This window comes from Ruegeria sp. BHSC223 (genome assembly GCF_059613025.1).
This window is the reverse complement of the sequence record NZ_JBXWRR010000005.1, coordinates 1-222,310: the sequence shown is the minus strand read 5'-3', so window position 1 is coordinate 222,310 and position 222,310 is coordinate 1. Positions and strand designations below refer to the sequence as shown.

Below are 222,310 nucleotides of genomic sequence, written 5' to 3'. Positions count from 1 at the left end.
GCGCGGCAGCGTCCAGGTCATGGTCCGCGCCGACCGCGCCATCGCACAGGACAACGTCTTCCTCCCCTTCGCCTATGTCGAAGCCGCCGCAAACATCCTCACAAACGCAGCTCTCGACCCATACGGAAAAATACCAGAGTTCAAATACTCCGCAGTAAGGGTCGAGAAAGCCGAAGCGCTGGCGGCGGAATAAAGCCTTTGCGAGGCTCCGCCTCGCGCTCCGGAGTATTTTGAACCAGAAAGAAGCAGCACCGCGGATATGCTTCTTTCTGGTTAAAAATACCTCCGAGGGTGAGGCCCGCAGGGCTGAGGGGGCAGCGCCCCCTTTGCGTCTTGCCGGGCTGGGCGGGCGCTTCTAACCTCTGCGCAAGTTGCGCAAAGGAATGCCCATGGCCCGCCGTTTTGTTGATCTTTCCGTTCCGCTGGAAACCGGGATCGTCTCCGACCCGCCGATCATGCTGCCCGAGATCGAGTATCTGACGCATGAGCAGACCGCCGAACAGGTGATGTCCTTTTTCCCCGGGCTCAAGCGCGAGGATCTGCCGGGTGGCGAGGGCTGGGCGGTGGAGCGGCTCAGCGTTGCGACCCATAACGGCACCCATCTGGACGCGCCCTATCACCACCATTCGACGATGAACAACGGCGAACGGGCGATCACCATCGACGAGGTGCCGCTGGAGTGGTGTTTCAATCCGGGCGTGAAACTGGATTTTCGCCATTTCCCGGATGGTTACGTTGTCAGCGCAGAAGATGTCGAGGCCGAGCTGGAACGCATCGGGCATGTGCTTCAACCGCTCGATATCGTGGTGGTCAATACCTCGGCCGGGGCGCGCTATGGTCAGCCGGATTACCTGATCAAGGGCTGCGGCATGGGGCGCGCGGCAACGCTCTATCTGACCGAACGCGGCGTGCGGGTAACCGGCACAGATGCCTGGTCCTGGGATGCGCCCTTTCCGCTGACCGCGCGCGTCTATGCCGAAAGTGGCGATGCGGCGATCATCTGGGAGGGGCACCGCGCCTCGATGGAGATCGGCTATTGCCACATGGAAAAGCTGGCGAACCTGGACCAGTTGCCGCCCACGGGCTTCACCATTTCCTGTTTTCCGTTCAAGATCAAAGGCGCAAGCGCGGGGTTCACCCGCGCGGTGGCGATATTCGAGGATTGAGCGCGATGGTGGAAAAGACCCCGCAGAGCGGCCATGACGGCCCCTATCCCGCCCCGGTCGAAGTGCGTGGTTTCACGGTGCGTCCTGAATGGATCGACTATAACGGGCACATGAATGTGGGCTATTACGGCGTCGCCTTTGACAAGGCGCTGGACGTGATGCTCGAAGAGCAACTGGGGCTTGGCAAGACCTATGTCGAAACCGCCGGGGCCGGCCCCTATATCCTGCAATCGCATGTCCAGTTCCGGCGCGAGATACTGGAAGGTGAGGGGTTTCACCTGCATTTTCGACTGCTCGACCACGATGCGAAGAGGATTGTCTACTTCGCTGAGATGTATGCCGACCGAGACGGCGTGCTCTGTGCCAGCCAGGAAGCACTGATCATGAATGTCAGTCAGGAAACCGGGCGCGGCGCGCCGTTTCCTGACTGGGCGCAGGCCCGGCTTGCCCGAATGCAGGTGAAACATGAGACAATACCGGCTCACCCGGCCATCGGCGCGGCGCTGGGAATTCGACGGTAACGGGATAACGAGTTCCGGACGGACTAGCCCTTTGCTTGTGCCCCTGCACCGTGCCTCTTCGGGCTTTTCCTTCGGTCATCCCGGTCACGGCCCCTTCGTTTCCTTTGTTTCTCAAGACGCTGAGCTCAGATGTCTTTGTTCCTCTCGCCTTCATCCATGACATCCGGCAAGCGCGGATCGCGATCCCGGTCGGATCGATGACCATCGTAATGTTTGAAACACTGAATGCCTTCGTTGGCCCGATATCTGTCAGTGCAAAGAGCGACTTGCGATCGGGCTTAGCGGGGGCCGGTGCGGGGTCGATTTCGCACCTTTCGCCGCAGTCAGTGAACAATGCCGGCATTGCCCTGTGATTGACCTTCGGCCGGTGTGCAATCCGGCAATCAAACGGTCGTACCCTGCGAGCGAATCGCTCTTCATGCTATCGAGCAGAGAGGGCTGACGCGCCTTTGAGAGGCGCGAAGATGCACCGATCGCATTTTGGAACGGGAGCGAGGGTTATGGCAGGCAGAGGCAATTGGGACAGGTTGACCCGTATTGTTGAAGCTGCCCAGACCCGTTTTGGGCGCCCGGTCCAGAAGGTGACCGCGCCCGGTGGCGAGGGACGCTCCAGCTTTCGGCTGCATTTCGGCGACATGGATGTCATCGCCACCCTGCGCCCTACTGTTCGCCGCACCCATCTTGAAGCTTTTGTGCTGGAACGGCTGCGCCTGCATAGCGATGACCTGCCTAAATGCCTGGGCGTGGTCGGCGAGGTCTTGTTCCAGTCGGATGTGGGCCGTCGACGTCTGAACCAGGAGATCGTGCGTCACGTCGACAGCAGCCAGCTGGATTTGGCCGCGCAGGCGGTTGCTGCGATCTTTCGCTTGCAAAGCGCGGCGCGGCGTACCGAGTTCCAGCATATGCTACCTGTTCTGGGTGACAGCAACGCCTGGGTGACCAACCTTGTCGAGGGGGTGGACACCCTGCAACCCTATTCGATGGGGATCGACAACCGGTTCGACCGCGCAGCGGCCGCCGAACGCCTGGCAAATCCGGGCCGCCAATTCGTGAAATGGGATTGCCGGTCTGGCAATGCAGCGCTGGACCGAGCGGGCCGTCTCAGATGGTTCGATTTCGAGTATTCCGGCCTGCGCCACGGGGCCGAGGACTTCGCTTGGCTCATTGGGGACGAAGCTTGGCCAATCGCGCCCGACAAAATGGTCGATGTGATGATCGACGCCTTTGATCCCGGATGTGGCTACCGGATCGACGACTATCTAGACTATCTCTCGGTCTACCTGACCTTTCATTGTGTGCAGCGATTCAAGTTGATCGTGAAAGAGGCCAGGAAACGCGGCTGGCTATCCAAGGAACGCGTACGCAAATACGACGATGCCGGCGTTCATCCTGAATTCGCGATGCAGATTTGCAGGGTGGGGGCCTATTTTGCGGCCCAATCGCCGATCACCGCGCCGCTGACACGCAACTTCGACGGTGCTGTCGACAGCTTTGAAGCGATCCTCAGGGACGGACGCTCGCTCAAAAGTGCGTAACCATGAGCGAAGTACCGGATTTCGAGGCCAGCGTTTTGGCCAGTGGCAGGCTCCGGGTTGAGCCGGTCTCGGCATGGGGGGCATTCTCCGCCCTGCGTGACAGCTGGCGCGCGCTCGAGGCGCGCGATCCTGAGGGCACGGTGTTTCTGTCATGGGACTGGCTGGCGCAGGCATTTGCTGTCAATCCGGGGCGCTGGCGGGTGATCGTGGTCTATCACGGGCCGCGTCTGGTCGGTGTTCTGCCATTGAAACACAACGCAAACTGGAGCCGAAACCGGAAGGAATTCCAGACCGAGATCGAGGCAGGTGGCCGTCTTCTATGGAGTGAATATACCGGGTTCCTTTGCGAACCGCGGTACGAGGATCTTGTGATTGCAGCACTGGCTGAGACGTTGAAGCAGATCCCTTGGGTGCGACTGTCCTTGCAATCCGAGAGCTCGCGCTACCGGGCGACCAAGTTTGTGGCCGCCTTTCCCGAGGCCACCTATTCGGTGCGGTCGGATGAGCGTGGCGCCAACAAGGGCGAGGCTGATAAACTGATCTGCCCCCGTATTGATTTACCCGATGAATATGAAGCCTGGCTGTCCACCGGTCCGAGTACGGACACCCGCCAGAGAATCCGCCGCGTCACCCGACGCTATTTGAACAACGGCCTGTACAGGTTGAGTCATACCGCTGGCGCCTCGCTCAAATCCGATATGGGTGTGCTGCTGCGGCTGTGGATGCGTGAACACGCTTCAACCATGGGGGCGGCGACTGCGCGCCAGTTGGCGATGAATACCCTGCGGCTCCTGACGGCGGCCAGTCGGCTCGGCCTGCTTTATCTGCCGGTCGTTCGGCACGATGGGCAGGTGATCGGCGCACTTGGTCATATCCTCGATCCGCGGATGAAGCGTGTTCATCTCATCGTAGCGGGCAGGGGCCAGGTGGTGACAAGCGACGATGTCGGTCTGCTGCTGACTTCCCAGGCAATCGGCTGGGCTATCGACCAAGGCTATGAGACCTATGATTTCTGCCATGCCCGCCAGTTGGGAAATTTCGACATAGGCGCAGAGCTGAAGAAAGTTGCCTCTTTCTCGATTCGGCGTCGTGCCTTTCCGGGTCCGTTAGGTGTGCTCGACCCAATTTGCCGTCCAGAGGTGCTGGAGCGCCTCCTGAATTTTGTGGAAACAGGCGAAACGGAGGCTGCCATTGCTGCTTGCCACCAGCTGCTGCGGATGGAACAGGCAGGCTAAGAAGATGGCTACGTCATTTCGCCGGCAGAAAAATCGCAAACATCACCGGCGTTTTTGAGTCAGCGTTCGTCGACACGGTCAGAATACAGGTATGAGCCGGGAGATAGACGAGAGCGACAACTCCTCGCCATGTTTTAGACACAATCTCTCGCGGATTTGATAGAGTTGGAACAAGCAGACTGTTTACCCGATTCCCAGTTTTGCACGGTTGCGGGTTTGGAAACAATCACTGCTCAGTTGATTGGTTTGGTTCACGCTTTTTCTGGAAATTTGCGAAATTCTAAGTGGTTGCATACGGAAACAATCTGTTGACGCAGAATTTCTTAAAATTCTCTAGGTAGCTGATAGGGTCGAACGTGGCAGAACTATGGCGGAAGTTAGCCACATTCATGCCCGGCAAGACTGCGTGTAGGGCGCGGTTCGCCAGGGTAAGCACCGCCGAAAGATGCAGGGCCGGCTGCTTGGTCTTGTGTGTGTGAAGAGTGATTGCGAGGCCAATGTGCTGGGGGTCAGTGCCAAGGCTTAGCCTCAGGTATCCCGCGTAGGGGGGGACATGAAGGACTACATCTATACCGCTTCACTGGCGGTGCCAGTGGCGTCTGGCCAAGCCGATCAGGCAAAGGGCATGCTGGAAACAGCGTTGTTGCCTGCAAATACAATCGCGCCGCCGGAGAAGCTGGGGGGTGACGTTTCTCCGGCAAACGGTATTTACGCTGCCGTTGGCAAGCGGTTCCTAGATGTAGCCTTCATTGTCCTTTCGCTTCCGGTTTCTTTGCTAATCATCGCCTTTTGCGCGTTGGCGCTCCGGCTTGAAGGCGGAGATGCCTTTTATCGGCAGCCGAGGCTGGGGCGCGACGGCAAGCTGTTTTACATTCTCAAGTTGCGAACGATGGTTATGGACGCCGATGCCCAGCTGGAAAAGATGCTGGCAGAGGACCCGGTAATGCGAGCCGAATGGGACGCCACGCAAAAGCTGAAGGACGATCCGCGGATTACTCCTGTCGGAAACTTCCTGCGGCGCACCTCTCTGGATGAACTGCCCCAGCTTTGGAACGTGCTCACGGGCGATATGAGCCTGGTCGGTCCGCGTCCAATGATGCCCGACCAGCTGCCGCTTTACGGCCCCGCCGAGAGTTATTTTGCGCTGCGGCCAGGGATCACGGGCCTGTGGCAGGTCTCCGAACGGAACAACTCTCGTTTCGACTACCGGTCAAAAGTCGATGCAGACTATGCGCGTACTGTCAGTCTGATCGGAGATCTCTCGCTGCTGCTGCGGACCACATCGGTGGTGGTTCGCCGGACGGGCTGTTGAGTTTATTTGTTGATTCATAGGTTAGGTGTCAAAATATGGCATATCATGATAGAGACCTGGCTCCGGAAACCGAAACGGCTGCTTTGATGAACGACCAGACCTCCGGTATCGGTAAACGCGAAGCCGCAGATCGCCCGTTCCGGCGCAAGGCCGCGCTTCGGGCCGAGGCGGCAAAGCGGCGCGCGAAAACGGTTGATCCGGCGGCTTCGACGAAAGCGCTGCCACTGCCGGCGCCGCAAATCGCCGGGCCTCTGCCAGCCACTTTGCCAGAACCGTGGGAACGGTTGCAGACCATACCTCTTGGGCTTGGGTGCCCTCAGTCTGCGCAGATGCCGCTGGTAAACCTTTATCGTTCTGACCCCGCTGCGAAGGCGTTTGATGTCCTGCGCACCCGTCTCTTGCAGACACTGAAGGCGCGCGGCTGGCACCGGATCGGTGTTGTGGCACCGACCCGGGGCTGTGGCGCCAGCTTTACCGCTGTCAATCTGGCACTGAGCATCGCGCGGGTCCCTGAGAGCCGGACCGTGCTGCTAGACATGAACATGCGTGATCCCGGTCTGGCCAAGGCTCTTGGTTTGCCTGCACAAGGTGATATGCGCGCCTTGTTGCGTGGGGATGCCTCTTATCTCGACCATTTGGTGCGGTGCAGCGGGACGCTGGCCGTCGGTCTTGGGGCCGGTGTCGCGCGCGATGCCTCGGAAATACTGCAAGCACCGGTCAGCGCCGAGGTTCTGGACCTTATCCAGACCGATCTGAACCCGGACTTGATGATTTGCGATCTTCCGGCGATCCTTGCTTATGATGATCTGGCGGCGTTTATGCCTCGGCTGGACGGAGTGTTGCTGGTCGCCGACGGCACCCAGACTACCGCCGACCAGGTACGGCGCTGCCAGCAGGTGATCGGAGAGACGACACCGCTCTTGGGCGTGATCCTGAATCGTGGGCGCGGCTAGGGTGTGAAAAACTAGATAGTCCGATCTTCGTTTTTGCCCGGAACGGCCTTATTTTCGTCGGCATGACATGGTCTGTTTCCTTGCAAGAAGAGGCATGGGTCGTAGCAGCGAGTTGAGTGACAGGCATGGGGCCGATCTATTCTTTGGACGACATTCTAGACATGATCCGCAGACGGGCGCGGCTCATGCTGGCTGTCATCGTGATCGGGACTGTACTTTCAGTGGCTCTCGCATCGATGCAAAAGCACGAATACGAGGCATATGAGGTCATTCAGATTGCACGCCCGGTGGTTTCCGACGAATTGGCGCGCAGTACGGTCGAGGGGTCCTCGGCACGGCGCCTGCAACTCATTCAGCAGGTCTTAACCACCCGCGGTACCATGCTCGAGATTATCGAGAAATATGGTATCTATGCCGATATGCCCGCGCTCAGGCCGCAGGCCAAGGTGGACATGTTGCGTACTGCCGTGCGGATCGAGGGCGTGGCCGCCGCACGCGAGGGGTTTTCCGATGATGGAACGATCTCGGTCTTGACGATCACCGCCCGGATGCCGACCGCGCTCCTGGCCCAGCAGGTGGCGCATGAATTCGGTCAGCGTACCGTCGAGCTGAGTAAACGAACCCGTATCGAGAATGCCCGCGCCACGCTGACCTTCTTCGATGCGCAGGCGGCGGCGCTGGAGTCCGATATCGAGGCGCTTGAAAACGAGATCGAGGATTTCCGCAGCCACAACCAGCTTGCGCTACCCGGCGTACTGGATTCCCGCCGCGACGAGATTGCCACCATCAACGGCGGCCTGCTCGATATCGCGCGCGAGCGGATCGAGATCGAGCGTGCGATTCAACTGGCCGAGCAGAGCGAGCGCCCGGCAACCGCCGAGCGGATGAAAAAGGATTATCGCGAACAGCTGGCCACCCTGGATGCGCAGCGTGACCTACTGGAAAACCGCAAGCGCGAGTTGGAGAGCCAGATCGAGACCAGCCCCGAGGTCGAGCGCATGCTGGGCACCTATGATCGCCGGCTGGAGCAGTTGCAGGACCAATTGAATCAGGTCTCGACCCGCCGCAGCGAGGCCGAGATGGGCTTTCTCATAGAGACCGAGCGGCAGGCCGAGCGGCTTACCGTAATCGAAGAGGCCGCGATCCCCGATTATCCCGTCACCGAAAGCCGCAAGAAAAAGGCCATTCTTGGCGCGGCCGCCAGTTTCGTCGTCGCCTTTGCGCTGGCCGTGCTGATGGAGATGCGCCACCCGGTCCTGCGCAGCGCTGCACAGCTGGAGCGTGAACTGGGCTTTCGTCCGGTGGTGACGGTGCCATATCTAGATACTGAAAGACGGGCACCCTCGCTCTGGTCTCGGGTAATGTCCCTGTTCCGGCGCCGTCAGACCCCGGCAGAATAGGCATCGCCTCAGAGCGCCGCCAGCGGCGCGATCTCGGTCCAGTGAAACCGGATCACGGTGGCCGCTGCGACCCCGCCCAGCACAATCGCAATGATGTCGTGGCGCAGGTCGCGGGCGCCGTATTTGCCGGTCAGCCACAACACGGCGGGATAGGTGGCGAGTGTCGCCGCCGCCAGCGACAGGATCGCCCCCAGCAGGCCAAAGGCCCAGATCCCCAGCAGGATCGCGCCCACCTGCATCAGCGCCCGCACCAGCATCAACGCGAAATAGGACAGGCTGTCGCCCCTGGCCAGCGCGACGATGTCATATGTCACCACGATCAGTTGCGGGATGAAGGCCAGCGAAATCAGCGTCACCATCGGCCCCGCCAGCTGGTAGCGCGGGTCATAAAGAAGGTCGACCAGTTGCGGCCCGGCCAGCGCCACCGCCACCAGCGGCAGCCCGACCCCCAGCGTCACACCTGCCCGCAACCGTGCCAGCCGGCGCCAGTTGGCCGGATCGGCATCGGGGGGATGATCGCGATAGACCGGCAACATGATGCGACCGACCACGGCCATCCCCAGCATGATCGGGAAACTGCCCAGAAAATAGCCGATATTGTAGATGCCCAGCATCTCCATCGTCAGGTAGCGGCCCAGGATCGCCCGGTCGCCCTGGCTGATCACAAAGGTCAGCGCGGTGGACAGGAAGATCCATTTTCCGAACCGCATCAGCTCGGACCGGGCCGCCGGCTCCCAGCGGAACCGGTTGGGAGCGCCCGGCAACAGGAAATGGGTCAGGACCAGCTTGGCCAGTGCCGTGATCACGCCCCCCAGCGCCAGCGCCATGACCGAGCGTGTGGCGATCGCCAGCGCCGCCATCGCGCCGATGCCGATCAACTGGCTGATCAGGTCCAGTACGGTGAGACGCCCGACAATCAGGTGCCGGTGCGCGGTTTCGATCCGGGTCGGGAAAAAGCCCGAGATCAGCAGCGCCAGTGCCGCCACCGGCAGATAGGTGGTCAGATCGGGCTCGTCATAAATCCGCGACACCGGCAGGGCCAGCAGGCAGGCCACCGCGAACAGCCCGATGCCGCGCCCCACCTGGATGGTCCAGGCGGTGTTCAGGAAATCGGGGTCGTCGCCGCGCGGGTTCTGTGCGATGGCCGGGCCGATGCCCACATCGGAAAACAGATTGAGCCCGACCACCACCACCGTGACCAGCGTCATCAGGCCAAAGGCCTCGGGGTATAGAAGCCGGGTCATCAGCAGGTTTGCCGCCAGTCTCAGCGCCTGACTGCCGCCATAACCCACCATCAGCCACGAGGCGCTGCGCAGGACGCGGGCCATCAGGCCGGAACCGTGAAAGGCGGAGAGAAGGCGGGACATGTGGGATCTCTGCTGGCGGCCTGTCTGGGCCGGTTTTCGTCACGCTAGGGACCGGCGCCGGTTGGGTCAATCAGAGCGCGCCTTGCCAGGCCATGCTTGTGGCCTTGGGTCCACAGGCGGCGGCTTGCCGGGTACCCGATGAGGGCCCACGCTAGGCAGCAGAGCCGCTGCAGGCTAGGACTGGGGCAATCTTCCTTAGCCGGATATCCGCCCTCGTGATCATCGCCTATGTCCTGAACACCTATCCGCAACCCTCGCACAGTTTCATTCGCCGCGAGATCCAGGCGCTCGAGCGGCAGAGGCATCAGGTGGTGCGGCTGGCGATGCGCCGGGCCGAGGCGCCGCTGGTCGATGCGCGTGACAGGGCCGAGGCGGCAGAGACGAGTTATGTGCTCGACCGGGGCGTGTTGGGGCTAAGCGGCGCCCTGTTGCGCCGGTTCCTGCGTGCGCCGGGGCGTGGCCTTGCCGCGCTGCGACTGGCGCTAAGCTGCGGGCGCGCCTCGTCCAGTGGTTGGGCGCGCCATCTGATCTATCTGGCCGAGGCGGCCGAGGTCGCGAACCGTTGCCAGGCGGAAGGGGTCGGTCATATCCACGCCCATTTTGGCACCAATTCCGCTACCGTTGCCATGCTGGCCCATGCGCTGGGAGGGCCGGGATATTCCCTTACCGTGCACGGGCCAGAAGAATTCGACGCGCCGGTTGCGCTCAGCCTGGGGGAGAAGCTGGATCGCGCGCGCTTTGCCGTTGGGGTCAGCCAATTCGGACGCAGCCAGCTCTGCCGTTGGGCTGGGTTCGAAACCTGGGACCGGTTGCATGTGGTCCATTGCGGGATCGAGCCCGACGCATTTGACGACCCGCAGCCGGTGCCCGAGGGGCCGCTGCGCCTGGTCTCGATCGGCCGTTTTGTCGAGCAAAAGGGGCAGATGGTGTTGGTACGGGCCATGGCGCGTCTGGTGCGTGAGCATCCGCAGGTACATCTGGACCTGGTTGGCGATGGCGAGATGCGCCCGGCGCTGGAAAAGGCGATCGCCGGGGCCGGGCTTGAGCGCAATATCACGCTGACCGGCTGGCTGGATCAGGATGGCGTGCGCGCCGCGCTTGAGCGGGCACATGCGCTGGTGATGCCCAGTTTTGCCGAGGGACTACCCATGGTGGTGATGGAGGCGATGGCGCTGGCGCGGCCGGTGGTGGCAACCTATGTGGCGGGCACGCCGGAACTGGTGCTGACGGGCGAGACCGGCTGGCTGGTGCCCGCCGGTGACGATGCCGCGCTGGCCGAGGCGCTGGCCGTGCTGGCCGAAACACCGGTGGCGCGGTTGCGAGGGATGGGCGAGGCAGGGCGCATGCGTGTTTTGAAGCGGCACGCAATCGACGACCAGGCTCGCAAACTGGCTGATCTGGTCGCGGGTTCCGAGGGGTAGCGCCAGAAAATTCGTCGAATTTTCTGGCGCCCCGCCGCCTTACCGGCCCCGGTCCCAGCGGGACTGGGGCCGGTAAAGCGGCGTCCGCACCGTGATCGCCACAGTTGCATAGACGGCGAAACCCAGCGGGTCGCGCAGCAGGTGCCGGATCAGGCCGCCCATGCCCAGACCGGGTGTACCATCGTTCTGCGGCAGATGCGGATAGAGCCGCGCAACCTCGGCCACGCCTGCATCCTGCCGTCGCCGTACACGCACGAGATTGGCAAAACCCTCGACCATGGGCCAGTCATAGCCAGCCTTCACACGCAGGCGTTCTTGCGGTGTGAAACTCAGCCGTACAAAGGTGTCGTCAGAGATGATATCGGGCCAATTCCGCCAGCGCGCGCGCCCGGCGGCATTGACCGCAAACAGGCCGAAGCCGGGAACGCCGGTTGCGACAAAGGGCAGGCGTTGCCAGAACCGCGCGTAAAGACGGGTGATCTGGCTCTTTGCCGGGGCGACGCGGGGGGCGCCACTTGCATAGCGGGGCGCCTCGGTGTCGAGCGCGGCGACCAGTTGTGCCAGCAATGCAGCATCCAGACGCACGTCCGCATCCAGATAGGCGCGCAATTCGCCTCGCGCTGCCGCATCCCCGGCCGTGAGCGCGCCCAGTTTGCCACCCTCGGCCAGTTCCAGCACCTGCCAGTCCCAGCCGCGCGCCGCCGCCTGATCCGCAAAGCCGCGCGCGCGTGAGGCGGTGTCGTCGGTGCAGCCATTGGCCACCACCAGCACTTCGCACCGCCAGCCTGCGGGCAGCGGGTCCGAGGCCAGGAGCGCGCGGGCGCAATCGCCAATCCACGCTGCCTCGTCATGGGCGGGGAGGATGACGCTCAGCCAGCGGCTCACTTCAGAAACTCCACCAGCGCGTCCCAGCGCGGGTTGTCGTCGTCGAGATGGCGCAGGTGACCCCAGCTGCCCCATTTGTTGGGCCGGTATACATCGGCATAGGCTGTGAACAGCCCGCCGCCCAACGCGTGCCAGCCCCGGATCAGGTCGGTATAAAGCTCACCCATCTCGTGCGTGTAATTGAAATGTGTCAGGAACGCGGTCAGTTCGGCATCATCCACCAGCGGCCCGCTACCCACCACATGGCTGCCGCCCTCGTACATGATCAGGTCTAGGCCGTGTCGGCGCGCGACCTCGGCGTGATAGGGCAGGTACTCTTTCAGATTGCCCAGCAGCGTGTCCTCGACCTTGCCGCTGGCGGCGCCGTCGCGCAGCTCGGCCCAGGCCAGCGCACTAGCCAGGTCATAGCGGTGCTTTGCGACATAGTCGTCACGCGCAGCACCGCTCAGCCCCTGCGCGTCGGCCTGAGCCTCGGCCGCGGCGCGGCTATCGGCCAGCCATTGCCGGACCAGCGGCAGCCGGTCCTCCCATCCCAGCGTGCCACCGAAATAGCCGGTCACCGCATAGGCGTCGAAATGGCTGGCGGGGGGGGCGCGGCCCGACTCCTCGGCGGTCCAGATGGGGGCGTCGAGGATCATTTCCTCCAGCCCCAGCCAGCCGGTCTGGGTCGAGATCACCCGGATCAGCCGCGCCTCGGCCTGATCGCCGAACACATCTGTCCAGATATCGGCCATCTCGACTGCGCGGGCGGCATAGTAGCTGACCCAATGGTCTTTCTTGTTCCAGCGCGCGCGGGCCTGATCCTCGGCCCATTGCGCCTGGGTGAATTGCCAGTTCCAGACCTCGTTGGACAATTCGACATAGGCGCGCTGTTCGATCCACAGATCGTCGCGCACCCTCTCGGCAAAGCGGCGGATGTAGTCGTCATCGGCCAGATGGGGCATGTTGAACCAGCCATCTGCGCCGGTGCGGTTCAAAAGCTCGATCATCACCTCGAGCGGTACGCCCTTCATCGCCCAGGTGAACTCTTCGGGACGGGGGCGATCCGCCCAGGCCGATTGCTGCGAGTCGTTGGTCTGCATCCAGTCCATGAAGCGCAGCGCGCGAAAGCCCATCAGCCGGTCCAGCCAGAGCGGATTGAACAGGCCACCTGCCTGGTGGGCGTCCAGATGCTCCTCCTTCACCACCGAGATGTCGCGCACATAATCGCCGCCGCGATGGGTGCGCTGGATGCGGATATCGACCGATCCGGGGCCGGGGGTGAAATCGAAACTGACGCTGTTCTTGCCATAGCGCACATTTTCGGCGCGGCCCGACACCTCGACCACGCCCTTGCCGGCAAAGCGCAGCACATAGCGCCCGGCGGTCGAGACCGCCTCTTCGGGCAGGTCGGTCAGGATCAGCGTCCCGACCGAGCCCAGCTCGGGCGGGATCGCCATCACCCAGCCATTCGGGTCGAGATAACCGGCCTCTTGCAGCTGGGCATGGTCGACGCCGCCCCATTGCCGGGGCAGGTGGCCGATCCAGGGGCGGGCGGTCTTGAACACGTCGAGAAAGGGCTGCTGCACCGACCAGTCATTGACGCCAGCCAGCCCGATCGCCACCGGCACCGGCCCCTCGGGCGCGGGCGGCGGGAAAAAGCCCTGTCGTGGCTCGGCGGGTTCATCCGCTTCCTCGGGGGCGGAGGAGACAGACTGTGGCTCAGCGGTGGCCACAGGTTGCGGCGCGGGTGGCTCGGGCGCCTCGAACCCCTGCGCCACGGTCCAGGCGACCTCTTGCAACCGCTGCGCCAGCGCCGGACCGGGGGTGGCATAGGCCTTGCCCCACCGATCCTGAAGCCGCCGTGGCAGACCCACCGGGCTTTCCCCGGTCACGGCGGCATATTGCACCATGGTCAGGAAATAGAAGCCCAGATCGTTGGGATGGATATCGTCGGAGAAGAGTTGCGCGATGCGGTCGACCCCCGGCACCGTCCCGGCCGCTATGGCATCGGTCAGCGCCAGCATCGCCTGTCCGGCGGGCAACAGCTGCATCGGTGGCGCGCCCTCGGGGCGGGTGGCGTTGACGCCGTCGACGATGGATTGCCACCGGGGCAGATCCGCCTCGATCCGCTCGCGCCAGGGGAGGTCGTCGCCCTCGTCATAGAGGATATCGACGCCGCTGCCCGAGCGCAGATCGTGCCACGTCTCTTGCAGGAACACCCGGGTGTCGGGATTGGCGGACAGGGCCAGATCGTAATAGCGCCGGGCCGAGCCGATGCTGTCATTATACTGCATCTGGTTGGCCAGCGGGATCCCCTCGGTCAGGATCACCACATCATAGCCACCACCGGGCAGCACCTCGCGCGCGTTCACACCTTCAGCCGTGGCGCCATTGTCCCATTGATATGACAGCGGCGCGCCATTGATAATTTGAGCTGCGACCCGCACGTCGCGCCCCTCCAGCACCTGTGACAGCATTTGCGGGTTGGTCGGGCCAAACAGCGAATGGCCAATGAAAAGGATGCCGATCAGGTTGGTGATCCAGCTCATTGCGGGACTCCGGTCTTGGGATAGCTGGTGACGGTCTGCCAGACGATCTCCTGCATCAGTCGCGCGGCCTCTGGCGAGGGGGCAAGGGCGGGGCTGCCATCGGCCCGGTTCAACTGGTGGGGAAGGCCGACGGGGGATGCCTGATAGAGCACCGCGTAATGGGTGAGCGCGATCAGATAGTTGCCCAGATCACCCATGTGGATCGGGTCGAGTCGTCCCTGGTCGTCGGTGTGGAACAGCGCCTCGGGCCCTTCAATGCCAGGCACACCGCCACGCGCTTCGACAGCGCGGACAAAGCGGGACAGGACCTGACCCACCGGGATCACATGGGCGGGGTTGTCGGGGTTACGGGCCATGTCGCGCAGCAGGATCTCGTTTTCCCAAAGCGCGACAAGATCACGGTCGAGCCGGTTGAGCCAGCCATCGGGATCGTCCAGCCAGTGCCAGGTTTCGTACAAGAACACCCGCGTATCGGGCCGTGCCTCACGTGCAAGTTCGGCCCATTTGCTGAAATAGCGGTCGCTTTCGAAATACTTGATCGCGTCGGTTAGCTCGACCATTTCGGTCAGGATCACAGCGTCATAGTCACCCGATCGAAGGGCGCTGTCGGCGGCGCGATAGCGGGGATGGTCGTTCATCTGCTCAAAGCCATTGATCCCCTCATCCGGCTCCCAATGCGCCTTGAGCGTGGTGCCCCATCCCAGCTGGCTGGCATAGTCGTGCCCGATTGGGGACAACTGTTGCAGCATCGCCGGCATGTCCTGTCCCACCAGGCTGTGACCGAGGTGAAACACCGCCATCGCACCCGCAGGCGGTGGCAGCGGTCGGGCATAGGCAGCATCCACCACGGCGCTGTCGGGCAGGCGCGGGCGCAGCCAGCCCCACCAGAGACCGGCCATCAGAATCGCTAGGATCAGGAGGGTGGGCAGAACAGCGCGCAACATGGGGGCTTTCTAGCGTAACCTCATTCAGATTTCACGCGGCAACGGCCAGCACAGTGATAATCAGCCCGCCCCCGCGCGCAAAACGCCCGTGCAGTGTTTCACCCCTGGAAAAGGGCGGTATGTCGGTCTGAAAGGTGGCGGCAAAGCTCTGGCTGACGGGATCGGGCCTGATCGCGATGGCGTCGAAGCCGATCAGGGCGCGGCTCAGCCGGTATTGCGCCTTGTAGGCGCATTCCTTGGCCGAAAAGATCAGCTTGGCCCAGTGCCCGGCCATGTCCTGCCTGGCCAGCCAGTCGCGTTCGGCGGGGATGCAGACGGTCTCCAGCAGGTCCGTGTCCAGTGGCGTGTCGGGTTCCATGTCCAGGCCGAGGAGGCGAATCTCGCCCTCCCATGCGGTGGCGGCCAGACAGGCGGTATCGGTATGGGTGATGCTGCCCAGCAGCCCCGGCGGCCAGACCGGCGCCCGGTCGGTTCCCATCGGGATCGCCAAAGCCGGGGCGCCCAGTTCGCGCAGCGAGAGGCGGGCGGCGGCGCGCCCGGCGGCAAATTCACGCTGCCGTTTGGTGGTGGCGCGGGACAGGGCGGCCAGTTCTTCGGGATAGGCCTGATGCGGCCCGGCGGGGTCGGTCGCGGCCAGCGCCACGCGCGTATCCAGCAGCGGCGCCGCCAGCATCAGCGCCCCGGTGGCCGCCGCCCCTGTCACCGCACCCGTTCCTGCCGGTTGGCCCGCATCGCCCGCCGGCGCGACATGGTGCTGGCGCGTTCCTCGCTGTCGACGGCAGGTGGCGTCGGTTCATCGGGAGCATCGCCTTTTGACAAATGCGCGGCCAGCCCGCCCAGGGTGGGGAAGCGGAAGATGTCGGTGATGGGCAGGGCCGGCACGTTCAGCGCCGCGCGGATCTCGCGATGGGCCTGCACCGCCAGCAGGGAATGCCCGCCAAGGGTAAAGAAGTTGTCATCGGCCCGGATGTCACCGACGCCCAGGATGCGCGACCAGATCGCTGCGATCTGCGCCGCGGCGCCGCTGACGGGTTCCGAGGGGGCGCTGGGTGCGGCGCGCTGCTGCACCGGTTCGGGCAGGGCCTTGCGGTCGATCTTCTTGTTGGGCGTCAGCGGAAACGCGTCGAGCGTCACGATATGTGCGGGCACCATCACCTCGGTCAGGCGCGCAGCCAGATGCGCGCGCAGGGCAACATCCGAGACCGGCCCGCCGGTGGTGACATAGCCCACCAGCCTTGTGTCGCCGCCCATCTCACGCGCAATCACCACCGCGCCGGTGACACCGGGATAAGAGGCCATCGCCGCCTCGATCTCGCCCAACTCGATCCGCTGGCCGCGGATCTTGACCTGATGGTCGCTTCGCCCCAGGAAATCGAGCTGCCCGTCGGCCCGCCAGCGTACCAGATCGCCGGTGCGGTACATCTGCGGCGCGGCGGTCACCGTGAGCCCGGCCTCGGCGGCAAACGGATCGCGCGGGAACCGCTCGGCGGTCAGTTCGGGGCGCTGCCAATAGCCGCGTGTCACCCCCTCGCCGCCGATATGCAGCTCTCCGGGCACGCCAATGGGGCAGGGTTGTCCGCTGCCGTCCAGCACATAAACGGTGGTATTGGCGATGGGCTGGCCGATATCGACCGTGCCCTCGGTCCGGGGCGGCACCAGCGCACAGGTGGACCAGATCGTGGTCTCGGTCGGCCCGTACATGTTGAGAATGCGGGCGCCGGTCGCCTCGCGCAGATCCTCGACCAAGTCGCCCGGCAACGCCTCGCCGCCCAGCAGCAGGTGTTTGACCCGGCCAAGCGCCATGCGCGCCTCGTCGTTCATGGCGATCATCCGCGCCATCGAGGGCGTGCATTGAATATGCGTCACCCCATGGCGCACGATCTGGGCGGCCAGCGAGAAATCATCCTCGGCCAGCGCGCTGGGCGCGCGCACCCGTTTCAGCACCTCGGCCAAGGGTTTCAGCCCTTCGAGCACCACGGCGGGGTCGATGCCATAGTCGATGAGGCAAGCCACCTCGTCCACGCCGATGCGTTTGAGCTGTTCGACGCGGGCCACGGCATCGTTGATGGTGCCGAACAGCCCCGAGTCCTCGAAATACCGCTCGAAGGCGAAATCGAGGATCGCTTCCAGCTCGTCGCCGCTCAGCACGCCCAGATCCATTTCAAAGGCGTTGGTCACCCCTTTGGGTTTCTTGAAGGCGGGGAAGGCCCAGGCATATTGCTTGATCAGCCCGGCGGCCGAGCGCAGGTAATCCTTCATCGGCTCGCGCGCGATGCGCGCGGCCTCTTCGCGGGTGTCGGCCAGATAGGTGTGCAGCATCAGCGTCACCTTGAAATCGGCCGGGTCATGGCCCGCCTCGCGCAGGGCGGCGTGATAGATGCGGATCTTGTCGGCCACCTCGTCGATGCTCTGGCCCAGAAGGTGGGTCAGCACGTTGGCGCCGATGGCCCCGGCCTCGCGCCAGGTCTCCGGGTTGCCCGCCGTGGTGACCCAGAGCGGCAGTTCCTTCGACACCGGGCGCGGCTGGGTGACGACCGAATGCATGGTGCCATCGGCCTTGGCGAACTCCACCGCCTCGCCGCGCCAGAGCTTGCGCAGGGTTTCGATGGTTTCGAACATGGCGGGCTTGTTGCGCGGCGGGGTGTTTTCCGGGCGCAGGATGAAATCGTCAGGCTGCCAGCCCGAGGCGATGCCAAGCGCCGCGCGCCCGCCGGTCAGGTTGTCGATCACTGCCCATTCCTCGGCGATGCGGGAGGGATGGTGCAGCGGGGCCACGCAGGACCCGGCGCGCACGCTGAGATTTTTTGTCACCGCAGCCACCGCCGCGCCGGTCACCGAGGGGTTCGGATAGGGGCCGCCAAAGGCGTGGAAATGCCGTTCCGGCGTCCAGACCGCGTTGAACCCGTGCGCGTCGGCGAATTTCGCGCCTTCGAGCAGCAGTTCGTATTTCTTCGGCCCCGGCCCGTCGTCATTGCCCCAATACATCAGGTTGAAGTCGATCGGCCGGTCACTGACCGCGATTGGGCCTTTCGAGACTTCGGCGCGGTTCTCGTCGGAACTCAGCACCACCTTGAAGCCGCGCGCCAGCGTCCAGAACAGTTCCAGCACCGAGATGTCAAAGCTCAGCGAGGTGACCGCCAGCCAGACGCCGCCATTGGCATGGTCGATGCGGTCGTCCATCCCGGCAAAGAAATTGGCCACATTGCGGTGTTCGACCATCACCCCCTTGGGCGTGCCAGTCGAACCTGACGTGTAGATCACATAGGCCAGATCGTCGGCGCTGGCACCGCCATCGACATTCTCGGGTTGTCTGGCATTTGTCAGCGGGCCAAGGTCGAGGATCTGCGCCTGCGTGTCGGGCAGGCTTTGTGCGCGGGCGCCATTGGTCACGATGATCGCGGCGCGGCTGTCGCTGACATAATGGGCGATGCGGTCGGCCGGATAGGCGGGGTCGAGCGGCACATAGGCGCCGCCCGCCTTGAGCGCGGCCAGCGCCGCAATCAGCAATTCGGGGCCGCGGTCGAGATAGATGCCGATATGGCTGCCCGGACCGGCGCCCATTTCACACAGGCGGGCGGCCACCGCATTGGCGCGGGCATTGAGGGCGGCGTAGCTGAGCGTTTGCCGCTCAAAGACCAGCGCCGGGGCCTCGGGTGTGCGGGCGGCCTGATCCTCGAAAGCATGGTGTATGGTCAACGCCCGGTCGTAATCGCGGGCGCTACGGTTCCAGTCGCTGATCATGGTCGAGCGTTCCGACGCCGGCAGAACCGGCAACGCGGAGACGGTATCGGTGTCGCGCGCGCAGCCCATCGCATGCATCGCGGTTTCCAGCCGCCGGGCCAGGATCTCGGTCTGGCGCGGGTCGAGCCGCGCGGCATCGGCAAAAAGCGTGGCCTGCCCCTGGTCCAGCGCCACGGTCAGTACCGCCCCCGGAACCGGCCCGGCGCCATCCAGCGCCAGCGCCACTTGTGGTATGGTCCTGTGGGAAATGCGCGGGTCGCGCAGCATCAGGTCGGCGGGGGGCGCGCCCGTGGCGCGGGCGGCTTCGGCCGTATGTTCGACCCAGCCGATCAGGTCGGCGCGGGTCGAGGTCAGCGCCGCCTGCAAAGGCACCCAACCGCTGACATAGCCGTTTGCGGCGGCCTGCTGCATGGCGCCGGTGGTCAAGGCCAGATCGCCGTAGTCCTCACCGCTGCTCCGCAAGGCCCAGACGACGACCGAGGCCATCAGAGCGGCTTCGCCCAGGCCGTGTGGAACCGAAAGACGGTGCGGCGCGGGTGTGCCGGACGTGTTACCGATGGCCAGCGGCACCGGCAGCGGCCGCATCGCAGTGAGGGCGACATGCCAGTGTCGTTCGGCGGGCAGGGCGGCAGCCAGCGCGCGGCCCAGAGCCTCGCCCTCGGTGGCAGAGAATGCGGGCAGGCGCTGCCCCTTGGGGGCAAGTTCGGCCAGATCGACCGGCAAGCCGTCCAGAGCGCGCAGTGCACCCAGCATCAGATCGCCTTCGCCACAGGCCAGGTGGAGGCTGTCGGCAGTTGTGGAAAGAACGGTTCCGGGCAGGGCGCCCGAACGTCCCTCGGCCCGGGCCTGACCAACAGCCAGCACCCGCCCGCCAGCCACGATCTTGGCGCAGGTCAGCGGGTTGGCATAGTCGCCGAAATCAAGCGCGCGCACCAGCGCGGCCAGCGTCGTGGCGGGTTTGGTGAAGTCCAGCCGCCCGGCGGCGGCGGGCCGGGCGTCGCGTCCGAAATAGCTGCGCTGGCTCAGATCCTGCGCTTGCCGTTCGAGCCCCTGTTCCAGCTGGTCGGCCACCCGTGCGAAACTGTCCAGCGCCGCGCCATAGCACTTGGAGTTCAGCGAAAACGCAGTGTCATCCTCGACGATGTCGAACATCTGTTGCGCCAGGATGTCGCCCTCGTCGATGCCGCCTTCGATCAGATGCCAGGTCACGCCATAGCGGGTTTCGCCCGCCATCAGCGCCCATGCCGGCGTGTTCAGCCCGGCATAGCGCGGCAGCGGTCCGTCGTGAAAGTTCACGGCCCCCCGGCGCGGCAGGGCCAGCACCGCCTGCGGGATCACCCGGAGATTGGCGATCGACAGCAACCAGTCGAACCCGGCGCCCGCGAGATGCGGCTCCAGCTCCGAGATCTCGCGCATATGGGCGAGGCCCTTGCCCCGCGCCCAGGTGGCGATTTCGGCATCGGTGGAAACGACGGCGGCGATCTGGTGCCCGCGGTCGAGCAGCATCTCGCTGCAACCGATCAACAGGGATTCGTTTCCGATCACGACATGGGTCAGGCTCATCTGCTATCCTCCGGGATGGCGGTAACTGGGGCGGGGGCGGTACGTGACCGGCCCAAAGCGGCGCGCAAGGCATGGCTGACCAGATCGGTCAGGAAACGGTCGGGGTCGGCCTGCGGCTTGGCCTGTACCAGACGGCGCAGGCGCCAGATCGCGGCACCGGTCACCAGCGCCAGCGTGGCACCCGCCGCATAGGCCCGCCCATGGGTCTTGTGGTAATAGTGAAGCCGGGAATCGAACCAGTATTGCGGGGTCCGGTTCCAGCTTTTCATGCCGGTGCTGGCCGAGCCGATATGAACCACACCCACGTCAGGCAGGTAATGCGTGCTCCAGCCCTCGGCCTGGGCGCGATGGCAAAGATCGGTTTCCTCGAAATAAAGAAAGAATCGCTCGTCGAAACCACCGGTTGCCGCGATCACCTCGCGCCGGATCATCAGGCTGGCGCCCGAGGCCCAGTCGACCCTTGTGCGCCGCGCGGGCAGGGGGGGCGCGATGATATGGTCGCGCAGCAGGCGGCTCAGCGGGCCGGTGCGGGCGGCGGCCTCGAACTCGCCCGCGGCGGTGGGAAAGCGAAAGGCAGTGCGGTGCGGATCGTCGTCGATGCCGCGCACGGCGCTGGCGGCCAGACCGGCATCGGGGGTTTCCAGCAGGAAATCGCGCAGGCCGCGGATGCAGCCCGGATCGGGCCATGCGTCCGAATTCAAGAGGTAATAGAAATCGGGTGCGGCCCCGTTCGACAGACCCGCGTTCATGCCCACGTTCATCCCGGCGCCAAAGCCACCATTGCGCCCGCTTTGCACCAGCCGCAGCTTGCCGCTGGCGAGCCAACCATAGTCGGTGGCGGCCTTGGAAAGCTTCTCGAACGAGCCATCGCCCGAGGCATTGTCGACCACCACGATCTCGCCAGGCAGATCCTGCATCTCGCGCATGGCGGCTTCGCAGGCGCTGATCGTCAGGTCGGGCGTGCGGTAGTTCAGGATGACGGTCAAGACTGTTGCGCTGGTCATGGGATCACTCCGCCGCATGCGGCAGGGCGCCGGCGCTGTCGATGGCGTTGAGCTGGCCGCGCAGATGCTCGGCCAGGACCGAGACATTGGGCACCAGCACCATGCTGTCATGGTCACCGGGCACCTCGATCACCTCGAGTTCCGCGATCCAGCGGCCCCAGTCGTTGTCGGGATAGACATAGTGACGCTCATGATTGACCCAGTTGCCGCCCGACACCTGCCAGAGCCGTTCCAGCGGCGGCCGGAACAGTACCGTCGCACCCTCCCATGGCCGCAGTGCGTAACCCGCAGCCGAGCGCAGGAAGGCGGCCTCGATCCGCGTGTTGTTGAAGGCACCGGCGCCGCCGTCCTGAACCGGGCCGCGCCTGCGCTGCACTTCCCAGGCAAAACGCGCCTTGACCCAATCGACCAGGTAGCGTGGTCCGCGCTGGCGGAACTGTTGCAGCTTGATCAACGCCTTGTCGCGGCGGCCAAGGGATGGGCGCTGCGGCAGCGGGGTGTCGAGCAGTACGAGCAGCGCCACCTCTTCGCCCGCGTCACGCAGCTGTTGCGCGATCTCATAGGCGATGATGCCGCCGCCCGAGAAACCGCCCAGCAGATAGGGGCCATGCGGCTGTACCTGCCGCATCTCGGCGATATAGTCGCGCGCCGCCTCGGGGATGGTTTCATGCGGGGCATCCTCGCCCACCAGCCCGCGCGCCTGAAGGCCATAGACCGTCCGGTCGCGGCCCAGCATCAGCGCCAAGTGTCGCAGGTTGAGCACATTGCCGAACATGCCGGCCACCACGAAGAACGGGCTGGCATGGCCAGCCGCCGCCTGATGCAAGGGCACCACATGGGTCAGCTCGGGTGCGGCGGCCTCGGCTGTTTCCGGGGTATCGCCCGCGCCGCTGCGGCCCAGTCGCGCGTCGATCCGGTCGGCAATGGCGACGACGCTGGGTGCTTCGAACAGCAGCGAAATCGGGAATTCCACCGCAAAGGCGCGGTTGATCTGGGCAAAGAGGCGCACCGCGATCAGGGAATGGCCGCCAAGGTCAAAGAAACTGTCCTGGGTGCCGACCTTGCTGACCCCCAGAAGGGTTTCGAAGAACCCGGCCAAGGTCTTTTCCGTCTCGGTCGCGGGCGCCACATAATCGGTGTCCAACTCGGGTCGGTCAAAGCTCTGCCCGGTTTCCGCAGGGGCTGCGACCTGATCGGCCTCGGCGATCAGCCGGGGCAGGTCGAGCGAACTGACCACCAGTTGCGGCAGCCCGGTGCCCAATGCGCGCACCAGCGCCTCGGCGCCTTCCTCGGCGCGGATGCCCTGGGCGATGTTGTGGTGCAGGCGCTGTTCCTCGGGCGAGAGCGGCGTCGATTTCCGTGCGGGCTCCAGCCCCAGCGTGGCGGCATCCGCATCGGCGCGTTCGGGATCGCTCAGGTCGATGGTGCCCGTCGTGCGCTGCATCTGGAACCCTTCGATCTCGACCAGCACGGCGCCCGAGGGATCGGTCAGGGTGATGTCAAAGGAGGCATGCCCCGCCACCGCGGCCTGATCGGGCGTCAGGCGCATCCAGCTGCGGATTTCGGCCGTCAGTGGCGCATGAACCCGGATCGCGCGGTAGGACACCGGCACCCAGAGCGTTTCGCCATCATAGCCGGCGGCCAGCTCGATGGCCCAGCCGGTGGCCAGGTCGAGCAGGCCGGGATGCATCCGGTAGCCTTTGTCCAGATCGCCGCGATAGGCTTCGGGCAGGGCAAGCCGGGCCAGCCCCTCACCCGTACCGCGCGCAGTGGCGCGCAGCACCTGCCAGCGTGGGCCGAATTGCAGGTGCCGTTCCTGCGGACTGTGCAGCACCGTATCGGGCGCGGCACTCTCTGCCTCGGGGCAGCGGCTGGCGATGGCGGCCAGGTCGAGCGGTTCGGCCTGTGCCTCGGGCGCGGGCACCAGCCGGGCCTGCGCGTTCTGGGCGTAGCCGCCACCGGGCAGCGCGCTCCAGACGGAAAAGGCGACGCCGTCCGGCGCGTCCTCCAGCCGGACCACCACCTCGCGCGGGGTGCCGTTCACCCTGAGCGGGCGGAAGAAATAGAGATCGCGGATGTCATAGGGATGGGTGATGCCCTGCGCGTGCAGCGCCTGCGCGGCCAGTTCCAGATAGCCGGTGCCCGGTAGCAGCGCGGTGCCATTGGCGGTGCGGTGTTCGTCGAATACCCAATCCTCGGCGCTCAGCCGCGAGACGAACAGGCGGTTGCCCGCCTCGTCAAACCCTGCCTCGTGCAGCAGCGGCAGCCCGGTCGGGCTGCGTTTGGTGTCGTGACCGGTGCCCAGCCGCGCGGCGCGGGCATCGGCGGCCATGCCGACATCGGCCCAGACCCCCCAGTTGACCGCGACCACCCGCGTTGCGCCGCCCTGCCTGCTGTCGGCAAAGGCGTTGAGATACTCGTTGGCGGCCACGTAATCGACCTGACCCGCCGGGCGGCTGGCGGTCGAGGACGAGGCACAGAGCACCATCAGTTCCAGCACCCCGTCGGGGAAGAGCTGGTCCAGCACCCGCAGCCCGGTCATCTTGGGCGACAGGACACGGTGCAGATCGGTCTCGGTCTTGGCCAATGCGGGGCCGTCCGCAATATGGCCCGCGGCATGGATCACGCCGGTAAGCGCGCCGAACCGGTCCTCGGCCTCGCCCAAGGCACGGCGCATCTGGTCGATATTGGCCACATCGGCGGCAATCGCCATCACCTCGCCACGTTCCAGCGCCTCCAGCTCGGCCAGGGCACGGATGCGACGGCTGGTACGGTCGGCGGGGCTGTGCCCGGACAGCCAGGTGGCGCGGTCGGCGGGCAGCGGATCACGCCCCAGCAGGATCACGTTGGCGCCGTGCTGGTCCATCAGGTGACGGGCCAGCGTCAGGCCGATACCGCCGAAACCGCCGGTGATCAGATAGGTGCCACCGTCGCGGAAGGCAGGCCCTGCGTCAGTCAGCGGCGCCGGGCGGTAACTGCGGCCAAACCGCTTACCATCGCGCCGGGCGGCAATCGAGTTGCCGGGTTCAGCCAGCAACTCTTCGAGCACCGCCGGGGTCAGGTCCTCGTCCTGTTCGGGTGCCGCACCGCGCAGTCGCGCCCAAAGCGGTGGGCGCAGACGGGCGGGCAGTTCGATATCGACGGTCGCGCAGGTCAGTCCCGGCATTTCATGCGGCAGCACCCCCATCGGCCCGGCGATGGTGGCCTTTTCGGGATAGGCCAGCCCCTCGTCGCGCAGCCGCGCCGCGCCCGAGGTAAAGGCGGTGATGTGCAGCGGTCCGGGCAGGTCCACCTGCCCCAGTGCCTGCGCCAGCCAGGTCAGACCAAAGAAGCCGTGCTCCATGTTGCGGTCATGAAAGCTGGAGCCGGGGCGGAACCGTTCATCCTCGGTCACCAGCCAGAAATGGCCGATCCGGTCGGGCAGCCGCTGCTGCTCGGCCAGATCACGCAACAGCAGGTCATAGCCCATCCGCCCCTGTTCGGGCGCGAGCGTATAGCTGCCATCGGTTAGACGGGCATAACTGTCGCCCGAGCGGATGCGGGTGACATGATGCCCGACACCCTCAAGTCTTTGCGCGGCGGCCTCGGCCAGCCCGGTCTCGTCCATGAAGAACAGCCAGTTGCGCGGCGCGACCTCGGCCAGCTCGGTCGCGGTGTCGATGTCGCAATCGGCCAGACGCGGGCGCCAGACCGGACGCCAGCCCCACTGGGTAAGGTCGTCGCTGCGCGCGGGCAGGGCGCGCGGCGCCTCGGACTGCCGGGTGCCGGGCTCGATGAAATAGCGGCTGCGCTGAAAGGCATAGGTCGGCAGGGGCAGGCGGTGGCGAAGCGCCTCGCCCCAGATCTGGGGCCAATCGGCCTCGACCCCGCAGGCCCAGAGCCGGCCGATCACGCCCAGGAAATAGGCATCATCGGCAATGTCCTGATCGGGGTGGCGCAGGCTGCTTAGCACCTGACCGGGCGACACGCCGGGCGACATCTGTGCCAGCGAGCTCAGCGCCTTGCCGGGACCCACCTCCAGGAACACCTGGTCGCGACCCTCGGACAGGGCGTCGATGCAATCGGCGAAATGGACGGTGTTGCGCAGCTGTGCGACCCAGTAGTCGGGGTCGGTGGCCTGGGCCCCTGTCAGCACCGCGCCGGTGCGGTTGGACTGGATCGGGATTTGCGGCGCGCCCAGCGTCAGGCCGCGCAGGAAATCGCCGTACTCCTTCAGGATCGGCTCCAGCATCCGCGAATGGGCGGCAATGTCGATCTGGATGCGCTGATACTCGACCTCGCGGGCCTTCAATACCTCGGCCAGCCCGTCCAGCGCCGCTTGCGGGCCGCTGACGGCGGTCAGGCGCGGGGCATTGACGCTGGCAATGTCCAGATCCTCGCCGATCAGCGCCTGTACCTCGTCCAGCGGCAGCGAGATCGACAGCATGCCGCCCGGCGCCACGGTGTCAAACAGCCGTCCGCGCAGCAGCACCAGGTCGATGCAATCCTCGAACCCGATCACACCGGCCAGACAGGCGGCGGTATTCTCGCCCATCGAATGGCCGACCAGGGCTGCGGGCCGCACGCCCCAGCTGAGCCACAGCTGCGCCAGCGCATATTCCACGATCATGATCAGCGGCAGCTGCACCGAGGGCTGTTGCAGCCGGGCGTCTGCTTCGGCGGTATCGCCGTCGGGCAGCCAGATGGCGCGGATATCGTAGTCGAGGCTCTTTTGCAGATGCTCCAGCCCCCGGTCCATCCATTCGGCAAAGACCGGCTCGACCTCGTAAAGGTCGCGCGCCATGCCCGCATATTGCGCCCCGCCACCGGGGAACATGAACACCACATCGGCCCCGGCCCCCAGCGCGTCATGGGTGAACACCCGGCGCGGATCGCCCTGCTCCAGCAGGTCGGCGGCTTCAAGCGCGGTTTCGGCCACCAGCACGCGGCGTTTCTCGAACCCGCGACGGCCCTCTTTCAGCGTATAGGCCACATCGGCCAGATTGACGTCCGGGTTGGCGCGCAGCCAACCGGCCAGCGCCTTGGCATTGCCATCGAGCGCGGCGCGTGACCGGGCCGACAGGCACAGGATCTGGAACGGAAACTCGCTTTCGTCCGAGGCGGCGCGCTCGGGCGCCTCCTCCAGGATGACATGTGCGTTGGTGCCGCCCACGCCCAGACTGTTCACCGCGCCCCGGCGCGGCCCCTTGTGCGGGGTCCAGTCGGTCAGCCGGTCGTTGACGCGGAACGGGCTGGTGTCGAAATCAATCGCCGGGTTCGGCGCCTCATATCCCAGCGACGGCGGGATCTGTTTGTGATGCAGCGCCAGCGCGGTCTTGGCAAAGCCCGCAACCCCGGCGGCGGTGTCGAGATGGCCGATATTGGTCTTGACCGAGCCGATCCTGCAAAACCCGCTCTCGGCGGTCTGTTCGCGATAGGCCTGGGTCAGGGCCGACACCTCGATCGGGTCGCCCAGATAGGTGCCGGTGCCGTGGCATTCGACATAGTCGATGGTCTCGGCGGGCACATCCGCCGCCTTCAGCGCGGCGCTGATCGCCTGCGCTTGACCGCCGACCGAGGGGGCCAGATATCCGGCCTTGTCGGCGCCATCATTGTTGATGGCGCTGCCCTTGATCACTGCCCAGATATGGTCGCCATCGGCCAGCGCGTCCTTGAGCCGTCGCAGCGCCACCACGCCCGCGCCCGAGCCGAACACGGTGCCCTGCGCCCGGTGGTCGAAAGCGTGGCAATGGCCATCGGGGCTGAGGATTTCGTTTTCCTTGTAAAGGTACCCGCGCCCCTGCGGCAGTTCGATGGTGGACCCGCCCGCCAGCGCCATGTCGCATTCGCCCTCGCGCAGCGCCTTGCAGGCATAGTGGATCGCGACCAGCGAGGTGGAACAGGCAGTCTGCACGTTCACGCTCGGCCCGTGCAGGTCGAACACATGGCTCACGCGGGTCGACAGGAAATCCTTGTCGTTGCCGGTGTGGCGCAGCAGGAACATGCCCACATCGTCGACCAGGCCGGGGTTCGAGCAGATGTTGAAATAGAAATAGCTGCCCATGCCGCAGCCGGCATAGACGCCGATCGGCCCGGCGATGGTCTCGGGCGGGTGGCCGGCATCCTCCATCGCCTCCCAGGCGGTTTCCAGGAATTGCCGGTGCTGGGGATCAAGGATGGCCGCCTCTTTCGGTGAGAAGCCAAAGAAATCGGCGTCGAACCGGTCAAACCCGTCCAGCAGGGCTGCGGCGCGGACATAGTTTGGGTCAGCCAACCGGTCGGCGCGCTCGCCCGCTTCTAGCAGCGCCTCGTCATCAAGCGGTTGGATCGACTCGATCCCCGCCCTAAGATTGCGCCAGAATTCTGCCGCCGACTGGGCGCCGGGAACATGGACGGACATGCCGACAATGGCTATGTCATCCTGTTCGAACTTTACTTCACGCGTTGCCATGGCCAGACCAAACGATCCCGTTCGTTCATTTCAGCCCGCCTACCCGCGCTCAACTTAGAGAGAGCGGTTTGGGGTCGAAAGCCTCGAATTTTACTTTTCTTACCTGAGTTATGCTTAACCATCTGTATTTGTGACACAAACTTTAACGGGTTTCGAATGTGTTTGCTGCAGCTTTGCGAACAAACCCGTTTCTTTCTGGTTTTTGTGGCCTGAATGAGGACGATTGTTGATCAATTGAGGCGGAACCACCGATCGGGTCGGTCACAACACGGGCCGAGCTTCATCAGCAGGCATATGCCCGCCAAAGACCGTCGCATTCTCTCTCGGGCTAGGCAAAGGTCGCTTTAGCGGGCGCCGCAATTGTTCTACGTACCCCAGCACCGCCCCAGCGCAGAGCCAAGTGAAGGGTGTCAGAGTGTCATTCAGCAGCATGTCGGTCATCGTGGCGGCTAGAATCAAGACCAGCGGTGCGGCGAAATCCGAGATCTCGGCAGAGTTTGTCTTGCGAGATTGCCTGGCCATCATGATAATTGGTGCGGCAAGAAGGCCCATCTTTGCAATATACCCGACCCAGCCAAAGGTCCCGAAGGCGATGATCCATGCGCCGTCAGGAATGCTGACTATCTGCCCGGTCTGGCTATCCAGGACCAGATTTCGATTCCAACCTCCCCATCCGAACCAAGGTTTCAGATGCGCCCGCTCCAACAACTGCTCCTCGTTGGTGAAGCGGAACTCCAGAGATTGTGCGCGCTCGGTGCTGATCGCGGCTGCGCGTTCAAGAATGGCATCCAGCGGTATCGCTCCGATATTGCGCAGCGCCGGATAGGCGATCGCCAGCGCGGCAATTCCTAGCGCGATGCGCAGCACCGTGTTGGGACGTAGGAACAGCAGGACCGGCGACAACGCCAGACCATAGCCCAGCGCCGCGAGGCTCTTGCAGGCGTTGAGAACCAGCAGCAAATAGACCAGCGCGGCGGTCCAGCGCTCGCGGTTCTTGCCGTGACTGTGCCGTGTCAGTGCCGTGGCAGATAGCACGGCGGTCGTCATGAAGAAGGCCAACCAAAGCCCGTGGGGCAGGAACACGATTGGACGGAAACCACCTTCGCGGATCATCTGGTTAAAGTCGTGCTGGAAGAAGCCGTAGACGTAGATGTTCAGCACCGGGGCGAAGATAATCTCGAAGATCGACGGTAGCGAATAGGCCAGTCCTGCTGCCGCCATGGCCAGCACGAGATTGCGTAACCCGGCCTCGTCCGCCAGATGCGCGCGTCCTAGGAAGAACGGCAACAAGATGATCAACTGGCTTAGAATAATCGACAAGATGTCGCGTAGCCCCATGCCTGGCACGTAGTTGGTAAAGAACCGTATCGGCCCGGCCTGCAGCGCCATCTCAAAGATCAGCGGTTCGCGATTGGTCAGCACTGTAGGCACCGCACACAGGACAAAGCTGAAAAGCAATACCCTTACCGGCCAACTGTCGGGCAGAAGCGGTATCCGTTTGCGCGCGACAAAAAGACAGGCGAGGAAGGTGGCGACCGAGGCGATGGAATCCTTGTTCATCGACGGCACCAGGGGCAGGTCGAACTCGGCCACCGGGGGCAGAATAAGATAGCCCCCCAGAATACCCCAGATGATTGCGCGTTGCAGCGGCAGGCGCGTGAACAGGAACGCGCAGGCAATCGGCCACAGCATCAGCATCAGATAGGCGACGGGATTGGGCATCTGCTCCTGCCTTGTGGGTCGCATGTGGATGGGCAAGCCTATCAGGGCTCGGCCCGCTTGTCCCGGGGGTAGCGCGCGAATGCGGCGATCCGGTGGCAGGATCGGTTCGCTTTCGCAGCAGGGGCTGGCCTGAGGACGCGTCGGCGGCTAGTCAAGGCGGGGGCAGTCGGAGGCAGGTCGATGGAATTCAGTTTTGGCGAGGACAGGGTGACGGTCAACATGCCGACCCGCGACGCCCTGATGGGCGAGGTGGGGCGCCGGTTTCGCGCGGGCGAGGGGTTTGCGCTGGCGACGATCAACCTCGATCATCTGGTCAAGCTTGGCAGCGACCCTGTCTTTGCCCGCGCCTATGCCGGGCAGGATCTGGTGGTGGCCGATGGCCGGCCCATCGTGGCGCTGGCGCGGTTGGCGCAGCGCCCGGTCGAACTGATGCCGGGCTCGGACCTGGTGCGCCCGCTCTGCGCGCTGGCTGCGGCCGAGCGGGTGCCAGTGGCGCTTGTGGGTAGTTCTGAGGTGGCGCTGGGGGATGCCAAGCGCGTGCTCGAGGCCGAGACGCCGGGACTGGACATCGCCTGGACCCATGCGCCCGAATACGGGTTCGACCCCGAGGGCGCGGCGGCAGAGGCGATCCTGAAGGAACTGGCCACGCGGCGTATCGGCCTGTGTTTCCTGGCACTGGGCGCCCCCCGACAGGAACGGCTGGCGCTGCGCGGGCGGGCCCTTGCGCCGGGCGTTGGCTTTGCCTCGGTGGGGGCGGGGCTTGATTTCCTGGGCGGTCACCAGCGCCGGGCGCCGCAGTGGATGCGGAAGCTGGCGCTGGAATGGCTGTGGCGGATGTTGACCGATCCGCTGCGCCTTGCGCCGCGCTACGCGCGTTGCGCGGCGATTCTGCCCGGCCACATGGTGCGGGCGCTGCGGTTGCGCGGGCGCTAGGCTCAGAACCCCAGCAGCCCGGCCTGGTCCACAGCACCTGTCAGGAATGTGTCGGCGTCGCTGACCGGTCGCCAGCCCAGCGCGGCTTGTGCGCCCGAGATGTCGAACCGGCTTTGATGCGCGCGCGACAGCCAGTCGGCGCGCGAGGGGCGGGTCAGCCCGCTGCGCCCCAGAACCCGGGTCTTGAGCTGGAACTTGACCCAGTCGGCGGCATACATCAGCGACAGGTTGCCGCCGCTCACCCGGATGCGGGCGCCCAGCCGGTCATGGATGGCGTCGAAATAGTCGCGCGCGCTCAGGATCGGCGGGCCGACCAGGTTGAAGGCGCGGCCTTCGATCCCTTCCGCCTCGGCGCAGCGGATCAGCCCGTCGACGCAATCGCCGATCAGCACAAAGGGCAGCGGGTTGCGCCCGTTGCCCCACAGCCGCACCGCCCCGGCGCCGTGCCAGCGCCCGATCCCCCAATGTTGCAGCGGCCCGCCCGCACCCAGCACGATGCCCGGACGCGCGATCACCAGCGGCAGGCCGCTCTTGCGGTGCAGTGCCATCAGGCGGCGTTCGCATTCGGCCTTGGAACGGGCGTAGAGGTTGCGGTCTTCCATCTCGCCCGGCAGCGGTGTGGCATCGGTGATCGTCACCGCCGGATCGGACATGTCGAAACTGGCGATGGTGCCGGTATAGACCAGCCGCCGCACCCCTGCCGACAGTGCCGCCTCGCCGATGCCCTCGGCCACGGCGACGTCGTTTTGCAGGCAATCCTCCCAACTGCTGTCGGTGGAGCGCGCAAGGTTATAGACCGTGTCGATTCCCGCCATCGCCCGGGCCAGCCCCTCGGTATCGCGCAGCGACAGCGAGACGGTTTCGACCTGATCGGGCAGATCGGCAAACGGCCCCTGCCGCCCGCGCGAGATCACCCGCACATCGTTGCCGCGCGCCACCAGTTCGCGGGTCAGCGCCCGACCGATGAAGCCGGTGCCACCGATCACCATCGCGCTGGGCGCCGGTTTGCGGCTGGGTTTGGCGGGCACCGGCGCGGGCCAGTCCGCCTTTGCCAGCACCGCATCAAGTGCTGTCATCACCGCCACGGCGGAACTGCCCGACCAGCGCGGATCGGCGGGGGCATTTCGCGCTACCGGCTCCCAGATGCCCTGGGCGAGGCCGCGAAAGCTGAGTGCGTAAGGCGATTTGCGATTGAACGAGGTCAGTTGCCGGGCCGCGTTTGTGCTGCCCTGGGTCAGGTGTTGACCGGCCAGCGACAGCTGGCGCAGCAGCGGGTTCGCCACCAGATCGGCGGTGTTCTCGGCGTCGATGATCAGCGTGTCGGCGGCCAGGTCCAGCCGCGCCCGCGCCGAGGACCCGCGGATCGTCACCGAGCGGTCATCGGCGGTTTCAACCAGCGACAGGATCAGCACCAGCTCGACCTCGCCCGCCCGTGCCAGGATACGCCAGCCCTGCGGCCGGGTGCCCGCGCCGGGCAGCGCCACCGGTTTGGACAGCGCCACATGTTCGATCTCGGGCAGGCCGAACAGGTCGATTACCAGGCTGATCAGATGCGGGCCGAATTCCAGCATCAGGTTGCGGGTATCGCGCAGCGGCCAGATGCCGAACGGCCCCGCCCTGAGCGGTCCGAACGGATAGCACCAGCGGATCTCGGCGCCCGAGACACGGCCCAGCGCGCCGCGCCGTATCTCGCGTTTCAGCCGTGTGTACGACGGCAGGCCAAGGAAGTTGTGGCCCGCGTGAAAGCGGCGGTTCGCGGCGCGCGCGACATCCTCGATCTCTTGCGTTTGGGCGGCGTTCAGCGCCACCGGTTTCTCGACCAGCACATGCAGGCCCGCGCGCAGGCATTGCAGTGCCAGCGGGTGATGCAGGTCGGGCGGCGTCAGGATATGCACCCCGTCGCACAGACCGGCGCCGATCAGGTCGTCCAGATCGCCAAAGGCACGCGCGCCATGGGCGGCGGCCAGCCCCTCGGCCAGGTCCAGATTGGGGTCGCAGACGGCAGTCAGTTCGACACCCGGCACCGCGCGCAAGGCATCCGCGTGCCAGGCGGCGATATAACCGGCGCCGATCAGTCCGATGCGGAGGGGGGACGTGGTCATGACACTCTCACTGATACTCGATGATCCGGGGGCGGCGGCGCGCAAGATGCGTCAGCCAGTATTTGCCCATGCCGATCAGGTTGGGGAACTTCGACAGGGTCAGCAGCAGCGCCTGTTTGCGGGCCTCGGCGGCGGGCATCCCCTCGGCGCGCAAGCCCTTGGTGCTGCGCAGCCACGACAGCGCATAGAGCAGCGCCACCAGCACCGGCACCGCCGGGCCCTTGGCGGCGCCAACCAGCGCAATCACCGGCAGGACAAGGCCCCAGGCCAGCACCCGGCGTTGTTCGGTACGAAAATGTCCGGGATGACGTAGGCCAACTTGTGCAAAACCATGGCCTGCACGAACGGCGCGTCGCCACCATTGTGCAAAGCGGGTCATGGCGGCGTCATGCCGCGTCATCTCCAGCGGCAGGCGTTCCAGCTGCCAGCCGGCGCGCGCCAACCTGAGGCAGAAATCGTCATCCTCGGCGGCGATCACCGTGGGGTCGAAGCCACCCGCCTGTGCAAAGGCCTTTGCCCGGACCATCATGTCGCCGCCGCAGGCCACGATCGGCCCGGCTGGACGGCGCCATTCATGGTCGCAGATGCGGTTGTAAAGGCTCGCCTCGGGCGCGATTTCCGAGCGCCAGCCGGTGACAAGGCCCAGCGTGTCGTCCTGGCTCAGCCGTGCTTCGGCGGCGGCCAGCCAGCCGGGAACCAGCGCGCAATCGCCGTCGATGAACTGTACAAAGGGGGCCGGGTCCGTTGCCTGTGCGGCCTCGAACCCCGCATTGCGGGCGCGGGCGGCGCTGAAGGGGATGGACATGTCCAGTTCCACTACCAAGGCGCCCGCGGCGCGGGCGGCGGCGACGCTGCCATCGGTCGAGCCCGAGTCCACATAGATCAGGCGCCGCGCCTGACCGCGTGCAGCGCGCAGGGCGCGGATCAGCCGGTCGCCCTCGTTGCGGCCGATGAGAACCAGATCGACACTCATGACAGGCCCTCGTCGCTCAGCACCGCTTCCAGCAGGTCGCAGGCATGGTCCCAGCTTTGCCCCTGGGCGATCTTGTGATTGCGCGCGGACATGGCGCGCCATTCGCCATCGGGCAGAGACAGGATACGAGCGGCGCCCTCGGCCAGGGCAGCGGCATCCCCCACATCGGCCAGATAGCCTGTCACCCCCGGCTCGATCAGGTCCTCGGCGGCGCCCACGCGGGTTGAAACCAGCGGCGTGCGGCAGGCCATCGCCTCGAGCAGCGGCAGAAAGAACCCTTCGGCGGTGCTGGCACAGAGGAACACGTCGCAGGCGGCATAGATGTCGCGGATCCGCTCCTGCGCGGGGCGCAAGTGAAAGTCAGCACCAGGGGGGAGCGGCATATCCGGCGACACCGGTTCGGCGCCAAAGGCCACCACATGCAGGTCGGGGAAGCGTTGTCGGAGCAGGACAATCGCGGCCAGTGCGGTATCCGACCCCTTGATCGGGTACGGGCTGTAGAGAAACCCGACCGTGGGACGGGTCGCCTTGCCCCGTTCGGGTGCGTGGAACTGGGTCAGGTCGATGCCATTGGGCACCAGCCGCGCGTCGCTGCGGCCATAAGTTTGGCGCAGAATCCCGTCCAGCCAGTTCGAGATCACGATGGGGGTCAGCGGCAGGTAATAGGTGGCGCGCGAGATCTGCCAAGGCAGGAAATCATGCACCTCGTGATGCTGGATCAGATAGAACTTGCGCCCCTTTTCGGGCGGCATCGCGGCGGCGGCAAAGGCGGTCTCCCACCAGGTCGCCACGATCACGTCCGCATCGGGGATCTCATCCGGGTCGATTTGGAAATCGGCCCGCGCGGTTTCGATCACCGGCAGGTCCAGCGTGTCGAGATGGCCGGGTGGCTCTGGCGGGTTGGGGGTCTGTCCGCGCAACAGGGCGCGCAGTTTCTGCCGGCGGCTGGGCTGTGCCCGGGCCGGGGTGACGATGGTCACCTCATGTCCGCGCGCTTTCAGCATGCGGGCATAGATCGCAATCACGCGCAGGCCGCCCGAAAGATTCGAGCGTGGGCTGAGAAACGTGATGCGCACCGGGTCTGCTCTCCTTGGTCTGATCCGCGCGGATTGCCCTGTCCTAGCATGGGGACCGGGACTGGGGAGTGAAAATCTCTCGTTTCGCCTCGATACCGCTGCCGGGGTACGGTTTTGCGACGCGACTGTGACCAATCCGGGGCAGGGGGCGCTGTTTTTAATTTGACACCTAAATTAAATCACGCAAAGCTCTGGCAACAGCTGGGGAGGCGACATGTTCATAGGGCTCGATCTGGGCACATCGGGGGTGCGCGCGGTACTAGTGCGACCGGATGGCAGCGTGCTGGAGAGTGCCGAGGCCGGATTGCAGGCCAGTCACCCGTATCCGGGTTATAGCGAGCAAGCGCCCGCCGACTGGGTCGCGGCGGCGCGCTCGGCGCTGGTTTCGCTGGCGCAGCGCCATCCGCTTGCGATGGAGCGGGTCGAAGGGTTGGGCCTATCGGGGCAGATGCATGGCGCGGTGCTGCTGGATGAGACGGGCGCGGTGATCCGGCCCGCGATCCTGTGGAATGACAGCCGCAGCTTTGTCGAGGCGGCCGCGCTGGACGCGGCGGAGGCGGTACGGAACCTGTCCGGCAATATCGTCTTTCCCGGCTTCACCGCGCCTAAGCTGGCCTGGCTGGCTCGGCATGAGCCTCAGTCTTTCGCCCGGGTGACCAAGGTGCTGCTGCCCAAGGATTATCTGGCCTATTGGCTGACAGGCGAAATCGGCACCGAGATGTCCGACGCCGCCGGAACCGCCTGGCTCGATGTGGGCGCGCGCGCCTGGTCCGACCGGTTGCTCGAGGCAGGTGGGATGCGCCGTGACCAGATGCCGGACTTGCGAGAGGGAACCGGGATTGTGGGACCTGTACGCCGCGACCTCGCCGCAGATCTGGGCCTGCCCGGTGGCGTGCAGGTGGTGGCGGGCGGGGCCGACAATGCCGCCGCCGCCTGCGGCGTGGGCGCATTGGCCGAGGGCGACGGCTTTGTCTCGCTGGGCACCTCTGGCGTTCTGCTGGCGGCGCGAAACGGGTTTTACCCGGACCCTGCCAGCGCGGTGCATACCTTCTGCCACGCGGTGCCGGGGCGCTGGTACCAGATGGGCGTGATCCTGGCCGCGACCGACAGCCTGAACTGGCTGGCCCGGATCACCGGCGCCGAGCCCGCGACCCTGACCGCCGAGTTGGGCGCGCTGGACGCGCCCGGTTCCGTGCGGTTCCTTCCCTATCTCTCGGGCGAGCGGACCCCGCACAACGATGCCGCCATACGCGGCGCCTTCCTGGGTCTCGACATCGCCCAGACCCGCACCGACCTGACCCGCGCGGTTGTCGAAGGCGTGAGTTTTGCCCTGCGCGACAGTCTCGACGCGCTGCGCGCCACAGGGGCAGACCTGCCGCGCCTTCTGGCGATCGGCGGCGGCACCCGCTCACGCTATTGGGTCGAACTGCTCGCCACCGTGCTGGGCCTGCCGCTCGACCTCGCCCAACAGGGCGAGAACGGCGCCGCGCTGGGCGCGGCGCGGCTGGCCATTTGCGGCGTCACCGGGACCGACCCGGAACAGGTGATGACCCGCCCACCCATCGCCGAAACCATCGACCCCCGCGCCGACCTGCTGGAGGCCTATGCTCAGGCCCATGCCGATTTCGCCGCCACCTACCCCAAGCTGAAAGTCCTGCCATGACCGAGTTCTTCGCCGATATCGCCCCCGTCCGTTTCGAAGGACCGGACAGCGCCAACCCGCTGGCCTTTCGCCACTATGACCCCGACGAAATCGTCATGGGCAAGCGGATGGAGGATCACCTGCGCTTTGCCGTGGCCTATTGGCATTCCTTCGCCTGGGAGGGGAACGACCCGTTCGGTGGCCAGACCCTGATCCGCCCCTGGCAGCCGCAGGACGACATGGCGCGCGCCAAGGTCAAGGCCGATGCGGCGTTCGAGATGTTCGATATTCTGGGCGTGCCCTATTTCTGCTGGCACGATGCCGATATCCGCCCCGAAGCAGCGACATTTGCCGAAAGCTTGAGGAATTTCGAGGAAATCATCGACTATTTCCTTGCGAAAATGGAAAGCCGCAAGACCCGGCTGCTATGGGGTACCGCAAACATGTTCAGCCACCGCCGCTGGATGGCGGGTGCTTCGACCAACCCCGACCCGGACGTGTTCGCCTATGCCGCGGCGACCGTCAAAACCTGCATGGACGCCACCCACCGGATGGGCGGGCAGAACTATGTCCTCTGGGGCGGGCGCGAAGGGTATGAGACGCTGCTCAACACCGATATGGGGCGCGAGCTGGACCATATGGGCCGGTTCCTGAACATGGTCGTGGATTACAAGCACAAGATCGGCTTCAAGGGCGCGATCCTGGTTGAGCCGAAACCGCAGGAACCCTCGAAACACCAGTACGATTTCGACGCCGCCACCTGCATCGGCTTCCTGCGCAAATACGGGCTGGAGGGCGAGGTGAAGTTGAACCTGGAGCAGGGCCACGCAATCTTGGCCGGGCATTCGTTCGAACATGAGATTGCGGTGGCCGCCTCCGAGGGCATGCTGGGCTCCATCGACATGAACCGCAACGATTACCAGTCGGGCTGGGACACCGATCAGTTCCCAAATAACGTGCCCGAGGTGGCGCTGTGCTATTACCACATCCTGCGGGCGGGCGGGTTCACCACCGGCGGCACCAATTTCGACGCCAAGCTGCGGCGCCAGTCGCTCGATGCAACCGACCTGATCGCGGCCCATGTGGGCGGCATGGACATCTGCGCGCGCGGGCTGAAAGCTGCCGCCGCGATGATCGAGGATGGCGGGCTGGAGGCCGCGCTGCGCGACCGCTATGCCGGGTGGGACAGCGACCATGGTCAGGGCATTTTGGAGAGCGATCTGGACAGCCTCTTTGCCCGCGTGCTGGCGGGCGAGATCGACCCGCACCCCCGCTCGGGCCGGCAGGAGAGGCTGGAAAACCACGTGAACCGCTTTGTCTGACAGGGGCGGCATCCGTCGGCACACGCTGGAGGAGGGCGATGTTTCGGTCGCGATCCTGAACCGGGGCTGCATCACCCAGGACTGGCAGGTGCCGCTGCGCGGCACCCGGGTGCCGGTGGTGCTGGGCTATGCCGACCCTGCGGACTATGCGCGGAACCCCCGCAGCCTGGGGATCATCGCGGGCCGGGTGGCCAACCGCATCTCGGGCGCGGGCTTCACGCTGGACGGGGTGCGGTACGACCTGCCCGCCAACGAGGCGCCGAACCATATCCACGGCGGGCCTCAGGGGCTGCATGCGCGCCTGTGGGACATGGAGGCGGACGGCCCCCGCGCCGTGCGCCTGACACACGTGTCCACACATGGCGAGGGCGGATACCCGGGGCGGCTCGACCTGACGGTGACCATCCGTCTGGAGGGGGACGCGCTCATCTATGACATGGCGGCGACCAGCGACCGGCCGACCTTGCTGAACCTGGCACAGCATTCCTATTTTTCGCTGGGGGCCGAGACCTGCCGCGATTTCCACGTGACCCTGCCCGCCAGCCGCTACACGCCGAATGACGCGGCCAGGATCCCCACCGGAGAGGTTGCCCCGGTCGCGGGGCGCCCCTTCGACTTCCGCACCGGGCGGAGCATCGCCGAGGCCGATCCCGCAAGGCAGGGGCTGGACATGAACTTCGTGCTCGACCGGGGGCAGGTGCGGGTAACCGGCAACGGGCTGGCGCTCGAGATCGAGACCGACCAGCCCTGCCTGCAACTCTACACCGGCCACTATCTGAGGCCGGAACACAGCCCGCTGCCGGGCCAGATCCATGCGCCCTTTGCGGGCCTCTGCCTGGAACCGCAGGGCTATCCCAACGCGGTGAACACACCGGGTTTTCCCTGCCCGCTGATCACCCCCGATCACCCCTATCGCCAGCGCACGACAATACGCATTTACGAGGAGGGCGCGGTATGAGACGGCTGATCGCGCTGCTGACCATCGCGGCCAGCCCGCTGCTGGCCGATCCGCTGCCGCGCGCCGATGCGGTCTTTGCCGAACCTGCGATGGAGGCGGTCCGGCTGGGCCAGCTTCTGTTCTATGATCCGATCCTCAGCGGCAACCGGACTGTCGCCTGCGCCAGTTGTCACCATCCGCGTTTCGGCACCTCTGACGGCGTGTCACTGGGCCTTGGCGACGGCGCGCTGGGGATCGGCCCGGACATGCGCCTCGACCCGGAAAACCTGCCCGAACAGCGCATTCCCCGCAACGCGCCAGCACTCTTCAACCTCGGCGCCGAAGAATTCACCCATTTCTTTCACGATGGCCGGCTGGAAAGCGACCCGACACGCCCCTCGGGCATCCGCACGCCGCTGGGCGCGGATATGGAACAGGGCTTTGCCTCGGCGCTGGCCGCACAGGCGATGTTCCCGGTGCTCTCGGGCGACGAGATGGCCGGGCATTACTCGGAAAACGACGTGGCCCAGGCGGTGCGGCAAGGCAGGCTCACCGGCCCAGGCGGGGCCTGGGCAATCCTGGCGGCGCGCATCGAAGCGATCCCCGACTACCGCCGCGCCTTTGACGCGGTCATTGGGCCGCGCCCGGTGACATTTGCCGACATTGCCAATGTGATCGCCGATTTCATGGTATTCGAGTGGCGCGCCGATGACAGCCCCTTTGATCGTTTCCTGCGCGGGCAGGGGGACCTGCCCGAGGCGGCGAAAGCGGGGATGGACCTCTTCTATGGCAAGGCGCAATGCGCGACCTGCCATGCGGGCCAATTCCAGACCGATCACGGGTTTCACGCCATCGCCATGCCGCAGATCGGTCCGGGCAAGGCGGCCCGGTTCGAGCGCCACAATCGCGATATCGGGCGGATGCGGGTGACGGGCGATCCGACCGACGCTTATGCCTTCCGCACGCCCTCGCTGCGCAACGTGACCGCAACCGCGCCCTATGGGCATAGCGGCGCCTATGCCAGCCTGCGTGCGGTGGTCGAACACCATCTGGATCCGGTGGCCAGTCTAGAGGCCTATGATATTGCGTCGGCGCTCTTGCCGGGGGGCGGTTTTGCCAGCGACCGGGCGGTGCTGGACGATCCGGTCGAGATGGCGGCGATTGCCGACGCGAACCGGTTGGAGCCGATCAGGCTGACCGAAGCGGAGGTCGATGCCCTGCTGGCCTTTCTCGATACGCTGACCGATCCGGTGGCGCTGACCGGGCGCCTTGGCATTCCGGACAAGGTCCCCAGCGGTCTCAAGGTGCCGCGATAGATTTTTCGACGAAAAATCTATGCCTCCGGCGGGAGTATTTTGGGCGAAATGAAGGGGCTAGCGCCTTGCCTCGAGGGATGTGCCGTCGCGGATCACCGTCAGCGATTGGTCTGGGGCGACCTCAAGCGGGGCGGATTGGGTGCCATCGGGCCAGATCACCCGAATTGAGATGTCTCGTGCAGCGCCCAACCCGAAATGTTGGAACCTCGCCGCACCACCGGCATGACCGCCGCCCACTGTGATCTCGCGCGGCTGTGGCGGGGCCGAACCGGCCGTGACCTCGATCCAGGCGCCGATGGCGTCGCGGTTGGGGCCGGGTTGTTCCAGCGCCAGCGCCAGCCAGTGGCCGGTGTCTGCGGTGACATTCTGCCAGACCTCCAGCGGCGCGCGGCGGTTGACCACGGCAATGTCGAGCCGCCCGTCGACGTTCAGATCGACCAACGCCCCGCCGCGCCCGCGATGCAGGCTGGCGATACCGGCGCGCTCTCCGGCTTCGGCAAAGGTGCCGTCGGGTTGCTGGATCAGCAGGTTGTTGGGATCCTCCATCGCCGCATCGGGCATCTGTTCGACATTGCCCTTGGTGATGAAGACATCGTCCAGCCCGTCATTCTGCACATCGCCGATCCCGATATGCCAGCCGGTCGAGGGTCGCCCGTCGCCGCCGGTATAGGGCCGGTGGGCGGTGGTGCCCATGGCATAGGGCACATCCGTGAATTCCGCGCCGTTCCCGGCCCTCCGTTGCAGGCGCTGGTCGCCCATAGAGGACAGGAACACCTCTTGGTTCCCATCGCGGTCCAGATCGCGCTGGGCGATGCCCATGCCCCAGAGTTTGTGGCTGATCCAGCCGTCGGCGGGGCCGAGCAGGCGGGGCGTGGACCCCATCGCCCACATCTGTTCCTCGCCCTCCGAGACATAATAGTGCCGGTCGTTGCTGACCCGCAGGTCGGTCCGGCCCTGCTGCGCCCAGTCGCTGAACAGCATCGAGAGCGGGCAATACCCCGGCTCCAGCACTTGGGGCGGGCCATAGTGGTCGCCCTCGGGCCGGTAGAGGAGGTTTACGTCGCAGGTGCCGAACGGGCCGTTTGGGTTGCTGCGGTCGACATAATTGCCAAAGGCCAGCGTCGGCAGGCTCTGCCCCGCCTCCCATGTGGCGGAAAAGGCAGTGGTCCAGCGGTCACCGCTGGTGAAACCCAACCCCTCGAACGGGGCAAAGCTGCACTCGGGACCGCCGCGCAACAGTTGGTTCGGACCCACCCGCAGCACCGCCAGGTCGATGTAGCCGTCGCTGTCGATATCCAGGGGATAGGCGCCGATCATGCCCGGTTCGGCCAGCGCCTCGGGCGTTTCGGTCTCGAACCGCAATGCCGTGTTGTCAGAACGGTTGCGCAACAGGGTGGCCGCGTTTTCGCCACCCGCCGCCAGCAGTTCCGGCAGACCGTCGCCGTCGCAGTCGAACACCGCCAGCCCGCCGCCGACGAAATGCTCCCATCCGCCCGCATAGATATGCTCGGGTACCGGCACAGGGCGGAACACCGGGTCGGCCAGCGCGGGGGCGGCAGCGAGAAACAGCGCGAGGAGTTCAAGCCGCATCTTTGTCCAGCCTATCCAAGGCCAGTTCCGACACCTGATCCAGCGCATAGGCCGCCGCCCCGCGCGCCCACATCAGATCGCCCCATTTATGCACCACCACCTCGGGCGGGGCCTTGTCCACCTGCACGATGGATTTGCGCATCGCATCGATCACCGCGTCGGCATAGAGATGGTCGAGCTGCATCTGTTCACCGGCAAGGATGATCAGTTCGGGGTCGAAGATGTTGACCAGATTGGCCAGCCCCATGGCAAAGATCTGGCCTGCGCGGTCCAGAATGCTGCGCGCGGTGGCGTCACCCGTTCGGGCGGCATTCAACAGGGTCTCGACCCGTGTTGCTGCGTCACCCTCGGCCGAGAGACCGCTGACAAGCGTCGCCTCGCGCAACAGCGCGTAATCGGCGACATAGGCCTCGAGACAGCCGCGCTGGCCACAACGGCAGAGCGCGCCGTTCAATTGCACCTTGGTATGGCCGAATTCGGCGCCACAGCCGCGCGTGCCGCGATAAAGCGCGCCGCCGATCACCATGCCCAGGCCGACGCCGCTTTCGATGGTGACGACCAGAAAATCCTTGTGCTCGCGCCCCAGGCCAAAGGTCTGTTCGGCCACCGCCACCAGATTGGCGTCGTTGTCGATGAAACAAGGGGTGCCGAGTGTCCGTGTCAGCAGCGCGCCGAAATCGACATTGCGGGTCGAGAGAGACGGTGACCAGTGCACAAACCCGTCGGTCGCCTCGACGATGCCGGCGATGCCGATGCCGACGCCTGAAACCTCGTCCGCGCGGCGTCCGGCGACGGTTGCCAGATGGCTGACCGCATCCCGGATTGCCTCGGCCAGCACCTCGGGGGCGTTGACGGGGGCGGGCAGGTCACATTCTTCGGCAGCAAGCTGTTCGCCTTCGAAATCCAGAAGCACCAGCGACAGTTTATGATGCGAGACCTTGACCCCCGCCACCAGATGCGCGGCGCCGCGAATCTTGAGATCGACGCGCGGGCGACCCCGGCGGGAATCCGGTCCGGCCTCGTCGCGCTGAACCTCTTCGATCAGGCCATGCGACAGCAATTCTGCGGTGATCGTGGTGACCGTCGCGCGGCTGATGCCGGTCAGGTCGGACAGTTCGATCCGGGGGATACGACCCGCGTGCCGGATCCGGCGCAGCAAGGTGCGGCGACCATATTCCCTTTGCATCACAGCCATTTATACGTGTCCTTCCTGTCTTTTCCCGTCACCGGTTTCGGGATCCTAGCCAGCGGACGATGCCGGGCCAAGCCCTTAGCGACAGGTCCTGAGCCTCAAGCCTAACTTATTTAATTTGACATTCAAATTAAAATAACACACGATCCTTGCACCGGCCCCGCCCGAGGCAAGGAATGGCGTGCGGCTGCAACCGATTTGGGAGGACAGAATGAAACTCTATGCAACCGCATCCGCGGTGATCGTCAGCGCCATGCTGGGAACCGTGGCCATGGCGGCCGATGTCGTCGTGGGCGTCAGTTGGTCAAACTTCCAGGAGGAGCGCTGGAAAACCGACGAGGCCGCGATCAAGGCCGAGCTGGAATCCAAGGGCGCCAAGTATATCTCGGCGGATGCGCAAAGCTCTTCGGCCAAGCAGCTGTCGGACGTGGAGAGCCTGATCGCGCAAGGCGCGACCGCGCTGATCATTCTTGCGCAGGACGCGCAGGCCATCGGCCCCGCGGTGCAGGCCGCAGCCGACGAGGGCATCCCGGTCGTGGGCTATGACCGCCTGATCGAAGACAGCCGCGCCTTCTACCTGACCTTCGACAACGTCGAAGTGGGCCGGATGCAGGCCCGCGCCGTGCTCGAGGCCGCGCCCACCGGCCGCTACGTGATGATCAAGGGTTCGCCCACTGACCCGAACGCGGATTTCCTGCGTGGTGGCCAGCAGGAAGTGCTGCAAGCCGCCATCGACAAGGGTGACATCACCATCGTGGGCGAGGCCTATACCGACGGCTGGCTTCCCGCCAACGCACAGCGCAACATGGAACAGATCCTGACCGCCACCGACAACGGTGTCGACGCGGTTGTCGCCTCGAACGACGGCACCGCCGGCGGCGTTGTGGCCGCGCTGACCGCGCAAGGCATGGAAGGGCTGCCGGTCTCGGGTCAGGACGGCGATCATGCCGCACTGAACCGGGTGGCCAAGGGCACCCAGACCGTTTCGGTCTGGAAGGATGCCCGCGATCTGGGCCGCGCCGCTGCGCGCATCGCCGTGTCGCTGGCCGAAGGCACCAAGATGAACGCCATCGGTGGCGCCGACGACTGGACCTCGCCGGGTGGCACCAAGATGAACGCGATGTTCCTCGAACCGCTGCCGATCACCAAGGACAACCTGTCGGTTGTTGTCGACGCTGGCTGGATCACCCAGGAAACCCTGTGCCAGGGCGTGACCAACGGTCCCGCACCCTGCAACTGATCCCTTTCCAACACGACCGGTCTCACCCTGCTTTGGGGTGAGACCCCCAAAATCGCAGGACATCCCATGACTCATTCCGAGGCGGAGCTGTCCCCGGCACATCCCAAGAAATCCTTTGTTCAGACGCTGGAACTTGATCTGCGCCTTCTCGGCATGATCGGTGCCTTCGCGATCCTGTGCATCGGCTTCGACCTTGTGACCGGCGGCCGTTTCCTGACACCGCGCAACATCTTCAACCTGACCATCCAGACCGTTTCGGTCGCGATCATGGCCACCGGCATGGTGTTCGTCATCGTCACCCGTCATATCGACCTGAGCGTCGGCGCGCTTCTGGCGACCTGCTCGGCGGTGATGGCGATGACCCAGACCGAGATCCTGCCCAACATGCTGGGCCTGGGGCTGGGCCATCCGCTGATCCCCTGGGTGACGATTGTCTTTGGCATCCTCGTTGGTACGCTGATCGGCGCCTTTCACGGCTGGCTGGTGGGTTATCTGACCATCCCCGCCTTTATCGTGACGCTGGGCGGCCTGCTGATCTGGCGCAATGTCGGCTGGTACATGACCAGCGGCAAGACCATCGGCCCGCTGGACCCGACCTTCATGAAGTTCGGCGGCATCAATGGCACGCTGGGTGCCACCTGGTCCTGGGTTGCCGGTCTGCTGGCGCTGGCCGCCGCGCTCTACGGGCTGTGGGCCAGCCGCAAGAACAAGCTCCGTCATGGCTTCCCGGTCAAGCCGCTCTGGGCCGAGGGGGTTCTGGCGGCACTGATCTCGGGCGCGATCCTTGGCTTTGTCGCCATCCTGAACGCCTATGAGGTGCCGCTGGCCCGGCTCAAGCGCGATTTCGAGGCACAGGGCCTGACCCTGCCCGAAGGCTATACCGAGGCCTATGGCATCCCGATCTCGGTGCTGCTGCTGATCTTTATCGCGGTCGGCATGACCATGCTGGCGCGGCGCACCCGGCTTGGCCGCTATATCTTTGCCACTGGCGGCAACCCCGATGCGGCGGAACTGAGCGGCATCAACACGCGGTTGCTGACGGTCAAGATTTTCGCCCTGATGGGTGCGCTCTGTGCCATCTCGGCGGTGGTGGCCTCGGCCCGCCTGACCAACCATTCCAACGACATCGGCACGCTGGACGAGCTGCGCGTGATCGCGGCGGCCGTGATCGGCGGCACCGCGCTGGCGGGCGGGTTCGGCACCATCCACGGGGCCATCCTGGGCGCGCTGATCATGCAGTCGCTGCAATCGGGCATGGCCATGGTCGGGGTCGACGCGCCCTTGCAGAACATCGTCGTGGGCGCGGTTCTGGTACTGGCGGTTCTGATCGACATTCTCTATCGCAAAAAGACGGGGGCACGGTGATGATTGACAGAACGGGAACACCCTTGGTCGAGATGCGCGACATCTGCATCTCGTTCGGCGGCGTACACGCGGTCGACCATGTCAGCGTCAATCTCTATCCGGGCGAGGTCGTGGGCCTCTTGGGTCATAACGGCGCCGGCAAATCGACGCTGATCAAGATCCTCTCGGGCGCCTATCGCATGGACTCGGGCGAGATCCGCATCAACGGAGAGCGCGCCGAGATCCACAATCCCCGCGACGCAAGGCGTTACAATATCGAGACGATATATCAGACACTGGCGCTGGCGGATAACCTCGATGCGGCCTCGAACCTGTTTCTGGGGCGCGAGTTGGTGACGCCCTTCGGGCTGGTCGATGACGACGCGATGGAGGCCGAGACGCGCAAGATCATGGCGCGGCTCAATCCCAACTTCAAGAAGTTCAACGAGCCGGTCTCGGCCCTGTCTGGCGGTCAGCGCCAGTCGGTCGCCATCGCCCGCGCGGTCTATTTCGATGCCCGCATCCTGATCATGGACGAGCCGACCGCCGCGCTTGGCCCGCATGAAACGCAAATGGTTGCCGAGCTGATCGAGCAGCTCAAGGCGCAGGGCATCGGCATCTTCCTGATCAGTCACGACATCCACGACGTGATGAAACTCTGCGACCGGGCCAGCGTCATGAAGAACGGCCAACTGGTGGGCACGGTGGACGTGGACAAGGTCACCGATGACGACCTGCTGGGCATGATCATCCTGGGCAAGCACCCGGGCGAGCAGGCCGAGGCGTGACCATGACGGTTCTGGTGGCAGATGTGGGGGGCACCAATACCCGCGTCGCGCTGGCCAGCGCCGGGCAGTTGGTGCATCTGACCCGGTTCGCCAACGATGCCTATGGCTCTTTCGCCGAGGTTCTGGACGCCTATGCGCGGGGCCGCACCTTGCCGGGCCTGCGCGGTGTCTGTGTTGCGGTGGCCGGACCCGTGGCGGGTGGACGGGCCGAGCTGACCAACAGGAACTGGCATTTCGACGCGGCAGAGCTGGCCGCGCCATTGCCGGGGCAGGGGGGTATTCCGGCGCGGCTGATCAACGATCTGGTGGCGCTGGGCCATGCGCTGCCGGGGCTGACGGCGGCGCAGCTTGACGTGATCCGCGCCGGTGCGGCGCAGCCCTCGAACGATCAGGCGCTGGTGGCGGGACTTGGCACCGGTTTCAACACCTGCCTGCTCAAGGGCGGCGCGGTGGTCGAGGCCGAACTGGGTCATGCCAGCCTGCCGCTGGCCATCGCCGAGGAACTGCGCGCGCAGATTGGCGATGCGGCGGGCGGGTTTCGCACCAACGAATGCCTGTTCTCGGGTCGGGGCCTGTCGCGGTTGCACCAGATCCTGTCAGGACAGGAGCGGCGCGGACAGGACATCCTGGCGGACTATGCCACCGGCGGCGACCCGCAGGCAGCGGCCACGGTGACGCTGACCGCGCGGTTGCTGGGGCTTTTCGCACGAGAGCTGGTGTTCCAGTATCTGCCGTTCCGGGGCATCCACTTCGCAGGTGGTGCTGCGCGCGGTATCCTTGGCTCGGCGGCCCGGACGGAATTCCTGTCGGCCTTCGAGGCGGACGGGCGTTTTGCCGACCACCTTGACCGGGTGCCGGTGCGTCTGATCGCTGACGATGCCGCGGCGCTTAGCGGCGCGGCCCGGCTGATGGAGGAAAGCGCATGACCGACCCCTTGTTCCGATGGGGTATCCTGTCGACGGCCAAGATCGCGCGCGAACAGGTGATGCCCGCCATAGCCCGATCAGAAACCGGCGTGATCCACGCCATCGCCAGCCGCGACGCGGGCCGGGCGCAGGCACAGGCGGCACGGTTCTCGGCCGCGCGCTGGTATGACGCTTACGATGCGCTGCTGTCCGATCCGGATGTGGACGGGGTCTATATCCCGCTGCCCACCGCCCAGCACGTTGAATGGGCGATCCGCGCGGTCGAGGCGGGCAAACACGTGCTCTGCGAGAAGCCCATCGCGTTGAGGGCCGAGCAGATCGACCGGGTCATCGCGGCCCGCGATGCCTCGGGCCGGGTGGTGTCCGAGGCCTTCATGGTCTGGTATCACCCGCAATGGCACAAGGTACGCGACCTGATCGCCAGCGGCGCCATCGGCCCGCTGCGGCAGGTCACCGGCGGGTTTTCCTATCACAACACGGACCCGGACAACATGCGCAACCGGCCCGAATTGGGAGGTGGCGCGCTACCCGATATCGGCGTCTATCCGGTGGTGACGACCCTCTTGGCAACCGGGGCAGAGATGCGCCGGGCCGCGGCGCGGGTCGAATACTCGCCCGAGTTCGGCACCGATATCCTTGCCCGCGCCACGGTTGGCTTTGACGGGTTCGATCTGGATTTCCATGTGGCGACCCAGATGGCCGCCTATCAGTCGATGCGCTTCTTTGGCGAGATCGGCTGGATCGACGTGCCAACCCCGTTCAACGCTGGTCTCTACGGGTTTGACGAGGTGGTGCTGCACGATCAGAAAGCAGGGTCGCGGCAGGTGTTTCGCTTTCCGGGTATCAACCAGTACGAGGCGCAGGTGGATGCTTTCGTCCGGGCGACCCGGGGTGCGGGCGAGGTCTTTCCGCTGGAGATGTCTCGCAGGGTACAGGAGGTGATCGACGCGATCTATGCCGCAGCTACGCCCAGCCGCGCCTAGCGCGGCACCGTTTTCCGGCCCGGAAAACGGCCCGGAATTCTTGCAGAATTCCGGCGCTCAGCGTCCGATTGCATAGGCCTGCATCAAGCGGGGCGTTGCCGCTGCGCGCAGCGTGCCGTCTGACAGGCGGCTGGCAGCGGTGAGGCGGCCGACGCTCCAGGGTTCGGCCACTTCGACCCGGTGCCCCCGTTTGCGCAGCTCGGCAATTGCCGCCTCGCCCAGGGTTGGTTCCACCATCAGATGCCCGGGTTGAACCTCGCGCGGGTAGAACGAGCTCTGGAAATGACCAGTATGAAACAAGGGTGCGTCAATTGCCTCTTGCAGGTTCAGCCCGCCATGCACCAGCCGCAAAAGATAGATCAACTGCCACTGGTCCTGCTGGTCGCCGCCCGGCGTGCCAAAGGCCAACTCGGTCCCGTCCGGTCCCCGCGCCATCGAAGGCGACAGTGTGGTGCGCGGGCGGCGCCCCGGCGCCAGCGAGGTTGGCAGTCCCTCGTCCAGCCAGAACATCTGTGCCCGGCTGTTCAGCGGCATCCCGAGCCCCGGCACCACCGGCGCGCTTTGCAACCAGCCGCCCGAGGGCGTGGCCGAGACCATGTTGCCCCAGCGGTCGATCACATCCAGATGCACCGTGTCGCCCTTGCGCTGGCTCAGATGCGCCATGGTCGGTTCTCCCGCGCCGGTTCCCCCGGCCGAGATATAGATTTCCTGCGCATGGCGCAGCGCGGCCGCCACCCAGCCCTCATATCCCTCCACCAGCCCCGGGCGCTGTTCGGTCGCGGCCCGCGTGCTGATCAGGGCGCGCCGCGTTTCGGCATAGCGGGCGGACAGCAGCGTGCACATGGGAATGTCGCTGTGCTCGGGGTCGCCGTAATAGGCTTCTCGATCGGCAAAAGAGAGCTTCATCGCCTCGGTCACCAGATGTACGAACTCGGCGCCATTGAGGTCGAGCGCGTCCAGATCGAACCCGTCGAGCAGATGCAGAGATTGCAGCAGCGCCGGGCCTTGGGTCCAGGGGCCACCCTTCCACACGGTCCAGTCCTTGTATCGGGTCGAGATCGGCGCCTCGTAGCTGGCCTGCCAGTTGGCCATGTCCTCGCCGCTCAGCACCCCTTTGCGGCGCCCGCCGGCGGCATCCATCACGCAGGCATGGCGCATATAGCGGTCGATGCTCTCGGCCACGAAACCGCGATAGAAGGCCGCCCGCGCCGCCTCGATCTGCGCCTCGCGACCGCGCGCCGTTTCTGCCTCGGTCAAAAGGCGGGTCCAGGTGTCGGCCAGGGCCGGGTTCTTCATCAGCGCCCCGGCGCGCGGGGCATTGCCGCCCGGCAACCAGGTCTCGTAAGAGCTGGGCCATTCTTCGCGAAAGAACTCCGCCAGACCGGCGATGGTGGCCGCGACCCGGGGCAGGGCGGGATGCCCGGCCCGGGCATAGTGGATGGCCGGTTCCAGAATGTCGCGCAGCGGCAGCGTCCCATAGTCGCGCAGCATCAGCATCCAGGCGTCAAAGGCACCGGGGATGACGGTGGCGAGCAGGCCTGATCCCGGAATGCGCGTCAGCCCTTCGGACCGGTAATGCGCAATGGTGGCCCCGGCAGGCGCGGTGCCCTGGCCGCAGACCATGGTGGGCACCACATCGCCTGCCGGCTTGATCAGCATCGGCATGTCACCCAGCGGGCCGTTCAGATGCGGTTCGACCACATGCAGCACAAATCCCATCGCCGCCGCCGCATCAAAGGCATTGCCGCCACGCTCCAGCACCCCCATACCGACCGCCGAGGCGATCCAGTGGGTCGAGGTGGCAACCGCAAAGGTGCCCGCGATCTCGGGCCGGGTGGTAAATCGCATCGCTCAGTAATCGCGTTCGAAGAAGATGCCCAGCGAGGTGTCGCCGGAATTGTCGACCATGCCCTTGAGCGTCAGGTTGTCGGTCACGTCCAGGTTCAGGTTCACCTCGGTATCGCCCTCGATATTGACGGTGAAATCGGTGTAGAGATTGTCACTCAGATAGGCCCCGGCGCCCAGACGTCCAACCCCGCCCGCGTCCGTGCCGATTTCGATCGTGTCTGTACCTGTCTTTTCCCTTGCGCCTTTGGCGACGTCGCCTCCATGGCCGGACAATGTCGCCAGCGAGGCGGCCATCTGCGCGATGACAAAGGGTGAGAGCTGCGAGAACTGGTTGCCAAAGAGCAGCATCGCCAGCGCCTCTTCTGAGGGGCGGTCGGGATCGGCGGTCACCCGGACTTCGGGTTGGTCCAGCGGCCCGATGATCCTGAGCGTGGCCTGACCTTCGGAGGTGGTGGCGGTCGAGGCGAATTCGACAAACGGTGTCAGATCGCCTTGCAGGGTGACAACGCCCTTGGTCAGTTTCAGACGACGACCAAGAATGTTGAAATCGCCCCGGATCAGCGCGATCTGGCCCGAGGGAACCACCGCCGCGCTGGTTCCGCCAATATGGATGCGCCCGCCCATTTCGGCATTCAGACCCCGGCCACGGGCATAGACCTTGCCGGGCGCGTTGATGGCGATGTCCAGCGCCATGGTCGAGCTGCCGCCGCCGCCATTGCCGGTATCGACCAGCTTTGCCCGCTGGCGCGTTGCGTATACCGCGGCCGGTTCGCCGAGATGTGCCATGCCTTCCGGGATCGGAGCGGCACCGACTGCGCCCGAGGCGGTGTTGAGATTGATATTGGTTTCGCCCACCTCGATCTGCCCGGCCAGCCGGCTGTTGCCGGTGAGCGGCCCGGACAGGGTGATCTGCCCGCCCAACACGCTCTCAAAGGAGAGGTTGTCGGTCATCACCAGATCGTTCAGCCGTACCGCGATCTGCCCGTCAAAGGGCGGCAGCAGCGAGACAGGACCGGTGACGGTAAAACCGCCCCCGGCGCGGACGCCGCCACGGATGTCGATCCGGGCGGCACTGTTGGCAAGGGTGACAGTACCGCCGATGCCGGTGATGGTCTGGCCAAGACCGGGGATCGCAAGCGCCGAGTCGGCAGTGGTTATGGTGCCGCTCAGCGCCCCCAGTCCCGGCTTGCCGCGCAGCGCCAGATCGAACCGTGCGGTGCCGTCGATCTTGTTGGGGGCCAGCGCCCTGTTGGCGGCGCCCAGGCTGAGCTGACCCTGCGCGGTCATGTCTGCCGTACCTTGCCCCTCGTCGAATGTGCCGGCCACATCCGCCGTGATCCCGGCGGGGCCACGCGCGTTGCCGTTGACCGTCCAGATGCCGCCCGTGCGGGTGGCGGTTCCGACCGCTTTCAACGCCCCGGCCAGTTCTGGGACAAAGCGCTCCAGCCGCGCCAGTTCGGCGTCAAATTCCAGATCGGCGGCGCCATTCGTATCGACCGTACCGTTCAGCCGGGCAAAGGAACTGTCGGGGCCCAGCAACTCGATATCGCTGCGCAGGCCGGTTTCGGTGGGTGACAGGGTGCCGCTGAGCTTGAGCGGCCCCGAGACAGAGGGCGTCACCCGCGAGAGATCATCCAGCCGGGCGGCGAAGCGCAGGTTGCTGCCGGTGCCGCGAAAAGCGCCCGAGGCCTCGGCGCTGAGCGCGCTGCCGTCCAGGTCGAAATGGCGGATATCCATCCCGCCCGCATCGCGGCTGCCGTCGAATTCCAGCCGGGTTTGTCCTGCGATCAGCGCGTCGGCCTGGGCAATGCCGGTGCGCAGGTCGACACCATCGAGCGCGAGGCTTAGATCAAAGCTCTCGCCGTTCAGTGCGGTGCGCCCCTCCAGCCCGGCGCGGATCTGCCCGCCAAGCTCCAGACCGGCAAGCCCAGAGAAGGGCGCGAGATCGGGGGCCGTGATGCGTGCGGTGCCATCAAAGGCCGGTGCGCCGGTCAACCCGGTCACCTCGCCCTGCACCTCGGTGCTGAGCACCGGCGCGTCAAGCGTGAATCGGCGCAGGCTCAGGTCGTCGCCGGCGCGGCGCGCGTCGAGGTTCATCCGGATCGCGCCCGTCAGCAGTGGGTCGATATCAGCCACGCCACTGGAGAGGCCCCGGCCACTCAGATCAACGGTCAGGTCGAACTCCTCGCCCAGCCGGGTGGCGCTGCCGGTGATCTCGGCCACCACGGCGCCGCTCAGCGGGCGCCCGGCCAGTCCCGAGAAGGGGGCAAGGTCGGGCGTGTCGATCCGCAGGTTGCCATCCAGCGCCAGAATGCCATCGGGCTGGGTGACTTTCGCATCGGCCTCGATTTGTCCCGCCGCGGAATCGAGGGTCAGCGCGCGCACCGTCATACCGGTGTCGTCGCGCAGCGCGTCCAGATGCAGGCGACTGGTGCCAACCAGCAGGGGATCGGCCTCGGCCATGCCGGTCTTCAGGTCGCGCCCCTCGACGTCCAGCACGAAGTCGAAGCTACCCGACAGAGGTGCGCCGTTTCCGGTCAGCCGCGCCTCGGCCTCGCCGCCCAGATCGCGCCCCGCCAGTTCCGAGAAGCGGCCGAGATCGGCAGCGGTCAATGCAACGGTGCCGTCCATCTCGAAGCCGGAGGTCAGCCCGTCGATCACCGCATCGGCAGTGGCGGTGAAATCGGCTCCACGCAGGACAAGACCGGTCAGCGAAAGCGCCCGTTCGGGTGGCAGTTCGAAACCACCCGTCAGCGTGACGGCCTCACCCAGAGCGCTTTTCAGCGCTGGGTCGGCAAACGCCATCCCGTCCAGCGCGGCCTCGATCTGCCCGGCCAGCGTGGGGCTGCCCGCCGCCGGGGTCAGGGTGCCGCTGGCACCGATCCGGGCGCGGTCGAGCCGCAGATCGGGCGTGTCGAGCGCCTCGGCGCTCAGGTCCAGAACCCAGCCATCTCCCTCGCTTCGGTCATAGCGACCGCTCAGCTGCGCTGCGCCCAGTGTGATCCGCTGGTCGGGCACGGGCAGGGTGACACTGGACCCGTCGGGCGGGGTGATGCGCCCGTCAAGCGCCACGCGGTCCAGCGTGCCGCCAGGGGCCAGAGCCAACGCGCCGCTCAGGTCGAGCGCGTCCGAGCGCAGGTCGAACCGGTCGATCCGCATCGCCCCATCTGCGAGCGAACTACCATCGACGGCGAACCGGGTGTCGGTGCCGAAGAACGGGTCAAAGGCGGGATCCAGCAGCGGCGTGACATCGCCGCCCAGTTCGGCGGCAAACAGAATGCCGGGGGCGGTCTCATCTCCGGTGCCGCGCAGCCGCACCTGTCCTGTTACCCGTTCGACCGCATCGCTGCTCAACCCGATATCGGCGGTGAAATCGTCAATCGGCCCCGCGCCCTTGGCGTTGAAAAGCAGCGCGGGGGCATCGGGGATCCCCAGAGTGGTTGCGATCAAGCCACCCGCCGCCTCGGTCAGGGTCAGATCCAGTGTGATCTGCCGGGTCTCGTTGGCAAAGCCCGCCACCAGGTCGATCTTGTCGCCGGGCCGGTCCAGCCGGGTCACACTCAGCGCGGTGTCAAGCGCCCCATCGGCCAGCGACAGATTGCCTCCGATCGACAGCGTCGCGGCCACGCCCAGCAGCGGTGCGCCCAGTGTCAGTGTCTCGACCCCAAGCTCTCCCAGTTCCACCGCGACCGGCAGTTCGGGCACCTGGAACGGGGTGGCGGCGGCATCGGGCAGTTCGACCTCGGCGGGCACGGGCAGGGGCGCGCGCGCAATGTCGATCTCGGCGGCGGTGAGCGTGTTGACCGAAAACCGCCCGCGCAGCAGCGCCAGCCGGTTCCAGTCCAGTTCCGCCGCGCGGATGGTCAGCCAGACCCCGTCGGCATCGGCGACGGTGATCTCTTCGATGGTGGCGCGTGAACTGAGCGCGCCCGAAAGGCCGCGCACACGGATGTTGCGCCCCTCGCCCGACAAGGTGTCCTCAAGGAAATCGACAAGCAGGCCGCCGCTTTCCTCCAGGCTTTGGGTTTCGGCCACGGCCGAGGACAGGGTCAGCGCGAAGGCCAGCGGATACACAACCGGTTTCATCAGAATGCCTGCCCGATCCCCAGATAGAATTGCAGCCCGCCATCGGTGTTGCCGCTGGTGGGATAAGCCAGGTCCAGCCGCAGCGGCCCCAGCCCGCCCAGATCATAGCGGATGCCCAGCCCGGCGCCCGCATGACTGTCCGAACCCGACGTGATGAAGGACGAGGCCCCCACCGTGCCGAAATCGTAGAAGCCCACCAGCGAGATCTTTTCGGTCACCTTGCCCCGGATCTCGGTCGACAGGCCGACAAAGGACTTGCCGCCCGCCGTAGCGCCGCCCACCGGCAGGCCGAGGCTCTCGTAAGGTTGGCCGCGCACGGTACCCGCCCCGCCGGAAAAGAACAGCAGTTCGGGCGAGATCTCGGATTGCGACGGTCCAAAGACCGAGCCGAGTTGCAACCGCCCGGCCAGCACGAAACGGCCTTCGGTGTTGAAGTCCCAATAGGCGCGGCCATCGGCGGTCAGCCGGGCCCCCGACTTTGTGCCTGACAAACCGATGAACGGGTCCAGCCCGGCATTGATGTAAAAGCCCCGCGTGGCGCTGACCTTGTTGTCGCGCTCGTCCCATTCCAGGGCCGTGCGCAGCCCCAGATAGCGGAACTTGCGCCCGGTGCCATAGGCGTCGTCCGCATCGCCATAGCTCAGGCCGATCCCGGCCTCGGCATAAAGCGTGTCCGAAAAGGTGCGGCGCGCGCCGATGCCCAGCACCGCGCGGGTGATCTGGTAATGGGTGCGGTTTCGCCGTTCCGCCTCGCCGATATAGAAGATGCTGTCATCCGGCCCCAGCCGGTCGGGCCGGTCGAGGCGGAAACCGATGCGTCCGTCGATATCCTCGGTGCCGCCGATGTTGCGCACGGTCGCCTCAAGCCGCAGACGTTCGGCGGCGCCAAACAGGTTGCGGTGGATCCAGATCGCCGACAGGTCGAGCCCGTCGCGCGAGGACAGTTCGGCGCCGAATGTGATGCGTCGCTTGGGCAGGTCCTCGAACGTGGCGTCGAAATCGAGCGTGCCGTCGGGATTGGGGGTCTCGTGTTCGGTGACCGAGACCAGCGCAAAGGCGCCGGTACGGCGCAGCCGGGTACCGACCCGTTGCACCTGGTCCGGCGAATAGACCTCGCCGCTGGGAAAGCCCGCGATGCGCGCGATGGCCTTGGGTGTCACGTCGCTGCCGCCCTGCACATACATCTGGCCAAAGCGCAGTTTGGGACCTGGCAACAGGCGAATGTCGGCGTCCAGTTCGGCAGGGGCATGGCGCACCCGAATGCGCTGGTCGCCGATCCGGACCTTGGCGTAACCGGCCTCGCGCCAACCGGTGATACCTGTCTGCGCCGCGTCGCGGATGGCGCCGGTGGTGGCCGGCTGGCCGGTGGCGAAGCCTTCGGGCAGGCGCGTTCCGGCACTTAGCGGTTCCACCCGCGCCGTGCCAAAGCGGAAGGCGGGGCCGGGATCGACCGCGATCTCGATCCGCCCGATCTTTTCAGGTGTGAAGAACGGGTCGATCCCGGCGGCCTCGCGCCCGTCCAGACGGATATGGATCACCGGGCTGAAATGGCCGGCGTCATACAGAACCTGAACCAGGGTACGGTAATCCGAGAGTGCCGCTGACAGCAGTTCCAGGGGGCTGTCCTGGCCACGTGCCGGCGCCGAAAGGGCAGACGAGCTTTGGCGCAGACGATCCTGCAACTCTTCCGAGGCGCCGGGTGCGGTCAGCACCGCTTCGAGGGCGAGTGTGGTTGTGGGCAAAAGGGCAATGGCCGCGGTGGCGAGACCGCGCAAAAGCACACCCAAGGGGCCTGTCAGTTTCATGCCACGGCTCCAGACTGCTCGGCCTTACGGATTACGGGCCTCCCCCCAAGGATGACTCGCCGGTTGCTGTCTGTGTAGCACAGCGAGCGAGGGGAGCGGAACGGCATAATCCAGGATCGGCGGAACTGCCGCGCCGGGAGGGAACGGGCAGGCAGGCGCCCTGCGCAGGCGCTTCATTTCCGGGCGGCAAGGGCGCGTCAGCGGGTGGCGGCGCGGTACCAGGCGATGATCGCGGCGCGATCCTCGGGTTCCATATAGGTGACATTGGCGGGGGGCATGGCATGGCTGACCCCGGATTGCAGATAGATCGCCCGCGCATTGCGGGCGATATCGCCTTCGGTTTCCAGCAGCACACCCTTGGGCGCCCAGAGAATGCCCTCCCACACCGGTTCGCGGGCATGACACATGGAACAGCGCCCCAGCACCACGTCATGCGCCTGATCAAAGCCGGGCGCGGCGGCCAGCCGCTGTTCCGTGGCGGTCAGGGGCTGCGCCTCGGCCTCTTCCAGTGGCTGGTGCATCGGTGCGGTCGAGAGCCAGATGATGGCAAGGAACAACAGCGCCGTGACCAGCCAGGTCCAGGTCGGGTTGCCGGTGCGGGCATGCAGCGAGTTGAAATAGTGCCGGATCGTCACCCCCATCAGGAAGACCAGCGCCGCGATGATCCAGTTGTACTGGGTGGCAAAGGCCAGCGGATAGTGGTTTGACAGCATCAGGAACAGGACCGGCAGCGTCAGATAGTTGTTATGGGTCGAGCGCAGCTTGGCGATCTTGCCGTATTTCGGATCGGGCGCGCGTCCGGCCATCAGGTCGGCCACCACGATCTTCTGGTTGGGGATGATGATGAAGAAGACGTTGGCGCTCATGATCGTGGCGGTGAAGGCGCCCAGATGCAACATCATGGCGCGGCCGGTGAACACCTGGTTCAGCGCCCAGCCCATCACCACCAAGAGGCCAAAGAGCAGCACCATCAGCAGGGTCGGGCGCTCGGCCAGCCCGGATTTGCACAGCCGGTCATAGACCAGCCAGCCAATCGACAGCGTTGCCGCCGAGATCGCGATGCCCTGCCACAGCGCCAGTTCCGCCTTGGACTGGTCGATCAGATACAGCTCTCCCCCCGCCCAATAGACGATCATCAGCAGGGCAAAGCCGCTGAGCCAGGTCGAATAGCTCTCCCATTTGAACCAGGTCAGGTGTTCGGGCATGCGTTCGGGCGCGACCAGGAACTTGCGGATGTGGTAGAACCCGCCGCCATGTACCTGCCATTCCTCGCCATGCGCTCCGGGCGGCAGGTCGGGCGCCTTGCGCAGACCGAGGTCGAGCGCGATGAAATAGAAAGACGATCCGATCCAGGCAATCGCGGTGATCACATGCAGCCAGCGCACGCCAAAGGCCAGCCAATCCCAGAACACGGCTAGATCATACATAAGGGTGGTCTCCGATCCGTTTGCGTCAGACTAGGCAAAGCACGTTTTTTCCGGTATTCCAGCATATTGCCAAGCTGTATCAAAATTTCCGGAACAATGTCCTATCTCGATAATATCCGAACCTTCGTGCGGGTCTATGAACTGGGCAGCATGTCCGCTGCGGGCCGCGACCTGCGGATCTCGCCGGCGGTGACCTCGGCCCGGATTTCACAGCTTGAAGAGCATCTGAACGTGCGGCTGTTCCAGCGCACCACCCGCAATCTGACGCCCACCGAACAGGGGCGTGCCTTTTACCCCGGCGCGGTGGCGGTGCTGGATGCGGTGAACGAGGCCGAGGCGCAGGTGATGCACCTGACCGAGGCACCGCGCGGTTCGCTGTTTGTTGCAGCGCCGCTGGGGTTGGGGCGGCGGTTGCTGGCGCCGAACGTGCCGGAATTCCTGGCCGAGTATCCCGAGATCGACATCCGTTTGCGGCTGACCGACCGGACCATCGACCTGACCACCGAGGGGCTGGATCTGGCTTTTTTCCTGGGCCAGCCCGAGGACAGCAACCTGCGCATCCGCAAGATTGCCGATTGCCGCCGGGTGCTGTGTGCCGCACCCGATTATGTCAAGCGCCGCGGGCTTCCCGTCACCGGTCAGGACCTGATCGCGGGGCGGCACGAATGCCTCAACCTGCGCTTTCCCGGTGCGACCGAATTCCAGTGGCTTTTGCAGACCGCCGAGGGGCCGCGCCGTTTTGCCGTATCGGGGCGGCATGAATGCGACGATGGCGATGTGCTGACAGACTGGGCGCTGACGGGGCAGGGGATCGCGATGAAGCCGGTTTTCGAGGTGGCCGAGCATCTCAAGGCCGGTCGGCTGGTGCCGGTGGCGATGGACACACCTCCGGTGCCCGTACAGATGGCCTGTCTCTATACGCACCGGCGACATCAAGACCCCAAGACCCGGCTGTTCATGGAGTTCATGATAGAACGGATCGGACGGGCGGTGAAAACGGCCGAGAAAATCGCCGCCTGAGACCGGCGCGCTCCCGCCCCCGGATCGCTGCCCTGACGGGCAACTCCCGGCGTTGGGCCCAGCGCCGGACCTGCGGTCCGGCGCGGTCGGTCAGTGGCGAACGGTCACGCCCACTGCAACAGCGCCGCGCCAGAGGCGCGGCGCCTGGCCCAACGGGAGGAGGGCATCTTTGATGCCTGACCGACGGGCGGGAGGGCCCCGCTTCTTCAACGACCGCGCCTAGCTGCCGCGATAGGTGGAATAGCCAAAGGGCGACAGCAGCAGCGGCACATGGTAATGCGCCTCGGGGTCCGACATTCCGAACCGGATCGGCACAATGTCCAGGAACAGCGGTTCCTCCCCGGCCTGGCCGGTTGCGCGCAGATAATCGCCAGCGGCAAACTCCAGCTCGTAGGTCCCGGTCGCGAAGGTTTCTTGAGGCAGGATTGGCGCGTCCGTCCGTCCGTCCGCATTGGTGACCATCCGGGTAATCTCGCTGCGTGTTGTTCCCGAGATGCTGTACAGGCTGATCCGCAGCCCCGCGGCGGGGCACCCACGGGCGGTGTCCAGAACATGTGTGGTGAGATATCCGGTCATGGTGGCCTCCTTGTGCATCCCCTTGCCTCGCATATCCATATTGCCTGCGGCAAACCCGGAAATCACGAGAGAGTTTCTGTCTTGATTTGAAGATGGCCGCTTGCCCCGAGGACCGGCCCACGGCACCTTGAACCGGGCACCCCGCAGCTCATCATGCCCCTGGTCGGTTCAGTGCGCTCTTTCCAATTTCCGAAAGCTGCGTCAAATCGCATTTGATAAACGGAACCCGCGTTCTGGGATATGGACAAAAGCGGACCTCATTTTCAATCAGGCAGGACCCAGCCATGACATCTCCCCGCTATCCGCGCGACATGATCGGTTACGGCGCGACGCCCCCGCATGCCAATTGGCCCGGCGGTGCCCGGATCGCTGTGCAGATCGTGCTGAATTACGAGGAGGGGGGCGAGAACAACATCCTGCATGGCGATGCCGCCTCCGAGGCTTTCTTGTCCGAGGTGGTGGGCGCCGCGCAATGGCCGGGTCAACGCCACTGGAACATGGAGACCATCTATGAGTATGGCGCGCGGGCTGGGTTCTGGCGCCTGCACCGGCTGATGCAGGACCTGCCAGTCACTGTCTACGGCGTCGCCACCGCTCTGGCCCGTTCGCCGGATCAAGTGGCGGCGATGAAAGCCGCAGGTTGGGAGATTGCCAGCCACGGGCTGAAATGGGTCGAACACAAGGACATGCCCGAGCCGCAGGAGCGCGCCCAGATCGCCGAGGCGATCCGCCTGCATACCGAGGTGACCGGCAGCCGTCCGCGCGGCTGGTACACCGGACGATGCTCGATGAACACCGTGCGCCTCGCCGCTGAGGCCGGAATGGATTACATTTCCGACACCTATGACGACGATCTGCCCTATTGGAAACGGCTGGGCGGGCGTGACCAGTTGATCGTGCCCTATACGCTCGACTGCAACGATATGCGCTTTGCCACGCCGCAGGGGTTCAACTCGGGTGATCAGTTCTTTGCCTATCTCAAGGACAGCTTCGACGCGCTCTATGCCGAAGGGGTCGAGGGGGCGCCCAAGATGATGTCCATCGGCCTGCATTGCCGCCTGATTGGCCGCCCCGGTCGGGTGATGGCGCTGAAACGCTTCCTCGACTATGCGCGGGGGCATGCGGATGTCTGGTTTGCCACCCGCCTGCAAATCGCCGAACACTGGGCGCGCGAACATCCGCCCGTGGCGCGGACCCGTCCCTCCGAGATGCCCAGGGCCGATTTCGTGGCGGCCTATGGCGGCATTTTCGAACATTCCCCCTGGATTGCCGAGCGCGCGCATGGGCTGGAGCTTGGCCCCGCCCATGACACGGCAGGCGGGTTGCACAATGCGCTCTGCCGCATGTTCCGCTCGGCCAGTGCCGAGGAAAGGCTGGGCGTGCTGACCGCGCACCCGGACCTGGCGGGCAAGCTGGCACAGGCCAAGCGACTGACGGCGGAAAGCACCTCGGAACAGGCCTCGGCCGGGCTGGATGCGCTGACCGACGAGGAACGCACCACCTTTGCCCGGCTCAATACCGAGTATGTGACGCGGTTCGGCTTTCCCTTCATCATCGCGGTGCGCGACCATGACAAGGCATCGATCCTTGCCGCCTTTCAGCGCCGCATCGGCAATGACCGCGAGACCGAATTTGACGAGGCCTGCCGCCAGGTCGAACGGATCGCCGAGTTCCGCCTGCGCGACGTGCTGCCGTCATGAGCCGCCGCATCAAGACGGAACCGATCACCGTGGCGGGGTTTGCGCCTTTTGGTGACCTGATGTCGGTCTCAGGCGCTCCGGACAAGATCATCAATCAGGGCCAGTGCGGGCGCTATCACGACCGGGCGCTGCTTGATTTCAACGACGGGCGCGCGGGTATCAGCCTGTTCGACGCCAATCCGCGCGCGCTGCCCTATACGCTCGACATGGTCGAGCGGCACCCGGACGGCAGCCAGGCCTTCATCCCGATGAGCCATCAGCCCTTTCTGGTGATCGTGGCCCCCGACGAGGACGGCCGCCCCGGCACGCCACGCGCCTTTGTCACCGAAGCAGGGCAAGCGGTGAACTATCATCGCGGCACCTGGCACGGGGTGCTGACGCCGCTTGCGGCACCCGGCCTCTTTGCGGTGGTCGACCGCATCGGCGCCGGCGCCAATCTGGAAGAATTCTGGTTCGACGACCCATGGGAGGTGGTCGCCGGATAATCGAAGCCGCCCGCGAAACAAGAGGCGGCAAGACCCCCATGATCCACACAGGGAGGACAGTGATATCATGGCCGACACTTCGATAGGGACTGCGGATCAGCTCCGCGATCCGAATTACACCCCGCCGCTGGCAAAGGCGGTGCCGCTGGGTATCCAGCATGTGCTGGCGATGTTCGTCTCGAACGTCACGCCCGCGATCATTGTGGCAGGGGCGGCGGGTTTCGGCTTTGGCTCGAACTCGCCCGATTTCCCGCAGCTCCTTTATCTCATCCAGATGTCGATGCTGTTTGCCGGCGTGGCGACGCTGTTGCAGACGGTGACCATCGGTCGGGTCGGCGCGGGCCTGCCGATCGTGCAGGGGACCAGCTTTGCCTTTCTGCCGATCATGATCCCGCTGGTCGCGGGCAAGGGGGTGGACGCGCTGGCGGCGCTGTTTGGCGGCGCGATCATCGGCGGCCTGTTTCATTTCTGCCTCGGCTTCTTCATCGGGCGCATCCGCTTTGCGCTGCCGCCGCTGGTCACCGGGTTGGTGGTGACGATGATCGGTCTGGCGCTGGTCAAGGTCGGCATCCAGTATGCGGCGGGCGGCGTGCCCGCCATCGGCACGCCGGAATACGGCTCGCTCCTGAACTGGTCGGCGGCGCTGGTGGTGATCCTGGTGACGCTGGGGCTGAAGTTCTTTGCCCGTGGCATGCTGTCGGTCTCGGCGGTGCTGTTGGGGCTGATCGTTGGCTATGTCTATGCGCTGATGGTGGGCATGGTGACCTTCGAGGCGATTGGCACCAGCTGGAGCCGGGCGGCGGGCTTTGCCCTGCCGGTGCCGTTCAAATACGGGTTCGAGTTCTCGCTGGCCGCCGTCATCGGCTTTGCGATGATGGCGGTGGTTTCGGCCATCGAGACGGTGGGCGATGTTTCGGGCATCACCAAGGGCGGCGCCGGGCGCGAGGCAACCGACAAGGAAATCGCCGGCGCCACCTATGCCGACGGTCTGGGCACCGCTGTTGCGGGCCTCTTCGGCGCCTTCCCCAACACCTCGTTCAGCCAGAACGTGGGCCTGATCGCGATGACCGGGGTGATGAGCCGCCATGTGGTCACCATCGGCGCGCTGTTCCTGATCCTCTGCGGGCTGGTGCCCAAGGTGGGCGCGATCATCCGCACCGTGCCGATCGAGGTGCTGGGCGGCGGGGTCATCGTCATGTTCGGCATGGTGGTCGCCGCAGGCGTCTCGATGCTGTCGGACGTGCATTGGAACCGGCGCAACATGGTGATCTTTGCCATCGCGCTGTCGGTCGGGCTGGGTTTGCAACTGGAGCCCGGCGCGGTGCAGCACCTGCCCGATACCGCGCGCATCCTGATGACCAGCGGCTTGCTGCCCGCCGCCGTGATTGCCATCGTGCTGAACCTGATCCTGCCGCAGGAACTGGGCGAGGAGGCGACCGAGGAGGTTTCGGGCGGCATGGCCGGACACGGGCGCAAGTAAGGGGTTTCATCGGGCGGGCCACTCCCGCCCGGTTCCGCCGCATCAAAGATGCGTTGGCCCCGGTTGGGCCGGGCGCGCGGGGCCTGCCCCGCGCGCCGATCGCGCCAAGGCGCGATGCCTCCGGCGGAGGTATTTTCGAACAGAAGAAAACTGAGGGTGGATATGGGCGGGGTCAGCCAGCCATCAGTCGGGCGATATCCAGCATCCGTGCCGAGAAGCCCCATTCATTGTCGTACCAGCCGAACACCCGGACTTGCCGGTCCCCTACCATGCGGGTTTCGGGACCGGCGATGACCAGCGATTCAGGGCGCGCGCGCAGGTCGGAGGAGACCAGCGGCTTGTCGGTCCAGCCGAGCACTTGCGAGGCGTTGACTGCTTCGCGCAGGGCGGTCTCGAACTGCTCGGGCTCCATTGTGCGGGCAAGTTGCACGACCAGATCAACAGCCGAGACGCTGGCGGTCGGAACCCGGACCGCCGCACCCGAGATACGGCCGGACAGATGCGGCAGCACCTCGTCGATCAGATGGGTGGCGCTGGAGGTGGTGGGCACCATCGACAGCGCCCCGGCCCGCGAGCGGGCCAGATCGCCCCGGGGCGCGTCGACCATCGGCTGGCTGTTGGTGTAGCAGTGGATCGTCGTCATATGCGCGCTGACGATGCCCGCGATGTCATCGATAACCCGCGCCAGCGGTGCCAGCCCGTTGGTGGTACACGAGGCGTTCGAGACGATACGGGCATTGCCCAGAAGCGCCTCGTTCGCGCCCAGCACCACGGTGATTTCGGCGGCGGGCGAGGGGCCCGAGATCAGCACCTTGCCAGCTCCGGCACCGAGGCCCCGGGCGGCCACGTCCGATGTGCGGGCAATGCCGGTGCAATCGAGCAGAACGTCCACGTCCGACAGGTCGACCCGTGCGAGGTCGGCGCTGTGGGTGACCGGAATGGTCAGGCCATCGACGATGAGGCCGTCGGCGCCGGTGGCAACGCTGCCGCGCCAGGGGCCGAAGGTGCTGTCAAATTCGAACAGATAGGCGCAGGTTTCGAGCGGTGCGATATCGTTGATCTGCACCAGGTCGATATCGGTGGCCCGCGGCGCAGCCAGCAGCTGCCGCAGGATGGTGCGGCCGATGCGGCCGAATCCGTTGATCGCGAGTCTCATGGGCAAGCTATGGCAGGAGCTTTGACCGATCTCAATGCCCAGGCCTCACTGGCCTCACCGGCACGTGACCCGGGCAAAGAACTGGTCCGATATGATCTGGTAGAGCGTCTTGCGGTCCACCATTCAACCGGTTGACTGTTTAACGGCGGTAATCGTCTGGAGGGTGCGCAGCCGGGCAGGTGCGCCAAGCGGGCTGAAATCGTTCTTGTCGCGCCTGGCACGATAAACCATCGCCGCGTCGGATACCTGCGTGACCGCCCGGCTCCGGCTCATCACCCGTGAGGTGAATGTCTCCTGCTGCGCAACCGCGACCGCGGGGCCAAAGATGGACGGGGCAAGAAGGGTGGACAAGACGCGAGGCATTTTCATGGTGAAGCCTCCGGTGCAGCCCGAAACCCTGTGATGATGCGAGCAGATTGCACAGGGTCTGAAAAGCCCCAGCCGGCGCGCGCCGGGGAAAAGAACACAGGAAAAGGGACGCTGGCATGCCCCTGACTTTCAAAAACTGCGCGCTGATCCCGGTCGGGCGGGCACGATCGGTCTCACCCCATGAAACGTGGGTCGCCTGTTGCCCAGGCAACACCATCGCCCCGATCCATCGTTTCGATCAAGGCCATATCATCGTCATCAAGGGCAAAGCCGAACAGATCAATGTTCTGTTGCACCCGCCGGGGGTTCAGGCTTTTGGGCAGGACTGCGAACCCCTTTTGCACGCCCCAGCGCAACAGGACCTGTGCTTCGCTCACACCGTATTTCATGGCCATTGCCTTGAAGGGAGAATGTGTATCGGTTCCGTCTGCCTTCATCTCGGCAGTCTTGCCGCTGGCTTGCCCTGGTTCTGCACGCCAGGTGGAGAGGGGAACGAGGGAGCTGTAGGCGATCGGAGCAATATCGTTTTCGGCCATGAAGGCCAGAAGTTCGGGCTTCTGGCTCCAGGGATGCAGCTCGATCTGGTTGTATTCTGGCATCGGCAGACCCGCCGCCCGTATCTCTTCGATATGGGCTTCGGTATAGTTGCTTACCCCGATGGCGCGGGCCTTGCCCTGAGCCTTGAGATCGACCAGCGCCCGCCATTCGTTCAAGCGTTCGGCGCCGCCTGACGGGGCGTGGATCAGGTACAGGTCGACATGGTCGAGCCCGAGTGCCGCGCGCGACGCCTCGAAGGCGGCAATGGTTTCGTCATATCCCTTTGGCGTGTCTCCCCAGGCCGGGTTGCCGGGCCAAAGTTTCGTCGTCACGAAGAGGTCCGCGCGGTCAAGCCCGGTTGCGGCAAGGCCGTCGCGGATGCCCTGGCCCACGCCGGCCTCGTTGTGGTACCCCGCCGCGGTGTCGATATGGCGATACCCGGCCCCGATAGCGGTCGCGACTGCTGCTGCGGCACTCTCGTCGGCAATGAGGTAGGTACCGAAACCGACCAGAGGGAGGCCGTTTGCTGTCATTGGGGTCTCGTTAAGCGAGTTGGTCATCCCTGTGCTCCAAGAAGTTGTCCGAGGGTTTGAAAATTGCTCTATTAGAGAAAGAATAGTGAAAATGCGTTGGTTTTTTTGCCAAATGATCTTCAATTCTTGTCATATTCTCTAGTGGTTCATAAAAAAATGATGTCGAGTGTCGGTCTGTGGCAAAACTGCCTTGCGAGATGCTTATGGAGGTCCGATGCGCTCGGGACTTGTTAGGTTGGCGGGTGAACTGGCTGCGCCCGAGGTGGCAGGGGGCGTTACCCAGCTTGGCTTGGGTGGGGCTGTCCTGCTGCGGCGCACCCAGCCCTCGGCTATCGAGGGGAAACTGTACCGGCCTTTGCTCTGCGTGATTTTGCAGGGTGCCAAGGATGTTTCCGCCGGAACCCTGTCGGTGCATTGCCCGGCGGGGAATGCTATCATCGTCAGTCACGATCTGCCGGTTCTGTCGCGCATCACCCGGGCTTCTCTGGCCGAGCCTTACATCGCCGTGGTGCTGCCACTGGATCTTGGCATCCTGCGCGGCTTCTTCGATCGGATGCCGGACATTGCCGGGGGTGAGGACAATGCGGCGGCGCTTCTGTCTTGTCCGGCGGATGGTGAATTGTTGGATGCCATCTTTCGGCTCATCACGCTCGCCCGGCAAGAGATCGCGGCACCACTGCTTGGTCCGATCCTGCTGCGCGAGATCCACGCCCGGCTATTGTTGTCGCCGCAGGGCGCTATCCTCAGGCGTTTCCTGTACCGAGAGGACCCGTCAAATCACGTCGCGCGCGCGATTGCCTCGATCCGCGCCTCGATCGAGGCGCCGATGAAAGTGTCGGCGTTGGCCGAGCATGCCGGCATGAGCACGTCGTCGTTTCATGCGCATTTCAAGGCGGTGACCGGTTTGACCCCCGGACAATACCAGAAGGATATCCGCCTGCTCGAAGCGCGGCGCCTGATCCTGGACAGCGATGCGGCGGTGTCTTCGGTTGCGTTCGACGTCGGCTATGAAAGCCCCGCGCAGTTCAGCCGCGATTACGCCCGCAAGTTCGGATGCCCACCACGAGAAGACCGCAACAGGGCACGAGAGCCGGACTCGGATCGGTCAACGGCGTTCGTGTCGCAGCCCGCCGCGGTCAACTGAGGACGAATGGCAGATGCCGGATACCCGGCATCCTGCGGATATTAGCGCCGCGGCAGCGCCATGTGCCGGTTCACATCCTTGTAGAGCAGATAACGGAACGGCCCCGGTCCGCCCGCGTAACAGGCCTGCGGGCAGAAGGCGCGCAGCCACATGTAATCGCCCGCCTCGACCTCGACCCAGTCCTGGTTCAGCCGATAGACTGCCTTGCCCTCCAGCACATAGAGCCCGTGCTCCATCACATGGGTTTCGGCAAAGGGAATGACGCCCCCGGGCAGGAAGTTGACGATGGTGACATGCATGTCGTGGCGCAGGTCGTCGGGGTCGACGAAACGCGTCGTCGACCAGCGCCCCTCGGTGCCCGGCATCTCGTTCGGGGCGATATCCTGTTCGCGGGTCACGAAAGGTGTCGGGGTCTCAAGGCCCTCGACCGCTTCATAGGCTTTGCGGATCCAGTGGAACCGGGCAGCGGGGCCTGCATGATTGCGCAGCCGCCATGGGTGACCCGCCGGGATATAGGCATAGCCGCCGGGTTCCAGCACATGATCGGCCCCGTCGAGGGTCAATGTCACCGCCCCGTCGACCACGAACAGCACCGCCTGCGCGCCTGCATCGGTCTCGGGGCGGTCGCTGCCGCCGCCGGGTTTAACCTCCATGATGTAATGCGAGAAAGTTTCGGCGAAACCACTTAGCGGCCGGGCGAGAATCCAGGCCCGCGTTTCCTCCCAGAATGGCAGCTTGCTGGTAACGATGTCGCGCATCGTACCCCTTGGGATGACCGCGTAGGCCTCGGTGAACATGGCCCGGTCGGTCAGCAACTGCTCTTGTCCGGGATGGCCGCCTTGCGGGGCGTAATAGGTGGGGGATGCCATGGGTGCCTCGTCGTGTTCTCTGCGCCAATCTGGGACGGGGACGACGGCAGTCCAAGTGCGGATGGTCAGATAGGAACCTTCGTGTTTATTTGAAGATTGCCGGAGCCGGGGCATCCGGACGCGTTGGCGTTCGGGTCGAGGCCGTGTAATCATCCGGCAAATCCGCCGGAATTGAGGAGTGAGCGATGAAACTGGTTGTGGCGTTTCTGCTGGCTGTTGGACTGTACGGGGGGGCGGCCGAGGCCAAGCCGATCTCGCGCATCATCGCCGAGCTGGGGCTGGAGCCCGAGGATTTCCAGTTGATGGGCGCCGCCTCGCGGCAGTTGATCGTCGATGGAAAGCCCGTGGTCGGACGCGAAAGCGGCTGGGAGAATGCAACGACCGACTCGCAGGGAACCGTTCGGGTCGACGCGGTGCAGGGTGACTGCGCGGTGCTGCACCATGTGATCCGACCCAAGGGCGTGACAAATGCGCGGGTGATCGGAACCCGGATGTGCAAGGGCGCCGATGGTGCATGGATGCTGACGCCATAAGGTGACGTACCGGTCACGTAAGCGCTATTCGGGGTTGTCCGGCTCCTGACCCTTTGGCGCCGTTCGCGCCATTTATGACGCATGGCCGTTCCAGGCCCACGCGAGCGATGCCGTCGCTCGCCCCCCTGTTTCGTGACAAGGTACTGCCACGAGATGTAGCAGGTGATTTGGCGGGGAAGTCCTTCTTTGAGTTCTTTCTATGAAGAAGCACATGTTTTGACCCGAATTGACGGTGGTGGTAGAGTTGTCCACCGAGCGCACGGTGACGGAGGCACTCTTCATGACGTTTCAATTGGCGGGTGAGGGGCCCAAGATTTACGAAGAAGTCATGGTGCCGCTTTGGTTTGGCCGATGGGCCGAGGCTCTGATCGACCAGCTCTCACTTCGCAGTTCGGAACGTGTCTTGGATGTTGCCTGCGGTACGGGGGTGACAACCCGATTGACCAAGACAAAGGTAGGGCCAGGCGGCAAGGTAGACGGCCTCGACATCAATGCTCCGATGCTCGCGCAAGCGAAGGAACTGGCCGGTGATCTCGATATCGCCTGGATCGAAAGCGATGTTTGCGACATCGATCTGCCCTCGGAGTCCTACGATGTCATCCTGTCTCAGCATGGATATCACTACTTCCCCGACAAGCCGCAGGCTCTGCGAGAGTTCTTGCGGCTTCTGGCTCCGCGCGGCCGTCTGGGTTTTTCGATCTGGGATGGGCACAGCCCCTATACGAGCGCTATTTGTGCCGCGGTTGAGCATCACATTTCCCCAGAGATTGCGAGAAAACAGCGGTCGCAACGGGAAACTCCCTCGGCAAACGAACTGAAAAGCCAGATGAGCGCACAAGGCTTTTCCGACGTCGCCGTCTATCGTCAGGAGCTGATGATCGACGTGCCGCCCGCATCCGAGTTCGTACCTTTGCACTTGCGCTCGATGCCTATTGCGGCTGCGTTCACCGAACTCCCGGAAGATGCTCAGAACGCACTCATAAACGAGGTTGCGGAGTCCCTCGCGGATTATGTTCAGGGTAACCGACTGGTCTACCCGGACGCTGTGCATGTCGCGATTGGCTTCAAATAGAAAGGCGCATGGCGGTGTTCTGGTTGAGCTGGCGCTGACAAGACAGCAGCGAGAACCGCTTTGCCCCGCGACCGGGGCCTCGGGATCGAGAAGCGGGAACACCCGGCTTTGGCGCCACCTGCAAACACATCCTGTGCAACGCGTTTCCGGGGCCCTTTGAACGCCTCTTCAAGCCCGCTTGATGCCTTGGATCATTTGCTCTCTTGCTGCAAATGAGGGGTGAAGCTAGGCTTGCCCGCAGCAAGCGTTTTTCAGATGGAAAGACACCGGATGAAGTATACCGAAGAGCATGAATGGCTGCTGGCCGAGGACGACTTGATCGTAGTGGGAATTACCGCCCATGCGGCCGAGCAGTTGGGGGATGTTGTGTTCGTTGAACTGCCCGAGCCCGGAACCGAGGTCAGCAAGGATGACGAGATCGTTGTGATCGAATCGGTCAAGGCGGCCTCGGATATCCTGGCGCCGCTGGATGGCGAGATCGTCGAGGTAAACGAGATACTGGCGGACAATCCCGGTATGGTGAACGAGGACCCCATGGGCGAGGCCTGGTTCTTCAAGATGCGGCCCTCGGACCTGTCGCCGATGGACGACTACATGGACGAGGCCGCCTACAAGGATTTCATCGGCTGATCCTGAGAATACTCCCTTTGCCGGGCGGGTTTCGTGCTATGCTGCGCCTGCCCGCCCTGCATCGGAGGATCCCCGGATGGCACAGCCCCCCCGCAAGACGGCGCAGGATTTCGATCCGCGCATTCTGGAAATTTTCGACGGCTACGTGCATGGCACCCTGTCGAAGCGCGAGTTCATCACCCAGGCCGGGCGTTATGCCGCCGCCGGGGTGACCGGGGCCATGCTGCTGGACCAGTTGCAGCCCAATTATGCGCTGGCCCAGCAGGTGGCGGCCGACGATCCGGCGATCGAGACCGCGCGCGTCACCTATGACAGCGCGCAGGGCAACGGCGCGATCACCGGGCTGATGGCACGCCCGGCGGGCGCGGCGGGCAAACTGCCCGCGATCCTGGTGGTGCACGAGAACCGTGGCCTGAACCCCTATATCGAGGATGTGGTGCGGCGCTGCGCCAAGGCGGGTTATCTCGCCTTTGGTCCCGACGGGCTGAGCCCGCTGGGCGGCTATCCGGGCACCGATGACGAGGGCCGGGAAATGCAGAAGATGCTGGACCCCGCGAGGCTGATGGCGGATTTCTTTGCCGCCTTCGAGTTCCTGCGCGACCACGAGGGATCGACCGGCAAGGTGGGCGCGGTCGGGTTCTGTTATGGCGGCGGCGTCTGCAACGCGCTGGCGGTGGCCTATCCCGATCTGGCCGCCTCGGTGCCGTTCTATGGCCGCCAGCCCGCGGTCGAGGACGTGGCCGCGATCGAAGCGCCGCTGATGATCCATTACGCGGGGCTCGACGACCGGATCAACGCCGGTTGGCCCGCCTATTCCGAGGCGCTGCGCGCGGGTCAGAAGGCGTTCACCGTGCATTTCTATCCGAACGTGAACCACGGGTTCCACAACGACACCACGCCGCGCTATGACGCGGAGGCCGCCGAACTGGCCTGGGCCAGGACGATGGAGTTCTTCGGGCGGGAACTGTCCTAGGATCAATACCCCCGCTGGCGGTCGACCTCGTGCAACAGGGCCTCGCCCGCGCCGAGGCGGCGGAAGTTTTCGGCCACGTCCCGCATCGCGTCCCCCAGGTGCCAGCCCGAGATATGCGGGGTGAGCGTGACGCCCGGATGCGACCAGAGCGGGTTGCCCTTGGGCAGGGGTTCGGTGCCGACCACGTCCAGGACGGCGTGGCCCGGTCGCCCGGCGTCAAGCGCGGCCAGAAGGGCCGCCTCGTCGATCAGGTCGCCGCGCCCCGCGTTCAAGAGCTGGCTGCCCGGTTTCATCGCGGCGAGCATTTCGGCATCGAAAAGACCGTTTGTCTCTGCGGTCGAGGGCAGGATGGCGCAGACGTGGTCGCACGCGCCCAACATTTCGGGCAGCGCGGCCGCGCCATGGCGGCAATCGACCCCATCGATGTCACGCGGCGAGCGTGACCAGCCCCGGACCTGAAAGCCGATATCGCGGAACATGCGCGCCGTGCGCCCACCGATATGGCCCAGTCCCAGCACCCCGACCACCGTGTCGGGGGTGTATTTCGGCTCGATATCGACCCAGGCCGCCCGCGCCTGATTGGCGCGGTGGGCGTCCAGATTGCGATGTGCCCGCAACACATAGGCCAGGAACCATTCGGCGATCTCGCGCGCCGGATCGTCCGGTTTCAGCCGCGTCACCCGCACATGCGGCGGCAGGGCGGGATGGGCGACGATGGTTTCGACCCCTGCCCCCAATTTCTGCACCAGCGCCAGGTTCGGCAGGCGCGCGGGCCAGTCGGCGCGCAGGTTGGCCACCGCCATCATCGTCACCTGCACCGGATCGCCCAGATCGTCCGGCGTGCGCATATCGGCGCCGGGCAGTTGCGCCCGCAACTGCGCCGCGATCTCTTCGTTCGACATCCAGCCGGAAATCCCGGTATCGACCAGCAGGGCCATGCGCCTCTCCTTCTCACATTCAGCGCGGTGACGTTTCGTCACGCCGCTAGACTTTGCCGTAGCAGCTAAGTCATCCTTTCGGCCAAGGTAAACCCCGAATGTCGGGGTATGGGAGGCACCATGGCAAACATCATGAACATGTCCTTTGGGATGCGCGAGGAAAACCGCAAGCTCTTGGGCCGGGTCGCCGACATGATCCGCGACGAGATCATGCCGCTGGAAGACGAGTACCATGCCGAGGTCGCCAAGGGGGACCGCTGGCAATATACCGAGCGCCAGACAGAGATCCTGGAAGGGCTGAAGGCCAAGGCCAAGGCCGCCGGTCTGTGGAACTTCTGGCTGACCGACAGCGACCGCGGCTTTGGTCTGACCACCGTCGAATACGCCTATTTCGCCGAAGAGATGGGCAAGACGCCGCTGGCGGCCGAGGTGTTCAACTGTTCCGCCCCCGATACCGGCAATATGGAAGTGTTCGAGCGCTACGGCAGCGAGAAGATGAAGCAGGACTGGCTGGCGCCGCTGCTGGAGGGTCAGATCCGCTCGGCCTATCTGATGACCGAACCGGATGTGGCCAGTTCGGATGCCACCAACATCTCGATGTCCTGTGTCCGCGACGGCGACGACTATGTGCTGAATGGCGAGAAATACTGGGCCTCGGGCGCCGGCGATCCGCGCTGCAAGGTCTATATCGTGATGGTGAAGACGGGGGGCGAGGACGCGCCCAAGCACCAGCGTCATTCGATGATCGTGGTGCCCGCCGGGTCCGAGGGGATCGAGATTCTGCGCCCGATGCTGGTGTTCGGCCACGATGACGCGCCGCATGGCCATATGCATATCCGCTTTACCAATGTGCGGGTTCCGGCCGAGAATATCCTGGTGGGTGAGGGGCGCGGTTTCGAGATCGCGCAGGGGCGTCTCGGGCCTGGCCGCATCCACCATTGCATGCGCTCGATCGGTCAGGCCGAGATCGCGCTGGAGCGCATGTGCAAGCGCGCGCTCGACAAGGAAGCCTTCGGCAAGAAGCTGGCGCATCTGGGTGCCAACTATGACATCATCGCCGAATGCCGGATGGAGATCGAGATGGCGCGCCTGTTGTGCCTCAAGGCTGCCTGGATGATGGATCAGGGTGACGCGCGCGCCGCCGCCCCCTGGATCAGCCAGATCAAGGTGGTGGCGCCGCGCGTCTCGCTCAAGGTGATCGACGAGGCGATGCAGATGCATGGTGGGCAGGGGATCAGTCAGGACACGCCGCTGGCCGCCGCCTGGACCGGGCAACGCACCCTGCGCTTTGCCGATGGTCCCGACGCGGTGCACCGCCGCCAGATCGCCCGGACCGAGCTGAAGAAATACACGCAGGAAAAGGTCTGACCCTTATGACGGCCCCGGTCTATTTCACCGAAACCGAACCGGGGCTGTTTGTCGGCAACGACCCGGCGCGTGGGCCATGGTCGCCCGATCACTGTCATGCCGGGCCGGTCACCGGCCTGGTGGCGCGCGCGGCCGAGGCGGCCGCCGGGCCGGACAAGATGCTGACCCGGCTGACGCTCGACGTGCTGAAACCGTTGCCGCTGGCAGGGCTGCGGATCACCACCGAGATAACGCGCAACAGCCGTACGCTCACCACGACCCGGCTGGCCCTGCACGATGACGAGGGTACGCTTTGCCTCACCGGCACCTCGATGCATCTGGTGCGCAAGGACCTGGGAGAGGTGCCCACCGCAACGGTGCCCGTACCCGATTTTGCCTGCGCGCGACCCGGTCCGGCACTGCTGGTGGGCAAGCTGCATGACCAGCCCGCCTTTGGCCAGTTTATCGAGATGGCCTATCCCGAAGGCGAGGATCTGGGGCCGGGGCCGAAAACCGTCTGGATGAAGGCGCCGCATTTGCTGGCCACCGAGGCGCCGTCGCCGATTCAGGCGATCTGTCCTCTGGCCGATTGCGGCAACGGCATTTCCTGGAACGAACCGCCGGTGCGGTTTGGTTTCATGAACACGGATCTGACCCTGCAAATCCACCGTGAACCGCAGGGCGACTGGTTTGCGGCCGAGGCCGTATCGCATTGGCAGCCGAACGGGATCGGCATGTCGCAGGCGGTTCTCTATGACACGGCCGGGCCGGTGGGGATGGCCTTGCAGACGCTGGTCCTGCATCCGATGGCGAAATAACGCCGCCGCCGCGCCTGCCCGGATTGTCAGCCCCGCGCCCGCGCCCTATCGTCCGGCCATGCGCCGGATTGCCCTTGCCCTCTCTCTGTTGCTCCCCGCGCCGCTGATGGCGCATCCGCATGTGTTCATCGACACCGGATTCGAGCTGATCTTTGCCCCCGACGGGGCGCTGACCCATGTGCGGGTCACCTGGGCCTATGACGATTTCTATTCGCTGGTCATCCTCGAGGAACTGGGAATGGACCCCGATGGCGATGGCAGCCTGACACCTGAGGAAGAGGCGCAACTGGCCGGGTTCGACGCGCAATGGATCGAGGGCTATAACGGCGATCTCGATTTGCGCTTGGGCGATCAGCCGCTGGCGCTGTCCGGCCCGCTGGAGCCCACCGCCACCACCGAGGCGGGGCGGATCGTGTCGACCCACCTGCGCGCGGTCACCGGTGGCGGAATGGGGTCGGGGGCATCCCTGTCGCTGCGTCCCTATGACGAGACCTACTACACCGCCTACGAGGTTGCGCGCCCGGTCACCCTCAGTGGGCGCGACGATTGCCTGCTGGAGCGGTTGGAGCCCGATATCGACGGGCAACTGGCCGAGATGCAGGAGATGCTGTTGCGCATCGACGCCGATGCCGATCTGGAGGAGATGGATATCCCCCTGATCGGTGCTGAATTCGCCACGGAAATCCGGGTCACATGTCCCGGCTCGTGATCGTGCCGGTCGCGCTGGTGCTGGCCCTCTTGGGCTGGTTCTGGCTCAGCGGCGGCTTTGACCAACTGGCGCTGTGGGCAGCGGGCGAGCAACGGGATTTTCAGAACCAGATCGCCCAGGCGCTGCGCGGCTTGCGCAGCGGGCAGGGCGGGGCACTGTTGCTGCTGTTGTCGGTCTGTTTCGCCTATGGGTTCTTCCATGCCGTGGGGCCGGGCCATGGCAAGGTGCTGATCGGCGGCTATGGGCTGGGTCGGCGGGTGCCGGTGCTGCGGCTGGCGGCAATCGGGCTGGCATCGAGTCTGGGTCAGGCAGTCACCGCGATCGCGCTGGTTTATACCGGGGTAATGGTGCTGGATCTGGGGCGTCAGCATCTGGTCGGCGTGACCGAGCGTGTGATGGCGCCCGCCAGCTATGCCGCCATCGCTTTGATCGGCTGCTGGCTGGTCTGGCGGGGTGTCCAGCGGCTGCTGGCCACCCGGAAACCCACGCAGCACGATCATCACCATCACGACGGCGAGACCTGTTCCCACTGCGGGCACAAGCATGGCCCCAGCCTGAGCGAGGTCGAACAGATCGGCACTCTGCGCGAGGCGCTGGCGCTGATCGCCAGCATCGCCATCCGCCCCTGCACGGGCGCGCTGTTCGTGCTGATCCTGACCTGGCAGATGGGCATTGCATTGGCCGGAATCGCCGGAACCTTTGCCATGGCGCTGGGCACGGCCAGTGTGACCGTCGGGGTGGGGCTTGCTTCGGCGGGGCTGCGTGGCGGGGTGCTGGGCGCGGCCTCGGCCTGGCGGTTCGCGGGGGTTGCCCTGCTGATGGTGGAACTGGCCGCCGGTCTGGTCGTTGCGACCCTTGCCGGCGGGTTGTTCCTGAGAGCGATCTAGGTCGCCGCCGGGCCGGCGCCTAGGTGCGGCGGGTGATGAAATCGCACACCAGATCGACCATCACCGGGGCCAGTTTCGGGGTGATGATATGCCCCATTCCCTCGATGGCGTAAAACTCCGAACCCGGAATATGCGCGGCGATCTCTTCTCCCATCTCCAGCGGGATCAGCGTGTCCTGCCTGCCATGGATCACCAGGCAGGGCAGGTCGAGCTGGCGCAGGCCTGGGCGCCGGTCGGGCGCGTGCAGGATGGCCAGCACCTGCCGGTTCTTGCCTGCCGCATCGACGCCACGCGCCCAGGCGCGCTCGGCCATGGCGCGGATATCGGACTGGGGCATCGGATAGCCGGGGCTGCCCCACAGCCCGTGTTCGGCAACCTGCGCCTCCAGATAGTCCTGCTGTGTCACGTCGCGCACGAGCAGGCTTGAGGTCAGCGCCAGCAATGCCTCGCGCCCCTCGGCAGCGCGTTCGGTAAAGGGGCGGCAGGCGGTCATCACGATGGTTGCCGACAGCACCCGGTCAGGCTGGTCGATGCAGAGCTGTTGCAGCACCGCGCCCCCCATCGAGATGCCAAAGAAATGCGCGCGTTCGATCCCCAGCGCATCCATCAGGCCGGTGATGTCGCCGACCATATCCTCGATTCCATAGGGTTTGGGCAGGTCCGCGCCCGCGCCAAGTGCCGCCAGAATTTCGTCGGCGCTGTCGGGCACGTCTGGTGCCGGGCAACGCTGCGACAGGCCTACATCGCGGTTGTCAAAGGCAATCGTTCGGAACCCGGCGGCGGCGAAGCCCGCGTTCAACTCCTCGGGCCAATGCACCAGCTGGCTGCCCTGTCCCCGGATCAGGATCAGCGGCACGCCGTCAACCGGTCCGCTTTCTTCAACCTCAAGATAGATTCCGTTCGCTTCGATCCGCATCTTCCCGGCCCCTCATATCGATCGGGCAAATCTGCGCATGTGAATGGCGGTTGTAAACCAGGTTCGACCTTGGACTCGACAGTTGCAACTTTTCGTATCTCCGATGTTGACTCGGTTCTTTCGACCCCCTAGCTATGCGCCGTTAGCACTCGCTAGACCTGAGTGCTAATGCCTCTGTAAAAGAGCAGGGGGAGGGAAACAAACTTTGAGCCTCAAGGAGCTGCAAAGATGGCATTGAAACCGCTTCATGACCGTGTGCTGGTTCGCCGTACCGAAAGCGAAGAGAAAACCGCAGGCGGCCTGATCATCCCCGATAGCGCCAAGGAAAAGCCCAGCGAAGGCGTTGTTGTCGCCTGTGGCGAAGGCGCCCGCAAGGATAGCGGCGAGCTGATCGCGATGGCAGTCAAGTCGGGCGACCGGGTTCTGTTCGGCAAGTGGTCGGGCACCGAAGTCACCGTCGACGGCGAAGAACTGCTGATGATGAAGGAAAGCGACATCATGGGGATCATCGAGTAAGCCACGCGCTTCTCTGATCTCTGGTCGCATCATTCCAATCAAATTTCTCAAGGAGAAAGAACATGGCTGCTAAGGACGTCAAGTTCAACACCGAAGCCCGCAACAAGATGCTCAAGGGCGTCAACATCCTGGCCGACGCGGTCAAGGTGACCCTGGGCCCCAAAGGCCGCAACGTGGTTCTGGACAAATCGTTCGGTGCCCCCCGCATCACCAAGGACGGTGTGTCGGTCGCCAAGGAAATCGAACTGGAAGACAAGTTCGAGAACATGGGCGCGCAGATGGTGAAAGAAGTCGCCAGCCGCACCAATGACGAGGCCGGCGACGGCACCACCACCGCGACGGTTCTGGCCCAAGCCATCGTCAAGGAAGGCATGAAATCGGTTGCCGCTGGCATGAACCCGATGGATCTGAAGCGCGGCATCGACCTGGCCACCGCCAAGGTTGTCGAGGCCATCAAGGCCGCCGCCCGCCCCGTGAACGACAGCGCCGAAGTGGCGCAGGTCGGCACCATCTCGGCCAACGGCGAAACCGAAATCGGTCGCCAGATCGCCGAAGCCATGCAGAAGGTCGGTAACGAGGGTGTCATCACCGTCGAAGAGAACAAGGGCCTGGAAACCGAGACCGACGTGGTCGAGGGCATGCAGTTCGACCGCGGCTACCTGTCGCCCTATTTCGTCACCAACGCAGACAAGATGATCGCAGAACTCGAAGACTGCATGATCCTGCTGCACGAAAAGAAACTCTCCTCGCTGCAGCCGATGGTTCCGCTGCTCGAGCAGGTGATCCAGTCGCAAAAGCCGCTGCTGATCATCGCCGAGGATGTCGAAGGCGAAGCGCTGGCCACCCTCGTGGTGAACAAGCTGCGCGGCGGTCTGAAGATCGCGGCCGTCAAGGCACCGGGCTTCGGCGATCGCCGCAAGGCCATGCTGCAGGACATCGCCATCCTGACCGGCGGTCAGGTGATCAGCGAAGACCTTGGCATGAAGCTCGAGTCCGTGACCATGGACATGCTGGGCACCGCCAAGAAAATCTCGATCACCAAGGACGAGACCACCATCGTTGATGGCGCAGGCGAAAAGGCCGAGATCGAAGCCCGCGTGGCCCAGATTCGCACCCAGATCGAAGAGACCACCAGCGACTATGACCGTGAGAAGCTGCAAGAGCGCGTTGCCAAACTGGCAGGCGGTGTTGCCGTGATCCGCGTTGGCGGCATGACCGAAGTCGAAGTGAAAGAGCGGAAGGACCGCGTCGATGACGCCCTGAACGCCACCCGCGCTGCCGTGCAGGAAGGTGTCGTTGTGGGCGGCGGTGTTGCTCTGGTTCAGGCCGGCAAAGGCCTCGAAGGCCTGGAAGGCGCAAATGCCGACCAGACCGCCGGCATCAACATCGTGCGCAAGGCCATCGAAGCGCCGCTGCGCCAGATCGCCGAGAACGCAGGCGTCGACGGTGCCGTGGTTGCCGGCAAGGTGCGTGAATCGGGCGATGCCTCGTTCGGCTTCAACGCGCAGACCGAAGAATATGGCGACATGTTCAAGTTCGGCGTGATCGACCCGGCCAAGGTTGTCCGCACCGCTCTGGAAGACGCGGCCTCGGTTGCCGGCCTGCTGATCACCACCGAAGCGATGGTTGCCGACAAGCCGCAGAAAGACGCCCCCTCAGGCGGCGGCATGCCCGACATGGGCGGCATGGGCGGCATGATGTAAGAGGCGATTTCGCCTGAACATCATCAGTCAAAGGTGCGTGTTCATAGGCCTCTGGGCCTATGTGATACCCACCCTTCGCAGTAGAATACCGGGGCCGCCCTAGGGCGGCCCCTTTGTTTTTCCAACCGCCGCAGCAGGCAGAGTCTCGCCGGTTTCGTTTACGGGGAAAGAAAACACTTGGGTGACCGTGACCTTGCGGGCCATGCGGTGTATGCCGAACCCGCCGATCGGGGCGAACTGAACCGCCCTCAGTCTAGCGAAAGTTGAGCTTTGCATGAGACCATTTCCGCCCGCCGTATTCCCCGATCTGGTCGATGCCTTGCTGCGTTCGGCCTTCGATACCGGCGCCGAGGCGGATTTGGTGCGCGAATTGCGCGCCGACCGGGACATCGCCACCGAGATCACCTTTCAGGAATTTGGCGAGTTGCTGGGCTATGCCGCTCTGTCGTGGATGCGCGCGCCTGACGGCTGGCTGTGTCTGGCCCCGCTGGCGGTTGCGCCCAAGGCGCAGGGGCGTGGAATCGGCTCGAAAGTGCTGCAACTGACCCTGAAATGGGCGGCAGAGCGCGACCTGACCATCGTGGTGCTGGGCGATCCCGCCTATTACGAGCCGCGCGGTTTTTCGCGTGCCCGTGCATCGGCGTTGCACGCGCCCTATCCCAACGACCATCTGATGCTGGCCGGACCGGGCGGCAATGTGCCCGAGGCGCGGCTGGTCTATCCGCTCGCGTTGGAGCCGCGCTGACGCGTATGTGTCTGTTGCACCGGCCCGCAATCCTGTAGTCCGGTGACATGCGCCTGTTCCTGCTTACCGCCCTGACCATGACCGCCTTTGCCGCCAATTCGGTCCTGAACCGTTTGGCGGTGGCCGGCGGCTGGGCCGATCCGGGCGGCTTTGCCATCGTTCGGGTGCTGGCCGGAGCGATGATGCTTGCCCTGCTCGTCCTGGCGCAGCGCCAGCGGCTGCCCCTCTGGCACAGGCGCCGGTTGCTGGGGGCCGGTTCGCTGACCCTCTATATGGTCGGTTTTTCACTGGCCTATCTGACGCTGGATGCCGGGTTGGGCGCACTCATCCTGTTCGGTGTCGTGCAGATCGCCATGTTCGGCTGGAGCGCCGCCACGGGTGCGCCGCCGACGCATCGGCAGTTGGCTGGCGCGATGATTGCCTTTGCCGGGCTGGTCTGGGTGCTGTGGCCGGCGGGCACCTTTCGCGTCGATGCGGGCGGGGCCGGTCTCATGGCGCTCGCCGGGATCGGCTGGGCCGCCTATACGCTGGCGGGGCGGGGCGAAGCGGATGCGCTGGCTGCGACGGGGGCCAATTTCGTGATGGCCCTGCCGTTGATCGCCGGTGCGATCCTGCCGTTAGCGGGGCTGCCTGCCATGACCTGGCAGGGCGTGTTGCTGGCGCTGGTCTCCGGGGCTGTAACCTCGGGTCTCGGCTATGCGCTCTGGTATCGGTTGGTGCCCGCCCTGGGGCCGGTCCGCGCCGCGACGGTACAGCTGAGCGCGCCTGTCATCGCGGTGCTGGGGGGCGTGCTGCTGCTGGGCGAGACGGCCCCGCTGCGCCTGCTTCTTGGTGGCGCGGTCCTGTTGGGCGGGATCGCGCTGTCGATCCGCCGCGCACCGGCTGCTTGAGCCTTTCGTTGCGCTGCAATTCGCAGTATGCCGCGCCCATGCGGTGCCTGCCTGTTCTCTTCCTCTGTCTGTTGCCCAGTGCCCTCTGGGCCGACTGTGTCGTGCTGCTGCACGGGTTGGCGCGGACCGAGGCGTCACTGACAGTGATGGACCAGGTGTTCGAGGCGCGCGGTCTGCGGGTGGTGCGTCCCGGCTATCCCTCGACCGACATGCCCATCCCGGAACTGGCGCGTGAGACCCTGCCGCCAGCGATATCCGCTTGTGGCGATCAGACAGTGCATCTGGTCGCCCATTCCATGGGGGGTATCCTGATCCGATATTGGCTGCTCAGCAACCGGCCCGCCCATCTGGGCCGGGTGGTGTTGTTGGCGCCGCCAAACCAGGGCAGCGAACTGGTCGACGAGCTGGGCGCCTGGGAGGTGTTCGGCCGTCTGAACGGTCCGGCGGGTCTGGCGCTGGGCACTGGTCCGGACAGTGTCCCGCGCAGCTTGCCACCGGTGGATTACCCGGTTGGCGTGATCGCGGGCGATCAGTCGCTGAACCCGATCTTCTCGTCGATCATCCCCGGCCCCGATGACGGCAAGGTCTCGGTTGCCTCGACCCGGGTGGCGGGCATGACCGACCATCTGGTGTTGCCGGTCACCCACACCTTCATGATGAACAACCCGCGTGTCATCGCACAGACCCTGCATTTCATCGAGAATGGGCATTTCGATGCGGATCTGTCCTGGCTCGACGCGGTGTTCGAAACGATCGACCGTGTCTGCCTGCGGAGTGAATGCTGGGAAGCCCCTGGGGAAAGAGAGTTCGATGGGCGGCGCTGACCTGACCCTGACCGGTGCCGAGGTGCTGATACCCGATGGCCCGGCCCGGTGTGAGCTGTGCCTGTCCGGCGGGCAGGTGGTCGATGCGCCTGTCGGGCGCCGGGTCGATCTGAGCGGCTATCTGGTGTTGCCCGGCATCGTCGATCTGCATGGCGACGGGTTCGAACGGCACATGGCCCCGCGCCGGGGCGCGATGAAGGAGATGGGTGAAGGTGTTGTTGCCGCCGAGGCGGAGTTGGCCGCAAACGGCATCACCACCGCCGTCCTCGCCCAGTTCTGGAGTTGGGAGGGCGGTCTGCGCGGCCCCGATTTCGCCGCGGGCGTGTTCCAGGCGATCCGGCAGGTGCAGGGCTCTCTGGTCACCGACTTGATACCACAGCTGCGCTTTGAAACCCATCTGCTCGACGATTACGCAACGCTCCCCGACCGGCTGACCGAATGGCAGGTCCCCTATGTTGTCTTCAACGATCACCTGCCGCATGACCGGCTGGCCGAAGGGCGCAAACCGCCCCGGCTGGCGGGGCAGGCGCTCAAGGCGGGGCGCAGTCCCGAGGCGCATCTGGCGCTATTGCAGGCGCTGCATGCCAATGGCCCGCAGGTGCCGGCAGCACTGGATAAACTCTGTGCCGACCTGCACCGGCGGGGCGTGCGCATGGGCAGTCACGATGATCACAGCGCCGCCGATTGCGCCACCTGGCAGCGACGCGGGCTGACGATCTCGGAGTTTCCCGAGACCCTCGAGGCCGCTGAGGCCGCACGCGGGGGCGGCGGCCATATCATCCTCGGCTCACCCAACGTTGTGCGTGGCGGCTCGCACAAGGGCAATGTCAGCGCGCTCGACCTGATTGCCATGGGACTGTGCGACGCGCTCGCCTCGGACTACCACTATCCCAGCCCGCGCCGGGCGGCGCTGATGCTGGTGCGCACGGGGCTTCTCGACCTCGCCGCCGCCTGGGCGCTGGTCAGCAGCGGTCCGGCCCGGGTGCTGGGGTTGACCGACCGGGGGGAACTGGCGCCCGGCAAACGCGCCGATCTGGTGGTCCTCGACGCGCAAAGCCACCGGGTCGCCGCCACGTTTGCCGCGGGCCGGGTCAGCTATATGTCCGGGGATGTGGCCACACGTTTCCTGACCTGAGCCCTTTCACTTTGCAGAAAAATACTCCCGCCGGAGGCATCGCGCGCAGCGCGATACGGGCTGCGCCCCGTCTCAGGCCCGACGGGCCGTCGGCGGGGCGCGCGAAATCCGTGCCGGATTTCGCCGCCTGCCTCAACCGCCTCGCCGTATCCGGTTGACATGTCCCATCTTGCGACCGGGCTTGGCCTCGGCTTTGCCGTAGAGATGCAGAGCCAGATCGCGTTCCGTGGCCAGCTCGGGCACCCGATCCATATCGGCGCCGATCAGGTTCTCCATGACAACATCCGCGTGCCGCTGCCCGTCGCCCAGCGGCCAACCCGCCACCGCTCGGATATGCTGCTCGAACTGGTCCACGGCGCAGCCGTTCTGGGTCCAGTGGCCCGAGTTATGCACCCGGGGTGCGATCTCGTTCACGATCAGCCCGGCCGGCGTCACGAACAGCTCGACCCCCATCACGCCCACATAGTCGAGCGCGTTCAGGATCCGCGCCGCCAGCAGCACCGCGTCGGTGCGCTGCGCCGCGCTCAGCCGCGCAGGCACGGTGGTGGTGTGCAGGATACCGTCGCGATGCACGTTCTCACCGGGATCGAAACAGGCGACCTGCCCATCCAGTCCACGCGCGGCGATGACCGAGACCTCGTGAGTGAACTGCACGAACCCTTCGAGGATCGCGGGCGCGCCTGCCATATCGGCCAGCGCCGCCGCGGCATCCCCCGGCGATTTCAGCCGTGCCTGCCCCTTGCCGTCATAGCCAAAGCGGCGGGTCTTGAGGATCGCGGGTGTGCCGATCTCACCAATCGCGGCCTCCAGGCTCGCAAGATCGGTGACATCGGCAAAGGGCGCCGTCATCAGGCCCAGATCGCGCAGAAAGCTCTTCTCGGTCAGCCGGTCCTGGCTGACCCGCAGCGCCTCGCGACCGGGGCGGATCGGGCGGTGCGCCTCGAGGATATCAAGCGCCTCGGTCGGGATGTTCTCGAACTCATAGGTGATCACGTCGACCGAGGCTGCGAACTGTGCCAGGGCCGCGGCGTCGTCATAGCCTGCGGTGGTCACCCGATCGGCCACCTGACCGGCAGGCGGGTTGGCACCAGGTTCATAGATATGGGTGACAAAACCCAGCCGCGCGGCGGCAACCGACAGCATCCGGCCCAGCTGGCCACCGCCCAGGATACCGATTCGGGCCCCCGGTTTCAGCGCCTCATTCATCGACCGGCTCCTCGGGTATCGAGGCCGACAGCGCCGTGCGCCAGGCGTCCAGCCGCTCGGCCAGGCCCGCATCCTGCAAGGCAAGGATACCGGCGGCCATAAGACCCGCATTGGCGGCCCCCGCCGCCCCGATCGCCATGGTGGCAACCGGATAGCCCTTGGGCATCTGCACGATGGAATAAAGCGAATCGACCCCCGACAGGGCGCGGGTCTGCACCGGCACGCCAATGACCGGCACCCGCGTCTTGGACGCCATCATGCCCGGCAGATGCGCGGCCCCGCCGGCACCGGCGATGATGACCTGCAAACCGCGCCCCACGGCGGCGCGGCCATAGTCCCACAGCCGGTCCGGGGTGCGATGTGCCGAGACGATCCGCGCCTCGTAGGCCACGCCCAGCTCATCCAGAATTTCCGCTGCACCCTTCATGGTCGGCCAGTCCGACTGGCTGCCCATGATGATCCCTACCTTGACCCCGGCCATGTGCCCCGCCCTTTGTGGAAAGAGCGCGCACTATAGCCAAAACCGGCCAACTGGCAATGCGGTATGGCGGCGTGCCGGGACAGGCCGGATCAGGCGATGATATCGGGGGTCAGGCGGTCCTCGATCATCGCGATGATGTCCTTGAGGCGCAGTTTCTGCTTCTTCAGCCGTTTCACCGTCAACTGATCGGCGGTGCCCTTTTCCTCCAGCGCGGCGATGGCCTCGTCCAGGTCGCGGTGCTGGCGCCGGAACACTTCCAGTTCGACCCGCAGAACCTCATCCGTTTTCATCGACATATCACTGGGTGCGTTCATTCGGGCGACTCGCAGGTCTGTTTACAAGGTGCTGCAAAGAATACGCTTTTACTCTGATTTCGGCCAGACCTTGTGGTGTGTCCGATTTCTTCCCATATTCTGTGTCAAGCGGTTGCCGATTTCGGGGCCGCGCGTGTACGTCGCTTTGACCACAAGGACGAGAGAAACGTGTCGAAACTTACTCTGGGCTCTTACCCCCATATGCTGGGCTTCGAGCAGCTGGAACGGCTGCTGGAACGTTCGGCCAAATCCGGGAACGAGGGCTATCCTCCCTACAATATCGAGCAGACCTCCGACACCTCGTATCGGATCACCCTCGCGGTGGCCGGTTTCGCCGAGGCGGATCTGTCGATCACGGTCGAGGATCGCCAGCTGGTGATCCGTGGCCGTCAGAGCGACGACAGCGAGGGGCGGGTGTTCCTGCACCGGGGCATCGCCGCGCGTCAGTTCCAGCGCATGTTCGTGCTGGCCGAAGGGGTCGAGGTGGGCGAGGCCGTGATGGAAAACGGTCTGTTGCATGTCGATCTCAGCCGCGCGGTGCCGCAATCGGTGGTGCAGACGATCAATATCAGGAAAGGGTAAGCGATGCATACTCCGTTCGATTTCAAGGATGACGGCGACCGGATCGTTTATGTCAAGACGGTCGATGTTGCTGATCTGCCCGACGAGGTCCGCCAACAGGCGGGCGGGCGTGATCACCTTTACGCGGTGCATAATGCCGCCGGAGAGCAGCTGGCGCTGGTGGCCGACCGGCGGATGGCCTTCGTGCTGGCACGCCAGAACGATCTGTCGCCCGTCGCGGTGCATTGATCCGGGCCCGCGACGGGGCCGGATTTCCCGCGTGACATTTGCGGCGGAACCGCCGAAACATGCGGTTCTGCGGGCAGATGGCGAAAGGGTCGCGGATGAACTGGCACGATTTTGACTGGGTGGACGCGTTCACCGACCGCCCCTTTGGCGGCAATGGCTGTGCCGTGGTGCATGGTGGCGCGGGTCTGCCAGCCGAGACCTGCATGAGCTTTGTCCGGGAAACCTCGCTGGTCGAATGCACCTTTACCGGCCCGTCGGATGTGGCCGATCTGAAGGTGCGCTATTTCCTCGCCAGCCGCGAGATCCCCTTTGCCGGCCATCCCACCATCGCAACCGTCGCCGCGCTTGCCGCGCGCGGTTTCATCGACAAGACCGATCTGGTGCTGGAAACCGGCGCCGGGCTGGTGCCGATCCGCATCTCGGGGGACGAGATCGAGATGACCCAGGTGGCGCCCCAATTCGGCGCGCTGGTGCCCGCCGAGCAGGTGGCGCGGGTCATCGGCCTGCCACCCGAGGCCATCGTGTCGCCGCCGCAGATGGTGTCGACCGGGCTGCCGTTTTGCATCACCGTACTGCGCGACCGCGCCGCGCTCGAGGCCGCGCGGCTGGATGTGGCAGCTCTGACCCGGATGGCGGCGGGGCTTGGCTATGACGGGTCGGACATGCTGGAGCCGTTTCTGGTCACGCTCGAAGGCGCGACCGAGGCGGGCGATACCTTTGCCCGGCTGCTGCTGGCGCCGCCCAGCCCGCCCGAGGATCCGTTCACCGGGTCGGCGACGGGCGCCATGGCGGCCTATCTGTGGCATCACGGATTGATGGCAAAAGACACGTTCATCGCCGAGCAGGGGCATGGCATGGGCCGCCCCGGTCAGGCGCGCGTCACGCGTCTGGGACCACCCGAGGCGATGACGGGGATCAAGGTCGCCGGGCAGGGCTATGTCCTGATGCGCGGCCAGGTCCGGCTGCCGGGATAAGCGCATGTCCGATCCCGCCATTGCCGTTCTGCCCTATGGCATGAAACTTGGGCCGTCCCTGTCCGGCACACCGCTCGACCGGTTGAACTGGCCGCTGGGATGCCCCGAACGCCTGGCAGGGAAAACCGTGGGCGATCTGGGGCCGGGGGATCACCTGCTTGTCTATCCCCGCACCGGAACCCATTTCCGGCTGAACCGGGGGACGCGCGCGCGCATCTCGCTGATCATGGCCGAACCGGCGGTGATCCATGCCAAGCATTATGCGCTTTTGCGCCTCACCTGGCGGCGGTTTCACCGGGTCCTGACCTTTAACCAAGAGGCGGTGGACCGCCTTCCCAATGCGCGGCTCTTGCTCTTTGGATCGACATGGGTGCCCGAGTGGCGCGGCCTGACACCCGAAAAGGTGGCGCAATGCTCGCTCATTGCCTCGGCCAAGCGGGACAGCACCGGCCACAAGTTGCGCCATTCGGTGGTGGATTGGGTGCGCGCCAGCGGCCAGGACGTGGCGGTTCTGGGCCGAGGGTATCAGCCGTTTGACAGCAAGGCCGACGGGCTGGCGCCCTATCGCTATTCCGTGGTGATCGAGAATGTGCAGGAGCGGAACTATTTCTCGGAGAAACTGCTGGATGCGGTGCTCTGTGAGACGGTGCCGATCTATTGGGGCTGCCCGAATATCGCTGATTTCGTCGATACCCGCGCGATGATCCTGTGTCAGGGCGAAGAGGATATTCGCCGCGCGGTCTCGGCGATGAGTGCCGAGGACTACGCCGCCCGGCTGCCCGCCCTGCGCGCGCTCAAGGACCAGCTTGCCCCCTATGCCGCGCATGAGGCGCGGGCGGCGCAGACGATCCTGGACGAGCTTTAGGCAGCCATGAAAAAGGCCCGGGATCGCCTCCCGGGCCTTCTTGCGTTTGGCTCTGGTGCCGATCAGCCGGCAATCAGCCCCATGTTTTCCAGCTTCAGCAGCACCTGGTGGGCGCAGTTGTCGACCTCGACATTCTCGGTCTCGACGCGCAGTTCAGGGTTCTCGGGCACGTCATAGGGGTCCGAGATGCCGGTGAATTCCTTGATCTTGCCCTCGCGGGCCAGCTTGTACAGGCCCTTGCGGTCGCGGCGCTCGCATTCCTCGATCGTGGTGGCGACATGCACTTCGACAAAGGCGCCGAACTGTTCGATGTCCTCGCGCACCGCCCGGCGGGTGGTGGCATAGGGCGCGATCGGGGCACAGATGGCGATACCGCCATTCTTGGTGATCTCGCTGGCAACATAGCCGATACGGCGGATGTTGAGGTCACGGTGCTCTTTCGAGAAGCCCAGTTCGGAACTGAGATTCTTGCGCACGATATCGCCGTCCAGCAGGGTGACCGGGCGGCCGCCCATCTCCATCAGCTTGACCATCAGCGCGTTGGCGATGGTCGATTTGCCCGAGCCCGAGAAGCCGGTGAAGAACACGGTAAAGCCCTGTTTCGAGCGCGGCGGCGAGGTGCGGCGCAGTTCCTTGACCACTTCGGGGAACGAGAACCATTCGGGGATCTCCAGCCCTTCGCGCAGGCGGCGGCGCAGTTCGGTGCCCGAGATATCCAGAACGGTGTCGCCCTCCGGGACCTCGGTGACGGGGTAATATTGCGCTTTTTCCTGCACATAAACCATGTGCTTGAAGTCCACCATTTCCAGGCCGATCTCATCCTGATGCTTCTTGAACAGCTCCTGCGCGTCATAGGGGCCGTAGAAGTCCTCGCCCTGGCTGTTCTTGCCGGGGCCGGCATGGTCGCGTCCGACGATGAAATGGGTGCAGCCGTGATTCTTGCGGATCAGACCGTGCCAGACTGCCTCACGCGGGCCAGCCATGCGCATGGCCAGGTTCAGCAGGCTCATGGTGGTGGTCGCGGCGGGATACTTGTCCAGCACAGCCTCGTAGCAGCGCACGCGCGTAAAGTGATCGACATCGCCCGGTTTTGTCATGCCGACAACGGGATGGATCAGCAGGTTGGCCTGTGCCTCGCGCGCGGCGCGGAACGTCAGTTCCTGATGCGCGCGGTGCAACGGGTTGCGGGTCTGGAAAGCAACGACGCGGCGCCAGCCAACCTTTCGGAAATAGGCGCGCAGTTCGTTCGGCGTATCGCGGCGGGCGCGGAAATCGTAATGCACGGGCTGCTGGATGCCGGTCACAGGTCCACCCAGATAGACCTTGCCTGCCACGTTGTGCAGATAGTTGACCGCCGGATGGGCTTGATCGTCGGCACCGAACACCTTTTCGGCCTCGTGCGCCTTGTTCGGCACCCATTTGTCGGTCACTGTCATGGTGGCGAGAATAACGCCCTCCTGATCGCGTAGCGCGATGTCCTGACCCAGCTCGATCCCGTCGGCGAAATCCTCTTTAACGTCCAGCGTGATCGGCATCGGCCAGAGCGTACCGTCGGCGAGCCGCATGTTCTCGACGACGCTGTCGTAATCGGCTTCGCTCAGAAAACCCTTGAGGGGCGAGAAGCCGCCATTCATCAAGAGTTCCAGGTCACAGATCTGACGCGGAGACAGATCGTGACTTTGCAGCTCGGCCGCCTCCATCTTCAGTTTCTGCGCCGAGTCGTAGGAGACATAGAGTTCTGGGATCGGAGCGAGGTTGCTCAGCATGGTCATTTCAATACTCTTGATCTGTTCTGTGACGGTTTCACGGTCGGTATTGGCGGTGCAATAGACCCGTGCGCCTCAGAATGTCTAGGACCGAGGTACAACAAAGGACGAATTGTGCCATTTCGCCACAAAGCGAAAGGTTTTTGTCGGTTTTTCCACCAATGAGCGAATGTTTTCCGACTTCACGGCTAACATCCTCGGCTATCCAAAACCTGGTTCGCTTTTTGGAAAGCCGAGCGAAAGCTCTGTCGCTGATGCAACGGGCAAGGCCGCGACCGGTTGCGGAACTCCGCGCAGCGAGAAATTGCTGAGTGTAAGCGTCGTCATATCAATGCCCGCCGCCTGCAGAACCGCCTTGGAAATCAGAAGTTCGACCCCCAGAAGCTTGGTCTCGGCCTCCAGCCGGCTGGCGGCGTTGACGGTGTCGCCGATGATGGTGCGGGGGGCATGGCCCGCGGCGCCGATCTCGCCCAGCACAAGATTGCCCAGATGCAGCCCCATGCCGATCCGCACGGGCGGCGTATCCTCTGCGGCAAGGGTCCGGTTGAACACCTGAAGTGCGGCGCCGATGCTGCGCGCGGCCTCGATCCCGGCACGGGCCGAGGTCTGGGCGTCGCGGGCCTCGAACACCGCTAGGAAGCCATCGCCCAGATACTTGTCCACCGTGCCCCCCGCGCCGACGACCGAGGGGACGATCGCATCGAAGAAGCGGTTGAGCAGGAACACCACGTCATAGGGCAACTGTCCGGTGGTGCGGGCGGTAAATCCGCGCATGTCGAGAAACAGCACCGCCAGTTGCCGTTCCTGCCCCTGGCTGGCATGGGCGCGGCTGCGGCCGCCTTCGGGGCGGAACACGCGAAAGACGGTGGCCGGATCGGTGGGCCGTATCTGGCAGGCGAGCCGGGTATTGGGCGGCGCCCCGACAGCCCGCAACGAGCGCAGCTCGACCTCCGAGGGCGGGTGCAGCAGATCGGCCCCCTCCTCGATCACCACCCGGCAGGTGGTGCAGCGCCCCTTGCCGCCGCAAAGCGCGGTGTGGGGCACCCCGTGGCTGCGCGACATCTGAAGCAGGGTCAGGCCCCGCTCGGACACGATCTCGGGCCCGTCCACATAGCGGATGCGGACCGCGTTGCGCCGACGCATCAGCTTGCGCCCAAGGTGGATTGCCGCCGCCAGCGCCAGCAACCCCCAGAACAGGGCCAGCCCCCAATCCTTGACTGCAAAAAGCGCGACAAAGGTCTCGGTATCGGGCCAGTTGAATGCCTCCATGTAACCGGGCCGTTGCGCATCGTCCGTGAAGATCGCGAACATCCGCCGACCCTCGGTCAGCAGCCCGGCCAGCGCGAAGGCGGGCACCAGCACCGCCAGCCCGATCATCCAGGGCACCAAGGCGCGCCACCAGCTGGTCAGCCGCAACCAGAAATGCAGGCCGATACAGCCGTGAATCCAGACCACCAGCAACAGCCCGCTTTGCTGCCAGATCGAGATATTGGGCCACATCAGGATGATGAGATAGCTCATCTCGTCATTGACGCCGTGAACCTCGTGGGCATACCGCGTGTGGACCAGATGTGCGATCAGTTGCAGCGGGATCAGCAGGCCCAGCCCAAGCTGGATCGCCTCGGCCGGCCGCATGCGCAAGGAACGCCGCCGCGCCAGCCCGCTCAGTGCCAGCCCGGCATGGATCAGCAATGCGCCATAGAGCAGGACCGAACCCGGCAGGCTGCGGGTGACGACCTGGCGGGCATCCTGAAACGCGGCCATCCAGACGGGGCTGATCAGGCCCAACCCGATATTGACGAAGTGAAAGAAGGCATAGGCGAACAGGATCAGCCCGGTTGCGATCCTGAGACGTGTCGCCAAACTGCCCCGCCAGAGTGCGCTTGTGCCCATGCCGCCCGTCTCTTGTGGTCCCAAACCTGACTGTGTGGGGCCGGAGCCGGGCGGTCAAGTCAGCTGGTGGTGAGTTCTGGGCCGGGCCAGGGCTGGGGCGGCGCGCCTTCTGCTCTGACCGGGCCGTGGCCGAACAGCACGATATGGCTCAGTTCGGGACGCGAGCGCGAGGAATAGAGCAGGCCCTGCGCCCCTTCGGCCCGGGCCGCGTCGGAATAGGCCCAACTGGGCGCGGGGGCGCCGGAGGCGCGGATATCCTGCCAGACCACCGAAACCTCGGGGCGGCCGCGTAGATCGGCCAGCCGGGCATCAGTCACCAAAAGCGGCACGATCACACGGGGTGGGTCCTGCGGCCCCACATAGCGCCGGATCGCCACGCCTGCGCCCTCGGGCGTCAGCGAGGCATAAAGCGCTTTTTGGCCGGAATGATGAAACCGCCCTTCGGGCGCACGGGCCGGGGCGGTGGGCGCCCCGGCCTGATCGGCGAACAGAATTCTCCAGACGGTGCCGGAGAAAGTGATCACCGGATCACTCCTGCTCCGCCAGGAACCGTTCGGCATCCAGCGCGGCCATGCAGCCCATGCCGGCGCTGGTCACCGCCTGGCGGTATTTGTGGTCGGTCAGGTCACCGGCGGCAAAGATGCCGGGGATCGAGGTTTCGGTGGTTCCGGGCTTGACGCTGACATAGCCGCCGTTGTGCAGCTCCAGCACATCCTTGACCAGTTCGTTGGCGGGTGCATGGCCGATGGCCACGAACACGCCCTTGCAGGGGATGTCGGTTATCTCGCCGGTCTGGACGTTGCGCGCCTTGACCCCTTCGACGCCCAGCGGGCTTTCGGTGCCATAGACCTCTTCCAGCTGGTGGAACCAGAGCGGCACGATCTTTTCGTTCTTGAACAGACGGTCTTGCAGGATCTTCTCGGCGCGCAGCTCGTCACGGCGGTGGATCAGCGTCACCTTGGAGGCGAAATTGGTCAGAAACAGCGCCTCTTCGACCGCCGTATTGCCGCCGCCGATCACCACGATTTCCTGTCCACGATAGAAGAACCCGTCGCAGGTGGCGCAGGCAGAGACGCCAAACCCTTTGAACTTTTCCTCGCTCTCCATCCCCAGCCATTTGGCGCGGGCGCCAGTGGCCAGGATCACCGCGTCGGCGGTATAAGTCGTGCCACTGTCGCCCTTGGCGACAAAGGGGCGGGCCGAGGTATCGAGCGAGGTGATGATATCGCCGATGATCTCGCAGCCCATCGCCTTGGCATGGGCCTCCATCCGCACCATCAGGTCGGGGCCCTGCACCTCGGTATCGCCGGGCCAGTTCTCGACTTCGGTGGTGGTGGTCAGCTGGCCGCCCGGTTCGATCCCCTGAACCAGGATCGGCTCCAGCATGGCGCGGCTGGCATAGACGCCGGCGGTATAGCCAGCGGGCCCCGAGCCGATGATCAGAACCTTGGTGTGACGTGTCTCGGCCATGATATCCCCAATGCAGTTGGCTGGCGGCGCACCGCCTGTCGAAGAGGGGATATAACCGCCCGGCGCGCGCTCTTAAACCCCTTTGCACATTCGCGTGTGCCGCCGGGCATCGGGGTGTGAACCGGCAAGGCTCGGGAAGAAAATTGCGCATGTACGAAAGATTATTGCGCAGCCGACCGGGGCTGTTATAAGAACCGCAAAAAACGGGAGTTGTTCATGGTCGCGCACCGGCTGGACGAGATAGACCGCAAGATTCTGGCGGAACTTCAGGCGGATGGCCGCATGACCAATGTCGAGCTGGCCAAGCGGGTCGGAATCTCGGCGCCGCCCTGCCTGCGACGTGTCCGTGCGCTTGAGGATGCCGGGCTGATCCGGGGCTATCACGCCGAGGTCAACGCCCGCGAACTGGGGTTCGAGGTGCAGGTCTTTGCCATGGTGGGGCTGGAAAGTCAAGCCGAGGTAGAGTTGAGCGCATTCGAGGCGCGCTGCCGCGAGTGGCCACTGGTGCGCGAGTGTCACATGCTGAACGGCGAGGTCGATTTCATGCTGAAATGCGTGGCGCCGGACCTAAGCAGTTTCCAGAGTTTTCTGACTGGTCAGTTGCTGACAACGCCCAACGTGGCCAGCGTCAAGACCTCGCTTGTCATTCGCGGGGCGAAGGACGAACCCGGCGTTCCTTTCGATGTGCTCGAGGAGCGTTTGAGCCGGACAGCCTGATCTTTTCCGAAGGCGGATGGGCAGACATCGGCGGCAGAAAAATTATCGCCAGGCAACTCAAGCCCCAAAAAACCAGTAAACCCATGTTCGCTTCCTTAGGCGGGGATCGCGTCGATTTCACCTTCTCCCGCGCGAGGAAATGCTTGCGGGCCGAAATCGGTCAATTGATCAATGTGATGAAACAGATTGAGATATAGCGAGCGGATCGCCTGATTAAGGACCCGCACCGCCTGAACACCGGGGTGATAGGTCTCGAACTGCAAACCGTCGACATTGATAACCGCATGGCGCCGCAGGCAAATGTGGAAGACCTCGACAGGGGTCGGTGGTGCGGTTTCGATGATTCCCATGCCATCGACAAAATGCTGTGCCGGAGTCAGCATCGGCTGATCGCCCGCCAGCGCGCGCAGGTGTCCCGGCGTCGCCAAAAGCCGGGCTGAGGGGCCGGCGATGACGCCGGACATTGGGCGCTGCATGCCAAATGCATCCGCCATGATCCGTGTCAGCCGATAGTCGCGACCGGTGGCCGAGACGCGGCCCGGCACGATCACGGTCGAGCCCTTCCAGACAACTTCCTGGGCCGAGCCGTCATGAATGATTACCCGATCTCCAGGTAGCAAATCTTCGATCGCCATCGGGCCGCAGTCGGTGTCGATCAGCGATCCACGCGAAAAGGCACAAAACGCATCTTCGAAAAGCGGCAGGGCCGGGGCGATGTGGCGGGTTTGCACGACATTGCCGTTTTCCAGAAGAGTGTTGACCTCGTATCGGCGCATTTGTGGGCGCTGCTGGGGTCCTCGCAGTGTAGCCGGATCCGGCAAGACGGGGCTGGTCTGAACAGCGTTCCGCGCCGCTCGAGCGAGCGAATGGGGGATAGACATGGCGATATCGGCCCTTTCCTACTTCGGGTCGCATCTGCGCCGGCCCCCACCGACGACGTCAGACGGACAAGGTGTCCTCATCTGAACTCAGTGGAAACATGACGAGAAACGGTTCAATTTGTCAAAAAAAGCGACAGAAAAACCTGGTTTCCGTGGCCAATGCAGCGTTCCCCTCAGAACTGTTTCCAAACAGGCGCAAGCGCCCGAACTCTTTACGTTGCCCCAAGTCCCGCCCCGCTACGCGCGGGGCGGGCTCTTGTGCCGGGTCGGTCAGGGGCAGCGTCCGACCCAGATCGCAAGAGGAGCAGCGAGCAGCCCTCTGCGACTAATCCCCTACGCCTCAGGCCGACTTCAGCTTGCGCTGTGCGGTATTCCTGCGCGCGATCATGGCCGCCCGGCGCACACCGCGCGCCCAAGGCATCTGGACCTCGATCTTTTCTGCGTTTGCGACTACCGATTTCACAAAGCGGGTCTGAGCCATGGTTTCACTCCTGCCTAAGTGCCGACTGTGCGGCGACACGTTTCCGTTGCTATTCAAATTGCCAGCAGTTTGGGGCAGGTCTGGGGCCGTTCCTTGAAAAATGAGCGACATTCCGGCACTGATTAACGTCCGGTAAATCGGATGTTGTTAGCTTGTAAGTGGTTTAAAAATATAAATGAAATCTAAATTCGAAAATTGGGGTAGCTTGTAACTGCGGATCGTGCGGCCAGAATGTGGCAAAACGGGCCCGCGTCGACTACCGCTTCGCACCTATAGGCGAATGACCGAGATCAGCCGCCCGTAATCGGCTTCGCGTGCATGTGTGGCGCGTCGATACGAGTAAAAGCGATGGGGATCCGAGTAAGTGCAGTGGCGTGTCCATTCTGCCCGACCGCAACCCGCCATACGCAGGCGGTGTAGCCCATAGGCAGGCAGATCGAACAGCATCCGGTCTCCGGTCCCATTCGCGAAGAATCGGCTGTTGTCCGTATCCTCGGTCAGGAAATCATCAAAGAAATCCGGGCCGACCTCATAGGCGCGTTGCGAGATGGTGGGGCCGATCACGGCGGTGACATTGGCGCGGTGGGCCCCCAGCGCCTCCATCGCATCCAGCGTCGCCTCCAGCACCCCGTCGCGGGCGCCGCGCCATCCGGCATGGGCGGCGCCGATCACTCCGGCGTCAGGGTCGGCAAACAGCACGGGTTGGCAATCGGCGGTCAGGACAGACAGGGCCAATCCCGAAGTTGCGGTCACGATCGCATCGGCCCGCGGTTTTTCCCCCAAAGGTCCGGTAATGGTCACAACGTCAGGTGAATGCACCTGATGCACGCCGACCAGCGCGTCGTGTCCGACCTCCATCGCCTGCGCGACACGCGCACGGTTGAGGGCCACGATCTCTGTCTGGTCGCTTGACCCGGTGCCGCAGTTCAGCCCCGCAAAAACACCCGACGAGGCGCCACCCCTGCGGGTAAAGAACCCGTGGCGGACAAAAGACAGGCTGTCGGCAGTCAGGATTTCCAGCGTCATGGTTCCAATCCGGGTGGCGAGGTGGCGTCGGCGGGATAGAGGCCCAGCACCTTGAACAGGTTTCCCATTTCCTGTGGATGCGTCAACCGGCGATGTGCGGCGACCAGTTGGTTCAAAATGGTTTCATCAGCGGTGCGAGCCAGCGCCTGGGCCCTTTGTGCGATTCCCAGGCGCTCCAGAAAGACGCCCTGCGCCGTCAGGCGGCTATGGGCGCATCCGGCGGCGCGGGCGGCCACGGCCAGTTGTTCAAAATCCACATGCGCGGTCAGATCGGCCTGACCGGGATCGGCCAGCGGATCGGCAGAGGCATGGCCCCGCAGCGCCTGAACCGTATCTCCCAGCGAGCGCCAGTCACCGTAATCGACGATCAGCGCGCCTCCGCCATGAGCGGCGATGCGGCTGGCCAGTTCCGTGATGATAGGTGTGGCGGCGGGGCAAAGCTCGACCAGATCGCCCTCGCGGGTATCCTCCAGCCGATGCGCCAGCGCCGGTTGCGGCGTCTCGGCGCCCAGCCCCCAATGCAAGACGCCGTCACGCGCACCGACCAGACGTTCGCGCCAGCCCGCGCCCGCGCGCAGGAACTGGCGCACGGGGAGCGCATCGAAAAACTCGTTGGCAATCAGAAACAGTGGCTGTGCGGGCAGGGCGCCGACCGTGTCACACCACTGCGGGGCATACCCTGTCAGCGTCTGAGTCTGTGTGGCGCGCAGCACCGGCGAGGCCTCGACCAGCCAGAGCCGGGAGGCGGCGTGAAATCCGGGCACAGCGCGGGTGGCGCGCAGCGCATCGCTCATCAGCGTGCCGCGCCCCGGCCCCAGCTCGGCCAGGGTAAAGGGTGCAGGCCGCCCCTGGTCGATCCAGGCCTGCGCCAGTGCCAGCCCGATCAGTTCGCCGAACATCTGGCTGATCTCGGGGGCGGTGGTGAAATCGCCCTCCGCGCCCAGCGGGTCGCGGGTGGTGTAATAGCCGTATTCAGGATGCAGCAGGCACTCGGCCATGTAGTCGGCCAGGCTGATCGGCCCCTGCTGAGCAATCCGTTCCAGCAATAGGCCGGTCAGAGTCATGCCGGTACCGCGCGGGCGCGAAATGCGAACCACAGCCCCAGCGCGATCATCGGCAGCGACAGCAGCTGGCCCATGGTCAGGCCGTAGTCACCCAGCTGCCAGGCCAGGCCCAGCGGGTTGCCGGGGGTGACGAATTGCGCGTCGGGCTGCCGAAAGAACTCGACCACGAAGCGCGACATACCATAGCCCGCCAGAAACACACCAGTGATCAGACCCGGCCGTTTCAGCGCCCCGCGCCGCCAGACCAGCCACAACAGCAGCGCGCCCAGCAGCAGCCCTTCGAGCGCAGCCTCGTAAAGCTGCGAAGGGTGACGGGCGCAGAGATCTACGATGCCCGGACAGTCTTGCGCCGCCTGACCCGGAAAGATCACCGCCCAAGGCAAGTCCGAGGGACGTCCCCACAGCTCGGCATTGATGAAGTTTGCCAGCCGCCCCAGCAGCAGGCCCGGTGGCACCGTATGGGTGATCAGGTCGGCCAGGCTCAGTTTCGGGATGTTGTGGCGCAACGAATAGAGCCATGCCGCGATCACCACACCCAGAAGGCCGCCATGAAAGGCCATGCCGCCTTGCCAGACCATCAGTATTTCGGTTGGATTGGCCAGGTAATAGGCGGGTTGATAGAACAGGACAAAACCCAGCCGCCCGCCCAGGATCACCCCAAGGATGATCCAGGTCAGCAGATCCTCGATCTGTGCGGGCGCCATCGGCGGGGTGTTTGCGGGCCAGAGCGTCGCGCGCCGGGTCGCCAACACCGCCAGCCGCCAGGCGATGATGATCCCGGCGATATAGGCAAGTGCATACCAGCGCAGCGCGAGCTCCATCCCGAACAGCGAGATCGAGAACAGTTCGGGTGAAAGGTCGGGAAAATTCAGTACTGCCTGCATATGCGCCTCAATGCCCGGGGCCTGCGGCAGAAGTCAACCTTGAGCCTTGCCCCTTTGTTGCCCATATAGGGGGCAACTTCGACACGGAGAAGACAGATGCAGACCCGCAACAAGATACTGGACGACATTTCCCAGCTGATGACCAACGCGATGGGCGTGGCCCAGGGCGCGCGGGACGAGGCCGAGACCGCGATGAAATCGCTGATCGACCGTTGGCTGGCCGACCGCGACTTTGTCACGCGCGAGGAATTCGACGCCGTCCGCGCCATGGCGCAAAAGGCGCGCGAGGAGAACGAGGCGATGGCCGCGCGTATCGCGGCGCTCGAGGCGCGCCTGAAGGACTGAGACCCGTTCCGGGGAGAGAAAAGGCCGTCGGTGTGGAGACCACGCGGGCGGCCTGGCTTATTTTGAGCAGGGCCGATCGGATCGCAAGCGGAACCTGTCAGGGGCAGCCAATATTTTGCGCTGCGTGCCGCGTTTCCCACAACTTGTCGGAGCTGTCCCCAAATAATGTGGGTTTATCCCCAAATTTCCGGTTGCCAGATCGGCCGTTAGCCTGCACCATATCTAGTATGGACACAGGGAAATCACCCGGTCTGTAGAAAAGGCGACTAGCGCTGGGGCGCTGACAGCCCCTTGCAGCTAGACATCAGTGAGGTGGCAGCATGGCCCTTTCCGAGCAGTTCCTGGAAGAAGACATCCATCCTATCGACATTGTCGAACATCTGGCCGAACACCATGATTGGGATTTCGACCGGATTGGCGATGACCAGATCGCCATGGCGGTCGAAGGGCAGTGGCGGACCTATTCGCTGACGCTGGCCTGGTCGGGTTATGACGAGACGCTGCGCCTGATCTGCACCTTCGAGATGGAGCCGCCGGCCGAAAAGCTGCCGCAGCTTTACGAATTGATCAACGCGATGAACGATCAGTGCTGGGCCGGGACCTTCACCTATTGGGCGGCGCAGAACCTGATGGTTTATCGTTATGGTCTGGTGCTGGCGGGCGGTCAGGTGGCCAGTGCCGAGCAGATCGACACCATGATCGGTGCCGCCGTCCTGAGCGCCGAGCGCTATTACCCGGCGATTCAGCTGATGGTCTGGGGCAACCGCAGCCCCGCCGACGCGATGCAGGTCGCCATTGCAGAGGCTTATGGCCGGGCTTAAACCTGTGCCCCGAACCGGATGACAGGAGAGGGGCAAATCGTGGACATGTCTGATATCGCGCGCCGCGGGCTGGTATTGCTGGGCTGTGGCAAGATGGGATCGGCGATGCTCGCCGGCTGGCTCGACGGCGGGCTGCCCGCGGGCTCGGTCTGGGTGATCGACCCCTATCCGTCGGATTGGGTCAAGGCGCAGGGCGTGCATGTGAACGCAGAGCTGCCCGGTGAACCGGCCATCGCGCTGATCGCGGTCAAGCCGCAGATGATGGGCGCCGCACTGCCGCAGATGCAGGCGCTGGGCAACGGCACCACGCTTTTTGTCTCGGTCGCCGCCGGAACCTCGATCGCCACCTATGAACAGATCCTTGGCGCCGAAACCCCGATCGTGCGCGCCATGCCCAACACGCCCGCCGCCATCGGGCGCGGCATCACCGCGCTGATCGGCAACGCCCGTGCCTCTGCCGCCGATCTCGACCTGGCCGAGGCGCTGCTCAAGGCGGTGGGCCAGACCGTGCGGCTGGAGCGCGAGGAGCAGATGGATGCGGTGACCGGCGTCAGCGGCTCGGGTCCGGCCTATGTGTTCCACCTGATCGAGACGCTGGCCGCCGCCGGCACCGCCCAGGGCCTGCCCACCGATCTGGCAATGCTACTGGCCAAGGCCACCGTCGCAGGTGCTGGCGCCCTGGCCGAGGCGGCAGACGAGGACCCCGCCCAGTTGCGAGTCAACGTGACCTCGCCCAATGGCACCACCCAGGCGGCGCTTGAGGTGCTGATGGAGCCTCAGACCGGCTTCCCAGGCCTGCTCAACCGCGCCGTCGCCGCCGCAACCAACCGTTCCAGGGAGCTGTCGCGTGGCTGAGATTTCCTTTGACGACTTCCTCAAGGTCGATATCCGCGTGGGTGAGGTGATCCGCGCCGAACCCTTCCCCGAGGCGCGCAAACCCGCCATCAAGATGTGGATCGACTTTGGTCCCGAGATCGGCGAACGCAAGACCTCGGCCCAGATCACCGCGCATTACGACCCGGCGACATTGGTGGGCAAACAGGTGATGGCGGTGGTGAACTTCCCGCCGCGCCAGATCGGCAAGTTCATGTCCGAGGTGCTGGTGCTGGGCCTGCCCGACGAGAACGGCGAAATCGTGCTGATCGGTCCTGACGGCAAGGTGCCGCTGGGCGGGCGGATGCATTGATGAAACTCTTGATCGCACGGCCGATGACCGCCGCCGTCGAAGCCCGCGCCCGTGCTGAGTTCGACACCGAGATCCGCGCCAGCACCGCGCCGATGACCGAAAGTGAAATGCTGCGTGCCCTGCGTGAATTCGACATCGTCATGCCCACTCTGGGCGACATGTTCAGCGCACACGTCTTTGCCCAGGTGCCCGAGCCGCGCTGTCGGCTGCTGGCCAATTTCGGTGTCGGCTACAACCATATCGACGTGGCGGCGGCACGCGGCGCAGGGGTGGCGGTGACCAATACGCCCGGCGCGGTGACCGATGCCACGGCGGATATCGCGATGACGCTGCTGCTGATGACCGCGCGCCGTGCGGGCGAGGGCGAGCGGCTGGTGCGCTCGGGTCGCTGGGAAGGCTGGCACCCGACCCAGATGCTGGGCCACCACGTGACCGGCAAACATGTGGGTATCGTTGGTCTGGGCCGGATCGGCCAGGCCATCGCCCGGCGCTGCCATTTCGGGTTCGGCATGCGGGTGTCCTATCTGGCGCGCAGCGACAAGGACGTGGATTTCCCGGCAACGCGGATGGACAGCCTCGCGGCCCTGGCCGGGGCGGTCGATTTCCTGGTGGTCGCCGTGCCCGGCGGCGCCGAAACCCGGCACCTGATCGACGCGCAGGTTCTGGCCGCGATGAGACCTTCGGGCATCCTGGTCAACATTGCCCGGGGCGAGGTGGTGGATGAGGTGGCGCTGATCTCTGCGCTCTCGGTAGGCCGGATCGCTGGGGCAGGGCTCGACGTCTACGAGTTCGAACCGCAGGTACCCGAAGTGCTGCGCGCGATGGAGCAGGTGACGCTGTTGCCGCATCTGGGCACCGCCACCGAAGAGGTGCGCAGCAGCATGGGCCATATGGCGCTGGACAATGTGGCGGCGTTTGCCGCTGGGCGCGATCTGCCCAACCCGGTGGGCTGAGTTTTCGAGGAGCGGGCCCCTCCCGCCCGCCGTTGACCCGTCCTTGCGGACGGGCCGCCTCTGGTTGGGCCGGGCAGCGCAGCCGCGGGCTGCGCTGCGGTCACGGCAAGCGCGCCCGGTGCGGGCCTTGCCCGCGCCGGGCGCGCCGGGCCCAACGGCCGCAGGGGCATCCGCAGGATGCACCGAGGCGGGCGGGAGCGCCCCCTGTCCCGATCAGCTGGTGGTGTGGCCGTGGTCTCCGGTGGCCTCGCGCCAATGCTTGCGGCAGAGCGAGACATAGGTCTCGTTTCCGCCGATCTGCACCTGCGCGCCTTCGGTGATCGCCTGGCCCGAAGCGTCCTGACGGATCACCATTGTCGCCTTGCGGCCGCATTTGCAGATTGTGCGCACCTCGCGCATCTCGTCGGCCAGCGCCAGCAGCGCGGCCGAGCCCGGAAACAGCTTGCCCTGGAAATCGACCCGCAAGCCATAGGCCAGCACCGGCACGTCCAGATCGTCCACTGCCCGCGCCAGTTGCCACACCTGATCGGCTCCGAGAAACTGTGCCTCGTCCACAAAGACACAGGCCACCGGGCCAGAGGCAAGCCTGTCGCGGATCATCGCGAACACGTCGTCCCGGGGGGTAAAGACATCTGCCTCTGCCGCGATACCGATCCGGCTGGCGATCCGCCCGGATCCCGCGCGCCCGTCGATGGCGGCGGTCAGCAGATAGGTCTGCATGCCCCGTTCGCGATAGTTGTGCGACGCCTGCAAGAGCACCGTCGACTTGCCGGCATTCATGGTGGAGTAGTTGAAGTAGAGCTTGGCCATGAGGTCGGTCTAATCACTTGGCAACGGCGCGGCAAGCAGGCCCGAACGGCCATTTGCGCCGATGCGGGACATTGGTTGCACCGCCCCCGGTCCGATCTGTCCGAGGCGAACCTCTGGGGATGGACGAAGACCGTTCCGGTTGCGGTGCCCCTTGCCACGATTGTGGCAGACTGGTCGGAGATCGCGAATAGTGCACTCCGAAACCTGGTAAAACCGGCAGATCTATTACCGGCAACTCGTTTAAATCCCTGAAAACCTGAGGGATAGCCAAGGTATGACATTTGACTTAGAACGGATTCATGGGAAAAACTCGATCCGTTTCCCCGACAAAAACAATGGGGCGGAAAAAGCGGTTCAGGAAAGGGTGAATATGGCCGACATTGGGGCATATCTGAAGAAACATACCGAGGCTTTGGTCAAGGATGTGGGCATCGAGGCGGCTTGTGCGCTGACTGGAAAGTCCAAGGCGACCTTAGGCCGGTATTATTCGGATAATGCCGAGCATGCCGACCGGTTCATCCCGGTGGATGCGGTCGCGCGGCTGGAAGGCGCGTCCAGCTATCCGCATGTCACCTCTGCGCTCGCGGAACTCAAGAACATCACGCTCAGCTATGACGGGCGCAACAGCGACAGCGAGACGCGCAGCGGCGGGGTCAATGCCGATGTGATCGCGCTGAGCCAGAGATTTGCGATGCTGATGACCGAATACCAGACCGCGATCGAGGATGGGATCATCACCGTGAACGAGGCCAAACGGCTTTTGAAGGAAACGGTGCAGTTGCAGCAGGTCCTGATCGACATGAAGCTGCATCTGGAAGAGGAAAGCACCAGCTGAGGCCGGGGGCGGCTAGCGCACAGCAACATGACTGGCTTTTTGGCGTCAGGTCGAGAAATCATCGTCAGGCAACTCAACGAAATCGATCAGGCTTTTTGTTGAGGTGATCGGATCAAAACGCCGGTCTCCCCGGTATGCAAGGAAGCTTTTGTCGGACTCGTAGAGGAACCTTACCCCTGCCATGAGCGGATCGCGCACGCGCGTTGGAAGGGTGGTGTATTCGCCGGCGAGAGAGTGCAAACGAAAATCGAACCAACTTTGGTTGTCTCTGCTTTGCATGGCATTGGCCAGGAGGAGCGCCGTGCAGGGTAAGAAACCGGGTGTCTGCCGATTGTGGGAAACCAATTCGACAACCTCGCTAGGAAACCAGGTGTCATCCTTCGGAAACAGACAGGTCTCTGATGCAAGGACGACATTCAGCGCTTCCAGGTGCTTTTCTGTATCCGGGACGTAGTCGGCAGCGGCAACACTTCGCCGTGTGGGTTCATCCATGGCGCGCGCGATGCGGCAGAGCTTTGGCAGTATTTGGTTCAGTGAGCGGGTCAACCTGCTCAGCTCGGGCCAAAGATACTCTGTCCTTTCATTGTTAGGGCGATTCTCGGCAAGCGCATCAAGGCCACGCAGGATTGCCGTGCGCAGGTGGCGAGGGGCAGACCGAAGCCCGGCTGAGGCTAATTCGGCAAACTCCCTTGCCGCACCACTCCAAAGGCCTTCTTGCAAATCATTGGCCACGATCATTGCCACGGCAAAGTTGGAACCTTCTGCCGCATCCAGTGCTTTGGCGGCGAGATCGGCAAAGCATTCGGCGTCGGATTCACGCTCAAAACGACATGACTGTTGTCTTACGACTGTGGGGAAACTCTCACCGCCACATCGAATAAGCCGCACATCGTTTTGACTCTGCAAAAGCCAGATCAGGTCATGTGCAGCTTGCGCCTTTCGAAAGTTGAGATCGGGTCGCTTCATCGACGCAGACGGATTCCCGAGATGACGAGTTCAAGGTGCCGACGCGCACCGGCGTAGCCCACCCGGCCTGCGCTCTTCTTCACGTCATATGCCGCCGCAGGATCACCGAACCCACCGAATAGCCCGCGCCGAAGGAGCAGATCAGGCCCAGATCGCCTTCGGCCAGATCGTCGGAGTTCTGGGAAAAGGCGATGATCGAACCTGCGGACGAGGTGTTGGCATAGTCTTGCAGGATGTTGGGCTGTTCGCCCGGCTCCGGCTCGCGGCCCAGCACCTTTTTGCCGATGAAATCGTTCATCGTCTTGTTGGCCTGATGCAGCCAGAGCCGTTTCAGATCGGTATTGGCCACGCCCTCGGCCACCATGTGATCGGCGATATGCTGGCTGACCATCGGCAGCACTTCCTTGAACACCTTGCGGCCGTTCTGCATGAACTGCATGTCGCGCCGGTCTTTCATCCCGTCCGGGCGCGAGCGGCGCAGGAACCCGTTGTTGTTGCGGATATTGTTGGAGAACTGGGTGGCGCAGCGGGTCGAGAGGATCTCGAAATGCGGGCCCTTGGCGTCCTCGATGCGTTCGATCAGGGTGGCGGTGGCCACATCGCCAAAGATGAAATGGCAATCGCGGTCGCGCCATTCCAGGTGGGCCGAGCAGATCTCGGGGTTGACCACCAGCGCCGAGCGGATCGAGCCGGAGCGGACCATGTCGGCGGCGGCCTGGATGCCGAAAGTGGCCGAGGAACAGGCCACGTTCATGTCAAACGCGAACCCTTCGATCCCCAGCGCCTGCTGGATCTCAATCGCGACCGCCGGATAGGCGCGTTCCAGGTTCGAGGCGGCGCAGATCACCGCATCGACATCGGCGGCCGTCTTGCCCGCCTGTTCCAGCGCCTTTTTCGCCGCATCCACCGCCATCTCGGTCATGATGCCCGGCTCGTCATCGTCGCGCTGGCGCAGCAGGGGATGCATCACCGCTGGGTCCAGAACGCCGGTCTTGTCCATCACATAGCGGTTCTCGATACCGCTGGCCTTGACGATGAACTCTTCCGAGGAGTGCTGCATCGGCTCCATCTCGCCTGCGGCGATGGCCTCGGCATTCTCGGCATTCATCCGGTCGGCGTAGGCGTTGAACGCCGTGACCAGCTCGGCATTTGTGATGACGTTTGGCGGCGTAAAGACTCCGGTGCCGGTGATGGCGGGTCTGAACATGGCGGATTCCTTGAAATCTGGGATTTGCTCAAAATGCAGGCGATAGCGCGACCGATCAAGAGTGGATGACCCGAGGGAAAGCGGACAATCGAGTGAAATCAACCTTCACATCTTGAATGGTTCATATTTTGAAGTATATTGCGGAGCGAAACAGGGGGTTGCCCGATGACCGACCGCGATTCTTTGCCGCCAAAAACCTTTCCGCCCGAGATCGAGGCGATGATGGGGGTCTATGCGCTGTACTGGAAGCTGGAAGAGGTGATTGCCGCCGAGGTGGCCGAGACCGGTCTAAGCCGTCCCGAGGCGCATATGCTGATCAAGCTCGGGACGCCGATGCGCATGGGGGTGCTGGCGCGCGAGATGCTGGCGCTGCCCTCGACCATTACCGCCACGGCGGATTCGCTGGAGCGCGCGGGCTATCTGACCCGCAGCCGCGACCCCGATGACCGCCGCGCCTGGCTGTTGGAACTGACGCCCGAGGGCCGGGCGCTGCGCGCCGAGTTTGTCGCCGATGCCGGTGCGCTGTTTCACGAGGTGTCGGGGCTGGATGCCTGCGAGACCGAGGTATTTGCGCGGCTGGCGCGCAAGATCCGCCTGACCATCCTGGAAACCGGACTATCCGAAGGATCCAAGACATGAGATTTCTTTTTGCGCTGGGCACCGTGCTGAGCCTTGCCGCGGCCCCCTTGACCGCGGATACGCCCGCCAAGCCCGTCAAGCTGATGCTGGTGAGCGAGGCCGCGCCCGGGTTCTCGCGCCAGTTCTTTGGCCAGGTGGCGGCGCGGCGCACGGTCGATCTGGCCTTTCAGGTAGCGGGGCAGATCGTGGAATTTCCTGTGAACGAAGGCGTGTTGCTGCCCAAGGGCAGTTTGATCGCGCGGCTTGATCTGGAGCCGTTCGAGCTGCAACTGGATCGCGCGCGACTGCAAAAGGAACAGGCCGACCGCACGGTGGCGCGGCTGAGCCGGTTGAAGGGAACCACGGTCAGCCAGGTGTCGCTGGACGATGCGGAAACCAATGCGCAACTGGCGGCCATTGCCCTGCGCGATGCGGAATATGCGCTGGAACATGCGACGCTGACGGCACCCTTTGACGCGCTGATCTCGCGCCGCAACGTGGCGGCCTTTACCACGGTGGCGGCGGGAACGCCGGTGGCGCGGATCCATGACATGTCGGAACTGCGGATCGAGGTGGACGTGCCCGAGATCCTGTTCCAGCGTGCGGGCGAGCCCGAGGATGTGACCATCACCGCGACCTTTCCAGCCTCGGAGCAGGAATTTCCGTTGCAGATCCGCGAGTTCGATGCCGAGACATCGAGCGTGGGCCAGACCTTCCGCATCAACTTCGGCTTTGCGCCACCGCCTGACCTGAACGTGTTTCCGGGCTCGTCGGTGACGGTGAATGTGCGGGTGCGGGATGGCGAACCGGGCATCGCGGTGCCGCCCTCGGCGATCATTGCGGATGCGGGCGGCGGTCCTGGCGTGATGGTATTTGAGCCCACCGGCGCCGATACAGGCACGGTGCGGCGGCAGGCCGTCCAGATCGCGCCCTTGCCGAACGGATCGGTGAGGGTGCTGTCGGGCCTGTCCGAGGGCGACGAGATCGTCAGTGTCGGCGGTGCCAGCCTGAACGACGGGCAATCGGTGCGCCGCTTCACCGGTTTCGGCAACTGAAGGGCCGGGTCATGAACATCGCGCGCCTGTCGATCGAAAAGCCGCTTTATACCTGGCTCATCATCCTGATTTCGCTGGTTGGCGGCATCTGGGGATTTGCCACGCTGGGCCGGCTCGAAGACCCGGCCTTTACCATTAAACAGGCGGTCATCGCCACGCAGTATCCCGGGGCAACCGCCGAACAGGTGGCGCTGGAGGTCTCGGAGCCGCTGGAATCTGCGATCCAGAAGATGGACGAGGTGGAGACAATCACCTCGGTCAACCAGCCGGGCCAGTCGCTGATCGAGGTCGAGATCAAGTCGACCTATGACGGGGATGAACTTCCCGCGATCTGGACCAAGCTGCGCGCCCGTGTCGGCGATGCCGCGCGCGCCCTGCCTGACGGGGTCGGTGCGCCGTTTGTCGATGACAGTTTCGGCGATGTCTATGGCCTGTTCTACGCGGTGACCGCGCCGGGATACACCGATGCGGAACAGCACGAACTGGCCACCTGGCTGCGGCGCGAGCTGCTGGCGGTGCCCGGTGTGGCCGGGGTCGAGGTGGCAGGCCTGCCGGACGAGGCGATCTTCGTTGAACCCGATCTGGCGCTGTCGGTGAACCAGAACGTGCCGGTACAGGCCATTGCCAATGCCATTGCCACCGCCGATTCCGTGCGCGACGCGGGCACCCTGCGCAATAACGGTGGCAAGACCGCGATCCTGCGGCCCGAAGGTTCGGACAGTGTGGACGCCATCGCCGGGCTGTCAGTGGGCACGCAGGGCAAGGTGATCAACCTGTTCGACATGGCGCAGGTGCATCGGGGGCGTCAGGCCGATCCGGACCTGATCATCCGCCAGAACGGGGGTGAGGCGTTCACGCTGGGCATCGCGGGGCTGGCGACCGAGAACATTGTCGAGGTCGGCCAGCGGGTAGATGCGCGGCTGGCCGGGCTGGACGGGGATATCCCCGCTGGCGTGACGCTGGAACCGATCTATCAGCAGCATGTGGTGGTCGAAGAGGCGAGCAACGCCTTCCTCGTCAACCTCGCGATGTCGGTGGCCATCGTGGTGGCGGTGCTGGCGCTGTTCATGGGCTGGCGCGCGGCGGTGGTGGTGGGGGCGACCCTGCTCTTGACCGTGGTGGGTACGCTTCTTTTCATGGCGCTGTTTTCCATCGAGATGGAGCGCATTTCGCTCGGCGCGCTGATCATCGCCATGGGCATGCTGGTGGACAATGCGATCGTGGTGGCCGAGGGGATGCAGATCGCGATGCTGCGCGGCAAGCCCTCGCGCGCGGCCGCCGACGAGGCGGCGGGCAAGACGCAGATCCCGCTGTTGGGGGCCACCGTGATCGGGATCATGGCCTTTGCCGGGATCGGCCTCAGCCCCGATGCGACGGGGGAGTTCCTGTTTTCGCTCTTTGCCGTGATCGGCATTTCGCTGCTGCTCAGTTGGGTGCTGGCGCTGACGGTGACGCCGCTTCTGGGGCATTACTTCTTCAAACAGGGGCATGCGGATGCCGCCGACGCCTATGGCGGGCCGCTGTTCCGGGCCTATGCCGCCACTTTGCGAGCCGCGCTGCGGTTGCGCTGGCTGGTGGTGCTGGGGCTGGTCGCGGTGACGGCGGCCTGTTTCGCGGGTTTTGGCCTGATGAAGCAGCAATTCTTTCCCAATTCGAACACGCCGCTGTTTTTCGTGCATTACAAGCTGCCGCAGGGCACGCCCATCGAGACCACCGCCGATGATCTGGCCGCGGTCGAAGCCTGGCTGGACAAGCGTTCGGACGTGTTGGCTTACACCACATTTGCCGGGCAAGGCGCGACGCGGTTCATGCTGACCTATGCGGCGGAAAAGCCAAATCCGTCTTACGGGCATATGATCGTGCGCACGGCGAGCATTGAGGATATTCCCGCGCTTCAGGCCGATCTGGAGGCGTTTGGCACCGCGGCCTTCCCCGAGGGCGAGTTCCGCACCAGGCGGCTGGTCTTTGGCCCCGGCGGCGGCGACCCGATCCAGGTGCGGTTCTCTGGGCCCGATCCGGCGGTGCTGCGGCAGCTGGCCGATACGGCGATGGATGAGATGCGCGCGGCCTCGGACAATATCACCGGCGTGCGGTCGAACTGGCACGAGCAGGAACTGGCGCTGCGCCCCATCTATGCCACCGAGCGGGCACAGATCGCGGGCGTCAGCCGGGACGATATCGCCGACATGCTGCGGTTTTCCACCGATGGCATCACCAGCGGGGTGCTGCGCGAGCGGGACCGGCTGATCCCGATCATCGTCCGACGCCCTGCCGATGGGCCTTATTCCATCGTCGATCAGGTGGTCTATTCACCGCTGTCCGAGACATTCGTGCCGGTCGAACAGATGGTGGACGGGTTCGGGTATGAGGCGGTCAACACGCTGGTGCATCGCCGCGACCGGTTGCTGACGGTGACCGTGGGTGCCGACATTCCCGCCGATCTGACCGCAGCCCAGGTGCATGCAGAGGTGCGCCCGGTCATCGAGGCCATCGCGCTGCCGCCGGGTTACCGGATGGAATGGGGCGGTGAGTTCGAAGATTCGGCCAAGGCGCAGGAAAGCCTGGGCAAGCAATTGCCGCTGAGCCTGTTGATCATGGTGCTGATCTCGATCCTCTTGTTCAACGCGATCCGCCAGCCGGTGATCATCTGGCTGCTGGTGCCAATGTCGGTGAACGGGGTGGTGATCGGCCTGTTGGGGACCGGGTTGCCGTTCACCTTTACCGCGCTTCTGGGGCTCTTGAGCCTCTCGGGTATGTTGATCAAGAACGGCATCGTGCTGGTCGAGGAAATCGACCTGGTCCGAGCCGAAGGCAAACCGCTGCGCGAGGCGATTGTCGAGGCCTCGGTATCGCGGATCCGGCCGGTAATGCTGGCCGCTGTCACCACCATTCTGGGCATGGCGCCGCTCTTGTGGGATGCGTTCTTTGTCTCGATGGCGGTGACGATCATGGGCGGGCTGGCATTCGCCACCGTGCTGACCCTGATCGCGGCGCCGGTGTTCTATGACCTGTTCTTCAGTCGCGAGGCGCGGGCCTGAGAGATGCAGGCGCGGGCGTCAATCGCCCGCGTCCGTTGCCGGGTCATAGTGATAGTGAAAGCAGGAGATCTTGTTGCCATCCGGGTCGCGCAGATAGGCCACGTAGAAATCCGGTGTGTAATAGGGCCGGGTGCCCGGCACGCCCGCATCGGTGCCGCCATGGGCCAGGCCGGCGGCATGAAAGGCGCGCACCTGCGCCGCGTCGCGGGCGGGGAAACCGACCATGGTGCCATTGCCGGTGCTGGCGGGTGAGCCATCGAACGGCGCGCAGACCCAGAAGCCGGTGCCATTGTCATAATCCTGGCCCCAACCGGCCCAGCCTTCGGGCCAGTCGGGCAGGCGGGGCTGATCCAACACGGCAAAGACCGCGTCATAGAACCGGACCGCGCGGGTCAGGTCGTTGGTGCCGAAGGTGGTATAGATGTTCATGGGGTGCCTCGCAGGGATCGGTTGCGCGATCATGCGTGGTCCCAGGCCCCGGCGAAAGCCTGAAAGACTTAGGTCGTACCTGAGAGTGCAAGGCCGGGGGACGCCGTCCCCCGGACCCCCTGGGAGTATTTTCGACCAGAAAGAAGCAGGAGAGACCGGGTTTTCGCCGATTTCTCCTGATTTTAGGGTATCAGCCCTGAAGGCTGCGCACCTCGATATCCCCCTCGGCCTGCGCCTTGATCGCCAAGGCGGCAGCGTGGCTGCCGGCGGCGGTGGTGAAATAGGGGATCTTGTCATAGAGCGCAATGGAGCGGATGGCCTTGCTGTCGCTCACCGCCTGGGCGCCTTCGGTGGTGTTCATCACCAGATGCACCTGCCCGTCCTTGAGCATGTCGACCACGTCGGGGCGGCCTTCGTAGACCTTGTTCACCACTTCGCAGGGTACGCCATGACCGGCGAGCCAGCTTTGGGTGCCGCGGGTCGCCACGAGGGTGAAGCCCTGATCCACCAGCACCTGCGCGGCCTCAAGCATGGCAGCGCCCTTGTCGGCGTCCTTGATCGAGATGAAGGCGCAGCCAGAGGACGGCAGCACCATGCCCGCGCCCATCTGCGCCTTGAGGAAGGCGCGGGCAAAGGAGCGGTCCCAGCCCATCACCTCGCCGGTGGAGCGCATCTCGGGGCCGAGGATGGTGTCGACACCGGGGAAGCGGGCGAAGGGCAGCACCGCCTCCTTGACCGAGAACCAGGGCATGTTGGGGTCGGCCAGCGTCATCTGGTCGGCGATCTTGGTATCCTCGCCCTCCTTGTAGGGGGGGCGCATCGGGAAGGCGCCGAGTTTCTCACCCGCCATGACGCGCGCGGCGATGGAGGCGATAGCCGAGTCGGTGGCCTTGGCCACGAAAGGCACGGTGCGGCTGGCGCGCGGGTTGACCTCGATCAGGTAGATCTCGTCCTGCCCCTGCTCATTGGCCTTGATCGCGAATTGCACGTTCATCAGGCCGACCACGTTGAGCGCGCGGGCCAGTTTGTTGGTCTGATCCTTGATCTGCTCGATGATCTCGGCCGACAGCGAATAGGGCGGCAGCGAACAGGCGCTGTCGCCGGAGTGCACGCCCGCTTCTTCGATATGCTGCATGATGCCCGCGACATGCACCGCCTCGCCATCGCAGAGCGCGTCCACGTCGAGTTCGACCGCGCCCGAGAGATAGCTGTCGAGCAGCACCGGGCTGTCGCCCGAAACCACCACCGCCTCGGCGATGTAGCGGCGCAGCTGATCCATGTCGCGCACGATTTCCATGGCGCGGCCCCCCAGCACGTAGGAGGGGCGGATCACCAGCGGGAAGCCGATATCCTCGGCAATCGCCAGCGCCTGGGCATCGGTCGAGGCAATGCCGTTCTTGGGCTGTTTCAGGCCCAGCCGGTTGACCAGATCCTGGAACCGCTCGCGGTCTTCGGCCAGGTCGATGGCGTCGGGCGTGGTGCCCAGGATCGGGATACCGGCCTGTTCCAGCGCATTGGCGAGCTTCAGCGGGGTCTGGCCGCCGAACTGCACGATGACGCCGTGCAGGGTGCCGTTCTGCTGCTCGACCCGCAGGATTTCCATCACATGTTCAAAGGTCAGCGGTTCGAAATAGAGCCGATCCGAGGTGTCATAGTCGGTCGACACGGTTTCGGGGTTGCAGTTGACCATGATGGTTTCATAGCCCGCATCGGTCAGCGCGAAACAGGCGTGGCAGCAGCAATAGTCGAACTCGATCCCCTGCCCGATCCGGTTGGGACCGCCACCCAGAATGACGACTTTCTTGCGGTCACTGGGGCGCGCCTCGCATTCCACCTCGCCCATCATCGGGGCCTCGTAGGTGGAGTACATATAGGGGGTCTGGGCCTCGAACTCGGCGGCGCAGGTGTCGATCCGCTTGAACACGGCGGTGACGCCCAGGTTGTGGCGGGCGCGGCGCACGTTGTCCTCGTCGCGGCCGGTCAGCTGGCCGAGGCGCGCATCGGTGAAGCCCAGCATCTTGAGCGCGCGTAGGCCTTCCTCGTTGGTGGGCAGGCCGGTCTTGCGCAGGGCGCGTTCCTCTTCGACGATCTCGCGGATGCGGGCCAGGAACCAGGGGTCGAACTTGGTGACGCCAAAGATCTCGTCATCCGACAGCCCGTGTCGCATCGCCTGTGCGATGGTGCGCAGCCGGTCGGGGGTTTGCTGGCTGATCGCCTTGATCACATGCGCCTTGTCATCGGCGCCCTCGACCGCGTCCCACAGACCGACGGAGAGGCCGGGAATGGCAACCTCGTCAAAGCCGGTCAGACCCGATTCCATCGAGGCCAGCGCCTTTTGCATCGATTCGTGGATGGTGCGGCCGATCGACATCGCCTCGCCCACCGATTTCATCGCGGTGGTGAGGTAAGGCTCGGAGCCGGGAAATTTCTCGAAGGCGAATTTCGGGATCTTGGTGACGACATAGTCGATGGTCGGCTCAAAGCTGGCCGGCGTCACCTTGGTGATGTCATTGTCGAGCTCGTCGAGCGTATAGCCCACCGCCAGCTTGGCCGCGATCTTGGCAATCGGGAATCCGGTCGCCTTGGAGGCCAGCGCGGACGAGCGCGATACCCGCGGGTTCATCTCGATCACCACCATGCGGCCGTCGGCGGGGTTCACTGCCCATTGCACGTTCGAGCCGCCGGTTTCTACCCCGATCTCGCGCAGCACGGCGATCGAGCCGTTGCGCATGATCTGGTATTCCTTGTCGGTCAGCGTCAGCGCCGGGGCCACGGTGATCGAGTCGCCGGTATGCACGCCCATCGGGTCGACGTTTTCGATGGAACAGACGATGATCGCATTGTCCGCCTTGTCGCGGACAACCTCCATCTCGTATTCCTTCCAGCCCAAGAGGCTCTCGTCGATCAGGATCTGCGCCACGGGCGAAGCTTCAAGCCCCGAGCGGCAGAAATGCTCGTAATCGTCGCGGTTATAGGCCACGCCGCCGCCGGTACCGCCCAGGGTAAAGGCGGGGCGGATGATCGCGGGCAGGCCGATTTCCTCGAGCGCGTCCATCGCCTGGGCCAGGCCCGCGCGGATGTCGTATTTGCCCTTGTCATTTTTGGGGGCTGACACGATGGTTGCCTTGGGGTTTTCCAGCCCGATCCGGTCCATCGCCTCGCGGAACAGCTTGCGATCCTCGGCCATTTCGATGGCATGGCGCTTGGCGCCGATCATCTCGACCCCGAATTTCTCGAGCACGCCCATTTCCTCAAGCGCCAGCGAGGTGTTGAGGCCGGTCTGCCCGCCCATGGTGGGCAGCAATGCGTCGGGGCGCTCTTTCTCGATGATCTTGGCGACCACCTCGGGCGTGATCGGCTCGATATAGGTGGCATCGGCCAGACCCGGATCGGTCATGATCGTCGCCGGGTTCGAGTTCACCAGGATGACCCGATACCCCTCTTCGCGCAGCGCCTTGCAGGCCTGTGCGCCGGAATAGTCGAATTCACAGGCTTGCCCGATGACGATGGGCCCGGCCCCGATGATCATGATCGACTGGATGTCGGTTCTCTTCGGCATGGCTGGCCCCTTTGATTTTTTGCGAGTCACGAGCGCCCGCCCAGCGCCCAAATTGTCGTGCGTTATAGGCACCTCGGGGAAAGGTGCAAGAGGGATCGGAAAGCGGCGCGAATTTGCCGCTTTCTGCTCTTTCGCCCGGACACGAAATCTCTATATCCCAGCGGCACGCCAATTGGCAGGGGGAGCGGACCCAGATGCAGCTTCGTTTCGATCAGGGTCCTGCCGGGGCCGGAACCGGCTTCGACCGCCCGGTAAGGGTGATCCGGGCCGATACCGCCGCGCAGGTGCCGGCGGCGCTGGCCGATCTGGATGTGGCGCGGGTGGATGGCGCCTGGCTGGCGGGCTATGCCAGTTACGAGCTGGGCTATGCGCTGGAACCGCGTCTGGCCGGGCTGATGCCTCAAGGGCGTCGGCTGCCGCTCCTGTGTTTCGGTGTCTATGACGGCCCAAAGGTGCTGCCGCTGCCGACCCCCGGCGGCGGGATCGGTGATTTCGCCCCCCGCTGGGACAGCGCGCGCTATGGCGCGGCCTTTGAGCAGGTGCACCGCGCCATCGGCGCCGGAGAGTTCTATCAGGCCAACCTGACCTTTCCGGTCGATCTGCGTCTGCAGGGCGCCGCGCCCGCGCTTTATGCCGCGCTTGCCGCGCGCCAACCGGTGGGCCATGGCGTGCTGGTCAGCCAATCCGGGCTGCCCGATATCCTCTGCCGCTCGCCCGAACTGTTCTTTCGCACCGATCCCGAGGGCCGGATCGAGACCCGCCCGATGAAGGGCACCCAGCCGCGCAGCGACGATCCGGCCGAGGATGCCCGCCGCCGCGCCTGGCTGGCGCGCGATGCCAAGAACCGCGCCGAGAACCTTATGATCGTCGATCTGTTGCGCAACGATATCAGCCGGGTGGCACTGCCCGGATCGGTTCATGTGCCCGAGCTTTTCCAGATCGAGACCTATGCCACCGTGCATCAGATGGTGTCGCGCGTCGCCGCGCGACTGCGAGCGGATGTCACCCTTTCGGATATCCTGCGGGCATTGTTCCCCTGCGGCTCTATCACCGGGGCCCCCAAGATCCGTTCGATGGAGACTTTGGCCCGCCTCGAACCCTGGCCGCGCGACATCTATTGCGGCACCATCGGCTGGGCGGCCCCCGACGGTGCGTCCGAATTCAACGTGGCGATCCGCACGCTGTTGGCCGATGGCGCGCGCGCCACACTCAATGTCGGCGGCGGTGTGGTCTGGGACAGCACCGCCCGCTCGGAATACGAGGAGGCGTTATGGAAAGCCCGCTTTGCCCGCCAGATGATCCCTGCTTTCGCCTGATCGAGACGCTGGGCTGGCACCCGGACGAGGGGCCGCGCCGGGCCGCGCTGCATCTGGCACGCATGGCCCGGTCCGCCGCCGCCCTCGGTATGCCATTTGACCAGACCAGGGCGCAGCACCTGCTGGAACAGATCCGCGGCCCGGCGCCGCTCCGCTGCCGCCTGACCCTCGATCCCAAGGGCGTGTTGGCGCTGGAAACCGCTCCGCTTGCCGCGGCCGCGCCGCTCTGGCGTGTCGCGATCCATCCCGAACGGCTCGACTCAGATGATCCCTGGTTGCGCCACAAGACCACAAGGCGCGCGCTTTACGATCGCGCCCGGGCCGGGCTGCCTGCAGGCAGCGACGAATGGCTGTTCCTCAACCGCGCGGGGCAAGTCTGCGAAGGGACGATCACCAATGTCTTCATGGCCTCAGATGACGGCCTTTTGACGCCGCCGCTCGCCTCGGGACTATTGCCCGGTATCCTCCGCGCCGAGCTGCTCGCCATCGGTCGGGCGCGCGAGGTGGCGCTGCACCCGAACGACCTGCGCAATGCCCAGACGCTCTATTGCGGCAACTCGCTGCGCGGGCTGATCCCGGCCACGTTCGCCCCGGATGCATGACGGCCTCGTTCCTCTTGCTCCAAATATCCCGGGGGTGAATTGGCCGCAGGCCAAGAGGGCGCCGCGCCCCCACCCGCACAAATCCAACGAAATCCGGGTGAATTGGCCACAAACCTTCGAGTAATACGGCGCGGCCTTGACTTCCCCGGCCTATCGCGCTGTATCGGCGCGACGCTTTCTCCGCCGAAGGGATATCACCGATGCACGCCTATCGCAGCCATACCTGCGCCGCCCTGACCGCCGCCAATGTCGGCGAAACCGTTCGCCTGTCCGGCTGGGTCCACAGGGTGCGCGACCATGGCGGGGTGCTGTTCATCGACCTGCGCGACCATTACGGCGTGACCCAGGTGCTGTGCGACGGCGACAGCGCCGCCTTCGCCGAGCTGGAAAAGGTCCGCTCGGAATGGTGCATCCGCATCGACGGCACGGTCAAGGCGCGCGACGCGGACCTGGTCAACCCCAAGCTGCCCACCGGCGAGATCGAGGTCTATGTCCGCGAGCTTGAGGTGCTGGGCCGGGCCGAGGAATTGCCGCTGATGGTGTTCGGCGATCAGGAATACCCCGAAGAAACCCGCCTGCGCTATCGCTATCTCGACCTGCGCCGCGAGGCGATGCAGGCCAACATGACCCTGCGCTCGGACGTGGTCGCCTCGATGCGGCGGCGCATGTGGGACAAGGGGTTCCGCGAATACCAGACCCCAATCATCACCGCCTCCTCGCCCGAAGGCGCGCGCGACTTCCTGGTGCCCTCGCGCCTGCATCCGGGCCGCTTCTACGCGCTGCCGCAGGCGCCGCAGCAGTTCAAGCAGCTGATCATGGTCTCGGGCTTTGACAAGTATTTCCAGATCGCGCCCTGTTTCCGCGACGAGGACCCGCGCGCCGACCGTTCGCCCACCGATTTCTACCAGCTCGACCTGGAAATGAGCTTTGTCACCCAGCAGGATGTGTTCGACACCATCGCGCCGGTGCTGGCGGGCGTGTTTCAGGAATTCGGCGGTGGCCGCAAGGTGGACGCGCCGCAGGACTGGCCGCAGATCGCCTATGCCGATGCCGCCAAATGGTACGGCACCGACAAGCCCGACCTGCGCAACCCGATCAAAATGCAGGATTGTTCCGAGCATTTCCGCGGCTCGGGCTTTGCCATCTTCGCCAAACTGCTGGAGCAGGAAGGCACCGAGATCCGCGCCATTCCCGCCCCCACCGGCGGCAGCCGCAAGTTCTGTGACCGGATGAACGCCTTCGCCCAGAAAGAGGGCCTGCCGGGCATGGGCTATATCTTCTGGCGCGATCAGGGCGATGGGATGGAAGCCGCCGGACCGCTCGCCAAGAACATCGGGCCCGAACGTACCGAGGCGATCCGCCAGCAACTGGGCCTGGGCGTGGGCGATGCGGCCTTCTTCCTCGGCGGCAAGCCCAAGTCCTTTGAAAAAGTCGCGGGCAAGGCGCGCGACGTGATCGGCGCCGAACTGGGCCTGACCGAGACCGACCGCTTTGCATTCGCCTGGATCGTGGATTTCCCGATCTACGAACGTGACGAGGAAACCGGCGAGATCGACTTTGAACACAACCCCTTCTCGATGCCGCAAGGCGGGATGGAGGCGCTGAACGGCGACCCGATGGCAGTGCGCGGCTTCCAGTACGACCTCGCCTGCAACGGCTATGAACTGGTGTCGGGCGCGATCCGCAACCACAAGCCCGAGATCATGCTCAAGGCGTTCGAACTGGCCGGATACGGCGCGGACGAGGTCAAGGCCCGCTTTGGCGCGCTGTTCAACGCCTTCCACTACGGCGCGCCGCCGCATGGCGGCTGTGCCGCCGGGATCGACCGTATCGTGATGCTGCTGGCGGACGAGGCCAACATTCGCGAAGTGATGATGTTCCCGATGAACCAGCGCGCCGAGGATCTGATGATGCAGGCGCCGTCCGAGCCCAGTTCGGACCAGCTGATGGAACTGGGCCTGCGGGTGATCCCGCAGGACTGAGCGCGGTTCAGTCCGGTGTGATGTTGCCGGGGCGTATCCCGAAGACCAGCACCGGACAGCCGCCGCTGCGCCCCGCCGCGATGCGGCTGAGCAGCTTGTGGGTGCCGGTGGTGCTGGCTCCGAACTTGGCCGCCACGGTGCTGGCTGTCTCGTTGCCATCCTTGTCCAGGCAATAGCCCAGCGACTGAAAGAACTCGGGCGGCAGCGCCCGGGTCACGATGACGCCGACATCGATCACGCCCGCTTCGAAGAAACTCCGAAAGGCGTAGAGATCGCGGTCATAGGTCTGGTCCTTGCTGTTCCACTCGTAATCGAACGCCACCCGGCCACGCCAGAAATCGACCAGGTGGTTGTGGATGTAATCGGCGCGCAGGATGCGGTCGATCTCGGGTGCGTTCTCGCCCTTGCCCTCGCGCAGGCGGACGGTCAAATCGGCCTCGATCCGCACCTCTTGGTGAAACCCCTCGGCCGCCGCCAGATCGGCAAAGCGGGTGGTGGCCGACATACGGTTGCCGCCGGGCGAGCGGATTTCGGTGCGGCTGATGGTAAAGGCGTCGAGGATGCGCAGGATCGCGGCCAGTTCGGCAGGCGCGCGCTGGGCGATCACGGCGGCGGCACTTCGATAGCTGGCCACCGAGTAGCGCGCACCGAGTGTCCAGCCCAGCTGCGCCTCGACCGCGCCGCCCGGATCGAACACCGCATCGTCGATACTGCGGGCCATGTTACTCGGCCGCGACGCCGGAGTTATAGGAATAGGTCTTCCAGCTGGGCTTGTAATCGGCATCGGCCTGATTGCCCCAGACGGTCCAGCCGTCGCGGACGCCGCGCCCGAACATCTCCAGATAGGGACCCCAGGAACAGCCCTCGATCAGTTCGTATTGCTCGTCGGGCTTGCGCGAATGTTCGCGCTTGCGGGTCTGCATCATGTTGACCTGCCGCCGGCCCGGCGCCAGCGTGCGGGCATTCTTGCCCTTGGTGCCGAACAGCAACAGCTCGGTCACGTTGCGGAAATAGAACCCTACGCCGCGCCCGTCCGAGCCGCCATCCTTGCGCACCTTGTGCCAGACGATGTTGGACTTGTATTCGAACCCCCAGGCGCTGAGCACCTGCAAGCCTTCGGGCAGCAGGGCGTTGGGCACCCAGAGATAGCAATGCGCCCGATCCTCGAGATAATCGGCCACCGGCAGGGCACAGATATCCTCCAGCGTCATGGTCGGATAGCGTGCCAGCCGCTTGTGTTCGGGTGCAACCTTGCCGGTGCGGTTGGTGAACCGCCAGGGCGGGTCGGCCATCACGGTGGCGAAGCGGTCGTCACCCAGGAAATCTGACAGATCTTGAGAGGCTGATTGAGACATGTCCAACATATTGCGGTCTTCCCCCCCGATTGTCACGCCCCTTTTGCGGGGATGTTCACTCTAGGCGGGTGAGAACGAAAGGTAAACACGCTTTGCGACCCCAAGGTAGTACCAGCTCTGCCGGTGTTAGGCGCCGACCGAGCTGGCGGATCATGCTCGTGACCGTGTGCCACCCCACCGGGATGGCGGCAGGATCAGCGTGGCCCGACCCGCTTGTGTCGCGGAACGGGAGTCTTATGCCCGTTCAGGGCGTAGAACAGAACACCGGCGGTCACGATGGCGATGGGCAGCAACCCGGTCATCTCAGATCGCCTTTCTGTGGTTCAGACGCTCCTGCACCAGCCCCGCGATCCGCGCCGTATCCGAGGTGACGGGGGCACCGCAGGCGCGGGTGCGGGCCAGCGCCTGCGCGGCCGAGGCCAGCGCGTGATCCTCGGCGCTGCGCGCCAATCCCAGCAGGAATTGCGCAACATAGTCCAGCGTCTGGGGGTCGGACTTTTCGCTCAGCACGTCAGCCACATGGGCCATGTCATCCTGATAGGCGATGGGGTCTGGGCGGATGCGCTCGTCATGCAGGATGCGCGGTCCGGTCGGTTGCCGGTCGGCGGGCAGGCACGACAGGATTTCGGCCTGAAAGGTCGCGAGCGAGGTCACCGGTTTGGCCAGGAACCCGTCGGCGCCGGCCTCCAGCGCCATTTCTTCGGCGCCATCGTCGCCCGAAGTGCCCAGGATCACTCCGATCCGGGGCGCGGTATGGGCCATCTCCTCGATCAGGTCGGCGCCCGAGCCGTCGGGCAGCCCCATATCGACGATGATCACCGAGGGGCGGTAGATCTGCAAATGCCTGCGTGCCGATTTCAGGCAATCCGCGCGCCTGATACGGGCGCCGCTGCGCAGGCACAACAGGCGCATCGCCTCGCAGGCGAAGCGACTGTCCTCGACCACGAGAATGGTCAGCCCCAGCAGCGGGCGGGTAACCGTCGGCAGCCGGTGCGGGGTGGCAAAGGGATCAGAATCATCCATGGCTGGCTCCTTCAGCAGACCCCTCAACGCTAGGTCACGCTGGCTAACAGGACGTTAATGGGCGATTTGGCGCACTTGCCCCGACCGGCGGCAGGCCGCATAAGACGCCCAACCCGATGAACCATTGGAGGATGATCATGATCGGCCGTTTGAACCATGTCGCCATTGCCGTACCGGATCTCGAGGCCGCGTCCGCGCAATACCGCAGCGCGCTGGGCGCCAAGGTGGGTGCGCCGCAGGACGAACCCGACCATGGCGTGACCGTGGTGTTCATCGAATTGCCCAATACCAAGATCGAACTGCTCTATCCGCTGGGCGAGAACAGCCCGATCCAGGGCTTTCTGGACAAGAACCCCTCGGGCGGCATCCACCATGTCTGCTACGAGGTCGAGGATATCATCGCCGCGCGCGACCACCTGAAATCGACCGGCGCCCGGGTGCTGGGCACGGGCGAACCCAAGATCGGGGCCCATGGCAAGCCGGTGCTGTTCCTGCATCCGAAGGATTTCAACGGCTGCCTGGTGGAACTGGAGCAGGTCTGACCCATATCAGGGGGAAACCCAAAGGGGGCGAACATGTCGATCACATCCGCATTGGTGCTGTTCTCGGTCATCTGGTTCATGACCTTCCTGATTGTGTTGCCGATCCGCGTGCGCACGCAGGGCGATCTGGGTGATATCGTGCCCGGCACCCATGCCGGTGCCCCCGAACATCACCATCTGAAAACCAAGGCCTGGATCACCACCGGTCTTACGGTGGTGCTCTGGGCGATCATCGGGGGCATCATCCTGTCCGGGTGGATCAGCGTCGACGACATCAACCTGCTCAAGGTGATGCCGCCGCTGGAGTGAGGGCGGGGCACCCCGGTGCCCCTCCACAGCGTTCAGCGCGTGCCGTTCAATGCATGAAAGATATGGGTGAACGTGGCCGCACCCAGGATCGGGATCAGCAGGTTCACCAGCGGCACCGACAGCGGGATCGCCATCAGGGCACCGGCAAGCCAGATCGTCATCAGGTGTTTCGAGCGCAAGCGGCGTGCCTCGGCCCGGCCGACCCGGCGCATCGCGGCCAGGGTGAAATACTCGCGGCCCAGCAGGAACCCGTTCAGCCCCCAGAAGATGAACAGCGCAAAAGGCGCGAACATGGCATAGAGGACAAAGGCCGCCAGGTTGGCCGCGATCAGCACACCCAGAAAGTTGACCGTGTCCTTGAGCGCCTCTCCAAACGGAACCGTGGTTGCAGGGGGCAGGTGCGGATAATGCCGGTCCTCGACCGCCTGCGCTACCTCGTCCAGGAACATGGAGGTGATGGCCGAGGCCACCGGCACCATCAGGAACACCGACAACACCAGCATGAAGATCAGCGACGACACGCTGAGCAACCCCCCGACCCAGGTCACCTCGCCCAGCACCGGAAGGGTGACTTCGGGGCCAACCAGCCATTGGATCAGCCACAGGAACAGCGCATAGACCGCCACCAGCAGCGCCAGCGTCAGGCCCACACCCAGACCCAGCACCTTGCGAAAGCGCGGATCGCCGATCTGGCCCAGCGCGGCGAGGAAAGCGTTGACGATGATCATGCCGAGACCCAGGTGGTGATGGCCTCCAGATCCGGTCGGGGCCTGTCGGGCGGGGCGCTGGTTTCGGTGGCGATATGGATCAGGCCGGCCACCCGTTCATGGGCTTCAAGCCCCAGCCCCTCGGCACAGAATGCGCGGTCATGCGAGGGCCAGCCGCTCAGCCAGTTGGCGCCCCAGCCTGCCGCCAGCGCCGCGTTCAGCAACGCCAGGCAGACCGCGCCAGCCGAATAGGTCTGTTCGATCGCCGGGATCTTGGGGCTGTCCTTCTGCACCTCGATCACAGCCACCGCCAGAATGCCCTGATCGAATTGCGCCCGCCCCTTGGCGATATCCTCGTCTGATTTGCCAAGCGCCTGTCCGCGCACCTCGGCCAGATCGGCCAGCCGCGCCATCGCGCCCTGTTCCAGCACGACAAAGCGCCAGGGCTCCAGCTTGCCGTGATCGGGGCTGCGGGCGGCGGCGGTCAGCAACGACACCAACTCTTGGCGGCTGGGCGCCGGGGCGGTCAGCGTCTTGGCTGGGCGCGACCGGCGGGTCAACAGGAACTCCAGGGCGGCGTCGTTGCGCGGCGGCATATGTAAATCCTTTTCACATAAATCCTTCTTCGCTATCTCGGTGAGAGGGCGCGGAGTTTCAAGGGTAAATCCTGCGTGAGGGTCTGCTTTTGCCGCGCCGGGTGCGCGCACGGACGTGCTAGCATGCGTCACCCGAAGGAGACCCCGTCATGATCCCGCATGCCATTCCGCTGGTGGCGCTTCTGGCGCTGAGCGCTTGTGCCACGACAGAACCGCCGCCAGTGACCCAGTATCCCGGCAGCCTGCCACCACCCACGGCGCAGCGCGACAGCGACGCGCGCGCGGCGGCAACCGCTTATTACCTGGGGCCGCGCGGAGAAGAGTGGTACTGAGCACCAGGCTGGGCTTTTGCGCGGAACCCTGTAGAACGGAGGCATGGCAAAGCCCAAGGTCAAATCCCTTCCCGATCTGTCGCACCTGGCCCGGCCGGGGCAAGAGATTGTCCTGCGTGTCACACCAAAGGCCGCGCGCGACAGCGTGATCCTGGCGGGAGAGGTGTTACGGATCACCGTCACTGCCCCGCCCGAGGACGGCAAGGCCAATGAGGCGGTGCGCAAACTCCTGGCCCGCGCCATGGGCGTGGCACCCAGCCGACTGGACCTCAGGCGCGGCCAGACCGCGCGTGACAAGACCTTTGTCTATCTGGGGGGCTGAGGGTCAGCCCGGCACCTCGCGCAGCTGATACACCCCCTCGGGCAGATCCAGCGCCGCCGCCAGATCGCGCAGCTGTTCGGGCGAAAGGGTGATCTTTTGCATGGTTTCGGTGCGCGGGTCGTATTGCTCGACCGTCACGCATTCGGCAAAGGAATTGATGACCACATCCTCTTGCAAGGGGGTCTCTCCCTCGTCGACAAGCGTGATCACGGTCGAGTCGAATTCATGTTCGATGGTAAACATATCGTCACAGTGACGGCGGCGTCCGGCCAATGCAAGCCCGCGCGCGTGGCTGGGGCTGGAAGCCGCCCGGCGCGCAGGCTAAACTCTGACCTGAATGTCGAAAAACGATAAAGGTTTCCCATGCGGCGGTTTCTGTTTCTGACGGTTGCGCTTGGCTTGTTGTCTGCGTGCGAGGTGTCCGATCCCGGACCCGTCGCACCTCTGCCGTCGGTCCCGGACAGTCCGCCGTTGAGCGCAAGCGCGGCGCAATCGGCCTTTGCCAGCGTTTCGGCACGGGTGCGCCCGGTGGCAGTGCGCGAATGCCAGCAGCGCACCCAGGGCGCCAATTGCGATTTCAAGATCGAGGTCGACCCCAACCCCAAGGCGCCGGTCAACGCATATCAGACCGTGGACAAGAACGGCAGGCCGCTGATCATCTTTACCCGGTCCATGATTGCCACCGCGCGCAATGCCGACGAGCTTGCCTTTGTCATGGGGCATGAGGCGGCGCATCACATTCGCGGCCATCTGGCGCGTCAGAATGCCAGCGCCGTCGCTGGTGCCATCATCCTGGGCGGTCTGGCGGGGCTGGCGGGGGGCGGGTCCTCGACCATCGACGCCGCCACACAGATCGGCGCCAGCGTGGGTGCGCTCACCTACTCCAAGGAATATGAGCTGGAGGCCGATGAGCTGGGTACGGTGATCACCCACAAGGCCGGTTACAACCCGCTGGTGGGGGCGCATTTCTTCTCGCGCATTCCCGATCCGGGCGACCGGTTCCTGGGATCGCACCCGCCCAATGCCGCCCGCATCCAGACGGTGCAGCGGACCGCCAGCAGCCTGGGCCTGACCCAGTGACCGGGCTGACCCGGCTGGGCGTGGTGCTGACAGATCGCGGGTCGAAATACGCGGTCAGCGGCGCCCCCGCCCGCAGCCGGGAGGAGGTGGACGCGGTTCTTGCCGAACTGAAAGCGGACCGCGCCTATGCCAAGGCCACCCACAACACCTGGGCGGCGCTGCTGCCCAGCGGCGCGCTCAAGGCCGATGACGGCGAATCCGGCGCCGCCATGGTGATTCTGCGGATGATGGAGCGCGCCGAACTGGCCGATCACGTCATCGTGGTCACCCGCTGGTATGGCGGCAAGAAACTGGGCGGCGACCGGTTCCGCCGGGTGGGGGATGCCACCCGCGCCTATCTCGATCACCTCGGCCTGGGCGCTTGACCTGCGTCAAGGGCAGGGCGCGCGCTCTGCGCTAATCTGACGCCATCGCCGCCGCGACAGCAGAGGACAACATGGCCGACCGAGACACGCTGAAAAAACACGCCGACCTGTTCGACCGCATGGCCACCACGCTGGGCCACGATCTGGAGGAATCGGCCCTGAAGGGCCAGCTGCGCATCGACGAGATCAGCGATGCGGTTCTGGCCTGCACAGGATGCAGCAATCCCGCGCACTGCTCCGAATGGCTCGGCACCCGCGACACCGCGCTCCAGGCGCCGCAATACTGTCGCAACCGCGCATTGCTCGACCGTCTGCACCCCTAGACGGCCCGCACAGGTTCAAGGAGATTTCCATGGCTCAGATTCCCCTGGGCGATATCGAACGGCATTTCTGGCTGACCCGCTCGGTGGCTCGCACCATCGGCGTGTCCTTTACCGAGGCACTGGCCGAGAAACGCCTGACCGAGGAAGATTACGCCGAACTCGTCACTCGATGCCGTGCCGCGGAATGCACGGAACCCTGCCAGCTCTGGCTGGCCTGCCAGCAGGGCCGGGCCGAGGCCGCGCCCGAGTTCTGCACCAATGCCGAGATGCTGAACAGCCTGCGCTGATCACAGCTTGCTGTGGCTGCCATCGCAGAGCGGCTGCTTGCCCGAATGCTTGCAGCCGCAAAAGAACACCTTCTTGTCCGCCTCGGCGGTGTATTTCACCGGCGCAAACGCGGTCCCCTTGTGCGAGCCGTCGCAAAAGGGCTGTTTCTGCGATTTGCCGCAGGCGCACCAGAAATAGGATTTGCCTTCGGTCACCTCGACCGCAAAGGGGGCTTTCTGGGCGATATCGGGGCTGTCGGACATGTGGCTGTTCCTTTGAGTGGCGGATGTCTGTTGACTGCACGATAGCGCGGATCGGACGCAGGAAAAGGGGTGCCTTGTCGCGCATAGCTGACCCGCCCGATGGGCAGAGAGCACTTCGTTGTGCGGATCGTGGCCGCAACCTCTGGGGGCAGGCGTCATCTGGGTGTTGGAGGGGTTGACCCAGGGGAGGCGGGGGTCAGACCCGCGTCCCCCACAAATCATATTCGCCGGCTTCGTCCACTTCGACCGTCACGATATCGCCGGGCTGCAAACCTTCGAATCCCTCGTCGATGAACAGGTTGCCGTCGATTTCGGGAGCGTCCGACTTGGTGCGGCAGGTGGCGGCCTCGTCGTCGACCTCGTCGACGATCACCTCGATCACCTGTCCCACCCGCGCGGCCAGTTTCGCCTCGGAAATGGCCTGTGCCTTTTCCATGAACCGATCCCAGCGCTCTTGCTTGACCTCTGCCGGAACATGATCGGGCAGGTCGTTTGAGCGGGCACCGGCCACGTTTTCGTATTGAAAACAGCCCACGCGATCCAGCTTCGCCTCGTCCAGCCAGTCGAGCAGGGTCTGGAACTCGGCCTCGGTCTCGCCAGGATAGCCCACGATGAAGGTCGAGCGCAGGGTGATCTCGGGACAGATCTCGCGCCAGGCGGCGATCTCGTCCAGGGTGCGCGCCGCTGCCGCCGGCCGGGCCATGCGTTTCAGCGTGTCGGGATGCGCGTGCTGGAACGGAATATCGAGATAGGGCAACAGGTTGCGCCCCGCATCTGCCATCAGCGGGATCAACTCGCGCACATGCGGATAGGGGTAGACGTAGTGCAGCCGTACCCAGGCGTCGAGCTGTCCCAGCTCACGCGCCAGATCGGTGATATGGCTGCGGACCTCGCGGTTTTTCCACAGGTTGGTGTCATACTTGCGATCCAGCCCGTAAGCACTTGTATCCTGAGAGATGATCAGGAGTTCCTTCACACCGTTATCCACAAGCTTTTCCGCCTCGCGCAGCACCGCATGGGCCGGGCGGCTGGCCAGCTTGCCCCGCATGTCGGGGATGATGCAGAACTTGCACTTGTGGTTACAGCCCTCTGAAATCTTGAGGTAACTGTAGTGGCGCGGTGTCAGCTTGACGCCCGAGGCGGGCAGCAGGTCGACAAACGGGTCCGGATCGGGCGGGACCGCGCCATGCACGGCATCGAGAACCTGCTCGTATTGATGCGGGCCGGTGACGGCCAGAATGCGCGGATGATGCTCGCGGATATAGTCGGGTTCGGCCCCCAGGCAGCCCGTCACGATCACCTTGCCGTTTTCCTTGAGTGCTTCTCCGATCGCCTCCAGGCTCTCGGCCTTGGCACTGTCAAGGAACCCGCAGGTGTTCACGATCACCGCATCGGCGCCTGCATAGTCGGGCGAGATGCCATAGCCCTCGGCCCTGAGCCGGGTCAGGATGCGCTCGCTGTCGACCAGCGCCTTGGGACAGCCCAGCGAGACCATGCCGATGGTCGGCTGGCCGGGGCGGGTGGCGGCGGTGCCCAAGCGGGCGGCGGGGGCCAGGTCGGGGCGCAGGTTCGGAGGGTTCGTGCTCATGGCGCGCATATAGAGGGGAAAGCTTCCCCTTGCAAATGTTGCGCAACCGGAGTGGGCTGACCATATCGCAAGAGGCAAACAGGCAGGGAGCGCGCATATGCGGTGGATCGTGCGAATCGGGATCACTCTGGTACTGGCGGCGGTGGTTCTGGTGGCGGCGCTGCTGCTGTTGCCCGGTGACCGGCTGGCGCGGCTGGCCATCGAACAGATCCGCAAACAGACCGGGCGCGAGGTCACGGTGGCGGGCGAAGTCAAGCTCAGTTTCTGGCCGGTGCTCGGGGTCGAGACCGGACCGGTGACGGTGGCCAATGCCGATTGGGCGGGCAGCGCACCGATGTTGCAGGCACAGGGGCTGGCCATCGGGGTTGCAGCACCCGCCCTGCTGGGGGGCGAGGTGCGGATCACCCGCATCCTGGCCCAGGATCCGGTACTGCGACTGGAAACCGCCAAGGGCCGGGTGAACTGGGAATTCTCGCCCTCGGGTGTGACCGGTGGCGCGGCGGCGCCTGCGACATCCGGGGCGGGCGGGCAATTGGTGACGCTCGACGGGCTGGAGTTGAAGAACGCCCGGCTGATCTATGTCGAAGAGGGCAAGACCAGCTTCGATTTCGGCGGCGTCGATCTGTCGGCCAGTTGGCCCGCGACCGACGCACCGCTCAAGATGGCGGCGCGGCTGGAGCCGGGTGCGGGCCCGATCTCGGTCGATCTGACGCTGGCCGATCTGGGCGCCTTTTCGAACGGGCAGGTCAGCGCGATGCAGATGACGATGGCAGCGCCCAAGACCAGCATCACCTTTGAGGGGCGTGCCAGTATCGATGGCGCGCTGGCCGGAACCGCCACGCTTGATACCAGCGACAGTGCCGCGATGCTGGCGGCCTTTGGCCAGGCCGGCATCAGCCTGCCGCGCGGGCTGGGGCAGCGGGCCGATCTCAAGGCTCAGGTTACCTATACTGCCGACGGGCGACTGGCTCTGCGCGATCTGGCGGCCGATCTTGACGGCAACCGGCTGAACGGCGCCGCCGATGTGACGGTGGCCGACCCGCCGCAGGTGACCGCGCGTCTGACGGCGGATGCGCTGGACCTGACCGGTCTAGGTGCCGCTTCCGGCGGGACAGGTTCCGGCGGCGGCGACACGGGCTCTGGATGGTCCGAGACCGCCATCGACGCATCGGCGCTGGCGCTGGCCAACGGGAGCTTGCATCTGACCGCGCGCTCTATCGCTTTGCCGGGACTGGAGCTTGGTCAAAGCGCGCTTGGTCTGTCGCTCGACAACAGTCGTGCGGTTGTCGAGATGGCGCCGGTCTCGCTGTTTTCGGGACAGTTGACCGGTCAACTGGTGGCCAACAATCGCAACGGGTTGTCGGTTGGCGGCGATCTGCGGGCCGAAGGGGTCGAAATGCGCGAGGCCCTGGCAACGCTGGGCGGGATCGAGCGGCTGTCGGGCGCGGCCTCGGGCGAGCTGAAATTCCTGGGGGTTGGCCAGAGCGAGGCGCAGATCATGCGCTCGCTCTCGGGTGAGGGTCGGCTTGCAATGGGTCGCGGAGTGATCTCGGGCTTCGACCTCGACAATCTGATGGGGCGCGGGGCCAAGGGTGGCGGCACCACCGTGTTCAACAGCCTCACCGCCAGCTACCGGATGGACAAGGGCAATCTCTTCAACGAGGACCTGCTGATGCTGCTCGACAATTTCAAGGCCAACGGCACCGGGCGCGTCGGTCTGGGGGCGCGGGATATCGATTACCTGTTCACACCCGTCGCGCTGCGGGCCAATGCGGGGCAGGGAATTGCTGTGCCGGTTCGCATCGTCGGCCCCTGGGCCGACCCGGCAATCCGCCCCGATCTGAGCCAGGTGATCGAAGCGGCGACCGGCCTCGACAAGGAGGCGGTCGAGACCAAGGCCAAGGACGAGTTGCGCCGAAAACTGGGAGAGGAGCTGGATACCGAGATCACACCCGATCAGGATGTTGAGGAGTTGATCAAGGACCGGCTGGAACAAGAGGCCACCAAGGGCCTGCTCAAGCTTCTCGGCGCCGACTGACTTTGGCGGAAAGAGGGGGGCGCTGCCCCCGTCACCTTCGGTGACTCCCCCGGGATATTTGGGGCAAGAGGAAAGAAGAGGCTCCTGCTCCTTCATTCCGCTCCAAATACTCCGGAGCGCGAGGCAGCGCCTCGCAAAAGACCGCCGCGCCATGGGCGCGGCCCGGCCCAACGCCTCGGGCCTCTCGTCAGAGAGGCGCGAGGGGGCGGGAGCGCCCCCCGCCTGGGTCAGATGGTCTGGTCGTAATCGCCCACAGCCGGCTCGGTGCGGATCACCGCGTCGATCTCGGCAAAGATGGCGCGCATCTCGGCTTCGCTTTCGCTGCTTTCACAGACCACCACCAGGTTGGGCGTGTTCGACGAGGCGCGCACCAGCCCCCAGGAGCCGTTGTCCAGGATGACACGCGCACCGTTCACCGTGACCACCTCCTTGATGGCGCGCCCGGCAAAGCTGTCGCCTGCGGCATGTTTGGCCACCAGTTTCTCCACCAGCCGTTCCAGGATCGCGTATTTCTCGGTATCGGCGGCATAGGGCGACATGGTGGGCGTCGACCAGGTGCGCGGCAGCGCCTTGCGCAGGTCCGACATCGACATCTCGGGGTTGCGATCCATCAGCTTGCAGATTTCGACCGCCACCCGCATGCCGCAGTCATAGCCGCGCCCGATCGGTTCGGCCAGAAAGTAGTGGCCCGATTTCTCGAACCCCGCCAGCGCGCCGATTTCCTTGACCCGGCGTTTCATGTGGCTGTGGCCGGTTTTCCAGTAATCGGCCTTGGCGCCATGTTTGCGCAACTCGGGGTCGGCGGCAAACAGGCCGGTGGATTTCACATCGGCCACAAAGGTCGAACCCGGATAAAGCTTGGACAGGTCGCGCGCCATGATCACGCCCACCTTGTCGGCAAAAATCTCCTCGCCCTCGTCATCGACCACGCCGCAGCGGTCGCCGTCGCCGTCAAAGCCCAGCGCGAAATCGGCGCCGCTGGCTTTGACCGTGTCGGCCATGTCATGCAGCATTTCCATGGCTTCGGGGTTGGGGTTGTAGTGGGGGAAGGTGTAGTCGAGCTCATTGTGGCTCGGCACGATCTCGACCCCCATGCGGGCAAAGATCTCGGGCGCAAAGGCCGAGGCGGTGCCATTGCCAGTGGCGCAAACCACCTTGAGCGGGCGCGACATGCGGAAATCGCCGACCAGGTCGTCGATATAGGCCTCTTTGACGCCATCGACGAATTCGTAAGACCCGCCCGGTTGCGCGACGCCTTCGCCGTTCAGAACGATGTCGCGCAGCTCGGCCATCTCGTCGGGGCCATGGGTCAGCGGCCGGTCAAAGCCCATCTTGACCCCGGTCCAGCCATTGGGGTTGTGGCTGGCCGTCACCATGGCCACGGCGGGCACATCCAGGTGGAACTGGGCGAAATAGGCCATCGGCGATAGGGCGGGGCCGATATCCTTGACCTGAATCCCCGCCTGCATCAGGCCCAGGATCAGCGCGTTCTTGATCGCCAGCGAATAGTCTCGATAGTCGTTGCCGACCGCGATCACCGGCGCGATGCCCCGGCGGTGCATCTGGGTGCCCAGACCCAGGCCCAGCGCGGTCATGCCGGGCAGGTTGATTTCCTCGGGATATTTCCAGCGCGCGTCGTATTCGCGGAAGCCGGTGGGCCGGATCATCGCGTCACGCAAAAAACTCCAGCTGTTCGGAGTGACCTCGGACAGTGGTTTGGTCATGTCATATTCTCTATATATTATTAGACGCGGATTGGGTTGGCTTTAGCAAGCGTATCAAGGCGCATCAATACGTCGATAAGGCTGGCCATCTGGTCCAGAAAGATCATGTTGGGGCCGTCACAGGGGGCGTTGTCGGGATCTTGGTGGGTCTCCATAAACACCGCCGCAGCACCTACCGCCACCGCTGCGCGGGCCATGACGGGCGCAAATTCGCGCTGACCACCAGACGAGCCACCGCGCCCCCCCGGTTGCTGCACCGAGTGGGTGGCGTCCATTACCACCGGATAGCCTGTCTGAGCCATGATCGGGAGCGAGCGCATGTCGGCCACCAGCGTATTATAACCAAAAGAGACGCCGCGCTCGGTCAGCAGGATATTCTCGTTGCCGGTGCTGGCGATCTTGTCGATGATATTGCCCATTTCCCAAGGGGCCAGGAACTGGCCTTTCTTGACGTTGATCACCGCGCCGGTGTTTCCGGCGGCCAGGAGCATATCGGTCTGGCGGCACAGAAAGGCCGGAATCTGCAGCACATCGACCGCCTCGGCGGCGATGGCGCATTGCGCCTCGCTATGCACATCGGTCAGCACCGGCACGCCCATGGTGCGGCGGATATCGTCCAGCACCTTGAGCCCGGCATCGATACCCATGCCGCGCTTGCCACCCAGCGAGGTGCGGTTGGCCTTGTCATAACTGGCCTTGAACACATATTGCGCGCCAGCGGCAGCGCAGGCCTCTTTCAGCGTGCCGGCGATCATCTGGGCGTGATCGGCGCTTTCCAGCTGGCAGGGGCCCGCGATGATGGTGAGCGGGAGGTCGTTGCCGACCGTGAGGTCGGCGATTCGGACATGTTTCATGGGCTTACGAGGATACCTGTTCTCTGAGGATCGACGCGGTGAGCGAGATCATCAGGTAAATACCAGCAAACAGCAGGAATGCCAAAATCGTATTTTCGAAGCTGCGCGGATAGCTCGGCTCGTCGCTGGGCACCGGGTTGACCGAAACGGTCAGATAGCGCACCTGGCGGTTGGCCTCCATCCGGGTGGTTTCCATCTGTTGCAAGGCGCCCTGAAGCATCATGTCTCGGCTGGCCAGATCGGCCTGGGCCATCTGGATGCGAACGCTCAGACGGGCCAGCGAGTTTTCTCCACTGGACGTGTCCAGCATCCGGGCATTCAGATCGTCCAATACATCGTTCAAGCGCGCGATATCGGCGCGGGCGCCATCCACCTTGGCCTTGCTTGGGCGCGCGTTGTCGAGCAGGGCGGCCAATTGCAGCTCCTTCTCCTGCAACTGCACTTCGACCTGGTCGATACGACCGCGCAGGCTGGCAATCACGCTTTCCGGGTCAAGCAGCGCGCCTTGCTGTTGCAATTCTACAAGGGCCTCCTGCGCCTTACGTCGCTCGCTCTGCGCATCCTCGAAGCTCTTGCGAGCCTCGCGCATCTGGTCTTCGCGTTTCTGACCGGACAGGTTGTTCACCCGGCTTTCCGCGTAGGACAACAGGCTTTTCGAGAAATCGGTGGCGACCTGTGGGTCGGGGGCCGCGACCTCCATCCGGATCACGCCCTCGGTCGGGTCATAGCCGATGGTCACGATCCGGGAATAGACCTTGTAGGCCTCTTCGTTGGAGGCATCGGGCGCGAGTCGCTGGATCGGGTCGATCTCTGCTTGCTGAAAATGCGCCTTGAAGTTCTGGTCGCGATCCAAAAGCAGCATCGCCTCTTTTGACTCCAGAAAGGACTGAACCGAGATCGAATCCTGGCTGGTGGCGAATTGCGTTCCGGCAAAGAAGCCGCCGACCCCGCCTAGCGAGCCGTCTGCCTGAAGGATCACGAATTCAGATTTGCTGGCATACATAGGTGTGGCGACCGCGTAGAAGTAGTAGCCTGCAATCAGTGTCGGCAGAAAGACGAAGAAGGCTAGCCGGGTCAGCAGCTGCAACATCTTGCGCCGGCGTCGGCGCATGATGTCCTGCTGGATACGGCCGATCTCCATCTCCCGCCGCTGGGTCGGGCTCAATTCTGTCGAGGGCAGCATCTGGCGCGGCTGAACCGTTTGCGGAAGCTGAATCTTCGGGACCTCCTGCTCAGCGTTGTCCGCGTCAGGATGGGGAGGAACGTCCTTGCCGCGCTGCACCACAAGGTCCAGCATGTTGCCACGTTCCAGCGGGTCGATCCCACGTGCACGCAATTGGCGCACCGCCTCGTAGTCCGAGGTGACGGGCAGGTTGTGTTTCTGGGCCAGCCGCCGGGCCATGCGCAGCTGCCGTCCAGTCAGGCCCTCGCGTTTGATGGCGTCGATCTCGCTCTCAGCGGTGGTTTCGGTAGCTGAAGAAACCTGCCCCTCCAACGCCTTGGAGGTTGTGGGCGCTGCGCCCTGTGCGGGGCGTTGCGGACGTACCGGCGTGTTGCCGGGCTGTGGCGTTTTCGAGTGTGTCGGGTCGGGTTGCGGACGCAGGGGCGAGACATTGGCCGCTGGCTGTGGCCGGGCGGGGGCTGCAGACGCCCCTTCGCCACCCAAGGGGGCGCCGGTCCGGCGGATACGGAATTTCTTAGCCTTGGGTTTGGTAGTCATAGAGCTGTTTCGCTTCTTCCAAGGAGTCGAATACATGCAACTGGCCATCCATCAGAACAGCCGCCTGCCGGGCGAATTTTTCCAGCGTCGCGGGTTGGTGCGACACCATGACGATCGTTGTTGTGCGTAGGCGCTCTTCCAGGATGGCGCCCGCCTTCTTGTTGAACTCGACATCCGTCGAGGCGGGCATGCCCTCGTCGATCAGATACATGTCGAAATCCAACGCCAGCATCAAGGCAAACGAGAACCGCGCCCGCATGCCCGAAGAATAGGTGCCCAACGGTTGGTCGAAATACTCGTCAAGACCACAGAGCCACCGGCAATAGGCCTCGATATAGTCGGGGTCCATCCCGTAAAGCCTGGCGATATATCGCGAATTCTCCATCGCCGAGAGGCGACCTACGACGCCGCCCATGAAACCCAGCGGAAACGAGATGTTGCAACCTCGACGGATCACGCCTTCATCGGGTTTTTCCAGACCCGCCATCATGTTGATCAACGTCGATTTGCCAGTTCCGTTGGGAGCCAGGATGCCCATCGACTTGCCCAGTTCCACCCGGAACGAGACACGGTCCAGGATCACCTTGCGCTGTGTTCCTGTCCAGAAGGACTTGCTGACGTTTTCGAACTCTAGCATCTGCTGTCTGCTGCGGCCCAATATGAGATGTTTTGCATGGCGGTCAGGCCACACCTGTTAATCCCCCGTCCGGGCGGAAGTTGTCTACCGGCCTACAGGGGGAATTTGGCTACATTATGTCCAAATGTGAAACAAAAACTCAATCGCCTCGCGGATGCGTGTGCCATGCGGTTCCCGATCACGACAGGTTGACATCATGCAGGGCTGCCCAGGCCATGGAGTCGGGTTATCCTGGGGCGGCGACATTACCGGAGCCACGCCGATGACCGACCCCGCCGACCGGCCCCTGATCGAGAGGATCAGAGCCTGCCTCCTGTGTGCCGACCGCTTTGCGGCAACGCATACCGCGCATGAACCGCGTCCGGTGGTCTGGTTCCGGCCCGGTGCGCGGCTGCTGATCGCGGGGCAGGCGCCGGGCGCGCGGGTTCATGCCTCGGGTCGGCCCTTCACCGATCCCTCGGGCGACCGGTTGCGCGACTGGCTGGGGATCAGCGAGGAGACCTTTTACGACCAGTCCCGGGTGGCCGTGGTGCCAATGGCGTTTTGTTTCCCGGGCTACAACAGTCAGGGCGCCGATCTGCCGCCACCGCCGGTTTGTGGAAAGACCTGGCACAATCAGGTGATGGGTGAACTGGGCGAGATGCCGCTGAGCGTTCTGGTGGGCGGACATGCGCTCAAATATCACCTGGGCGCGCGCAGCCCGGTGACCCAGACGGTGGCCGCCTGGCGGGACCATGCGCCGCGCGTCTTTGCCTTGCCTCATCCGTCCTGGCGCAATACGGCATGGCTCAGGAAAAACCCGTGGTTCGAGGCCGAGTTGCTGCCGGTTCTGCGTGCACGGGTCAAAGAGGTGCTGAATGAACCAGACCGGAGCACAAACCCCGCTTGACCGCGCCCATGCCGCGATGGAGGCCGATACCGGCGATGATGCGGCCCGCCTGCGCTTTTTCGAGCGGTTGGGCGATGCCGAGCTGTTCCTGCTTCTGACCGAAGAGGCGCGCGGCGAGAACCTGTCGCCCGAACTCTTCGACCTGGCCGATGGCCGCTTTGTGCTGGCCTTCGACCGCGAGGAGCGGCTGGCCGCCTTTACCGGCCGTCCCGCCCCCTATGCAGCTTTGTCCGGCCGGGTGCTGGCGGCGATGCTGGCGGGGCAGGGGGTCGGGTTGGGGCTTAACCTGGATGTGGCGCCCTCGGCCATGCTGGTCCCGGCCGAGGCGCTGGGCTGGCTGGCCGAGACTTTGGGCCATGGTCCCGACCAGATCGAGGCGCGCATCACCGAGGTGACCGCGCCGGGCGGCCTGCCCGAGGTGCTGCTCTCGGCGCTCGATGCCAAGCTGGTCACCGCTGCCGGTCTGGCGCAGGGCGCCTATCTGGCCGGTGTCGTCTATCAGGATGGCGGGCGCGGGCATCTTCTGGGTTTTGTCGATGCGCGTGAGGGGGCCGAACCCGCGCTGGCCAAGGCCGCGTCCGAGGCGCTGACCTTTTCGGGGATCGAGGCCGGGGCGATGGATGTGGGCTTTTTCTCTGCTGCCGACCCGATGGCCGCCACCCTGTCGCGGGTGGGGCTGCGCTTCGATCTGCCCGAGCCGCCCGAGCCGCCGCGCGGTCCTGCGGCGCCGGGCATGGACCCGGATGCGCCGCCCCGTTTGAAATAGGTTCAATTCAAACGCAAAGAGCACGGGGCCGAAATGGCCCCGCTTCGACATGATGTGCCTCGGGCTTATCCGCCGCTCGGCTCCAGCTTGTCCTGGGTGCGGGTTTCGAAATCGCTGGCGTCATGGCGTTCGCGCAGCTGGAATTTCGGCTCGCCCGAGACACGGTTGACCATACGACCACGGCTGACGCCGGGGCGGGCATCCAGCTCGCGCGCCCAGCGCATCACATGGGTATAGCTTTCGGCATCCAGGAATTCGGCGGCGTCATAGGCTCGGCCCAGAACCAGCTGCCCATACCACGGCCAGATCGCCATATCGGCGATGGAATAATCGTCACCCGCGATAAAGGGGCGATGCGCCAGTTCGCGGTCCAGCACGTCCAGCTGGCGCTTGACCTCCATCGCGAAGCGGTTGATCGGGTATTCGAACTTCTCGGGCGCATAGGCGTAGAAATGGCCAAACCCGCCGCCCAGATAGGGCGCGCTGCCCATCTGCCAGAACAGCCAGTTCATCACCTCGGTCCGGGCCGGGCCCGATGCGGGCAGGAAGGCGCCGAATTTCTCGGCGAGATGGAACAGGATCGAGGCGCTTTCGAACACCCGGACCGGTTCCGGGCCGGAGCGGTCGAGCAGGGCAGGGATCTTGGAGTTGGGGTTCACATCGACAAAGCCCGATCCGAACTGATCACCCTGACTGATATTGATCAGCCAGGCATCGTATTCGGCGTCTGCGTGGCCTGCGGCCAGCAGTTCCTCGAACATTACCGTCACCTTGACCCCATTGGGCGTGCCCAGCGAATAGAGCTGGAACGGGTGCTTGCCCACCGGCAGGTCCTTGTCATGGGTGGCACCCGCAATGGGACGGTTGATATTGGCGAACTGGCCGCCGTTTTCCTTGTCCCAGGTCCAGACGCGGGGCGGGGTATAGGGTGTCTGTTCGGTCATGGCTTTCGTCTCGAATGTTACATCAACGGGCGGCGGCACCCGTTCTGGGAGAGCTAGGGGCCGGAAGGGCAAAGTCCAATGTCCGGGCGGGGAATGCAACTGAAACAATAGTCCGGTACCGCTCACAAATTGCCGATCTTGGGTCACAGCCGCGCGAGGCCCGCTGCCAAGGACGGGGCACAAGGATAATCTCCGGTCAACACAAAACGGAGGATCCTGTTCATGAAACGTATCGTTTTTGCCCTTGCCACCGCCGCGATGACCGCGCTTGCCGCACCCGTGCTGGCCGGGCCGCAATATCTGGATGGCACCGGTTACGCGGTCTCGGGGTATGATGTCGTCGCCTATCGCGGCCTTGCTCAGGTGCCGGTGGGGCAGACCCAGCCCGAGGCGATCAAGGGCCGGGCCGACATCACCGCCGAGTGGAACGGTTCGACCTGGGCCTTTGCCAGCGCCGAGAACCGCGACAGGTTTCTGGCCAACCCGGCCTATTACGCGCCGCAATATGACGGCCATTGCGCCTATGGTGTGTCCAAGGGCGGCAAGGTTCCGGGCAACCCGAACTTGTGGCGGATCGTCGATGACAAGCTCTATCTGAACATTACAAGGAATGTGGTGGGCTTCTGGGAAGAGGACATTCCCGGCAACATCAACAAGGCCCAGGGCAATTGGCCGGGGATCGAGACCAAGGCGGCCTCGACCAATGTCATCCCGGATTTCACCTCGGCGGCACCGGTAAAGAACTGACCTGGGCGACTCAGTTATTGGGTATTGAGTAACGGTCCGGGACATCTGTCCCGGACATTTTCTGCGCGGGCCTGTGTCAGCGGCGACGGTCGCGGCGCGAACTCATCGGCTGGAAGGCCACGCCCACATGGGCCTCGCAATAGGGTTTGCCCTGCTGCACGGGCAGGCCGCAGAACCAGAAATCCTCGGTTGCGGGGTCGCCCACAGGCCATTTGCATGTCCGCTCGGTCAGTTCCATCAGGCTCAGTTTCTTGGCCTTCTTCTCGACCTCGTTGACCTTGGCCAGCGCCTCGGGGCTGATCTCGTTGGCCGAGGGTTGCGGCGGCAGCGGCTGGCCGGCCGGAATGATCTGCTTGCGCGCGGGAATCGGCTTGGCCTCGACCGGCTGCGGCGCGGGGGCCGGAGTGGCGCGAGCTGGCTCGGGACGCGGTGCAGGCTTGGGCTTGGCCTCGGCCCGCGGGGCGGCGGGCTTTTCCTTGGTCTCGGCCTTGGTCGAAGCCGGCGCTGCGCCCGAGCTGCGGTTGGACAGGCCTAGACGGTGCACCTTGCCAATGACCGCGTTGCGGGTGACGCCGCCCAGTTCCTTGGCGATCTGGCTGGCCGACTGGCCCTCGCCCCACATTTTCTTGAGCAGTTCGACGCGCTCGTCGGTCCAGGACATGGTTTGCCTCTCAAAAGCGGGAAAGCGGCCCCAGAGCTGCGGCCGCCTTCGGAAATTGTCTCAGCGCCCTATTCTAGTCACTGCGGGCCGGGTTACAAGGCATTTCGAATCGGGAAAAGGCCAGGGCGGCGGCAAGGGGGAGAGAAGGCGATGGAACTGGGTGTGCGGCGGTTCGGACAGGTGAACTGGCTGGGGCTTTATACGCTTGCCGCGCGCGAGGTGATGCGGTTTCTGGTGGTCTGGACCCAGACCCTGCTGGCGCCGCTGGTGACGGCGGGTCTGTTCATGATGATCTTCTCGCTGGCAGTGGGCGCTGGCCGAGGCGCGGTGATGGGGGTGCCGTTCCTGACCTTTCTGGCGCCGGGGATCCTGATGATGACGGTGATCCAGAACGCGTTTGCGAATACCTCCTCCTCGGTGGTGATCTCCAAGGTGCAGGGCAATATCGTGGATACGCTGATGCCGCCGCTGTCGGCGCTGGAGTTGCTCCTGGGTTATCTGGCGGGCGCCGTGGTGCGTGGGTTGCTGGTGGCGCTTGCGATCGGGGTGGCGCTGGTGCTGGTGCTTGGGATCGTGCCGGTGCACCCGTTGCTGGTGCTGGGATTTGTGGTGCTGGGGGCCGGGTTCATGGGCGCGCTCGGGCTGGTGGCGGGGATCTATGCCAACAAGTTCGACCAGATGGCCGCAATCACCAATTTCATCGTGACGCCCTTGGCGTTTCTGTCGGGCACTTTCTATTCGGTCGAGGCTTTGCCGCCGCTTCTGGGGGGGCTGACCCACGCCAATCCGGTCTTCTACCTGATCGATGGGCTGCGGTTTGCGATGATCGGTGTCTCGGATAGTTCGCCCGCGTTGGGCCTTGCGGTTTGTCTGGGGGCCACGTTGGCGGTCTGTCTGCTGGCCTGGGTCCTGCTCAATCGGGGGTATCGGCTGAAGGCATGAGGCAGCCGGAATTCTGCAAGAATTCCGGCCCGTTTTCCGTGCCGGAAAACGGCGCCCGCTTCAGGCATCGGCGAGCGAGCCGGCTTCGAAGCGAACCCGGGGGCGACCCAGGCGCGGGTGCATCCGGGCGGCGATGGTGAAAGCGCCAAACAGGCCCGCACCGCCGGCAACGAAGATGCCCGCCACCGGCGCGGCCAGCAGCACAAGCCAGGCCACGCCCGGTGTCAGGATACCCGACACGTCGCGGTAACTGGAATAGATCGCAGACATCTCGGTTCGTTCTGATGGTTTCACCGCCATCAGGAAGGGCAGGCCAGCGCAGATATCGAGCACGATCAGCCAGAACGATCCCAGCATCAGCAATCCGGCGGCGACCGGCGCCCAGCCCGACAGGAGACCCGCGGTCGCAAAACAGAACCCGGCCCCGGCGAAGCCGATCCGCACCGCGCTTTTCAATGAGCGCGCCTGCACCCATCTCAGGATCAGCGGTGCCGCGAACAGCATACCGTTGGTGACAGACAGAAGGATGCCGCCCAGCTGGTCTCCAAGCCCGGCCTCGATCGCGAAGATCGGCAGATAGACCACATAGACCCACCAGCCACAGGATCGGATCATCGCAAAGAGATAGCCCGCGACCAGCCGGGGCTGGGCAAAGAAGCGAGGCAGAAAGGCCAGCGGATTGCGTGCCGGGCGGCGGGCGCGGGCGATCATCTTGCCATTGCCAAGCCTGAGCGCCCAGAAGAGCGCCAGCATCGCTAACGCGGCGACGCCGCTGATCACGAAAGGTGCTGGCGGCCAGACCTCCATCAACAACACCCCAGCCATCGGCCCGGCGGTCCAGCCGAGCGCGCTGTAGAACATCCGGCTGGTTTCGCACCTGCCCAGCTCCACCCGCTCGATGTAATCGAGCACATAGGCGTTGAAACAGATGAAGCAAACCACCGCGGCGACGGTGTTGCAGGCCAACGCGGCGATCGTTGTCAGGGGCGTTCCCTGCACCGCCAGCATCGCCCCGGCCACGAACAACAGCGCCCCTCCCGAATAGGCCCAACGTCGTGGGACATATCGGATCAGGCTGGGCACCATCAGTCCCGCGCCCAGCGAGAGGAAACCGATCAGGAAATAGGCCATCGACACGCGTTCGGCGTCGCCCAGCGCCCGGTACATGATCAGCGGAAAGACCGAGATCAGAATGCCGCGAACCACCGCCTCGAGCCCGGCGAGCAAGCCAAAATCCCGTACCGAAGGGGCGGGGGAATGGCGGACCCATTCAGGAATTCGGCGTTCATGCATAGCGGATCATCCGGAAAGTGCGTAGGCTCAGGATCGGTGGGAAAGCAGGGCGGGTCTTGGCGATTTGCGACGCATCCGTCGCCTCGAGGCAAGTTCGACAGATTATCGCGAAGGTGTCACGATGACAGGGGGCTCTGCCCCCGGCACCCGAAGGGCGCCTCCCCCGGAGTATTTCTGGCGAAATGAAAGGCGGATCAGGTCTTGCGAGCGCGACCTTCGCGCCAGGCCAGGGTCAGGGCTCCGGCGAGGATGATGGCAGCGCCGGTAAGGCTCACCGCGTCGGGCCAGACCTGAAATGCGGCCAGATCGTAGAGTGTGGCAAAAACGAGGGTGGCATAGCTGAAAGGCGCGACAAACGAGGCATCGGCCCGGGCCATCCCGTTGACGAAACAGATCTGCGCACAGGCCATCAGCAGACCGATCCCTGCCAGCGCCGCCCATTGCGCGGGCAAGGGTGTTTGCCAGACCGGCCAGACCGCGACGCTGGCGATGACCAGCCCCATCGCGTTGTTGACTAGCAGGATCTGGATCGGACGCTCGCGGCCCGAAAGCTTCTTGATAAAGATAAGCTCCATGCCCATCACTACCGCGGCGCCCAGTGCCAACAGGGCGGCGGGCTGGAAGCTGCCAGTCGCTGGCCGCAGCAGTATGAGCGCGCCCAGGAGGGCAACGACCGCCGCACCCCAGCGCCAAGGACCGACCCGCTCGCCCAGCAGCGGGATCGCCAGCAACATGGCGAAGACCGGATTCAGGAAAGCGATCGCCGTCGCGTCAGCCATGGGGATATGGGCGACAGCCGCGAACATCAGGGTCACACCCGCCCAGCCAAAGCTTGTGCGGCCCAGGTGCAGCCCCCAATGGGGGCGCCCCAACCGGGGCCTGGTCGTGGTCACGATCGACAGGATCACGGCGAAGGCAAATAGAAATCGCCCGTGGCTGACCTGAAACGCGGGCAGCGCCGGCCCCAGCGCGCCGGTGCCCAGCGCCTTGGCCAAAAGCGTGGCGCCCGCGATAAACGCGGTGGCGGCAAAGATCAGCGTTGCGGCCAGCGCGGGGTTTTGCGGTTTCGCCTCGAACATGCGCCAGCGGTGACCGAGTCCTGCGCGAATGGCAAGAGGCAACACTTCGTTCAGCGCAGAACCGGAGTCGCCGCCAGCGCCGCGCGCGCCTGTCGCAGACTGTCCAGAAACCGTTCGGCGCGCGTGACGCGCGCTTCGACCTCGGCAATGCGCGCGTCCAGAAACGCCTCGCCATCGAACCCGTCAGGATCGGCGGCCTGCAACTGGCCCATCAGCATGGCCAGATCGGCAATGCTCATCCCGGCCGCCTGGGCGTCGGCGATCTGGTCAAGGGTGATCAGCGCCTCTTCGGGATAGTCGCGATAGCTGTTGGTCGCCTCGGCCCCTGGCCGGGACTCGATCAGCCCCTGTTTCTCGTAAAACCGCAGCGTGTCACGGCTCAGCCCGCTGCGTCGCGCCAATTCTCCGATCCGCATGACTGGTCCTTCTCAAATCAAAACCGTTGACTTAACTCCATGGTTTTGATCCTATGATGGCCGAACAACCGATTCAAGGGCGAAGATCATGGGACAGACCTGTCAAAGCTGCGGCATGCCGCTGAGCAAGGATCCGGCGGGTGGCGGCAGCGAGGCGGACGGCTCGCGCAGCACCAAATGGTGTTCGCTCTGCTATGAAAACGGCGCCTTTCGGCACCCCGACGCCACCTATGAGGAGTTTCAGGCCCATTGTGTCGAGGCGCTGGTGGGGCAGGGCATGCCGCGTATCCTTGCCTGGGCCTTTACCCGCGGCATGAAGCGGCTGGACCGCTGGCGAGCGGCCTGACTTCCATTTTGTTGCATTTCCCCCTCCAAAAGGGGTTTTCTTTGCGCGAATCCTCCGTTATGGAACGCGACATGATCAAACACGCTCATATCCCGTCTCTCCGACGCCGACGCGCAACCGCCTGAGCGGTCGTTTGATCCCTGTGTGCCTCAATTTGCTGCACGCGCTCTGCTTCCAGACATTGACCTGACCGCCCCGCTATGCCCTGCATCGGGGACAACCCTCAGACAAGGATGATCCCATGATTCCGTCCGTCCTGCCGACCTATAACCGCGCTCCGCTTCACTTCGTGAAGGGCGAAGGCGCCTGGCTGACCGAGGCGGATGGCCGACGCTTCCTTGATCTTGGCTCGGGCATCGCGGTGAACGCGCTGGGCCATGCCCATCCCGCGCTGGTCAAGGCATTGACCGATCAGGCGCAGAACCTGTGGCACGTGTCGAACCTCTACCAGATCCCGCAACAGCAGGCGCTGGCCGACAAGCTGGTCGAGCACACATTTGCCGATACGGTGTTCTTCACCAATTCGGGGACCGAGGCCTGCGAACTGGCGGTCAAGATGGCGCGCAAGTATTTCTACGACAAGGGCCAGCCCGAGCGGGTCGAGATCCTTACCTTCGACGGCTCGTTTCATGGCCGTTCGTCCGCAGGTATCGCCGCCGCGGGGTCGGAAAAGATGGTCAAGGGCTTCGGCCCGCTTCTGCCCGGCTTTGTGCATCTGACCTTTGGCGATCTGGATGGCGTGACCAACGCAATCACCGACAAGACCGCTGCAATCCTGATCGAGCCGGTGCAGGGCGAGGGCGGTATCCGCCCGGTCCCCGATGCCGAGCTGAAGGCGCTGCGCCAGATCTGTGACGACCACGGCCTCCTCCTGATCCTGGACGAGGTGCAATGCGGCGTGGGCCGGACCGGACGGCTCTTTGCCCATGAATGGGCGGGCATCACGCCTGACATCATGATGGTGGCCAAGGGCATCGGCGGCGGCTTCCCTCTGGGCGCGGTGCTGGCCACCGAAGAGGCCGCAAGCGGTATGACCGCAGGCACCCATGGCTCCACCTATGGTGGCAATCCGCTGGGCTGCGCCGTGGGCTGCGCGGTGATGGATCACGTGGCCGATCCGGCCTTTCTGGCCGAGGTCAACCGCAAGGCCGCATTGCTGCGCCAGCGGCTCGAAGGGCTGGTCGCCGCCCACCCGGAGGTGTTCGAAGAGGTGCGCGGGTCCGGCCTGATGCTGGGGCTGAAATGCAAGGCCTCCAATCTCGACGTGGTCAAGGCGGGTTATGACAACCTGGTCATCACCGTCCCCGCCGCCGATAATGTGATCCGCCTGCTGCCACCGCTCACCCTGACCGAGGACGACATCGCCGAGGCCTTTACCCGCCTCGATGCTGCCGCCAGCCAGGTCGAAGCCGCCTGAACTTCATTTCGCTGAAAATACTCCGGGGGAGTCGCCGTCAGGCGACGGGGGCAGCGCCCCCGCCCCGGCCAGAAGAAAGCCTAAAGACATGAATCACTTTCTCGATATCCACAAGACCGAGGCTGCCGACCTGCGGTCCATGATCGACCAGGCCGGCGCCATGAAACAGGCCCGCCTTGGCCGGCCCAAGGCCGCGCCCGATGACGAGCAGCCGCTCAAGGACCGGATGGTGGCGCTGATCTTCGAAAAACCCTCGACCAGGACGCGCGTGTCCTTTGACGTGGGCGTACGGCAGATGGGTGGTCAGACCATGGTGCTGTCGGGCAACGACATGCAGCTTGGCCATGGCGAGACCATCGCCGACACCGCCCGCGTGCTGTCGCGTTACGTGGACATGATCATGATCCGGACCTTCGACGAAACCGTGCTGACCGAGATGGCCGAATATGCCGACGTGCCGGTGATCAACGGGCTGACCGACCGCAGTCATCCCTGCCAGATCATGGCCGATGTGCTGACATTCGAAGAGCATCGCGGCCCGATCGCGGGCAAGAAGGTGGTCTGGACCGGGGATGGCAACAATGTCTGCTCGTCTTTCCTGCATGCTGCCGGGCAATTCGGCTTTGACCTGACCTTCACCGGCCCGGCCCAGTTCGACCCCGAGGACGAGTATATGGGCTATGCCCGCCAGAAGGGCTCCAAGGTTGTGATCGAGCGTGATCCCTTCAAGGCGGTCGAGGGGGCCGACCTGGTGGTCGCCGATACCTGGGTGTCGATGCATGACGCGCAATCGGCCAAGGAACGCCGTCACAACCTGTTGCGCCCCTATCAGGTCAATGCCGAGCTGATGCGCCATGCCAAGCCCGACGCGCTGTTCATGCACTGCCTGCCCGCCCACCGCGAGGAGGAGGCCACCTCCGAGGTGATGGACGGCCCGAACTCGGTCATCTTCGATGAGGCCGAGAACCGGCTGCACGCGCAAAAAGCAATCATGCGCTGGTGCCTGGGCGCCTGATCGGCCTGCCGGCCGGGCACTGAACGGATACACCACCGGAAAGGCAGACCGGACCCCGCCCTGGCGGGCCGGTGTCGGCATGCCCGCTTTCCGCCTTGGACACAGGGAAACACGACCATGACATACAAGGTTTTCATCGATGGCGAGGTCGGCACCACCGGCCTGCAAATCCGCGCCCGGCTGGAGGGGCGCGACGATATCCGGCTGATCACGCTGGGCGAAGCCGACCGCAAGAATACCCGCGCGCGGCTCGCCGCCTTTGGTAAGGCCGATGTCGGCATCCTCTGCCTGCCCGACGCGGCGGCGGTCGAGATCGTGGCGGCGCTTGCGGGCACCGGCACCCGGGTGATCGACGCCAGCACCGCGCATCGGGTGCACCCCGACTGGGCTTTCGGCTTTCCTGAACTGGACGATGCACTGCGCGCCCGGATCGCCAGCGGTCGGTTAGTCTCGAACCCCGGCTGTTACTCCACGGGCGCCATCGCGCTTTTGTATCCGCTGGTCCAGCGCGGGCTGATCGCCGCCGATGCGGCACTCAGCATCAACGCCATCAGCGGCTATTCCGGTGGCGGCAAGGCGATGATAGCAGAGTTCGAAAGCGGCCAGACCGATGGTCCCTTCGTCTATGCCACCGACCAGCAGCACAAGCACCTGCCCGAGATCATCGCGCATGTGGGCCTGTCCCGGCGGCCGGTCTTCGTGCCCTCGGTCGGCCCCTATGAACAGGGGATGATCGTGCAGATACCGCTGCCCTTTCTCGAACCGGGGCAGGGCGCCGCGATCAAGGCGGCGCTGGCCGATCACTATGCGGGCAGCCGCTTTGTCTCGGTGGTCTCGCCCGAGCACTATGGCCCCCGCATCGACCCGCGCCGCCTGAATGGCAGCAACCGGATGGAGTTGTCGGTGCATGGCAATCCCGACACCGGTGGGGCCGTGCTGATCGCGCTGCTTGACAATCTGGGCAAGGGGGCCTCGGGCGCCGCAGTGCAGAACCTCAACATCATGCTTGGCCTGGACGAAGGGCTGGGTCTGTGAGCCCGCCGGACCTGCTGCTGACAAGGCTAGAGGGCGAATATGCCATCACCCGCCGCCCCGCCGGTGCACCGCTCCCCCGCTGGCATACCGGCCCTGGCCTGGTCAGCGTCACCCAGGCGCCCGACGAGACCTCGATCCTTTGCCTGTCGGACCGGGTGCCCGAGGGCGAGATTACCGCGCGCGGCTGGCAGGCGGTCCGGGTCGAGACCCTGGCGGCGCTCGACCAGCCCGGCGTGGTGCTGGCGGCGGTGGAACCGGTGTCGCGGTCCGGCCTCGGGGTCTTTGTCACCTCGACCCATGACCGCGATTACCTGCTGGTGCGCGCCGGGCAGGTGGCCCGGGCCGAGGCCGCCTGGATTGCCGAGGGGCACAGCGTTTGCGAGGGCGGTATCACCCTGCGCCGGGCCGGGCCGCAAGATGCCGAGGCGCTGGCCTCCCTCCATTTCCAGGTCTGGCAGGAAACCTATGCCCGCATCGCCCCGCCTGAGGTGCGGCTGGCCCTGAACAAGGCCCGCCGCACCGCCTATTGGCGTGACCGGCTGGCCAATAAGGGGGGTGCAGTGATCGCCCTGCGCGGGAATGAAACGGTGGGCCTGACAGCCCTGTCTCCAAGCGGAGTCGCGGGGTTCGAGGAGTGCGCCGAGATCGACCATCTTTATGTCGCCGCCTCTGCCCGGCGCAGCGGGTTGGGCGCGCGCCTGCTGGGGATCGCCCGGGCGCAAGCGACCCAGTCGGGAGCGCCGCGTCTGATCCTCGCCGTGGTGCGGGAAAATGCGGCGGCGCTGACCTTCTACCACGCGCAAGGCGGCGCGATACTGGCCGAACGTAAGGACAAGGGTCCGCTCTGGCCCTCCGACAATCTGATCCTGGGCTGGCCTGCCGCCTGAGCCGTTGCGTCATCGCCGCCGCCCTCGCAATATGGCGGGGACAGGGAGAGAGACGTGATGCGCATCGTGATAGCGGGGGCAGGCAGTATCGGCTGTTTTTGCGGCGGCTTGCTGGCGCTCGGCGGGCATGACGTTACCCTGCTGGGTCGCGCGCCTTTGCTGGCGCGGATCGCAGCGCATGGCCTGCGTCTGACTGATTATGGCGGGCTCGACCTGCACCTGGGCGCCGACCGGCTGACGCTGGCCACAGATCCCGCCTGCCTTGCGCAGGCGGAACTGGTGATCGTCACGGTCAAGACCCCGGCCACCGCCGACATGGCCTGCGCCATCGCCACCCATGCCCCGGTTTCCGCCCCGGTCCTGTCCTGGCAGAACGGATTGGAAAACGCCCGCCTGCTGCGCACCCGTCTGCCCGGGCGCGACATTCGCGCCGGCATGGTCCCCTTCAACGTGGTCCCGATGGGCGAGGCGACATGGCACCGGGCGTCCTCCGGCGATATCGTGATCGCGGCGGGGCCGGGCGGGCTTGGCGCGGCACTCTCGGTACCCGGCCTGCCGGTCAGCGAGAGTCTGCGGATCGAGGCGGTGCAATGGGGCAAGCTGGTGATCAACCTCAACAACGCGCTTAATGCGCTGTCCGGGCTAACCCTGGTCGAACAACTCTCGGATCGCGGCTGGCGCCGGTTGATGGCCGATCAGATGGCCGAGGCGCTGGGCGTTTTGCGCGCCGCGGGCATTCCGGTTGCGGCGACCATGCCGCTGCCGGCTTGGGTCTCTCCGCATATCCTGCGATTGCCCGACGCTCTGTTTGCTCGCATCGCCGCCCGGATGCTGACGGTCGACCCCAGCGCCCGTAGCTCGATGGCCTATGATCTGGATGCCGGTCGCGCGACCGAAATTGCCAGCCTTCAGGGAGAGATCATCCGGCTGGGCCGCGCCCATGGCGTTGCCACCCCGATCTGTTCCCGCGTCGCCGCCCTGATAGACTCCGCGACGGCCAGCGGCACGACCGCACCCCGTCTGAGTGTTGCTCAGATCGCCCCACCGGACTGACGCGCCCGCCTGTTCTTCTGTTGAAAAATACCTCGGAGCGCGAGGCAGAGCCTCGCAATCCTGTCCTCACCGCGTACGCAAAGGGTCAGACAAAGCTGTTCAGGATCGCAAAGATCACGCCCGACATCAGCGCTGCCGCCGGGACCGTGATCACCCAGGCCGCCACGATGGTCATGAAATGCGACCGCCGCACCAGCTTGCGCCGGCGCCGCTCTTCCAGTGGCAGGCGCTTGGCCGGGGGCCGGTTGTTGCGGTTCTGACGCAACCGGCGCTCGGAATGCCATTCGCGGTAGAATCCGACGCCGAACACCCCGCCAACGGCGATATGGGTCGAACTGACCGGCAGGCCCAGCCAACTGGCCACGATCACCGTGATCGCCGCCGACAGAGCCACGCAGTAGGCCCGCATCGGGTTCAGCTTGGTGATCTGGCTTCCCACCATGCGGATCAGCTTGGGCCCGAACAGGAACAGGCCGAACGAGATGCCAAAGGCACCGATCACCATGACCCAGAAGGGAATGGCCACCTTGGCGGCAAAACTGCCCGCCTGGCTGACATGCACGATGGCCGCCAGCGGACCCACAGCATTGGCCACGTCATTGGCGCCATGGGCAAAGCTCAACAGCCCCGCCGACAACACCAGCGGCAGGCCGAACAGCGCCTTGATGGACTTGGTGCGGTTTTCCATGCCTTCCGACTTGCGCTTGATCCAGGGGATCGTCACCGCCCAGACCAGCAGGGCGGTTGCCAGCCCGATCATCAGGGCGGTCTGCAAATCGATCTTGACGATCTTCTTGATGCCCTTGACCGACAGATACGTGGCAAATGTGCCCGCCATCACCGCCACAAGAATCGGCACCCAGCGGCGCGCAGCGGCAATCTTGTCGGGCTGATACTGGATGCGGTGCTTGATCAGGGCCAGAAACAGCGCCGCGATCACCCCGCCCAGAACCGGAGAGATCACCCAGCTGGCCACGATGGCGCTCATGGTCGACCAGTCCACCGCCGACAGGCCCGCGGCGGCGATGCCCGCGCCCATCACGCCACCCACGACAGAATGGGTGGTCGAGACCGGAGCCCCCACCCAGGTGGCCAGGTTGACCCACAGCGCTGACGAGATCAGCGCCGCCATCATCGCCCAGATGAAGACCTGGGTATCGGCGACGGATTGCGGGTCGATGATCCCCTTGGAGATGGTCGAGACCACATCGCCGCCCGCAAGCAGGGCGCCGGCGCTTTCCGCCACCGCCGCGATGGCAATCGCCGCACCCATGGACAGGGCATTGGCGCCCACCGCCGGGCCCATGTTGTTGGCCACGTCATTGGCGCCGATATTGATCGCCATATAGGCGCCGAAGGCCGCAGCGGCGACCACAACGATCCCGCCCGGCGTTCCACCCAGTGCAACCATCGCGGCCAGAGCCGCCAGGACGATAAAGGCCAGTGCGATGCCGGTCCCCACCAGGGGGCGCGCGGCATAAGCGGTCGCGGTCTCGATCCGGCTGATCCGGTTCAGGTCGGCATCCAGCCGACCCCACTGGGGCTTGGTCTTGCGGTCGCTCATGATATCCTGTTCGGCTCCATGCGGGTCGCGCGCGGCTTAGACCGCGCAGCCCCTTGGCGCAACAGGTGCATCATAAATTTGTCGTAACGCTGTTACAATTGCCGCAGCAGGTCCTGCAATTGCGGTTCCTGCACCATGTTGGCGGCCTCTGACGGCGCGACCCAGCGCAGTTGCCGGCGCCCGGCCTCGGGATAGATATCCGAGAGCTCGTCTACCAGCATCCGATAGACATAGGTTTCCACCGGTTCCACGGTGCCGTTCTTGCGGCGCTTGCCATAACCGAAGGTCCCGATCGGTTCGTCCTCGACCCGGGCACGACGCACGCCAGCCTCTTCCCAGGCTTCCTGAAGCGCGGTTTCGGGACCGCTGAGCCCTTCGATAGGCCAGCCCTTGGGCACGATCCAGCGTCCGGTATCCAGACTGGTGATCAGCAAGACCTCGGGCCCGCCAATGGTGGGGCGCAGGCACAATGCCGCGACTTGCGTCCGTTTCGGACGGAGAAACATGGGACGGACCAACTCGGTCCAGGCGGTGTGGACTCGTGACTTCATCTGCTCACCCTCGGCGCCTGTTCTGCGAGTTTTCGGCGCTTGTGGAAATCTGACCGATATTTGTGTGTTTTCTGCGAAAAATCAACAAAGAACTTTGAAAACATGGAGTTTCAGTGCCCAAAGCCCGAGATTTTGGCATATCCGGGCCATGTATTCGGGCGCCCGCAGGATGAAACTGCTCTCGTGCGGAGCCGGTCTGGAAGATCTCTCTCCACGAGAACTCGGGCCGATTGCATATCTTGATTGCATCGCTGCCGCCAATCGGCAAGCTGGCGGGCAGGGGAGAGACATGAGCGAAAACCTGACAGGCAATTACGACTATATCATCGTGGGTGGAGGCACCGCCGGTTGCGTGCTGGCCAATCGGCTCAGCGCCGACCCAAAGATACGGGTGCTGTTGCTCGAAGCGGGCGGAAAGGGCCATTACCATTGGGTCCATATCCCGGTGGGTTACCTTTATTGCATCGGCAATCCGCGCGTTGACTGGATGATGAAGACCGCCGCCGAACCCGGCCTCAATGGCCGCAGCCTGGTCTATCCGCGCGGCAAGGTGCTCGGCGGCTGCACCTCGATCAACGGCATGATCTACATGCGCGGGCAGGCCGCCGACTATGACGGCTGGCGGCAGATGGGAAATACCGGCTGGGGCTGGGATGACGTGCTGCCCTATTTCCGCCGCTCCGAGGATCACCACAAGGGCGAGAGCGACCTGCATGGCGCCGGGGGCGAGTGGAAGGTCACCACCCAGCGCCTGAGTTGGGAGATCCTGCGCGCCTTTCAGCAGGGCGCGCGCGAGTTCGGATACGAGCCGACCGAGGATTTCAACAGCGGCACCAACGAGGGCTCGGGTTTCTTCGAGGTCAATCAGAGAAACGGCGTGCGCTGGAACACCACCAAGGCATTCCTGCGCCCGGCAATGAACCGTCCCAACCTGCGCGTCCTGACCCGGGCCGAGACGCAGCGGCTGATCCTCGACGGCAAGCGCGTCACCGGCGTTGTCTTCCGCCACAAAGGGGCAGAGCACAGGGTCACGGCGCAGGCCGAGGTGCTGCTGTCCGCGGGCGCCATCAACTCGCCCAAGCTGATGGAGCTTTCCGGGATCGGCCAGCCCGACCGCCTTTCGGCGCTGGGCATCACCCCGGTGCATGACTTGCCGGGCGTGGGCGAGAACCTGCAGGATCACTTGCAGATCCGCACCGTGTTCAAGGTCTCGAACACGCCGACCCTGAACGAGACGGCCAATTCGCTGACCGGTCGCATCGGCATCGCGCTGAAATATGCACTGACCCGCTCGGGCCCGCTCAGCATGGCGCCCAGCCAGTTCGGCATGTTCACCAAATCCGACCCCGCGCTGGAGACGCCGGACCTGGAGTATCACGTGCAACCGCTTTCCACCGACCGGCTGGGTGACCCGCTGCATGCCTTCCCGGCGATCACGGTTTCGGTGTGCAACCTGCGACCAGAAAGCGTGGGCGATTGCCACATCACCAGCGCCGAACCCGGCCCTCAGCCGCATATCCGGCTGAATTACCTCAGCGCCCCGCGCGATCAGCAGGTCGCGGTCGCCGCCGTCAAACAGGCTCGCCGGATCATGACGGCCAAGGCGCTCGCGCGCTACGCTCCAGAGGAATTCCTGCCCGGCCCACAGATCGCCAGCGATGCCGACCTTCTGCGCGAGGCCGGTAACATCGCCACCACGATCTTTCACCCGGTGGGCACCTGCAAGATGGGCAACGACCCGATGGCGGTGGTCGCTCCCGACCTGCGTGTGCACGGGCTCGCGGGCCTGCGGGTGATCGACGCCTCGATCATGCCCAAACTCGTCAGCGGCAACACCGCCTCCCCGGTCATCATGATCGCCGAAAAAGCCGCCGACATGATCCGCGCGCGCTGAGGCAGGCGCGAGATTTTTCGACGAAAAATCTCTGACCGGGCCTCACCCTTTGCGCGGCTTGGCCCTCAGCGTCGGATCGGCCGCGCGCGGGTCTTCGGGCCACGGGTGCTTGGGGTATTGCGCCCGCATGTCCTTGCGCACATCTGCATAGGAGCCGTCCCAGAAGCCCGGCAGGTCGCGGGTGATCTGGATCGGGCGCTGGGCGGGCGAGAGCAGTGTGATCTTGAGCGGTACGCCCGCCACCATCGGATGCTGCGCGACGCCGAACATTTCTTGCAGGCGCACCGAGATCTCCGGGACTTCGTGCTCGTAATCGATGGGCACCCTGCGTCCCAGGGGGGTGACAAAGGCGCCAGGCGCGCGGGTATCCAGTTCCTGACTCTGGCTCCAGTCGAGGCGCGCTTTGAGCGCGGGCAGCAGGTCGAAGCGTTTCCAGTCCTCGGCGCTGCGGACCCCCTGCAGCATCGGCAACAGCCAGTCCTCGACCGTGTCGGTCAGTCCGGCCTCGGAGAAATCCGGAAGATCGGCGCCTTCGGCCCGCAGCAGTTCGACCCGCCGAGCCAGCCGCGCAGCGGCTCCGTCGAGGCGCAGACCCAGATCGCGCACTCCGTCAAGCATGGCCCGCGCGACCGCATCCTCGGGCACATCCTTCCAGACCCGGTCGCTCAGGCTAATCGCGCCCAGCCTCTCTTGTTGCCGCGCAATCACCCTGCGTTCACGGCGGGACCATTCGCAGATGTCGATCCGAGTGATCTGGTTGGCAAATAGATCACGCAACTCGGCCTCGCCGATCCGCGCCGCCATCCGGATGCGAGCCTCGCGCGGGTCGCCATCGGTGTCGATGGCCACCAGATAGGGGGCGCTGGCCAGTCCCTCACCGGGGTCCAATGCGGCGCCCTTGCCGCCCGACAGGACGAAACGGGGTGCCTCTCCCTTGCGGCGCTGGCCGATCCGGTCGGGGTAGGCGAGTGCAGCCATCGCGGCAGGGCTTCTGCCCTCTGCGGGTGCCTTTGCCTGTTTTTCCAGCCGCCGCGCCTCGGCCCTGATCCGGTCGAGCACGCCCATGTTGACCTCGTAGGGGCGTTCGCGCCGGAACCGGGACGGATCGCGCAGGGCCGCGATCCGAAGGTCCAGATCGGCGGGCGCGCCGCGCAACGGATCGCGTTCGGCCATCAGCGCCGCCAGCGGGGCGGCGTCACGCCCGGCGATCGTCAGCATGTGTCCCAGCCTTGGATGCAGGGGAAGCGTAGCCAATGCCCGCCCGTGATCGGTGATCCTCCCCTGCGCATCGAGCGCGCCGAGGAAAGCCAGCAGCGCCCGTGCCTCGGTCAACGCTCCTTCGGGCGGTTGGGTGACGAAGCCAAGTACCTCGGGCTCGGCCCCCCAAAGCGCCAGTTCCAGTGCCAGCCCGGTCAGGTCCGCCGCTTCGATCTCGGCGGGTGGAAAGGCGGCAAGCGCGCCCTCTTCTCCGCGGGTCCAGAGGCGATAGCAGATGCCCGTGGCGACGCGCCCCGCGCGGCCTGCGCGCTGGGTCGCCTCGGCCCGGGTGACCCGTTCGGTGACCAGCCGGGTCATGCCCGAGCCGGGATCGAACCGCGCCCGCCGCGCCTGTCCCATGTCGACCACCACCCGGATATCGGGGATGGTCAGCGATGTTTCCGCGATCGAGGTCGCCAGCACCACATTGCGCCCCTCGGTTGCGGGCCGGATGGCGGCGCGTTGCGCGGCAAAGGGCATGGCGCCGAACAGGGGCCGCAGCGTGCAGATGTCGGGCAAGCGCGCCGAGAGCAAGGTTTCAGCGCGGCGGATTTCCCCCTCGCCGGGCAGAAAGACCAGCAGGCCGCCCCCCAGATCGCGGGTCTCGGCCTCGGCCCTTGCAACCAGGTCGGCCAGCGCCTCGACCCGGCGGGCACGCGGCCCCAGCGGCCGGTCGAGCCAGCGGGTCTCGACCGGATAGGCGCGCCCCTGAGACGTGACCATCGGCGCATCCATCAGCGCCGCCACCGGCTCGGCGTCGAGCGTCGCCGACATCGCCAGCAGGATCAGGTCGTCACGCAGCGCCTCGGCCACTTCGAGACACAGCGCCAGCCCCAGATCGGCATTGAGCGAGCGTTCGTGAAACTCGTCGAAGATCACCGCGCCGATGCCGGGCAGATCGGGCTCGGCCTGCAACATGCGCGTCAGGATGCCTTCGGTCACCACTTCGATGCGGGTGGCGTTCGACCGTTTCGCCTCGCCCCGGATGCGATAACCCACGGTCTGGCCCACCGGTTCGCCCAGCGTCTCGGCCATCCGCTCGGCGGCGGCGCGGGCGGCCAGGCGACGCGGTTCCAGCATCACGATGCGGCCATTGGTCAGGCCAGCCGAGAGCAGGGCCAGCGGCACCCGGGTGGTCTTGCCCGCGCCGGGCGGGGCCTGCAGAACCGCGCGCCCGCGCGCCTGCAGAGCGGTGATGAGGTCGGGCAGGGCGTCGTCGATGGGCAACCGGGTCATGCCGCCTTATCGCCAACGCGGCGGGGGCAGGTCCAGAGCCAATTGGCGGTTCCGGGTGAGGAGCGGTGGCGGCATTGAGTATTTAAGACCAGAAAGAAGCAGCAGGGGCAGCGGCGGGGTCTTCGGGGGGGCGATACAGGGACAATCCGGCGCATCCGGTGGGTCGGCTCTGGACAAACCGGGGCGCGCTCCGTCATCTAGGCCAAATTTGCGAGGACGGCATGGATATCACACAGCTTGGCGACAGGATTTTAGCCGGTGACCGCCGTGCGCTGGCGCGCGCGATCACGCTGGTCGAGAGCCGGCGGGACGATCACCGCGCCCAGGCCGCATCGCTGCTGGACCATCTTGCCGGTGCCGGGCGCCAGGCGCTCAGGATCGGCCTGTCGGGCACGCCGGGCGTTGGCAAATCGACCTTCATCGAGAGCTTTGGCATGATGCTGATCGGGCAGGGGCTGCGGGTGGCGGTGCTGGCGGTCGATCCCAGTTCGGCGCGCTCGGGCGGGTCCATCCTGGGCGACAAGACGCGGATGGAGCGGTTGTCGCGGGAACGGGCCGCCTTCATCCGCCCTTCGCCCAGCCAGAGCCATCTGGGCGGGGTCGCACGCCGCACCCGCGAGGCGGTCAGCCTGTGCGAGGCGGCGGGCTTTGATGTGGTGCTGATCGAGACGGTCGGCGTGGGGCAGTCCGAAACCGTTGTGGCCGAATTGTCCGACCTGTTCCTGCTGCTGCTGGCGCCCGCTGGCGGTGACGAGTTGCAGGGCGTCAAACGCGGCATCATGGAAATGGCTGACCTGATCCTGGTCAACAAGGCGGATGGCGAACTGAAATCCACCGCGACCCGGACCTGTGCCGACTACGCCGGGGCGCTCCGCCTGTTGCGCAAACGGGTGCAGGACCCGCCGGGCTTTCCCAAGGCGCTCACCGTCTCGGCGGTCGAGGAGCAGGGGCTGGACGTCGCCTGGACCGAGATGTGCGCCCTGTCGGATTGGCGCCGCGAGAACGGGCACTGGACGGCCAACCGGGCCGAACAGGCGCGCTACTGGTTCGGACAGGAGGTGCGTCATGCTCTGCTTGCCCGGCTGGAAACGCCACGTGCACGGGCCGAGATGGACCGGCTTTCCACTGCCGCCGCTCAGGGGCAGTTGACGCCCGCCAGCGCCGCCGAGCAGATGCTGGGCTTTCTGAACGAGGAATGAGGCTTTCCTCTTGTCGTACTCAACCATGCCGACCCGCCAGGGGCCACGAGACAACGCAAAGAATCCCGTCCAGCCGTCTTGACCCTCGCCGCGATTCCCACTAAACGCATCCAACCAGTTTTCGGGCGCGACTTCGGGTTGCGCCCCTTGTGATTTGACGGATGGTTCGCCCTCCGTCACCAGATACGAAGGAAGAGACCATGTCGCGCCGTTGCGAACTGACCGGAAAAGGCCCGATGACTGGCAACAATGTCAGCCATGCAAACAACAAGACCCGCCGTCGTTTTCTGCCCAACCTGAACGATGTGACCCTGCAGTCCGAAACCCTGGGCCGTGGTGTCAAGCTGCGTATTTCGGCGTCGGCCCTGCGCTCGGTCGATCACCGGGGCGGTCTGGACGCGTTTCTGGCCAAGGCCAAGGACGAGGACCTGTCCGACAATGCTCTGAAGGTCAAGAAAGAGATTGCCAAGGCGCAAGCCGCGGCCTGATCCTTCCGATCCGCTGATTTCGGGAACCCCGTGCGCTTCGCGTACGGGGTTTCTCTTTTTGGGACGAAACCGGAAAACGGTACGTTTTCCGGCCCGATTTCCTTTGGAAATCGGTCTCCTGACAGACCGGCGTCCTGCTGTCGCAGGGGGTTATTTGCCCTTGCGGAACGGGAGTCTGGAGCAGATATCGGTTAACAGAATGACAACCCCGGTGCGGATATCCATTGCGCTTGCGCTCTCGCTGCTTGTCGGGCTGACCGGTCAGGGGCTGGCCAATTCGCGCGGGATAAGTGCCGCCGTCGCTCAGATGGAGATCTGTACCGGCACCGGGCCCGTCATTCTCTACATGGATGCCAAAGGACAGCCGACTGCCCCGCCGCATTACTGTCCGGACTTCGCGCTGATGCTGCTGGGGGCGCTGTTGCCCGATACCGCGGCCGCGCCCGTCCCACCGCAACAGGCCTTGCCTGTGCCGGACCGGACACAACCCAGCCTGATTGCCCGTATTCTCTCTGCCGTTCCGGCGCGAGCTCCGCCCGCCTTGATCTGAGAACGCTCACTCAGACAGATCAAGACATGACAAAGGAGAGAGACCATGTCGTTGAAATACAAGGTGCTGGCTGCGGCCGCGACCCTTACCCTTGCAACTGCCGCCTGGGCCGGTGAGACCATCGTGGTCGACGACGCTTATGCGCGCGCGTCGGGTGCCAATGCCAAGGCCGGCGCTGCCTTCATGATGATCCGCAATACCGGCGCCGAAGATGATCGCCTGGTAGAGGCCCGTTCGGACGTCGCCGCCAAGGTCGAACTGCATACCCACAAGATCAATGATCAGGGTGTCGCACAGATGATGCACGTTCCCGAGGGGTTCGATATCCCTGCCGGTGGCATGCACGCGCTTGCGCGTGGAGGCGATCATGTGATGTTCATGGGGATCAAGGCGCCGTTTGAGCAGGGAGCCTTGGTGCCGGTGACGCTGGTGTTTGAAAAGGCGGGAGAGATCGAAGTGGAGATCCCCGTCGACCTGGAGCGTCAGGATGGCGGTCATGGCCACATGAAGAAGAAATCGAACTAGGGCCAAGGGGCTACGCCTGTCTTCAGGCTGCGCGGCAGCCCTCATCCAAGCGTCAGGCCGGGCTTTGACCCGGCCTGGTTGCGTCTGGCCAAACAGTTGCGCGGCCAGCGCCCGTCGCCTGCGCGCGTTGCAGCGCGAGGGCGGCGATGGCGAAATCGGCGATTGCCGGACCTCGAAACAGGAAACCGGCGCGGCGGGTCGAATCGTGCCGGTTGACGCTTGTCTTGTGTCCGTCTTCTCCGAGCAAAGCCGCCAGATCGCCGCGAACCTGCGCGGGGTCGATCATCGGCCTTGGATTGGCGGCCTCTTGCGCCAGATCGTCGATATAGAGCGGGTCGAGCGCGGTCATCCCATCGGGCCGCCAGGGCAGGCCCGTATCGGTCAGGCTGGCAAAGGCGCCGGGCTTCAACCAGCGGGCATCCAGGAACGGTATCATCTGGTGATCAAGGGTGACCGAGGAAACCACCAGATCGGCGTCGGCGATGGCGTGGTGCGGGGTGTCTGCGATCTCGACCTCCAGCCCCCGCGCGCGGGCGGCCGCGCCCAGCCGGGCGATATTCTCGGCCCCGCGCCCGAAAACGACCGCCCTTTGCAACGGAAACAGATCGCAGAACGCAGCGAGGTGCGCGCGCGCCTGGGCGCCGGCGCCGACAAAGGCCACCACGCGTGCCGCCGGATCAGCCAGCCGCCGCGCCACCAGCGCGCTGAGGCCGGCGGTGCGCATCCGGGTGATCCAGCCCGCCTGCATCAGGGCCAGCAACTGGCCGGTTTCACTGTCCTGAACCAGCAAAACGCCCTCGGTCCCGGGCAAGCCGCGTACCGGGTTGTCGGGGCTGACCATCACCGATTTCACCACGGTCAGGGAGGGGGCGTCGCCGGTCGCAAGCGTCGTCATCACATAGCGCCCGTCGCCGGGCAGAAGCGCCGATTTCGGTGCCACATGCACTGCTCCGCGAAGCTGTGCCCGGATGGCGTCCTCAAGCGCCATCTGAACCTCGGCGGTTGTTACGCCAAGCCCCCCGAGGTTGCGATCGGAGAGGATCAGGAAATCGCTCATCCCCGCAGGCCCAGCATGTCCGACACCCAGTCGGGCACGACCCGACTGGCCGGGCCGAACCGCGTCTCATCGAAGTTCGAGGCGACAGCCGAAGGTTCGAGGTTCAACTCGATCGTCCGGGCGCCACTGGCCGTGGCTTCCTGCACGAAGCCTGCCGCCGGATAGACCTGCCCCGAAGTGCCGATGGCGGCAAACAGGTCAGCGCTGGCGAGGTGGTCAAAGATCGTATCCATGCAATAGGGCATCTCGCCGAACCACACCACATCGGGTCGGGCCGATGGGCGGGTGCAGGCGGGGCAGGGGGTGGTGGTGTCCATCGTCTCGGGTGCCACCCAGCGGTGGCCGCACCCGGCGCAAAGCGCGCCTGCCAGCGTGCCATGCATGTGGATCACGCCGCGGGCGCCGCCGGCCTCGTGCAGCCCGTCCACGTTCTGGGTGACGATTACCACTTCGCCGGGCCAGTCGCGTTGCAGCCGGGCCAGTGCATGATGGGCGGCATTGGGCTGGGCGGCAGCCGCCTGAACCCGACGTGCATTGTAGAATTCGTGGACCAGCACCGGATCGCGGGCAAAGCCTTCGGGCGTTGCCACATCCTCCAACGGATATTTCGTCCAGATGCCGCCTGCGTCGCGAAAGGTTCCCAGCCCGCTTTCCGCCGAGATCCCGGCACCTGTCAGAATGACGATCTTTCTCATATCACTCCGCTCGCCTATAGGTTCTGGGGAAACAGGAGCCCCGTATGACCCACCGTATCCTCTTTGTCTGTCTAGGCAATATCTGCCGCTCGCCCGCAGCCGAGGGTGTGTTCCGCGCCCTGATGCCCGAAGCCGGGACCGACAGTGCCGGAACCGGTGGCTAGCATGTAGGTGAACCGCCCTATGGCCCGATGCGGGCGGCAGCTGCGGCACGGGGGATCGACCTGTCGGATCTGCGGGCGCGACAGGTCGTGGCGGGTGATTTCGATCTGTTTGATCTGATCCTTGCGATGGATGCCCAGAACCTGGCCGATATCGAGGCGCAACGCCCGCCGGGCAGCGCAACGCCGGTACGGCTGTTCACCGACTATGCGCCCGAGAGTGGCGCCACCCATGTTCCCGACCCCTATTATACCCGCGACTTCGACGGGGCGCTGGATCTGATCGAGATGGCGGCGCACGGATTGCGCAAACGGCTGGTTGCGGGGGCGCTGCTGCCGGGTTGAGAAGCCGTTGCGGCGGAAGCTGAGCGCCTGAACCTAGGAACTGCCACCCGTTCGGGGGGCGTTTCGCGGTTCGATCGTCCGAGGCTCTTCACGATGCAAGTCCCAGCACACTTTTAGAAAACCGGAAACTGCCCGCTTATCTTGCGCAAACTCGACGGCGCCCTCTTGCCCGGTGGGGACAAGACAGGGCTTGATCCCGTCGTCCTGCTTCTTCGAACCGGTGCGCCCGATGTCCCGACACGCCCTCATTTTGCAAGAGCGCCCGCAAGCGGGACGGTGGTGCGCTCAGCTTTCGATCACGCGCAATTCGCCGCCCAGCCATGGGAGTCGCGCCACCGCGGGGTCGATGATCTGGCTCTGCACCAGCCGCCGCATGGTCTCGGCCACGTCGCGCGGCACGCGGTCGGCCCAATCGGCGCCCGCAAACAACGAGATACGGCGCGAGAAGGCGGCAAAGGGCAGGGCAAAGGCCTCGACATCGTCATGAAAGCGCTCTGCCCGCATAAAGCCCAGCGGCGTCGTCACCGCCCAGCCCAGCCGCCGCGCCACCATCGCCATCAGCGCGAGGTGCGAGCCGATCTCGAAACGCTCTTCAAAGTCGAGTTTCTGACGAGCCAGATGCGCCTCGATCTGGCGTCCGATCAGCTGTTCCCGCGCATAGCGCAGCAGTGGCAACCCCTGCAGGGATGCCAGCATGTCGCCACCCTTGGGCACCACGCCACGCGGCGCCACCAGGATGAAGGGATCGCGCACCAGCGGGTATTCGACGATTCCGTCATGTACCTCGCCCGAGGTCGCGGCCACCGCGATATGCAGCCGTCGCGCCTTCATCGCTTCGCTTATCTCGTGGCTGGGTGCGGTGATCAACTTGAACCGGCACTTGGTCAGACTATCGGCCAGCAGGGTCGCCAGCCGCGGTGTCAGGTCGTTGTCGAAATCGTCGATCAGACCCATGCTGAGCGTGCTCAGATGGGTCAGGTCCATCACCGTCAGCTCGCTCTGCGCCAGACGCAGCTCGCTCAGTACCGTTTCCGCGCGGGGCAAGAACGCGCGTCCGGCGGGTGTCAGCACCATCGGGCGGCGCCCATGGTCGACCAGATCGGTGCCAAGCGCCTGCTCCAGGTTGCGCAGTTGCTGGCTGACGGCGGGTTGGCTCAACCCCGTCTGCGCCGACGCCTGGGCCACCGATCCGGTGCGCGACAGCGCCTCGAACACTTCCAGACCGCGCAGGGTCACGCCTTTCATCAGCATCACGATCGCTCCGATCAGTTTTGCATTTTCTTAAACTATCCTGACCTAGGGTCAAGTGAGGAAAACAGGAACACGCCATGACGATCACGGTTTTGAAATCCGCCCCCGGCCTGCCCCCCGCACCACAGGGGGATGCGGCGGATGTGGTGCAGGTGATGCTGGCGCGGCTTCGGTCCGAGGGCGAGGCCGCCGCACGCGACTATGCCGCGCGGCTCGATGGCTGGACCGGCGAGATCGTGGTAAGCCCCGATCAGGTCGCGCGCGCCAGCGAACAGGTGCCCGAGGACCTCAAGGCCCAGATCCGCTATGCCCATGACAATATCCGCCGCTTTGCCGAGGCACAGCGCGCCTCGGCGCTGGATTTCCAGACGGAGCTGCGCCCGGGCCTGATCGCCGGGCAGAAACAGATCCCGCTATCCGCCGCTGGGGCCTATGTGCCGGGTGGGCGCTATGCCCATATCGCCTCGGCGCTGATGACGATCACCACCGCGCGCGCCGCCGGAGTGCCGCAGATTACCGCCGTCTCGCCGCCGCAGGCGGGGCGCGGGGTGCACCCCGCGATCCTCTATGCCATGTCGCTGGCGGGGGCCGACCGCATCCTGGCGCTGGGCGGGGTGCAGGGGGTGGCGGCGCTGGCCTTTGGCCTGTTTGGCGCGCCGCCCGCCGATATCCTGGTGGGTCCGGGCAACCAGTTCGTGGCCGAGGCCAAGCGCCAGCTGTTCGGCCCCGTGGGCATCGACATGTTCGCAGGCCCCACCGACAGCCTGGTGATCGCCGACGCCACCGCCGATCCGCTCACCGTCGCCTGGGACCTGGTCGGACAGGCTGAACATGGCTACAACTCGCCGGTCTGGCTGGTCACCGACGACCGGGCGCTGTCCGAGGCGGTTCTGGCCCATATCCCCGCCTGCATCGCCGATCTGCCCGAACCCAACCGCTCCAGCGCCCAGGCCGCCTGGGACGCGCTGGGCGAGGTGATCCTGTGCTCAGACCGCAAGGAGATGGCCGCCACCGCCGACCGCTACGCGCCCGAGCACCTGCATGTGCAGGCCGCCGACCTCGACTGGTGGCGCGGACGCCTGTCGGCCTATGGTTCGCTGTTCCTGGGGGAACTCACCACCGTGGCCTTTGGCGACAAGGCCAGCGGCCCCAACCATGTGCTGCCCACTTCGGGTGCGGCGCGCTATACCGGCGGGCTCAGCGTGCACAAGTTCCTGAAAACCGTGACCTGGCAACAGGTGGAGCCGCAGGCGCTGCCCGATCTGGCCCGCGCCACCGCCACCATCTCGCGCGCCGAAGGGATGGAGGGGCATGCCCGCACCGCCGATATCCGGCTGGACAAGCTGCGCCCCGCGCTCAGGCAGGTGAACGCGGGCTAAATGGACTTAGGGGGCGGGCTACGACCCGCCACCGCCATCTACGGGGGGTTACTGGCAGATCGCTTGCGCCAGCTCGCCAAAGGCCTTGTAGCGCTTCCACAGCTGTTCGTCGCTGCTCTTGTCCGACATCCGCACCACCTGTGCCTGATGCGGGTCGCTGAACCACTTGGCGACCTTGCGCCGCTCGCTGCGGTTCAGCGCCTTGTTCGCCGCTTCCTGGATACAGCCACAGCGCTCGATGGTGGCGGCGTCGCGGCCACTCTGCCGGCATGCCTGATTGATCACGCCCGGCGCGGCAATGGCCTGCACCGGCATCATAGTTACCAAAAGGGCAGCACCCAGCGCCCCCGTCAAAATCCGTTTCACGTCCTGGCCTCTTGCTCTGCCACGGGGTCTGCCGCCCCGCCTGTCGGGCGACACTATGGCAAAAGAGTCGCCAGGGATCAATCGGCTGCGGTAAATGGAATGTGAGGGTGGCGGGAATGTGAACGACCAAGCCCCACCTTACGGCGCTGGATCAGAAGACACCGAAAATGCGCAGGCCGATTTGAATGATTGCATAGAGTAACCCCCAGATCCCGTCGGCCAGTTTAGTTGCTAGTTCTGCAAGTCGCACCGTCTTCACCAGATCACTGTCAAAGGCCTTCGCCCCCTTTCGGGTCAGCTTTTTCGCGGCGTCCCGAAGCATCGCCATCCGCGACACCCGACCAAACACCCGCATGGCAGCATCCGCGCCGGGCAGGGGCGGCGCGCCGCTGGGCAGGGGCAACAGGGCATCGTTGACCAGCGCCGGGATATCCTCGGCGAAATCCTCTGCCATCTCCCCTTCGCTGATCTCGGTCAGTACCGGTGCCGCCTGTTCCAAGAGCGCCCTGTCCTCGGCGCCAAGCTCTGACAGCGCCTGCCGCGCCAGTTGTTCGCGATTGGCCGCCACCTCGGGGTGGTTGGCGCGGATACCGCGCACGCCTTCCTCCACCGCCTCCAGCAGGGCGATATTGTCCTCGCTGTCGGGCAACTCGCCGGTCTCGTGGATCTGGCGCCGCAGCCCCTTGGCCACCACGGTCAGGGTCAGCTCCGCCTGCTGTGGGTTGTTGCCATATCGTGTCACCGCGCGGGTGATCTTGCGGTATTCGCTGGAGCGTTCGGACAGCCCGTTGGCGCCTTGCAAGGCATCCTCCAGCGCATCCGAGATATGGGTCAGCAGCGCGGACATCAGCGGCGGATTCTGCACCGGGATCGGCACCACCCGGAACCGGCCTGTATCAGGGTTCAGCTCGACCGTTTCGGCCAGCGGCAGCTTTTCCGCCAGAAACGCCGCCTCGATCCGCTCAATCTCCTGCGCCACCGCCTCGGGGCCGGCGTTCCAGATGGCGTCGTCGATCAGGGCAACCCGGCGCTGCAACTCCCAGTCGAGCGGCTTGCCGTCAACAAGACCTGCATACCAGTTTTTCCAGAAATCCCAGGTATTGCTATTGGCCGCTGCTAGTAGCTTGAAAAAGTGTCTAGATTCGTAGAGAGGAGATGTAGCCTGTAGTGCATTCGTCCACAGTGGTTTGTTTGCGATCTCGATGCAACGGCTATCTACGACCGCCTTCGAGGCTAGGTTTGTACCTAGAGTAGCCGTGCCAATCTCATGTGCGAACAGCATGTCTACCGACCGAAGACCCTCAAATTCGGTGCTATTCACCAATAAGGCTGAATCAGTTTCGGGTCGTATAATCAGGTTGGCAGCCCGGGTCGGGCTTGTGTCAATAGTAACGACGCGTTCTCCTCTGCTGAGGGATAGTGAGTATTGCCGTGGGCGTCCCGTTGGGAAGTATGGTGCTGAGAACTTGGACTTTTCCAATGAGGCGATTTGCTGCGAGTCGAGCAAAGCCCTGAAGAGCAGTAGGCACTGCTTGTCCACAAGGTCTTGTGGGCCTCTAAGAACCTCTTGCAGATAGCCTAGGCTTCGCAACACATGCCTGCCAATAAGAAGTTTGCGAGCGGAAGACGAAACCCAACCGAGGCGGTTTGTGTGACGAATGAACTCTGACTCGTAGTAACCCAACTTCTCATCGTTCAAGACCTAGCTTGACCGCCCTATAAAACCCGCTAATACGCGAACCATGACAGACCTCGCCCATATCCGCAATTTCTCCATCGTCGCCCATATCGACCATGGCAAATCCACCCTTGCCGACCGGCTCATCCAAGAGACCGGGACGGTGCAGGATCGTGACATGAAGGCGCAGCTGCTCGATGCGATGGATATCGAGCGCGAGCGGGGCATCACCATCAAGGCCAACACCGTCCGCATCGACTATACCGCCGACAATGGCGAGACCTATGTGCTGAACCTGATCGACACGCCCGGCCATGTCGACTTTGCCTATGAGGTCAGCCGCTCGATGCGCGCGGTCGAAGGGTCCTTGCTGGTCGTCGACAGTACGCAAGGGGTCGAGGCGCAGACGCTGGCCAATGTCTATCAGGCTATCGACGCCGACCACGAGATCGTGCCGATCCTCAACAAGATCGACCTGCCCGCCAGCGAATGCGACCGGGTGGCCGAGCAGATCGAGGATGTGATCGGCATCGACGCATCCGGCGCGATCCGGGTCAGCGCCAAGACCGGCGTCGGCATCCACGAAACGCTCGAGGCCATCGTGCACCACCTGCCCGCGCCCAAGGGCACCCGCGACGCGCCATTGAAGGCGATGCTGGTGGACAGCTGGTATGACAGCTATCTGGGCGTCATCGTGCTGGTCCGCATCATGGACGGCGTGCTGAAAAAGGGCATGCGGGTCAAGTTCATGTCGAACGGCACCCTGCACCATGTGGACCGCATCGGCGTGTTCCGCCCCGCCATGCAGATGATCGACAGCCTCGGACCGGGCGAGATCGGCTTTCTCACTGCGTCCATCAAGCAGGTGCGCGACACCCGCGTCGGCGACACCATCACCAATGACCGCAACGGCACCGAAACCGCGCTGCCGGGCTTCAAACCCGCCCAGCCGGTGGTGTTCTGCGGCCTCTTCCCGGTGGACTCGGCCGAGTTTGAGGACCTGCGCGACGCGATCGAGAAACTGGCGCTGAACGACGCCTCTTTCTCTTACGAAATGGAAACCTCGGCCGCGCTCGGCTTTGGCTTCCGCTGCGGCTTCCTTGGCCTGTTGCATCTCGAGGTCATCCGCGACCGGCTGGAACGCGAATACGATATCGAGCTGATCACCACCGCCCCCAGCGTGGTCTATCACGTCTTCATGAAAGACGGCGAGATGCGCGAGCTGCACAACCCCGCCGACATGCCCGACCTCAGCAAGGTCGACCATATCGAGGAGCCGCGGATCAAGGCCACCATCCTGGTGCCCGACGAATACCTGGGCGACGTGCTGAAACTCTGCCAGGACCGGCGCGGCATCCAACAGGATCTGAGCTATGCCGGCTCGCGCGCCATGGTGGTCTATGACCTGCCGCTGAACGAGGTTGTGTTCGACTTCTACGACCGGCTGAAATCGGTGACCAAGGGCTATGCCAGCTTCGACTACCAGCTGACCGGCTATCGCGAGGACAGCCTGGTGAAAATGTCGATCCTGGTGAATGACGAGCCGGTGGACGCGCTGTCGACCATGGTGCATCGCGACCGGGCCGAGGCGCGCGGGCGGGCCATGTGCGAGAAGTTGAAGGACCTGATCCCCCGCCACATGTTCAAGATCCCGATCCAGGCGGCCATCGGCGGCAAGGTCATCGCGCGCGAGACCCTCTCGGCGCTGCGCAAGGACGTGACCGCCAAATGCTACGGCGGCGACGCGACGCGGAAAAAGAAGCTGCTGGAAAAGCAGAAAGCGGGCAAGAAGAAGATGCGCCAGTTCGGGAAAGTGGATATCCCGCAGGAAGCGTTTATTTCAGCACTCAAAATGGACAGCTGAGGCTGTCCGTTTTGAGTGACGGTGGGCGAAAGCGGTTGGCGCAGCCAACTGTGGGGTTTTTCGCTTTGAATGCTGACCAACTGACTTTCTCAATCTGGATGTTGAACTATCGGCAATATGGCGTGGTGTATGCTAATTGGTAGATCTCTTCGAATAGTACCAATCATTCCCAGGACTATCAGGTAAATTCGATTAGCATCGTTGAGGACTTCATCGACAACTTCTCGTGTCACGGCGTTAGTTTGTCGCTTAAACTTAGGGTTGTTCCTCGAACCAATGTTGGTCACATAATCCACACGCAAGAATCCCTTTGTTGTTCCAAAAAATGCACCGTGTGCGGCCATGTGCCGGTTTTGGACAAATCTCTCTATCCAATCAGATAAGGCGGACAAGTCTTCAGAAAAATTAAATTCTCTCGCTGGTTTGCTAGCCTTCTTGAGTTCTTTGACAAGCTCTTTTGTGGATAGTTTTCTTACTTGGCAATATGCTTCGAACCAGCCTTCATTCTCCGGCTTTAGCCCTCTGAGGCAGACAATGAGAGCGCTTGCAAGCAACTCGATATGAGCGCAGGTTTGCAGATACAGTCCCAGTGCATAAGTAAAATCTCTTGGTAGCAATCCTTCAATGGCTGCGCCTCGGTCAGGAAATTCATCGGTCATCAACTGCCTCGAGAAACAATTTTTTCAAGTTGATTGTTTGCAAGAACAACAACAATAGCAAGCTGCTGCTTTACCTTTTTTGTCGATGCCGCTTTTAATTCGATTTGCCGCCCTGCCGCAGGCCGGGCCGCGCCGACCCGCCCCCATGGGGCGGCGCGGCCCTTAGCTCTGTTGATCATCCGTTGAAGGGGAATTTGCACCCTAGAGGGCTTACTCTCCGACCCTCACCGCCCCCGCACCAGGCCTCTCGCCAAAGTGGTCACGATAAAGCTCAGCGCGGCGACGCAGACGATGCTGGGGCCTGCGGGTGTGTCGAACAGGTAAGCGCCGTAAAGGCCGGCCAGCGCCGAAAGGCCGCCGATGCCCGCTGCCCCCAGTGCCATCCCCTCGGGCGTGCCGGACAGGGGCCGGGCGGCGGCGGCGGGGATGACCAGCAGCGCCGCGATCAGCAGCACGCCCACCACCTTGATCGCCACCGCGACCACCACCGCCAGCGCCAGCGTCAGCCAGGTCTCGGCCCGGCGCGGATCGACCCCGGCGGCATGGGCCAGATCGGGGTTCAGCGTTGCGATCAGCAGGTCGGACCAGCGCCACAGCGTCAGCCCCAGCACCAGCGCGCCGCCGCCCCAGATCACCGCCAGGTCGCTGCGCGACACCGCCAGGATATCGCCGAACAGAAAGGCCATCAGGTCCAGCCGCACATCCGCCAGCAGCGACACCGCCACCAGCCCCGCCGCCAGCGCCGTATGCGCCATCACCCCCAGCGCCGTGTCCATCGCATAGCCGCGCCCGCGCATCAGAGTCACCGCCGAGGCCATCAGCACCGCCGCCAGCACCACCGCCGGCAGGATCGGGGCCGACAGCGCCAGCGCCAGCGCCACGCCCAGCACCGCCGCATGGGCCGTCGCCTCGCCGAAATAGGCCATCCGCCGCCAGACCACGAAACAGCCCAGCGGCCCCGAGGCCAAGGCAACGCCTGCGCCCGCAAGCGCTGCGCGGATCATGAAATCGTCCAGCATCACCGGTCTCCGTGCTGATGCATATGCTCTGCGCCATGGTCATGGCCGCAATCGTCGTCGTGGCTGTGGCTGTGCTGGTGGCGGTAGAGCGCCAGCGCCCCCCGTGTGCCGGTACCAAAGAGTGCCCGGTATTCCGGCGCGTCGGCCACCACCTCGGGCGTGCCCTCGCAGCAGATATGACCGTTCATGCACAGCACCCGGTCCGAGGCGGCCATGACGACGTGCAGATCGTGGCTGACCATCACCACCGCACAGCCGAGGTCCTGGCGGACCTCTTCGATCTGTTGATAAAACGCGGCCGATCCGGGCTGGTCCAGCCCCTGTGTCGCCTCGTCCAGCAACAGCAGGTGCGGGCGTTCCAGCACCGCGCGCGCCAGCAGCACGCGCTGGAACTGGCCGCCCGACAGGTCGGTCATCTGCCGGTTGGCCAGGTCGGGCACACCGGCGCGGGCCAGCGCCTCGGCGGCGACATCCTGCGGCACCCGGCGCGGCAGGCTCAGGAACCGGCTGACGGTGATCGGCAGCGTCGCGTCGATCGCCAGTTTCTGCGGCACATATCCGATGCGCAGACCCGGCGCGCGGATCACCCGGCCCGAGGCCGGGGGCAGGGCGCCGATCAGCGCCCTGAGAAAGGTGGATTTGCCCGAGCCGTTGGGGCCGACGATGGTGACGATCTCTCCCGGCGCGACAGCGACGGTGATATCGGCAAGCACGGTGCGGCCGTCGACCCGGATGCTCAGCCCCTCGGCGGCAATGACCGGAGTGTTCATGCGGCCTGACCCGCGCAGCCGGGACAGAGTCCCTCGGCCTCGACCACGATCCGTTCGATGGTGAACCCGGCCTCGGCGGCGGCCTTGCCCAGACGGCCCTGTTCCAGCTCGGTTCCCGCCTCGGCCACCGCCTTGCAGTTGCGGCAGATCAGAAAGGCGGGCACGTGGTCCTCCTCGGGATGGGCGCAGGCGGTATAGGCGTTCAGCCGCTCGATCCGGTGGGCGAACCCGTTCTGCACCAGGAAATCCAGCGCCCGATAGGCCACGGGCGGTTGCGAGCCCAGCCCGTCGGCGGCGAGAATGTCGAGGATTTCATAAGCGCCCATGGCCCGGTGACGGTCGAGCAGGATTTCCAGCACCCGGCGCCGCACCGGGGTGAATTGCAGCTTGTGCGCGGCGCAATGGCTTTCGGCCTGATGCAGCGCGGTGGCGATGCACTGGCTGTGGTCGTGACGTTCGAAACCTTTGGCGGTCATTCGGGCCTCCCGGCGAATTTCAGGCTTGATATGTTATAACATCCCCGATATCAAGTCGCACAAGTTGTTACACTATAACATGTCGAGGTGTCCATGAACCGTCTATCCCTATCCGCGTTGATGATGACCTGTGCCACGCCGCTGCTGGCCGAGGTGCCGCAGGTTGCGGTCGATATAGCGCCCGTTCATTCGCTGGTGGCCCAGCTCATGGCCGGGGTTGGCGAACCGGACCTGATTGTGCGCCCCGGTGCCTCGCCGCATGGTTATGCCCTGCGCCCGTCCGAAGCGCGGGCAGTGCAGCAGGCCGATCTGGTGGTCTGGATGGGCGAGGAGCTGACCCCGTGGCTGGAGAAGCCGCTGTCGTCGCTGTCGGGCGATGCCCGCCATATCGCACTGCTCGAACAACCCGCGACGGCGCGGTTGGGGTATCGCGATCTGGCGCATGATGACCACGAAGATCATGACGATCATGACGATCACAAGGAACATGCAGATCACGAAACGCAGGGCGACAAAGGGCATGACGATCACGCGCAGGCCGCGCATGACGACCATGACGGCGATCATGATCACAGTGGCACCGACCCGCATGCCTGGCTCGATCCGGGCAATGCCAGCGTCTGGCTGTCGCTGCTGGCCGAGGCACTGGCCGGGCTCGATCCCGATCACGCGGACCGGTACCGCGCCAACGCGGCCGAGGCGCAAGCCCGCCTGGCCGAGCTGACAGTCCAGATCGCGGCAGAGTTGCAACCGATGCAAGGTAAACCCTTTATCGCGTTTCACGATGCCTACCAGTATTTCGAGCGCCCCTTTGGCCTGACACTGGCCGGCACCGTGTCGCTGGGCGATGCCAGCAGCCCCAGCCCGGCCCGGCTGGCGCATCTGCGCGAAGAGGTGGTGGAAGAGGGGGTGACCTGCGCCTTTTCCGAACCGCAATACAACACCGCCCTGATCGAAACGGCGGTCGAGGGCACGGGCGCGGCGATTTTCGTGCTCGATCCACTGGGCGCTGGGCTGGAGCCGGGACCGGAGCTTTATCCGCAGGTGCTGCGCGACATGGCGGCAAGCTTTGCCGCCTGCGCGACGCGCTGAACGACAAGATGCTATTCGGCGGCGCTGAACCCTTCGATCAACTGGCGTAGCCCCAGCGCGGCGCCGGCAAAGATTGCCAGAAATGTAACCGGGGCGCTGATTGCCAGCAGGCTGAAGGCTGTCAGCCCCTGACCCACGGTGCAGCCCATGGCAATGACTGCGCCGGTGCCCATGATCGCCGCTCCTACGATCTGGCGGCGCAGTTCGCGCGGGTCCTCGCAGGCCTCCCAGCGGAAGTGACCCTTGATCAGCGAGCCGATAAAGGCGCCTGCCCAAACCCCGGCGACCGAACCTACCGCAAAGGACAGCGGGCGCACCGAACCGGTCATCGCATACAGGATGGTCTCGCCCACTGGCGCCGAGAAGCTGTGGGAGACGACCTGTAGACCATCGAAGCCGTTCTGATAGACCCAGAAGCTTCCAGCCCAGCCGCTGACGACCGCGCCAGCGACCACCAGCGACCAGAAGATGGATTTCGGCTCGCGTCGCATGTCCCGTGAGCTAAGTGCAGCAAGGCAAAGGAGCAGCCCGATGGCGATGCCGATCACATGTACCGGCAGGCCAGTCAGCACATGGGCGCGATGGGCCAGCCCCGGCGGCAGGTCGCCGGCGACCTCGATCTGGGGAAACAGCAGGTTGCGCAGCGGCGCCAGAGGTCCGGCCAGGGTGACATAGGTAAAGACCCCCATCACCAGAACGATGACAAAGGCGCGCAGATCGCCACCGCCCAGCCGCGCGATCGAGCCGTAGCCGCAATTGCCCGCCAGCGCCATGCCATAGCCGAACATCAGGCCGCCCAGGATCGAGGCCAGCGGCATCCAGCGGATCGACAGGTAATAGCTCTGCTCGGGATCGAGCCAGCCCAGCCCCATCAGGCCGAAACTGCCCGCCATGGCGGCGCCGATGGCCAGCACCCACATCCGCATCCGGAGGTCGGAGCCGCCATAGAGCAGGTCTTCGATCGCGCCCAGGGTACAGAACCGGCCCAGGCGTGCAGCCAGCCCCAAGGCAATACCGCCCATGAGGCCGATCAACGCGACGGCCTGGCTGTCGCTCAGCCAAACAAGCATGTTTTCCTCCCCACGCTTCGGTGGCCGGTTCCGCTTCTTGGCGACCGGAACCGGGTGGGTGGCTCAGTCGTTGTTGCAGAACAGGTCGTAGACCACTTCCAGTATCCGCCTTGGCCGCTCATCTGCCAAGCGATAATAGATCGCCTTGCCCTCGCGGCGCGGAATTACCAGACCTTCGAGCCGCAGACGGGACAGTTGTTGCGAGACCGCTGCCTGACGGGCGGCAAGCAACTCTTCCAACTCGGTTACCGATTTCTCGCCCGATACCAGATGGCACAGGATCATCAGCCGCCCTTCGTGACTGATCGCCTTGAGGAAATTCGACGCGGTGGTGGCATTGTCGACCATCTTGTCGAGTTCATCATCGGCCATATCGGTCGAAAACTTCGGAAGTGCCATGTCTCTTGTCCTCGTCCCCGGGTCGGTCCCGGGCAATAACTCAAGCGTCAACCCTCTGTCTGGCGCGCCGGGCGCCCTTTAACCGATTTGCCGCGCGTAATCCACCATCACACGCGAATATGTTTGTTCTCGTGTCCCGCCTGCTCAACTGCTGCCGGGAGGTTTGGGCACAAAGCCCGTGTGATCGACCAACAGCTTTTCCAGCAGCGGCCAGAAGAAGTCCTCGCCCGGATAGCCTTCGAGCCGCGCCAGCTCGCGCCCGTCCTCGACGATCAGAAAGGTCGGGGTGAACACCACCCGGCGCGCGGTTTCCAGATCGGCGGGGATCGCCCGCAGATCGACCCGGCGCAACGGGGCAAAGGCGCCCTCGGCGGTCTTGGGGTAGATCGGCGCGATTTCCTCGTTCCATCGGGCGCACCATTCGCAGCCATGCTGCTCGACCATGACCAGTTCCGCCGCCAGCGCCGGCAAGGCAAGGACCGCCGCCAGACCCGCGGCCAGAAAGTTTCTCGTCATGCCCATGAATGCACCGTTGACCTTTCACTGACACAAAACATAATTTGAATGTGTGAATAGATCAAGCCGCGCGCAAGCGCCGTGCATCACAAGGTCGACAGATGTTCGAAATTTCCTATCTTGGTGCGCTGTTTGCCGGGCTGCTCAGCTTCTTTACCCCCTGCGTGCTGCCGATGGTGCCGTTCTACCTGTCCTATATGGGCGGGCTCAGCATGGCCGAGCTGCGCGGCGACGGGCGGATCGCGCCGGGGGCGCAGCGACGGCTGATCGTGTCGTCCATCGCCTTTGCCGCCGGGGTCACCTCGGTCTTCTTGATGCTGGGTATGGGGGCGACCGCGCTGGGGCGGCTGTTTGGCACCTATCTGGACACTCTGTCCTGGGCGGCGGCCGCGATATTGGTGGTGTTCGGCCTGCATTTCCTGGGCGTGATCCGGGTGCCGCTGCTCTATCGCGAGGCCCGGATGGACAGTTCCATGCCCGCCTCGACCCTGCTTGGGGCCTATCTGATGGGGCTGGCTTTCGGCTTTGGCTGGACACCCTGTGTGGGCCCGGCGCTGGCGGCGATCCTGATGATTGCCAGCGGCATGGGCGAAATCTGGCGTGGTGGCCTCTTGCTGCTGGTCTATGGCGTCGGCATGACCGCGCCTTTTGTGGTAGCCGCCTTTTTCGCGCGTCCCTTTCTGGGGTGGGTCCAGCGCCATCGCGCCGCCTTTGCCTGGGTTGAGAAGGGGATGGGGGCAATGCTGATCGTATTTGCTATCCTGATTGTCACCGGCGGCGTGAACTGGATCGCCGACGCGATGATCCGTTGGGTTCCCAGCTTTTCGGCACTGGGCTGAGGGGCGGGCTGATTATGAGGTGAGGAGATGAGAAGATTTCTGGCGATACTGGGCCTGCTGGCCCTGACGGGTGGTGCGCAGGCTGCGGAACTGGGCGATGACGGGCTGCACAAGACCGCGTGGATGCGCGACACGTTCAAGGACCTGCGCGAGGACCTGGGCGAGGCCAACGCAGAGGGCAAACGCCTGGTACTGTTCTTTGAGCAGCGCGGCTGCGTCTACTGCGCCAAGATGCACAAGGAGGTGTTTCCCCGGCCCGAGGTGAGCAGCTATATCGAAGAGAACTATTTCGTGGTACAATTGAACCTGCACGGCGATATCGAGGTCACCGATTTCGATGGCGAGGCGCTGTCGGAAAAGGACATGGCCCGCAAATGGGGCATCCTGTTCACGCCGACGATTCTGTTCCTGCCCGAAGAGGTGGCCGAGGACCAGTCGGCCCAGCAGGCGGCGGTGGCGGTGATGCCCGGCGCCTTTGGCGCGGGCACCACGCTGGACATGTTCACCTGGGTTGCTGAAAAGCGGTATGCGCTTGATAACGATGAGGATTTTCAACGGTATCACGCCCGGCGCATTCAGGAGCGCAGCAATGGTTCCACGGACTGAGCGTCGGGCGCAACAAAATTCCAATTCACATTCGTGAATTTGATGTTGCGTTCGGGGTGGTTCGTGGCCTACGGTATACCGAGCGAGTTTCGCCACGTGCGCAGACACGTGGGAGCCAATGGGAGGACACATGAAGACAACTATTCTGACGCTGGCCGCCGCGCTGATCGGTGGCGCAGCCTGGGCGGGTGAAACTGCACCAGGCGATGTGGTCTATGCCGACGGCGCCGTCGAGGCATCGCTGACCGGAACACCCGGCGATGCGGCCAACGGTGCCATGGTCGTGGGCTCGAAAAAGCACGGCAACTGCGTCGCCTGCCATCAGGTCAGCGCATTGGCCGACGTGCCCTTTCAGGGCGAAATCGGGCCGGCGCTGGACGGGGCGGGCAGCCGCTGGTCCGAGGCCGAACTGCGCGGGCTGGTCGCCAATGCCAAGCTGACATTCGAAGGGTCGATGATGCCGTCCTTCTACCGGGTCGACGGCTATGTCCGCCCCGGCAACGCCTATACCGGCAAGGCGCCCGATGGCCCGCTGACGCCGCTCTTGTCGGCGCAAGAGATCGAAGATGTGGTCGCATTCCTCGCGACCCTCAAGGACGAGTAAGCCGTGCCGAACCCGCGCGGCGACAAACAAAGGAGAGCAACGATGGATTTCTCACGTCGTGACACCCTGGGCCTGGCCCTGGGCGCAGCGGCCCTGACGGTGCTGCCGTTCCGCGTGAACGCCGCCGCCGAGGACCGGATCGCCGAGTTTACCGGCGGTGCAGACATGGGCGAGGGCGGGCTGACCCTGACCGCGCCCGAGATTGCCGAGAACGGCAATACCGTTCCGATCGAGGTCAGCGCCCCCGGCGCGACGGCGATCCTGGTTCTGGCCATGGGCAACCCGACTCCGGGCGTGGCGCAGTTCAACTTCGGCCCGCTGGCTGCTGCGCAGTCGGCCTCGACCCGCATTCGTCTGGCCGGAACCCAGGACGTTGTCGCCATCGCCAAGATGGCCGACGGTTCCTTCGTCAAGGCCAGCTCGACCGTAAAAGTGACCATCGGCGGTTGTGGCGGCTAAGCCCGCGCGTCCGATAATCAGGAGACAAGACACATGGCATCTGGTGTTAAACCCCGCGTGAAGGTCCCGAAATCGGCAGCAGCCGGCGAGGCGATCACGATCAAGACGCTCATCAGCCACGCGATGGAAAGCGGTCAGCGCAAGGACAAGGAAGGCAATGTCATTCCGCGTTCGATCATCAACCGCTTCACCTGCGAATTCAACGGCCAGTCGGTGATCGACATCACCATGGAGCCGGCGATTTCCACCAACCCCTATTTCCAGTTCGAAGCAACTGTGCCCGAAGCGGGCGAGTTCGCCTTCACCTGGTATGACGATGACGGCTCTGTCTACAACGACAACAAGTCGATCACGATCGCCTGATCCGCGGTCCTAGGCAAAAGATGCCGCCGCCCGGTGCGCGAACCGGGCGCGGCCAATCACCCAAGGGAGGAATATGGATGAAAGTCAGGGCAATGACCGCGATTGCCGCGTTGCTGGCCGCGCCTCTGGCGGCGGTGGCCGGCCCGGACGGCGATGAGTTGGTCGTCAACGGCGAGATCAACATGGTCACCCAAACCGAAGCGCCCGCTCATCTGGATGGCGCGCTGCCCGAGTTGTACTCGGGCTGGCGCTTCCGGTCGGACGAGACCCAGGCGTTGCAGATGGATGACTTCGACAACCCGGCCATGGTCTTTGTCGACCAGGCGCAAGAGGCGTGGGACACCGCCGATGGATCCGAGGGCAAATCCTGTGCCTCGTGCCACGGCGATGCGGCCGAAAGCATGGCGGGCGTGCGGGCTGTCTATCCCAAGTGGAACGAGGCCGCCGGCGAGGTGCGCACACTTGAGGCGCAGGTAAATGACTGCCGTGAGAACCGCATGGGCGCCAAGGCGTGGAAATATGACGGTGGAGACATGGCGGCGATGACGGCGCTGATCTCGGTGCAGTCGCGCGGCCTGCCGGTCAATGTGGCGATCGACGGCCCGGTTCAGGCAACCTGGGAGATGGGCAAGGAAATCTATTACACCCGTTATGGTCAGCTGGAACTGAGCTGCGCGAACTGCCATGAGGACAATTATGGCAACATGATCCGCGCCGACCACCTGAGCCAGGGGCAGATCAACGGGTTTCCGACCTATCGCCTGAAAAATGCCAAGCTGAACACGGCCCATGCCCGCTTCAAGGGCTGCGTGCGCGATACCCGCGCCGAGACGTTCAGCCCCGGCAGCCCGGAATTCGTGGCGCTGGAACTCTATGTTGCCAGCCGCGGCAACGGCCTGTCGGTCGAAGGACCCTCGGTCCGCAACTAACACCCGGGCCCCGCACCGGAATACCGGTGCGGGGTCTTTTTTGTCCAGACAAATTCACTTTTGTGAATTTATGATGAAAACGATCAGGAAAAGGCTGCCTCATGATCTCCCGTCGCGATTTTCTTCAGGTTTCCATGGCCGCTTCGGCCCTGGTGGGGGCCTCCGGCTTTGGCAATTGGTCCCGGCTGGCCGCGCAGCAGGCGCTGACCCAGGACCAGCTCCTGGAATTCGACACGTTCGGCAACCTGACCCTGATCCATATCACCGACATCCACGCCCAGCTGATGCCGATCTATTTCCGCGAGCCCGAGGTCAATCTGGGTATCGGCGCGGCCAAGGGGCAGATGCCGCATGTCACCGGTGCCGATTTCCGCCGCTTCTACGGGATCGAGGATGGCAGCCCATCGGCCTATGCGCTGACATATAACGATTTCTCGTCGCTGGCCCGGGCCTATGGCCGGGTGGGCGGCATGGACCGGGTCGCCACCGTGGTCAACTCAATCCGCGCCGACCGGCCCGATGCGCTGCTCTTGGACGGCGGCGATACCTGGCATGGCTCCTATACCTGCTTCCACACCGAGGGGCAGGATGTCGTCAACGTGATGAACGCGCTGAAACCCGATGCGATGACCTTTCACTGGGAATTCACCCTGGGCACCGACCGGGTCACCGAGCTGGTCGAAAGCCTGCCCTTTGCCTCGCTGGGCCAGAACATCTTTGACGCTGAATGGGACGAGCCGTCGGAGCTGTTCAAACCCTACAAGTTCTTCGAGCGCGGCGGCGTCAAGGTCGCGGTCATCGGCCAGGCCTTCCCCTATATGCCGATCGCCAACCCGGGCTGGATGTTCCCCGAATTCTCCTTCGGCATCCGCGAAGAGAATATGCAGGCCATGGTCGACGAGGTCCGGGCTGAGGGCGCCGAGGTTGTCGTGGTGCTCAGCCATAACGGTTTTGACGTGGACAAGAAGATGGCGGGCCGGGTCACCGGCATAGACGTCATCCTCAGCGGTCACACCCATGACGCGCTGCCCGAACCGGTGCTGGTGGAACAAACCTATGTGATCGCCAGCGGCTCGAACGGCAAATTCGTCAGCCGGGTCGATCTGGATATCCGCGATGGCCGGATGATGGGTTTGAAACACAAGCTGATCCCGATCTTCTCGGACGTGATCGCCCCTGACCCGCAGGTCACCGCCCTGATCAACGCGCAGCGCGAGCCGCATATCGACCAGCTGCGCGAGGTGATCGGGCGCACCGCCGATGATGCGCTGCTCTATCGCCGCGGCAATTTCAACGGCACCTGGGACGACCTGATCTGCGACGCGCTGATTTCCGAGCGCGACGCCGATATCGCCATGTCGCCCGGCGTGCGCTGGGGGCCGTCGATCCTGCCGGGGCAGGAGATCACCCGAGAGGATATCTGGAACGTCACCTCCATGAGCTATGGCGCCGCCTATCGCACCGAGATGACTGGCGAGTTCCTGCATGTGGTGCTCGAGGATGTGGGCGACAACCTGTTCAACCCCGACCCCTATTACCAGCAGGGCGGAGACATGGTGCGTGTCGGCGGGCTGGGCTACCGCATCGACGTGACCAAGCCGCAGGGGGAACGCATCAGCGACATGACCCTGCTCAAGACCGGGGAAAAGATCGACCCGGCCAAGAATTACGTCGTCGCCGGCTGGGCCAGCGTCAACGAGGGCACCGAAGGCCCGCAGATCTGGGATGTGGTCGAAAACCACATCCGCAAACTGGGCACCGTCAACGTGACCCCCAATACATCGGTCGAGGTCGTGGGCGCCTGAGGCGCTCACAACCGGCCAAAATTTTTTGAGCGATTGCATTCACATACGCGAATGCAGTGATGCAAAGGAGGCAACAGTATGAGTGAAAGCTCTGGCAAGCACAGCCCGTCGCGCCGCCGGTTCCTGACCAGTGTCGCGGCCGCCGGTGCGGGGGCCGTGGCAGCGGGCGCGGCACGGGCCGCAGGTCCCGATCCGCTGATCACCGAGGTTCAGGACTGGGCGCGCGCCACCGGCGACGGTGTGGACGCAACCCCCTATGGCCTGCCCATCGAATACGAGGGCGACGTCATTCGCCGCAACGTGGAATGGCTGACCGCCGACACGATCAGCTCGATCAACTTTACCCCGATCCACGCGCTGGATGGCACCATCACCCCGCAGGGATGTGCCTTCGAGCGGCACCATTCGGGCGCCATCGCGCTGAAGAAGGAAGATTACCGCCTGATGATCAACGGGTTGGTCGATCAGCCGCTGGTCTTCTCCTATGCCGATCTGGAGCGTTTCCCGCGCCAGAACCACGTGTATTTCTGCGAATGCGCGGCAAACTCGGGCATGGAATGGGCCGGTGCCCAGCTGAACGGCGCCCAGTTCACCCATGGCATGATCCATAACATGGAATATTCCGGCGTCTCGCTGCGCACCCTGCTTGAAGAGGCGGGCTTGAGCGCGGCGGGCGATCTCAAGGACAAATGGGTCTATGTCGAAGGCGCCGATGCTTCGTCCAACGGCCGCTCGATCCCGATGGAAAAGGCGCTGGATGACGTTCTGGTCGCCTTCAAGGCCAATGGCGAGGCGCTGCGCAAGGAACATGGCTATCCCGTGCGTCTGGTCGTTCCCGGCTGGGAAGGCAACATGTGGGTCAAGTGGCTGCGCCGGATCGAGGTGATGGACGGCCCCGTCGAAAGCCGCGAGGAGACCTCGAAATACACCGACACGCTCGAGGATGGCACCAGCCGCAAATGGACCTGGGTGATGGATGCCAAATCGGTCGTCACCTCGCCCAGCCCGCAGGCGCCGATCACCCATGGTGCCGGTCCGCTGGTGATCACCGGCCTGGCCTGGTCGGGCCGAGGTGCGATCACCGGTGTCGATGTCTCGATGGATGGCGGCAAAAGCTGGCAGCCCGCCCGCCTGGCGGCGCCGGGACAGGACAAGGCGCTCACCCGGTTCTATCTCGATACCAACTGGGACGGGTCCGAGATGCTGTTGCAAAGCCGCGCCCGCGATTCCAGCGGCTATGTGCAGCCCACCAAGGCGCAGCTGCGCGAGGTGCGGGGCCTCAACTCGATCTATCACAACAACGCGATCCAGACCTGGTGGGTCAAGGCAAACGGAGTGGCCGAAAATGTCGAAGTTTCCTAAGCTGACCCTCACCGCATCGGTCACCGCGCTGATGCTGTCGGCGCCGGCCTGGGCGGGCGAGTTTGGATTGGGCCGCCCGGCGCTGCCCGAAGAGATCGCCGCATGGGATCTGGACGTCAGCCCCGATGGAACCGGCCTGCCCGCAGGCGAGGGTTCGGTCGAGGATGGCGAGATGGTGTTTGCCGAACACTGCGCCATCTGCCACGGCGATTTCGCCGAGGGGGTCGACAACTGGCCCAAGCTGGCCGGTGGCATGGACACGCTCGACCGCGAGGATCCGCTCAAGACCGTAGGCTCCTACTGGCCGCACCTGTCCACCGCCTGGGACTATGTCAACCGCTCGATGCCCTTTGGCAACGCGCAGTCGCTCAGCCCGGACGAGGTCTATGCGATCGTGGCTTATATCCTTTATTCCAACGATCTGGTGGACGACGATTTCGTGCTCTCCAACGAGAATTTCGCCGAGGTCGAACTGCCCAACGCGGGCGGGTTCATCATCGATGACCGCGAAACGTCCGAGGCGCATTTCTGGACCGACGCGCCCTGCATGGAAAACTGCAAGGACACGGTCGAGATCACCATGCGCGCCCGCGTGCTGGACGTGACGCCGGATACGGGCGGGGACAACGCGGCCGCGGCACAGCCCGAGGGGGCGGCCACTGTCACCGAAGCAGTAGCAACCGAAACGGCGGCGGAACCTGCGCCTGTGGAAGCGGCGGCGCTTGATCCCGAGCTGATGGCAGCGGGTGAAAAGACCTTCAAGAAGTGCAAGGCCTGCCATCAGGTCGGCGAGGGTGCCAAGAACAAGACCGGCCCCATGCTCAACGGGATCGTTGGACATGCCGCCGGTGCGGTTGACGGGTTCAAGTATTCCAAGCCGATGCAGGCCGCTGGCGAAGGCGGGCTGGTCTGGACCGAGGACGAACTCGCCGCCTTCCTCGCCAAACCCAAGGCCTATATGAAGGGGACCAAGATGTCCTTTGCCGGTCTGAAGAAGGAGGACGATATCGCCGCCGTCATCGAATACCTGAAGAGTTTCGAGTAAGCGATGCGCTGGCTGGGAGGAGCGATACTGGCCGGGGCCGCCCTCACGGGTGCGGCCCGGGCCGACGAGACCGCGCGGGACATCGGCGATGCCGCGCGCGGGGAGGGGCTGTTTCAGGTCTGTGCCAGCTGCCACCAGGTGGGCGAGGGGGCCGAGCATGGCACCGGGCCACATCTGAACGGCATCTTCGACCGCAAGGTCGCCCAGTTCGAGGATTTCGACTATTCCCCGGGCATCCTGCGCGCCCGGCGCGACGGGATGGTCTGGGATCTCGAACATCTCGACGCCTATCTGACCAATCCCAAGACGCTGGTCTCAGGTACCAACATGGAGTTTGCGGGCCTGCCCGAGCCGCAGGACCGGGGCGATATCCTGGCCTATCTGCGCCGGTTCTCGGCCAGTCCCCAGAACATCCCCGAGGCAGCGCCCACCGCGCTGAAACAGGATGTGGAACTGGCGCCCGAGGTGCTGGCCATGGTGGGCGATCCCGAATATGGTGAATACCTGTCCACCGAATGCACCACCTGCCACCAGACAGATGGCGACTATGACGGCATTCCGGTGATCACCGGCTGGCTGGCAGAGGATTTCGTTCTGGCCATGCATGCCTACAAGCAGAAGATCAGGCCACACCCGGTGATGCAGATGATGGCCGGGCGGCTGTCGGACGAGGAAATCGCGGCCCTGGCCGCCTATTTCGAAGCGCTGGAATAACGTCCGGCGCTCATTTGTTTCTTGGAGGAGGAAACCAGATGACTTTGAACAGACGGACATTCCTGGGCACTGGTGTCGCGGCGGCGGCAGCGCTTCAGGCGCCGGTCGTGCTGGGCGCGGGCAAACCCCGTGTGGTGGTCGTTGGCGGCGGTGCCGGCGGCGCCACCGCGGCGCGCTATATCGCCAAGGGCGCTGCCGGGGCCATCGACGTGACCCTGGTGGAACCGACCCGCAGCTATTACACCTGCTTTTTCTCGAACCTCTATATCGGCGGCTTTCGCGAGCTGTCGAGCATCGCCCATTCCTATGGCAAGCTGGCCAGCGAATACGGCATCAACGTGGTGCATGACTGGGCTGTCGGCATCGACCGCGACGCCCGTACCGTCAGCCTGGCAGGCGGCGGCGTGCTGCCCTATGACCGGCTGATCCTCAGCCCCGGCATCGACTTTGTCGATGGCGCGGTCGAAGGTTGGGACCTCAGCGCCCAGAACAAGATGCCGCATGCCTACAAGGCCGGGTCGCAGTCGGAACTGCTCAAGGCGCAGATCGAGGCGATGCCCGAGGGCGGCACATTCGCCATGGTGGCCCCGCCCAACCCCTATCGCTGCCCGCCGGGACCTTACGAGCGGGTCTCGATGGTGGCGCATGTGCTGAAACAGAAAAACCCGACCGCCAAGATCATCGTTGCCGATCCCAAGCCGAAATTCTCGAAAATGGCGCTGTTCCAGGAAGGCTGGAACACCCACTATTCCGGCATGGTCGACTGGATCGGTCCGGATTTCGGCGGCGGCGACGTCTCGGTCGATCCCGAGGCGATGACCGTCACCATCGACGGCGAAGAGACCAAGGTCGATGTCTGCAACGTGATCCCGGCGATGAAGGCGGGCCGTATCTGCGAGATCGCGGGCATCAACGAGGGCAATTGGGCGCCGGTCATCGGCCATACGATGCAAAGCCGGATGGACGAGAATATCCACGTGCTGGGCGATGCCACCAATCAGGGCGACATGCCGAAATCGGGCTTCTCGGCCAACAGCCAGGCCAAGGTGGCGGCGATGGCGGTGCGCGCGGCGCTGACCGATTCCAAGATGTTCCCGGCCAAGTTCTCGAACACCTGCTGGTCGCTGATTGCGACCGATGACGGGGTCAAGGTCGGCGCCACCTACGAGGCGACGGACGAGAAGATCGCCAAGGTCGACGGCTTTATCAGCGCCACCGGCGAAAGCGCCGAACTGCGCCAGGCCACTTACGAGGAGAGCATCGGCTGGTATGCCGGCATCACCTCGGACATGTTCGGCTGAACGGCCGCGTGGGGCGTGGTCCACTCAGGACCACGCCTTGCGGAAGGAATGCGGCGAGGCGCCATAACGGGCGCGGAACTGCCGCGACAGGTGGCTGGTATTGGCAAAACCGGTGGCGGCGGCGATCTCGGCCACGGTCATGTTGGTCTCGTTGAGATAGATGAAGGCACGCTCGATCCGCAGGTTGAGGTAAAACGCCATCGGCCCCTGATCCAGATAGCGTTTGAACAATCGCTCCAGCTGACGGCGCGAGATGCCCAGCCGGTCGCACAGATCGTCATTGGTCAGCGGCTCCTCAAGTTCCGCCTCCATCAACTCGATCGCCTTGAGCAGTGCGGGGTTGCGGCTGCCGATCGCCACCGAGCGCGCCGAGCGCTGCGGCGATTGCCGGCCCGAGCGCATGTGGATGCACATGTCGGCCACCACGATGGCCAGCTTGGGCCCGTGCTGCTTTTCGATCAGGGCCAGCATCATGTCGATGGCGGTATTGCCGCCGCCGCAGGTGGTGACCCGCCCGTCCAGCTCGTAGATGTTCGGGGTCGGGGTCAGATCCGGAAAGGCCTCGGTAAAGCCGGGCTGGTTTTCCCAATGCAGGGTGAAACGGCGACCTTCCAGCAGCCCCGCCCGGGCCAGGGCAAAGGCACCGGTACAGATGCCGCCCAGGGCGCTGCCATGGCGGTATTCCCGCCGCAGCCAGGCCAGTACGGCGGGGGAGTAGCTTTTCTCCGGTTCGACCCCGGCGCAGACAAAACCCATCGCCTCGGGCGGCAGCGGTGCCAGCGCCTGATCCGGGGTGATGCGCAGCCCGTTGGAACAGGTGACCGGCGCGCCGTTCTCGGTCATCGTATGCCAGGTATATAGCTGCTTCTTGGTCAGCTGGTTGGCGATGCGCAGGGGTTCGATGGCCGCGGCCACTGCCAGCATCGTCGCCTTGGGCAGCAACAGAAAGCGGAAATCCTGCGACGGCCCGTCATAGTTCAGCGAAACCGAGGCGGAGGCTGCTTTGGAAACAAAGGGGGTCTGGGTCATGGCGCTCTGATCGGGAAGGAGCGGGCAAGGGCTCCGACGGGTTACATGCCCGTACCGTGCTGTTTGCCCGGCGCAAGGTCAATATGCGTCGCATTGTTGCCGATTTGCGTCATGCCGTTGTGCGTGTCTGCGGCAAACGAATTCGCCTCCGGCCCTTGCAGCCCTCCCAAGGCGACACTAAGACTCGTGTAACCCTCCTCGGGTAATGTCCCGAACCAACGCTAAGAGCAGGCAGGTCCCAGATGTTCGATCCCGTCGATACCTACATGAATACCCTTGTCCCCATGGTGGTCGAACAGACCAGCCGGGGCGAGCGCGCCTATGACATCTTCTCGCGCCTGCTGAAGGAGCGGATCATTTTCATCAACGGCCCGATTCATGACGGGATGAGCCATCTGATCGTGGCCCAGCTGCTGCATCTGGAGGCCGAGAACCCGAACAAGGAAATCTCGATCTACATCAACAGCCCCGGTGGCGTGGTGACCAGCGGCCTGTCGATCTATGACACCATGCAGTATATCAAGCCGAAATGCTCGACCCTGGTGATCGGCCAGGCGGCTTCGATGGGATCGGTCCTGCTGGCCGGCGGTGAAAAGGGCATGCGTTTCTCGCTTCCCAACAGCCGTATCATGGTGCACCAGCCCTCGGGCGGGTATCAGGGTCAGGCCAGCGACATCATGATCCATGCCGCCGAGACCCAGAAGCTCAAGGACCGGCTTTATGACATCTATGTCAAGCACACCGGCCAGACCAAGAAAGCCGTTGAAAAGGCGCTGGACCGCGACAATTTCATGTCGCCGGAAGAGGCCAAGGAATGGGGTCATATCGACGAGATCGTCGAAAGTCGCAGCAAGGGCGACGACGCCTGATCGGCAGGCGGTGCGCGGACAACCCCGCGCACCGGGAAGTTTGACATTGTAGCGGCCGGTATGCTGGCCTAAGCTTCATGAACAATCGGCCTCCCGTCCGCGCGGAGCGGGGCGCCGGGACGAAGGCCGGAAAGGGTGACCATGGCGACGAATTCAGGCGGTGACAGCAAGAACACGCTTTACTGCAGCTTCTGCGGCAAGAGCCAGCACGAGGTGCGCAAACTGATCGCGGGTCCGACGGTGTTCATCTGCGACGAATGTGTCGAGCTGTGCATGGACATCATCCGCGAAGAGACCAAAAGCAGCAGTCTGAAATCCTCGGACGGGGTGCCGACGCCGCGCGATATCTGTGACGTGCTGGACGACTATGTGATCGGCCAGTCCACCGCCAAGCGGGTGCTGTCGGTTGCCGTGCACAACCATTACAAGCGTCTTAACCACGCCCAGAAGGCCGGCAACGATATCGAACTGGCCAAATCGAACATCCTGCTGATCGGCCCCACGGGCTGCGGCAAGACGCTGTTGGCGCAGACGCTGGCGCGCATTCTGGATGTGCCGTTCACGATGGCCGATGCGACCACCCTGACCGAAGCCGGTTACGTGGGCGAGGATGTGGAGAACATCATCCTCAAGCTGTTGCAGGCCAGCGAATACAATGTCGAGCGGGCCCAGCGCGGCATCGTCTATATCGACGAGGTCGACAAGATCACCCGCAAGTCTGAAAATCCTTCGATCACCCGTGACGTGTCGGGCGAGGGGGTGCAGCAGGCGCTGCTGAAGCTGATGGAAGGCACCGTGGCCAGCGTGCCGCCGCAGGGCGGGCGCAAGCATCCGCAGCAGGAATTCCTGCAAGTGGATACCACCAATATCCTGTTCATCTGCGGCGGCGCATTTGCAGGTCTCGACAAGATCATCGCGCAGCGCGGCAAGGGCAGCGCCATGGGCTTTGGCGCCGATGTGCGCGCCAGTGACGAGCGCGGGGTGGGCGAGCTCTTTACCGAGCTGGAGCCCGAGGACCTGCTGAAATTCGGCCTGATCCCGGAATTTGTCGGCCGTCTGCCGGTGCTGGCGACGCTTGAGGATCTGGACGAGGATGCGCTGGTCACCATCCTGACCAAACCCAAGAACGCATTGGTAAAGCAGTATCAGCGCCTGTTCGAGCTGGAAGACACCGAGCTGGATTTCACCGACGATGCTCTGAAGGCGATCGCCAAGCGCGCGATCGAAAGGAAGACCGGCGCGCGCGGCCTGCGTTCGATCATGGAGGATATCCTGCTGGATACCATGTTCGACCTGCCCAGCATGAACGACGTGACCAAAGTGGTGGTGAACGAAGAGGCGGTGACCTCGGACGCGCAGCCGCTGCTGATCTATGCCGAAAACGAAAAGGGATCGGCAAGCGCCGGCTGAGAGCCGGGGAGGAGCGGATAGGGCGGCGCGGAACTTCCGCGCCGTTTTGTGTTGAAGGGGGAGAAGGGGGCGCTGCCCCCGTCACCTGCGGTGACTCCCCCGGGATATTTTCAGCAAGAGGAAGAGGCCATGTGCAGGCATGGCGATCGGGAAAGGAGCAGCAAGGTGGGTATCAGGCGGATTTCATCGGGTGGCCGGTTTGAGGCCAAGATCGGCTATTGCCGTGCGGTGGTGGCGGGCGGTTTCGTGCATGTTGCGGGCACGGTCGGGCAAGGTGATGATGTGGTGGCGCAGTGCCGTTCCGCGCTGGAAGTCATCGGTGCGGCGCTGAAGGAGGCCGGTGCAGGCTTTGCCGATGTGGTGCGGGTGAACTACTATCTGCCCGACGCGGCGGAATTCGAGCCCTGCTGGCCGATCCTGGCCGAGACCTTTGGCGCAAATCCGCCGGCGGCGACGATGATCGAATGCGGGTTGATCGATCCCAAATACCGGATCGAGATCGAAGTCACGGCCTTGTTGCCACAATAACGGCTGCGTGGGCCTGTCGCGGGGCTGGCCTCTGGACCTTGGCGCGCGCATCGGTCATATCTGCTGATAAGTCACTTTCGGAGGTACCCTATGGGAATCCTGAACACCCTGCTGCGCGCCGTGACCTGGTGGAACGGTGCCACGCTGAACACCCGGATCTATACCGCCCGCAAGGGCACCAAGGTGGGCGAGGACGCGCAGGGAAACGTCTTTTATCGCAACGGTGATGACAGCCAGCGCTGGGTCATCTTCAACGGAGAAGCCGAGGCCAGCCGAATCGACCCGGAATGGCATGGCTGGCTGCACCGGACCTGGGATGAACCGCCGACCGAGCGGCCGTTGCCCCACAAGGCCTGGGAAAAGCCGCATCAGGAGAACCTGACCGGCACACCGCTGGCCTATGTCCCGGCGGGATCACTGCGCCGGCCCAAGCCGGTCGAACGGCGCGATTACGAGGCCTGGAGCCCGGAATAAAGAGGCGGATATGTCCAGCCACAACATGACAGAAGTTCTGGTCGGCGGTGCGGTACTGGCCGCGGCTCTGGCCTTTGGCGTTTATGCAAGCCAGGCAACCGGCCTGTCGCGCGGCACCGGCGGATACGAACTGGCGGCTTCGTTCCGCTCGCTCGAAGGGGTGACCGTGGGCACCGATGTGCGGCTGGCGGGCGTCAAGATCGGCACGGTCACCGGGGTTGATCTGAACCCCGAAAGCTATCGCGCCGATACGCGGTTTACCGTCATCGAGGGGATCCAGATTCCCGATGACAGCGCGGCGGTGATCTCGTCCGAGGGGCTGCTGGGCGGCAACTTCCTTGAAATCATGCCGGGTGGTTCGGCCTTCTACTTCGAACCGGGCGACGTGATCGACGACACCCAGGGCGCGGTCAGCCTGATCTCGCTGCTGGTCAAGTTCGTGGCGGGCGACGGGAGCGGCGAGTGATCCGTCTTGCCGCGCTCATTCTGACCCTGCTGGCAGCGCCGGTGCTGGCGTCGGATCAGGTGACCTCGGGCACCGGCGCGTTGCTGCGCGGCCTGGACAAGGTCAGCGGCCAGACCGAGGATTTCCGGGTTGGAAACGGCGAGACGGCCGAGATCTACGGGCTGGACGTTGCGCTGGGCGATTGCCGCTATCCGGTCGAGAACCCCACCGGCGACGCCTTTGCCTATCTCACTATCTGGGAGCATGGCCAGCGGCAGGCGATCTTTGATGGCTGGATGATCGCCTCGTCCCCGGCGCTGAGCGCGCTGGACCACTCCCGCTATGATGTCTGGGTGATCCGCTGTATGACGCCCTGAGGGCTCTGCTCGATCACGGCCGAGAAATCCGCAGATCCATCCAGCGCGCGTTCCAGCCGGCGCCGGTATTCGGCGCGGGGGATTTCCACCGCGCCCAGCGAGGCCAGATGCGCGGTCAGGAACTGGGTGTCGAACAGGGTGAACCCGGTTTGTCGCAGCCTGTCGACCAGATGCGCCAGCGCGATCTTTGACGCATCGGTGCGGCGCGAAAACATGCTCTCGCCAAAGAAGGCCGCGCCCAGAACCACGCCATAGACGCCGCCGATCAACTGCGTCCCTTCCCAGATTTCCAGCGAATGGGCATGACCCAAGCGGTGCAGTGCCAGATAGCTGGCGCGGATCTCGGGGTTGATCCAGGTCTCGGCCCGGTCGGCGCAGCCGTCCACCACACCCGCAAAGTCTCGGTCGATGCTGACCTGATAGTCGCCGCGCCGCATGCGCCGGGCCAGGCTGCGCGACAGGTGAAACCCGTTCAGGGGAAAGACGCCGCGCCGGATCGGATCGACCCAGAAAACCTCGGGGTCGTCGCGGTGCTCGGCCATTGGAAAAATGCCGATGGAATAGCCATGCAGCAGCAGTTCGGGCGCGAGTGTCATGCCGCGCCCGATACGCGGTGCGGAGCCGGATCAGGGACCCGGCCCCCACGGTCAGTCGGCCAGGTTCTCCGCAAGCCAGCGCTCCAGCCAGTGGATGTTATAGGTGCCGCTCTGGACGTCGGGCTCTTGCAGCAGCGCGTGAAACAGCGGCACCGTGGTGTCGATCCCGTCCACGATCAGTTCGCTCAGCGCCCGTTGCAAGCGGGCCAGCGCCTCGGGCCGGTCTCGCCCCTGCACGATCAGCTTGGCGATCAGGCTGTCGTAATAGGGCGGGATCGAGTAGCCGGTATAAAGCGCCGAATCCATCCGCACGCCCAGACCGCCGGGCGCGTGATAGGCAGTGATCCTGCCGGGGCAGGGCGAGAAATTCGGCAGTTTCTCGGCGTTGATCCGCACCTCGATCGCGTGGCCGTTGATCCGCAGATCGTCCTGGGTAAAGGACATCGGCAGGCCAGCGGCAACCCGGAGCTGTTCGCGTACCAGATCGACGCCAAAGATGCCCTCGGTCACCGGATGCTCCACCTGAAGGCGGGTGTTCATCTCGATGAAGTAGAACTCGCCATTCTCGTAGAGGAATTCCACGGTACCGGCGCCGATATAGTTGATCCGGGCCACCGCATCGGCACAGATCTTGCCGATCCGGGCGCGCTCCTCGGGGGTGATGCAGGGGCCGGGTGCCTCTTCGAACACTTTCTGGTGACGGCGTTGCAGCGAGCAGTCGCGCTCGCCCAGATGCACCGCGTTGCCCTTGCCGTCGCCAAAGACCTGGATCTCGATATGGCGCGGCGTGGTCAGGTATTTCTCGATATAGACCTCGTCATTGCCAAAGGCGGCCTTGGCCTCGGAGCGCGCGGTGGAAAAGGCGTGCTCCATCTCCTTGGCATTGCGGGCGACCTTCATGCCGCGGCCGCCGCCGCCGGCGGTGGCCTTGATGATCACCGGATAGCCGATCGCGTCACCGACCCGGCGCGCCTCGGCCAGATCGGCCACGCCGCCATCCGAGCCGGGAACCACGGGAATACCCAGTTCCTTGGCGGTTTCCTTGGCGGTGATCTTGTCGCCCATGATGCGGATATGTTCCGCCGAAGGGCCGATGAAGGTGATTCCGTGATCTTCGACGATCTGCACGAAACCGGCGTTTTCGGACAGAAAGCCATAGCCCGGATGGATCGCCTGGGCGCCGGTGATCTCGCAGGCCGAGATGATGGCGGGCACCGAGAGATAGCTCTGGCTGCCGGGGGCGGGGCCGATGCAGACCGATTCGTCGGCCATGCGCACATGCATCGCGTCGCTGTCGGCGGTGGAGTGCACGGCAACCGTGGCGATCCCCATCTCGCGCGCGGCGCGGATCACACGCAGGGCGATCTCGCCTCGGTTCGCAATCAGGATCTTGTCGAACATGACGGCGCCCTTATTCGATGATGACCAGCGGGGTGCCGAATTCCACGGCGTCGCCGTCTCCCACCAGGATGCGTTTCACGGTGCCCGCGCGCGGGGCGTGGATGTGGTTCATGGTCTTCATCGCCTCGACGATCAGCAGCGTGTCGCCCTCGGCAACGCTGGCGCCGACGCTGACGAACGAGGGCGCGCCCGGTTCACCCTGCAGATAGACGGTGCCAACCATGGGCGAGGTCACGGCGCCCGGATGGGCGGCGGGGTCCTCGGTGCTGGCCGGCGCAGCAGTGGGCGCCGCAGGGGCGGCCGGGGCCGGAGCGGCGTGGGCAGCGGCGGGCACGGCGACCTGCACCGGAGCCGCTGCGGGCAACACGCGGCTGACGCGCACGTTCAGGCTGTCTTCCTCGCCATATTCACGCTTGACCTGCACTTCGGTCAGATCGTTTTCCCGCAGCAATTCGGCCAGCGCCTTGATGAATGCCACATCCGCTTCGTGTCTGCTGTCTGTCATGAGTGTCCTCGACGGTTCCCCTTGGCCCGTTTGTGGTGTTCGGGCTCGTGAATTACGCGGCGTTATAGGCCAAGCGCCGGGCCATGAAAAGCGCCCTGTCATCGGGAAACATGGGGTTTGCGTCGCCCGATTGCGAGGAAAATGCGATCAAAGCGGCATTCCGGAGAGTTTCGCCACCAGTTCCGGTAGTTTGCGGGCGCCGAATTTTTGCAGCAGGCGGGCGCGATGGGCCTCGATGGTGCGATAACTGAGTCCCAGTTCCGCACCCACCTCCTTGGCCGACAGGCCCCGGCAGGTCAGCAGCGCCACCTCGCGCTCGCGCGGGGTCAGCTCGACCACACGTCGTTCTTCGGAGATGTCGGCAAAACTCCAGATCCCATGGCGGAACGGGTCGTCGGGCGTCAGCGATTTGCCGCGCGCCCGGCACCAGAACAGATCGCCATCGCGGCGGCGCATGATGCGTTCGTCAGTGTAATAACCGGTCTCGCGCATGGCCTGCAGGCCGCGCTTGCCGATGCGCTCGAAATCCTCGTGACTGGGATAGAGCCTGAGCAGCGGCATGTCGCGATAGTCGCTTTCCTGCCCGCCGAACATGCTGGCAAAATGCAGGTTGCACCGCCGGATAACGCGGTTTTCCAACTCTACCAGACCGATAGGCGCATATTCGAAGCCGGGATCGCTCATGCCGCGTATGGTGACGGGTATTTCTACGGAATTGAAGCGAAAGCTGCGTCTTGGCAGGATTTGACACAGATCTTTTGGGGAGGACGGACCATGGTTTCCATCGCGGGCTGGGGGCATACCAAGTTCGGCAAGCTGACAGACATGTCGGTCGAGGACATGATCACCGCCGCCGGGCGCGAGGCTCTGGCCGATGCCGGCATTGGCGCCGAGGCGGTCGACGGCATCTGGGTGGGTCATTTCAACGCCGGTCTGGTGGGGGACGGCTTTCCCTCCTCGTTGGCGATGAGTATCGACCCCGCCCTGCGCTACAAGCCCGCGACCCGGTTGGAGAATGCCTGCGCGTCGGGTTCGGCTGCGGTGTTTGCGGCGCGTCAGGCGATCCTGTCGGGCGAGGCGCGGGTGGCGTTGGTGATCGGGGTGGAAAAGATGACCCACCTGCCCACCGCCGAAGTGGCCGCGGCCCTTGGCCATGCGGCGTATCAAAAGGAAGAGGCGGGACTGTCCTTTCCAGGCGTCTTTGCCATGTTTGCGCAGGCCTATTTCGACCGCTACGGCGATCACAGCCGGGCGCTGGCCCGGATTGCCGCCAAGAACCACGGCAATTCTGTCAACAACCCGCTGGCACAGTTGCAAAAACCGCTGGACGAGGCGTTCTGCGCCGAGGTGTCCGATCGCAACCCGATCATCGCCGCGCCGCTGAAAAAGACCGACTGTTCGCTGGTCTCGGACGGGGCGGCGGCGCTGGTGCTGGTGGCCGACGACATGCTGGGTGAGGTGACCAAGGCCGCGCGGCTGCGCGGCGTGGCGCAGGTGAATGACATCATGCCGATGTCGCAGCGCGATCTTCTGGCCTTCGAGGGGCCGCGCCGGGCGATCCACCGCGCCTATGACCGGGCCGGGGTCACCGTCAGCGATATCGACGTGGCCGAGGTTCATGACTGTTTTACCATCGCCGAGTTGCTGATCTACGAGGCGATGGGATTGGCCGCCCATGGTCATGCCAGCGATTTGCTCGAGGGCGGTGTTGTCCATGCGGGCGGGCGGCTGCCGGTGAACCTGTCGGGCGGGCTCAAGGCCAAGGGGCACCCGGTCGGCGCCACCGGTGTATCCATGCATGCGCTCATCGCGCGTCAGGTGCTGGGGCAGGCGGATGCGATGCAGCATCCGGGTGCTGAACTGGGGCTGGTCTTCAACATGGGGGGATCGGGGGTCGCCAACTACGCCTCGATCCTGGAACCGGTCAAGGCATGAATATCGGCCTCTGGCTGGCGCGGCAGGCGCAGACGGGCGGCGAGCGCCCGGCGCTGTTTCTCGGGCGTGATCTGGTGGCCGATTATGCGGGGTTTCACGACCGCGCCGCGCGGGTGGCGGGCTGGCTCAACGGGCAGGGCGTGGCGCCGGGCGACCGCGTCGCGCTGTTCATGGGCAACAGCCCCGATTATCTGATCCTGCAATATGGCATCTGGTATGCCGGGGCCGCGGCGGTCCCGATCAATGCCAAGCTGCACGGGCGCGAGGCGGCCTATATCCTTGCCGATTCCGAAACCACGATCACCTTTGCCACGCCCGATCTGGCCGCCGCCCTGTATGAGGCCCAGGCGCCGGGCCGCATTGTCGAGACGGGCGCGGCCGGGCTGGCCGTGATCCTTGCCGCCGACCCGGTCGCGACCCCGGCGCAATGTGATCCCACCGATCTGGCCTGGCTCTTTTACACCTCGGGCACCACGGGCAGACCCAAGGGGGTGATGATCACCCACCGGATGCTGATGGCGGTCTCGCTCGCCTATCCGGTGGATGTTGACCCGGTCACGCCCGAGGATACGGTGCTTTATGCCGCCCCGATGAGCCATGGCGCCGGGCTCTACAACATGGTGCATGTGCTGCGCGGGGCACGCCATGTCTGCCCGGCCTCGGGCGGGTTCGACCCGGGCGAGATCTTCGATCTGGCGCGCCATTTCAGCCGGGTGCAGATGTTTGCAGCGCCCACCATGGTCAAGCGGATGACCGAGCAGGCCCGTGCCAGCGGAGAAACCGGCGAGGGGCTGCGCACCGTGGTCTATGCGGGTGGGCCGATGTATCTGGCCGATATCGTCGAGGCGGTCGACCATTTCGGGCCGATCTTTGTACAGATCTATGGTCAGGGCGAATGCCCGATGGGCATCACCGCCCTGTCGCGCCATGACGTGACCGACCGTAACCACCCGCGCTGGCAGGCGCGGCTGGCCAGCGTCGGGCGCGCGCAATCCCCGGTCCAGTTGCGCATCGGGGATGGGGATGGGGCGCCGCTGCCGCCGGGCCAGACCGGCGAGGTGATGGTGCGCGGCGACGTGGTGATGCCGGGATACTGGCGCAACCCGCAGGCAAGTGCCAAGGCCTTGCGCGACGGCTGGTTGATGACCGGAGACATGGGGTTTCTGGACGCGGATGGGTATCTGACGCTTCAGGACCGCTCCAAGGATCTGATCATCTCGGGTGGATCGAACATCTATCCCCGCGAGGTCGAGGAGGTCTTGCTGACCCATCCGCTGGTGCGCGAGGCCTCGGTCGTGGGCCGGCCCCATCCGGACTGGGGCGAGGAGGTGGTGGCCTTTGTGGTGGGCGAGGCCGAGGCGGCAGAGCTTGACGCGCTTTGCACCCGAAATATCGCGCGGTTCAAGCGGCCCAAACACTATCGCTGGCTGCCGGAGCTGCCCAAGAACAATTACGGCAAGGTTCTCAAGACCGAACTGCGCCGGATGCTGGAGGACGAGGGATGACCGATCTGAGTGGAAAAACGGCGCTGGTGACCGGCTCGGTCCAGGGCATCGGGCTGGCGATTGCCAAGGTGTTGGCGGGGGCAGGTGCCCGCATCGCGGTGCACGGGCTGGCCGACGCGGGTGAGGCCGAGGCGGCCTGTGCTGCGATGCGCGCGGCGGGCGCGCCCGAGGCGCGGTTCTTTGCCGGCGACCTGCGCGACCCTGGCCAGATCGCCACGCTGATGCGCGAGGTGGCCCATTGGGGCGGCGCCGATATCCTGGTCAACAATGCCGGTATCCAGCGCACCGGGCCGCTGGCCCAGATGGCGGGCGAGACCTGGGAGACGATCCTGTCCGTCAATCTGAGCGCCGCCTTCTACACCATGCAGGCCGCCATGCCCGCCATGGCAGAGCGCGGCTATGGCCGGGTGATCAACATCGCCTCGGTGCACGGTCTGGTGGGCTCGGTCGAGAAGGCGCCCTATGTGGCGGCCAAGCACGGGCTGATCGGGCTGAGCAAAGTGGCGGCGCTGGAATATGCGGCGCTTGGTGATCGGGGCCGGGGCGGCGTGACCGTGAATTGCATCTGTCCGGGTTGGACCGAAACCGCCATTCTCGAGCCGCAGATCGCCGCGCGGATGGCGGCGCTAGGCGCCGATCGCGAGGCGGCTATGGCCGATCTGATGGCCGAGAAACAGCCCTCGCGCCGGGCCTCGGACCCTGCCGAGATCGGGGCGCTAGCGCTGTGGCTTTGCGCCCCCACCGCCCATAACGTGACCGGGGCCGCGATCCCGGTGGATGGCGGCTGGACCGCGCAATAGGTCAGAGCGCGCTGAACCAGTCAGGCAGGCGGGTGCGGATGCGCGGCGTGTCCCGGCGCGCGCGTACCACGCCGGGACCTGTCTCGCGCACCGGTTCGGTCGAGATATCGGCATAGGCGCGCGGCTCGGCCTCGTCCCAGGGCAGCTCCGGCAGCGCCTCGAACTGTTTGAAGAAACGGCGGCTGTCGGTGCCGGGGTTGAGCCAGGCCTGGCCGGGATTACCCAGGCCCGGCTGGTCTGCCACCTCTCGCCGGTGTTCCGCCGCACGCGCCAGTGCGGCGCTGTTGGCGTATTTCAGATGCACCAGATAGACACCGCGCGGCATGATGAAGGGGAAGCTCTCGACCCGTGCCGGTCGCAGCTGCACCCCGTGCGCCTTGAGACCGATCCTGTTGCGCACCGCCCAGGCCTTGGAATAGTTGCCGGTGAAGACCGCGCTCTGGCGATGTTTCAGGACCGGTTCATCCCCTTGCAGCGTGGCGTCCTCGGCCCGTTCGCCCAGATTCAGTCCCAGGGAAAAAACGGCGCTGCGACGCTGGCGGGCGAAGAAATCGGCGAAACCGTCGAATCGCTCTGGGTCGAGGCAGATCAGTTCATCCGCGTCGGTGCGGATCACCCAGTCGTAAATCTGGTTCAGCCCGTTCTGAAAGGCGTTGAGCATGTCGCCCCGACGGGTGTCGAACCGGCTGAGATCGTCGCGCGGGATGGTCAGGATGCTGGCGCCGGGACAGATGCGGGCAATCTCGGGGTCGGCGCCATGGGCCACCACGTAAAGGTGCTCGGCACCCAATTGGCGTGCAAAGTGCCGGTACCATTGACCCAGCGCCCAGTGATCGCGGTAAACCATGGTGATCGCACATATTTTCATGCGCTCATTTAGGCAGGCGCGGACCTTTCGGGCAAGGGTCGGAATTTGGGAATTTCCGACCAGGAAAAGTCCTTTTCCTGGCCGTTTTCCGTGCCGGAAAACGGTCTCCACCACGCAAAAAAAGAACCGGCCCTGTGGGGCCGGTCGCAGGTATCGGCAGGGGCTGATAGCCCTGCACGACGGGGAGTGTGAAGTCAGATCGCCAGATACTCGGACCGCAGTTCGGCGTTTCCGAGCACTTCGGCGGCGCTGCCGTCAAAGACGATCGTGCCGGTATCCAGGATCACCGCGCGGTCGGCCAGTTCCAGCGCCCGCACCGCGTTCTGTTCGACGATGATCGTGGTCATGCCCTGTTCCTTGATATGGATGAGGGTCTTTTCGATCTCGTCCACGATGACCGGCGCCAGACCCTCATAGGGTTCGTCCAGCAGCAGCACCTTGATGTCCCGGGCCAGAGCGCGGGCAATGGCCAGCATCTGCTGTTCGCCGCCCGAAAGCGTCACACCCTCCTGTTTGCGCCGCTCGCCCAGACGCGGGAACAGGTCGTAGAGCCGGTCGATCGACCAACCGATCGGCGGCGCGATCTGGGCCAGTTGCAGATTCTCTTCGACTGTCAGTCCGGGGATGATCCGGCGATCCTCGGGGACAAGTCCCAGCCCGGCCTGCGCGGCCTCGTAGCTGGTCATGTTGTGCAGCGGCTGATGGTCCAGCCAGATCTCGCCATGGGTTACCATCGGAGATCCGGTGCGCGCGATCGAGCGCAGGGTCGAGGTCTTGCCCGCCCCGTTGCGGCCCAAGAGCGCCAGAATCTCGCCCTCGTGCACGTTGAAATTCACGCCTTGCACGATGTAGCTTTCGCCGTAATAGGCATGCATGTCCCAGACCGACAGAAAGGCGGGCGCCGTGGTGGCCTGATTGGCGTTCTTGGAGAAATCGGGTTTTACGTTCATCGTTTATCCTTTCTCACTCATCTTGTCCGAAAACCGGTTCCCACTTTTCGGGATGAGTGACGCACTCCGTCACGCGCTTTCGCCCAGATAAGCTTCGCGTACCTTCGGATGACCCTTGATGTTTTCCGGCGTGTCCTCGACCAGGGGCGTGCCTTGGGCCAGAACGGTGATCCGCTCGGCCAGGCTGAACACCACATGCATGTCATGTTCGATGATGGCGATGGTGATGTCGCGTTCCTGTTTGATCTGCTTGAGCAGGTCGATGGTATTGTTGGTATCGGCCCGTGCCATGCCCGCGGTCGGTTCATCCAGCAGCAGCAGGCGGGGTTCCTGGCTCAGGCACATACCGATCTCCAGGCGCCGTTTGTCGCCGCGCGACATGGCGGCGGCATGCATATGACGCTTGTCGGCCATCCGCATCTCTTCCAGCATGTGCATGGCCTGGTCCACGACGTCTTTCTGCTGGCTTACCGAGGGCAGCGCGTTCAACTCGAACGCGCCGTCCCGTTTGGCGAAACAGGGGATCATCATGTTTTCCAGAACCGTCAGATCGCCAAAGATCTCTGGCGTCTGGAACACGCGGCTGATGCCCATCTGATTGATCTCGTAAGGGGCGCGTCCCAGAACGGACTGGCCGTCGAACATGACGCTGCCGCTATCCGGGATCAGTTTGCCGACCAGGCAGTTGAGCAAGGTGGACTTGCCCGCGCCATTCGGTCCGATGATGGCGTGAACGGTGTTTTCGGCCACGCTCAGGTTGACATCGGACAGCGCCTGAAGACCACCGAACCGCTTGCCCACATTCTTGACTTCGAGAATTCCCATGATCCCGGCTCCTTATTCCGCAGGCTCGTGCTTGGTCTTGGCCTCACCCGAGCGCTTGCCCCGGTTGCGCAGCCAGTTGCCCAGCCTCTGGCCGCCTTCCACAAGGCCACCGGGCAGGAAGATCACCACCAGCATGAACAGGATACCCAGCGTCAGGTGCCAGCCCTTGCCGATGAACGGGTGCACGATGAAGACCATGAAGTCCTCGATCCCGTCGGGCAGGAAGCTGAACCACTGGTGCAGGATGGTGTCGTTGATCTTCGAGAAGATGTTCTCGAAATACTTGATGAAGCCCGCGCCCAGAACCGGCCCGATCAGGGTTCCCGCACCGCCGAGGATGGTCATCAGCACCACCTCGCCGCTCGCGGTCCACTGCATCCGCTCGGCGCCCGCCAGCGGGTCCATCGCCGCCATCAGGCCACCAGCCAGACCGGCATACATGCCCGAGATGACGAACGCGGCCAGAGTGTAGGGACGCGGATTGAGGCCGGTATAGTTCATGCGCTGCTGGTTCGATTTCACCGCCCGCAGCATCATGCCGAAGGGCGAGCGGAAGATGCGGATGGCAAGGTAGAACATGACCATCATGATCACGGCGCACAGGTAATAGCCCACGTTGAAGTCAAAGCTCCAGGCGCCGATGTCGAGCTTGTAGGTCGAACGCATCGACAGGCCAAACAGATGCGGCATGTCGGGCAGGCTGTCACGGTGGAAGATTTGCGGGTCATCGGCATAGACCTGAAGCCCGGTTTCCCCGTTGGTCAGATTGAACTTGGGGTTAGACAGCACCGAATAGGCCAGCGCAAAACTCATCTGCGCAAAGGCCAGCGTCAGGATCGAGAAATAGATGCCCGAGCGGCGCAGGCTGACATAACCGATCAGAAGCGCGAACAGCGCGGCCACGACGACACTCAGCGCGATGGCCGGGATCACGTTGTAACTGAGCAGCTTGAACATCCATACGGCCGAATAGGAGCCGACGCCCAGAAAGGCCGCGTGGCCGAAGCTGAGATAGCCGGTCAGGCCGAACAGGATGTTGAAGCCGATGGCGAAGATGCCGAAGATGACGAACCGCTGCATCAGATCGGGATAGCCCGCGTTGAACTGTGCCATGGCACTGCCTGCGGGAAACGGGTTCAGGATGAACGGTGCCAGCAGGGTGAGGATCGCCACGATGATCAGAAGCGAAGTGTCTTTCTTGTCCAGTCCCAGCATGGGTTAGTCCTCCATCACGCCCTTGCGGCCCATAAGGCCCCGAGGACGGGTCAGCAGAATGATGATTGCGACCAGATAGATGATGATCTGGTTGATGCCCGGGATGGTGGTGGTGGCCCAGGTGGTCGAGGCAAAGCTTTCCAGCACACCCAGCAGGAACCCGGCCGCGACGGCGCCCGGCAGGCTGCCCATGCCGCCGACCACGACGACGACGAAGCTGAGCACCAGGAAATCCATGCCCATGTGATAGTTGGGCGGGTTGAGCGGCCCGTACATGACACCCGCCAGACCGGCCACACCGGCGGCGATGCCGAACATGATGGTGAACCGCTTGTCGATATTGATGCCCAACAGGCCCACGGTCTCGCGATCCGCCATGCCCGCGCGCACCACCATGCCGAAGGTGGTGAATTGCAGAAAGGCGAAGACACCGCCGATGATCACCACGGAGAAGGTGAAATAGACGAGGCGCCAGATGGGATAGATGATCGCGTTCGGGTCAAAGCCCAGCATCAGCCCGATATCGAGCGAACCCTTGAGTGCCGAGGGTTCCGGCGTCTGGATCGGGTTGGCGCCGAAGAAATACTTGATGATTTCCTGGAGGACGATGGCCAGGCCAAAGGTCACCAGGATCTGGTCTGCATGGGGACGCTTGTAGAAATGTTTGATCAGGCCGCGCTCCATCGCATAGCCCACGGCCAGCATGATCGGGATGGCGAACAGGACCGCCAGCGGCACCGACCAGTCGATGATCCCGGCGCCTATTTCCGGGCCGAACCAGGCCTCGACATAGGGGGTATCGACCTTCAGCGGGTTGCCCAGAAAATCCTTCTGGGTCTCGTCGATGGTCTGAAAGCTCAGATTGAGCAGCCTTTGCAGCGTCACCGCGCAAAAGGCGCCGATCATGAACAGCGCCCCGTGGGCAAAGTTGACGACGCCCAGCGTCCCGAAGATCAGTGTAAGTCCCAGCGCAATCAGCGCATAGGCAGAGCCCTTGTCGAGCCCGTTCAGAATTTGCAGGATGATTGCGTCCATCGTCCCCACCTTGTGGCTGGTACCGCACGCCCTTCCCAGCCGGGGCCGGGAAGGGCGGCTTTGCGGAAATCAGAGAATTTTCATCGAAAATTCTCTGGCCCGGATTATGCGCCCGAGTTGCACTCGCCCAGCGAGGCCTCGGCACCGCCGAACATCGGGTGATCGGGGGCGTACATGACCTGCTCGACCGGGGTGACCTCGACGATTTCCAGCGTGTCATAGGCGTTGGTCGGGTTCTGCGCGCCGCGCACAACCAGAACGTCCTTGAAGCACTGATGGTCATCGGCGCGATAGAGCGTCTTGCCGTTGCCCAGACCGTCGAATTCGAAGCCTTCCAGCGCTTCGGCAACGCCGCAGGGGTTGAAGGTTCCGGCCCGTTCGCAGGCATCGGCATAGAGCAGAACCTGTGCATAGCAGGTCTGGGCCGAGTTCGACGGCGGCTTGCCATACTTCTCGCCAAAGGATTTGACGAACGCCTTGGAGCCTTCGTTGTCCAGCTGCCAGTTGTAGTTCATCGAACCCAGCACGCCCTTGATGTTCTCGCCCGCACCGGCGGCCATCAGTTCCGAATAGAGCGGCACGACGATCTTGAAGTCCTTGCCGTTGGCGACCTTGTCCAGCAGGCCGAACTGGATCGCGTTGGTCAGCGAGTTGACCATGTTGCCGCCATAGTGGTTCAGAACCAGCACGTCGGCGCCCGAGTTCAGGACCGGCGCGATATAGGACGAGAAGTCGGTCGATGCCAGCGGCGTCAGCACGTTGTTGACGGTCTCCCAGCCCATGGCCTCGGTCGCGGCTGCGATCGATTCCTGCTGCGTCCAGCCCCAGGTATAGTCCGCGGTCAGGTGATAGGCGCGGCGATCGGCCCCCATCTCCTTGGACAGCACCGGTGCCAGGGCGGCCGCCGACATGTAGGCGTTGAAGAAGTGGCGGAAGCCGTTCTTCTTGCGGTCCTTGCCGGTGGTGTCGTTCGAGTGGGTCAGGCCCGCCATGAAGATCACGCCGGCATCCTGGCATAGGCCCTGCACGGCCACGGCCACGCCCGAGGACGAGCCGCCGTTGATCATGATGGCGCCGTCTTTTTCGATCATCGACTTGGCTGCTGCGCGGGCGGCGTCCGACTTGGTCTGGGTGTCGCCGGTCACGAACTGGACCTTCTTGCCCAGGATGCCGTTCCCTTTGAGTGCCTTCGAGGTGAAAGTGTTCAGGCAGCCGCCGTCGCCCATCCCGTTCAGATGCTCGACCGCCAGCTGCTGGGCCAGCAATTCGTCATTGCCTTCATCCGCATAGGGGCCGGTCTGGGGCACGTTGAAACCCAGGGTGACGGTGCCACCGGTGGGTTCGTTGGTATAGGCGGCGGCCGACGACGCGGTGAAGATCGTCGGCAGGGCCACACCGGCCCCGGCAACCGCACCGGTCTTGAGCACGCCCCGACGCGTGACTTGGTTCTTGGACATGTTTTCCTCCCAAAAGATTGCGTGCGCGGCGGCTCCTCTTCCGCGATGCGCAGGCACATGTGTGCAAAAGCAGTATGGTGGGGGATTGGAAAATTACGCAATAACCCCTTTAAACCGAAAGAAAATTCTGTAAATCTCTCAACACGGTTTTCGAGGATGATGTAAAAAACCTTATGTCGCGCCGCAGAAACCCGTTGATTTTTATTCACATTCCGGGAACGGGATACCATGGCACGCGACACATTGACGGGCAGTCGAATCCGCGAGCGGCGGCTGATGATCGGTCTCAGGCAGGCCGATCTGGCCCGCAAGGTGGATATTTCCGCCTCCTATCTCAACCTGATCGAGCACAACCGGCGCAGAATCGGCGGTAAACTGCTGGTCGATATCGCGGCTGCACTGTCGGTCGAGCCTTCGATGCTGACCGAGGGTGCCGAGGCGGCGTTGCTGGCGACGCTGCGCGAGGCGGCCGCCGATGCCGGTTCCACCGCCGCCGAGGCGGACCGGGTCGATGAATTCGCGGGCCGCTTTCCGGGCTGGGCCGAGCTTCTGGCGCGGCTTTTCCGGCGGGTTGGGTCGCTGGAACGCACGGTCGAAACTTTGTCTGATCGGCTGACGCATGACCCGCATCTTGCCGCGTCGCTGCACGAGGTGCTGTCGACCGCGGCCGCGATCCGTTCGACGGCGGCGATCCTTGCCGAACCGGGAGAGCTGGAGGCGGAATGGCGCGACCGGTTCCATCGCAACCTGCACCAGGACGCCGAGCGTCTGGCAGAAAGCTCTAAATCGCTGGTGGGCTGGCTTGACGACAGCGAGGCGGGTGAGGACCGCACCGGTGTCCCGGTCGAGCAGGTCGAGGCCTTCGTCGCCGGACGCGGTCACCATTTCACCGAACTTGAAAAGGGTGGCTCGGTTGCGGATGTGCCGCTCGACGATCTGGCCTCGGGCGCCGCGCGCGAAATCGCGCGCTCGATGCTTGCGGTCTATGCCGCCGATGCGCGTGCCATGCCGCTGCCCGAGATGGTGTCGGCACTGGATGTTCTGGGGCTCGATCCGGTCGCGCTGGCGCGACGCTTTGGCGTCGGGCTGCCTGCGATGTTCCGGCGCCTCGCCAGCCTGCCCGAAGGCGTGTTGCCACACGAAGCCGGACTGGTGATCTGTGACGCCTCGGGCAGTATCCTGTTTCGCAAGCCGGTGACCGGTTTCGCCTTGCCCAGGCATGGCGAATCCTGTCCGCTCTGGCCGCTTTACGCCGCGCTTGGCCGGCCGCTCGTCCCGATCCGCCGGCGGGTGTCGCAGCTGGGGCGCAATGCGGCAGAGTTCGATTGCCTCGCCGTCGCCTGGCCCCAGGGCATGCCGGAATTCGACAGTGATCCGGTGATCCGTTCCGTCATGCTGATCCTGCCTGTACCAACCGCCGAGCGGGGGCGGCAGGCGGCGCAGCCGGTCGGTGCATCGTGCCGGGTGTGCCCGCGCCGCGACTGCGCGGCGCGGCGCGAACCGTCGATCCTGTCCGAAGGGTTTTGACAGGCCCCTGACAGCGGGTCTAATCTGAATTCGGGAAAACGAGCGGGCAGCAGTCCGCCACCTTTTGGGGGAGGAAGGGGCAAGGATGAGCCGACGGCTTCTGCTGATCGAAGACGAGCCGAACATCGCTGAAGCAATTCGTTTCCTGCTGACGCGCGATGGTTGGCAGGTTGAAACGCACGAGGATGGGGCGGATGCGGTCGAGAAGATCACCGCCGCCGCGCCCGATCTGGTGATCCTGGACGTGATGCTGCCGGGCAAGAGCGGCATGGATATCCTGCGAGAATTGCGCGAGCGGGTGGCGACGCGGGATCTGCCGGTTCTGATGCTGACCGCGCGTGGCCAGTCGCGCGATCGCGACATGGCGGAAAAGGCCGGGGTCAGCCGCTTCATGACCAAACCCTTTTCCAATGCAGAGGTGCTGACAGCGGTGCGGGATCTGCACGCACAGGCATCGCGCCCATGAGCCGGTCGGCGGGCGAGGAGACCGGGCGCAACCCTGTCCAGCCGCCGCCCGTGTTTCTTGAGCGGCAAAGCTATCGCCGCCGCCGCCTGATGGATGCCGCGCGACTGTTGCCGCTGATGGGAGCGGCGCTGTTCGCCGTACCGCTGCTCTGGCCGTCCGAGGGGGCGGGTACCGTGCGGATGTCGGCGGCCATCACCTATGTGTTCGGCGTCTGGGCCATCCTGATCGCGGTCAGCGCCCTGTTCGGACGCGCCACACGTCAGAGTGGCGGTCATCAGATCGGGCAGGAGACCGAGCGGTGACCTCTCTCAACGTCCTGGTCGCGGTCTGCATGACCTATGTGATCCTGCTGTTCGGGGTCGCCTTTGCCGCAGACCGGCTGTCCTCGACCGGGCGCACGACCTGGCTGCGCTCGCCGCTGGTCTATACCCTGTCACTGTCGATCTACTGCACGGCCTGGACCTTTTACGGTGCCGTGGGCTATGCGGCGCGCTCGGGGCTGGAATTCGTCACCATCTATCTGGGGCCGACGCTTGTGATGATCGGCTGGTGGTGGGGATTACGCAAGCTGGTGCGGGTGGGGCGCTCGCAGCGGGTCACCTCGATCGCCGACCTGATCTCGTCGCGCTATGGCAAGTCGAACACGCTGGCGGTCTGCGTTACCCTGCTGGCCGTGATCGGTGTCACCCCCTATATCGCGCTACAACTCCAGTCGATCACCCTCAGCTTCGATATCTTCGCCGAGGCTGATCCGGTCAGCCGTCCGGGTGAGGGGTCAAGCGCCTTCTGGGTGGCGGGCGGGCTGGCGGTGTTCGCCATCCTGTTCGGGACCCGCAACCTGGACGCCAACGAGCGCCACCACGGTGTGGTCACCGCCGTCGCCATCGAGGCGGTGGTCAAGCTGGTGGCGCTTTTGGCGGTGGGGATCTTTGTCGTCTGGGGTATCGCCGGCGGGCTGGGTGATACGTTGTCACGCATCGACGCCTCGGAAATCGGGGTCTGGCAGGTCGATCACGGGCGCTGGGCGACCATCACCTTTCTGGCGGCGGCGGCCTTTGTCTGCCTGCCGCGCATGTTCCAGGTGATGGTGGTCGAGAACGATGACGAACGCCACCTGCGCACCGCCGCCTGGGCCTTTCCGCTTTATCTGATGCTGATGAGCCTGTTCGTGGTGCCCATTGCCGTGGTGGGGCTGGAGATCATGCCCAAGGGGGCGAATCCGGACATGTTCGTGCTGACGATCCCGCTGGCGCAGGGACAGGAGACGCTGGCGATGCTCTCCTTTCTGGGCGGGTTTTCTTCGGCCACCTCTATGGTGATCGTGGCGGCCATGGCATTGTCGACCATGGTGTCGAACCATATCGTGATGCCGATCTGGCTGAACGCCCAGGGCAGCGGCGCCTCGGTCTCGGGGGATGTGCGTTCGGTGGTGCTCTATGCCCGGCGGGTGTCGATCGCGGCGGTTCTGGCGCTTGGCTATTTCTACTATCGCCTGTCGGGAGGCGGCGCGGCGCTGGCCTCGATCGGGCTCATTGCCTTTGCCGGTATCGCCCAGATCCTGCCGGCGCTGGTGGGGGGGCTGTTCTGGCGCGGTGCCACCCGGACCGGTGCGCTGGTCGGGCTGACAGTGGGGTTCGTTCTCTGGCTCTATACGTTGCTGCTGCCCGGAATGGGCGCCGGGGTGATCGCGCCCTCGGTGATGGAGGACGGGCTGTTCGGCTTTTCGTGGCTGCGCCCGCAGGCGCTGTTCGGCATCGACGGGCTCGACCCGATGGTGCATTCGGTGATGTGGTCACTGTCGCTGAACACCGCCGCCTTCTGCATCGCCTCGCTGTTGAGTTTTCCCAGTCCGCTGGAGCGGTTGCAGGGCGCGCAGTTCGTCAACGTGTTCGACCATTCCGCCGGGCCGCGGGGCTGGACCGGGTCCGTTGCGCAAAGCGAGGACCTGATGATCATGTCGCAGCGCATCATGGGCGCGCGCGAGGCGCAGGAGTTCTTTCATTCCGAGGCGGTGGCGCAGGGCAGCCGCGCCTATCTGCCCGAGCCGAACCCGGCCTTTCTGGAGCGGCTGGAGCGGGAACTCAGTGGCTCGGTCGGGGCGGCCACGGCGCATGCGATGATCGGCCAGATCGTTGGCGGCTCCTCGGTTTCGGTCGAGGACCTGCTGGCGGTGGCCGATGAATCCGCGCAGCTGCTTGAGTATTCCAGCCGGCTCGAGGCGAAATCGGCCGAGCTCAGTCGCACTGCCCGTAAATTGCGCGAGGCAAACGAGAAACTGACCCAGATCTCGCTGCAAAAGGACGCGTTCCTGAGCCAGATCAGCCACGAATTGCGCACGCCGATGACCTCGATCCGGGCGTTTTCCGAGATTCTGCGCGATACCGACGGACTCGAGCCGGTGGAAAAGACCCGCTACGCCACCATCATCCATGACGAGGCGCTGCGACTGACCCGGCTGTTGGACGACCTGCTGGACCTGAGCGTGCTGGAAAACGGTCAGGTCACGCTGAACATGGGGCAAGGGCGGTTGGTCGATATCCTTGATCGCGCCGTGGCGACGGCGTTGACGGGCACTGACAGGGCGCTGCGGGTGCGCCGCCATCGTGGGGCCGAACGGATTGCGCTGCGCACCGATCTGGACCGGCTGTCGCAGGTTTTCATCAACCTGATCTCGAACGCGCAGAAATATTGCGATGCGGCCGACCCCGAACTGACGATCACCGTGCATGACGTGGGCGGGCGGATCGTGGTCGATCTGATCGACAATGGCGGGGGTATCCCGCTGGATGCCCGCAAGATGGTTTTCGAGAAATTTGCCCGTGTCAGCGCTGAAAAGGCCGGTGGTGCCGGCCTGGGTCTGGCGATTTGCCGCGAGATCATGCAGCGCCTGGGCGGTGATGTCAGCTATCTCTCGGGGCAGGAGGGTGGCGCGTTCCGTGTCAGCCTGCCGGTCGGCATGGAAATCGCCGCGCAATAGATCGTCGTAAAGAGCTTGGTAACGCTTGTCGCGCTACATCTGTCTGAAGACAGAAGCGGAGCGGTAGGCGAAACGCATGTGATGGCGACGGACGCGGAAAACAAGACGGTTCTGGAACGGAAACTGGCCCTGGCCCGGGACGAAGGCCAGGGCGATACCCGCTCGATCCTGCGCGCGCTGCGCCTGGCATTGGCCCGCGCTGCGGATGAGGCGGTCGGGCTCGCTATGTCTGTGATCGGGGCGACCCAGGCCAGGCGTGAACTGGACGAGCTGGGGCGCGCGGTGGCAGAGGACCGGCTTTACCTGATACTCTCGGGGCCGGATGGAGCGCTTGGTGCGGCTTGTATTGACCGGGCCTGCGTCACGGCGATTCTGCAACAGCAGACCATGGGGCAAGTGGTGGCAGGCGGGATTGTCGAACGAGCCTTTACGGGCACTGACGCCGCTATGGTGGCGCCGTTAATAGATGCGCTGCTGCCGCGCGCGAGAGAGATGGTGGATCAACCCGCTGACCGTACCTGTGTGACTGGATACGAGTTCTGCGCCCGCGCCGAAAGCCGCAGGGCCCTTTTGTTGCTTTTGGAATATGACCGTTATCGGGCTTTCGACCTGACCGCCGAAATAGGCGGGGGTAAAGCTCAGGGTCAGATCACCCTGATCTTGCCCGACCGCCCCGATGCTGAGTTGTCTGGCGCCGAGGGGGGGGGCACGCCCCGGGGACGGCGTCTGGACGAGGCATTCGGTGTTGTCCGCGCAGAGCTTGATGCGGTGATCGCGCGTATTCGCTTGCCGCTTGCGGCCTTTGCCGGCATGCAGCCCGGTGATCTGTTGCCACTGGTGGGGCTCAAGCTCGACAGGACAGAGATCGTTACCATCGAGAGGCGCCAGGTGGCGTTGGCCCGGTTGGGCCAGAGTCGCGGCATGCGGGCGGTGCGCCTGAACGAGAAACTACCCGATCCGAAGCGGATCGAGCAGGCACCAGACGACTTTCTGGCGCACAGGCCCGCTAACGCGCAACCGCCACAGGCGCAGGTAGACACAGATATTTTAGAACACGCGGATCCGCCGCCGCCACGCCGCCGCTCGCGCAGGACTGCTGAAGATTTCGAGGAGATTGATCCCGAGTCTGAAGGCGTGGACGATCTGGATGCGCTGTCGGAATTCGACCTTCCGGCGCTGAGCACCGATAAGGTTGCCTCGGAGATAGCGGAACTGGCCGGGTTGCAGCGAGAGGAAGAGGTGGCCGAACCGCGATGATCCGACTGGGCTAGCGGACTAGCTCCGCGTGGCTGCGATCTCTTCCAGTCGGGGGCGCAGCGCGTCGAGGGGGTAACCCGCCGCCGAGGTCTTGCTCAGTACAGCATCGGCGCCGAGCGCGCCACAGTGACCCAGCGCCCAGACCACGGAACACCGGGTGCCCGAGGCGCAATAGGCCAGAACCGGGCCGCTGGCAGTCTCGGCCAGCGCGGTCTGCCGCGCCACGTTTTCTGGTGTCATGGTTTGATGGGTCAGCTCCAGCACCTCGAAATCCAGCCCCGCCGCGCGCGCGGCCGCGCCGATGGCTTCGGCCTGATGGCTGGGCGGCACCTCGGCATCGGGGCGGTTGCAGATGATCCGGGTGAAACCGGCGGCTGCGATGGCGGGAATGTCCTCGACCGAAATCTGCGGCGAGACGGCGTAGCGGGGGGTGATCGGTCGAATATCCATATCCGCTCCTTAGGCCGTTGCCGCGAGCCTGTCCAGTTGCGTGCCGACGCGGGGCGCCACCGCCATGCCCGCCAGCATCGCAACCAGGAAAATCAGCCCGCCAACCCCGCCATAGCTGAGCGAGGCGATGGCCGGACCGGGGCAGAGACCGGCCAGGCCCCAGCCCATGCCGAACAGCACCGATCCGGTGATCAGGCGATGATCCATTTCGGGGCGCGGCAGCGCCGGAAAGCTGCCACCCGCCAACGGTTTGCGCCCCTCGGTCAGGCGCCAGGCCAGCAGCATCGGCAGGATGGCGCCGCCCATCACAAAGGCCAGTGTCGGGTCCCAGTCGCCGAACACATCCAGCCAACCCTGTACCTTGCGTGTATCGGTCATGCCCGAGACAAAGAGGCCGCCGCCGAACAGCGCCCCGGCGACAAGCGAAATCAGCAAGCGCATCAGATCACCCCCAGGACATGGCGGAAGATCGCAAGCGTCAGACCGCCGGCGAGGATGTAGAACACGGTCGCCACGATACCACGCAGCGAGAACCGCGAGATGCCGCAGACCCCGTGGCCCGAGGTGCAGCCATTGGCGATACGGGTGCCGACCCCGACCAGCAGGCCTGCGGCCACGATGACCCAGATATCGCTGGTCACATGCGTGTCGATCTCGACGCTGTAGAGCGGCCACAGCACCAGCGGCGCCACCACGACGCCGAAGAGGAACACCGCCCGCTCGACCCAGTTGCCGCGCCCGGTGCCGTCGATCAGGCCGCCCAGAATGCCGCTGGCCCCCATGATGCGGCCATTGCCCAGCAGATAGACCGCGCCGCCGGTGCCGATCAACAGCCCGCCGACCAGCCCCCAAATCCAATCCGTTTCCATTATAACCGTGTTCCCTGTTCGCGCTTGATTGGACTGCCGGTCAGAGCTTGTTGACCGGCAGTTTCAGAAAGACATTGCCCTGTTCGTCGGCCGGCGGCATCTGGCCCGCGCGCATGTTGACCTGAAGCGAAGGCAGGATCAGCCGCGGCATGCCCAGCGTGGCATCGCGCGCGTCGCGCATCTGGACGAACTCTTCGACGCTGCGGCCCTGACCGATATGGATATTCAGCGCCTTCTGCTCGCCCACGGTGGTTTCCCAGGCGTACTCATCGCGACCCGGCGCCTTGTAGTCATGGCCGACAAAAATTCGGGTTTCATCCGGCAAGGCGAGAATCTTCTGGATCGACTGGTAGAGCGTCGCCGAAGAACCGCCGGGGAAGTCGCATCGCGCGGTGCCGAAATCGGGCATGAACAGCGTATCACCGACAAAGGCCGCATCACCGATCACATAGGTCAGGCAGGCAGGCGTGTGGCCGGGCGTGTGCAGCACGTCGCCGCGCATCTGGCCGATATGGAAACTGTCACCCTCGCGGAACAGCGCGTCGAACTGGCTGCCGTCACGCTGGAACTCGGTGCCCTCGTTGAACACCTTGCCGAACGTGTCCTGCACGATGGTGATGTTGGCGCCGATGCCGATCTTGCCGCCCAGACGCTCTTGCAGATAGGGCGCGGCGGAGAGGTGATCGGCATGCACGTGGCTTTCGAGAATCCACTCGACATTGAGACCCTCGGCGGTGACGTAGTCCACGATCGCATCGGCCGATGTGGTGTTTGTCCGGCCAGAGGCGTGATCGAAATCCAGCACGCTGTCGACGATGGCGCAGGCGCGGCCGTCGGGCTCGCGCACCACGTAGGACACCGTAAAGGTGGCTTCGTCGAAGAAGGCTTTTACGAAGGGGGTCATGACGGACTCCTGTTGGTTTCCTGGATCATATGGTAAATTGTGAATATGATGCAACTCCCATGTGCCACTTTTCTATATCCGGGGCGTTTTGATGTCGGTCAATGCGCGCGAACGGGTGCTGTGCAAGGATGCGGCAATCGCCACGAAAACAGGCATATCCGCCCTTTCGGCCGGGAGATGGGGCCGAATGTCCGGGAAGTTTCTTAAGCCTGTTACGCGGCTGTGGCAGATTCGGTTCCGATACAGGGGAGAAGACACATGACAGCACAGGATCTATATCACGCCGCCGAGCGTCTGGAGCGACGGGTAACGGGGGCGCCGCTGAATATCCGGCTTGAGGTGCAGCCGGAATTCAGCCGGGTCATGGACCGCATGCGGCAGCATGGGCTGAAAGTGCCTGCGCGACTGCGCCAGCTTGATGCGGCGCTGTGCGAGGATGCGGTCGAGGCGCGGTTCGACAATATGCCGGTCTGAGCGCGCCGCGCTCAGCCCAGCGATATCCCGACCATCACCATCATCAACCCGATGACGGACAGGAACAGCGCACCCAGGTTCCAGGGCAGCACCGCCTGAACTGCGGCGCGGAGTTCATCGTCGCTCAGCCCGGCCTTGCGGGCACGGTTGACGCGCAGGATGCACCAGACCAGCCCGGCCAGTCCAAGCAACGACAGGGCGGCGCCCGTCCAGATGATGATGTCGAACAGCATGACCGCGCCCCGTCTGTTACGCCAGTTGCGCGCCCGCGTTACCGCATCGGCCCATCCGGTGCAACCGGCGGGAAATGATCCTTGCAGGCGAACCGGCGCCGCGTTATCCCGCTCGTCGCCGCATAACGCACCGATGGAGATCGCACCGATGGATCAGCCCCAATCAGACGCCAATTACGGGATCGCCGCAGGCGAGTTGCGCCAGTTCATCGAACGGATCGAGCGACTGGAGCAGGAAAAGAAAGACATCGCCGACCAGCAGAAAGAGGTGATGGCCGAGGCCAAGGCGCGCGGTTACGACACCAAGGTCATGCGCAAGATCGTCGCCCTGCGCAAGCGCGACAAGGACGACATCGCCGAGGAAGAGGCGGTGCTGGAGATGTACAAGGCGGCGCTGGGTATGGCGTGAGCCGCGCGCCCGATGGCCCGTCCGCAGCCGGACGGGTCAGGGGGCGATAAACTGCACGCCCGGAATGCGTTGCAGGCTGAATACGTCTTCGTCGTATAGCTCTGTCAGCTGGTCGACCAGTTCATGGGTCCAGCCGGGCAGGTCCAGTTCTTCCTCGACCGCATCCTCCAGCGCATATTTGTCGAGAAAGGCGGCGATGACCCGGCGTTTCTGCATCTCGCTCAGTTCGGGGTGTTCGGCCAGATAGGCACGAAACCGCTGCATGCCCTCCTTGGACATGATCTCGGACAGGAGCGAGAAACCGCCCACGATCTTGTTGCCGTGTTCCAGCCCTGCCATGTCGCGGATGATCTGCGCCCAGATCAGCGGCGTATCCTCGTTGCACCAAAGGGTCAACTGTACATTCGGGGCGGCGGCGCGAATGCTCTCGACCATTCCGGTCCAGTGCAGCTTGTGCAGATCCATACCCTCCATTACCTCGGCCGCACCCTTTTCAGGGAGGGCGCCAAGGACATCGGGGACGAAACTCGCCGGATTGCGGATCGACATGAACATCTCGACCTGATCATAGGCAAAAATGGCTTGTAGGTTCGCCATGCGGGTCGCCGCGCGGGGATAGAACATGCCCTTGCCCAGGGCGGACCAATGCGAGCCAAAGAAATTGGCATCCGAAAAGATCACCCGGTCGGCTACCTCACCATCCAGAATCGCCTCTATCAACACCTCGCGCGCCTGCGGTTCGGGTTCGGCCTCGTCCAGCGCGGTCAGGACCTTCTTGAACAGGGCGCGATACTGTGCCGGCCCCGGAACGGCAACGCCACGCTGAGAGAACGGCTCTTTGTTGCTCAGCAGGCATTTGATCAAACGATCGTCGTCGGTGCCATGCGAGCCAGTATGGAATACCACCTGCATCGTTTGCCGGGCTTCCTTATGAAAAACAAACAGATAGTTCCCTGACTACAAGCTAGGTGCAAGGCAGTCAAACGCTTGCGGCAGGGACACTGTCGGAGATTTTCCTCAATGGGCCTTGATTTCCATCTTGAAGTCGAACCGACCTGCGATTAATCGGGTCCTGTTGCCCCTATAGCTCAGCTGGTAGAGCAACTGATTTGTAATCAGTAGGTCCGCGGTTCGAGTCCGTGTGGGGGCACCATTCATCTCTTGAAATCCCCGATATTCTCAACGAAAACAGGCGCATGACTGCCTCCTTGGGTCCACATTCGGGTACACGGGAGGTCCACACTATGGGCGTTGTGATGAAGTTGAAGTATCTGACGGAGATACGTCCGGGAGCCTGGGAATACCGGAAGCGCGTTCCAGCCGCAGCCAAATCGGCGCTGGGCAAGGGGGAGTGGAAGCGGGTAATCAAGGCTCGGTCTGATGCTGACCTTTTTCGCAAGTACGCGCTTGTTGAAGCTGAGTTCGAGAAGGAGGTCGCCGCTGCCAAGTCTCCCCGTAAGAAGTTGACCTTTCGGGCAGCGTGGGAAGAAGCCCTCAGGGAAGCTGATGAATTGGCATCGGGTGTCGTTGGTGCGGGCGGTGTTGGAGATGACCCAAGCTCGGACGATTTCATCCCTGAACACTCTCGGGAACTTTTGGCAGAGAGCTTGGCTTCGCTAGGTAAGTCGCCTCTGGTGGTGCAAGCCCTCATGGACCCTCAACGGTCGCCCCCTGCGTTCACCGTTGAAGATGCCCGCGAGGTGTACGTGACGGAAAAGCTCGGGGGCGGTGTCGGCTCGGAGCATCGGGGCACGTTGGTTCGACTCGAACGGGTCATGCGCCACGCCGAAGAAGCAGGCATGCCAGCAACTACGCCGCTGCCCAATCTGACCCGCGAACATGCCCGCAAGGTGCGCGACTACATGCTCTCTCGGGAGAAACTCGGAGGCGAAGGCCGTGTCTCGCCCGCCTCGGTGAAGCGAGAGCTGGGGTTGCTGCGGACAGTGATCTCCTACGGTGCCCTTGAACTCGGTCTCCTGAACTTCGACAACCCCTTCGACCGTCTGCCGATTGAGGGGCTTTCTGCGGCAGCGGGGGCGCGGGTTGCGGCTCGTGAGAAGGTGGAACCCCTCCCGGCGAAGATCGTATTTGCCATGCGGTCCAAGCTGTCGGGCGAACTCCAGTTGATCTGGCGCATTCTCACCGGGACGGGCTGCCGCCTTGGCGAGGTGACGGGCCTTCGGGTAGTGGACGTTGAGCTTGATGGACTAACACCATGCATTCGCATCCGGTGGCACGAGGGGCGGCGTCTCAAGACCCTGTCCAGTATCCGCTCGGTGCCCCTCCTTGGGGACGCTCTGGAGGCGGCGCGGGAAGCCGTTGAGGCCGCAGAGGGCCAACCCAACCTGTTCCCCCGCTATGCCCGTGAGCGCGGCGCTGACGCGGCATCCGCTGCCCTGATGAAGCACCTGCGAGGGTTCACTACCGACAAGCGTCACAAGGTCCATTCCCTGCGCCACGGCCTCAAGGACCAGATGCGAAAGGCTGGGGTGGACAAGGCGTCTCAGGACATCGTCCTCGGTCATGCTCCAGCCAACATAGGGGAGACCTACGGGGGCGAGGAGGGGTTGCTAGTGGTGGCGCTGAGGGCGTTGGAGGCAGTGGAGAATGCAAATACCTAGTCCTGCGGTTGACCCGGTTTTGTCAGCGTTGCTAGCATCCTAGGGTCAGCACCTATAAACAGGCCCACCTCAACGGCGGTTTCAACCAGCAGCGAACTTTCGGCAAAAGGTCGCAACGACCGGGTTGCGGGACTTTCCCGACTTTCGGTTATCCTGCGTGAAACGATGCGAGCAGCCCTGACCTGCCGTTGAAGCGATACCGAGCATGCGGCGGCGCGGCCCGTCGAACCGGGCTTTCGCTGCGCATGCGTCCTGCGGGTGCCGTCGGAGGTCAGGTGTGCGGAAAGAACGGACTCGAGCTACCGAGGCTCGATAGCTGGAAGAACGCTCTTCACTGCGTTTGCTATGCCGCTTGAGCTATTTGCCGCAAGAACTCTGATAACCCACGATTCAAAGTTTTCCCTTCTGGTCCCTTTCAAAACTGACGCCAAGGTTGCGGTGATCCCTCTTTTATTGTCGTAATAGCGCAGAAGTGCCGCCAAGTCTTTCTGCTCTATGGCGGCCCTAATCTCTCGTGTTCGAGCTTCTACGATCCCAGAAATATCCAGATTTTCAGTGCGAATATTGTATTCCCGAATTAGTTCATCACTCGATGTTGAGCCTGAGAAATCGAGCTGCTTCAGCATTCGATCAATGCGCCTTTGGCAATGGCGGGTGACCACCTTGTCAATCTTTTCATCATTATCGAGTAAACCGAATATTCCATTGGAGACGTCATCGAGCTTTTTCTGCAAGTCCGCACCAGTGAAGCCATCTGATTCGGCAATCGCGGAGCAAACGACTGGAAGTGCGATAAGATTCTCGACCTCCGATACGGGAATGACCTTGATCCCCAAGCCTTCAAAGTAAGCGACATCCTCATCGCTGTAATCATCACCGTCCACGATACCAGAACATGTTACCCGGGTGAGACTCGCATTGGCCCGCATTGAAACCACTGAATGGATTACTTCGGAGCAAGAAGACTTTGGAACAACCGTCCATTCTGGATAGCATGCACGGTATATTGCGTAGTCAAGGCTATCATGCGTGCCCTCTACAAAGAGGATGGGACGCCTACTGCCTAGAATGAGCGTGACCAGTTCTTCCGGGAATCCGGTGTTGTCCGGAATCTCTTCAATCGCCCAGTGGGGCTGAGGTGAAAAATCTCGAATGACATATTTTTTTGCGGATCGCGCTGCCGCGAAATCAAGGTCGTGAGTAATATAAATAAATCCGCAATCCCTTCGAGTGGCTTCTATTTCATCCCAAAGCTTCGCCATTATCGAGCGATGAACATGAAGCTCTGGTTCATCGACGATCAAGACCGTTCCTTCCGCTGCAACCAGTGCTTGCCCTATCATGTAGAAGATTGCTCTCTCCCCATCACTCATATCGGAGGCAGGGTAGGTTCCACCAACGCCACCGGCTGAAACTGTGATGTTATCCCCGGAGATGATAAGTTGACGGTGAGGAAGAAGGCGGTTCCAGATTTCTAGAAGCTTGTCGAACTTGGTGATCTCGAAGCTGTCTTCGCTTTGATCTGCGCCCGGCTTATGCCGATGATAGGCTTTCAAAGAGGTGTTGGACTGATCGGCAAAAAGCGCTTGGATGAGATAATCGAAATCATTCAGCAGATGGGTCGCGTCTTTACTGCCCCACCTGTGGTTGCGCCTATGTTGCACTGTAGCATCGTTCGATGCGCCGCCTGTGTATCCAAATCGCAACCCGGAGAGCGCTTTCCTTTCGCTGATTTTTTGAACCTCAGGGTTCATCGAAAGCGCACGATGTGCAGATACGCGGTGTGCCGCATCTTTCAGGTTATTTTCGATATGAACTGTGAGACGCGTTTTTCCGCCACCGTTCGCTCCGACGAATATGACAGTCTCGCCTGGGTCGAACTCTACTGCGAGAACTTCACCCGGGGTGGGGATAGAAAAATTGAAGGTCATAGTGCTCTGCGATTTATTATTTTCTGGCGATACTATCGAGGGCTTGGAGCCTTCACAACGGGCGCTTTTGGCTTTTTATACCGGCGCACCGCTGTTTGACGATGCCAGTGCCGCGTCGAGCCAATCCAGCGTCAACCGGCAGCACGAGGTCGTCGTACTTGTCTTGGGACAGGAACACGGAGGCGAAAATCTTCGACTCGTGGTTGTACTCGTCCGCGCCGTGGAAGTGGATCGACCCGATCTCGTCCTTCATCCAGCCTTCTTCGGGCTTGTCGTCCTCTTCACCGATGATGGACAGGGTGTCGACTTTCGCGGTCTCCTTCAGCTTCTCGAGCGGCACCGGGTAGATGGTCACGTGCAATTTCGTGAACGTCTCGTTCTCGTGGTCGTCCAAGGTGATCGTGTGCAGGCGACAGTTATCGAGGGTGCCCAACGCGCTGATATACTCGTGCGTGTAGAATCCGGATTCTTGCTTCGGCTCCCTGTCCCGCTCCAATTCCCAAGCGGTCTGGTTGGAAATTTTAGGGAAACGAACCGTGCGTGCTTTCTGTCTCCCGCGTGAGACACGGACGCCTTACGCCCTCAAGACGAAATCGTATATTCCTTTTCGCCTTTTCGGAGATCGACAGATAAAACCCCCGCAGCAACCCGCAAGGGCAACCACAGGGGTATCGATAGCATCAGCCGTAGATGTCCTTGTGGGACAGCTGCTGCCGGAGATGTTTGCGCATGTGTTCCTGCTCCCGGCGTTGCTTCTCCCGTTCCTCGTCAAGCGCCAACATCTTGGCATTCTCCTTCTGATAGGCAGCATACCGCTTCATACCTTCCGCCGCCCTCTCAGCCGCGCTCGGGGCTGCACCGGAGCCGAAGGTATTGGTGGCTGTCTGGTTGCAGCCGGGGTTGACGTGATCGGGGTTTCCATCGCTGACGAAGAAGCCGTTGCGCAGTGTCTTGGTGGTCATGGGAAGTGTTCCTTGTAGGTTTCAGTTGGTTGGAAAGAAGGTGGCCGGGAGGGCTTCCAGCTTGTCGATGGGCGCTCCTAAACCAGCGCCGACCCGCATCAGAGCATTCCGGGTGCGGAAGTACCCCTTGGACATCCAAGGCCGCTCGGCACCGCCATTCTTGCGCCTCTGGAGTATCCATTGGATGTCGTTCCTGCAGGAGATGACCCTGATGGTGTCAGTCAGGTATGCAACGACGGCGGCGTAGTCGTCCGAGGTCTCGTGATTTCTGTTGGTCATGATGTCTGCCTTTCGGGCGTGAAAAAGCCCCCGCAGGGAAAACCGACAGGGGCGCGTCAAGGTGGACTGTGGGGGCGGTGCGTCAGCCGCGTGAGAAGGTGATGATCTTCTGCTTCACCGCGACCTCGAAGGAGACCTGCTGGCCATTTACGATCACGTTAAGGCCACCACCCGGGCGATCAGTGAATTGCCAGCCTGCAGCAGTCAGCAACTCCTTTACGCGGGCACCTTCGTAGCGGTCAATCTGGGGCAGATATGCGTCGGCCATGGCCTGCAGACCCTCGGTCTTGTGGTGGACGAAGTAGTTCCGCGCCGCTTCCAGCATGTCGGACTTCCGTATGGCGTCGGAGGTAATGAAGGCCTGAAACGCCTCGCCATTCTCGATGCCCGCGTCGGCCATGAAATCGCTGGCGGCGTCATAAGCGCCCTGCCAGACGGTCGCGACCTTGGCTTCCATCTCGGACGGTTCGACGCCTGCCATGGACGCCATGCGCTCGATGGTGGCCTTGTCCATGTCGCCCGTGTGGAGAATGCTGTCCACGGTCTTGAACAGGTTCCCCGGCATCTGGTTGGCCATCAGGTCAGCCATCGCGGCGTCTCCAGCTTCCCCGAAGGTCACCTTCGCAGCATCGCTATTGCTGCCTGTCTTAGTGCCCGTGTCGGTGGTCGTATCGGTGCCCTTGGCAGTCGCCATCTGGGCTTTGGCCTGTGCGGTCGGGTCGCTGATGGCCAGCTTTTCCGAGAAGGTTCCGTCGCTGTTGCGGGTCACGAGGCCCAGCGATGCGGCCACATTGAGCGAGATGCCCATCCCCCGATACATGATCACGTCGCTTCCCTTGGGCGCGCGGCTCACGATGGCGCTGCCGCCTTCTGTACGGACGGTCGAGAGCAGACCAGCCGTCTCGTCGTCATTGGGTTTGAACGAGTGGGTGTGGCCCGAGGATTGGGTCAACTGCCCGTTGCTGATCTCGTAACCGCCATGGCCGACTTCGGCCTTGATGGTGGAAGGGAGGTCGCGGTTTGCGAGGTTGGAGGTCGAGGCTTCGGTGTTGCCTGCTGCTGTGATCCAGTTCGACATGGTCGTATCCTTATTGAGACATGTGGTGGTGGTTGGGATGGTGGATGGCATGCTGCCGTCCATGGTGTCTGGCAATCGCCATGGCACCTTCGAGAAGGTCTTCGACGGTCCAGTCGAGGAGGTGCGCGAAGTTCTGCGGGAGGGCCTTCACGATGGAGTAGAGATCAGCGGGGAACGTCTGGCCACGCAGGACCGCGTCAGGAACCATGCGGCCTATCCAGTAGCTGTCCTCGGTGCGGGCGAGGAAGACGCGGAGACGGCTAAACAGTGCGCTTCGTGAAGAGGCGCTGGCCACCGTGAACCAGCAGCCAGTGTCGGTGCCCTCACGGTCAATTCGGGGCACCTGAATGGAGACCAGAACGGGTGCCGAGGTGAACTTGTTGTGGGTGATGGCGGTCGGGACGATCAGTCGGTATCCGCGCTCGGGGCACCTCCAGATTTCCTGCGGATGTGCGTCCTGGTTGTCGGGATGCCGAAGCGTGGACCACGCCTTCGAGGTGTATGTCGTTTGCATGTTGCATCTTTCTTGTGGTTTTCGGTGGGACCGAGAGGCGGGTCACTCGGTGTCCTCGGGCCATTCAGGGCGTGGCTGCGTAAGACCAGCGAAGTCGGGGTGGCGCGCCAATCCTGCGAGACCCTCGGCTATCAAGCGGTTCAACACCTCGGCCTTCTTCGGACGGGTGCCAGTGTTTGCCTCCATCTGGTCGCTGAGGACTTCGATAAGGCCAACGATAACGGGACTGCCGGTGAGCCTGAGGGGGCGCTGGGCGTGGGGGTTGTCCCAAAAGTCCTTGGAACGGGGCTTGGGCTTGCCGCGTTCCTCAGCGAGGAAGAATGCAGCGAGCGGGACGTGGTCAAGGACTGCGGCGCGGAGCTGGCGGCTGTTCATACCCCGTCCTCCTCATCGTCGTTCTCATCATGCTGCCCGATGTGCCGGTACTTTGCGCGCTCCGTCAGTGTCGCTGCCAGCTTCCGCTCAAAGGCATCCGCGATGGCCTCGTTGGGACCATCCTGCGGTCGTCCGCGTTGAAAATCCGCAGACAGGCTTTCAGAGGCGGCTCGGAGAGCTTCGGCTTGGAGACGGAGTTGACGCCGCTTGTTGAAGTTGTTGCTTCTCATGCGGACACCCGTGCGAACTCGGGCATCGCCAAGACACCGTGCATCCCGTGGAGGGCCATCAGGGACATGATGTTGGGCAGCGAGATGTCCTCGCCAGTGTTCTGCTGGTAGCGGATGCGGATGGCTTTGAGGAAGCCCACGAGGTCGGCACGGACACGGACGGTCGAGAACCGGCCAGCCTTGGCAGTCATCACGTCGGCTGCTTCGGCCTTGTCACCGAGGGCCTCTGCGATCTCGTGAACGGACATCACCTTGGCGATCTCGTCGCGGACGGCATTGCCGTGTTCAGCCTTGATCAGCAGACGCTTGCCACGCAGGGGGTCGCGTCCGGTCTGGTAGTATTCGTGGGCGGGGAGCCAGTTGGTCTTCTGCATAGGGTGGTTCCTTGCGGGTTGGGGAGGGAAATGGGAAAGACCCCGCAGGCGGAACCTGCAGGGGCGCGTGAAGTTGGGCGTTGGGATTGGCGGGTCAGGCTGCGAGGCGCTCAGACCACGCGATCTTGTGGAGCCGAAGCCAGTGGGTCAGACCTGCTTCGCCGCATTCGAAGGTAATGGTATGGAAGATGTCGCTGACGTTCTGCCTCTCATCTTCTGACGGCTCATCCTTCTCGGTGAACTCTCGGACCTCATCGGACCAGCTATCGGGGAAGATGTCGGGGAACCCATTGGCCTGTTCGAACATCTCCGCATGGGTGACCAGCACGAACTGGCGCTCGCGTTTCCCGATGAATGGTTCCTGAAGGATGCCGTCAACTTCACCGTCGCGGGCAGCCTTGAGGTAGTCCCTGAGGGACATGCCGAAGAACTTCATGGTGTATGCGTGGGCTGCCTGAGAGATGGTTTTGGGCCTGCACCCGTAGAATAGGTAATCGTGGGCTTCGTTGTACCGGTTGGCCTTGGTCAAACGAGGGTTAGTGAGGAGGCGACGGATGTCTGCCGGGGAGACCTTCCATATCTTCGGGACCACGTGAGCATCGCTGCTGTCGCCATATGCTCCTCGGATGGTTATGTCCTGCTCGGTGGCGGTATCCAAGACCCGCTTTATGGCTCCAAGCTGCTGGTCACGGGGCACGCCGAAGACGAGGTGGTTTAGGTGGATGAGAAGGGCGATGTGTTTCTGGTTCATGGCCTTCATCTCCTTGGAGCGGTCTGTTCGGGCTGCGTGGCGAGTGGTCCGCTTCTGGCAGGGGCGGGAGCAGTATGTCTGGTTGGTGCGGCGCGGTGCGAAGTCCTCCCCACAGGCTGGGCAGGAAATCGTCACGGCTGCCGTGCCCCCGGGTGAGGCGGCAGCAGTCATGGTCAGAGCTTTCATTGTGGGGTTGTGGGGCAAGGACGGAGCTAATCCGCCCCCCGTATCTTTAGAGGGGAACCTTCAGGGTCACGGGGAGGTGGACTTAGGGTGAGAACATCATCATGGCGGCTCTCAGCCGACAGGAAGTAGAGGGAACAGTGAAGAGCATGTGCTGGGTCGACCAGATACTCTGGCGTCATGTTAACGGGGCACCAGCAGGTAACCTTCACAGGGCGCTATCGCTGGGCAGACCCATTCCGATGGCTTCGCCACGGAGGAGATATACCGCTAGCATTAGCTTGTAGGTCAGTCAGAGGTCCATGTTCGGGTCCAATCGAACGGGTCTCCTGTGGGGCATCTACAGGGTCACCTTCAGTCAGGCTTCGCCTTGAAAAGACCATGGAGGAGATGTCACCTTCGCGTCCACATAACATGAAACCCGAACAGACACCTTCAGGGGAACCACAGCCTGCACCTAGACGGGAACCCGAGCGGGTATGCGAGAGGGGTATGTGGGGCTTGGGACTGAAGGCTTTAGGCTCGGAGTTTCCGTGAAGCTGTCATCATCTCCTTGGTCTCCGCTGCCGAAAGCAGTTGGGTCTGCCCCGACAGGTCTGCTGTCACGCGATGGCGAAAAAGGGATGACGCCGGAGGGCTGTCACGAGTTCGTCAAAACCATTGGTTAGCGCCCCTCGACAGGCAGGCGCTTGTGACAAATCGCGTCGGCTCGGTTCTCTTAGGGCTGGTATGTGGGTTCCGGTCATGCTGCCGTCTCAGGGCATGGCGGAGCTGTTGCTGTCGTCGGTTGTGTTGTGGCTATGGTGTGGGTGAATTGTCACGCTTCTGCCTCGGGCCACTCTCACTGGCACCTCAAGGTTCCCCATTACATGTGCGGAGGCGGATTAGCGGTCACCACGAGAACAGGAGATGAAGTTGCAACCGCCGACAATCGGCAGCATTGCCAGCGCGAAGGTCAACTCCTCCTAGAGGCACCGTGAAAGGCACCCCTAGGAAGGTCGCAGAGTTCACCAGCTGCGGGGCTTGGTCCTAACCATCGTGGCTGACCACCGTTCCGAAGCGGATACAGGTGTCGGACGTCAGCATGGTTGAGAGCTTGGTTCCCATGGGTCTTCCTTTCAGTTGCTCAGTTCGCGGAGCAGCTCGTCGAGCTTCTCGGGGGTGTCTGTGTATGCCTTGACGAGGGCGTTGATCACGCCAGCCCTGACCCTCGGCTTGAGGCAGGTGGAGAGCCTGTCCATTACCTTGCAGGCTTTCAGCTCTATCTCTCGTTTCTTCTTGAGGGCGGCGTGGGGGTCCACGTCTTCAGGTTCCACCTTCCCAATCTCCTTCTCGATCTCGTCAAGTTTCCTTTGGGCGGCTGCCTTCTCACCCTCGGTGCAGGCCGGGTCATCCCTCAGTGCCCGCAGACGTTCCACCTTGCGGAGGTCGTCGAGGGTGGCCGCTCGGCGCTCGGGCTTTGGTTCCGGCTTGGGCTTCCCGAGGGCAAGGACATCGGCGATGCTCTCGCAGCGGTCGAAATTACCGGCGCTCTGGTATTTTGCCTTGGCGACCTTCATGTAGTCCTGCGCGGTCTGGCGCTTGAAGGTGCAGTTCGCCTCGACCCACGGCATGAACTCCCCATGGGCCAGCTTCTGCTTCACCTCGATCAGCATCTCTCCGATCTCGGCAGCGATCTCCTTGGCGGTGCGCCCGAGGGTGACCACCTCGCGGTGCTTGTCGTTGATCTCCATGGCCAGCTTGGCGGTGGCCGTGAGGGCATGCGTATCGGCAGCCAGGGCGACGGTGGCAGTGGCGGCGAAGTCGGTGGCGTGAAGCGTCATGCGGGTGGTCCTTGCGTTGTTGTTCGTTGTGGCTGGGGTGGCTGGGGTATCGGGGTGCAGTGGCTGGGTCGCCCTGGCCCGATGGCCGGGTCGGTTCGGTTAACTCAATGGTGTGGGTGAATTGTCATGCATCCGCTGTCGCGGGTTTAAGTTGGATAGCGACGGCGTTGGGCAGCATCGGTCCTCGTCGTGCCTATAGTATAAAGCATCGGCCTATGGGCTTCGCGGCGATAACCAGACGGACTGGAAGACCTGTGTTGTGCGCGTGGGCATCAAGAACAGCGCCCAGACTTTGTTTCAGGGTCCACCCAAGTTGCCCGCCACGGCACCTTTAGTCAGCCCCTTCGAGCCGCTCCAAGACCCGCTTGACCTGTGACGCATGCCACCGGCCACCACGAGCCGTCGGCACCTCCGAGGAGTTCAGCGCCTCTGCGATCTGTCGCAAGGAAGCACCCTGTGCCCGCAACGGCTGCACCACACCGGCCACCTTGTCGGCTCTGGCCTTGGCGTTGATCTGAATAGCCTTGTTCCGTGCCTCGGTCTTCGGGCGCAGCCCTCCCAGCTTCTTCCCCTTGGCCTTGGCCTCAGCCAGCGCAGCCTTTGTCCTTGCCGATATGAACTCCCGTTCCTGCTCTGCGAGGGCCGCATAGATGTGCAGTTGGAACTTGTCGGCGTTCGGCATCGAGGCCACCCGCAGTTTTACCTTCGGGTCATCTATGAGGGTCGCGATGAAGGAGACCTTGCGGCTCAGTCGGTCCAACTTGGCGACCAACAGTTCGGCCCCGGTCTTCCTGACCAACTCCAGCGCCTTGATCAGCTCTGGCCTGTCAGCCGACTTGCCGCTCAGGTGGTCCTCGAACTCCCCGATGACCTCGAACGGTTCCTCGGAGAAGTTCTGGAGGAAGAGCGCGATGTCCCGCTTCTGTGCTTCTAGGCCCAGACCTGACTTGCCTTGGTCCTCGGTGCTGACCCGCCGATAGATGACATACCGCTTCATGAGAAAGGCCCCCGATGGTGGTTCAAGAGGGGCCTATCACCACGATGTTGCAGATGTCAACGATGGTTGTGCATGTTACGATGCAGTGGCGCGGCGCAGGTTGGACATCGTCAGGCTGACCCCCGGAAGGTCGATAATGACCTCTCCCGGCGCTGGGCGGCTGAACAGGCTACGGGCAGGTACGGTCTCGCGCTGGGCGACGAACTCGAAGCGACCGAGGCGGAAGGCGAAGATGATCATGGGAAAGGTTCCTTGGTTGGGGTTGTATCCGTATCATATGGGCACCCAGAATATGTAGTCAAGTAATTGATTTTGTTGTATTAATGGAGATTTCCCGGAAGTGGAGCTAACGGTCTCCCAAGGGTGCCCCACGGGGGGGAGCGCGTGAACCTCTCTATCTATCTCTGGCTGTCGGATTTTTGTGATGAAATAAAACGGCCCCAGCACGTTGACTTGTCGAAGGACCGGAACGACACTCCGGTTGTGAGGGTTCTGTATCGGAGCTTAAGGTGAAAAAAGAGCAGATAATCGACAAAGCGAAGTTGGCGTTTTTTGTGGCTTTGCTGCTCGGCATACCGCTGTTTCTGTCCATCTTCTCGGAAGGCGGCAATTCCTACGGTGACCAGTATGATTACGTGCGGCGATAGTTGTAACCTAGGCACTCCCGCTCACCCGCAGACGCCGTTCGGTCACCCCTAAGCGCCCTCAACCGTTCCGCCTTGCGGATGTCGTCGAGGGTGGCCGCTGGGTGTTCTTCTTGACGCTTTCATTCAAGCGCCCCCTCACCATGGCCGTGAAGGCTGCCTCGATGATCTGCTGGCGGTTCGGCTCGATGATCTCCCCAACGAGTGCCGGGGCGGTCTGCTGGGTCGGCTGCTCCTCGACCCCATCGGTCATGCTGTAGCTGCCGTGCTTGCGGATGGAGGGCAGGACGTCTCTGGTGACCCACTCTTGGAACGGCTTGGCCTCGGGCTTGTCGCTGCGGGTGATCAGCTTGTAGAGGCCGCTCTCGGACACGACATTGACGCTACCCAGCCCTCTTTGACCTAAATTCGTTTTAGCCCTTTCGTCTTTGCTCAACTTATTAAGGATGGCCGAGGTGCTTCCGCGAGGGTAGCCAAGGGCCAGCAGCGCATCGACACCGACGAACCACGGCTCACCGTCGAGAAGGACAGCGCGGAACTCCATCCCGTTGAAGCTGTAGGTCTGCACCTCAGGTTCCCCTTTCGGTTCCTCCTTCGCGGCCACCTCCCCGGCGCTCTCATAGGCAGCGTCGGCCACCTCCAAATCGGTCGCCTCGGCCACCTTCACCGGGCCGTCTTCGAACTTGATGTTGAGGGTCATGGCTAGTCCTTTCAGGGCGAGGTTGGCGGTGGTCGCGAAGGGTTCATTGAGGTACAACTGCAGCAGCCGCTGGCAGGCCTCAGCGTGGACGTAGATCAGGCGGTGGATGGTTCCATCCGGGGCGCGCACCTTGAGGGTCTGCACTGCTTCGGCCCCGAGGCGGTCAGCGAGAAAGTCACCGACGAGGGAGCGCGGCGCGGGCGCACCGGCTGCGATGAGGAAGTCACGGGCGCAGACCCATGCTTGGCCTTTGCCTTCGGTGCGATGAAAGCAGCCTTGACGTCCCGGATTCACCACCGCTAGGTTCACCTTCGCGGGTACACAAACCAGTCCCGCACAGGTCCACACTCGGGAAGGCCGTATAGCCTAAGTCTCTGAGAACGTGGGGATTTGTCAGGTTCGATTTTGGTGGTCAGCCCGTGTGGGGGCACCATCTTGTTTCAGATATCTTATTTAAATCAATATATTGGATGCCTGGCTTGTGGTCTTATCCCCCTTTTAGTCCCCTTTTCTGTTGATGGTATACAGCCCATCTTGCTTTCTGAGACGCGTACATAAGCAAGCGCTCGTAGGCGAGTCGAAAATAGGCCGGGATAGTAGTAAATTGGCAGCGCCACTACGTTGAAAACGTGCCCGAGTGCTTGATCTCGTCACGAGCCTGCCGACGCGTGACAAGAGGATCTACTGTTTCGGCTTGGCCTTCCGGCGCTTGGCGTTCACTAGGGAGTCGATCTTCTTGATATTCCGCCGTGCCTCTTCCTTCTGCTCCGGAGTCGTTTTCGGATCGTCCAGCATCCGCCGGAACGTTTTGTGCAGTCGCGTCCCCTCGCACTCCCGCCCCGTCTGGGGTTGGTCAGCCAGTCGCGGTTGGGTAGTTTCTGCCGGTGGTTCATCTGCTTCTGCGCTCTTGTTGAATATCACTTCAAGTAAGCCCTTTCTTCGTAGTCGATTCTAAATTCACCCCCAAAGCACACTTCTTGACTGAGTTTCTGCCACTTGTTGAAGAGAGACGGTTCCGGAAAACTGAACATCCGGGATAAGTGGATTTTCCGCGCAACAGCAGCATGATGCTGCGAGCGAGGAGAAGACCATGACAAGACGACCGCGCCGGAACCA

217 protein-coding genes, 1 tRNA gene and 1 pseudogene are annotated in these 222,310 nt (G+C 64.2%); 113 read left to right on the top strand and 106 right to left on the bottom strand.

The window, feature by feature from the left end; genetic code table 11:
* From AC2FNY_RS11350 to AC2FNY_RS11315, 8 genes are all read left to right on the top strand, one after another.
* Positions 1–193: molybdopterin dinucleotide binding domain-containing protein (locus AC2FNY_RS11350; RefSeq protein ID WP_496802513.1), on the top strand; the 193-nt coding region annotated here is incomplete at its 5' end.
* A 196-nt stretch (positions 194–389) separates the two neighbouring features.
* Positions 390–1,166: a cyclase family protein gene (locus AC2FNY_RS11345; protein WP_234218501.1), complete on the top strand. Its 777-nt coding sequence runs from the start codon at positions 390–392 to the stop codon at positions 1,164–1,166.
* 5 nt (positions 1,167–1,171) lie between these two features.
* On the top strand, positions 1,172–1,687 hold the full coding sequence (locus AC2FNY_RS11340) for a thioesterase family protein (RefSeq protein WP_234139267.1): 516 nt from the start codon (positions 1,172–1,174) through the stop codon (positions 1,685–1,687).
* Positions 1,688–2,214: 527 nt separating this feature from the next.
* A complete protein-coding gene (locus AC2FNY_RS11335) occupies positions 2,215–3,222 on the top strand; it encodes an aminoglycoside phosphotransferase family protein (protein ID WP_496802512.1) in 1,008 nt (335 codons plus the stop codon).
* Positions 3,223–3,224: 2 nt separating this feature from the next.
* Entirely contained in the window at positions 3,225–4,457 is a 1,233-nt protein-coding gene (locus tag AC2FNY_RS11330; RefSeq protein WP_496802511.1) for a GNAT family N-acetyltransferase, read from the top strand.
* Between the two features lie 553 nt (positions 4,458–5,010).
* On the top strand, positions 5,011–5,769 hold the full coding sequence (locus AC2FNY_RS11325) for a sugar transferase (protein ID WP_234139271.1): 759 nt from the start codon (positions 5,011–5,013) through the stop codon (positions 5,767–5,769).
* 86 nt (positions 5,770–5,855) lie between these two features.
* A complete protein-coding gene (locus tag AC2FNY_RS11320; protein ID WP_234139272.1) occupies positions 5,856–6,722 on the top strand; it encodes a CpsD/CapB family tyrosine-protein kinase in 867 nt (288 codons plus the stop codon).
* Positions 6,723–6,847: 125 nt separating this feature from the next.
* The gene (locus AC2FNY_RS11315) at positions 6,848–8,122 is read left to right on the top strand and encodes a Wzz/FepE/Etk N-terminal domain-containing protein (protein ID WP_496802510.1); all 1,275 of its coding nucleotides are present in this window, start codon (positions 6,848–6,850) and stop codon (positions 8,120–8,122) included.
* 8 nt (positions 8,123–8,130) lie between these two features.
* Here the strand turns inward: AC2FNY_RS11315 and AC2FNY_RS11310 are convergent, their stop codons facing one another.
* Positions 8,131–9,489 carry an oligosaccharide flippase family protein gene (locus AC2FNY_RS11310; RefSeq protein WP_496802509.1) on the bottom strand — a complete coding sequence of 453 codons (1,359 nt, stop codon included), beginning with the start codon at positions 9,487–9,489 and terminating at the stop codon, positions 8,131–8,133.
* Positions 9,490–9,704: 215 nt separating this feature from the next.
* On the opposite strand from AC2FNY_RS11310, the gene AC2FNY_RS11305 reads away from it, so the two are divergent.
* Positions 9,705–10,910, top strand: a complete 1,206-nt coding sequence (locus AC2FNY_RS11305) for a glycosyltransferase family 4 protein (protein ID WP_496802508.1) — start codon at positions 9,705–9,707, stop codon at positions 10,908–10,910.
* A 39-nt stretch (positions 10,911–10,949) separates the two neighbouring features.
* On the opposite strand, the gene AC2FNY_RS11300 is transcribed toward AC2FNY_RS11305, so the two are convergent.
* From AC2FNY_RS11300 to AC2FNY_RS11265, 8 genes are all read right to left on the bottom strand, one after another.
* On the bottom strand, positions 10,950–11,795 hold the full coding sequence (locus tag AC2FNY_RS11300; protein ID WP_496802507.1) for a glycosyltransferase: 846 nt from the start codon (positions 11,793–11,795) through the stop codon (positions 10,950–10,952).
* Positions 11,792–14,326 carry a hypothetical protein gene (locus AC2FNY_RS11295; RefSeq protein WP_496802506.1) on the bottom strand — a complete coding sequence of 845 codons (2,535 nt, stop codon included), beginning with the start codon at positions 14,324–14,326 and terminating at the stop codon, positions 11,792–11,794. Before AC2FNY_RS11295 ends, AC2FNY_RS11300 begins: the two co-directional genes overlap by 4 nt.
* Complete coding sequence (locus AC2FNY_RS11290; RefSeq protein WP_496802505.1) at positions 14,323–15,270, bottom strand: hypothetical protein; 948 nt, start codon at positions 15,268–15,270, stop codon at positions 14,323–14,325. The genes AC2FNY_RS11295 and AC2FNY_RS11290 overlap by 4 nt, the downstream gene beginning before the upstream one ends.
* A 31-nt stretch (positions 15,271–15,301) precedes the next feature.
* Positions 15,302–15,973: a 4'-phosphopantetheinyl transferase family protein gene (locus tag AC2FNY_RS11285; RefSeq protein ID WP_496802504.1), complete on the bottom strand. Its 672-nt coding sequence runs from the start codon at positions 15,971–15,973 to the stop codon at positions 15,302–15,304.
* On the bottom strand, positions 15,970–20,574 hold the full coding sequence (locus tag AC2FNY_RS11280) for a MupA/Atu3671 family FMN-dependent luciferase-like monooxygenase (protein ID WP_496802503.1): 4,605 nt from the start codon (positions 20,572–20,574) through the stop codon (positions 15,970–15,972). Before AC2FNY_RS11280 ends, AC2FNY_RS11285 begins: the two co-directional genes overlap by 4 nt.
* A complete protein-coding gene (locus tag AC2FNY_RS11275; protein WP_496802502.1) occupies positions 20,571–21,578 on the bottom strand; it encodes a glycosyltransferase family 2 protein in 1,008 nt (335 codons plus the stop codon). The genes AC2FNY_RS11280 and AC2FNY_RS11275 overlap by 4 nt, the downstream gene beginning before the upstream one ends.
* 4 nt (positions 21,579–21,582) lie before the next feature.
* Positions 21,583–28,008: a type I polyketide synthase gene (locus tag AC2FNY_RS11270; protein ID WP_496802501.1), complete on the bottom strand. Its 6,426-nt coding sequence runs from the start codon at positions 28,006–28,008 to the stop codon at positions 21,583–21,585.
* 261 nt (positions 28,009–28,269) lie between these two features.
* On the bottom strand, positions 28,270–29,730 hold the full coding sequence (locus tag AC2FNY_RS11265; RefSeq protein WP_496802500.1) for a hypothetical protein: 1,461 nt from the start codon (positions 29,728–29,730) through the stop codon (positions 28,270–28,272).
* Between the two features lie 180 nt (positions 29,731–29,910).
* Here AC2FNY_RS11265 and AC2FNY_RS11260 point away from each other — a divergent pair, with 180 nt between their 5' ends.
* Complete coding sequence (locus tag AC2FNY_RS11260; protein ID WP_496802499.1) at positions 29,911–30,663, top strand: WecB/TagA/CpsF family glycosyltransferase; 753 nt, start codon at positions 29,911–29,913, stop codon at positions 30,661–30,663.
* 2 nt (positions 30,664–30,665) lie between these two features.
* On the opposite strand, the gene AC2FNY_RS11255 is transcribed toward AC2FNY_RS11260, so the two are convergent.
* Genes AC2FNY_RS11255 through AC2FNY_RS11245 form a run of 3 tightly spaced genes read right to left on the bottom strand, consistent with a single transcriptional unit; the run spans position 30,666 to position 34,814 of the window.
* A complete protein-coding gene (locus AC2FNY_RS11255) occupies positions 30,666–32,765 on the bottom strand; it encodes an NAD-dependent epimerase/dehydratase family protein (protein ID WP_496802498.1) in 2,100 nt (699 codons plus the stop codon).
* A 7-nt stretch (positions 32,766–32,772) separates the two neighbouring features.
* Positions 32,773–33,738, bottom strand: coding sequence for a glycosyltransferase family 2 protein (locus AC2FNY_RS11250; RefSeq protein WP_496802497.1), 966 nt, complete (start codon positions 33,736–33,738; stop codon positions 32,773–32,775).
* Positions 33,735–34,814 (bottom strand): glycosyltransferase family 4 protein, encoded by a 1,080-nt coding sequence (locus AC2FNY_RS11245; RefSeq protein ID WP_496802496.1) that lies wholly within the window; start codon positions 34,812–34,814, stop codon positions 33,735–33,737. The genes AC2FNY_RS11250 and AC2FNY_RS11245 overlap by 4 nt, the downstream gene beginning before the upstream one ends.
* A 214-nt stretch (positions 34,815–35,028) precedes the next feature.
* Here AC2FNY_RS11245 and xylB point away from each other — a divergent pair, with 214 nt between their 5' ends.
* Genes xylB through AC2FNY_RS11225 form a run of 4 tightly spaced genes read left to right on the top strand, consistent with a single transcriptional unit; the run spans position 35,029 to position 40,031 of the window.
* A complete protein-coding gene (xylB, locus tag AC2FNY_RS11240; RefSeq protein ID WP_496802495.1) occupies positions 35,029–36,477 on the top strand; it encodes a xylulokinase in 1,449 nt (482 codons plus the stop codon).
* Positions 36,474–37,778, top strand: coding sequence for a xylose isomerase (gene xylA / locus AC2FNY_RS11235; RefSeq protein WP_496802494.1), 1,305 nt, complete (start codon positions 36,474–36,476; stop codon positions 37,776–37,778). Before xylB ends, xylA begins: the two co-directional genes overlap by 4 nt.
* Positions 37,771–38,736, top strand: coding sequence for an aldose epimerase family protein (locus AC2FNY_RS11230; protein ID WP_496802493.1), 966 nt, complete (start codon positions 37,771–37,773; stop codon positions 38,734–38,736). The genes xylA and AC2FNY_RS11230 overlap by 8 nt, the downstream gene beginning before the upstream one ends.
* Complete coding sequence (locus AC2FNY_RS11225; RefSeq protein WP_496802492.1) at positions 38,733–40,031, top strand: cytochrome-c peroxidase; 1,299 nt, start codon at positions 38,733–38,735, stop codon at positions 40,029–40,031. Before AC2FNY_RS11230 ends, AC2FNY_RS11225 begins: the two co-directional genes overlap by 4 nt.
* Positions 40,032–40,088: 57 nt before the next feature.
* Here AC2FNY_RS11225 and AC2FNY_RS11220 read toward each other — a convergent pair whose 3' ends face one another.
* The gene (locus AC2FNY_RS11220; RefSeq protein WP_496802491.1) at positions 40,089–41,621 is read right to left on the bottom strand and encodes a CRTAC1 family protein; all 1,533 of its coding nucleotides are present in this window, start codon (positions 41,619–41,621) and stop codon (positions 40,089–40,091) included.
* The gene (locus AC2FNY_RS11215; protein WP_496802490.1) at positions 41,611–42,816 is read right to left on the bottom strand and encodes an ROK family transcriptional regulator; all 1,206 of its coding nucleotides are present in this window, start codon (positions 42,814–42,816) and stop codon (positions 41,611–41,613) included. The genes AC2FNY_RS11220 and AC2FNY_RS11215 overlap by 11 nt, the downstream gene beginning before the upstream one ends.
* A gap of 208 nt (positions 42,817–43,024) precedes the next feature.
* Here AC2FNY_RS11215 and xylF point away from each other — a divergent pair, with 208 nt between their 5' ends.
* The 5 genes from xylF to AC2FNY_RS11190 all read left to right on the top strand — a co-directional run bounded on the left by xylF (position 43,025) and on the right by AC2FNY_RS11190 (position 48,094).
* Positions 43,025–44,053, top strand: coding sequence for a D-xylose ABC transporter substrate-binding protein (xylF, locus tag AC2FNY_RS11210; RefSeq protein WP_234139294.1), 1,029 nt, complete (start codon positions 43,025–43,027; stop codon positions 44,051–44,053).
* Between the two features lie 66 nt (positions 44,054–44,119).
* The gene (locus tag AC2FNY_RS11205; protein ID WP_496802489.1) at positions 44,120–45,418 is read left to right on the top strand and encodes a sugar ABC transporter permease; all 1,299 of its coding nucleotides are present in this window, start codon (positions 44,120–44,122) and stop codon (positions 45,416–45,418) included.
* Positions 45,418–46,185 (top strand): ATP-binding cassette domain-containing protein, encoded by a 768-nt coding sequence (locus AC2FNY_RS11200; RefSeq protein WP_234139296.1) that lies wholly within the window; start codon positions 45,418–45,420, stop codon positions 46,183–46,185. The genes AC2FNY_RS11205 and AC2FNY_RS11200 overlap by 1 nt, the downstream gene beginning before the upstream one ends.
* 2 nt (positions 46,186–46,187) lie before the next feature.
* Positions 46,188–47,111, top strand: a complete 924-nt coding sequence (locus tag AC2FNY_RS11195; protein ID WP_234167203.1) for an ROK family protein — start codon at positions 46,188–46,190, stop codon at positions 47,109–47,111.
* The gene (locus tag AC2FNY_RS11190; protein ID WP_496802488.1) at positions 47,108–48,094 is read left to right on the top strand and encodes a Gfo/Idh/MocA family protein; all 987 of its coding nucleotides are present in this window, start codon (positions 47,108–47,110) and stop codon (positions 48,092–48,094) included. Before AC2FNY_RS11195 ends, AC2FNY_RS11190 begins: the two co-directional genes overlap by 4 nt.
* A 57-nt stretch (positions 48,095–48,151) precedes the next feature.
* Here the strand turns inward: AC2FNY_RS11190 and AC2FNY_RS11185 are convergent, their stop codons facing one another.
* The 4 genes from AC2FNY_RS11185 to AC2FNY_RS11170 form a co-directional block, all read right to left on the bottom strand.
* Complete coding sequence (locus tag AC2FNY_RS11185; RefSeq protein WP_496802487.1) at positions 48,152–49,942, bottom strand: gamma-glutamyltransferase family protein; 1,791 nt, start codon at positions 49,940–49,942, stop codon at positions 48,152–48,154.
* A 3-nt stretch (positions 49,943–49,945) separates the two neighbouring features.
* Positions 49,946–54,028 (bottom strand): translocation/assembly module TamB domain-containing protein, encoded by a 4,083-nt coding sequence (locus tag AC2FNY_RS11180; RefSeq protein WP_496802486.1) that lies wholly within the window; start codon positions 54,026–54,028, stop codon positions 49,946–49,948.
* The gene (locus AC2FNY_RS11175; protein ID WP_496802485.1) at positions 54,028–55,833 is read right to left on the bottom strand and encodes an autotransporter assembly complex protein TamA; all 1,806 of its coding nucleotides are present in this window, start codon (positions 55,831–55,833) and stop codon (positions 54,028–54,030) included. The genes AC2FNY_RS11180 and AC2FNY_RS11175 overlap by 1 nt, the downstream gene beginning before the upstream one ends.
* A gap of 197 nt (positions 55,834–56,030) precedes the next feature.
* The gene (locus tag AC2FNY_RS11170) at positions 56,031–57,260 is read right to left on the bottom strand and encodes a urate hydroxylase PuuD (RefSeq protein WP_234139301.1); all 1,230 of its coding nucleotides are present in this window, start codon (positions 57,258–57,260) and stop codon (positions 56,031–56,033) included.
* A 96-nt stretch (positions 57,261–57,356) separates the two neighbouring features.
* Here AC2FNY_RS11170 and AC2FNY_RS11165 point away from each other — a divergent pair, with 96 nt between their 5' ends.
* On the top strand, positions 57,357–58,280 hold the full coding sequence (locus tag AC2FNY_RS11165; RefSeq protein ID WP_234139302.1) for a LysR family transcriptional regulator: 924 nt from the start codon (positions 57,357–57,359) through the stop codon (positions 58,278–58,280).
* Between the two features lie 219 nt (positions 58,281–58,499).
* Here AC2FNY_RS11165 and uraH read toward each other — a convergent pair whose 3' ends face one another.
* Positions 58,500–58,856 (bottom strand): hydroxyisourate hydrolase, encoded by a 357-nt coding sequence (gene uraH, locus AC2FNY_RS11160; RefSeq protein WP_234170315.1) that lies wholly within the window; start codon positions 58,854–58,856, stop codon positions 58,500–58,502.
* Between the two features lie 284 nt (positions 58,857–59,140).
* On the opposite strand from uraH, the gene puuE reads away from it, so the two are divergent.
* The 3 genes from puuE (at position 59,141) to AC2FNY_RS11145 (ending at position 62,521) form a co-directional block, all read left to right on the top strand.
* Positions 59,141–60,556, top strand: coding sequence for an allantoinase PuuE (gene puuE, locus AC2FNY_RS11155; RefSeq protein WP_496802484.1), 1,416 nt, complete (start codon positions 59,141–59,143; stop codon positions 60,554–60,556).
* A complete protein-coding gene (locus AC2FNY_RS11150; RefSeq protein ID WP_234177550.1) occupies positions 60,553–61,041 on the top strand; it encodes an ureidoglycolate lyase in 489 nt (162 codons plus the stop codon). Before puuE ends, AC2FNY_RS11150 begins: the two co-directional genes overlap by 4 nt.
* A gap of 67 nt (positions 61,042–61,108) precedes the next feature.
* Complete coding sequence (locus AC2FNY_RS11145) at positions 61,109–62,521, top strand: nucleobase:cation symporter-2 family protein (protein WP_234143144.1); 1,413 nt, start codon at positions 61,109–61,111, stop codon at positions 62,519–62,521.
* Between the two features lie 172 nt (positions 62,522–62,693).
* On the opposite strand, the gene AC2FNY_RS11140 is transcribed toward AC2FNY_RS11145, so the two are convergent.
* From AC2FNY_RS11140 to AC2FNY_RS11130, 3 genes are all read right to left on the bottom strand, one after another.
* Complete coding sequence (locus AC2FNY_RS11140; RefSeq protein WP_496802483.1) at positions 62,694–63,677, bottom strand: type I glyceraldehyde-3-phosphate dehydrogenase; 984 nt, start codon at positions 63,675–63,677, stop codon at positions 62,694–62,696.
* 123 nt (positions 63,678–63,800) lie between these two features.
* Complete coding sequence (locus AC2FNY_RS11135) at positions 63,801–64,046, bottom strand: hypothetical protein (protein ID WP_234139308.1); 246 nt, start codon at positions 64,044–64,046, stop codon at positions 63,801–63,803.
* 173 nt (positions 64,047–64,219) lie between these two features.
* A complete protein-coding gene (locus AC2FNY_RS11130; RefSeq protein ID WP_496802482.1) occupies positions 64,220–65,239 on the bottom strand; it encodes an aldo/keto reductase in 1,020 nt (339 codons plus the stop codon).
* Positions 65,240–65,330: 91 nt separating this feature from the next.
* Here AC2FNY_RS11130 and AC2FNY_RS11125 point away from each other — a divergent pair, with 91 nt between their 5' ends.
* Positions 65,331–66,260, top strand: coding sequence for an AraC family transcriptional regulator (locus tag AC2FNY_RS11125; protein ID WP_496802481.1), 930 nt, complete (start codon positions 65,331–65,333; stop codon positions 66,258–66,260).
* Positions 66,261–66,301: 41 nt separating this feature from the next.
* Here AC2FNY_RS11125 and AC2FNY_RS11120 read toward each other — a convergent pair whose 3' ends face one another.
* Positions 66,302–67,129: a bifunctional allantoicase/(S)-ureidoglycine aminohydrolase gene (locus AC2FNY_RS11120; protein ID WP_496802480.1), complete on the bottom strand. Its 828-nt coding sequence runs from the start codon at positions 67,127–67,129 to the stop codon at positions 66,302–66,304.
* Between the two features lie 185 nt (positions 67,130–67,314).
* On the opposite strand from AC2FNY_RS11120, the gene AC2FNY_RS11115 reads away from it, so the two are divergent.
* The 4 genes from AC2FNY_RS11115 (at position 67,315) to yghX (ending at position 70,337) form a co-directional block, all read left to right on the top strand.
* Positions 67,315–67,662, top strand: coding sequence for a hypothetical protein (locus AC2FNY_RS11115; protein ID WP_496802479.1), 348 nt, complete (start codon positions 67,315–67,317; stop codon positions 67,660–67,662).
* Between the two features lie 280 nt (positions 67,663–67,942).
* Complete coding sequence (locus tag AC2FNY_RS11110; RefSeq protein ID WP_496802478.1) at positions 67,943–68,734, top strand: class I SAM-dependent methyltransferase; 792 nt, start codon at positions 67,943–67,945, stop codon at positions 68,732–68,734.
* A 270-nt stretch (positions 68,735–69,004) separates the two neighbouring features.
* On the top strand, positions 69,005–69,364 hold the full coding sequence (gene gcvH, locus AC2FNY_RS11105) for a glycine cleavage system protein GcvH (protein WP_496802477.1): 360 nt from the start codon (positions 69,005–69,007) through the stop codon (positions 69,362–69,364).
* Between the two features lie 76 nt (positions 69,365–69,440).
* On the top strand, positions 69,441–70,337 hold the full coding sequence (gene yghX / locus AC2FNY_RS11100) for a YghX family hydrolase (protein ID WP_496802476.1): 897 nt from the start codon (positions 69,441–69,443) through the stop codon (positions 70,335–70,337).
* 2 nt (positions 70,338–70,339) lie between these two features.
* On the opposite strand, the gene AC2FNY_RS11095 is transcribed toward yghX, so the two are convergent.
* Positions 70,340–71,275 (bottom strand): 2-hydroxyacid dehydrogenase, encoded by a 936-nt coding sequence (locus AC2FNY_RS11095; RefSeq protein ID WP_496802475.1) that lies wholly within the window; start codon positions 71,273–71,275, stop codon positions 70,340–70,342.
* Between the two features lie 132 nt (positions 71,276–71,407).
* On the opposite strand from AC2FNY_RS11095, the gene AC2FNY_RS11090 reads away from it, so the two are divergent.
* Genes AC2FNY_RS11090 through AC2FNY_RS11075 form a run of 4 tightly spaced genes read left to right on the top strand, consistent with a single transcriptional unit; the run spans position 71,408 to position 75,036 of the window.
* Entirely contained in the window at positions 71,408–72,643 is a 1,236-nt protein-coding gene (locus tag AC2FNY_RS11090; RefSeq protein ID WP_496802514.1) for an acyl-CoA dehydrogenase family protein, read from the top strand.
* A 5-nt stretch (positions 72,644–72,648) separates the two neighbouring features.
* Positions 72,649–73,440 (top strand): thioesterase family protein, encoded by a 792-nt coding sequence (locus AC2FNY_RS11085; RefSeq protein ID WP_496802474.1) that lies wholly within the window; start codon positions 72,649–72,651, stop codon positions 73,438–73,440.
* 58 nt (positions 73,441–73,498) lie between these two features.
* Positions 73,499–74,149 carry a DUF1007 family protein gene (locus AC2FNY_RS11080; protein WP_496802473.1) on the top strand — a complete coding sequence of 217 codons (651 nt, stop codon included), beginning with the start codon at positions 73,499–73,501 and terminating at the stop codon, positions 74,147–74,149.
* A complete protein-coding gene (locus AC2FNY_RS11075) occupies positions 74,134–75,036 on the top strand; it encodes a nickel/cobalt transporter (protein ID WP_496802472.1) in 903 nt (300 codons plus the stop codon). Before AC2FNY_RS11080 ends, AC2FNY_RS11075 begins: the two co-directional genes overlap by 16 nt.
* Positions 75,037–75,055: 19 nt before the next feature.
* On the opposite strand, the gene AC2FNY_RS11070 is transcribed toward AC2FNY_RS11075, so the two are convergent.
* Complete coding sequence (locus AC2FNY_RS11070) at positions 75,056–75,952, bottom strand: alpha/beta fold hydrolase (RefSeq protein ID WP_496802471.1); 897 nt, start codon at positions 75,950–75,952, stop codon at positions 75,056–75,058.
* A 228-nt stretch (positions 75,953–76,180) separates the two neighbouring features.
* On the opposite strand from AC2FNY_RS11070, the gene groES reads away from it, so the two are divergent.
* From groES to AC2FNY_RS11040, 6 genes are all read left to right on the top strand, one after another.
* Complete coding sequence (groES, locus tag AC2FNY_RS11065) at positions 76,181–76,468, top strand: co-chaperone GroES (protein WP_011046635.1); 288 nt, start codon at positions 76,181–76,183, stop codon at positions 76,466–76,468.
* Between the two features lie 62 nt (positions 76,469–76,530).
* The gene (groL, locus tag AC2FNY_RS11060) at positions 76,531–78,171 is read left to right on the top strand and encodes a chaperonin GroEL (RefSeq protein ID WP_496802470.1); all 1,641 of its coding nucleotides are present in this window, start codon (positions 76,531–76,533) and stop codon (positions 78,169–78,171) included.
* Between the two features lie 274 nt (positions 78,172–78,445).
* Positions 78,446–78,916, top strand: coding sequence for a GNAT family N-acetyltransferase (locus AC2FNY_RS11055; RefSeq protein WP_234139321.1), 471 nt, complete (start codon positions 78,446–78,448; stop codon positions 78,914–78,916).
* A gap of 47 nt (positions 78,917–78,963) precedes the next feature.
* On the top strand, positions 78,964–79,806 hold the full coding sequence (locus AC2FNY_RS11050; protein ID WP_496802469.1) for a DMT family transporter: 843 nt from the start codon (positions 78,964–78,966) through the stop codon (positions 79,804–79,806).
* 38 nt (positions 79,807–79,844) lie between these two features.
* Entirely contained in the window at positions 79,845–80,630 is a 786-nt protein-coding gene (locus AC2FNY_RS11045) for an alpha/beta fold hydrolase (protein ID WP_496802468.1), read from the top strand.
* The gene (locus AC2FNY_RS11040; RefSeq protein ID WP_496802467.1) at positions 80,617–81,765 is read left to right on the top strand and encodes an alpha-D-ribose 1-methylphosphonate 5-triphosphate diphosphatase; all 1,149 of its coding nucleotides are present in this window, start codon (positions 80,617–80,619) and stop codon (positions 81,763–81,765) included. The genes AC2FNY_RS11045 and AC2FNY_RS11040 overlap by 14 nt, the downstream gene beginning before the upstream one ends.
* Before the next feature lie 132 nt (positions 81,766–81,897).
* On the opposite strand, the gene AC2FNY_RS11035 is transcribed toward AC2FNY_RS11040, so the two are convergent.
* From AC2FNY_RS11035 to AC2FNY_RS11025, 3 genes are all read right to left on the bottom strand, one after another.
* Positions 81,898–82,971: a 5-(carboxyamino)imidazole ribonucleotide synthase gene (locus AC2FNY_RS11035; protein ID WP_496802466.1), complete on the bottom strand. Its 1,074-nt coding sequence runs from the start codon at positions 82,969–82,971 to the stop codon at positions 81,898–81,900.
* A complete protein-coding gene (gene purE / locus AC2FNY_RS11030; RefSeq protein ID WP_234143158.1) occupies positions 82,964–83,452 on the bottom strand; it encodes a 5-(carboxyamino)imidazole ribonucleotide mutase in 489 nt (162 codons plus the stop codon). Before purE ends, AC2FNY_RS11035 begins: the two co-directional genes overlap by 8 nt.
* Before the next feature lie 89 nt (positions 83,453–83,541).
* Positions 83,542–83,766: a YdcH family protein gene (locus AC2FNY_RS11025; protein WP_234139327.1), complete on the bottom strand. Its 225-nt coding sequence runs from the start codon at positions 83,764–83,766 to the stop codon at positions 83,542–83,544.
* 168 nt (positions 83,767–83,934) lie between these two features.
* On the opposite strand from AC2FNY_RS11025, the gene AC2FNY_RS11020 reads away from it, so the two are divergent.
* The 4 genes from AC2FNY_RS11020 to AC2FNY_RS11005 all read left to right on the top strand — a co-directional run bounded on the left by AC2FNY_RS11020 (position 83,935) and on the right by AC2FNY_RS11005 (position 86,415).
* Positions 83,935–84,348: an Hsp20 family protein gene (locus AC2FNY_RS11020; RefSeq protein WP_234143159.1), complete on the top strand. Its 414-nt coding sequence runs from the start codon at positions 83,935–83,937 to the stop codon at positions 84,346–84,348.
* A 3-nt stretch (positions 84,349–84,351) separates the two neighbouring features.
* Positions 84,352–84,576, top strand: a complete 225-nt coding sequence (locus tag AC2FNY_RS11015; protein WP_011046645.1) for a DUF1150 family protein — start codon at positions 84,352–84,354, stop codon at positions 84,574–84,576.
* A gap of 95 nt (positions 84,577–84,671) precedes the next feature.
* On the top strand, positions 84,672–85,550 hold the full coding sequence (locus AC2FNY_RS11010) for a PhzF family phenazine biosynthesis protein (RefSeq protein ID WP_496802465.1): 879 nt from the start codon (positions 84,672–84,674) through the stop codon (positions 85,548–85,550).
* A 4-nt stretch (positions 85,551–85,554) separates the two neighbouring features.
* Complete coding sequence (locus AC2FNY_RS11005) at positions 85,555–86,415, top strand: hypothetical protein (RefSeq protein WP_496802464.1); 861 nt, start codon at positions 85,555–85,557, stop codon at positions 86,413–86,415.
* 62 nt (positions 86,416–86,477) lie between these two features.
* On the opposite strand, the gene AC2FNY_RS11000 is transcribed toward AC2FNY_RS11005, so the two are convergent.
* The 4 genes from AC2FNY_RS11000 to trxB all read right to left on the bottom strand — a co-directional run bounded on the left by AC2FNY_RS11000 (position 86,478) and on the right by trxB (position 91,544).
* The gene (locus tag AC2FNY_RS11000; RefSeq protein ID WP_496802463.1) at positions 86,478–88,187 is read right to left on the bottom strand and encodes a bifunctional sulfate adenylyltransferase/adenylylsulfate kinase; all 1,710 of its coding nucleotides are present in this window, start codon (positions 88,185–88,187) and stop codon (positions 86,478–86,480) included.
* A 195-nt stretch (positions 88,188–88,382) separates the two neighbouring features.
* Positions 88,383–90,074 carry an adenylate/guanylate cyclase domain-containing protein gene (locus AC2FNY_RS10995; protein WP_496802462.1) on the bottom strand — a complete coding sequence of 564 codons (1,692 nt, stop codon included), beginning with the start codon at positions 90,072–90,074 and terminating at the stop codon, positions 88,383–88,385.
* A gap of 59 nt (positions 90,075–90,133) precedes the next feature.
* Positions 90,134–90,598, bottom strand: coding sequence for an RES family NAD+ phosphorylase (locus AC2FNY_RS10990; protein WP_496802461.1), 465 nt, complete (start codon positions 90,596–90,598; stop codon positions 90,134–90,136).
* 4 nt (positions 90,599–90,602) lie between these two features.
* Positions 90,603–91,544 (bottom strand): thioredoxin-disulfide reductase, encoded by a 942-nt coding sequence (trxB, locus tag AC2FNY_RS10985; RefSeq protein ID WP_496802460.1) that lies wholly within the window; start codon positions 91,542–91,544, stop codon positions 90,603–90,605.
* A gap of 216 nt (positions 91,545–91,760) precedes the next feature.
* Here trxB and AC2FNY_RS10980 point away from each other — a divergent pair, with 216 nt between their 5' ends.
* A complete protein-coding gene (locus tag AC2FNY_RS10980; protein WP_234139334.1) occupies positions 91,761–92,261 on the top strand; it encodes an Lrp/AsnC family transcriptional regulator in 501 nt (166 codons plus the stop codon).
* A 95-nt stretch (positions 92,262–92,356) separates the two neighbouring features.
* On the opposite strand, the gene AC2FNY_RS10975 is transcribed toward AC2FNY_RS10980, so the two are convergent.
* The 5 genes from AC2FNY_RS10975 to lgt form a co-directional block, all read right to left on the bottom strand.
* Positions 92,357–93,142 (bottom strand): Hint domain-containing protein, encoded by a 786-nt coding sequence (locus AC2FNY_RS10975; RefSeq protein WP_234139335.1) that lies wholly within the window; start codon positions 93,140–93,142, stop codon positions 92,357–92,359.
* Between the two features lie 340 nt (positions 93,143–93,482).
* Positions 93,483–93,623, bottom strand: a complete 141-nt coding sequence (locus AC2FNY_RS10970) for a hypothetical protein (protein WP_234139336.1) — start codon at positions 93,621–93,623, stop codon at positions 93,483–93,485.
* A 270-nt stretch (positions 93,624–93,893) separates the two neighbouring features.
* A complete protein-coding gene (pgeF, locus tag AC2FNY_RS10965; RefSeq protein WP_496802459.1) occupies positions 93,894–94,649 on the bottom strand; it encodes a peptidoglycan editing factor PgeF in 756 nt (251 codons plus the stop codon).
* Positions 94,646–95,713 (bottom strand): class I SAM-dependent methyltransferase, encoded by a 1,068-nt coding sequence (locus tag AC2FNY_RS10960; RefSeq protein ID WP_496802458.1) that lies wholly within the window; start codon positions 95,711–95,713, stop codon positions 94,646–94,648. The genes pgeF and AC2FNY_RS10960 overlap by 4 nt, the downstream gene beginning before the upstream one ends.
* On the bottom strand, positions 95,710–96,597 hold the full coding sequence (lgt, locus tag AC2FNY_RS10955; RefSeq protein ID WP_496802457.1) for a prolipoprotein diacylglyceryl transferase: 888 nt from the start codon (positions 96,595–96,597) through the stop codon (positions 95,710–95,712). The genes AC2FNY_RS10960 and lgt overlap by 4 nt, the downstream gene beginning before the upstream one ends.
* 96 nt (positions 96,598–96,693) lie before the next feature.
* Here lgt and AC2FNY_RS10950 point away from each other — a divergent pair, with 96 nt between their 5' ends.
* The 5 genes from AC2FNY_RS10950 (at position 96,694) to AC2FNY_RS10930 (ending at position 99,902) form a co-directional block, all read left to right on the top strand.
* Positions 96,694–96,942 carry an accessory factor UbiK family protein gene (locus AC2FNY_RS10950; RefSeq protein WP_496802456.1) on the top strand — a complete coding sequence of 83 codons (249 nt, stop codon included), beginning with the start codon at positions 96,694–96,696 and terminating at the stop codon, positions 96,940–96,942.
* A gap of 320 nt (positions 96,943–97,262) precedes the next feature.
* Positions 97,263–97,763: a type III secretion system chaperone family protein gene (locus tag AC2FNY_RS10945; protein ID WP_234139341.1), complete on the top strand. Its 501-nt coding sequence runs from the start codon at positions 97,263–97,265 to the stop codon at positions 97,761–97,763.
* A 39-nt stretch (positions 97,764–97,802) separates the two neighbouring features.
* Positions 97,803–98,618 carry a pyrroline-5-carboxylate reductase gene (proC, locus tag AC2FNY_RS10940; protein WP_496802455.1) on the top strand — a complete coding sequence of 272 codons (816 nt, stop codon included), beginning with the start codon at positions 97,803–97,805 and terminating at the stop codon, positions 98,616–98,618.
* The gene (locus tag AC2FNY_RS10935; protein WP_496802454.1) at positions 98,611–98,949 is read left to right on the top strand and encodes a tRNA-binding protein; all 339 of its coding nucleotides are present in this window, start codon (positions 98,611–98,613) and stop codon (positions 98,947–98,949) included. The genes proC and AC2FNY_RS10935 overlap by 8 nt, the downstream gene beginning before the upstream one ends.
* The gene (locus AC2FNY_RS10930; RefSeq protein ID WP_496802453.1) at positions 98,949–99,902 is read left to right on the top strand and encodes a 2-hydroxyacid dehydrogenase; all 954 of its coding nucleotides are present in this window, start codon (positions 98,949–98,951) and stop codon (positions 99,900–99,902) included. Before AC2FNY_RS10935 ends, AC2FNY_RS10930 begins: the two co-directional genes overlap by 1 nt.
* A 213-nt stretch (positions 99,903–100,115) precedes the next feature.
* Here AC2FNY_RS10930 and AC2FNY_RS10925 read toward each other — a convergent pair whose 3' ends face one another.
* Positions 100,116–100,712: a thymidine kinase gene (locus tag AC2FNY_RS10925; protein ID WP_234139345.1), complete on the bottom strand. Its 597-nt coding sequence runs from the start codon at positions 100,710–100,712 to the stop codon at positions 100,116–100,118.
* A gap of 370 nt (positions 100,713–101,082) precedes the next feature.
* On the opposite strand from AC2FNY_RS10925, the gene AC2FNY_RS10920 reads away from it, so the two are divergent.
* Positions 101,083–101,547 (top strand): hypothetical protein, encoded by a 465-nt coding sequence (locus tag AC2FNY_RS10920; protein ID WP_234139346.1) that lies wholly within the window; start codon positions 101,083–101,085, stop codon positions 101,545–101,547.
* Between the two features lie 45 nt (positions 101,548–101,592).
* Here the strand turns inward: AC2FNY_RS10920 and AC2FNY_RS10915 are convergent, their stop codons facing one another.
* Both AC2FNY_RS10915 and AC2FNY_RS10910 read right to left on the bottom strand, forming a co-directional pair.
* A complete protein-coding gene (locus AC2FNY_RS10915) occupies positions 101,593–102,513 on the bottom strand; it encodes a hypothetical protein (RefSeq protein WP_496802452.1) in 921 nt (306 codons plus the stop codon).
* A 79-nt stretch (positions 102,514–102,592) separates the two neighbouring features.
* Positions 102,593–103,720 (bottom strand): beta-ketoacyl-ACP synthase III, encoded by a 1,128-nt coding sequence (locus tag AC2FNY_RS10910; protein WP_496802451.1) that lies wholly within the window; start codon positions 103,718–103,720, stop codon positions 102,593–102,595.
* A 165-nt stretch (positions 103,721–103,885) separates the two neighbouring features.
* On the opposite strand from AC2FNY_RS10910, the gene AC2FNY_RS10905 reads away from it, so the two are divergent.
* Genes AC2FNY_RS10905 through AC2FNY_RS10895 form a run of 3 tightly spaced genes read left to right on the top strand, consistent with a single transcriptional unit; the run spans position 103,886 to position 108,431 of the window.
* Positions 103,886–104,359 carry a MarR family winged helix-turn-helix transcriptional regulator gene (locus AC2FNY_RS10905; protein ID WP_496802450.1) on the top strand — a complete coding sequence of 158 codons (474 nt, stop codon included), beginning with the start codon at positions 103,886–103,888 and terminating at the stop codon, positions 104,357–104,359.
* Positions 104,356–105,393, top strand: a complete 1,038-nt coding sequence (locus tag AC2FNY_RS10900) for an efflux RND transporter periplasmic adaptor subunit (RefSeq protein WP_234167168.1) — start codon at positions 104,356–104,358, stop codon at positions 105,391–105,393. Before AC2FNY_RS10905 ends, AC2FNY_RS10900 begins: the two co-directional genes overlap by 4 nt.
* Before the next feature lie 11 nt (positions 105,394–105,404).
* Positions 105,405–108,431, top strand: a complete 3,027-nt coding sequence (locus AC2FNY_RS10895; protein WP_496802449.1) for an efflux RND transporter permease subunit — start codon at positions 105,405–105,407, stop codon at positions 108,429–108,431.
* An 18-nt stretch (positions 108,432–108,449) separates the two neighbouring features.
* On the opposite strand, the gene AC2FNY_RS10890 is transcribed toward AC2FNY_RS10895, so the two are convergent.
* Together AC2FNY_RS10890 and carB are read right to left on the bottom strand one after the other, a co-directional pair.
* Positions 108,450–108,860 (bottom strand): VOC family protein, encoded by a 411-nt coding sequence (locus AC2FNY_RS10890; RefSeq protein WP_496802448.1) that lies wholly within the window; start codon positions 108,858–108,860, stop codon positions 108,450–108,452.
* A 190-nt stretch (positions 108,861–109,050) separates the two neighbouring features.
* Positions 109,051–112,419 (bottom strand): carbamoyl-phosphate synthase large subunit, encoded by a 3,369-nt coding sequence (gene carB / locus AC2FNY_RS10885; RefSeq protein ID WP_496802447.1) that lies wholly within the window; start codon positions 112,417–112,419, stop codon positions 109,051–109,053.
* A 194-nt stretch (positions 112,420–112,613) separates the two neighbouring features.
* On the opposite strand from carB, the gene AC2FNY_RS10880 reads away from it, so the two are divergent.
* From AC2FNY_RS10880 to aspS, 3 genes are all read left to right on the top strand, one after another.
* On the top strand, positions 112,614–113,735 hold the full coding sequence (locus AC2FNY_RS10880; protein ID WP_496802446.1) for an aminodeoxychorismate synthase component I: 1,122 nt from the start codon (positions 112,614–112,616) through the stop codon (positions 113,733–113,735).
* On the top strand, positions 113,690–114,337 hold the full coding sequence (locus tag AC2FNY_RS10875; protein ID WP_496802445.1) for an aminotransferase class IV family protein: 648 nt from the start codon (positions 113,690–113,692) through the stop codon (positions 114,335–114,337). The genes AC2FNY_RS10880 and AC2FNY_RS10875 overlap by 46 nt, the downstream gene beginning before the upstream one ends.
* A 200-nt stretch (positions 114,338–114,537) precedes the next feature.
* Positions 114,538–116,319, top strand: a complete 1,782-nt coding sequence (gene aspS / locus AC2FNY_RS10870) for an aspartate--tRNA ligase (RefSeq protein ID WP_496802444.1) — start codon at positions 114,538–114,540, stop codon at positions 116,317–116,319.
* A 7-nt stretch (positions 116,320–116,326) separates the two neighbouring features.
* Here the strand turns inward: aspS and AC2FNY_RS10865 are convergent, their stop codons facing one another.
* From AC2FNY_RS10865 to AC2FNY_RS10855, 3 genes are all read right to left on the bottom strand, one after another.
* The gene (locus AC2FNY_RS10865; RefSeq protein WP_234139357.1) at positions 116,327–117,040 is read right to left on the bottom strand and encodes a BglII/BstYI family type II restriction endonuclease; all 714 of its coding nucleotides are present in this window, start codon (positions 117,038–117,040) and stop codon (positions 116,327–116,329) included.
* Between the two features lies 1 nt (position 117,041).
* Positions 117,042–117,674 (bottom strand): MT-A70 family methyltransferase, encoded by a 633-nt coding sequence (locus AC2FNY_RS10860; protein ID WP_234139358.1) that lies wholly within the window; start codon positions 117,672–117,674, stop codon positions 117,042–117,044.
* A 303-nt stretch (positions 117,675–117,977) separates the two neighbouring features.
* Positions 117,978–118,697, bottom strand: a complete 720-nt coding sequence (locus AC2FNY_RS10855; protein ID WP_496802443.1) for a response regulator — start codon at positions 118,695–118,697, stop codon at positions 117,978–117,980.
* 137 nt (positions 118,698–118,834) lie between these two features.
* Between AC2FNY_RS10855 and mce the strand changes: the two genes are divergently transcribed.
* Positions 118,835–119,239, top strand: a complete 405-nt coding sequence (mce, locus tag AC2FNY_RS10850) for a methylmalonyl-CoA epimerase (protein ID WP_044029028.1) — start codon at positions 118,835–118,837, stop codon at positions 119,237–119,239.
* Between the two features lie 33 nt (positions 119,240–119,272).
* Positions 119,273–119,548 carry a DUF1467 family protein gene (locus AC2FNY_RS10845; RefSeq protein ID WP_234139361.1) on the top strand — a complete coding sequence of 92 codons (276 nt, stop codon included), beginning with the start codon at positions 119,273–119,275 and terminating at the stop codon, positions 119,546–119,548.
* A gap of 32 nt (positions 119,549–119,580) precedes the next feature.
* Here the strand turns inward: AC2FNY_RS10845 and AC2FNY_RS10840 are convergent, their stop codons facing one another.
* Together AC2FNY_RS10840 and AC2FNY_RS10835 are read right to left on the bottom strand one after the other, a co-directional pair.
* On the bottom strand, positions 119,581–120,276 hold the full coding sequence (locus AC2FNY_RS10840) for an EI24 domain-containing protein (RefSeq protein WP_496802442.1): 696 nt from the start codon (positions 120,274–120,276) through the stop codon (positions 119,581–119,583).
* Entirely contained in the window at positions 120,273–120,851 is a 579-nt protein-coding gene (locus tag AC2FNY_RS10835; protein ID WP_496802441.1) for a nitroreductase family protein, read from the bottom strand. The genes AC2FNY_RS10840 and AC2FNY_RS10835 overlap by 4 nt, the downstream gene beginning before the upstream one ends.
* Positions 120,852–121,000: 149 nt before the next feature.
* Between AC2FNY_RS10835 and AC2FNY_RS10830 the strand changes: the two genes are divergently transcribed.
* Positions 121,001–121,183, top strand: a complete 183-nt coding sequence (locus tag AC2FNY_RS10830) for a hypothetical protein (protein WP_234139364.1) — start codon at positions 121,001–121,003, stop codon at positions 121,181–121,183.
* Positions 121,184–121,226: 43 nt separating this feature from the next.
* The gene (locus AC2FNY_RS10825) at positions 121,227–121,505 is read left to right on the top strand and encodes a DUF167 domain-containing protein (protein ID WP_234182958.1); all 279 of its coding nucleotides are present in this window, start codon (positions 121,227–121,229) and stop codon (positions 121,503–121,505) included.
* 3 nt (positions 121,506–121,508) lie between these two features.
* Here the strand turns inward: AC2FNY_RS10825 and AC2FNY_RS10820 are convergent, their stop codons facing one another.
* Positions 121,509–121,748 carry a DUF8831 family protein gene (locus tag AC2FNY_RS10820; RefSeq protein WP_234139366.1) on the bottom strand — a complete coding sequence of 80 codons (240 nt, stop codon included), beginning with the start codon at positions 121,746–121,748 and terminating at the stop codon, positions 121,509–121,511.
* A 120-nt stretch (positions 121,749–121,868) separates the two neighbouring features.
* On the opposite strand from AC2FNY_RS10820, the gene AC2FNY_RS10815 reads away from it, so the two are divergent.
* From AC2FNY_RS10815 to AC2FNY_RS10800, 4 genes are all read left to right on the top strand, one after another.
* Complete coding sequence (locus AC2FNY_RS10815; RefSeq protein WP_234167161.1) at positions 121,869–122,585, top strand: M48 family metallopeptidase; 717 nt, start codon at positions 121,869–121,871, stop codon at positions 122,583–122,585.
* Positions 122,582–122,950, top strand: a complete 369-nt coding sequence (locus AC2FNY_RS10810; protein WP_234182959.1) for a YigZ family protein — start codon at positions 122,582–122,584, stop codon at positions 122,948–122,950. The genes AC2FNY_RS10815 and AC2FNY_RS10810 overlap by 4 nt, the downstream gene beginning before the upstream one ends.
* Positions 122,951–123,021: 71 nt before the next feature.
* Complete coding sequence (locus tag AC2FNY_RS10805) at positions 123,022–123,273, top strand: DUF6455 family protein (RefSeq protein WP_234139369.1); 252 nt, start codon at positions 123,022–123,024, stop codon at positions 123,271–123,273.
* A 29-nt stretch (positions 123,274–123,302) separates the two neighbouring features.
* Entirely contained in the window at positions 123,303–123,560 is a 258-nt protein-coding gene (locus AC2FNY_RS10800) for a DUF6455 family protein (RefSeq protein ID WP_234139370.1), read from the top strand.
* Here the strand turns inward: AC2FNY_RS10800 and AC2FNY_RS10795 are convergent, their stop codons facing one another.
* Positions 123,561–123,803 carry a CDGSH iron-sulfur domain-containing protein gene (locus AC2FNY_RS10795; RefSeq protein ID WP_234143190.1) on the bottom strand — a complete coding sequence of 81 codons (243 nt, stop codon included), beginning with the start codon at positions 123,801–123,803 and terminating at the stop codon, positions 123,561–123,563. It lies immediately after the preceding gene.
* A gap of 196 nt (positions 123,804–123,999) precedes the next feature.
* Positions 124,000–125,391 (bottom strand): 30S ribosomal protein S12 methylthiotransferase RimO, encoded by a 1,392-nt coding sequence (rimO, locus tag AC2FNY_RS10790; RefSeq protein WP_496802440.1) that lies wholly within the window; start codon positions 125,389–125,391, stop codon positions 124,000–124,002.
* A gap of 97 nt (positions 125,392–125,488) precedes the next feature.
* Here rimO and AC2FNY_RS10785 point away from each other — a divergent pair, with 97 nt between their 5' ends.
* A complete protein-coding gene (locus tag AC2FNY_RS10785; RefSeq protein WP_496802439.1) occupies positions 125,489–127,429 on the top strand; it encodes an AsmA family protein in 1,941 nt (646 codons plus the stop codon).
* A gap of 227 nt (positions 127,430–127,656) precedes the next feature.
* On the opposite strand, the gene AC2FNY_RS10780 is transcribed toward AC2FNY_RS10785, so the two are convergent.
* The 4 genes from AC2FNY_RS10780 to AC2FNY_RS10765 are packed head-to-tail and all read right to left on the bottom strand — an operon-like array spanning position 127,657 to position 132,364.
* Positions 127,657–129,153, bottom strand: a complete 1,497-nt coding sequence (locus AC2FNY_RS10780) for a phosphomannomutase/phosphoglucomutase (RefSeq protein WP_496802438.1) — start codon at positions 129,151–129,153, stop codon at positions 127,657–127,659.
* A gap of 20 nt (positions 129,154–129,173) precedes the next feature.
* Positions 129,174–130,007 carry a 3-deoxy-8-phosphooctulonate synthase gene (gene kdsA, locus AC2FNY_RS10775; protein WP_234139375.1) on the bottom strand — a complete coding sequence of 278 codons (834 nt, stop codon included), beginning with the start codon at positions 130,005–130,007 and terminating at the stop codon, positions 129,174–129,176.
* 4 nt (positions 130,008–130,011) lie between these two features.
* Positions 130,012–131,727, bottom strand: coding sequence for a KpsE/RkpR family capsule polysaccharide export protein (locus tag AC2FNY_RS10770; protein WP_234163225.1), 1,716 nt, complete (start codon positions 131,725–131,727; stop codon positions 130,012–130,014).
* The gene (locus tag AC2FNY_RS10765; RefSeq protein ID WP_234139377.1) at positions 131,705–132,364 is read right to left on the bottom strand and encodes an ABC transporter ATP-binding protein; all 660 of its coding nucleotides are present in this window, start codon (positions 132,362–132,364) and stop codon (positions 131,705–131,707) included. The genes AC2FNY_RS10770 and AC2FNY_RS10765 overlap by 23 nt, the downstream gene beginning before the upstream one ends.
* Before the next feature lie 262 nt (positions 132,365–132,626).
* On the opposite strand from AC2FNY_RS10765, the gene AC2FNY_RS10760 reads away from it, so the two are divergent.
* Together AC2FNY_RS10760 and AC2FNY_RS10755 are read left to right on the top strand one after the other, a co-directional pair.
* Positions 132,627–133,253 (top strand): uracil-DNA glycosylase family protein, encoded by a 627-nt coding sequence (locus AC2FNY_RS10760; protein WP_496802437.1) that lies wholly within the window; start codon positions 132,627–132,629, stop codon positions 133,251–133,253.
* Positions 133,222–134,019 (top strand): SseB family protein, encoded by a 798-nt coding sequence (locus AC2FNY_RS10755; protein WP_234167153.1) that lies wholly within the window; start codon positions 133,222–133,224, stop codon positions 134,017–134,019. The genes AC2FNY_RS10760 and AC2FNY_RS10755 overlap by 32 nt, the downstream gene beginning before the upstream one ends.
* 65 nt (positions 134,020–134,084) lie before the next feature.
* Here AC2FNY_RS10755 and yghU read toward each other — a convergent pair whose 3' ends face one another.
* Positions 134,085–134,963: a glutathione-dependent disulfide-bond oxidoreductase gene (gene yghU / locus AC2FNY_RS10750; protein ID WP_496802436.1), complete on the bottom strand. Its 879-nt coding sequence runs from the start codon at positions 134,961–134,963 to the stop codon at positions 134,085–134,087.
* Positions 134,964–135,185: 222 nt separating this feature from the next.
* Between yghU and AC2FNY_RS10745 the strand changes: the two genes are divergently transcribed.
* Positions 135,186–135,710 (top strand): YHS domain-containing (seleno)protein, encoded by a 525-nt coding sequence (locus AC2FNY_RS10745; RefSeq protein WP_496802435.1) that lies wholly within the window; start codon positions 135,186–135,188, stop codon positions 135,708–135,710.
* 76 nt (positions 135,711–135,786) lie between these two features.
* Here the strand turns inward: AC2FNY_RS10745 and AC2FNY_RS10740 are convergent, their stop codons facing one another.
* A complete protein-coding gene (locus AC2FNY_RS10740) occupies positions 135,787–136,371 on the bottom strand; it encodes a GcrA family cell cycle regulator (RefSeq protein WP_496802434.1) in 585 nt (194 codons plus the stop codon).
* Positions 136,372–136,521: 150 nt separating this feature from the next.
* On the opposite strand from AC2FNY_RS10740, the gene AC2FNY_RS10735 reads away from it, so the two are divergent.
* Entirely contained in the window at positions 136,522–137,313 is a 792-nt protein-coding gene (locus tag AC2FNY_RS10735; RefSeq protein ID WP_496802433.1) for an ABC transporter permease, read from the top strand.
* A gap of 60 nt (positions 137,314–137,373) precedes the next feature.
* Here AC2FNY_RS10735 and AC2FNY_RS10730 read toward each other — a convergent pair whose 3' ends face one another.
* From AC2FNY_RS10730 to AC2FNY_RS10720, 3 genes are all read right to left on the bottom strand, one after another.
* Positions 137,374–138,606, bottom strand: a complete 1,233-nt coding sequence (locus tag AC2FNY_RS10730) for an MFS transporter (protein WP_234216504.1) — start codon at positions 138,604–138,606, stop codon at positions 137,374–137,376.
* A gap of 194 nt (positions 138,607–138,800) precedes the next feature.
* On the bottom strand, positions 138,801–139,685 hold the full coding sequence (locus AC2FNY_RS10725; protein WP_234139385.1) for a DMT family transporter: 885 nt from the start codon (positions 139,683–139,685) through the stop codon (positions 138,801–138,803).
* 50 nt (positions 139,686–139,735) lie between these two features.
* Positions 139,736–140,101 carry a MerR family transcriptional regulator gene (locus AC2FNY_RS10720; RefSeq protein WP_234167148.1) on the bottom strand — a complete coding sequence of 122 codons (366 nt, stop codon included), beginning with the start codon at positions 140,099–140,101 and terminating at the stop codon, positions 139,736–139,738.
* A gap of 88 nt (positions 140,102–140,189) precedes the next feature.
* On the opposite strand from AC2FNY_RS10720, the gene AC2FNY_RS10715 reads away from it, so the two are divergent.
* The 6 genes from AC2FNY_RS10715 to AC2FNY_RS10690 all read left to right on the top strand — a co-directional run bounded on the left by AC2FNY_RS10715 (position 140,190) and on the right by AC2FNY_RS10690 (position 145,854).
* A complete protein-coding gene (locus AC2FNY_RS10715) occupies positions 140,190–140,447 on the top strand; it encodes a zinc ribbon domain-containing protein (protein ID WP_496802432.1) in 258 nt (85 codons plus the stop codon).
* 241 nt (positions 140,448–140,688) lie between these two features.
* Positions 140,689–141,864, top strand: a complete 1,176-nt coding sequence (locus tag AC2FNY_RS10710) for an aspartate aminotransferase family protein (protein WP_496802431.1) — start codon at positions 140,689–140,691, stop codon at positions 141,862–141,864.
* Between the two features lie 88 nt (positions 141,865–141,952).
* Positions 141,953–142,879: an ornithine carbamoyltransferase gene (gene argF / locus AC2FNY_RS10705; protein ID WP_496802430.1), complete on the top strand. Its 927-nt coding sequence runs from the start codon at positions 141,953–141,955 to the stop codon at positions 142,877–142,879.
* Between the two features lie 117 nt (positions 142,880–142,996).
* Positions 142,997–143,914: an N-acetyl-gamma-glutamyl-phosphate reductase gene (argC, locus tag AC2FNY_RS10700; protein WP_496802429.1), complete on the top strand. Its 918-nt coding sequence runs from the start codon at positions 142,997–142,999 to the stop codon at positions 143,912–143,914.
* Positions 143,911–144,801: a GNAT family N-acetyltransferase gene (locus AC2FNY_RS10695; RefSeq protein ID WP_496802428.1), complete on the top strand. Its 891-nt coding sequence runs from the start codon at positions 143,911–143,913 to the stop codon at positions 144,799–144,801. The genes argC and AC2FNY_RS10695 overlap by 4 nt, the downstream gene beginning before the upstream one ends.
* 57 nt (positions 144,802–144,858) lie before the next feature.
* Positions 144,859–145,854, top strand: a complete 996-nt coding sequence (locus tag AC2FNY_RS10690) for a 2-dehydropantoate 2-reductase (RefSeq protein WP_496802427.1) — start codon at positions 144,859–144,861, stop codon at positions 145,852–145,854.
* A gap of 85 nt (positions 145,855–145,939) precedes the next feature.
* Here the strand turns inward: AC2FNY_RS10690 and AC2FNY_RS10685 are convergent, their stop codons facing one another.
* Together AC2FNY_RS10685 and AC2FNY_RS10680 are read right to left on the bottom strand one after the other, a co-directional pair.
* Positions 145,940–147,418: an inorganic phosphate transporter gene (locus tag AC2FNY_RS10685; protein WP_234139392.1), complete on the bottom strand. Its 1,479-nt coding sequence runs from the start codon at positions 147,416–147,418 to the stop codon at positions 145,940–145,942.
* Between the two features lie 92 nt (positions 147,419–147,510).
* Positions 147,511–147,969, bottom strand: coding sequence for an NUDIX hydrolase (locus tag AC2FNY_RS10680; protein WP_234139393.1), 459 nt, complete (start codon positions 147,967–147,969; stop codon positions 147,511–147,513).
* Positions 147,970–148,258: 289 nt separating this feature from the next.
* On the opposite strand from AC2FNY_RS10680, the gene AC2FNY_RS10675 reads away from it, so the two are divergent.
* Positions 148,259–149,863 carry a GMC family oxidoreductase gene (locus AC2FNY_RS10675; protein ID WP_496802426.1) on the top strand — a complete coding sequence of 535 codons (1,605 nt, stop codon included), beginning with the start codon at positions 148,259–148,261 and terminating at the stop codon, positions 149,861–149,863.
* A 42-nt stretch (positions 149,864–149,905) separates the two neighbouring features.
* Here AC2FNY_RS10675 and hrpB read toward each other — a convergent pair whose 3' ends face one another.
* Positions 149,906–152,356 carry an ATP-dependent helicase HrpB gene (hrpB, locus tag AC2FNY_RS10670; protein WP_496802425.1) on the bottom strand — a complete coding sequence of 817 codons (2,451 nt, stop codon included), beginning with the start codon at positions 152,354–152,356 and terminating at the stop codon, positions 149,906–149,908.
* 221 nt (positions 152,357–152,577) lie between these two features.
* Between hrpB and meaB the strand changes: the two genes are divergently transcribed.
* The 4 genes from meaB (at position 152,578) to AC2FNY_RS10650 (ending at position 155,118) form a co-directional block, all read left to right on the top strand.
* The gene (gene meaB / locus AC2FNY_RS10665) at positions 152,578–153,555 is read left to right on the top strand and encodes a methylmalonyl Co-A mutase-associated GTPase MeaB (protein ID WP_234139396.1); all 978 of its coding nucleotides are present in this window, start codon (positions 152,578–152,580) and stop codon (positions 153,553–153,555) included.
* 200 nt (positions 153,556–153,755) lie between these two features.
* Positions 153,756–154,043, top strand: coding sequence for a 50S ribosomal protein L28 (rpmB, locus tag AC2FNY_RS10660; protein ID WP_234139397.1), 288 nt, complete (start codon positions 153,756–153,758; stop codon positions 154,041–154,043).
* Between the two features lie 199 nt (positions 154,044–154,242).
* Positions 154,243–154,593 (top strand): hypothetical protein, encoded by a 351-nt coding sequence (locus AC2FNY_RS10655; protein WP_234167137.1) that lies wholly within the window; start codon positions 154,243–154,245, stop codon positions 154,591–154,593.
* A gap of 45 nt (positions 154,594–154,638) precedes the next feature.
* On the top strand, positions 154,639–155,118 hold the full coding sequence (locus AC2FNY_RS10650) for a copper chaperone PCu(A)C (RefSeq protein ID WP_234139399.1): 480 nt from the start codon (positions 154,639–154,641) through the stop codon (positions 155,116–155,118).
* A gap of 52 nt (positions 155,119–155,170) precedes the next feature.
* Here the strand turns inward: AC2FNY_RS10650 and AC2FNY_RS10645 are convergent, their stop codons facing one another.
* Together AC2FNY_RS10645 and AC2FNY_RS10640 are read right to left on the bottom strand one after the other, a co-directional pair.
* The gene (locus AC2FNY_RS10645; RefSeq protein ID WP_496802424.1) at positions 155,171–156,175 is read right to left on the bottom strand and encodes an ornithine cyclodeaminase family protein; all 1,005 of its coding nucleotides are present in this window, start codon (positions 156,173–156,175) and stop codon (positions 155,171–155,173) included.
* A complete protein-coding gene (locus AC2FNY_RS10640) occupies positions 156,172–156,870 on the bottom strand; it encodes an NAD-dependent deacylase (protein ID WP_496802423.1) in 699 nt (232 codons plus the stop codon). The genes AC2FNY_RS10645 and AC2FNY_RS10640 overlap by 4 nt, the downstream gene beginning before the upstream one ends.
* Before the next feature lie 44 nt (positions 156,871–156,914).
* Here AC2FNY_RS10640 and AC2FNY_RS10635 point away from each other — a divergent pair.
* Positions 156,915–157,376: pseudogene (locus AC2FNY_RS10635) on the top strand (low molecular weight protein-tyrosine-phosphatase).
* 285 nt (positions 157,377–157,661) lie between these two features.
* On the opposite strand, the gene AC2FNY_RS10630 reads toward AC2FNY_RS10635, so the two are convergent.
* Positions 157,662–158,627: a LysR family transcriptional regulator gene (locus tag AC2FNY_RS10630; protein WP_234139403.1), complete on the bottom strand. Its 966-nt coding sequence runs from the start codon at positions 158,625–158,627 to the stop codon at positions 157,662–157,664.
* A gap of 77 nt (positions 158,628–158,704) precedes the next feature.
* Between AC2FNY_RS10630 and hisD the strand changes: the two genes are divergently transcribed.
* A complete protein-coding gene (hisD, locus tag AC2FNY_RS10625) occupies positions 158,705–160,006 on the top strand; it encodes a histidinol dehydrogenase (protein ID WP_496802422.1) in 1,302 nt (433 codons plus the stop codon).
* A 48-nt stretch (positions 160,007–160,054) separates the two neighbouring features.
* Here the strand turns inward: hisD and AC2FNY_RS10620 are convergent, their stop codons facing one another.
* Together AC2FNY_RS10620 and AC2FNY_RS10615 are read right to left on the bottom strand one after the other, a co-directional pair.
* Positions 160,055–160,372 (bottom strand): hypothetical protein, encoded by a 318-nt coding sequence (locus tag AC2FNY_RS10620; protein ID WP_234143218.1) that lies wholly within the window; start codon positions 160,370–160,372, stop codon positions 160,055–160,057.
* A gap of 151 nt (positions 160,373–160,523) precedes the next feature.
* Positions 160,524–161,408, bottom strand: a complete 885-nt coding sequence (locus AC2FNY_RS10615; RefSeq protein WP_496802421.1) for a hypothetical protein — start codon at positions 161,406–161,408, stop codon at positions 160,524–160,526.
* 706 nt (positions 161,409–162,114) lie between these two features.
* Between AC2FNY_RS10615 and lepA the strand changes: the two genes are divergently transcribed.
* Positions 162,115–163,914, top strand: a complete 1,800-nt coding sequence (gene lepA, locus AC2FNY_RS10610) for a translation elongation factor 4 (RefSeq protein ID WP_234143219.1) — start codon at positions 162,115–162,117, stop codon at positions 163,912–163,914.
* Between the two features lie 89 nt (positions 163,915–164,003).
* Here lepA and AC2FNY_RS10605 read toward each other — a convergent pair whose 3' ends face one another.
* From AC2FNY_RS10605 to AC2FNY_RS10590, 4 genes are all read right to left on the bottom strand, one after another.
* Positions 164,004–164,573 (bottom strand): hypothetical protein, encoded by a 570-nt coding sequence (locus tag AC2FNY_RS10605; protein WP_234163237.1) that lies wholly within the window; start codon positions 164,571–164,573, stop codon positions 164,004–164,006.
* Positions 164,574–164,797: 224 nt separating this feature from the next.
* On the bottom strand, positions 164,798–165,592 hold the full coding sequence (locus AC2FNY_RS10600) for a metal ABC transporter permease (RefSeq protein WP_234139408.1): 795 nt from the start codon (positions 165,590–165,592) through the stop codon (positions 164,798–164,800).
* The gene (locus AC2FNY_RS10595) at positions 165,592–166,362 is read right to left on the bottom strand and encodes an ATP-binding cassette domain-containing protein (RefSeq protein ID WP_496802420.1); all 771 of its coding nucleotides are present in this window, start codon (positions 166,360–166,362) and stop codon (positions 165,592–165,594) included. Before AC2FNY_RS10595 ends, AC2FNY_RS10600 begins: the two co-directional genes overlap by 1 nt.
* The gene (locus tag AC2FNY_RS10590; protein ID WP_234139410.1) at positions 166,359–166,838 is read right to left on the bottom strand and encodes a helix-turn-helix domain-containing protein; all 480 of its coding nucleotides are present in this window, start codon (positions 166,836–166,838) and stop codon (positions 166,359–166,361) included. The genes AC2FNY_RS10595 and AC2FNY_RS10590 overlap by 4 nt, the downstream gene beginning before the upstream one ends.
* 93 nt (positions 166,839–166,931) lie before the next feature.
* Here AC2FNY_RS10590 and AC2FNY_RS10585 point away from each other — a divergent pair, with 93 nt between their 5' ends.
* Positions 166,932–167,930, top strand: a complete 999-nt coding sequence (locus AC2FNY_RS10585) for a zinc ABC transporter substrate-binding protein (RefSeq protein ID WP_496802419.1) — start codon at positions 166,932–166,934, stop codon at positions 167,928–167,930.
* Positions 167,931–167,941: 11 nt separating this feature from the next.
* Here the strand turns inward: AC2FNY_RS10585 and AC2FNY_RS10580 are convergent, their stop codons facing one another.
* From AC2FNY_RS10580 to AC2FNY_RS10570, 3 genes are all read right to left on the bottom strand, one after another.
* Positions 167,942–169,000 carry a YeeE/YedE family protein gene (locus AC2FNY_RS10580; RefSeq protein WP_496802418.1) on the bottom strand — a complete coding sequence of 353 codons (1,059 nt, stop codon included), beginning with the start codon at positions 168,998–169,000 and terminating at the stop codon, positions 167,942–167,944.
* Positions 169,001–169,063: 63 nt separating this feature from the next.
* Positions 169,064–169,399, bottom strand: coding sequence for an ArsR/SmtB family transcription factor (locus AC2FNY_RS10575; protein ID WP_234139412.1), 336 nt, complete (start codon positions 169,397–169,399; stop codon positions 169,064–169,066).
* Between the two features lie 144 nt (positions 169,400–169,543).
* Positions 169,544–169,921 carry a thioredoxin fold domain-containing protein gene (locus tag AC2FNY_RS10570; RefSeq protein WP_234139413.1) on the bottom strand — a complete coding sequence of 126 codons (378 nt, stop codon included), beginning with the start codon at positions 169,919–169,921 and terminating at the stop codon, positions 169,544–169,546.
* A gap of 95 nt (positions 169,922–170,016) precedes the next feature.
* Between AC2FNY_RS10570 and AC2FNY_RS10565 the strand changes: the two genes are divergently transcribed.
* The 11 genes from AC2FNY_RS10565 to AC2FNY_RS10515 all read left to right on the top strand — a co-directional run bounded on the left by AC2FNY_RS10565 (position 170,017) and on the right by AC2FNY_RS10515 (position 179,942).
* Positions 170,017–170,754 carry a cytochrome c biogenesis CcdA family protein gene (locus tag AC2FNY_RS10565; RefSeq protein WP_496802417.1) on the top strand — a complete coding sequence of 246 codons (738 nt, stop codon included), beginning with the start codon at positions 170,017–170,019 and terminating at the stop codon, positions 170,752–170,754.
* A gap of 27 nt (positions 170,755–170,781) precedes the next feature.
* Positions 170,782–171,360: a thioredoxin family protein gene (locus tag AC2FNY_RS10560; RefSeq protein ID WP_234139415.1), complete on the top strand. Its 579-nt coding sequence runs from the start codon at positions 170,782–170,784 to the stop codon at positions 171,358–171,360.
* Positions 171,361–171,490: 130 nt separating this feature from the next.
* The gene (soxX, locus tag AC2FNY_RS10555; RefSeq protein WP_234167128.1) at positions 171,491–171,964 is read left to right on the top strand and encodes a sulfur oxidation c-type cytochrome SoxX; all 474 of its coding nucleotides are present in this window, start codon (positions 171,491–171,493) and stop codon (positions 171,962–171,964) included.
* A 42-nt stretch (positions 171,965–172,006) separates the two neighbouring features.
* The gene (gene soxY / locus AC2FNY_RS10550; protein WP_234139417.1) at positions 172,007–172,423 is read left to right on the top strand and encodes a thiosulfate oxidation carrier protein SoxY; all 417 of its coding nucleotides are present in this window, start codon (positions 172,007–172,009) and stop codon (positions 172,421–172,423) included.
* A gap of 33 nt (positions 172,424–172,456) precedes the next feature.
* Positions 172,457–172,786 (top strand): thiosulfate oxidation carrier complex protein SoxZ, encoded by a 330-nt coding sequence (gene soxZ / locus AC2FNY_RS10545; RefSeq protein WP_234139418.1) that lies wholly within the window; start codon positions 172,457–172,459, stop codon positions 172,784–172,786.
* A 77-nt stretch (positions 172,787–172,863) separates the two neighbouring features.
* Entirely contained in the window at positions 172,864–173,715 is an 852-nt protein-coding gene (gene soxA / locus AC2FNY_RS10540; protein WP_496802416.1) for a sulfur oxidation c-type cytochrome SoxA, read from the top strand.
* Positions 173,716–173,816: 101 nt separating this feature from the next.
* Positions 173,817–175,520, top strand: coding sequence for a thiosulfohydrolase SoxB (soxB, locus tag AC2FNY_RS10535; protein WP_496802415.1), 1,704 nt, complete (start codon positions 173,817–173,819; stop codon positions 175,518–175,520).
* Positions 175,521–175,598: 78 nt separating this feature from the next.
* On the top strand, positions 175,599–176,882 hold the full coding sequence (soxC, locus tag AC2FNY_RS10530; RefSeq protein WP_234218620.1) for a sulfite dehydrogenase: 1,284 nt from the start codon (positions 175,599–175,601) through the stop codon (positions 176,880–176,882).
* Complete coding sequence (locus AC2FNY_RS10525; protein WP_496802414.1) at positions 176,866–177,927, top strand: c-type cytochrome; 1,062 nt, start codon at positions 176,866–176,868, stop codon at positions 177,925–177,927. The genes soxC and AC2FNY_RS10525 overlap by 17 nt, the downstream gene beginning before the upstream one ends.
* Positions 177,928–177,930: 3 nt before the next feature.
* Positions 177,931–178,641: a c-type cytochrome gene (locus AC2FNY_RS10520; protein WP_496802413.1), complete on the top strand. Its 711-nt coding sequence runs from the start codon at positions 177,931–177,933 to the stop codon at positions 178,639–178,641.
* Positions 178,642–178,679: 38 nt separating this feature from the next.
* Positions 178,680–179,942 (top strand): FCSD flavin-binding domain-containing protein, encoded by a 1,263-nt coding sequence (locus AC2FNY_RS10515; RefSeq protein WP_496802412.1) that lies wholly within the window; start codon positions 178,680–178,682, stop codon positions 179,940–179,942.
* 24 nt (positions 179,943–179,966) lie between these two features.
* Here AC2FNY_RS10515 and AC2FNY_RS10510 read toward each other — a convergent pair whose 3' ends face one another.
* Positions 179,967–180,971, bottom strand: a complete 1,005-nt coding sequence (locus AC2FNY_RS10510; RefSeq protein WP_496802411.1) for a GlxA family transcriptional regulator — start codon at positions 180,969–180,971, stop codon at positions 179,967–179,969.
* Positions 180,972–181,213: 242 nt separating this feature from the next.
* Between AC2FNY_RS10510 and AC2FNY_RS10505 the strand changes: the two genes are divergently transcribed.
* The 6 genes from AC2FNY_RS10505 to AC2FNY_RS10480 all read left to right on the top strand — a co-directional run bounded on the left by AC2FNY_RS10505 (position 181,214) and on the right by AC2FNY_RS10480 (position 185,074).
* On the top strand, positions 181,214–181,840 hold the full coding sequence (locus AC2FNY_RS10505) for an ATP-dependent Clp protease proteolytic subunit (RefSeq protein WP_234139426.1): 627 nt from the start codon (positions 181,214–181,216) through the stop codon (positions 181,838–181,840).
* A gap of 141 nt (positions 181,841–181,981) precedes the next feature.
* Positions 181,982–183,250: an ATP-dependent Clp protease ATP-binding subunit ClpX gene (gene clpX / locus AC2FNY_RS10500; RefSeq protein WP_234139427.1), complete on the top strand. Its 1,269-nt coding sequence runs from the start codon at positions 181,982–181,984 to the stop codon at positions 183,248–183,250.
* A gap of 129 nt (positions 183,251–183,379) precedes the next feature.
* A complete protein-coding gene (locus AC2FNY_RS10495; RefSeq protein ID WP_496802410.1) occupies positions 183,380–183,778 on the top strand; it encodes a RidA family protein in 399 nt (132 codons plus the stop codon).
* A 90-nt stretch (positions 183,779–183,868) separates the two neighbouring features.
* The gene (locus AC2FNY_RS10490; protein WP_234139429.1) at positions 183,869–184,252 is read left to right on the top strand and encodes an NADH:ubiquinone oxidoreductase subunit NDUFA12; all 384 of its coding nucleotides are present in this window, start codon (positions 183,869–183,871) and stop codon (positions 184,250–184,252) included.
* Positions 184,253–184,262: 10 nt separating this feature from the next.
* Positions 184,263–184,718: an outer membrane lipid asymmetry maintenance protein MlaD gene (gene mlaD, locus AC2FNY_RS10485; RefSeq protein ID WP_234139430.1), complete on the top strand. Its 456-nt coding sequence runs from the start codon at positions 184,263–184,265 to the stop codon at positions 184,716–184,718.
* On the top strand, positions 184,715–185,074 hold the full coding sequence (locus tag AC2FNY_RS10480) for a DUF2155 domain-containing protein (RefSeq protein WP_496802409.1): 360 nt from the start codon (positions 184,715–184,717) through the stop codon (positions 185,072–185,074). Before mlaD ends, AC2FNY_RS10480 begins: the two co-directional genes overlap by 4 nt.
* Here the strand turns inward: AC2FNY_RS10480 and aat are convergent.
* From aat to AC2FNY_RS10460, 4 genes are all read right to left on the bottom strand, one after another.
* Positions 185,038–185,670, bottom strand: a complete 633-nt coding sequence (gene aat / locus AC2FNY_RS10475; protein WP_496802408.1) for a leucyl/phenylalanyl-tRNA--protein transferase — start codon at positions 185,668–185,670, stop codon at positions 185,038–185,040. The genes AC2FNY_RS10480 and aat overlap by 37 nt on opposite strands.
* A gap of 51 nt (positions 185,671–185,721) precedes the next feature.
* Complete coding sequence (accC, locus tag AC2FNY_RS10470) at positions 185,722–187,071, bottom strand: acetyl-CoA carboxylase biotin carboxylase subunit (protein ID WP_496802407.1); 1,350 nt, start codon at positions 187,069–187,071, stop codon at positions 185,722–185,724.
* A 10-nt stretch (positions 187,072–187,081) separates the two neighbouring features.
* Positions 187,082–187,576: an acetyl-CoA carboxylase biotin carboxyl carrier protein gene (gene accB / locus AC2FNY_RS10465; RefSeq protein WP_234139434.1), complete on the bottom strand. Its 495-nt coding sequence runs from the start codon at positions 187,574–187,576 to the stop codon at positions 187,082–187,084.
* Between the two features lie 147 nt (positions 187,577–187,723).
* Positions 187,724–188,260 (bottom strand): LuxR C-terminal-related transcriptional regulator, encoded by a 537-nt coding sequence (locus AC2FNY_RS10460; RefSeq protein ID WP_234139435.1) that lies wholly within the window; start codon positions 188,258–188,260, stop codon positions 187,724–187,726.
* Between the two features lie 90 nt (positions 188,261–188,350).
* On the opposite strand from AC2FNY_RS10460, the gene AC2FNY_RS10455 reads away from it, so the two are divergent.
* The 3 genes from AC2FNY_RS10455 to AC2FNY_RS10445 are packed head-to-tail and all read left to right on the top strand — an operon-like array spanning position 188,351 to position 191,816.
* Positions 188,351–189,511 (top strand): acetyl-CoA acetyltransferase, encoded by a 1,161-nt coding sequence (locus tag AC2FNY_RS10455; protein ID WP_496802406.1) that lies wholly within the window; start codon positions 188,351–188,353, stop codon positions 189,509–189,511.
* Positions 189,508–191,016: a class I adenylate-forming enzyme family protein gene (locus AC2FNY_RS10450; RefSeq protein ID WP_496802405.1), complete on the top strand. Its 1,509-nt coding sequence runs from the start codon at positions 189,508–189,510 to the stop codon at positions 191,014–191,016. Before AC2FNY_RS10455 ends, AC2FNY_RS10450 begins: the two co-directional genes overlap by 4 nt.
* Positions 191,013–191,816, top strand: a complete 804-nt coding sequence (locus AC2FNY_RS10445; protein ID WP_234163244.1) for a 3-hydroxybutyrate dehydrogenase — start codon at positions 191,013–191,015, stop codon at positions 191,814–191,816. Before AC2FNY_RS10450 ends, AC2FNY_RS10445 begins: the two co-directional genes overlap by 4 nt.
* A gap of 1 nt (position 191,817) precedes the next feature.
* Here AC2FNY_RS10445 and AC2FNY_RS10440 read toward each other — a convergent pair whose 3' ends face one another.
* From AC2FNY_RS10440 to AC2FNY_RS10415, 6 genes are all read right to left on the bottom strand, one after another.
* Complete coding sequence (locus tag AC2FNY_RS10440; RefSeq protein ID WP_496802404.1) at positions 191,818–192,663, bottom strand: glycosyltransferase family 2 protein; 846 nt, start codon at positions 192,661–192,663, stop codon at positions 191,818–191,820.
* 215 nt (positions 192,664–192,878) lie between these two features.
* Entirely contained in the window at positions 192,879–193,634 is a 756-nt protein-coding gene (locus AC2FNY_RS10435; protein WP_234139440.1) for an ABC transporter ATP-binding protein, read from the bottom strand.
* A 69-nt stretch (positions 193,635–193,703) separates the two neighbouring features.
* A complete protein-coding gene (locus AC2FNY_RS10430; protein ID WP_234139441.1) occupies positions 193,704–194,459 on the bottom strand; it encodes an ABC transporter ATP-binding protein in 756 nt (251 codons plus the stop codon).
* A gap of 12 nt (positions 194,460–194,471) precedes the next feature.
* Entirely contained in the window at positions 194,472–195,674 is a 1,203-nt protein-coding gene (locus AC2FNY_RS10425) for a branched-chain amino acid ABC transporter permease (protein WP_234139442.1), read from the bottom strand.
* Positions 195,675–195,677: 3 nt separating this feature from the next.
* Positions 195,678–196,709, bottom strand: coding sequence for a branched-chain amino acid ABC transporter permease (locus AC2FNY_RS10420; protein ID WP_496802403.1), 1,032 nt, complete (start codon positions 196,707–196,709; stop codon positions 195,678–195,680).
* A gap of 104 nt (positions 196,710–196,813) precedes the next feature.
* On the bottom strand, positions 196,814–198,166 hold the full coding sequence (locus tag AC2FNY_RS10415; RefSeq protein ID WP_234139444.1) for a substrate-binding protein: 1,353 nt from the start codon (positions 198,164–198,166) through the stop codon (positions 196,814–196,816).
* Between the two features lie 228 nt (positions 198,167–198,394).
* Here AC2FNY_RS10415 and AC2FNY_RS10410 point away from each other — a divergent pair, with 228 nt between their 5' ends.
* The 5 genes from AC2FNY_RS10410 (at position 198,395) to AC2FNY_RS10390 (ending at position 204,393) form a co-directional block, all read left to right on the top strand.
* The gene (locus tag AC2FNY_RS10410) at positions 198,395–199,693 is read left to right on the top strand and encodes a short-chain fatty acyl-CoA regulator family protein (protein ID WP_496802402.1); all 1,299 of its coding nucleotides are present in this window, start codon (positions 198,395–198,397) and stop codon (positions 199,691–199,693) included.
* 85 nt (positions 199,694–199,778) lie between these two features.
* Positions 199,779–200,159: a response regulator transcription factor gene (locus AC2FNY_RS10405; protein ID WP_234139446.1), complete on the top strand. Its 381-nt coding sequence runs from the start codon at positions 199,779–199,781 to the stop codon at positions 200,157–200,159.
* Positions 200,156–200,461: a hypothetical protein gene (locus tag AC2FNY_RS10400; protein WP_234167111.1), complete on the top strand. Its 306-nt coding sequence runs from the start codon at positions 200,156–200,158 to the stop codon at positions 200,459–200,461. The genes AC2FNY_RS10405 and AC2FNY_RS10400 overlap by 4 nt, the downstream gene beginning before the upstream one ends.
* Entirely contained in the window at positions 200,458–203,136 is a 2,679-nt protein-coding gene (locus tag AC2FNY_RS10395) for an ATP-binding protein (protein ID WP_234143240.1), read from the top strand. The genes AC2FNY_RS10400 and AC2FNY_RS10395 overlap by 4 nt, the downstream gene beginning before the upstream one ends.
* 81 nt (positions 203,137–203,217) lie before the next feature.
* Complete coding sequence (locus AC2FNY_RS10390) at positions 203,218–204,393, top strand: FliM/FliN family flagellar motor switch protein (protein WP_496802401.1); 1,176 nt, start codon at positions 203,218–203,220, stop codon at positions 204,391–204,393.
* 18 nt (positions 204,394–204,411) lie between these two features.
* On the opposite strand, the gene AC2FNY_RS10385 is transcribed toward AC2FNY_RS10390, so the two are convergent.
* Genes AC2FNY_RS10385 through AC2FNY_RS10370 form a run of 4 tightly spaced genes read right to left on the bottom strand, consistent with a single transcriptional unit; the run spans position 204,412 to position 206,616 of the window.
* Positions 204,412–204,843, bottom strand: coding sequence for a protein tyrosine phosphatase family protein (locus AC2FNY_RS10385; protein WP_234139450.1), 432 nt, complete (start codon positions 204,841–204,843; stop codon positions 204,412–204,414).
* 9 nt (positions 204,844–204,852) lie between these two features.
* Positions 204,853–205,284, bottom strand: a complete 432-nt coding sequence (locus AC2FNY_RS10380) for a DUF6691 family protein (protein ID WP_234139451.1) — start codon at positions 205,282–205,284, stop codon at positions 204,853–204,855.
* Positions 205,284–205,712, bottom strand: coding sequence for a YeeE/YedE family protein (locus tag AC2FNY_RS10375; RefSeq protein WP_234139452.1), 429 nt, complete (start codon positions 205,710–205,712; stop codon positions 205,284–205,286). Before AC2FNY_RS10375 ends, AC2FNY_RS10380 begins: the two co-directional genes overlap by 1 nt.
* Before the next feature lie 40 nt (positions 205,713–205,752).
* Positions 205,753–206,616 carry an MBL fold metallo-hydrolase gene (locus AC2FNY_RS10370; protein ID WP_234143243.1) on the bottom strand — a complete coding sequence of 288 codons (864 nt, stop codon included), beginning with the start codon at positions 206,614–206,616 and terminating at the stop codon, positions 205,753–205,755.
* Between the two features lie 258 nt (positions 206,617–206,874).
* Here AC2FNY_RS10370 and AC2FNY_RS10365 point away from each other — a divergent pair, with 258 nt between their 5' ends.
* On the top strand, positions 206,875–207,090 hold the full coding sequence (locus AC2FNY_RS10365) for a hypothetical protein (RefSeq protein WP_496802400.1): 216 nt from the start codon (positions 206,875–206,877) through the stop codon (positions 207,088–207,090).
* A gap of 11 nt (positions 207,091–207,101) precedes the next feature.
* On the opposite strand, the gene AC2FNY_RS10360 is transcribed toward AC2FNY_RS10365, so the two are convergent.
* The gene (locus tag AC2FNY_RS10360; RefSeq protein WP_439653283.1) at positions 207,102–207,323 is read right to left on the bottom strand and encodes a hypothetical protein; all 222 of its coding nucleotides are present in this window, start codon (positions 207,321–207,323) and stop codon (positions 207,102–207,104) included.
* Between the two features lie 148 nt (positions 207,324–207,471).
* On the opposite strand from AC2FNY_RS10360, the gene AC2FNY_RS10355 reads away from it, so the two are divergent.
* Positions 207,472–207,732 (top strand): DUF2312 domain-containing protein, encoded by a 261-nt coding sequence (locus AC2FNY_RS10355; RefSeq protein WP_011046781.1) that lies wholly within the window; start codon positions 207,472–207,474, stop codon positions 207,730–207,732.
* A gap of 36 nt (positions 207,733–207,768) precedes the next feature.
* Here the strand turns inward: AC2FNY_RS10355 and AC2FNY_RS10350 are convergent, their stop codons facing one another.
* The gene (locus AC2FNY_RS10350) at positions 207,769–208,644 is read right to left on the bottom strand and encodes a hypothetical protein (RefSeq protein ID WP_234167109.1); all 876 of its coding nucleotides are present in this window, start codon (positions 208,642–208,644) and stop codon (positions 207,769–207,771) included.
* Between the two features lie 165 nt (positions 208,645–208,809).
* On the opposite strand from AC2FNY_RS10350, the gene AC2FNY_RS10345 reads away from it, so the two are divergent.
* A tRNA-Thr gene (locus AC2FNY_RS10345) sits at positions 208,810–208,885 on the top strand.
* A 91-nt stretch (positions 208,886–208,976) separates the two neighbouring features.
* Positions 208,977–210,353: a site-specific integrase gene (locus tag AC2FNY_RS10340; RefSeq protein WP_496802399.1), complete on the top strand. Its 1,377-nt coding sequence runs from the start codon at positions 208,977–208,979 to the stop codon at positions 210,351–210,353.
* A gap of 299 nt (positions 210,354–210,652) precedes the next feature.
* On the opposite strand, the gene AC2FNY_RS10335 is transcribed toward AC2FNY_RS10340, so the two are convergent.
* The 13 genes from AC2FNY_RS10335 to AC2FNY_RS10275 form a co-directional block, all read right to left on the bottom strand.
* Positions 210,653–212,284: an AAA family ATPase gene (locus tag AC2FNY_RS10335; RefSeq protein WP_496802398.1), complete on the bottom strand. Its 1,632-nt coding sequence runs from the start codon at positions 212,282–212,284 to the stop codon at positions 210,653–210,655.
* Between the two features lie 52 nt (positions 212,285–212,336).
* On the bottom strand, positions 212,337–212,717 hold the full coding sequence (locus tag AC2FNY_RS10330) for a hypothetical protein (protein WP_496802397.1): 381 nt from the start codon (positions 212,715–212,717) through the stop codon (positions 212,337–212,339).
* 247 nt (positions 212,718–212,964) lie between these two features.
* On the bottom strand, positions 212,965–213,246 hold the full coding sequence (locus AC2FNY_RS10325) for a hypothetical protein (RefSeq protein ID WP_496802396.1): 282 nt from the start codon (positions 213,244–213,246) through the stop codon (positions 212,965–212,967).
* A gap of 21 nt (positions 213,247–213,267) precedes the next feature.
* A complete protein-coding gene (locus AC2FNY_RS10320) occupies positions 213,268–213,525 on the bottom strand; it encodes a hypothetical protein (RefSeq protein ID WP_496802395.1) in 258 nt (85 codons plus the stop codon).
* Positions 213,526–213,607: 82 nt separating this feature from the next.
* Complete coding sequence (locus tag AC2FNY_RS10315; protein ID WP_496802394.1) at positions 213,608–214,603, bottom strand: hypothetical protein; 996 nt, start codon at positions 214,601–214,603, stop codon at positions 213,608–213,610.
* 10 nt (positions 214,604–214,613) lie between these two features.
* Positions 214,614–215,117: a hypothetical protein gene (locus AC2FNY_RS10310; RefSeq protein WP_496802393.1), complete on the bottom strand. Its 504-nt coding sequence runs from the start codon at positions 215,115–215,117 to the stop codon at positions 214,614–214,616.
* A 42-nt stretch (positions 215,118–215,159) separates the two neighbouring features.
* Positions 215,160–215,492: a hypothetical protein gene (locus AC2FNY_RS10305; RefSeq protein WP_496802392.1), complete on the bottom strand. Its 333-nt coding sequence runs from the start codon at positions 215,490–215,492 to the stop codon at positions 215,160–215,162.
* A complete protein-coding gene (locus AC2FNY_RS10300; RefSeq protein ID WP_496802391.1) occupies positions 215,489–215,722 on the bottom strand; it encodes a hypothetical protein in 234 nt (77 codons plus the stop codon). The genes AC2FNY_RS10305 and AC2FNY_RS10300 overlap by 4 nt, the downstream gene beginning before the upstream one ends.
* Positions 215,719–216,096, bottom strand: a complete 378-nt coding sequence (locus AC2FNY_RS10295; protein ID WP_496802390.1) for a hypothetical protein — start codon at positions 216,094–216,096, stop codon at positions 215,719–215,721. Before AC2FNY_RS10295 ends, AC2FNY_RS10300 begins: the two co-directional genes overlap by 4 nt.
* 94 nt (positions 216,097–216,190) lie before the next feature.
* A complete protein-coding gene (locus AC2FNY_RS10290; RefSeq protein ID WP_496802389.1) occupies positions 216,191–216,847 on the bottom strand; it encodes a hypothetical protein in 657 nt (218 codons plus the stop codon).
* Positions 216,848–218,148: 1,301 nt separating this feature from the next.
* Positions 218,149–218,853 carry a DUF3102 domain-containing protein gene (locus AC2FNY_RS10285; RefSeq protein ID WP_496802388.1) on the bottom strand — a complete coding sequence of 235 codons (705 nt, stop codon included), beginning with the start codon at positions 218,851–218,853 and terminating at the stop codon, positions 218,149–218,151.
* A 331-nt stretch (positions 218,854–219,184) separates the two neighbouring features.
* Positions 219,185–219,850 carry a recombinase family protein gene (locus tag AC2FNY_RS10280; protein ID WP_496802387.1) on the bottom strand — a complete coding sequence of 222 codons (666 nt, stop codon included), beginning with the start codon at positions 219,848–219,850 and terminating at the stop codon, positions 219,185–219,187.
* A 75-nt stretch (positions 219,851–219,925) separates the two neighbouring features.
* Positions 219,926–220,090: a hypothetical protein gene (locus AC2FNY_RS10275; protein ID WP_496802386.1), complete on the bottom strand. Its 165-nt coding sequence runs from the start codon at positions 220,088–220,090 to the stop codon at positions 219,926–219,928.
* Between the two features lie 269 nt (positions 220,091–220,359).
* Here AC2FNY_RS10275 and AC2FNY_RS10270 point away from each other — a divergent pair, with 269 nt between their 5' ends.
* Complete coding sequence (locus AC2FNY_RS10270; protein WP_496802385.1) at positions 220,360–220,497, top strand: hypothetical protein; 138 nt, start codon at positions 220,360–220,362, stop codon at positions 220,495–220,497.
* 58 nt (positions 220,498–220,555) lie between these two features.
* Here AC2FNY_RS10270 and AC2FNY_RS10265 read toward each other — a convergent pair whose 3' ends face one another.
* Together AC2FNY_RS10265 and AC2FNY_RS10260 are read right to left on the bottom strand one after the other, a co-directional pair.
* Positions 220,556–221,491 carry a BRO-N domain-containing protein gene (locus AC2FNY_RS10265; RefSeq protein WP_496802384.1) on the bottom strand — a complete coding sequence of 312 codons (936 nt, stop codon included), beginning with the start codon at positions 221,489–221,491 and terminating at the stop codon, positions 220,556–220,558.
* A 620-nt stretch (positions 221,492–222,111) separates the two neighbouring features.
* Positions 222,112–222,310 (bottom strand): hypothetical protein (locus AC2FNY_RS10260; RefSeq protein ID WP_496802383.1); only part of this gene is annotated, 199 nt, incomplete at its 5' end.

Coding starts and splice junctions, on each gene's coding strand:
- AC2FNY_RS11345 (WP_234218501.1), top strand. CDS start 390: ATGGCCCGCCGTTTTGTTGATCTTTCCGTTCCGCTGGAAACCGGGATC.
- AC2FNY_RS11340 (WP_234139267.1), top strand. CDS start 1,172: ATGGTGGAAAAGACCCCGCAGAGCGGCCATGACGGCCCCTATCCCGCC.
- AC2FNY_RS11330 (WP_496802511.1), top strand. CDS start 3,225: ATGAGCGAAGTACCGGATTTCGAGGCCAGCGTTTTGGCCAGTGGCAGG.
- AC2FNY_RS11325 (WP_234139271.1), top strand. CDS start 5,011: ATGAAGGACTACATCTATACCGCTTCACTGGCGGTGCCAGTGGCGTCT.
- AC2FNY_RS11320 (WP_234139272.1), top strand. CDS start 5,856: ATGAACGACCAGACCTCCGGTATCGGTAAACGCGAAGCCGCAGATCGC.
- AC2FNY_RS11315 (WP_496802510.1), top strand. CDS start 6,848: ATGGGGCCGATCTATTCTTTGGACGACATTCTAGACATGATCCGCAGA.
- AC2FNY_RS11310 (WP_496802509.1), bottom strand. CDS start 9,489: ATGTCCCGCCTTCTCTCCGCCTTTCACGGTTCCGGCCTGATGGCCCGC.
- AC2FNY_RS11295 (WP_496802506.1), bottom strand. CDS start 14,326: ATGAGCTGGATCACCAACCTGATCGGCATCCTTTTCATTGGCCATTCG.
- AC2FNY_RS11290 (WP_496802505.1), bottom strand. CDS start 15,270: ATGTTGCGCGCTGTTCTGCCCACCCTCCTGATCCTAGCGATTCTGATG.
- AC2FNY_RS11280 (WP_496802503.1), bottom strand. CDS start 20,574: ATGAGCCTGACCCATGTCGTGATCGGAAACGAATCCCTGTTGATCGGT.
- AC2FNY_RS11275 (WP_496802502.1), bottom strand. CDS start 21,578: ATGACCAGCGCAACAGTCTTGACCGTCATCCTGAACTACCGCACGCCC.
- AC2FNY_RS11270 (WP_496802501.1), bottom strand. CDS start 28,008: ATGGCAACGCGTGAAGTAAAGTTCGAACAGGATGACATAGCCATTGTC.
- AC2FNY_RS11265 (WP_496802500.1), bottom strand. CDS start 29,730: ATGCCCAATCCCGTCGCCTATCTGATGCTGATGCTGTGGCCGATTGCC.
- AC2FNY_RS11260 (WP_496802499.1), top strand. CDS start 29,911: ATGGAATTCAGTTTTGGCGAGGACAGGGTGACGGTCAACATGCCGACC.
- AC2FNY_RS11255 (WP_496802498.1), bottom strand. CDS start 32,765: ATGACCACGTCCCCCCTCCGCATCGGACTGATCGGCGCCGGTTATATC.
- AC2FNY_RS11250 (WP_496802497.1), bottom strand. CDS start 33,738: ATGAGTGTCGATCTGGTTCTCATCGGCCGCAACGAGGGCGACCGGCTG.
- xylB (WP_496802495.1), top strand. CDS start 35,029: ATGTTCATAGGGCTCGATCTGGGCACATCGGGGGTGCGCGCGGTACTA.
- xylA (WP_496802494.1), top strand. CDS start 36,474: ATGACCGAGTTCTTCGCCGATATCGCCCCCGTCCGTTTCGAAGGACCG.
- AC2FNY_RS11225 (WP_496802492.1), top strand. CDS start 38,733: ATGAGACGGCTGATCGCGCTGCTGACCATCGCGGCCAGCCCGCTGCTG.
- AC2FNY_RS11220 (WP_496802491.1), bottom strand. CDS start 41,621: ATGCGGCTTGAACTCCTCGCGCTGTTTCTCGCTGCCGCCCCCGCGCTG.
- AC2FNY_RS11215 (WP_496802490.1), bottom strand. CDS start 42,816: ATGGCTGTGATGCAAAGGGAATATGGTCGCCGCACCTTGCTGCGCCGG.
- xylF (WP_234139294.1), top strand. CDS start 43,025: ATGAAACTCTATGCAACCGCATCCGCGGTGATCGTCAGCGCCATGCTG.
- AC2FNY_RS11205 (WP_496802489.1), top strand. CDS start 44,120: ATGACTCATTCCGAGGCGGAGCTGTCCCCGGCACATCCCAAGAAATCC.
- AC2FNY_RS11200 (WP_234139296.1), top strand. CDS start 45,418: ATGATTGACAGAACGGGAACACCCTTGGTCGAGATGCGCGACATCTGC.
- AC2FNY_RS11195 (WP_234167203.1), top strand. CDS start 46,188: ATGACGGTTCTGGTGGCAGATGTGGGGGGCACCAATACCCGCGTCGCG.
- AC2FNY_RS11190 (WP_496802488.1), top strand. CDS start 47,108: ATGACCGACCCCTTGTTCCGATGGGGTATCCTGTCGACGGCCAAGATC.
- AC2FNY_RS11185 (WP_496802487.1), bottom strand. CDS start 49,942: ATGCGATTTACCACCCGGCCCGAGATCGCGGGCACCTTTGCGGTTGCC.
- AC2FNY_RS11180 (WP_496802486.1), bottom strand. CDS start 54,028: ATGAAACCGGTTGTGTATCCGCTGGCCTTCGCGCTGACCCTGTCCTCG.
- AC2FNY_RS11175 (WP_496802485.1), bottom strand. CDS start 55,833: ATGAAACTGACAGGCCCCTTGGGTGTGCTTTTGCGCGGTCTCGCCACC.
- AC2FNY_RS11170 (WP_234139301.1), bottom strand. CDS start 57,260: ATGTATGATCTAGCCGTGTTCTGGGATTGGCTGGCCTTTGGCGTGCGC.
- AC2FNY_RS11165 (WP_234139302.1), top strand. CDS start 57,357: ATGTCCTATCTCGATAATATCCGAACCTTCGTGCGGGTCTATGAACTG.
- uraH (WP_234170315.1), bottom strand. CDS start 58,856: ATGACCGGATATCTCACCACACATGTTCTGGACACCGCCCGTGGGTGC.
- puuE (WP_496802484.1), top strand. CDS start 59,141: ATGACATCTCCCCGCTATCCGCGCGACATGATCGGTTACGGCGCGACG.
- AC2FNY_RS11150 (WP_234177550.1), top strand. CDS start 60,553: ATGAGCCGCCGCATCAAGACGGAACCGATCACCGTGGCGGGGTTTGCG.
- AC2FNY_RS11145 (WP_234143144.1), top strand. CDS start 61,109: ATGGCCGACACTTCGATAGGGACTGCGGATCAGCTCCGCGATCCGAAT.
- AC2FNY_RS11140 (WP_496802483.1), bottom strand. CDS start 63,677: ATGAGACTCGCGATCAACGGATTCGGCCGCATCGGCCGCACCATCCTG.
- AC2FNY_RS11135 (WP_234139308.1), bottom strand. CDS start 64,046: ATGAAAATGCCTCGCGTCTTGTCCACCCTTCTTGCCCCGTCCATCTTT.
- AC2FNY_RS11125 (WP_496802481.1), top strand. CDS start 65,331: ATGCGCTCGGGACTTGTTAGGTTGGCGGGTGAACTGGCTGCGCCCGAG.
- AC2FNY_RS11120 (WP_496802480.1), bottom strand. CDS start 67,129: ATGGCATCCCCCACCTATTACGCCCCGCAAGGCGGCCATCCCGGACAA.
- AC2FNY_RS11115 (WP_496802479.1), top strand. CDS start 67,315: ATGAAACTGGTTGTGGCGTTTCTGCTGGCTGTTGGACTGTACGGGGGG.
- AC2FNY_RS11110 (WP_496802478.1), top strand. CDS start 67,943: ATGACGTTTCAATTGGCGGGTGAGGGGCCCAAGATTTACGAAGAAGTC.
- gcvH (WP_496802477.1), top strand. CDS start 69,005: ATGAAGTATACCGAAGAGCATGAATGGCTGCTGGCCGAGGACGACTTG.
- yghX (WP_496802476.1), top strand. CDS start 69,441: ATGGCACAGCCCCCCCGCAAGACGGCGCAGGATTTCGATCCGCGCATT.
- AC2FNY_RS11095 (WP_496802475.1), bottom strand. CDS start 71,275: ATGGCCCTGCTGGTCGATACCGGGATTTCCGGCTGGATGTCGAACGAA.
- AC2FNY_RS11090 (WP_496802514.1), top strand. CDS start 71,408: ATGAACATGTCCTTTGGGATGCGCGAGGAAAACCGCAAGCTCTTGGGC.
- AC2FNY_RS11085 (WP_496802474.1), top strand. CDS start 72,649: ATGACGGCCCCGGTCTATTTCACCGAAACCGAACCGGGGCTGTTTGTC.
- AC2FNY_RS11080 (WP_496802473.1), top strand. CDS start 73,499: ATGCGCCGGATTGCCCTTGCCCTCTCTCTGTTGCTCCCCGCGCCGCTG.
- AC2FNY_RS11075 (WP_496802472.1), top strand. CDS start 74,134: ATGTCCCGGCTCGTGATCGTGCCGGTCGCGCTGGTGCTGGCCCTCTTG.
- AC2FNY_RS11070 (WP_496802471.1), bottom strand. CDS start 75,952: ATGCGGATCGAAGCGAACGGAATCTATCTTGAGGTTGAAGAAAGCGGA.
- groES (WP_011046635.1), top strand. CDS start 76,181: ATGGCATTGAAACCGCTTCATGACCGTGTGCTGGTTCGCCGTACCGAA.
- groL (WP_496802470.1), top strand. CDS start 76,531: ATGGCTGCTAAGGACGTCAAGTTCAACACCGAAGCCCGCAACAAGATG.
- AC2FNY_RS11055 (WP_234139321.1), top strand. CDS start 78,446: ATGAGACCATTTCCGCCCGCCGTATTCCCCGATCTGGTCGATGCCTTG.
- AC2FNY_RS11050 (WP_496802469.1), top strand. CDS start 78,964: ATGCGCCTGTTCCTGCTTACCGCCCTGACCATGACCGCCTTTGCCGCC.
- AC2FNY_RS11045 (WP_496802468.1), top strand. CDS start 79,845: ATGCGGTGCCTGCCTGTTCTCTTCCTCTGTCTGTTGCCCAGTGCCCTC.
- AC2FNY_RS11040 (WP_496802467.1), top strand. CDS start 80,617: ATGGGCGGCGCTGACCTGACCCTGACCGGTGCCGAGGTGCTGATACCC.
- AC2FNY_RS11035 (WP_496802466.1), bottom strand. CDS start 82,971: ATGAATGAGGCGCTGAAACCGGGGGCCCGAATCGGTATCCTGGGCGGT.
- purE (WP_234143158.1), bottom strand. CDS start 83,452: ATGGCCGGGGTCAAGGTAGGGATCATCATGGGCAGCCAGTCGGACTGG.
- AC2FNY_RS11025 (WP_234139327.1), bottom strand. CDS start 83,766: ATGAACGCACCCAGTGATATGTCGATGAAAACGGATGAGGTTCTGCGG.
- AC2FNY_RS11015 (WP_011046645.1), top strand. CDS start 84,352: ATGCATACTCCGTTCGATTTCAAGGATGACGGCGACCGGATCGTTTAT.
- AC2FNY_RS11010 (WP_496802465.1), top strand. CDS start 84,672: ATGAACTGGCACGATTTTGACTGGGTGGACGCGTTCACCGACCGCCCC.
- AC2FNY_RS11005 (WP_496802464.1), top strand. CDS start 85,555: ATGTCCGATCCCGCCATTGCCGTTCTGCCCTATGGCATGAAACTTGGG.
- AC2FNY_RS11000 (WP_496802463.1), bottom strand. CDS start 88,187: ATGACCATGCTGAGCAACCTCGCTCCGATCCCAGAACTCTATGTCTCC.
- AC2FNY_RS10995 (WP_496802462.1), bottom strand. CDS start 90,074: ATGGGCACAAGCGCACTCTGGCGGGGCAGTTTGGCGACACGTCTCAGG.
- trxB (WP_496802460.1), bottom strand. CDS start 91,544: ATGGCCGAGACACGTCACACCAAGGTTCTGATCATCGGCTCGGGGCCC.
- AC2FNY_RS10980 (WP_234139334.1), top strand. CDS start 91,761: ATGGTCGCGCACCGGCTGGACGAGATAGACCGCAAGATTCTGGCGGAA.
- AC2FNY_RS10975 (WP_234139335.1), bottom strand. CDS start 93,142: ATGTCTATCCCCCATTCGCTCGCTCGAGCGGCGCGGAACGCTGTTCAG.
- AC2FNY_RS10970 (WP_234139336.1), bottom strand. CDS start 93,623: ATGGCTCAGACCCGCTTTGTGAAATCGGTAGTCGCAAACGCAGAAAAG.
- pgeF (WP_496802459.1), bottom strand. CDS start 94,649: ATGACGCTGGAAATCCTGACTGCCGACAGCCTGTCTTTTGTCCGCCAC.
- AC2FNY_RS10960 (WP_496802458.1), bottom strand. CDS start 95,713: ATGACTCTGACCGGCCTATTGCTGGAACGGATTGCTCAGCAGGGGCCG.
- lgt (WP_496802457.1), bottom strand. CDS start 96,597: ATGCAGGCAGTACTGAATTTTCCCGACCTTTCACCCGAACTGTTCTCG.
- AC2FNY_RS10950 (WP_496802456.1), top strand. CDS start 96,694: ATGCAGACCCGCAACAAGATACTGGACGACATTTCCCAGCTGATGACC.
- AC2FNY_RS10945 (WP_234139341.1), top strand. CDS start 97,263: ATGGCCCTTTCCGAGCAGTTCCTGGAAGAAGACATCCATCCTATCGAC.
- AC2FNY_RS10930 (WP_496802453.1), top strand. CDS start 98,949: ATGAAACTCTTGATCGCACGGCCGATGACCGCCGCCGTCGAAGCCCGC.
- AC2FNY_RS10925 (WP_234139345.1), bottom strand. CDS start 100,712: ATGGCCAAGCTCTACTTCAACTACTCCACCATGAATGCCGGCAAGTCG.
- AC2FNY_RS10920 (WP_234139346.1), top strand. CDS start 101,083: ATGGCCGACATTGGGGCATATCTGAAGAAACATACCGAGGCTTTGGTC.
- AC2FNY_RS10915 (WP_496802452.1), bottom strand. CDS start 102,513: ATGAAGCGACCCGATCTCAACTTTCGAAAGGCGCAAGCTGCACATGAC.
- AC2FNY_RS10910 (WP_496802451.1), bottom strand. CDS start 103,720: ATGTTCAGACCCGCCATCACCGGCACCGGAGTCTTTACGCCGCCAAAC.
- AC2FNY_RS10905 (WP_496802450.1), top strand. CDS start 103,886: ATGACCGACCGCGATTCTTTGCCGCCAAAAACCTTTCCGCCCGAGATC.
- AC2FNY_RS10900 (WP_234167168.1), top strand. CDS start 104,356: ATGAGATTTCTTTTTGCGCTGGGCACCGTGCTGAGCCTTGCCGCGGCC.
- AC2FNY_RS10895 (WP_496802449.1), top strand. CDS start 105,405: ATGAACATCGCGCGCCTGTCGATCGAAAAGCCGCTTTATACCTGGCTC.
- AC2FNY_RS10890 (WP_496802448.1), bottom strand. CDS start 108,860: ATGAACATCTATACCACCTTCGGCACCAACGACCTGACCCGCGCGGTC.
- carB (WP_496802447.1), bottom strand. CDS start 112,419: ATGCCGAAGAGAACCGACATCCAGTCGATCATGATCATCGGGGCCGGG.
- AC2FNY_RS10880 (WP_496802446.1), top strand. CDS start 112,614: ATGCAGCTTCGTTTCGATCAGGGTCCTGCCGGGGCCGGAACCGGCTTC.
- AC2FNY_RS10875 (WP_496802445.1), top strand. CDS start 113,690: ATGGAAAGCCCGCTTTGCCCGCCAGATGATCCCTGCTTTCGCCTGATC.
- aspS (WP_496802444.1), top strand. CDS start 114,538: ATGCACGCCTATCGCAGCCATACCTGCGCCGCCCTGACCGCCGCCAAT.
- AC2FNY_RS10865 (WP_234139357.1), bottom strand. CDS start 117,040: ATGGCCCGCAGTATCGACGATGCGGTGTTCGATCCGGGCGGCGCGGTC.
- AC2FNY_RS10860 (WP_234139358.1), bottom strand. CDS start 117,674: ATGTCTCAATCAGCCTCTCAAGATCTGTCAGATTTCCTGGGTGACGAC.
- AC2FNY_RS10855 (WP_496802443.1), bottom strand. CDS start 118,697: ATGGATGATTCTGATCCCTTTGCCACCCCGCACCGGCTGCCGACGGTT.
- mce (WP_044029028.1), top strand. CDS start 118,835: ATGATCGGCCGTTTGAACCATGTCGCCATTGCCGTACCGGATCTCGAG.
- AC2FNY_RS10845 (WP_234139361.1), top strand. CDS start 119,273: ATGTCGATCACATCCGCATTGGTGCTGTTCTCGGTCATCTGGTTCATG.
- AC2FNY_RS10840 (WP_496802442.1), bottom strand. CDS start 120,276: ATGATCATCGTCAACGCTTTCCTCGCCGCGCTGGGCCAGATCGGCGAT.
- AC2FNY_RS10835 (WP_496802441.1), bottom strand. CDS start 120,851: ATGCCGCCGCGCAACGACGCCGCCCTGGAGTTCCTGTTGACCCGCCGG.
- AC2FNY_RS10830 (WP_234139364.1), top strand. CDS start 121,001: ATGATCCCGCATGCCATTCCGCTGGTGGCGCTTCTGGCGCTGAGCGCT.
- AC2FNY_RS10825 (WP_234182958.1), top strand. CDS start 121,227: ATGGCAAAGCCCAAGGTCAAATCCCTTCCCGATCTGTCGCACCTGGCC.
- AC2FNY_RS10820 (WP_234139366.1), bottom strand. CDS start 121,748: ATGTTTACCATCGAACATGAATTCGACTCGACCGTGATCACGCTTGTC.
- AC2FNY_RS10815 (WP_234167161.1), top strand. CDS start 121,869: ATGCGGCGGTTTCTGTTTCTGACGGTTGCGCTTGGCTTGTTGTCTGCG.
- AC2FNY_RS10805 (WP_234139369.1), top strand. CDS start 123,022: ATGGCCGACCGAGACACGCTGAAAAAACACGCCGACCTGTTCGACCGC.
- AC2FNY_RS10800 (WP_234139370.1), top strand. CDS start 123,303: ATGGCTCAGATTCCCCTGGGCGATATCGAACGGCATTTCTGGCTGACC.
- AC2FNY_RS10795 (WP_234143190.1), bottom strand. CDS start 123,803: ATGTCCGACAGCCCCGATATCGCCCAGAAAGCCCCCTTTGCGGTCGAG.
- rimO (WP_496802440.1), bottom strand. CDS start 125,391: ATGAGCACGAACCCTCCGAACCTGCGCCCCGACCTGGCCCCCGCCGCC.
- AC2FNY_RS10785 (WP_496802439.1), top strand. CDS start 125,489: ATGCGGTGGATCGTGCGAATCGGGATCACTCTGGTACTGGCGGCGGTG.
- AC2FNY_RS10780 (WP_496802438.1), bottom strand. CDS start 129,153: ATGACCAAACCACTGTCCGAGGTCACTCCGAACAGCTGGAGTTTTTTG.
- kdsA (WP_234139375.1), bottom strand. CDS start 130,007: ATGAAACATGTCCGAATCGCCGACCTCACGGTCGGCAACGACCTCCCG.
- AC2FNY_RS10770 (WP_234163225.1), bottom strand. CDS start 131,727: ATGACTACCAAACCCAAGGCTAAGAAATTCCGTATCCGCCGGACCGGC.
- AC2FNY_RS10765 (WP_234139377.1), bottom strand. CDS start 132,364: ATGCTAGAGTTCGAAAACGTCAGCAAGTCCTTCTGGACAGGAACACAG.
- AC2FNY_RS10760 (WP_496802437.1), top strand. CDS start 132,627: ATGACCGACCCCGCCGACCGGCCCCTGATCGAGAGGATCAGAGCCTGC.
- AC2FNY_RS10755 (WP_234167153.1), top strand. CDS start 133,222: ATGAACCAGACCGGAGCACAAACCCCGCTTGACCGCGCCCATGCCGCG.
- yghU (WP_496802436.1), bottom strand. CDS start 134,963: ATGACCGAACAGACACCCTATACCCCGCCCCGCGTCTGGACCTGGGAC.
- AC2FNY_RS10745 (WP_496802435.1), top strand. CDS start 135,186: ATGAAACGTATCGTTTTTGCCCTTGCCACCGCCGCGATGACCGCGCTT.
- AC2FNY_RS10740 (WP_496802434.1), bottom strand. CDS start 136,371: ATGTCCTGGACCGACGAGCGCGTCGAACTGCTCAAGAAAATGTGGGGC.
- AC2FNY_RS10735 (WP_496802433.1), top strand. CDS start 136,522: ATGGAACTGGGTGTGCGGCGGTTCGGACAGGTGAACTGGCTGGGGCTT.
- AC2FNY_RS10730 (WP_234216504.1), bottom strand. CDS start 138,606: ATGCATGAACGCCGAATTCCTGAATGGGTCCGCCATTCCCCCGCCCCT.
- AC2FNY_RS10725 (WP_234139385.1), bottom strand. CDS start 139,685: ATGTTCGAGGCGAAACCGCAAAACCCCGCGCTGGCCGCAACGCTGATC.
- AC2FNY_RS10720 (WP_234167148.1), bottom strand. CDS start 140,101: ATGCGGATCGGAGAATTGGCGCGACGCAGCGGGCTGAGCCGTGACACG.
- AC2FNY_RS10715 (WP_496802432.1), top strand. CDS start 140,190: ATGGGACAGACCTGTCAAAGCTGCGGCATGCCGCTGAGCAAGGATCCG.
- AC2FNY_RS10710 (WP_496802431.1), top strand. CDS start 140,689: ATGATTCCGTCCGTCCTGCCGACCTATAACCGCGCTCCGCTTCACTTC.
- argF (WP_496802430.1), top strand. CDS start 141,953: ATGAATCACTTTCTCGATATCCACAAGACCGAGGCTGCCGACCTGCGG.
- argC (WP_496802429.1), top strand. CDS start 142,997: ATGACATACAAGGTTTTCATCGATGGCGAGGTCGGCACCACCGGCCTG.
- AC2FNY_RS10690 (WP_496802427.1), top strand. CDS start 144,859: ATGCGCATCGTGATAGCGGGGGCAGGCAGTATCGGCTGTTTTTGCGGC.
- AC2FNY_RS10685 (WP_234139392.1), bottom strand. CDS start 147,418: ATGAGCGACCGCAAGACCAAGCCCCAGTGGGGTCGGCTGGATGCCGAC.
- AC2FNY_RS10680 (WP_234139393.1), bottom strand. CDS start 147,969: ATGAAGTCACGAGTCCACACCGCCTGGACCGAGTTGGTCCGTCCCATG.
- AC2FNY_RS10675 (WP_496802426.1), top strand. CDS start 148,259: ATGAGCGAAAACCTGACAGGCAATTACGACTATATCATCGTGGGTGGA.
- hrpB (WP_496802425.1), bottom strand. CDS start 152,356: ATGACCCGGTTGCCCATCGACGACGCCCTGCCCGACCTCATCACCGCT.
- meaB (WP_234139396.1), top strand. CDS start 152,578: ATGGATATCACACAGCTTGGCGACAGGATTTTAGCCGGTGACCGCCGT.
- rpmB (WP_234139397.1), top strand. CDS start 153,756: ATGTCGCGCCGTTGCGAACTGACCGGAAAAGGCCCGATGACTGGCAAC.
- AC2FNY_RS10655 (WP_234167137.1), top strand. CDS start 154,243: ATGACAACCCCGGTGCGGATATCCATTGCGCTTGCGCTCTCGCTGCTT.
- AC2FNY_RS10650 (WP_234139399.1), top strand. CDS start 154,639: ATGTCGTTGAAATACAAGGTGCTGGCTGCGGCCGCGACCCTTACCCTT.
- AC2FNY_RS10645 (WP_496802424.1), bottom strand. CDS start 156,175: ATGAGCGATTTCCTGATCCTCTCCGATCGCAACCTCGGGGGGCTTGGC.
- AC2FNY_RS10640 (WP_496802423.1), bottom strand. CDS start 156,870: ATGAGAAAGATCGTCATTCTGACAGGTGCCGGGATCTCGGCGGAAAGC.
- AC2FNY_RS10630 (WP_234139403.1), bottom strand. CDS start 158,627: ATGCTGATGAAAGGCGTGACCCTGCGCGGTCTGGAAGTGTTCGAGGCG.
- hisD (WP_496802422.1), top strand. CDS start 158,705: ATGACGATCACGGTTTTGAAATCCGCCCCCGGCCTGCCCCCCGCACCA.
- lepA (WP_234143219.1), top strand. CDS start 162,115: ATGACAGACCTCGCCCATATCCGCAATTTCTCCATCGTCGCCCATATC.
- AC2FNY_RS10605 (WP_234163237.1), bottom strand. CDS start 164,573: ATGACCGATGAATTTCCTGACCGAGGCGCAGCCATTGAAGGATTGCTA.
- AC2FNY_RS10600 (WP_234139408.1), bottom strand. CDS start 165,592: ATGCTGGACGATTTCATGATCCGCGCAGCGCTTGCGGGCGCAGGCGTT.
- AC2FNY_RS10595 (WP_496802420.1), bottom strand. CDS start 166,362: ATGAACACTCCGGTCATTGCCGCCGAGGGGCTGAGCATCCGGGTCGAC.
- AC2FNY_RS10590 (WP_234139410.1), bottom strand. CDS start 166,838: ATGACCGCCAAAGGTTTCGAACGTCACGACCACAGCCAGTGCATCGCC.
- AC2FNY_RS10585 (WP_496802419.1), top strand. CDS start 166,932: ATGAACCGTCTATCCCTATCCGCGTTGATGATGACCTGTGCCACGCCG.
- AC2FNY_RS10580 (WP_496802418.1), bottom strand. CDS start 169,000: ATGCTTGTTTGGCTGAGCGACAGCCAGGCCGTCGCGTTGATCGGCCTC.
- AC2FNY_RS10575 (WP_234139412.1), bottom strand. CDS start 169,399: ATGGCACTTCCGAAGTTTTCGACCGATATGGCCGATGATGAACTCGAC.
- AC2FNY_RS10570 (WP_234139413.1), bottom strand. CDS start 169,921: ATGGGCATGACGAGAAACTTTCTGGCCGCGGGTCTGGCGGCGGTCCTT.
- AC2FNY_RS10565 (WP_496802417.1), top strand. CDS start 170,017: ATGTTCGAAATTTCCTATCTTGGTGCGCTGTTTGCCGGGCTGCTCAGC.
- AC2FNY_RS10560 (WP_234139415.1), top strand. CDS start 170,782: ATGAGAAGATTTCTGGCGATACTGGGCCTGCTGGCCCTGACGGGTGGT.
- soxX (WP_234167128.1), top strand. CDS start 171,491: ATGAAGACAACTATTCTGACGCTGGCCGCCGCGCTGATCGGTGGCGCA.
- soxY (WP_234139417.1), top strand. CDS start 172,007: ATGGATTTCTCACGTCGTGACACCCTGGGCCTGGCCCTGGGCGCAGCG.
- soxZ (WP_234139418.1), top strand. CDS start 172,457: ATGGCATCTGGTGTTAAACCCCGCGTGAAGGTCCCGAAATCGGCAGCA.
- soxA (WP_496802416.1), top strand. CDS start 172,864: ATGAAAGTCAGGGCAATGACCGCGATTGCCGCGTTGCTGGCCGCGCCT.
- soxB (WP_496802415.1), top strand. CDS start 173,817: ATGATCTCCCGTCGCGATTTTCTTCAGGTTTCCATGGCCGCTTCGGCC.
- soxC (WP_234218620.1), top strand. CDS start 175,599: ATGAGTGAAAGCTCTGGCAAGCACAGCCCGTCGCGCCGCCGGTTCCTG.
- AC2FNY_RS10525 (WP_496802414.1), top strand. CDS start 176,866: ATGTCGAAGTTTCCTAAGCTGACCCTCACCGCATCGGTCACCGCGCTG.
- AC2FNY_RS10520 (WP_496802413.1), top strand. CDS start 177,931: ATGCGCTGGCTGGGAGGAGCGATACTGGCCGGGGCCGCCCTCACGGGT.
- AC2FNY_RS10515 (WP_496802412.1), top strand. CDS start 178,680: ATGACTTTGAACAGACGGACATTCCTGGGCACTGGTGTCGCGGCGGCG.
- AC2FNY_RS10510 (WP_496802411.1), bottom strand. CDS start 180,971: ATGACCCAGACCCCCTTTGTTTCCAAAGCAGCCTCCGCCTCGGTTTCG.
- AC2FNY_RS10505 (WP_234139426.1), top strand. CDS start 181,214: ATGTTCGATCCCGTCGATACCTACATGAATACCCTTGTCCCCATGGTG.
- clpX (WP_234139427.1), top strand. CDS start 181,982: ATGGCGACGAATTCAGGCGGTGACAGCAAGAACACGCTTTACTGCAGC.
- AC2FNY_RS10495 (WP_496802410.1), top strand. CDS start 183,380: ATGTGCAGGCATGGCGATCGGGAAAGGAGCAGCAAGGTGGGTATCAGG.
- AC2FNY_RS10490 (WP_234139429.1), top strand. CDS start 183,869: ATGGGAATCCTGAACACCCTGCTGCGCGCCGTGACCTGGTGGAACGGT.
- mlaD (WP_234139430.1), top strand. CDS start 184,263: ATGTCCAGCCACAACATGACAGAAGTTCTGGTCGGCGGTGCGGTACTG.
- aat (WP_496802408.1), bottom strand. CDS start 185,670: ATGACACTCGCGCCCGAACTGCTGCTGCATGGCTATTCCATCGGCATT.
- accC (WP_496802407.1), bottom strand. CDS start 187,071: ATGTTCGACAAGATCCTGATTGCGAACCGAGGCGAGATCGCCCTGCGT.
- accB (WP_234139434.1), bottom strand. CDS start 187,576: ATGACAGACAGCAGACACGAAGCGGATGTGGCATTCATCAAGGCGCTG.
- AC2FNY_RS10460 (WP_234139435.1), bottom strand. CDS start 188,260: ATGAGCGATCCCGGCTTCGAATATGCGCCTATCGGTCTGGTAGAGTTG.
- AC2FNY_RS10455 (WP_496802406.1), top strand. CDS start 188,351: ATGGTTTCCATCGCGGGCTGGGGGCATACCAAGTTCGGCAAGCTGACA.
- AC2FNY_RS10450 (WP_496802405.1), top strand. CDS start 189,508: ATGAATATCGGCCTCTGGCTGGCGCGGCAGGCGCAGACGGGCGGCGAG.
- AC2FNY_RS10445 (WP_234163244.1), top strand. CDS start 191,013: ATGACCGATCTGAGTGGAAAAACGGCGCTGGTGACCGGCTCGGTCCAG.
- AC2FNY_RS10440 (WP_496802404.1), bottom strand. CDS start 192,663: ATGGTTTACCGCGATCACTGGGCGCTGGGTCAATGGTACCGGCACTTT.
- AC2FNY_RS10435 (WP_234139440.1), bottom strand. CDS start 193,634: ATGAACGTAAAACCCGATTTCTCCAAGAACGCCAATCAGGCCACCACG.
- AC2FNY_RS10430 (WP_234139441.1), bottom strand. CDS start 194,459: ATGGGAATTCTCGAAGTCAAGAATGTGGGCAAGCGGTTCGGTGGTCTT.
- AC2FNY_RS10425 (WP_234139442.1), bottom strand. CDS start 195,674: ATGCTGGGACTGGACAAGAAAGACACTTCGCTTCTGATCATCGTGGCG.
- AC2FNY_RS10420 (WP_496802403.1), bottom strand. CDS start 196,709: ATGGACGCAATCATCCTGCAAATTCTGAACGGGCTCGACAAGGGCTCT.
- AC2FNY_RS10415 (WP_234139444.1), bottom strand. CDS start 198,166: ATGTCCAAGAACCAAGTCACGCGTCGGGGCGTGCTCAAGACCGGTGCG.
- AC2FNY_RS10410 (WP_496802402.1), top strand. CDS start 198,395: ATGGCACGCGACACATTGACGGGCAGTCGAATCCGCGAGCGGCGGCTG.
- AC2FNY_RS10405 (WP_234139446.1), top strand. CDS start 199,779: ATGAGCCGACGGCTTCTGCTGATCGAAGACGAGCCGAACATCGCTGAA.
- AC2FNY_RS10400 (WP_234167111.1), top strand. CDS start 200,156: ATGAGCCGGTCGGCGGGCGAGGAGACCGGGCGCAACCCTGTCCAGCCG.
- AC2FNY_RS10390 (WP_496802401.1), top strand. CDS start 203,218: ATGGCGACGGACGCGGAAAACAAGACGGTTCTGGAACGGAAACTGGCC.
- AC2FNY_RS10385 (WP_234139450.1), bottom strand. CDS start 204,843: ATGGATATTCGACCGATCACCCCCCGCTACGCCGTCTCGCCGCAGATT.
- AC2FNY_RS10380 (WP_234139451.1), bottom strand. CDS start 205,284: ATGCGCTTGCTGATTTCGCTTGTCGCCGGGGCGCTGTTCGGCGGCGGC.
- AC2FNY_RS10375 (WP_234139452.1), bottom strand. CDS start 205,712: ATGGAAACGGATTGGATTTGGGGGCTGGTCGGCGGGCTGTTGATCGGC.
- AC2FNY_RS10370 (WP_234143243.1), bottom strand. CDS start 206,616: ATGACCCCCTTCGTAAAAGCCTTCTTCGACGAAGCCACCTTTACGGTG.
- AC2FNY_RS10365 (WP_496802400.1), top strand. CDS start 206,875: ATGACAGCACAGGATCTATATCACGCCGCCGAGCGTCTGGAGCGACGG.
- AC2FNY_RS10360 (WP_439653283.1), bottom strand. CDS start 207,323: ATGCTGTTCGACATCATCATCTGGACGGGCGCCGCCCTGTCGTTGCTT.
- AC2FNY_RS10355 (WP_011046781.1), top strand. CDS start 207,472: ATGGATCAGCCCCAATCAGACGCCAATTACGGGATCGCCGCAGGCGAG.
- AC2FNY_RS10350 (WP_234167109.1), bottom strand. CDS start 208,644: ATGCAGGTGGTATTCCATACTGGCTCGCATGGCACCGACGACGATCGT.
- AC2FNY_RS10340 (WP_496802399.1), top strand. CDS start 208,977: ATGGGCGTTGTGATGAAGTTGAAGTATCTGACGGAGATACGTCCGGGA.
- AC2FNY_RS10335 (WP_496802398.1), bottom strand. CDS start 212,284: ATGACCTTCAATTTTTCTATCCCCACCCCGGGTGAAGTTCTCGCAGTA.
- AC2FNY_RS10325 (WP_496802396.1), bottom strand. CDS start 213,246: ATGACCACCAAGACACTGCGCAACGGCTTCTTCGTCAGCGATGGAAAC.
- AC2FNY_RS10320 (WP_496802395.1), bottom strand. CDS start 213,525: ATGACCAACAGAAATCACGAGACCTCGGACGACTACGCCGCCGTCGTT.
- AC2FNY_RS10315 (WP_496802394.1), bottom strand. CDS start 214,603: ATGTCGAACTGGATCACAGCAGCAGGCAACACCGAAGCCTCGACCTCC.
- AC2FNY_RS10310 (WP_496802393.1), bottom strand. CDS start 215,117: ATGCAAACGACATACACCTCGAAGGCGTGGTCCACGCTTCGGCATCCC.
- AC2FNY_RS10305 (WP_496802392.1), bottom strand. CDS start 215,492: ATGAACAGCCGCCAGCTCCGCGCCGCAGTCCTTGACCACGTCCCGCTC.
- AC2FNY_RS10300 (WP_496802391.1), bottom strand. CDS start 215,722: ATGAGAAGCAACAACTTCAACAAGCGGCGTCAACTCCGTCTCCAAGCC.
- AC2FNY_RS10295 (WP_496802390.1), bottom strand. CDS start 216,096: ATGCAGAAGACCAACTGGCTCCCCGCCCACGAATACTACCAGACCGGA.
- AC2FNY_RS10290 (WP_496802389.1), bottom strand. CDS start 216,847: ATGAACCAGAAACACATCGCCCTTCTCATCCACCTAAACCACCTCGTC.
- AC2FNY_RS10285 (WP_496802388.1), bottom strand. CDS start 218,853: ATGACGCTTCACGCCACCGACTTCGCCGCCACTGCCACCGTCGCCCTG.
- AC2FNY_RS10280 (WP_496802387.1), bottom strand. CDS start 219,850: ATGAAGCGGTATGTCATCTATCGGCGGGTCAGCACCGAGGACCAAGGC.
- AC2FNY_RS10275 (WP_496802386.1), bottom strand. CDS start 220,090: ATGATCATCTTCGCCTTCCGCCTCGGTCGCTTCGAGTTCGTCGCCCAG.